Consider the following 204,795-nt stretch of genomic DNA (forward strand, 5'->3'; position numbering starts at 1 on the left):
TGAATAGCAGTTTCCCTTTAATCGATTTATCCAACTCGTTTGGATGGTTGTTCGGTTTTATTTTTTGCAAATGGAAACCACCAATTCCATTTTCCAAATAACTGCATTAAGCTAGGAACTAAAACTAATCGAACGATTGTAGCATCCAAGAAAATGGCAATAGCAATACCGATTCCCATCTGTTTAACAGGTACCATATCCGTAAAAGCAAATGCTCCTGTAATAACAATCATAATAGATGCCGCTGATGTAATAATACGGCTCGTCGATACTAACCCTTCTCTTGTTGAATAAGTATTATCTCCCGATTCATAATATAGTTCTTGCATTCTCGACATTAGAAATACTTCATAGTCCATACTTAAACCGAAAACTAATCCAAAAACAAACACTGGCAAAATCAACATAATATCAGATTGAGGTAAACCAAAATTACCACCTTGGAATAACCAAGTAATGATTCCAAACGTTGCACTTAAAGATAATACATTCATCAAGATCGCTTTGATTGGAATGATAATGGACCTAAACGCAATCATTAATATGATAAAAGTACTAACCATAATCACTAGTAAGCCGTATACAATATTATCTGTAATTTCATCAAATAATTCTTGTTCAAATTTCACTTGACCACCGACAGTATAATTAAGTCCTTCAATTTTCCCATTATATTGATCTTCAAAATCTCTTACCCATTGCTTCCCTTTTTCTGATTTAGGATCAGAATTAAAGAATACTTGAATATAAGTTTTATTCTTTTTAATATAGGCATCAATTGCTGGCTCAATTTTTGATGCGTTAGGAGACTTTAAAGCAGGTAATAATTGCTGGGCATTTAAATTAACTGCATTCAACACACTTTTAACTTCATATACATTTTTATCATTTTCAAGCTTCTTCTGTATCTTATCTAATGCGTTTACGTTTTTTTGTTTTAAAAAATCACTATCGGATTCTAATACAATCGAGACTGATCCATGTTTTTGTGCTTCCGGAAGAAAAGCTTTTTGATATTTTTCATAATTAATTCTCGACGGTGCATCCTTTGGTAATGCATCAATTGTAGGGATATTTAGATGTACATCCCTAATTGGAATGACGAAAAGACCTAAAATGATTAATGATGTTAGTGCCATAATGATTGGTCTTTTCATAACGAAATTTGCAAATTTTCTCCAAACTACTTGTTGTTGGTTTTGGCTTCGATTCGCAATCGATTTTAACGTACCTTTATTAATATTTTTTCCAAGAGCTGAAAGTACTGCTGGTAAAAGAGTTAATGATAAAAATAAACTAACTAATACAACAACAGCACCACTTATAGCGACACTTCTAAATAAATCAATATTGATGAAGTACAAAGCTGATAATCCAATAAATACACAAATACCAGAAAAAATAATCGCTCTACCTGCAGTTGCAAACGTTACACTAATTGCTTCTTTCACTGTTGAATGATTCTGTAATTCAGTTTTATAACGGCTGACGAATAATAAGGCAAAATCGATTGATAATGCTAATCCAATCATCGGTGCAACATTTAAGACAAAGATTGATAAATCGACATGCTTACCTATGAAGTATAAAATTCCAAATGTACTTAAAATACTAATTATCCCAATTATTATCGGGATAGCAGATGCAACTAAGCTTCCAAATGCAAAAAATAAGACGATAAACGCAATCGGTACACCTATCATTTCAGCTTTCTTCAAGTCTTCTTGGCTAGTTTTATTCATTACATCACTAATGATTGTAAAACCAGTTGTTCCTATCTTTACTGTATCATCTGAATAAGATTCTACTTTTTTAGCAAATTTATTGTTTAAATCAACTAACTTATCGTGATCTTTCTCATTAAATAAAAGGGATAAGTAAGCTATATTATCTTTTTTCATCCCTGGATTCATAAGAGGGTGATGAAATTGTTTTATATTCTTTTCCTTTTGAACTTCCTTCACAATCCGTTCAATATCAGATTGGAATTCGGCCGTAGAAGCACCCTTTTTTCGCTCAATTAAAATGATGAGTGAGTCTGGAGATTGCTCGAATTCCTTTTCAAGTACATTCTTTGCTTTTTCATATTCACCAGGTGTCCTAAAACCATCTCCATCTAAAATACTAGGTAAATGCTTCGAATAAATCCCTAAAACGATTGAAAATACAGCTAAAATTGCAATAACAAAATATCGGAATTGATAAATCGATCGCCCCACCTTTTTCCACGCACTATTTTCACTTACTGTACTTTTCATTTTTCCACTCCTTATATACATATCCTACCAATATCTTATCAAACTGATGTAAATTCGCCTATTGATTTATATTTTGAGTCAGAAAATTTATTAAATTAGACTAAATCCAAGTGGTAAACAATAAAGCAGCCAACTTGTCGCATTAACCTCGATGCCAATTTTTCTTTTCTTAATGTGTAAAAAAAAACGCTTATAATATAAATCAATTGATTTATATTATAGCGTTAAAATTTTGAAACGATGATTGCAATGATGATTCCGATTAATGCTCCAACAACAACCTCATATGAAGTATGACCGACAAGTTCATTTAATGCTTTATAATTTTTAATTCTTCCATGAAAAAAATCATTTAATAACTTTGCATGTTTACTTACTGCTAACCTTACACCTGAAGCATCATACATGATAATCGTAGCAAAAATAGCTGAAATTGCGAAAGTAACATCTCCAAATCCTTCTGTTAATCCAACACTTAACGCTAATCCAGTCACTGTTGAGGAATGTGAACTTGGCATACCACCAGAAGCAAAAAACTTAGCTATATCAAATTCTTTTTCTTTAAATAAATGGATAATGACTTTTAAAAACTGCGCAATAAACCACGCAATAACAGCTGAAATTAATGGTTCGTTATGAAGTATCGTCAAAGAGAACCTCCTTTTAGGTGTTACGAATTGTTATTCCATTATTATATTTCTTAACTATTTGTATATTCATTAATAGCTTATTAAGAACAAAATAATTTTTGTTAAATACTAAAATCCTAAACAGACTTTTTATAAATATAATTAGTTCAATTAATTATTTATCATAATCTTTTTTTACTTCTAATCACTAGTTAATATTTTACATAAATTTGGGAAAATTTCATCACATAATACAAAATTATGAAAATAAAAAAATTTTTCATAAATTATCATTTTTGAAATTGACAATCCATATAATTCTGATAGACTTAGTTGTAATTAAATTCTAGGAGGAAGGTCATGAGCCAAACCAACGACTTATCACCCATCATTGAAGTCGTGGAATCGTTACTAAATGGTTTAAGATTCGGAACAATCACATTAGTCGTTCAAGATGGGAGAATTATTCAAGTAGAAAAACAAGAAAAAATACGATTAAAGTAAATAAGGTTCCTGCTGACTAGAAAAACTAGAGGCAGCTCAAAGTCTACATATAAACATGTAGCTTTGAGCTGCCTTTTCTTTTTAGGATAACTTGGCTTCTTTAGTCAATTGGAGGAAAAGAAAATGAGATTTGAAAATTGGAACGAAAAGAGTATTCCTGACTTTTCGATTGAAAATGAAACAAAAGGTGCACTTGAAGTACTCGAGTGGGCTTACAAAACCTATGGTGATGAGCTAGTTTATGCTTGTAGCTTTGGAGTTGAGGGAATCTTATTAATTGATTTAATTTCAAAAGTGAAACCTGATGCAAAGGTTGTTTTCCTAGAGACCGGTCTACACTTCAAGGAAACATATGAATTAATAGACCGTGTGCAAGCTAAATATCCAAGCTTACAAATAGAAAAGAAAACACCAAGCCTGACTCTAGAAGAGCAAGCAAGTATGCATGGTGATGAGTTATGGAAGCGTGAGCCAAATAAGTGCTGTCATCTTCGCAAAATCTTACCTCTTCAAGAAGCGCTAAAAGGTGCAAATGCTTGGGTATCAGGCTTAAGAAGAGAACAATCTCCCACAAGGCAAAAAACAGAATTTCTTAATCTAGATCATAAGTTCAACCTAATAAAAGTTTGTCCCTTAATCCATTGGACTTGGAAAGAAGTTTGGCGATATGTATATTACAAAAACCTCCCATACAATCCTTTACACGATATAGGCTATCCAAGTATTGGGTGTGAGGTATGCACATTACCTGCATCAAATTCTTCAGATAGTCGTTCTGGTCGTTGGTCTGGGTCACAAAAAACTGAATGTGGATTACATGATTAGTTGTCTATATTAGATGCCCAAAAATAAAAATTTATTCTTACTAACTAGTAAAATATGAAAATTTAAGGAGTGTTTAGAAATGAGTTTACCACCGCATGGAGGAGTCTTAATTAATCGATTTAATCCAGAAATTACTATTAAAGAGGATTTGAAGGAAATTCCTTTAGATTTAATTGCATTAAGTGATCTTGAGTTAATTGGAAATGGAGCCTATAGTCCCCTTACTGGTTTTTTAGGAAAAGATGATTATGAGCAAGTCGTAAGTACTATGAGATTAAAAAACGGAACTGTATGGAGTATTCCAATTACACTTCCTGTTAGTGGACAAATAGCAAGTAATCTTAAACTAGGTGAACTAGTTAAACTAACTTGGGAAAATAATGTGTATGGTTTGTTAAAGATTGATGATATTTATACACCTAACAAGTTAATTGAAGCACAGTTTGTTTATGGTACAACTGACACAAACCACCCTGGCGTAGCAAAAATGTATTCCCGAGGTGATGTTTATTTAGGTGGCGAAGTAACGGTTATTAAACAAATTAACCGGACTAAATTCACTGAACATTATTTAAATCCAAAAGAAACGAGAGAAAAATTTGCATCATTAAATTGGAAGAAAATAGTTGGGTTTCAAACTCGTAATCCAGTACATCGTGCCCATGAATATATTCAGAAAACGGCACTTGAAATTGTGGATGGTTTGTTCTTAAATCCATTAGTTGGAGAGACAAAATCAGACGATATCCCTGCAGAAGTCCGAATGAAAAGCTATAAAGTATTACTCCAAAACTATTATCCTACTGATCGTGTATTTTTAGCTGTATTCCCTGCAGCAATGCGATATGCAGGACCAAGAGAAGCTGTATTTCATTCAATTGTTAGAAAAAATTACGGCTGCACCCATTTTATTGTTGGTCGTGATCATGCTGGAGTTGGCAATTACTACGGAACTTATGACGCACAAAGAATCTTCCAAAATTTTTCACAAGATGAATTAGGAATTTCTCTTTTATTCTTTGAAAATAGTTTCTATTGCTCAAAGTGCGAAAATATGGCATCTACCAAAACATGTCCGCACGATAGTGAGCATCACGTAACATTATCCGGTACAAAGGTTCGTGAAATGCTTAAAAAAGGTGAACTTCCACCTTCTGCCTTTAGTAGAAAAGAAGTAGTTGAGGTACTAATTGAAGGTTTAAAAGAACCTGAATCAATTTCTGTAGAATAGGAGAAAAGTTAAATGTCTAAAAATATCGTTTGGCATCAGGCTAGTATTTCAAAAGAAGACCGTCGCCAAAAAAACAATCACCACAGCTGTATTTTATGGTTTACTGGTTTATCTGCTTCAGGTAAATCAACGATTGCTAACGAGGTTGCAAAAGCTTTATACCATCTTAATGTTCAACAATACGTTTTAGATGGTGATAATATTCGTCACGGCTTAAACAAAGATCTAGGATTCACTGATTATGACAGAACTGAAAATATAAGACGAATTGGTGAAGTAGCAAAACTATTTGTTGATAACGGGCAAATTGTCTTAACGGCTTTTATCTCTCCTTTTATTGCTGATCGAAATCTAGTTCGTTCATTAGTCGAACAAGGTGAGTTTATTGAAGTTTACGTAGAATGTTCCGTTGAAACTTGTGAGAGTAGAGACCCGAAAGGACTTTATAAAAAAGCAAAAAATGGTGAAATTCAAAACTTTACCGGTATCAGCTCTCCGTATGAGGCACCAGTAAATCCAGAAATTACATTAAAAACTGATCTTCAATCTGTACAAGAATGTGTTGAAACGATACTTCAATTTTTAAAGAGTAAAAATTATATTGGGTAAGGTGATAATAAGATGGCATATAAAAAAATATGGAAAGACAATCTTAAACTAAATGAAACTGAAAAAAAGAAGCTCGTTAAGGATGGGCTTAAAATTTATGATGACATCCCTTACTATGCTGAAAATGGGTTTGAATCCATTCCAAAAGATCAATGGGATTTGTTTAAGTGGGCAGGATGCTATTTACAAAAGCCCAAAGAAGCCGGATATTTCATGATGCGAGTTAATGTTCCGTCTGGCATTTTAACTCATGAACAGCTTATAACATTAGCAGAAATCGCTCGTGATTATGGTCGAGATGTATATGATATTACAACTAGGCAAGCAATCCAATTTCATTGGTTAACAATTGATCAAATACCAGATATTTTCTCTCGTTTAGAAAAAGTTGGTCTATCTAGTGCTGGTGCATGCGGTGATATTACGCGTAATATCGTTGGAAATCCACTTGCAGGAATCGATCCGAATGAATTATTTGATACTTCACCTATTGTGAAGGAAGTTTATGAATTCTTTCAGTTTAATGAAGAATTCTCTAATCTACCTAGAAAATATAAAATGTCGATCAGTACAAATAAAAATAATGCATCAAATGCAGAAATTAACTGTATTTCATTTATTCCGGCTATAAAAGAAATTAACGGCAAAGAAACTGCTGGTTTTCATTTAAAAGTTGGTGGTGGGCTATCATCTGCTCCGCATTTAGCTCAAGAACTTGATGTATTCTTATTGCCACATCAAGTGAAAGAAGTTGCAATCGCCGTTACAACAATCTTTAGAGATTATGGTTACCGTGAAAAACGCCATCACTCTCGTTTAAAGTTTTTAGTCGCTGATTGGGGCGTTGAAAAGTTTAAAGAAGTTCTAGAAGGATATACAGGAAAGCTATTAACAAAAGGAAAAGGCTTTGAGGAGTCATGGAACGCAGGGTATTTTTATGGCGTTCATCCACAAAAACAAGAAGGACTAAATTATGTTGGATTAAGCATACCTGTTGGAAGATTGCATTCTAAGGAAGTTTTTGAGTTAGCTAGAATCGTTAAAAAATACGGTAATGGTGAAATACGTAATTGTAATTCACAAAATTTAATTTTGCCAAATATTCCAACAGAAAAACTTGATGAATTATTGAAAGAACCAATACTCGAGAAATTCACTCCAACACCGCCAAAATTTATTGGTTATTCTGTTGCTTGTACAGGAAACGAATATTGCAATTTAGCTTTAGTCGAAACGAAAGCTCGTATGAAAGATACCGCTTCTTATTTAGATGAAAAAATTACATTAGATGTACCTGTTAGAATTCATATGGTTGGTTGCCCGAACTCTTGTGGTCAAAGAGCGATCGCTGATATAGGACTACAAGGAATTAAGGCTCGTAATGAGAAAAAAGAATTAGTAGAAGCTTTTGAGATCTATGTAGGCGGAACATTAGCCAACGGTGGTAAATTAAATAAAAAATTAAAAGGGAAAGTTGAATCCCCTGCCCTTCACTTAGTTCTAGAAAAATTCTTACAGCATTTTAGCGAAAATAAACTACCTTCAGAAACCTTTTTAGATTATGTCTCAAGAGTTGGAATTGAAGAATTACAAACCTATTTAACTTCCATTCTTGAAACTGTCAATGCATCTTAAAGAAAGTCGGTGACATATGTTTTTATATCGATTTGAAGCACTAATAGAAAGCCGTGTCGTTCCTATTGTTATTTTAGCAAGCGATGATGAAAAAGCATTCAAACTAGTTGATACAGAACTTGAAAAATTTTATGTAAAAAAACCGGACGTAAAAGAACTATTAATGTATGAAAAAAAGAAAGTTAGTCAAAGTGGTGGATTTGTTTTAGATTTAGAAGTTTTAAGTAATCGATGATGATGAGGTGTGAGGAATGATTGGAAAAGTTTATTTAGTTGGTGCTGGACCAGGAGATGTTGATTTAATTACAGTAAAAGGTCTAAAGTGCATTCAAAATGCAGATGTCATTATATATGACCGACTAGTAAATAAGGAATTACTAGAGTATGCAAAAGAATCCGTCGAGTTAATGTACGCTGGTAAACTCCCAAACTACCATGCATTAAAACAAGAAACAATAAATGCTTTCTTAGTCAAATATGCAAAAAAAGGAAAAAACGTAGTTCGATTAAAAGGTGGAGATCCTTTCATTTTTGGTCGTGGTGGTGAAGAAGCAACCTATCTTGTAGAACGTGGTATCTCCTTTGAAATCGTTCCTGGCATTACATCAGGTATAGCAGCTCCAGCTTATGCTGGTATCCCTGTCACCCATCGTGATTATAGTAGTTCTTTTGCTTTTGTAACAGGTCATTGCAAAGAAGAGGATACAGTTAAATGGTCCTCTTTAGCAAAAGGCATCGACACACTAGCAATTTATATGGGAGTTAATAATTTGCCTTATATTCGTCATCAACTAATTTCTAATGGAAAACATCAAGATACTCCAGTTGCTCTAATTCATTTTGGTACGACAAATCAGCAGCGAACTGTCATTAGTACACTAAAAAATGTCATATCAGACGTAGAAAAAGAAAAAATAACCAATCCTAGTATGATTATCGTAGGAGAAGTAGTTAAATTACACCATCAATTACAATGGTTTGAAACGAACTATAACGCGATCACTGAACCTAAAAAAATTAATTATTCAAGTCTTTAAATTCTCCCTTAAAATGGAATGAGGTGCTTTAGAATGGATGCAATCTTATATGTATGTCATGGAAGCCGTGTAAAATCAGCTGTCCATTCAGCCATACAGTTTGTTAAAAAAGTACAAAAACAAATCGATTGCCCAATTCAAGAGATTAGTTTTATTGAACTTTGTGAACCATCAATTTCAGTAGGATTAGAGAATTGTTTGCGTAAAGGAGCAAAATCGGTAACAGTATTGCCGGTTTTACTCCTTTCTGCAAATCATGCAAAAGTGGATATTCCTCTTGAAGTAACCAATTTTCAAATGAAATACCCACACATAAATATAAAAATAGCCAATCCAATCGGTATTCACAAAAATATGATCGAATTAATCCAAAAGCGAATTAATGAAAAAGTTAAGCATATATTAAAGCCAGCTAAAATACTACTAGTTGGACGAGGAAGTAGTGATCCATTAACAATCGATGATTTCAATTCAATCGTTAAACTTCTTGAAGCAAATTTAAAGCACCCTGTTCTCCCCGCTTTTATGGCAGTATCAAAGCCATCGATTCACGAAGCTTGGGATCAACTATTGACTGAAAAAAATCAAAAAGTAATTATCATTCCGTATTTATTTTTTTCAGGAACTCTTATGAATGAATTAAGAGATAAGATAAAAAAGCTGCCTCTAGAAGTGCAAAATAACTGGATATTATGTGAAACCTTAGGGTATGATCACTTAATTTCCTCAATTTTTATTGAAAGAATAATTGACGCTAAAACAAAAGAATTCTTAACTGCAATAAGATAAAAGCTCTTGTTTCCTCTAATGGAAAACAAGAGCTTATTTTTAGTTTATTTACTTTCAGCTTTAATAAAATTTGTTGGTTCGTATGTTGGAAGAGTCTGTAAAAATCGATTAATCCTTTTTGTAGCTTCAATTAATTGATTTAATGAAGTTGCATATGAACATCGAATATACCCTTCTCCACAATCGCCAAAAACATTTCCCGGGACGACCGCCACTCTCTCTTTTAATAATAATTGTTCAGCGAACTCCTCTGATGTTAAGCCAGTATTCTGTATTGAAGGGAATACATAAAAAGCTCCACCAGGAAGATGACATGATAATCCAATTTCATGAAGAGATTGCACTAAAAAATTTCGACGCTGCATATAACTGCGTCGCATTTCTTCTACATCATGATCCCCATTTCGAAGTGCTTCAACTGCAGCATGCTGTGACATAGTCGGTGCACACATAATTGCATATTGGTGAACTTTGAGCATATGAGAAATAATGTCAGAAGGTGCTGCAACGATACCAAGTCTCCAACCTGTCATTGCAAATGTCTTAGAAAATCCAGAAATTAAAATTGTATGGTCTCTCATTCCATCGATATTTGCAAAGCTTGTATATTCGCCATCATAAACAAGTTCAGCATAAATTTCATCAGAAATGACAATTAAATTATGTTTTTTAACAAATACGGCTAAATCCTCTAATAATTCTTTCTCCAGTAAAGTACCAGTCGGATTATTAGGATTACAAAGTAAGATTGCCTTAGTTTTTTGTGTAAGTTTCTTTTTCAACGCTTGAAGATTTATTTTAAACTCTTCTTCTCCTGTTGTTGCTAAATGAACTGGAACACCGCCTGCAAGTGATACTAAAGGTGCATATGACACAAAGCATGGATCGATTACAATTACTTCGTCTCCAGGATTTAAAATTGTTCTTAACGCTATATCAATCCCTTGACTTGCCCCTACCGTTATAATTAATTCATCTTCTGGACTATAATGCACATCAAACTTCTTAGCAAAATAACGACTTACTTCCTGACGTAATTCTAACAGTCCAGCATTTGAAGTGTATGCCGTATGTCCTGTCTCTAACGAATAAATACTTGCTTCTCTCACATTCCAAGGCGTAACAAAATCAGGTTCACCTACCCCAAGTGAAATGACATTATCCATACTAGCCGCTAAATCAAAAAACTTTCGAATCCCTGATGGTTGTAGTGTAGTTACTGTATTTGATAAATTAAATTTACTCATGGCGTGATCACCATACGCTTATCACTTTGTTTTTGTCCATATACGATACTATCATGTTTATAACGTTTTAAGATAAAATGGGTAGTCGTTGATAATATAGATTCTAAAGTTGATAGTTTTTGGGATACAAATGAAGCAATTGAAGTCATTGTTTTTCCTTCAACTACAACTGATAGGTCATATGTTCCTGACATTAAATAAACTGATTTAACTTCCGGGTATAAATAGATTTTTTCAGCAATCTCATCAAACCCTACACCTCGTTTTGGAGCTACTTTTACATCAATCATAGCAGTTATACTCTCTTGAACTGGCACTTTCCCCCAATCAATTAAGGTAATGTATTGAAGAATAACACGATCGTTTTCAAATTTTGTTAATAGATTGGCTACCTCTTCCTCAGTAACTCCAATCATTTTTGCTAGTACGTCATTACTTAAGCGTCCATTTTGTTCAATACACTGAAGTAACTGTATTTCTTTTTCTGTCATATTCATATACTCCTTATGTATTCCATCTTCTGGAATTACGTTAAATAATTATTCTTTTCATCTATATTTTAATAAATTAGTTAGATGACACTTTTCGAGAAGAATTCTTCATAAATAACTTGGACTGCTTTTTTCTCATCAAATGATTTTACGCCAAACATCATACTTACTTCTGAAGAACCTTGGTTTATCATTTCGATATTAATTCCTGCATTTGCTAACGCTTTACTCGCTCTTGCTGTAGTACCAACATTATGTCGCATCCCCTCACCTACTAACATGATTAAGGCAAGGTCTCTTTCAACGACCACATGGTCTGCATTTAATTCATCTTGGATCCGTTTAATAATTTGACATTCCAATTCAACTGGTAATTGGTTTTGGCGAATAATAATTGAAATATCATCGATTCCACTTGGCTGATGCTCATATGAAATTCGATAATCCTCAAGTATTTGCAATAATTTACGCCCAAAACCTATTTCTCTGTTCATTAAATACTTGCTTATATAAATACTACAAAATCCATTATCACTCGCGACACCAATTAAAGGACCGTTTGATAACGTACGTTCCTTTACAATTCGTGTCCCAGGAGCAGTTGGATTATTCGTATTTTTAATGTTTACTGGAATTCCAGCTTGAAAAGCAGGTATCAATGCTTCATCGTGAAATACGTTAAAACCTGCATAAGATAACTCCCTCATTTCTCGATAGGTTAATTCTTTTATTTCCTTTGGATTATGAATAATCGCAGGATTTACAGAAAAAACTGCATCGACATCAGTAAAGTTTTCATATAAAGTAGCTTTAACCCCATTAGCAACAACAGAACCAGTTATATCTGAACCACTGCGAGAAAATGTAACGATATGTCCATCCTCTGAATATCCAAAAAAACCTGGGAAAATAAGAATGCCCGATTTTTTTCTCAATTCAAATAAATTCTCATAGCTTTTCGCTAAAACTTGAGCATGCCCTGGTTCATTTGTAACAAATAAACCTGCTTCTTTTGGATTAATATAACTTGCCTCAAGTTCTTTTAACTGAAAATATGACGCTACTAATCTAGCACAATTATCTTCCCCACATGCCATAACTGCATCCATATATCTTGCAGGATGATCCTTTTTATTACTGATCGCAAGTTCGATACGGAGTGAAATTTCATTCATAATATCCGCTGGTAAACCTAATCCAATTGCAATTTCAGAATACCTTTGGATTATTTGATTGAATTCCTTTGAATAATCCTTACCCATTAGAGCAAGTTGTGCGCAACTAATTAGTAAATCGGTAACTTTAAGATCATCTGGAAATCTTTTGCCTGGTGCAGATACAACGATAATTTTACGTTCAACATCTGATGTAACAATCTGAAATACTTTTTCAATTTGTTCAGAAGTGGCTAATGAAGACCCACCAAATTTTACGATTTTCATTTTGATTACCCCTAATATAGTTAATTTTCAGTTAAAAATAATGTTACAATTATCCTCCTTATATGAGAAAAAATCAACACCATTTAATAAGTTTTTTGGGAAAATTTAGTATGTTACAAAAAGAATTTGACGTAGCTGTGGGTATTTATTCATTCCGGTGAAAGAATGACAATAACAAATGATAGATTCTTTTAAGAAGTATGTAGGTTATGTAATTAAAAAATTAAATGTAGATTATGGAATAAAGAACTATTGATAGTGATTGAAATCTTTATGATCTTTAACCCCTCCTGTTACATTTTTGTCTTGAATTACTATTCCACTATTTATGTATTGTATAAAAATCCAATTAATAATAATTTTAAAACTATTTATTAAATAAACAATAAACGAAAAATAAATAGTGATAATCATAAAAAAGCCTCTTATTTTAGCAAATATAGTGAGCTTTCTTATTTTTATACTTGAAGCAACTATCGTCCAAATTTAAACGATTCGTTCTTGCCTGAGCGATTGAAAATGTCCCCACGATTACCTTATTTCTACAGAATGAACATACAATTGAAGCTTTAACCAAGATGGTTTTTAATACCCGAGGTCCAAGCATTTGATGGTCGAATTAAACGAATTAAATAGTTTAAAGAAAATCTAAAAGCACGTGTATCAAACGGTTAAGAATCAACATAATCAGAAATTCGGCAAAAAAAAGTTCCCTCCTAATGAGGGAACTTTTTGAATTATGCTTTAATATAACGTAATACAGGTTTACGAGCTGCTAAAGTTTCGTCAAGTCGACTTACAACAGTTGTATGTGGAGCCTCTTGTACGATTTCTGGATTTTCTTCTGCTTCTTTAGCAATTGTAATCATTGTATCAACAAATGAATCCAATGTTTCTTTTGATTCAGTTTCAGTTGGTTCAATCATGATACATTCTTCCACGTTTAATGGGAAGTAAATTGTTGGTGGGTGGTAACCAAAGTCTAATAGGCGTTTAGCGATATCTAAAGTACGAACACCTAATTTCTTTTGACGTTTTCCACTTAATACGAACTCATGTTTACAATGACGATCGAATGGTAGGTCAAAATATGGTTCTAAACGACGCATCATATAGTTAGCATTTAAAACTGCATCTTCTGTTACTTGTTTTAATCCTTCTGGACCCATTGAGCGAATATAAGTATATGCACGAACATTAATTCCAAAGTTTCCAAAGAAAGGTTTTACACGACCGATTGACTCTGGACGATCGAAATTTAAAACATATTCTTCTCCTACTTTTTCAACGATTGGTGCTGGTAAATATGGAATTAAATCTGCTTTAACTCCAACAGGACCAGAACCAGGGCCACCACCACCGTGTGGACCAGTGAATGTTTTATGAAGATTTAAATGCACTACATCAAATCCCATATCTCCAGGGCGTGCTTTACTTAATACAGCATTTAAGTTAGCTCCGTCATAATAAACTTTTCCGCCTGCAGCATGGATGATTTCAGCAATTTCATAAATATCTTCTTCAAATAGACCTAATGTATTTGGATTCGTAAGCATTAATGCTGCAACGTTTTCATCAACAACACGACGTAAATCATCTAAGTCAACTAAGCCTTTTTCATTTGATTTAACTGTAATAGTTTCAAAACCTGCAACAGTTGCAGATGCGGGGTTTGTACCATGAGCAGAGTCAGGTACAATTACTTTAGTACGGTTGAAGTCACCGCGGCTTTCGTGATAAGCACGGATAATCATTAATCCAGTCCATTCACCATGTGCGCCTGCAGCTGGTTGTAATGTTACTTCATCCATTCCAGTAATTTCTTTCAATTCTTGTTGAAGCTCATGCATTAATTCTAATGCACCTTGTACAGAATACTCATCTTGTAGTGGATGAACATGTGCAAAACCAGCCATACGTGCAACAGCTTCATTAATTTTTGGATTGTATTTCATTGTACAAGATCCAAGTGGGTAGAACCCTGAATCTAAACCATGATTACGTTTAGATAATGCAGTATAATGACGCATTAAATCTAACTCAGAAACCTCTGGTAAATCCGCTTTTTCTTTACGAATATAAGTACTTGGAATAACTTCATTAATATCGATTTCTTCTACATCCATTGTAGGAAGACTATATGCAATACGACCTTCTTTACTAATCTCAAAAACTAACGGTTGATCCTTCAGCATGTTGAATCCCCTTTCCGTTTACTAATAATGCTAATTCTTCTACAAATGTATCAATATGTTGTTTAGAACGTAATTCAGTTATTGCGATTAACATATGATTTTCCATAGTAGGTTCAACTTTTGCTAAGTCATAACCACCGATAATTTTCTTAGTAAATAATTGCTTATTTATTTCAGAAACATTTTGTTTCACATCAATTACAAGTTCGTTGAATGCAGCACCTTGGAATACAACTGAGATACCGTTTTCAATTAATTTTTTCTTCATATATTGAGTACGAGAAATATTTTGCATTGCCATTTCTACAGCACCATTTTTACCAAGAGCTGTCATTGCAACAGACGCTGCTAATGCATTTAATGCTTGGTTAGAACAAATATTTGAAGTTGCTTTATCACGACGAATATGTTGTTCACGGGCTTGAAGAGTTAATACAAATCCGCGACGTCCTTCTCCATCAACTGTTTGTCCAACTAAACGTCCTGGCATTTTACGCATTAATTTAGATGTTGTAGCAAAGTATCCACAGTGAGGACCGCCAAATTGAGTTGGAATACCAAATGTTTGAGCATCGCCTGAAACTATATCCGCTCCAAATTCACCTGGAGGAGTTAATGCTGCTAATGCTAATGGATTACTTGAAACAACGAATAAACTTTTACCAGTATGTGCAATTGGTTCGATTTCAGCTAATTCTTCTACTTGTCCATAGAAGTTAGGATATTGAACAACAACACATGCTACATTTTCATTCATTTCATTTTTTAATTCTTCGATATCAGTTCTTCCATCTTTAATGCCAATTTCAACAACCTCTAAATGTTGCCCTTTTGCATAAGATAGGATAACTTCACGTGATTGTGGATGAACGCCTTTTGAAACTAAAATACGTTTTTTACCATTATGACCTGCTGCTAAAGTAGTTGCTTCTGCTAAAGAAGTACCACCGTCATACATAGATGAGTTTGCAACATCCATACCTGTTAATTCACAAATCATTGTTTGGAATTCAAATATTGCTTGAAGCTCACCTTGAGAAATCTCAGGTTGATAAGGAGTATAAGCTGTATAGAACTCTGAACGTGAAATGACATGATCTACAACAGTTGGTAAGTAATGATCATACACACCCGCTCCTAAGAAAGATACATACTCTTTTAAATTGGCATTTTTGTTAGCTAATTCAGATAATTCTTTTAATAAATCAGATTCAGACTTTGCTTTTTTAATGTTTAATAAGCCATTAAAACGAACTTTTTCAGGAATATCACTAAATAATTCATCAACTGATGAAACACCTACTACTTTTAACATCTCTTGACGATCTTGCTCTGTCATTGGTAAATAACGATGCATTAAGGTAATCCCCTTTCTCCCCCTAGTTACTTCTTCTCTCTTTTGTAAAATGGTTTTGAAACTACTACTGCTTTTAATTTTTTATTTCGAATTTCAACTTCAAGTTCAGTACCTAAAGCAGAAAATTCAGATTTGATTAATGCAAGCCCAATATTTTTCTTTAATGTTGGAGATTGTGTACCACTTGTTACTTCACCGATTACTTCCCCGTTTACATATACAGGATAGTGAGTTCTTGGAATACCTTTGTCAATCATTTCAATCCCTACAAGTTTGCGAGGTACACCTTGCTCTTTTTGATTTTTCAGAACTTCTTTACCGAAGAAATCTTCTTCTTTATTTAATTTCACAGCAAAGCCGATTCCAGCTTCTAATGGAGTAATATCTTTTGATAATTCTTGACCATATAATGCTAGAGCCGCTTCGAAACGAAGTGTATCACGTGCACCTAACCCACATGGTTTTAAACCGTCTTCTTTACCTGCTTCTAAAAGTAATGTCCAAAGCTTAGATGCATCTTCAGCAGCTAGGTAAAGCTCGTATCCATCTTCACCAGTGTAACCTGTGCGTGAAACTAAAACATTTAGATCACCAATTAATACATTATCTTTAAAAGTAAAATACTTAATATCAGAAACGTTCTCATTCGTTAAACGTTGTAAAATTGCAACAGATTTTGGCCCTTGAAGAGCTAATTGTGCAACTTCATTACTTTTATTAACTACTTTTACATCACCTTCAACATGTGAAATTAACCATTCGAAATCTTTTTCAATATTAGACGCATTTACAACTAATAAATAGTGTTCATCGTTATATTTATAAACTAGTAAATCGTCTACAGTTCCAGCGTTTTCATAGCACATTGCTGTATATAATGCGCCTTCTTCATTTAATTTTGAAATATCATTTGTCATCATTTTTTGTAAATATTTAAGACTATCTTTACCAGTTACTTCTATTTCTCCCATGTGAGAAACATCAAATAAACCAGCTGCTGTACGAACAGCTTCGTGCTCTTCTTTAATGCTCGAAAATTGTACAGGTAGCTCCCAGCCACCAAAATCAATTGTTTTACCACCTAACACTTTGTAATCTTCAAACAAAGGTGTGCGTAATAAAGTCGTCATGTAGCCATTTCCCCCTTATCTACATGCTAGCATGATGGAAAACTAAATTAATAGTTCGTCCAGCTAACCATTAAATAATTTACATATTTTGTATATTTTCGGAAAAACTAGTAGAAAACAAGAAAATATTATCAATCTATATTAGTTAACTGTTTTTTCTTAACAATAAGAGTTTTTTGTTTAATAAAAGAATAATAAATTTTTACTTTTTTTCTACACTATTATCCTAACATTAAACGACAAGTTTCAGCAATATCGAAGTGAATTTTTTTAAAATTAAAATAACGAACATTATATCAATTAATTCAATATAATGTTCATGATTATCCAATATAAAATTGAAATAGGTGAGGTTTGTATGTCAATCGAGATTAAATTCCATACAGAATGGCAGGAAGATTTCTTAGAGAAGCTTGAAAATGATGGACCATGGTCAAATTGGGAGAATTATAAGCTTGCCTATCATACTTCTACAAAATTAGCAATTCCATCTTTTACAGGTATGATTGCTCCTACTCATTTACCAAATTTAACTCCATTGCCTCATCAATTAGATGTAGCTACGACTGTAATTGAAAAAATGAATGGAAAAGCAATTTTAGCTGACGAAGTAGGATTAGGTAAAACAGTTGAGGCGGGTTTAATTTTAAAAGAATACATGATTCGTGGCTTAGTTAATAAGGTGCTTATACTGGTCCCAGCATCACTTGTATCACAGTGGACCTTTGAATTAAATACAAAATTCCATATTCCAGCAATCGCACAACAAAAAAAGAATTATGTGTGGGATAGCTGTGATGTTGTTGTATCGTCAATCGATACTGCAAAAAGGGACCCTCATCGAGAAAAAATATTAAATATCAATTATGATCTCGTCATTATCGATGAAGCTCATAAACTTAAAAACAATAAAACAAAAAACTATGAGTTTGTACAACATCTTAAAAAGAAGTATTGTTTACTGCTTACTGCTACACCGGTTCAAAATAACATAGAAGAAATTTTCCATTTAGTTTCTTTATTAAAACCTGGCCATCTAGGTAATAAATCTAGTTTTGAAGAATATTTTTCTGCTAAGAACCGTTCATTAGAGCATGAAGATTTACTAAGAGAACTTATTGGAAAAGTAATGGTTCGAAATCGTAGACAAGATACAGGCATCGAGTGGACAAAGCGAAAAGTAGAAACAGTATTAATTAATTTTAATGAGGAAGAGCAAAAACTTTATGATCTAATCGACGAATGGCAGAAATCACAATATACCGGGGTAACCTCTGCGTTCTCCTTTTTAACTTTTAAGCGTGAAGCTTGTAGTAGTCGTGAAGCTGTTTATGTATCAATGAAAAAAATGCTTCAAAGATTTGAAAAAGACAATATTGATATTAATGATCCGTATATTGAGAAAATTTTTCATCAAATTAATCAAATTACATCTAATTCAAAAGCAAATAAAGTAGTTGAACTAATAAAAAAAATAAATGATAAAGTTATTATTTTTACTGAATATCGCGCAACACAGTTATATTTACAATGGTTTTTAAAACAAAACGGTATTACATCTGTTCCATTTAGGGGTGGCTTTAAACGTGGTAAGAAGGATTGGATGAAAGAATTATTTAAAAATCGTGTACAAGTGCTAATAGCAACCGAGGCCGGTGGTGAAGGTATTAACCTACAATTTTGTTCAAATATGATAAATTATGACCTTCCTTGGAATCCAATGAGACTTGAACAAAGAATAGGACGTATTCATCGACTTGGACAAACAGAGGATGTAAGTATCTATAACTTTGCGACTGTTGGCTCAATTGAAGAACACATTTTAAGACTACTTTATGAAAAAATTAATTTATTTGAGCGTGTAATCGGTGAACTAGATGATATTCTAACTAGAATTCCTTACAAGGATTTTGAAGCCCATATGAATGAAATATTTATTAATTCTAAAACTGAAGGCGAAATGAAAATTAAAATGGAAAATTTAACGTCCATCATTCAATTACAGCAACATAAACAAGCAGGTGATAGTTATGCAGCAACATGAAATCCATGATTATATCGAATACTTTTTCAGACATAATGATTGTGAAATCGTAAAGAACACACCAACATATTTAGAAATACAATTAACGATTGAGATGGATAAAAAATTAATGAATCGTCCTTTCTATTGGCATTATTTAGAAAAAACAGGCGGTATTCCAAATCCTATGAAGTTAACACTTATTACAGATAGTGATAATGCACCTGAAGATCTTAAAGGCGAACAAATTCATTTTGGCTCGCCACGTCTTCACCAGATTTTCTCGATCGTAAATGATCTAGGCCAATCAATTTTACTTTATGAAGACACAAAAGCACCTATCGGCCAACAAATTGCATTACATCCTTGGTTAGCTGTCAATTATCAGGTATCTTTTACTTGTGATCATAAAAAAGATTATTTATATTCTTTTGGAATCCATTTAATTTCCGGAAGGATTATTGAAGATTTTCATACAAAAATTGAAAAAATCCAGTTCAATTCTAAAATACCTGATTTTTGCTATTCCATGTCACCTTTGATTAAACCAATTAGTGGTTTAAACCGAATGGAACAATTAATTCGAAACAAAATTGAAAAAGAAGATACAAAATGGGCTGAAGAAGCAAGAAATAGATGGCAACATGATTTAGATTTATTAAATCAATTTTATGAAGATGATGAAGAAAAACCTGAAAATTATCATGTAGAATACAATGCACTAAAAGAACTTTATGAACCAATTATTCATGTTGATGCAATTAATGGTGGACTTTTTTATCTATCACCAAACACAATGAATAAACTAAGTTAACAGCTTTCAATTGTAGGAAGATCTAAATAAGATCATTCCTCTTTTTTTCTTATAACTGCAAAAAAATAAAGACTGACTTCTATAGTTGAAATCAGTCTTATTCACTAAATACTTTTCTTTTCTTTATCATTACGATTTTGAATTTTTTTCATAAATAAAGCTAGACTTAATGGTAACATTCCAAACATGTTGGTAGAGAAAGGAGCCTTCATCTCATCTTTTTCTTGTTTTATTGAATCACGTTTCTCTTTTGGTTGATCAATATAATTAATAAACTGTTCCGTCATATATTTTACATAATCATTTGTTTTCAAAACAAATCACCTTACTTTCTTATCGCTTATTTCTACTATCTCCTCCTTTTGAATAATTTAAACAGTCAATGATTTCCAATGCAATTTCAATTGGTGTTAAATTATTCGTTGAAATTACATAATCTGCTTTTTTATATTGTGATTCTCTCCTTTGAAATAACTCTGTCAATTCTTCTACCGATCGATTTACAGCATTAGGTCGATTAGAATCCAAATGTATTCTTTCGTATATTATTTCAATTGGCGTTTCAAGATAAATTATTTTCCCAGTTTTTTTCATATACGCGATGTTTTCATCACGAAGAATGATTCCACCACCTGTTGAAGCAACCATATTTTTTGATAGTAAATTTTTTAATACTTTCGTTTCTATATCGCGAAAGCCGCTTTCACCGAACTCATTAAACAATTTTGGTATGCTTTTGCCTGTTTGAGAAACAATTTCCTCATCTAGATCAATAAATTTTTTGTTTACTTTTTTAGCTAATTCCTTTCCAACAGTCGTCTTACCACACCCCATAAATCCTACTAAATAAATTGCTTCCATTTCATCCTCCAACTTAATCGATCCAATCAGATACTATATTTGTACTTTTTTTATACTTAAATTGAACAATATGTTTTGTTATTTTCGAATTACTACTAGTTAAAGTTACATGATATTCATCATTTGTTATTAAATAAGCATTCAATATAATTTTTGTATTATTATAATACTTAATTGTATTTCCTTGAAGTGGTAAATTACCTTGCTTTAAATCGTAAATTACCTGTGAATGTATACGATCTAGTTTGTTTTGATTTCTCGTATAAGAATAAAAGGTATTAACCGAATGAAAGATATCTATTTGTATTAGAAAAAAAATCAGCAAAATATTTATCATAAAGATGGTATAAGGTAAATATATTCCATCTTCACCAATAAATTTAATTGATAAAGATCCGAATCGTTTTTTCATACACTCCACCATTTAAATCGATTACTTTTACTAAGATTTGCCTTTCGTTTATTTGTACAAAATTAATATCCTTTATATTTTGTAGTACAATTTCATGTCCTGCTCCAAGTCTTTGTCGTCGAACAATCGTTGCATATTTGCGATAACTTATTGTAACTTGATCAAACTCTTCAAAGAGAAGAAGTTCGGTATGAACTGTAAAACTTTTACTCTTATTTGCTTCTTTTTGAACTTCTTTTGTAAAATTATCTAATTCTAATCTATTTAAGGATTCATAACTGTAATTTCGTTTAATAAAACTTCTTAAACTTGAAGTAGATATAGAAATGATCATTAAAAATAAAACAAGTGAAAAAAGTGTTTCTAGTAAAGTAAATCCTTTTTCATTCATTAACTTCTTCACATATTTCACTTTCCTTTTTTCGTTCAGTCCAAATGATACAAATTGAATTAACATGATTTCTATTGTTTATTTCTACAAAGAACTCTCTGCCATTTTTAGTGTAGTTCCCCTCTTTAAAATCTTCTCTGTTAATAAAATAAAGATGAACCATATCAGTTAATAAGTCATCTGCCATGTTGCTAACCGTTAACCTATCTTTTTTTTGTAAAAATAATGACATGGAAGGAACAATCATAAAACAAAAAATAATTAACAAGTTTAACGCAATAATCGCCTCGATAAATGTAAAACCTTTTTCATTTCCGATCATATTTAAATCGACCACTTCCTAAATAAAAAGTAACAATATATTCAGCATTTTTATATTTAATTGAAATTGTTCCAGAACTAGAGATATTACCGTCGGAGTTAAATCTTAGCGGAGGTTTTAATGTAAGGAAAGTTATGTTAATCGATTTGTCAAATTTACGAATAACAACAGGGGAATTTAGTAAATTATCTTCCATTTCATATTTATTTTGATAAAAGATGATCCTAGTAGGAATTTGTTTTATATTTGCGTTCCTTTGTGCAAGAAAAATATCATTTTGAAGCATTTGAATAAATAATGTTAACTTTTGGTCGTCTTCAATCTTCCTTACTTGATTGATCGGTAAAATTAATAACAATATCATAATTGAAAGGACTAATAACATCTCAACAAAAGTAAAACCAAACGAATTACCCACCCTTTTTTTAAGGTATAGATACATTTCCAGTTTCTTTGTCATACGATAATTCAATTTTGTTATTGCATTTATATGTTGTTATATAGCCTTGATCTTTTAAGACAGATAAATTTTCAGGTAATTGTTCATTTTCTAATCGATATGACTCAACACTTGACTGAACCATTTTTTGAAGTGCAGAACATCCTTTCGTTTGAATCGACTGTTGCTGTTTTCCTAAATTTGGTATTACCAACAATAAAAGAAGTGAAATGATAAATAAAACAATTAACATTTCGATTAAAGTAAAACCTTTTTCATTCAAACTAACTCCTCCTATATATTGTTCATTAACTGAAACATTGGAAACAGGATTGCTATATACAATGATAGAATACTTGATGAAATTAGAATTAATATGATTGGCTGAATGATCTTCATTGATCGGTGAAAGTAAGCTTCAATACTCCCCTTTAAATAATCAGCATAATCAGCAAGTTCTTTACTAAGAGTACTATTATTCATGCCATGTTCAATTACAAATATAATATCTTTATGAAATGCACGTTCATTTTTAAATGCTTCCTGCATAGAAATTCCGTTTACGATTTGATTGTAAAAGATTACTGTTTTTTCTTTTATAAAAGTCCTACTATCATTATTTTGCATCGTTTTTAATGCGTCAACAATGGGAAAACCAGCATGTAATAAAATACTTAACTGCATTGAAAATTCATAAGTATTCATTGTAATTAAATACTTACTTATTAGTGGAATTTGAATTAATTTATCCATCCGCTCAATTGCATTTAATTTATTAATGACGAATAAGGATCCATAAGTGATTAATCCAATTAGGAAAAGAGAAGAAAACAATATCGTAGGTAAGCTTTTTATAACTTGTAGATAGATAAAAATAAAGGAATTCTGATTGGTGTGGAATGTTGAAAATAGCATTTCATATTGAGGAATGATAATATTTCTAAACAAAAATAAAATTAGCAACAATATTGTGATTAAAAAAATAGGATACCCCATGATTTTTCTTATGTAAGCTCTATGTTGAATCTTTTTTGTAAGCATAAAACTGCCTTCTCTTAGCGCTAAAGACAAATCACCATGCTTTTCTGCATAATACAAGTAAACAAGTATATCTTGATGAAGTCCAAGCATTTTCGCAAAATCGATGAACGATTTTCCTTCCACTAAAGCTATATTAGCTTTGTAAATCAATTCTTTCAGGTTATCTGGAAATTGAATCGTTAAGAATTCAATTGCTTGAATTAGAGGGTAACCTTTTTCTAATAGTTCTCCCAAAATTTTTAAGAGCTTAGCTTGTTCAATATAAGTTAATTTTTTTTTATTAATAAATTTACCCATAGATTATACTTCGATCCAAATGTTTATTATCAATAAAACCTAAGGCATAACCTTTAATAAGTTGACTATTTAATGTAGAGAATTGAACATCTTCATGAATTCCTCTAAATTCATTAATAACCGAATTTAGAGCATTTCCATAAAGTAATTCAAATACCCCCAATCTTCTGTGTCTACGATTAACAAAACAACTTGGTTCACATTCAACTTCACAAAAACGACATTTTATTGGAACTAATCTTTGCGAAACGATCGCAACCATTGCCTGAAATAATTCTTCTTTAGGTATACCAAGCTCTAACATTCGATATAATGCACCTTTTGTATTATTAGAATGAATAGTCGTTAATACTAAATGGCCGGTCAATGCTGCACGAACCGCAATTTTTGCAGTCTCTTCATCCCTAATCTCTCCTACCATTACGATATCTGGGTCAGATCGAAGAATAGCTTTTAATCCTGTTGCATATGTTAAGCCTGCTTTTTCATTAACTTGGACTTGAAAATATTCATCTGATCTCCTTTCAATCGGATCCTCTAATGTGATAATATTTCTTGCTATATCTTCTTTTGCTGACTGTAATAAGGAATATAATGTTGTTGATTTCCCACAGCCAGTTGGCCCTGTAAACATCATTAACCCATGTGAATGATGTAATAAAGACAAAAGTTTACGCGTTGTAGATGGGAATAATGAAAGACTTTCTATTGGAGCAACTTTTTGTTGGGGATGAATACGAATAACCATAGACTCATCAATAATCGTTGGTAAAGTTGCAAGGCGAAGTGATAATAAAACTTCATTAATGTTAACAACTAAAATTCCTGTCTGCGGGCGTCTAATTTCTCCTATATCCATACTTCCTAAAAATTTCAAATGCATGATGATCCTCTTGGACTGCTCTTTATTTAATCGTTGAATCAGTTTCAACTCACCATCAACTCGAAAAAGAATTTGTACATCATCCTTTTTTGGTAATAAATGAATATCCGATGCTCCAAAATGGCAAGCTTTTTTTAGCAGTTCTTCAACCATTTTTTCTACTGATACCAATTTTATTCCCCCTTTCTATTATCGCAATTATAATTTTGTTTCACTAAGCTATCAAATCATGATAATTAAGAAACTGAATGAAAAATTTATATTTAGCTAAAAATTATAGACAAACTAAAGTTAATTTATCGAAATAATGTACGAGAATGTCAAATTTATATCATAAAATATAAAGTATGTTTTCAAATCAATGTATAGAAAATTATAAAATAAGAAAAATAATATCAGTTATGGTTAATTTCTTTATCATTAGAATCATTTAGAATTGTATTAATACATTGTTTACAATTGTAACTTTCTTATTTTATAATAATGAATGGGTAGAAATTTTTTATGGGGGGATTTAGGATGGATCGAATGTTCCGCGTTCTAGGATTCTGGACTGCTATATTTACGGTAATGTTCTTTGTTGGACATATGTCAGCAGCTGCACTTATTTTCGCATGTCAAACAGCATTTTTCGTAGTATTAGGCTATCTAAAGCTTTCTGAGCGTATGTACATCTATATCTTTGGCGCATACTTAACTGTGTTCTTTATTGGATTTACATATTATAGTACTTTCTTATTAGTACCTAGCTTTGGTGAATAATAAAAAACCAGTCATATGACTGGTTTTTTTATTTGTATTCATTTAATAAAATCAATTCATTCAACTTAGAGTGATCACTTGTTGACATATCTTTTGTTTGTAATAACCATTGAAATGAATCGCTTATTCCCCCTGGCATGATTAAAGATTGAACAGCTCTATTTTGTTTATATTCACTTGAAAATGGATTTGATTGAGCATGCGGAATAAGCCAATTAAATATTCCAAAATCTAAAAGTGCATCTCTTTGGCTAGAAAAGTATAGATTTTCAATATTATTCTGTAACCCCAACTTTTTTAATTCATCCCAGTGAATATGAGTTGTAATGTCCATTTGCCCTAAATTCTCTAGTAGGTTGGATTTCATTTCATGTTTGTAATAACCACGCAAACTTCCCTTAATTCGATGGGGTGCATCCCATTCTTCCCTAGTAAAACCATAATCAACTGTTAAAATGATTCCTTTACTAATTTTCGATTGTAAAAGTTCATAAACTTTTTCCATACCAACAGGAATTTCAACTCTTTGCCCATTTTTTCCTATAAAATTGGATCTACTTAAAAAATCAATGATGATTTGATCGTGGATCTTAACGAGATTTTCTTTCAAATTATTTAGTTCATCACTAATAATGACAACTTCATGCCATTCATTTTGATTAAATTCAACTACTCGAACAGGTAAAGCATCAAACAATTCGTTTGAAAATACCATACCATTTTTGATTTGCTGGATTTCTATTAAATTTGAAAAGTATTTACAATTCAAATGGTTCGCCAATAATTCCATTTGTAATTTACGATGATACGTACTTGCATCAATAATATAGTAAGTTAAATTATGATAAATTTCAGGCTCTTTTTTTTCACAGTAAGAAAGAAAGGCGGATGCGAATCTGCCATTTCCACCACCAACTTCAATAAAAAAAGGTTCGATTAGCTTATTTTTAACAAAGCGACAAAATGAAGCTGCAATTACTTCTCCGTATACTGAACCTACTGAGCTTGTTGTATAGAAATCGCCTTTTCGTCCAATTTTTTCATTTGCTTTTAGATAATAACCCATCTCATGATCATAAAGCACTAACGAAATAAATTGATCATATGTAATGAAACCTTTTTTGCTATTATTTATCGCATTAATAATAATATTTTTCATCGTATACCTTATTATAAAAATGGATTATGTCTTTTCTCATCACCAATTGTTGTAGTTTCTCCATGCCCACTACAAACAACGACATCATCTGGTAAAGAAAGAAGCTTACCCTTTATACTTCTAATCAACTGATCGTGATCCCCACCAGGTAAATCAGTTCGTCCAATACTTCCTTCAAATAATGCATCACCAGAAAATACTGTTTTTATTTCTTTACAATAAAATGAAACACTTCCCGGTGAATGTCCTGGAGTTTCAAAAATTGAAAATAAAAAACGACCAATTTCCATTTTACCTTCTTTTTCAATTAAAAGATCTGCTTCTCTTGCAAAAATTGACTGATTTCTCATAAATAATTCAGAACCATTTTTTTGCCCATCTGTTAACCAATCTGCTTCATATTTATGAATATAAACGGGTATATTATATTCATCACGCACATCATCAACAGCCCCAATATGATCAAAATGGGCGTGGGTTAAAAGAATCGCTAATGGCTTTAATTTATTTTCTTCAATAACATTAAAGATTACATGTGCTTCTTCGCCCGGATCAAAAATTACGGCTTCATTCATATCATTGCTTAAGATATAACAATTAGTTTGTAATGGACCTAATGGTAATTGTAAAACATTCATATTTATACCCTGCTTTCTTTTTTAATCTATCTAATACTATATCATAATTTTGTTTTAGCACTTAATTTCAAATAGACAATTGTTCACAAAAGTTTTACAATAATAATGATGTGATAGCAAACAGGGGTTGCTTGAAGAAATTTATAGGGGGTTTACAATGGGTACAGTTATTATTTTTATATTAGTAGCTATTCTATGTGTTCCAGCATTAATTGGATCATTAAAGAATAAGAACTTTTTAGCCGTTTTTTGGTCAGGTGCTACATTAGTTTTATTTGCTTGGTTTGCCATTATGACAATTTTACATAACGGTTATCCACCAGCGCACTTATAATATTTATTTCCATATGAAATGAACAAATTTCTACATAAAGAAAACATGTTCTAAAATAAAAAAGCTGACTAAATTGTCAGCTTTTTTATTTTAGGATGACTGGATTGAGTTGAAATTTTCTAAGTTAAATAATGACGTTAACAATATTGGAAACGTCTCGGAAAAAATGGATTCAAACATAGAAAGTGGCAATGGATTTATTCCTTTACCTAATTCAAGTGTAAATCCTGGTTTCCTAAAATGTTGGATATACCAATCTTTATAACCTGCATGGCTATCAATTGTTTTTACTGCCTTATAAGGACTAACAGTAGAAAAATAGTTAGCATAAACTTCCGAGATGGGTGGTTCTAGATGATCATATCCCCAATAAAATTCCTTACCTTGAGTATGCAAACATAAAATAAGATCAAACTTTCTTTCAATAGCTAAATTACTCATTGCGATTGTTTCCGGTTCAGTTAATGGAGCATCTCCTGGATAATCTCTAGGAGAGAATGTTTTTTGTTTCTTTCGTTCTTTTTCAATTTCCCAATTTGCAGGAAATTGATTGTTTAAATCAACACCTCTTATATTTGCTTTCCATCCAGTAAAACCATCATTTCCTTCGTTAATTTTATGAACGAATTCCATATAATCACTTTGATCCACAGTTCCATTGATCGCTAAATTTACCCCATCAGGATTCACCATAGGAACAATCGATAAGGTATTTTCATTAAATAATTGGCATAGTTCTTTATGAAACGGCAACTCCTCATTTTTTAAAGTGTTACATATCCAATAAAGCATTTTCATGATTACACAAGTTGTAATCCATTCATTTGCATGAAAAGAACCATTCCAATGTATCTTTCTATGCCCATTTCCGATCTGAATCTCATAAATAGGCTGATTTAAAACACTGTGTCCAATCGTATTTAATTGAAGAAAAGGGAATTCTTGTACTAATAAACTAATATCTTTCGAAAGTTCATTAAAATCATATCTTCTTGCATGAAAGAATAAAGTCTGATTGTTTTTATACAAAAGTTTCACCTCATCAGTTATTTTCTAATTAATTGTATGTCATTAAAATAAAGAAAAGCACTTTCGTTAAAGAAGTGCTTTATTTAGCGTTTAACCGGGGCATATTGAATTTTTAAAGCTTATTGAGTCCACCGGTTGCAAGGTGGCTCAGTGATGGAGCTAGAAGATACTACAAGACGAAATTAACGAGGTATAAAAGTCTAGGCACACTTAAAAGTAACATTCCTTTCATAAAAATGACTAACTACTTTTTTTAGTAATATAAAAAAAGCACTCCCATTAAGGAAGTGCTTTTCTTGTTTATTCAAACTTCGTAGCAGCTTTTTTATATTTAACTTCATAGAAACGAAGTAAATCTTTATAAATAATTGAGTTTGAATACTCAAGAGATTTATTTGCTTTTGCTAAGTCTTCTTTAGGTGGTTTTTGTCCTTTTAATTCTTCACCAGTATTTGGATCATACATCTTCTCACCAGTGTAAATATATTTATCAGTAACAATTGTACCATCACGGAAAACTACAAAGTTTTTGTGTTTAGGTGAGAAAATATCATTACCAAAGTTAATAGATGTTTTATTTGGATCTTCACCTAATAAGTTTAAAATTGTAGGTTTAACATCAATTTGACCTGCAACTTTATGAATTGTTTCACCTTTAGTTTGTCCAGGTACGTGGATAAAGAATGGTACTTTTTGTAATTTAACATGTTCTGCAGGTGTAATATCTTGTCCTAATACTTCACTCATTGCACGGTTATGGTTTTCAGAAATACCATAGTGGTCACCATACATAACAATGATTGTATTATCATATAAACCTTTTGCTTTCATTTCTTCAATGAAATGTTTAATTGATTCATCTAAATATCGAACTGTTGTTACATAGTTATCAACAGTTTGGTCTCCAGTTGTTAAACGTGGGATCATTAAATCCTCATCATTTAGTTCGAATGGATAATGGTTTGTTAAAGTAAGCATACGATTGTAGAACGGTTTAGGCATAGAAGCCATTTTGTCTACTGATTGCTGAACGAAATATTCATCTTTAAGTCCCCAACCAATTGACGTTTCTGGAGTAACTTTATAGTCAGATTCATTATAATAACGATCGTAACCAAGACTTGGATACATCATATCTCGGTTCCAGAACGATTTGTTGTTCGAATGCATTACTGAAGTATAGTACTTTTGATCTTGTTTTAAAATTGCTGGTGTAGCAGTAAACGTATTACCACTGTTTGTAAAGTATACAGCACCACGATCTAACGGGAATAAACTATTATCAATTAAGAATTCAGCATCAGATGTTTTACCTTGTCCAGTTTGGTGGTAAAAATTATCAAAATAATAACTTTCTTTCGTAAATTTATTTAAGAAAGGAGTAATTTCTTGTCCATTAATTTTTCGTCCAATTACGAAATTTTGTAATGATTCTAATGAAACTACTACTACGTTTTTACCTTTATATTTACCGTGTAATTGTGCATTCACACCAGTATCATTAGCACGAATAAAGTTTTCGATACCTGCTAATTCACTATCATCAGCCATCGCTTTTTGAGCAGATGTTTTTGATTGAATAACCATATCATACATATGATAATTGTATAATCCTAAGAATTTAACAATGTATTCTCTATCGAATGAACGTGTTAATAATTGTGGACGTTCAGTTTCTGCTAAACCAAGGTTAACTAAGAAAATAGCAACCGCTGCTAAGAAATAAGCTGTTCTAGCTTTCCCTTTAATGTTCGCAGTAGTAAAGAATTTTTTACCCCAGAAATAATTTACCGCAATTAAGATAAAAATATCTGAAAAAGCTAAGATTGTTTTATAGCTGATCATTGCTTTAACACTTGAACCTAAATCCGAAAAGTTTCGTGTCATAAATAAAACTGGAATCGTTACGAAATCGTCAAAGAATGAATAATAAGCTGTATCAGCTATTAAAATAAAGGACATGATAATCGAAATCCAAATAATTGCTCTATTTCGTTTCGGTCCTTTTGCAAAAAGAGCTATACCTATAAATATTAATAATGAAGATATAGGCGCAATTATTAAAATAAATTGTTGCATTGAATTTTCAATTTCTAAATCAAAATAAAATTCGCTTAGTAAAGTTGCTTTAATCCATAAAAGGAATACAGCAAGTAACGGGAATCCAAAGTTTTTAATAAACTTTTTCCACATATTCTGTTCCTCCTCTTGTTAAGACTATTAATCTATTTTATCTTTTATAATACCATGTTTGTCATTTCACATATCTATTTTATTGGCATTTAAATACCAAGAATTTTTGAAATGATTCATACAATTTTTTAGCCACTAAATGTATGGATCAATAAAATTTATTTGACGTAACCTTAGGTTTTTTTCTAACGTCATTCAATTTATCATAAAGTAGTTCTGTCGTCAAATAACTAATTTTTTTTTCAATTCAATTTCAATACAATAAACATAATAAGGTACTTCAATTAGAAGTACCTTAAATTTAAGTTAAATTTCATTAGTAATAAATTTTTTTACTAAATATGCCGCTCCAATTGCTCCTGCATCGTTCCCTAACTTCGCAATTGAAAGTTTTGTCGAATCACGCACTGTAGTGAAAGCAAATTCATCAAAATATTTCTTTAATGGTTTTAATAACAGTTCACCTGCATTTGATACTCCGCCTCCAATAATAATATTTTCAGGATTTAGAGTATTTCCAACTCCAGCTAATACTAAAGCAAGATATCTCATGACATGATTAACGATTTCTTCTGCTACTTCATCACCATTCGAATAAGCTTCAAAAACATCCTTAGATGTAATTGGTGAACTATTCGACATTTCTTTTAAAACTGTTTCCTTTGTCGTATTTTGTAATTTCTCGTTTGCGATTCTTGCAATTCCAGTGGCTGAAGAAATTGTTTCTAAGCATCCCGTTTTTCCACAGTTACATAATACTCCATTTTCAAGTTGTACTGTTATATGGCCAATTTCTCCTGCAGATCCACTAATTCCATGGGCAACATCTCCATTTACGATTACGCCCCCACCTACTCCTGTTCCAAGCGTAACCATTACTACGTCTTTTGCGCCATATCCAGCACCTTTCCACATTTCACCAACAGCTGCTATATTTGCATCATTATCAACGATTACGGGAATACCTGATTCCTTCTCTAAAATTTCTTTTAAAGGAAAATTAACCCAACCTAAGTTTACTGCTGCAAATATTAGTCCATCTTCTAATCGAACCGAACCTGGTGCCCCAATACCAATTCCAGCAATATCTTCTTTTGTCTTACCCATCTGTTTAAGCTTTTCTTCAATTGCAATTGTAATCGTTTTAGGAATATGCTTACCACTATCAGATTTATCTGTTGGTACTTCCCATTTATCGATGAATTCCCCGTTATTTGTTAATAGTGCCAATTTAATGCTTGTACCACCTAAATCTACACCTACAATCATTTTAGCCATAATGCCTTCTCCCTTCACAGTGAAATCGTTTGCAATAGATTCTAAAAAAAACGATTTCTTCAAACCGTTTTATTTTTTAATTTGATCCATCTCTTTTTTTAATATCATGGTTGCAACTTGTAAATCTTTACTTTCAAGTATATTCGCTAAAAATAATTCTTTCAGCTCATCTTGCATTAACATCAAGTCAGCTAATCGATCACCTGTATAAATAATGGTGCCATAACTTTTTAGAAATTGTTGAATGTCATATACGGATTTCATACTTAACTCCTATAATTTTATCTTTCTAAATATGTAATAAGTATAAGTTGGAAACGATTACTCGTCAATGTGAAATACCAAACAAACCATTTATTTTATAGGCAATTTTAATTATTTTTTAGGCATCATTACTTCCTCTAAAGCTAAATCATTTTCATACAAATATGTAGCGTATTTAATGCCGATATATCTAATATGCCATGGCTCATAATTGTATTTGGTACTATTTACTTTGTCCTCTGGATATCGAATAATAAATCCAAATTCATGTGCATGGTCAGAAAGCCACACTCCTTCTTTCGTTTCTCCGAATTCTTGTTCAAGCTTGTTTGCAAAATTTGGAGATGAAACATCGATTGATAATCCAGTTTGATGTTCGCTTGTACCAGGAACAGCACTAAAAGATTGAGTCCAATCTTCGCCATAAATTTGTAAATAATAATTATACAAGCTTTTTTGTCGTTCAAAAGAGCGATATGCTGAAACTGGAGTAAGTTTTATGCCATTTGTTTCTGCTCTTTCAAATAACATTTCTAAAGCATGAGCTGCCTCTTTCCTCATTAATGTCTTATCTTTGTTTACACCATGTAAAGGAACGATCGGATAAATTAAATCTGGCGGTATATATCCATCTGGTAACTTTCTTTCTTTATTAATTAACACTAAATTAGAAGTAGGATTCGTAACAGTTAATAATCCATTCTCAGCTTCAATCGCTGTATCATCGTAATTAGGAAATTTCAATGAATTCTCTTTATGCTTTTTTAGATGATATATACCTAAAAATAGTGCTAGTCCAATAATGAATATGATCATTAACACCCATGTGTATTTACCCTTTATTTTTTTCAAAATTACCTCCTTAACATCTTTATGATACTTTTACAATATTAAAAAATGTCATATTTTTCAATCTTTTTAAACACAAAGACCTCTTTCAATTTAGAAAGAGGTCTTTGTTGTTTTATAAAATAGGCTCCATTGTTTTTCTTAATGTGTCTACAGATTTTTTAAACTGACGTTGCTCTAAATCATTTAAATCAAGTTCAACGACTTCGCGAATTCCACCACGATTAATGACTGCTGGAACGCCAATATATATATCGTGTTCTCCATATTCTCCATCTAAATATGCAGAAACTGTAATAATACTATTCTCATTTTTTAAAATCGCTTTTGTTAATCTAACTAATCCCATTCCAATTCCGTAATATGTTGCACCTTTTTTCTTTATTATGTGATATGCAGCATCACGTGTATTTAAAAAGATTTCATCAAGATCTCTTTGGCTAAATTGTGGATTTTTCTTTAATACATGATGTACAGGTGACGTACCAATATTTGTTTTAGACCAAACTGGTAGTTCACTATCACCATGTTCTCCTATAATATATCCATGGATATTTCTTGCATCAACATTAAAATAATCTCCAAGCATATATCTAAAACGTGCAGTATCTAAACTTGTTCCAGATCCGATTACTCTTTCTTTTGGTAATCCTGAAAATTTCCAAGTTGCATAAGTTAAAATATCTACTGGATTTGTGGCAATTAAAAAGATACCGTCAAACCCTGAAGCCATAATTTCTCCAACAATCCCTTTAAAAATAGCGCAATTTTTTGCAACTAAATCTAAACGAGTTTCTCCAGGCTTTTGAGCTGCTCCAGCTGTAATGACGACTAAACAAGCATCTTTACAATCACTATAGTCTCCAGCCCAAATTTTTGTTCTTGAATCTACAAAAGGTAAACAATGGCTTAAATCCATTGCGTCTCCTTCCGCTTTATCCTTATTTAAATCGATCATAACTAGTTCTTCAGCAACACCTTTATTTAACATACCAAAGGCATAGCTTGCTCCTACTGCGCCTGTTCCGATCAATGCGACACGATTTACTTCTTTGTGTAACATAATATCCACCTCATTTGTGATTAAAAGTGTAAGTAATTGGGACTTCTATATTATATATGTATATCCACTAAAAAGTTTGTGAAACTTTTTACAAATTTGTTACAGTTTAAGTCGTGTACAAATTTGATTTATTCATCATTAGACTAAAATTAAGTCTATCCTATTTTCAATCAAATCGTGTCACATTATGCACTTAGTCAATCGCTTTTATAATTCTTGATTCTGTTAAAATTAACGGCATTTTAATGTCATGTTTTTCTGTTGGTAGTTCATCAATGATTTGGATATCATATGCTAAGGCTAAGAGTTGATTAGTATAATCTTCTAAGTAACGATCATAATAGCCACCACCATATCCAAGTCTTTTTCCACTTTTTGTATAGGCTACTCCAGGAACAATTATTAAATCGATTAATTCTTTCTTTATTTCCTCACATTTTTCTTCAATTGGCTCTTGTATTCCAAAATACCCTTTCTTTAAATCATCGAATGAATTAATTTTGTAAAAGTGCATTTTTCTTGTTTCATGGTTACATTTAGGCACAACAACTGATTTATTCATTTTCCAACAAGTAGTGATTAAATACTTAGTATTTATTTCATGCTCCATTGGCATAGTCGTTGCGATAAGATCTGCACTCTTCATTTGTTCTGTACTTAATAATTTTTCTATAATTAGTTTGGACTTTTCGTCTCTGTCCGTTACTGAAATATTTTTCAAGTTTTTCATCATTAAATTTCTAATTTCTTTTTTTTCCATGATACTTGCCTCCATAGGTCAGGTTTAAGTTCTCTATAAGTAAAGCGTTGTATAGAAGAAAAAATATATTCTAACTAAAATTATAATTTAAAAATAAAAAAAACAGTAGGAAAATTCCTACTGTTTACTTTGTTTCGCGATGAACTGTAACTTTTTTAAGTCTTGGGCAATATTTTTTAAGCTCAAGACGGTCTGGGTTATTACGTTTATTTTTAGTAGTGATATAGTTACGATCTCCGCATTCTGTACATGCTAATGTAATATTTACGCGCATTAATTTTCCCTCCTGACATAGTGACATAATCAGACTTGTATATAATAACATTCTTTCGCGATAATTTCCATAGTTTTTATTGATTCAATGTATTTCTTTTGATATTTTTTTTATTGAATTATGTACAAACTTATTTTCATAATTCAGAGTGTATTTTTGAAAGACAGCTTGATGATGTAATACACTACCTTGATCGATTCGAATATTAGAACTAATCGACACATATGGGCCAATTACACAGTTCTCTTCAATCGTAACATCATTTCCAATAATAACAGGTGAAACAATCTTTACATTATTATTTATCGTTACATGCTCACCTAAAAAGATTCTCGGCAATATTTGAACAGCAGGAATAGGTAAGTTTAATTTCTCTTCAATCCAATCTACGTTAAGCTTGGCAAACCGTCTAGGTGTCCCATAATCAATCCAATAACCTTTTAATGGATAGGCATTTAATCTGATATTATTTTTTAGCATTAAAGGTATCAGGTCATTACTAATGTCAAAATAACGATTTTCTGGAATTTGAAATAATAATTCAGGATTCATGATATAAATTCCGGTATTAACTAATTTACTAATTTCACTACCTTCATTCGGCTTTTCTATAAAATCGATTATTTGTCCATTTTTTACTTTTACATTTCCGTATGATCCACATTTATCAACTTGTTTTACAAACATAGAAAATCTACTTTTACTTTCTAAATGAATTTTTATTGCCTCTCTAATATCACCGTCAAATAAAATATCACCATTCACTAATAGAAAAGGTTCATTAAGAAAATGCTTAGAAAGTCTTAAACAACCAGCAGACCCTAAACTTTTTTCTTCTATAATATATTCAATTGAAACATTTTTTAATTTCATTGCATTGATCGTCTCGATTATTGATTGGGACATATAATGAAGCTGAATGATAAATTCATCAAAGCCAAGTCTTGTTAAATGTAATATTAAATGCTCAATTGCCGCTCTATTTGCGATTGGTAATAGTGGCTTAGGAATGTTGTTAGTAATTGGTAAAAGCCTTTGACCATATCCTCCAGCTAAAATAACAACCTTCATTTATTACCACCTCAATATCTCTTACTAGTTTAAGAAGTATGCTTAATATTACATAAATATGACAAAAGGGCATTTAGATAAATTTTGTCTAAAACGCCCTTTTAACTTATTTATAAACAAATCTTTTGTTATTATTGATTTAAAAAATAATGTTTCCCTTTAACTAGATAATAAATATTTTCTGCAATATTTGTTGCATAATCTGCAATTCTTTCAAGATATCTACAAATAAATGCCATTTGCATAATATTGGATACATGCTCAGGTGAATTTGCCATACTCGTCATTAGAGTTCTAACAGTCGTTCCATATAATTCATCAACAAGATCGTCAATTTCACCAATCTCTTTGGCAGCTTGTAAATCTTCTGTACGGTATGCTTCTGAAGCTTTTGTTAACATATCTATGCCAAGTTCATGCATCTTTTCTATATTCTCAAGTGGCAATGTTTCTTGACGACTACGAATTCGAATTGTCGACTTTGCGATATTTACCGCATAATCTGCAACGCGTTCAAGATCATGAGCAATCTTAATAGCCGTTAAATTTCTTCTCAAGTCTACAGCAACTGGTTGTTGTCTTGTAATAATCACTAAAATTAATTCATTAATTTCTTTTTCTAATTTATTTATACGGTCATCTTCGTCAATTACTTCTAAAGCAGTTTCAACATTTTCTGTACGAAATGCCTCCATACTTTTAATAACTGCTTTTTTTGTTTTCTCAGCTAATTCGATGATCATTTCTTGTAATGATTTTAAGTCTGCTTCAAATTGATTTCTCATCACTATTCACCTGTTCCCTTCTATTATCCGAATCGTCCGGTAATATAATCTTCCGTACGTTTATCTTTCGGTGTTGAGAACAGTTTATTGGTATCTGAGAACTCAACTACTTCACCGCTTAAAAAGAAAGCAGTTTTATCCGAAACACGAGCTGCTTGCTGCATATTATGGGTAACAATAATAATACTAAAATCTTTTTTTAAATCGTGAATTAACTCTTCAACTTTTAAAGTTGAAATAGGATCTAGTGCTGAAGTTGGTTCATCCATCAAAATAACATCCGGCTCGATGGCTAAACAGCGGGCGATACATAAACGTTGTTGTTGCCCTCCAGAAAGACCAAAAGCATTCTCATGCAAACGATCCTTAACCTCATCCCATATTGCTGCGCCTTTTAAACTTTTTTCAACAATCCGATTTAAGGTAGCTTTATCTTTAATACCATGAATTTTTGGTCCATATGCAACGTTTTCCCAAATCGACTTAGGAAATACGTTTGGCTTTTGGAATACCATTCCCACCTGTGTTCTTAATTCTTCAACTGGATAGTTTTTATCAAAAATATCTTGTTTGCGGTAAAGAATCTTTCCTTCTGTTCGAACTGAAGGGACTAACTCAACCATTCGATTTAATGTTTTTAAATAGGTCGATTTACCACATCCACTAGGTCCAATAATTGCAGTAACTTCATTCTCATAAATACTTAAATTTATATTTTTCAATGCCTTATCTTGTCCATACCATAAATTTAAATCTTGAGTATCATATACAACTGATTTATTTACGTTTGTACTTAGCTCTTCAAACTCTTCATTTTTAATATGATTCTCTCTATTTAATGTCATTGTCATTACTTTTGTCCCCTCTCATCCTAAAGGAAGCTTTCTATTATCTAAAAATTTTCTTAACAATCGATAACATTTAAAATCGTTTAATTCAGTAATACATTACACGAATAATCATATTCTCAAACTATTAAACCTGTTTTAACCGAATGTAAAGATTATGTAAATAAGTTCAGACGGTGAAGGAAGGGTGTTGAATAGAAGTTGTTTTCCAAATAAAAAAGAGAAGGGTCTGCCCCCTTCTCTTCCCTATTGAGTTTTATTTTGAGTGTTTTGTTTATCTTGATTGTCTTGTTTATCTAGAATGTCTTTTGGTTCATCGTTATAAATTGATTGTCTTTCTTTTTTCAATTTAAAGTATTCATCCATAATATCTCGGCCAATGTATTTATTAACAGGCGCTTGGTCAGTTTGTAACCAAGGAACTACTACTACAAAGGCAATTTCAGGATTGTCATATGGAGCATATCCCATCAATGTTTCATTATAAGTTTTTTGTGGCCCGTTGTATTTTTTACGATCTGGACCGTCGTATACAGATTGGGCTGTACCTGTTTTACCAGCTACTTTATAGTCTACACCCGTGAAGTATTTTCGAGCTGTACCACCAGTCTCATTATATACTTTGATAAAACCTTGTTTAACATGATCGATGTATGATTGTTTCATATCGATTCGATTTAATATTTTAGGCTTAATTTCTTGTCTAATGACACCATTATCTTCACCAATTGAAGGTTGTCTCAATTCTTTTGCAACATGTGGTTGAATTCTGTAACCGCCATTTGCGATTGTAGATACATATTGTGCTAATTGAAGTGGTGTATACGTATCATACTGCCCAATCGCCATATCTAGTAGGAAACCTGGGCTTTTGTCTACACCTTTAAATCCAATTGCTTCATTTGGTAAATCAATTCCAGTTTTAACGCCAAGTCCGAATTGACTAAAACTTTTTCGGAATGTATCAAACGCTTTTACATCGATATCTAATGGCCTATTTTCTACGTAATGTGCTTTTCCAATAGCCATAGCTGTTCGGAACATATAAACGTTTGATGAATACTTAAGCGCATCTAAATCATTAATCCAACCGAAGTTTTTATATGAAGCTTTCACTGGTGTACCAGCAATTCTAATTGGTGTATCGTATAGCCTTTGCCCTGGAGTAATTGCCCCTGTTTGATAACCAGTTAAAAGAGTTGCACCTTTTACAGTTGAACCCATCTCATAAGATGAAGTAAGATTTCCTGTTGCGTAATCTACTATTTTATTTTTCCCTGTCTTTTTGTCTTTAACAATCTGCTTACCAGACATCGCTAAAATTTCACCTGTATTTGGATTAATCATCGTAACAAATGCACGGTCTAAATAACGACCATTTGACGTTGCTTTAGCTTTTATAAGCTCTCTTTTAACGATTTCATCAACTTTACCTTGAAGTTCAATATCAATTGATAGTACTAAATCACTTCCGGGTTCCCCTTCTGTAATCACTTTCGTATCAACCACATTTCCGTTTGAATCAATAACATTTTGTGCTTTACCTTTTGTACCACGTAAAACATCCTCATACTGCTTTTCAATATAACTTTTCCCTACACGATCATTACGGTCATAACCACGCGCTAAATAATAATCAACATTTTGAGCAGGTAATCCTTCTTTTTCAGAAGTAATATTACCTAAAATAGTTCGGAATGTATCTTCATAAACGTATTTTCTTTCCCAATTTGTCGTTACATCTACACCTGGAAGCTCGTCCAAATGTTCGCTAACTGTAGCATATTCTTTTTCAGTAACTCCTTCACTTTTAATTGTTTGAGGAGTTAGTGCATAACCAGCACTCATCTGCTTGTAAATTGCAAGTATTTGTAAGTCATTTGCACTAAGTGAATTGATATCATCCTCTGTAATTTTATCAATTTGCAAATTATAGTAAGCTTTATTATATGCAGCGTCATCATCTTTATTTTGAGCTTTTAATGTTTTATTCTCTTTTTTGGATACTAGTTTTTTTGCATCTTTAGGATTTGTTAATAACCAATAATCTTTTTTATCTCGTTCTGTAATTTTATTAGTTGGCATATTAAGATAAGTTTTTAACTTTTTAGCCATTGTTAATAGCTCACCTGAAGAAGTACCTTTTTTTCTTGTATACGTAATTGTACGCAAAGGCGTATTATCTACGACAACATTTCCGTTTCGATCTAAAATTTTCCCCCTTGGTACAGCTTGATCGACGGTCATATTTTCTGTACGTTCTAACTCTAATTTATAGTCTTCACCTTTAACAATTTGTACGACACCTAATCTTAGAATTAAAACAGAAAATAAGACAAACACAAGAAAAAATAATGTATTCAGTCGTGTTGGTAATGTAATTTTATATTTCTTAGGCTTATTCATTTTTTCTCCTCTTTTTTCTACAAATACTAATTCTACATATAATTTTATTGTCTTGAAAATAGAATAACTGCTTAGTTTTTGACAATTTAGTGACAATAATTAAGCATGCTTATATTCTAAATTCCTCATTACGAAATAGACCAAAAAGTGTCCAGCACCAAATAAACACATTAATAGTGGAATTACTTTTTCTGGTGGAAATATCGATGTACATACAATGAAAACTGCAATAGAAAACATTCTACCGCTATTTAAATACACTTCACGTATTACGATATATTCCACTCTATATTCCCTGGCCTTATACGATTTTCCTATTATATCATATGTTAAAGATAAGTAAGGTACTAAAATGATTGGATACGCCAAAGAAATTATTGCACCGTAGATCATTAATAAAGGAAAAGAAACTTTAAAAGCGATTACAAAAACAGCGCAGAATAATAGTAAACCGCCAATAAAGATCGCTTTCATTCTATAATTTTCTTTTATAATCCTTGTAACGATATAATAGGTAATAAAGCTAATTAATGATGTAAGTAGCCCGTATTTCCCTAATGCAAATTCACTTCCTGTTGATATAAAAATATAAATTGAAATAACAAACAGAAAAATTCCTTCCCGAGTCCCTTGAAAGAAATTAGCATAAGTTACTTTTCGCCAATTTTCATTTAATTTTCTTTCTTGTATAACTCGCTTAATATTGAACTCACTATCAAGTTCCCGTCTAATTAAGAAACAACTTAAAACTACTGCACATATAAATAAGATAACTGCAGCAAGAAACACAAAATGATATCCTTTATTTCCGATCATTGAGGAAATAATTACTCCTGCAATAAACGGGCCAATCATACCTGTGAACGAATTAATAATCCCTAAAAAACCATTAAAAAATTGTCTAGTTTCAGGTTCAGTAACTTCAAACGTTAATAAATTAAAAGCTAAATAGTAACATCCATTCCCAATTCCTAAGATTGCCCCAATCAAAATTGTTGCTAATAATGTCTTCGTTTCAAAAAGTAAAACAACTATGTAGAATATTGCTAAAAAAGAAATACCAGCCCTTAAAATGAAAACTCGATCAATTGTTTTAGCTAATCTTCCTGCAATTACGAATGTAATAGCTTGGAAAAAAGCAATCGAAAATTGGTATGAAGCAATTGGTAAATAATTATTTGATTGCTTCCACAAATAAACATTTACAAATGTGCTAGATAAAGCTGTCGCTAAAGTAAACAATCCACTAACACTCAGTAAAAGAATTAAGTCTTTATTTAAATCTACATCACCTAATAAAAATTTCCACTTACTCATAATAAACTCTCCTTTGTCTCATGAACTAGTTTTCCGAGTAAATGAAAATTTATCCTTTTTTTAGCCATAAAAAAACACTACTTAAATAAATTAAGTAGTGTTCATTTTTTATAAATTATTTAGCAGCTTGGTATAATTCTTCTACTTTTTCCCAGTTAACTACATTCCAGAATGCACCAACGTAGTCAGGACGTTTGTTTTGGTAGTTTAAGTAGTAAGCATGCTCCCATACATCTAAACCTAAGATAGGAGTTTTACCTTCCATTAATGGTGAATCTTGGTTAGCAGTGCTAGTCACTTCTAACTCACCATTGTTTACTACTAACCAAGCCCAACCAGAACCAAAACGAGTTAATGCAGCTTGAGTGAAAGCAGCTTTAAACTCATCTAGGCTACCGAATTTAGCGTTAATTGCTTCAGCAACTTCACCAACTGGAGTACCTGTACCTTCTGGAGTTAATAATGTCCAGAATAAGCTATGGTTAGCATGTCCACCACCATTGTTACGTACTGCTGTACGGATTCCTTCTGGAAGTGCATCTAAGTTTGAAATTAATTCTTCAATTGAAGAAGCAGCTACTTCTTTCCCTTCTAAAGCAGCGTTTAAGTTTGTTACATATGTATTGTGGTGACGAGTGTGATGAATATTCATTGTTTCTTTATCAAAGTGTGGCTCTAATGCATCATAAGCATAAGGTAATTGTGGTAATTCAAATTTTGACATTTTTAATTTCCTCCCAAAGATAATAGTGAATTTCAATTTAAACTTATCAAATATACAGAAAGATTTCAACAGTAATGCTCGAGAAAAGGAAAAGAAAGTAAAAAACATTAATTCCTGGAAGAAAAATTTCATCTTTATTATTTAACAATCAAACGAAAAAAGTCTTCAACAAAAATGTTGAAGACTTTTTCACTAAATAAGGAGTAAGAGGGATTCGAACCCCCGCGGGCTGTTACACCCCTGTCGGTTTTCAAGACCGATCCCTTCAGCCGGACTTGGGTATTACTCCATAATAAATTATTGGTAGCGGCGGAGGGAGTCGAACCCACGACCTCACGGGTATGAACCGTACGCTCTAGCCAGCTGAGCTACACCGCCAAACTATATAAATGGCTCCGCAGGTAGGGTTCGAACCTACGACCACTCGGTTAACAGCCGAGTGCTCTACCACTGAGCTACTGCGGAATAATTAATGTTGTCCTTAAGACAATATTTAATTTATCATGTTTCAAACTAAACGTCAATACTTTTAATTATTTTTTTCATTATTAATTTATATTAACGATTTATTAGTTTTTGATCCAACATTTAGACCAAACTTAAATTTGATTAATAAACCTTTTCATTCTCTTTTACTCATATCTTTTTTAATGAAAAAGTTTTCTATTCAATTACAAAAAAAAGATTATAATATACAAAATAGCCCGAAAGTTACATAATAAATTTCGGGAAGTGAAATAACATTAAATAAGAAAGGATGAGTTTATGAATCTATTTAAACAATTTTGGTTTAGTTTATTCTCTCCAAAAACAATATCAAGATATAGACTCCAAAAAATCGGTAAAACAATCTTTTTTCTATTCCTACTAGCAATTTTATATACTCTTCCGGGTTTCTTTTCATTTGAAAAAAATGTGAAGCTTCAAGTGAACAATGTTTCTGATTTGCTAAAGGATAATATTCAATCAATTTCTTTAAACAAAGGAGCTTTAACAATTAACGATAATACGCCGTTTGAACGAAACATCGGTGAATATAAATATGCTATCTATCCAAATGAAACAGTTATACCTTCAAAATTAAAAAATGAACAGTTTGCTGTTGTTGTGTTAAAAAATAGAGTCGTTATTAAAAATGATAAAGGTGAGCAAGATTATCCCTACCCTTCATTAAACTCTACTGAAATACACAAAGCAGACGTTTCAAAATTTATTAAAAATATAAATGAAGCTCTTCCGGTATTTTTAATCGCATTATTTTTCCTATTTTATTTAGGATCTTGTATCTTCATATTTATAGTTGCTATATTGTTAGCGTTTTTAACAGGTTTATTTAAATCGACTAAGCACTTGCCTTTTAGACAACGCTTTGCAATGGTTTCGTATAGCTTAACACTTCCTACCGTTATCTATTTATTGCTAGGATTACTGAATATAACGATTCCATTCCAAACATTAATTTTTATTTTAATAACGGTTGGTATGTACACATTAACAATTAAAAATTTACCTTCTAAAAAATAATGTTTACAGAGGTGTGTTTCACACTTCTTTTTTTTTGCTAAAAAATATATGAATCCAAGCTCCTAGTAGGAATATTGGTTGTGTGGACAAGCATATATTCTACAAAAGGAGTGATGATTAATGAAAAAAATAGCTTTTTTACTAGGTTCTTTATTGCTTGCATATATAATATTCTTTGACCTTCAAGTTGGGACAATTCCAAATAAAGATATTCCTACAGTGGCAAAAGCAACGAAATCTGAAACAAAATCAAGCTCACTTCCAAAATTTGAAAAGATTCAAGTTAAAAACGGTGACACTGTTTTAGGAATTATCGAAGACCTTAATCCAAACTTTAACCAGCCAATTAGCCAAATTACAAAAGATTTTAGTGCATTAAACGATGGACTTTCTCCTACTAAAATCCAAAGTGGAAAATCATATAAATTCCCAATTTACTCTTCACAAAAATAAAATTTATGATATATTTCTTTAGAACCAGTTGATAAAATGAGTAATCATGAAGAAAATATGATAATGTAGATTTATACAAAATAGAAATAAAGTTATTTTTGAAGGAGCGAGTTACTCGTGAACGAAATTACACATAGAAGTAAAACACGTGCAGTTAAAGTAGGAAATGTAGTTGTTGGTGGAGCAAATGAAATTTCAATCCAAAGTATGACAACAACAAAAACACACGATGTTGAAGCAACAGTTGCAGAAATTAAACGACTTGAAGAAGCTGGATGTCAGATTGTTCGAGTAGCAGTACCAGACGAAAGAGCTGCAAATGCAATTGCTGATATTAAAAAACAAATTAATATACCACTTGTTGCAGATATACACTTTGATTATAAATTAGCCTTAAAAGCAATTGAAGGCGGAGTAGATAAAATAAGAATTAATCCAGGTAATATCGGTCGTAAGGAAAAAGTTGAAGCAGTTGTAAATGCTGCTAAAGCAAAAGGAATTCCGATTCGTATCGGTGTTAATGCTGGTTCATTAGAAAAAAGAATCTTAGAGAAATATGGTTACCCAACTGCTGATGGAATGGTTGAAAGTGCATTACATCATATTAAAATTCTTGAAGATTTAGATTTCCACGACATCATTGTTTCGATGAAAGCATCAGATGTAAACCTAGCAATCGAAGCTTATGAAAAAGCTTCAAAAGCATTCAATTATCCATTACATTTAGGTATTACTGAATCTGGTACTTTGTTTGCAGGTACAGTTAAAAGTGCCGCTGGTTTAGGTGCAATCATTAGTAAAGGGATCGGAAATACAATGCGTATCTCATTAAGCGCAGATCCAGTTGAAGAAGTAAAAGTCGCAAGAGAACTACTTAAATCTTTCGGTTTATCTTCAAATGCTGCGACATTAATTTCATGTCCAACATGTGGCCGTATCGAAATTGACTTAATTAGTATCGCAAATGATGTTGAAGAATACATTTCGACACTGAAAGTACCAATTAAAGTAGCCGTACTTGGATGCGCAGTAAACGGTCCTGGTGAAGCCCGTGAAGCAGACATCGGTATTGCTGGAGCTCGTGGTGAAGGATTACTATTCCGTCACGGGGAAATCGTACGTAAAGTACCAGAAGCAACAATGGTTGAAGAACTAAAACGCGAAATCGATATCATTGCCAAAGAAAAACTAGCTGAACTAGAAGCAGCAAAAGGTTAATAATAAAAAAAGGTTAAGGACAATTTAATTGCTCCTTAACCTTTTTTTATTCTTTTCCTATTATGTTAAATCGAATAATCTTGAGGAATAAATACTTTCAATTCATTAGGACGAACAAATACCCTTTCCCCAAGTTGAATATTAAGTTCGTAGAAAAAATCGTTCATGATTTCAATTTCAACATAATCATTTGTATCTTCCCGTAGGACTTCCACATAAACGATCGGACCTACAGCATGAATATGGGTTACGATTGCACTGATTGAAGTTTGATTTGTTTCAAATTTTTCGATTGTAATTTGATGAGGACGAACATACCCCGTAACCTCTTTATGTTCTTTATGATCTTGTTCAACTAATTCTGGTAATGGGATTTCTAATCCTCCACTAATTAGGCTGCCCTTATTTATCCTTCCATGAAATAAATTTACTTTACCAAGAAAATCATAAACAAACGGACTTGCTGGTGTATGGTAAACTTCTTCAGGTGTTCCAATTTGTTCGATCGTCCCGCCATTCATAATAACAACTCGATCTGCAACTTCAAGCGCTTCCTCTTGATCATGCGTTACAAATATACTCGTAATATGGATTTCATCATGGAGTTTTCGTAACCATCTTCTTAAATCTTTACGAACTTTTGCATCCAATGCCCCAAATGGTTCATCTAATAATAATACACTTGGTTCAACAGCTAATGCCCTAGCTAATGCAACACGTTGTCTTTGTCCACCAGATAATTGAGAAGGAAAACGATTAGCAAAACTTTCTAATTTGACTAATGATAATAATTCCATCACTTTCTCATTAATTTTTCTTTTTATAGGACGTGTAGCTCTTGGCCTAACTTTTAAACCAAATGCAATATTTTCAAAAACAGTCATGTGCTGAAATAAAGCATAATGCTGGAATACAAATCCTACATTTCTTTCTTTTACTTGCACATTTGCTACATCCTGATCTTCAAAAAATATTTCACCTAAATCTGGATTTTCTAATCCGGCAATAATTCGTAACAAAGTTGTTTTACCTGATCCAGATGGACCTAATAAAGCAACCAATTCCCCTTTTTTTATATTTAAATTAATTCCTTTTAAGGCAGCTTCATTTTCATAACTTTTTATGACATTTGAAACTTTAATTGACATACAATCCACTCCTAATGTTTCTCTTCCTTTAGAACTTTCCATTCAATAATATTCTTTATAATTAATGTCAGAATCGCGAAAATGGACATAAGTGACGCAACTGTATATGCTTGTGGAAATTGGTACTCATTATATAGATTTTCAATATGAAGTGGCATCGTAATTGTTTCCCCACGAATATGTCCAGATACAACTGATACAGCACCAAATTCTCCAACAGCTCTTGCATTGCATAAAATAATGCCATACAAAAGTCCCCATTTAATTTTCGGAAGTGTCACCTTCCAAAAAATATGCCATCCGTTCGCACCTAAAGTAAGTGCAGCTTCTTCTTCAGCACTCCCTGTCGCCTGCATAACTGCAATTAATTCTTTCGCTACAAAAGGCAATGTGACAAAAATTGTTGCTAAAACAATTCCCGGAGTGGAAAAAATGATTTTCAAATTATGTTCCTTTAACCAACCACCAAAAATCCCATTATTCGGACTAAACAATAAAACAAATAAAAATCCTGCTACAACAGGCGATACTGCAAAAGGTAGTTCAATTAAAGTTACTAATATATTTTTTCCTTTAAAATTAAATTTCGTTGTAGCCCATGCGATTGAAACGCCAAAAATCGCATTTAGCGGTAAAGTAATAATCGTTACCAAAAACGTCAATTTAATTGCTGCTAATGTCTCATCATTTACAATCGCTTCTTTATAAACACCAAAACCATCTTGTAAAGCCTTTATAAAAATCGAAACTAATGGTAGAAATAAAAATAGCGCTAAAAAAAGTATGACAATACCAATTAATATGATCTGAATCGTATTGGTGTTTAATGCTACTCTTTTTTCTGTACTAGCATTCACTTCTATTTTTCTCTCAATCTTAAACTCTCGTTCCATTCTTAACCCTTACCCCCTTTTAACAAATGCACGATTTGCATATCTTTGAAAAATACTAATGATCAATAAGAGTAAGAAAGAAATTACTAATAAAACAACTGCAAGTGCGGTTGCACCCGAGTAATCATATTGCTCCAATTTTGTCATAATTAACAACGGTGTAATTTCAGTTTTCATTGGCATATTTCCAGAAATAAACACGACAGACCCATACTCACCTAATGATCTTGCAAATGCTAAAGAAAATCCAGTCAATAACGCTGGTAAAATCCCTGGGAAAATTACCTTCCAAAAAATTTGAAAACGGTTTGCACCTAAACTTGCCGCTGCTTCCTCGACATCTTTTTGAAAATTTTCAAGAACCGGTTGAACCATTCTAACGACAAATGGTAACCCAATAAATGTAAGAGCTATAATAATCCCAAGTGGTGTATAAGCAATTTTAAAAGAAAAAAATTTTCCTATCCAACCATCTGGAGAATACAATGTTGTTAAAGTAATACCAGCAACTGCAGTCGGTAATGCAAAAGGTAAATCAATGAAAGCATCGACAATCCGTTTTCCAGGAAAACGATAACGTACAAGCACCCAAGCTACTAATAAACCAAAAACAGCGTTAATAATCGCAGCAATAAAGGCAGTTCCAAAACTGACTTTATAAGACATTAGTACTCTATCTTCACTAATAATCTTTAAAAATTTAGACCAACCTATATCAAAAGAATGTAAGAACAGCATCGATACCGGAAGAAAAATAAAAAAACTTATATATAATATTGAAAATCCAAATGTTAATCCAAATCCAGGTAGGATTCTATTTCGCTTCTTAAACAAATATTGTCAATCCTCCTTAAAATAAAGAAGACTTGGCTTAAGTTTTAGTGAAAAGCCTAAAAGTCCAAGTCCTTCTTATTTTCCAATTACGTATTATTGATAAATTTGATCAAATACTCCACCATCATTAAAATGTTTTGATTGCGCTTTACCCCATCCTCCGAAATCTTTATCAATTGTTAACAATGGCAGGCTAGGATATTGTTTACTATATTTTTCGAGAATCTCTTTATCTCTCGGACGATAATAATTTTCTGCAATAATCTTTTGACCTTCTTTACTATAAAGATAAGATATGTAGGCTTTTGCCACTTCTTCAGTTTTCTTTTCCTTTACATTTTTATCAACAAGTGCAACAGGTGGCTCAGCTAGAATACTAATCGAAGGATAAACAATTTTATATTCCCCTTCACCTAATTCTTTCACTGAAAGTAAGGCTTCATTTTCCCATGCTATTAATACATCTCCAATTCCTTTTTCAACAAATGTAGTTGTTGAACCACGTGCGCCAGTATCTAATACTGGAACGTTTTTATATAATTTCTTCATAAACGCTTTTACTTTTTTTTCATCACCATTATATTTTTTGTCTGCATAACCCCAAGCAGCCAAATAATTCCACCTTGCACCACCTGAAGTTTTTGGATTTGGTGTAATTACTTGAACTCCTTTTTTCGTTAAATCATCCCAATCCTTAATATTTTTTGGATTTCCTTTCCTTACTAAAAAGACAATTGTTGATGTATAAGGAGTTGAATTGTATTCAAATTCTTTTTGCCAATTAGGGGATATTAGTTGTGCCTTTTCATTAATTGAGTCAATATCATATCCTAAAGCTAGTGTAACTACATCAGCATCTAAACCGTCGATTACTGCTCTAGCTTGTTTACCAGAACCTCCATGAGACTGTTTAATTGTTACAGTTTGGTCATGTTCTTTTTCCCAATAATGACTAAAAGCTCTATTATAATTTTCATATAATTCGCGTGTTGGATCATAAGAAACATTCAACAATTCCACTTTTTTACTTGCTGCTTTAGTATTGGTTACCTCTGATTGATCGTCTTTTAAGGTTGCATATAACACTCCCGAAACTGCTAATACAACAACTACCGAGCTAATAATCCATTTCTTTGCCCCCACAATGATCTTCCCCTTTCATTTGCAATATTGCGATTTTTATTTATACCCATCTCTATACTTCAACACATTAAAATCTCCCCTTTAAGGATTTAGCCTTTTAAAATGCAAAAAGACCCTTAACTAAAGAATATAGTTAAGGGCCTTTGGTCTTCCAATCAGCCATATTGATTTTTTATATAAGCTTAATAATAAACACACTATTCCTATGTGTCAACTATGATTTTAGAAAAATTAAAATTATTTCTCTTATTATATACTTCTTAACCAATCCTCATTGTATACTCATTATATTTACGACTTACAATTAAATTTTTTGGAGGATTGCATGCTAATCGAATCATATTTTAAACACATCCGTTTGAAACAAACCGAAACAATTTCATATTCCTCATTAAAGCAAATTCATAAGTATCATTTACTTTCAATACCATTCGAAAATATCGATATTATTTCTAAAATACCACTCTCAATGACCCCTTCTAAAGTTATGAAAAAAATTGCTTCAGGTAAACGAGGTGGAATTTGTTTTGAAACGAATTCATTACTTTTTTCAGTCTTACAGGAAATTGGTTTTAATGTATCATATATTTCAACTAAATTTTGGAATGAAGAAAAACAGTGTTGGAATCCCGAATTCTCACATTTATCTATTTTAGTAAAAATTGACGAACAAAACTATCTCGCTGACGTAGGAATTGGTGGGGGGTTTTTAGAACCACTCTTGCTTCGTGATCATTATGAGTACTCCGATTCAAATGGATCCTATCGAATGATCGAACAAGACAATTCGAATTTCATCCTTCAAAAATTCAATGGTTCTTGGAAAGATTTACTGTTCATTTCAACTATTCCAAAGCAACTTCAACAATTTGAAAAACAATTTCGTTACTGCCAAACTAGTAATGAAACAATTTTCACCCAATATAAAATCGTCAACTTATTAACGAAAGAAGGAAGAATTTCACTATCAGATCACCAATTAAAAGTAACTAAAAATCATAGAATCTGTATAACTGAAATAAAAAGCCAAGAAGAGTGGCAATCTATTTTTAATAATCTATTTAATCAAAAAGTAGAAATTAATGGTTAACCGATTTGCTCATGCCTTAAAGTCCCCTCCCTGACTTATAAAATAATTAATTTTGCACAAATTAACTTTAACCGAATCGAAGGGAGCAATTAACTTGAAAAATCGCGAAAAGCAAAACAATCTAATCAGAGATAGAAGAGAAGATGAAATAAATAATCTAAATCAAAGCAAACAAAATAACCAACCACTTCCGCAGCCAAAGGATATTGAAGAAATAGAATACTAAAAAAGAAAGAGGATGACCTAAAAGTATAAACTTTTGGAACATCCTCTTATTTTTCTCATTTCATTTTAATTTTTTATGGGAATTTCATAACATCTTATTTTCGCGGATCATCATTCTGTAGTTAAAGTTTTTAGTATCTCTAATTGGAAAGGACTTATCAAACAGTCTCACGCTAATACCTCGCACCGTTTATATTCCACACAATAAAAGTACATACAAAGATTAATCCAAATAAAAACATCAGTATAAATCCAGATAATTTTGCTAACCCTTTTTCTTCTTTAATAATTGCTATTACACCAGTAATTAGACTTGCAAAAAGACAGATATAATAAATATAAAATGAAATAACCTTAATTGTTTTTAAAGTTTCGATTGTAAATGCAAAAATTGCACTAATTAAACTACCTAAAACAAAAAAGTACGCTAGCTTACCGATTTTTTGACTAAACTTAATTACTCCATTTGTAATTATTCCAAAACAACTGATTAAAGAAAGCCAAAAAATCCCTTCTAAGATTCTTCTGCTAATAATTGGCAATGAGTTCGCAAAATGTCCTATAAATGAAATAAAGATAATAAACAATAATATGAAGACATTTCTTCTATATTTTTTGAGCTCCTGCAAACCACTCAGCCTCCTAGGCTATAAGTTTATTAAACATCTTGCCCTTATGCATATTATTCAACAATAGAGCGAATTCCCCTCTATTTAGCGGAAAAAAACAAATAAAAAAGAACAAAACGACTCAGGAAACTACCTGAGTCGTTTTGATCAATTATATTCTTCGTTGGATATACCTTACAACGTTCGTAACTACTTTTCTTGGCATGAATCGAACAGAATTTGCTAGTATTTTATTCTTTATTCCAGGAATCACAATTGTTTTTCCATCTCTAAATCCCCTATATGCTACTTTAGCAACATCTTTTGCATTCCCTACTCCACTTTGGAATAAATTTGATTCATGCATATTTGCACGTTGTCCAAAATTTGTTTCTGTTGCACCTGGACAAACAGCTGTTACTTTAACATTTGTCCCTTTCATTTCGTTCGAAAGTGCTTCAGTAAAAGAAAGAACATAAGTCTTTGTAGCAAAATAAACAGCCATTAATGGCCCAGGTTGAAATGCTGCTGTAGAAGCAATATTCATCACTCCACCTTTATTTCGTTCAATCATCCCTTTTAAAAACAGTTTTGTAAGATGTGTAACTGTACGTATATTTAAATCAATCATGTTTAACTCTTCGTCTAAATTTGTAGTTGCAAACTCCCCAAATAATCCAAACCCAGCATTATTCACTAAATAGTCAACTTGAATTTTTTGGGTATTTAATTCCTCTTGTAAAGAAACGATTTCCTTTTCCTTAGACAAATCCATTGGAAATAGATGTACATTTACTTTCGACATTGATTCAATTTCACTTTTTACTACCTTTAAATTCTCAATCGATCTTGCTACTAAAACTAAATCAAATCCATCCTTTGCAAATAAAATAGCTAATTCTTTTCCAATTCCTCCAGATGCACCTGTAATTAATACGGTCTCATTTGACTTCATCGCTTTTACTCCCTACTTTTCACACTTATATTATTTAATATTTAATTTTCAATAATGATTATAAGTTTAAACATTTAAACGTATTTGATGAAACTTACTATACCTTATAATTTAAAAAAAGACAATACTCTATTGTCTTTTCAAACTTGAAATATTAGTCTACTAATCTTTTTTTATGTTTTCATTAATTTGATCAAGCTTTGCCTCAAGCCTCTGCATTTGAAGCCTATTTTTTCTATTTGATCGAAAAATAAATACAACAAAAATAATAATAGCAACTGGTATCAAAAATACAATTAATTGAAAGATTAAATCTCCTAAGACCATACCAAATACCCCTTTCTTATTTTAGTAATTTAAACAATTTCTAATTAAAGTATAAACAAAATTGGAATATTATGTAATAAATTCAAAAAATTTAATTACTCTCCCGAAAATAAAATAGAGAGTACCATTTGCACTCTCTAAAAGTAGAACGAATTCAACTACATTCTGGACAAAGACCGTAAATTTCAAATTTATGACTTTGTACAGTATAACCAGGTAAATCAACAGATAAATTGTCCATAGGGCATCTATAAATACTTTTTGTATTACCACAATCCAAACAAATAAAATGATGATGATGTTCAGCAGAAGAACATTTGGATCGGAAACGTTTTTCACCATCTAGTTCTGTAACTTCCACTACATCAACTTCAATAAAAGTAGATAAATTACGATAGATCGTATCAAAGCTTAGTCCTTTGTATTTATCTTTCAATGCTTGTTGAATGTCTCTTGCAGTTACATATTTATTTTGCCTAAAAATATATTCAAGCATATCATATCGTTTAGGCGTATTTTTGAAGCCTTTATCTTTTAATAGTTTTGATGCATCTGCTAATTTCATCTAATCACTACCTTTGACTTGTTCTTAATTTCTTCAAACTTAAAGTAAAAATAAGAATAAGGATTTGCAGGATCACAATCGTACCACCAGGCGCGAGATTTAAATTATATGAAAGCAAAATACCTGCAACAACTGAAAACTCTCCGAAAATGATTGAAAAGAAAATTGTTTGCTTAAAGCCCTTCGAAATACGTATGCTCGCAGCTACTGGTAAAGTCATTAAAGAAGATACTAATAAAACACCTACAACTCTCATCGAAATGGATACGACTAATGCCACTAATAATATAAACAAATAATGAATCCATTTCGCATTAATACCTGAAGCAACAGCATATTCTTCGTCAAATGATAAGAGGAACAATTCTTTGTAAAGGACTATGATAGATATTACTACAAATACAGCTATAATTATGACAGTAATTAAATCTTCTTGTGAAACGGCACTAACACTACCGAATAAATAACTAAATAGATCCGTATTAAATCCATTAGCTAATGAAATTAAAATGACGCCTAACCCCATTCCCCCTGAAAGAATGATTGGAATGGCTAACTCTTGATAATGTTTATAAACACTTCTTAATTTTTCAATTAAAAATGCTCCAGCAACTGAAAATGTCATCCCCATAAATAAAGGGCTAATAAAGCCAGAAGTAAAGAAATACTTTTCAAGTAAAAGACTTGCTGCAACCCCTGATAATGTCACGTGACTCAAGGCATCAGAAATTAGTGATAATCTCCTAAATACAACAAATACACCTAATAATGGAGCCATAACGCCAATAATCATTCCGGTGATTAATGTATTTCTCAGAAAATCATAATGAAAAAAATCCATCATACTCTATCTCCTCCATTCTCGTGATTATGAGATAGTACATGCACAGAATGGCCATATAGAAGAGACAAATCCTTCTCAGTAGCATCTTTAAAGTGATCTCGGCTTCCATGGAAGTGTAATCTTTTATTTAAACATGCAACATGTGATACTTTATCAGTAATAATGCCTATGTCATGAGATACTAATAATAAAGTAATACCAAGCTTCGTATTTAAATCGCTAAGTAATTGATAAAAGCTTTCGACATTTTCAGCATCTACCCCAACGGTCGGTTCATCGAGTATTAATAGTTCGGGATTACTTACAAGTGCTCGTGCAATAAAGACACGTTGTTGTTGTCCACCTGAAAGTTCTCCGATGTTACGATTTGCAAATTCATACATTCCAACTGATTTTAAAGCTTCGACAACTTTTTGTTTATCCGAATTTTTAAAACCGTTAAACAATCCAATTTTAGAAACAAGACCTAAAGATACTACCTCAAAAACCGATGCTGGAAATCCAGAGTTAAAACTATTTGCTTTTTGAGATACATAACCAATCTTATCCCAACTTTTCATTTTTTTTATATCTGTACCAAATAACTCTATTTTTCCTTCATCTGGTTGTTGGATCCCTAATATACATTTTAGTAAAGTTGATTTCCCACTACCGTTCGGGCCAACTAGACCTAAAAAGTCTCCTTTTTTTACTAGAAGATTAATGTCAGTTAATACCTTTTGACGTTCATAACTATAAGACAAATCCTCTATTTTTATGATATTTTGACTCATTTATTAAAACACCTTCATCTATTTAGGAATAATTACGTTTTATTTCAAGTTCTTAGTATAAGAGAATACCTCATATTTGTAAACAAAGAAAACTCGGCAAAATATTATTCGTTTTTTAATTAAATTCATCTAGGGTAAAATCTCTAAATAACTTAATTATCTAAAAAAATATTTAATGTATTTTTAATAAAATAAGCACTTTCACTTTGTGACAAAAAATACAATATGTTACAATTAATATATAAATATAGATAAAGAGGTGGTTTTTTGAACGCAATTACACATCGTAAGCTTTCAAACTTTAAGATTATTAGACGGGGGTTTTTTATTACATTTGGTGCTGCTTTAATGGCACTTTGCTTAAAAGCATTCTTTATTCCAACTGAAATCATTGATGGTGGAATCGTAGGTATCTCTTTGATCCTCTCCCATATTACTTCGATTAATCTCGGTATTTTTCTATTCTTGTTAAACTTACCTTTTGTAATAGTAGGTTATAAACAAATCGGTAAAACATTCGCTATTTCAACTTTATACGGTATCACTGTACTTTCAGTATTTACCTCCCTATTTAAGGATCTTCCTCATTTAACTAATGATCCTTTACTTGCTGCATTATTTGGTGGATTAGGTTTAGGTATTGGTGTAGGATTAGTAATTCGTAATGGTGGCTCACTTGATGGGACTGAAATAATAGGAATACTTTTAACAAAATCATCACCTTTTTCAATAGGTGAGGTTGTTATGGCATTTAATGTATTTATTCTTGGAAGTGCAGGTTTTGTATTTGGATGGGATAATGCTATGTACTCATTAATTGCCTATTATGTAGCATTTAAAACAATTGATTTAACAATTGAAGGGTTCCAGGATACTAAATCTGTTTGGATCATTAGTGATCAAGATAAAGAAATCGGTGATGCATTAAACGCCAGATTAGGTCGTGGTGTTACTTATTTTCATGGCGAAGGTGGCTATATGGGTGAAGATAAAAAAATCATCTTTACAGTCATTTCAAGACTTGAAGAAGCAAAATTAAAATCGATTGTTGAAGACTATGATGAAAATGCCTTTATAGCAATCGGTAATATAGCTGATGTTAAAGGTGGAAAGTTTAAGAAAAAAGCAATACATTAATAGTAAACAATTAAGCTTGAATTCTATCATGAATTCAAGCTTTTCTATTTTAATAGCTTAATTGAGTTTATAAATTTAATCTGTCCTCATTCAAATTCTCGTTATTTCAGTATCAGGATTTACTGGAAATGTGAGTGTCTTTTAGCTGCTTCTAAAATTTCCATATGAAATCCTCACTTACTTTTTTACATATTATATTTGAAAAATCAACTTAAGATTAATATCCTGTGCTCATTATTTATCATAACCTTTCATAAAATTTATTGATGTAATACTTCATCTAAGAGGAGGTTCACAATGAATATTATCCAAACTCTCATAAATAAAAAGGTTAATAGTATAACACCAAAGGATTTATTAAAATTAAGTCAACAATATCAAGTGTATATTACACCAGATCAAGCCAATAAAGTGGCAGGAATATTAAATGGTAAAAATTATAATATTTATGACGCAGAACATAAAAAACAAATTCTTACCCAAATTGCAAATGTTACCTCTAAAGCCACTGCACAACAAATTGATACTATTTTTCAAAAGCTAACTTAAGCTTGGTTTAAATGTTCGTTAAAAAGCTTTAATATATAACTCTGCTCATTTCACAAGTCATATAATGCTCATACAAAGAATCAACTAACTATTCTAAAATGAAATGAGAGGGGAATAATATGGATTTGCATGAGCTACATTATGAAATCATTTATTTAGACAAAGAAACAGATACTGAAGTGAAATTCAAACACATGTTTCATATGGATGATTTAAGCCATAGCTTAGCCCTTAATATCGCAAGTAGTTTTATTGAACGTGACAAGGCACATGTGGTCTATATTAAATTAATACATTTAGACGAACATGATCACGAAATAGTTAGTAATGTAGTCACTGTAAAAAGAATTAAAGAAGGAAAAATAATTGCTTCATATTTAGATAGTAAGTTAAAGAAGGTTGTAGAAATAGAATTATAAAATAGTTCGAAAGTGGCTATCTTATGAGTGTCCTTCGAAAAAAGGAAAACCAGCCCATTAATAAATTGAGCTGGTTTCTTTGTATTAAGCTTTCAATAATTCTTGAATTAAGTTTTCATTGAATTCTTGATTACGGAACATTTCTATTTCTAATTTATACGGTGGGACTTTGTTGTTTTTATCTTCACCAACATATGGCGTTTCTAATATTTTAGGGATGTCCATAAGTTGTGGATGGTGAACAATATAGTTTAGTGCTTTAAATCCAATCGACCCAAAGCCAATGTTCTCATGTCGGTCTTTGCGACTTCCCATTGGATTCTTACTATCGTTAATATGTAAAACTTTTATTTTTTCAATCCCAATTAATTGATCGAATTGCTGTAAAACACCATCAAAATCATTCACGATATCATATCCAGCGTCATTTATATGACATGTATCAAAACAAACTGATAATTTATCGTTGTAGTGTACACCATCTATAATTCTTGCTATTTCTTCAAATGATTTACCACATTCTGATCCTTTTCCCGCCATTGTTTCAAGCGCAATTTGTACTGGTGTTTCAGCTGTCAATACTTCATTTAAACCTTGAATAATTCTATCAATACCAGCATCTTCACCAGCCCCTACATGAGCACCTGGATGTAATACAATTTGTTTTGCTCCTAATGCTGCTGTACGGTCTATTTCTTTTTGCAAAAATTCAACACCTAATTCATAGGTAGCTGGATTTGTAGTATTTCCGATATTGATAATATATGGTGCATGAACTACTATATCAGCAATTCCATTTTCAGCCATATGTTTCAAACCCGCTGCAATATTTAAATCTTCAATTGCTTTACGACGAGTATTTTGAGGTGCTCCTGTATATACCATAAATGTATTAGCACCATAGCTTGCAGCTTCTTCACTAGCGGCTAAAAACATCTTCTTACCGCTCATTGAAACATGAGATCCTATTCGTAACATTCTTTCAGCTCCTACCTTCATTAATCATACTTACCATTTTAACATGAAAACCGATCATGGTTAAATTGTTCGCCTGTTTATAAAAGAAAAAAGAAAGGAATATTTTTCCTTTCTTTTTCAAACTACCTACTCGTTTTTCTTTTCACTTTATTTTTAAATGATTCTCTTTGTTCATTCAGTTTACGTTTATAGCCTGGTTTAACTTTAGATGGTTTTTTAATTGCTTTAGTAGCAACTGCATCTAAATTACGATCCGTTTTTTTACGTAGCTTACGTTTTGAGCGTGGTCCTAAATCAACCCATTCACCTTTTTTAAGTTCACGATGCTCAAATGTAATTCCACGATCTTGAAGCTTGTCTAATGCTTGTTCATCTTCTTGATCATAAATTGTAATTGCAGTTCCAGAGAAGTTTGCACGCCCTGTACGACCTACTCGGTGGACATAAAAATCTAAATCTGCTGGTAATTCGATATTGATTACATGACTTACCCCTTCAATATCAATTCCTCGGGAAGCTAAGTCAGTCGCAACAATATATTGAAATTCTAGATCTTGAATTTGCTTCATCATTTTTTTACGTTCACGAGGACTTAAATCACCATGAATTTGACCAACTTTTAAGCCATATGATGATAATTGAGTCGCAACTTCTTCAGCCTTTTTCTTCGTATTTGTAAAGACAATTGCTAAATATGGTTGAAAACTCAATAAAATATCTTTTGCCATTTTAACTTTGTCCTTATGGCGGCTTGGTACAATAATATGTTCAATTTTCTGAGCTGAAAGTTGTTGAGGATTAATATGGATATGTTCAGGATTTTCCATATACTTTTTCAAAAACGGTTTAAGTTTCTCAGGAATTGTCGCTGAAAAAACAAGCATTTGTAGTTTCTTAGGCATTTTTGATGCAACTTGATCTACATCATGAATAAATCCCATGTCTAACATTAAATCTGCTTCATCTACTACTAAATACTTTGTAGTATGGACTAATAACACATTATCATTTACTAAATCTTTAATACGTCCAGTAGTTCCAACTACAATATGCGGTTGTTTTTTAAGTTTTTCAACAGTACGTTTATAGTCGGTACCCCCTACGAAGTTTTTAGCAGTTAATTGCTCATCTTCTGGACAACATTCAATGATTGATTGGACATCATTATAAATTTGAGTTGCTAGTTCACGAGTTGGAGCAGTTATTACTAATTGCACTTGATCTAAAGATGGATCTAATGTATTTATTGTCGGAATTAGATATGCATGAGTCTTTCCTGACCCTGTTTGCGATTGACCAATTACACTACGTCCAGTTTTAACTTGAGGAATGATCTTTTGTTGAATTTCTGTTGGTTCTGTAAAGTGTTTCTTCTCTATCGCTTCCAAAATAAATGGTTTTAATTGAAAATTTTTAAATGAAATTGCCATATAACTCACCTTCTTAATTTAAACTTTCTATGTAATGAGGAAACGTTCTCCCCGTACAAAATAGCTACAATTATCTATTATACAATAGATTTGCCCAATAAAGCTAATTCTAATTTTTCTTTCTTCTTTAGTAGCATTTTATTTTTTATTCTGTCCTATACTAACCATTTCAAATTATGTGCATAGCCTAAGTAATAAAGAGTATTTCTGAAAGGAGGCATTAGATTGGGATTACTTGATAAGTTTAAGAATAAAAATAAACAGCCTTTTCCAATGAACGGCCCAAATTATTATAATAGTTATCAACATCCTTATCAAAATTTTCAAAATCCATACGGTGTAAGACCAAATTTTAATCAACGGTATCCTTATCCCCAATCACCGCAGCAACCTTTTATGCAACAACAACAACAACAACAACAATTTTATCCACCAGTTCAACAAATAGTTGGGCTACAAAATCATTATCAGCAACCAATTTCATATCAGCCGAAATTAAACGCACATCAACAATATATAAACCAAAATAAAATTTTACAACCTGTTCCTTTTCAAAATCAGCCCGTCATGCAAGCACCAGGCAGTAGTAATTATCAGCAACAAGGAACTCAAAATCTATACCCAATGACTGGGCAACCACCCGAAAAAGAAAATGATGGCAGTCCAGGATTTTTCTCGCGTTTATTGGGTGGAGATACTTCGATTACAGGTGTCATCGGTGGTATGCAAAAAGCTGTTCAAGCAGCTCAACAAGTCACGCCAATGATTCAACAATATGCACCTGCTATTAAAAATTTCCCTTCAATATATAAAATATTTAAAGCAGTCAATACCGACGATCCAGTTGATACAAAAAAAAGTAAAAAAAATGATGCAAGTGGAATAATTGAAGTTAAACAAACAAACGAATCAAAACCAAAAAAAAGAAAAAAAGCTCCAATTAAATCAGAAGTAGTAGAACCATCTAATACGATTGAAGAAACTGCATCAAACGTAAATCCAAAACCAAAATTGTTTATGTAAATTTTCTTTTTCTTTGTATAGTAGCATCTTCCTCCTTTATAATAAAAAATGACAACAATATTATAAAGGAGGGGCTACTCCATGAAAGTTATTAAAGTTACCCCACGAGGCTATTGCTACGGAGTTGTAGATGCAATGGTCATTGCAAGAAATGCAGCTAAAGACCCATCATTACCAAGACCTATCTACATACTTGGTATGATTGTTCATAATAAACATGTTACAGACGCTTTTGAAGAAGAAGGAATCATTACGTTAGATGGTCCAAGCAGATTAGATATCCTAGATAAGATTGAAAAAGGCACTGTTATTTTTACAGCTCACGGAGTTTCTCCAGAAGTAAAATCAAAAGCAATAAAAAAAGGGCTTACGACGATTGATGCGACATGTCCTGATGTTACCAAAACACATGATTTAATTAAAGAACGAATGGCTGAAGGCTATCACTTTATTTATATCGGTAAAAAAGGCCATCCGGAACCAGAAGGCGCTGTTGGAATTGCTCCTTCAATTGTTCACCTAATTCAAAATAAATCTGATATTGATGCTTTGGACATCCCGACTGATAAAATTATCATTACAAATCAAACAACTATGAGCCAATGGGATGTAGTAGAATTAATTCAATACGCAATTAAAAAGTATCCTAGCGCTCATGTTCATAAAGAAATTTGTATGGCAACTCAAGTACGTCAAGAAGCAATTGCTGATCAAGCAAGCCAAGCTGATTTAACAATTGTCGTAGGTGACCCGATGAGTAATAACTCAAATAGACTTGCACAAGTTTCGCATGAAATTGCAGGCACAAAGGCATATCGTATTTCAGATATTACTGAACTTCAGTTAAAATGGTTAGAAGGCGTTGAGACTGTAGCAATTACGTCTGGAGCATCTACTCCAACACCGATTACTCGAGAAGTTATCGCATTTTTGGAGAAGTATGATCCAAATGATGAAAGCACTTGGGATACAAAATCAGGGGTAGAATTAAATAAAATACTTCCTAAAGTTAGAATAAAAGACTAAAAAATAGGACTTCTGGATGTTTAACCAGAAGTCCTATTTTTAAACTTTTAAATAAATGTAAATGGATCCGTGTGAATTGTTGAAGCAATAATTTCACAAGCCATGTTTTTTTCTTTTAATTTATTATCTAAAAGACGTTTAACACCTAATTTCATTACTTTTTCAATATTGTGACCTGCATCCACTATATTTAAATTTAGCATTTTCCAATCTTGTGCCACGTGGTAATAGATATCACCACTTAAATAAACATCTGCGCCATTTCTTTTTGCATGATAGGCAAACTTATTTCCATCTCCACCTACAATTGCAACCTTCTTTACGCGATCACTTAAGTTCCCTACCACTCTTACACCTTGTAGATCTAATTTTTCTTTTACATAATGCGCAAATTCTTCTAATGAAATTGCTTCTTTAAGGCTCCCTATTCTTCCAATTCCAAATGACTTGCCTTCATTTTCTAGAGTGTATGTATCATATGCTACTTCTTCATACGGATGAGATTTTTTCATCACTTTCAGAACATGTTTTAATTTTAATTGTGGAACAACTGTTTCGAGCTTTACCTCTTCAACTTTTTCTAATTGACCTTGTTGCCCAATATATGGTGTTGTCCCCTCTAACGGCATAAATGCCCCTGTTCCATTCGAACTAAAGCTACAGTGGCTGTATTGACCAATATGACCTGCTCCAGCTTCACATATTGCATTTAATACATCTTCTGCATGTGATTTCGGTACAAATACAACTAATTTAATTAATTTTTCCACATACGTAGGAGCGAGAACGCTTGTATTTTCCAATTGTAAAGCTTCAGCTAAAAAATCACTCACACCAGTTTCTGCAATATCAACATTTGTATGTGCTGCAAAAACGGCTATATCATGTTTAATACAAAGTTCCACTATTTTACCAGGTTCAGTGTCTGTATCAATCTTTTTTAGAGGACGATAAATGATCGGATGATGAGCAATTATTAGGTTCGCTCCTATTGTAATTGCTTCTTCTACTACCTCTTTTGTGACATCTAATGCAATTAATACCTTTGTCACTTGTTTTGATAATGTACCTATTTGAAGACCATTTGGATCACCTTCCTCAGCTAAATGCTTAGGGAATAGTTCTTCAAATTGCTGTACTACTTGAAAACCATTTATCGATTTCATGAAAGCACCTCTTTTATCCACTCAAGTTTCTGTTCGATTTCTTTCATTTTCTGAACTGATTCCTCTGTTTGTTTTGCAGATTCAAGTTGAGTTAAGATTCTTTCAAAATTATTTTTTTCATGCTCCCATTTCTTCTTAAATGCTTCATTTTTGCCTCTTAATAAGTAAGGACCTATAAATATCTCCATCTCTTTCTTTTTGCCATATACACTATTTATATTTGATTTGGAAGCTACTAGAATTTCATAGATTTTTCCATCTTCTTCTAATATATCTTCTTCCACAAGAAAATATCCTTCTTTATCAAGCCAATTTCTAATTTGATGTGCACCTATATTCGGTTGTAATATTAACGTTTCAACACCATGAAGTTTTTCTTTACCATTTTCTAATATGCTTGAAATTAAAGAACCACCCATTCCAGCTATTGTTATGACATCTACTTCGTTAGGTTCTAAAACCTCTAACCCGTCTCCCATTCTCGCTTCTACAATACCTTCTAGCCCACTTTGACGAATCGTAGAACGTGCTGAATTATATGGACCTTCAGTAATTTCCCCTACAATTGCTGAGGTACATCTTTTAATTAATACTGCATAACAAGGTAAGTAAGCATGATCTGAACCAATATCAGCTAATTTAGTTCCCTCTGGTATGTAGTCAAATACTCTTTTTAAACGCTTTGATAAATTAACTTCATTCATAAAAAATCACCATTTCATTTTATTTTCATAACATCATTTTACACTATAGTAGTCAAGAAACCAAAATGACCTCTTCTTAATGAAGAGGTCATTTTATATGCTTGCTTATTTTTTCTCAGATAACCATTTAGCAACAGCTTCCAATTGTGGTCCTTGTACTAAACCAGCTGGCATTCCGCCTTCTTTACCGTTTTTAAGAATGTCTTTGATTTGATCTTCTGAGTATTTTGAACCTACTTTAGTTAAGTTTGGTCCTACAGCCCCTTGTAATTGATCACCATGACAGCTAACACATGTTTGAGCATAAATTTCGTCTGGCTTAGTAGAAGCTGTTTGCTCTTGTTTTTTATCACCATTGGCAATTTCATCAGCTTGCTTAGCACCTTTTATTGAAATAATTAGCATGACTGCGATTCCTAATGCTGCAATTAATGCAAAAGGAATTAATGGATTTCGTTTCATTATGATCCCCCTTATGTAACCCCTTAAAAATGATATAAATTACTATAACATTATTATTGTATACGATTAAAAACAATAAAAAAAGTATTATATTGGATAAATTTAAAAATTGTTAAACGATTTCAAAATTATATAAACCTTCCTACTATTAAGAAGTAAATTCTACATAGTATAAATGCAAGTTATATTTGTATAAACTCACCTCTCGATAAATGAAATAAGTAAGTTTTTTTAAGAAACCAATTTAACCCTTTCTTCAACCATTTTACTTTTCATTTGATTTTAATCATTTTCACGAAAAACTAAAGCAAAAGATTCTACCATTTCATTAAATAATTGCTATTACGATATAGGTAATATGTCTTTAAACAATTTATTTTATATTTAGTAGTATTGAACTAATTATAAAAATTATTAAAAAAGTAGAGAAAATGAGTATTTGCAAATTTAAAGACAATTCTGTAAAATAAAGTAAATAGATATCCAATTGTTTAAAATGATGGAATTACTACTAGCATCTCCATAATTTATATTAACCATTTTTGCTTAAATTATCCTTTGATTCTTTTTTAGAATAAATCATTAAAGATCAATTTCATTCTAAGAGAATCTGATTTCCATCACTCTTTAGTTAACCGTTTTAGCATTAACTAGTATGTAGCATAGCACTACAATTATCTATTTAGAACAGACATTCGATATATTTTGACATTTTTTTATTGTGACATATGTACTAATTAAAACGTTTTCATTTTCTTTTAGATGAAAAAAAAGTTTACCCTATTACGGATAAACTCTTTTTAAACATCCTATTCTAAGAAATCTTTTAGACGTTTGCTGCGGCTTGGATGACGTAATTTACGTAGAGCTTTTGCTTCAATTTGACGAATACGCTCACGTGTAACCCCAAATACTTTACCAACTTCTTCTAAAGTACGAGTGCGTCCGTCATCTAAACCAAATCGTAAACGTAGAACATTTTCTTCACGATCTGTTAATGTATCAAGAACATCTTCTAATTGCTCTTTTAGCATTTCATAAGCTGCATGCTCTGCTGGAGAAGTTGCTTCAGAATCTTCGATGAAATCACCTAAGTGTGAATCATCTTCTTCACCAATTGGTGTTTCTAATGAAACTGGCTCTTGAGCAATTTTAAGGATTTCTCTAACTTTTTCTGGTGGTAAATCCATTTCTTCACCAATTTCTTCAGGAGATGGCTCGCGACCTAAATCTTGAAGCAATTGACGTTGAACACGAATTAATTTATTAATTGTTTCCACCATATGAACTGGAATACGGATCGTTCTTGCTTGGTCAGCAATTGCACGAGTAATCGCTTGACGAATCCACCAAGTAGCATATGTACTAAATTTATAACCTTTACGATAATCAAACTTTTCAACGGCTTTGATTAATCCCATATTACCTTCTTGAATAAGGTCTAGGAATAACATACCACGTCCTACGTAACGTTTTGCAATACTAACTACTAATCGTAAGTTCGCTTCCGCTAGACGTCGTTTCGCTTCCTCATCGCCTTCTTCAATTCGTTTCGCTAAATTGATTTCATCTTGTCCAGAAAGTAAATCAACTCGACCAATTTCTTTTAGGTACATACGTACTGGGTCATTTATTTTTACTCCAGGAGGAACACTTAAATCATTTAAGTCAAATTCTTCTTCTTTTTCTAATTGAGCTCCTCTAGGTTCGTCATCAGCGTCACCAACAATATCAATACCTTGTTCACCTAGTTGCTCATAAAATTCTTCAAGTTGATCTGAATCAATTTCAAATCCATTTAAACGATCTGCAATTTCTTCATATGTAATTACACCACGTTTTTTACTATTTTCAATTAATAATGCTTTTACTTGATCAAGTGTTACTTCTGTTTCCGTATCTTTAGAACGAGCCGATTTATCAGCCATCTGTTCCCCTCCTTCGAAAAGTTCGCGAATCATTTAACATATTTCATACTAGATCTTAGCTGTGTAATTTGTTGGAGAATCGTTGCAGCTTTTACAAAATCTCCTTCACGTTCAGCTTTTTTCAGATCTATTTCTTTTTCACGTATACGTTGTTGTTTATCATAGTTGTTTAATGCATCTAAATAATCCTTTAACTCTCGCTCTGTTAGTTCAGGTGCTATCTGTAAATTGACAATTTTTGAAACTACTTCAAGTAACCTTTTTGAAGGAAGGTAATTCATAAATTTACTAATATTAGACTCATTGCCCTCTTCATAATAAGCATAAAGATGGATTATAATCTCGGAATAATCATTATTGTAGAATAGACCCTGATATTGCTGTCTTACTTTTTCAGCTACTTCCCTGCTATTTAACATATGAGCTAAAAGTAATTGTTCAGCTCTAACATGTGCGGGTAGAAGTGTCTTATTTGTAATATCGCGTTTGATATCAGTTTTTACTTCTGTTACATTAGATATACGATTTGCCTGATTACTATATTGTCCAAATTCCTTCTTAAGTACTTCAATCGAGATAGAAAACTCTTTTGAGAGTTGATTTAAGTAATAATCTTGTTCAATCAATTGACTTAGTTTAGCAATTTCCTGTAGCATTTCTTTAATATACTGAAATTTTACAGTTTCATCTAAAAGATTTTTTCCTTTTCGATGATATTGCATTTTAAAACTCATTAATGATACACTAGCTTCAATAATAGAGGTATTAAATTTTTCTGGACCAAATTTTCTTATATATTCATCTGGATCTAAGCCATCAGGCATTTGTGCAACTTTAATTGTAAATCCTTCTTTTTGAAGAATTTTAGCTGCTTTTTCAGTTGCGTTAATACCGGCCTGATCTGAATCATAGCAAATAATAATTTGATCAACAGATGTTTTCAAGACTTTTGCTTGATCCTCTGTCAATGAAGTTCCCATAGTTGCGACTGCATCATGGACACCAGCTCTAAACGCAGAAATGACATCTGCAAAACCTTCCATCAAAATTGCCCGATTTTGCTTTCGCATGACATTCTTTGCTTGGTAAAATTGATATAATAATTTTCCTTTATGGAAAATTGAAGATTCAGGACTATTTAGATATTTTGGTGATCCTTCACCCATTATTCTTCCGCTGAATGCAACAATTTTTCCTTGATGGTTATGAATTGGAAAGATTAATCGATTTCGAAATCGATCATAGTAATTACCATCACGTTCACTTCGAATAACTAAACCAGCTTTCTCCATGATCGGCATTGGATAGCCACGTTTTTCTAACACCTTAGTAACAGCATCCCAAGAATCTAAAGCAACCCCAAGCTCAAAATGCTTTATTTCCTCTTTAGAAATTCCTCTGTTAAGAAGGTATTCTAACGCTTGTTTACCTTCTGTTGTGTTAACTAATAGATGATGATAGTACTTTTTTACAAACTCATGAGCTTCAAGCATAATGCCTTGCTCTGTAGCTTGTGGATTCTTCACTGTGTCAACTGCATCTGAAGGTAAAGTGATATTTGTCTTTTTTGCAAGCTGATGGACAGACTCTTGAAAGTTTAGCCCTTCAAGCTGCATAATGAAAGAAATCGCATTTCCTCCAGCACCGCATCCAAAACAATGAAAAATTTGTTTCTCTGGAGACACAGAAAAAGATGGTGTGCTTTCTCCATGAAAAGGACAAAGTCCAAAATAATTTCTTCCTTGTTTTTTCAGAGGAACATATTCACTTACTACATCAACTATGTCAACTGACTGACGAACCTGTTCGACAAGTTCATCGGGAATTCTGTTTCCCATACTGACAGCTCCATATACTATTTTATTCGATAAAACTCACTGTATTCCTTCATAATTCGACAAAAATATTTCCATATATTTTAACTTAAGTTTATTTTCGTTATTTATATATGAATTAATCATTTTATCTAAAAAGAAGTCTAAACAGTAGTACATAAGCATTGCATTCAACTGCTAGTTCTGGTTTTCATTAACCCATTTATTTATCGCTTATGATTAATTTCTACACGTCTTTTGTAATTCCTTCAAAACATGTATCGATTTATGTAGTTTTATTTCCATCTTTCAATAAACTAGGAAGCACATATTCATAGTTTATTCGTAAGTATAAAAAGTTAAACCTATTATTAGTTCATTTCATACAATTTTTTATTATAATCTATTTTAAATAGGAAATCTAGCAATAAGTACTAAAGAATTTCAACTTTTATTTGCGAACTAATTTAATGAAAAGTTCTATTAGAAAAGTTGAAAACACATTAGATTACTCTAATGTGTCAGCTAAATAAAAATCGTTCATCATTTTTAATTATCTTATCTGCTTACTTTGATAATAATAATTTAATATTACATTAGCGGATTCTTCTACTGCCTTACTTGAAACATCTACAACTTTGCAACCAATTTGGTTCACAACATCATTGAAATGTTTTAGTTCATCTTCAATCCTTTTAATATTAGCATAACTAGCCCCGTCATGAAGTCCTAATGAAATAAGACGTTCTTTTCGAATATGGTTTAACTTTTCAGGAGAAATCATTAGCCCAATACACTTTTCTTTCGGAACCTTAAGTAGTTGTTCTGGTGGATCTACTTCTGGAACTAAAGGCACATTGGCAACTTTAAATCCTTTATGCGCAAGATATTGTGATAAAGGAGTTTTAGATGTTCTAGATACTCCAATTAAGACGATATCAGCTTTTTCTATACCTCTTGGATCTCTTCCATCATCATATTTAACAGCAAATTCAATTGCCTCTATACGTTGGAAATAATCTTCGTCTAATTTCCGAACAACTCCAGGTTCATTTCTAGGCTCAAGTTTATGAATCGTTGAAATTTTATCGATTAATGGACCGATTAAGTCGTATACGATAACGCCTGCACTTTTGGCTTCTTCTAATAATTTCTTTCTCATATCAGGTTTTACTAATGTAAATACAATAATACCATTATTTTCTTTTGCTACTTGAACTATTTCAATTAATGTTGCATTATCTTCAACGTATGGTACACGTCTAATCTCGAATTTTTCATGAAATTGACTAATAGCTGCCTTTACGACATGCTCTGCTGTTTCACCAACAGAATCTGATACAACATAAACGATTGAATTGCCCATATGTTCACCTCTTAACTTTACTAAAACATATCATTGTTCATTAAGTCTACAATCGCACGAGTAAAATTTGTTTTTGTAAATCGACCAATAACCTCAAGTCCATGCTCACTTTCACGAACAACAGGGACAGCATCAATTTGTTTTTCAATTAAACTCTTAGCTACATTATAAATTGTATCATCTTTATAGCAAATTGTAATGTTTGGCATCCTCGTCATAATAATATCTACCGGTAATGTATGCAAATCTTTATTCCCTATACTTGCACGGAGTAAATCTTTTCTCGAAAGTACTCCAGTTAAAACCGAATTTTGATCAACAACAAATAATGTTCCTACATCCTCAAGAAACATTGTAACAATCGCATCATACACTGATGAACTTCGATCTACGACAACAGGAATCGCCTGAAATTCCTTTACGGTCAATTTTTTAATTCTGTCAATGACTTGTGCACCACTTGTTCTTCCTGTGTAATAATATCCTACTCGCGGTCTTGCCTCTAAAAAACCAGTCATTGTAAGAATAGCTAAATCCGGGCGAAGCGTAGCTCTAGTAAGTGCTAGCTTATCTGCTATATGTTCACCTGTAATTGGTCCATTATTTTTTACAATTTCAAGAATTTGAGTTTGTCTTTTTGTCAGTTCGATTTCCCTCACCCCTAACTATCCAATATGTTATACTCTCTAATAAATATTATATACTATTTTTACAATTTAAAAAAGAAAGAAGGAAATAGGTAGCCTATTTCCTTCCTTAGGTTTCTGAATTTTTATTAGTTTTCAGAAAATTTTCCATGTTTTTTAATTGCTCTAAAAATTTTCGTGACTTTAAATAGATCCCACTATATTCATCATAAAAAGAAAATAAAATTTGTTGTAAGTTTTTCTTTGTTGCATCACTAACCTCAATTTTACCAAGCCGATTTACATCAAAATGATAAAATAACCTCATTAACTTAACCGACTTTTCAGTGACTGAAAATGCATATGGATCAGTATGTTTACAACGCTGACATAAAAACCCACCTTCTCTAACAGAAAAAGCTACAAAAATATTTTCATTCGCACTGCATTTACAATTTATACATTGATCAAAAAATGGGTGGTATCCTAATACAGGTATCATTTTCGTCATAAATAAATAAGTCAAAACTTCAGCGTCAGAACCTTCATTCATGTGCTGAAGTAATTGAAGGAGCAATTCAAATAAATACGGATTATTTTTTTTCTCTTCAACCGCTTTATCAGTCAACTCTACAATAATTGATGCATATGCAGTGGCAACTAAATCACTTCTTAATTCACGAAATGAATCAATTAGTTCTCCCTGACTTAATGTACCAAGACCAGACCCTTTTTGAATTAAAAACGACCCATATGTAAAGAGTTGTGTAACAGAAGCAAGTCGACTATTTGTCTTCTTTGCTCCTCTTGCCACAACTCCTATCTTACCTAATTCTCTTGTTAAGAGAGTAATAATAACATTTGATTCTCCATAAGCGTTAGCTCGTAATACAATTCCTTCTACACGCTGTAACAATTAACTCACCATCCAATTGGATGAAGGTTAAGTATGTAGGGAATCAATATCAGCTATTTCTTCATCAATGTAACTTTTCTGATCCACATGTTCCTGTTCAAGCTGTTTAAACAATAAATATGTCTCAACATTTCCAGTTTTAGAAAAGACATCCCAGGTAAAATTCAACATTGAGAAACCACCTTTCAAGAATAGCTACAACTCATTGCTCATTACCTATAGCCAATTACTTTCCCTGCTTACTTATAATGTGACCTTCTCTCCCGATTTTCATGTGTATAAAATTTATTAAAATTACAAATAAAATGCTTGCAAAATTACAAGAACTATGTTTTTGGGTCTTGAACAAACGGTCATATTCTAGCCCTCTAATACTTTACCCAATCCCTTAAATTTTGCCTATTAATACTCATCTTCACGGAAACCTAAATCTCTTAATTGAGACATACGATTTCGCCAATCTTTTTGAACCTTAACCCACAACTCTAAGAATACTTTTGTATCAAGTAAGTTTTCTATATCTAATCTAGCACGCTTGCCAACCTCTTTTAACATGCTACCTTGCTTACCGATAATAATTCCTTTTTGGGAAGATCGTTCAACGACAATAGTTGCATTGACGTATATTGCATTTCCTTCTGGTCTTCTTTCAATTTGCTCAATAATAACAGCAATTGAATGGGGAACCTCTTCTCTAGTCAAATGCAATACTTTTTCTCTTATTAATTCTGAAATGATAAATCTTTCAGGATGATCTGTTACTTGATTTGCAGGATAATATTGTGGACCTTCTGGTAAATAACTTTTAATTACTTTTAATAAACGATCAACATTATTCCCTTGTAATGCTGAGATTGGAACAATTTCAGCAAATTTGAATAAATCTTTGTATTTATTAATTAAATCAAATAATTGATCAGGATGAATTGTATCAATTTTATTAATGACTAAAATAACTGGACTACGACTACCTTGCAGCTTCTCAATAATAAATTCATCCCCACGACCAAATCCTTCATTGGCATTTACCATAAATAACGTAGCGTCAACATCTTTAATTGATTCTTGAGCTACCTTTACCATAAAATCACCAAGTTTATGTTTTGGTTTATGGATTCCTGGCGTGTCAATAAAGACAATTTGTGCATCATCTTCTGTAAAAACGCCTTGAATTTTATTACGAGTTGTTTGAGGTTTATCACTCATTATAGCTATTTTTTGACCAATTACTCGATTTAAGAATGTACTCTTCCCTACATTTGGTCTACCTATAATTGAGACAAAACCTGATTTATAACTTTCTTTATTCATTCAAATCCTCCGATGTAAATGCTCCTGGCAATAATTCTTTTACTGTTGTTTCTTTTATTACTCCATTTAAGTTTGATAAATAGACGACTGTATCTGGACCACTTAGTTCAAATAAAACTTGACGGCACGCCCCACACGGTGCAACAGGTCCCTCAGTATCAGCGACAACTGCCACTGCTGAAAACTCTGTAATGCCATCTGAATATGCTTTAAATAATGCAGTTCGTTCTGCACAATTCGTTAGACCATATGATGCATTTTCAATGTTACAACCATGAATAACTTGGCCATCCTTTGTAAGCAAAGCTGCACCAACTTGAAATTTCGAATATGGTACATATGCGTTTTCTCTAGCTTTTATCGCTTCATTAATAAGTTGTTGTTTATCCATTATATAGCCTCCTATATAAGCCCGAACACGAAATTGGGGTCTTATTAACGTAGTATAGTAAAATACGGAAAAAATAGCAAAGCACCTATAATGATTGAAACAATCGCAGCGACTAACACCGCACCTGCAGCTACATCCTTCGCTTTTTTGGCTAAAGGATGTTTAGTCGGTGATGCTAAATCTACAACCGCTTCAATTGAAGTATTAACAAGCTCTAGCGAAATGACAATTGTAATAATAAGCAAAAGGATTAACCAATCTATTCGACTAATATGTAAATAAAATGCAAGACCGATTGAAAGGAGTGCTGCAAATAAGTGGATTTTTATATTTCTTTCATCCTTAATGACTTTAAAAATTCCACTAAATGCAAAACCAAAAGATTTATATAATGGCGCCCTTTTTTTAGAGTCTTTCAAGGCCATATTTTTCTAATATTTCCTTTTGTTTTGTAAACATCACTTTCTCATCAGCTTCATTCATATGATCATAACCAAGTAAATGTAAACATCCATGAACTGCTAAAAAACCTAATTCACGACGGAACGAATGACCATACTCCTCAGCTTGTCTCTTTGTAGTAGGAATCGAAATGACAATATCGCCTAAAGTACGAGGTAAGTCAACTCCAATGATTTCAATTTCTCCTTCTCCTAATTCTTCCATAGGAAAAGAAATAACATCAGTAGCACGATCCTTCTCTCGATATTCTTTGTTAATTTCATGAATTCTTTCATCATCTACAAATGAAACGGCAATTTCAACTTCACCCGTTACACCTTCATATTCAAGTGCACATTCGAGCAAACCCTTTATATCAGATTGCTGTTCTTTCGTCACTTCATTTGTTTCATCTATAAAATCAATTTCTAATTGAACCATTATCTCACCTTATCTTTCATCTGGATATTGTATTCTAGAATGGAAAGTTCCTTTTAATGTCTCACATAATGATTTTTCAACAATATATAATTCTTTTAAATTTAATTCACACATTGCAAACTGACCATCATTCAAACGATCATTCATTATGGAAGAAACTAATACCTCGATTTTTTCCATATCAGGATCTTTTAACGAACGAACTGCAGCTTCTACACTATCTGCAATTCCTACGATAGCCGATTCCTTTGAATGAGCTTTTGGGCCAGGATATCTAAAATCACTTTCCTTCACATCAGGATTCGTCTCTTTTTCCTTATAATAAAAATACTTTAATAAAGTTGTACCATGATGCTCCGCTGCAATATCAATAATATCTTTTGGCATATTATATTTTTTTAGTATGTTTACCCCATCACTTACATGTCTTAAAATAATATCTTTACTTTGAATCGGTTTAATACGATCATGAGGATTATGACCACCCATTTGATTTTCAATAAAGAATCCTGGATTATTTGTTTTGCCTATATCATGATAATATGCTCCTACTCTAGCTAACAAACCATTTGCTCCAATCGCTTCACAAGCGCCTTCAGCTAAATTTGCAACCATTATACTATGATGGTATGTACCTGGAGCTTCTAATAAAATCTTTCTTAATAAAGGATGATTCGGACTACCTAACTCAACTAGCTTAAACGAAGACACCATGCCAAATGAATCTTCTACAAAAGGTAAAATCCCCATCGTAATGACACTAGATAAAACGCCTGAAGTAAGTCCCATTAATAAATAAATCCCGATTTCTACTGAAGAATATTGACCATTACGAATCAAGATCAATGAAAACAGAGTAGCAATATTAACAAGCGAAATTAATAATCCTGCATGAAGAATCATTGAACGCTTATTTTTTACCTCATTTAAAAATAAAACGGCGATTGAACTAAATAAAATATAGATTCCAGTTGAATAATTAATCGCCCCATTAACATCTTCATTAAACATTAAACTGCCGCAAATAGAGAAAATAATAGACGAAATCATTAAATATCGATTACCTAATAAGAACTTTATCAATAAAGTCCCAATCGCAACTGGAGCGACATAAACAAGCCCTGAAAACTCAACCTTTTGAAACAAGCTTACAATCTTTAAGATTAAAATTGTAAAGATTACAATACTATAGTATGTAACAATGTATATATTCCCTTTTTCTTTTAAGGTTGCCGTTTGTTTCAATACGAAGTACGCCAACACGCCAATTAATAAAATTAATCCTATATACGGTTGGATGGACTGTTTGTTTTTTATTAACCCAACTAATTTTAATTGATCATATTTTTCCTTTGTAATTGTTTCTCCAGCTTTTACTAAGACTTGTCCTTGTAAAATATAAACACTATCTACACTTTCACTTTCTAGACGTTTTCTCTCTTTTGTCTCCTCAGCATCAAAAAAGTAGTTTGGAACAATCGCAAATTCACCAATTGAGATCATCGCATCCTTAAGTGAAGGATTAACGCTTACATATGATAATTCATTTCTAAGCTTCCCACGAGATTCTTCGATTTGGTTTGTCGTAATTTCCTCAGACATTACATTGTTAATAGCTGTATTTAACGAGGCTTTAGAAATATTTAGCTGCTCTTCTGACGATTTTACTAACGTACTAAAGACACTATCTTCTAAGTTTTTACGAATATCATCAGGCAGTTTTTTCTTAACTTCCTCTGTTTCTTTATCAATTAATGCTTGTCCTTTAGGATGATCGCTCTTTGCATTTTCATTTTTCACTTCAGTTACAATATCAAAAATTGAATTTACTATGTCTATGCGTTTTTGAGTATAGCTTTCCTCATATTTATATACATCCTCAACTCTTGCTGCTGCTTCTAGTCGTTTTTTTGCCGTTGCTCCTTTATCCTCAATCGTGATAGGTGAATAAATATTATCATCAGCAATTGATAATAGCTGAATGTCGTATTTTACCGGTCTAACATGACTAACTAAAAGAAGAAAACTTAATAAGCAAAATGCAATGGTACATAGCAATATGACAAGAGTCTGATTTTTAAAACGTTGAATTAAAGTTTGCAAACTATTCATTGTTTCCCCTTTCTAGAAATGCACCTCATCATAAAAATACGAAATGACCCTATCAATGTAGGGTCACTACGAATCATTCTTTTGCTAAATCATAAGCTTGAATAATCTTTTGTACTAGTGGATGACGAACTACGTCGGTTTGTTCCAAAATTGTCATACCAATACCCTCAACACCTTTTAATGTATTTTGAGCTGATATTAAACCAGACTTTACTCCTTTAGGTAAATCAATTTGAGAAGGGTCACCTGTAATAACCATTTTAGAGCCAAATCCTAAACGAGTCAAAAACATCTTCATTTGAGCCATTGTCGTATTTTGAGCTTCATCCAAAATGACAAAGGCATCTTCTAAAGTACGTCCCCTCATATAAGCTAAAGGTGCAATTTCAATTGTTCCTCTTTCGATTAAACGCAAAGTATGCTCTTGTCCTAAAACATCGTGTAGAGCATCATACAATGGTCTTAAATATGGGTCAACCTTTTCCTTTAAATCTCCTGGTAAAAATCCTAAACTTTCGCCAGCTTCCACAGCAGGTCTTGTTAAAATAATTTTACTTACTTTATTATTTTTTAATGCTTGAACAGCCATGACAACTGCAAGATATGTTTTACCTGTACCAGCAGGCCCAATTCCAAATACTAAATCATTTGATTGGATTGCACGAAGATAATGTCTTTGTCCAAAAGTCTTAACCCGAATCGGTTTTCCTTTTTGATTCTTTATAATTTCTTCGTCATACAATCTTGCAAATGATGACAGTCTTCCTTCTTTAGCCATCTGAATTGAGTATGTAACATCCCTTGGTGTAATACTCACTCCATTTCGAATAACCTCTAAAAGAGCTTGAATGATTTGCTCAACAGTTTTCACATCTTCATTCGTACCTGAAACTTGTACAGATTGACCACGTGACACAATCTTAACATCAAGCAAATTTTCAATTATTTCTAGATGCTTATCGTTTGTACCAAATAAGGCAATTGCTTCGTTTGGATCCTCTAGTTGTTGATTAATCGTTAGTAGTTGTTCTGGCATTACTCAGTCCCCTTGAACAATAGTTTTCGTTTTAGTGATATCTTCTAAAACTTTATAATACATTCTTAAATTAACTTTACCATTGTCTATTGACTCGTGCAAAACTTTTTCTTGTAAAATCTTGGCATCTGGACTTAACTTTTTCATTAATTCCTTCTTACCAATTTCTTTTCCAAGTTGAGCAGCTTGTACTTTAGAGTATGTTCTAACATATTTTTCACTTTCCAGAATTGTTTTTTTACTAAAAAAAATCGGCAACTTCCATTTTAAAAATTTAAATTGATACGAACTAGTTTCATTTTCAAAAGACTTATATTTATTCTTATCAAAACCCCAAAATTTTATTTTATTTTCCTTCGTTCCAATATAATATCTAGTTTTTCTCTCTCCTGTAAGTACTGTAAACGGAGTATCTAAAGGGACACTAATAATTTCCTCTCTCCAAACTTCACCCATAATTTTGCCGACTGCTGGGACTAAAATAGGATGATCTTCAGTACCAATAATTCCAGATACTAATATTTGACCTTTTTTCACAAAGTCATTCTTCACTACAAGAGGCTTCCCTTTTTCAACAAACAGGCTTGAAATAACAGCTTCTTCACTTGCAATAATATGACGTGGTCGTAGCGTTTTCTCAGGCTTAGGAATATGTTTTTCTACTACCTCAAAATGAAAGGTAGTCCCATTTAATTGTACACCAATCCAAGTTAATGTTGGATTCTCATCTTGAAGCTTTTTTTGGATCGTTTGCATTTTTGGTAAAGCAAATTGAGATGCACCAGTCTTAACACCCATCGCAGTTAAATCTTTCCGAAGTTTATATTCCACATCAGGTGAAGCACCTTTTATATCAATTCGCCAAACCATATTTGATAGTAAAAATAATACAACCAAAAAGCCAACAACACCAACAACAAATCCAAAATACTTCCATGCTCGCTTAACTTCAAAAGGTAGTCCCTTCCGGCCAATAAAATAAACTTTATATTCTTTTTTTCGAGGAATATTCTTAATTCGTCTATAATCTTTCAATTCAATTGTAAACGTAATTGAATTTGTTCCACTTTTCCTCACATCGCGAAGTGGTATCCCTTTTCGCATACATTCATTTAAAAAACGTTCTGGTCCAAGCCCAATTACTTTAACTTGAACCATCCCCGTAAGATTTGAAGTCCATTCGTTTTTCATCCTAATCCCCCATGTTCATTAGACTGATCATGGTGTAAGTTCTAGATGCTATTCATTAATAAAATACACATGCTCAATTTCGCCTTCCAATAAAATCTCCTCAGGTAACATTGTCTTCAAAATAAAATCTTTCCCCTTAATCAATAACTGCCCCTGCTTCATTAACAAACGCAATTCATTATCTGAATAAACAAGTAACCCTCTATGGTTTTCAATATAAATATGTAGTTGACCTAACATCGTAATACGTGGCAATTCTAATAGTACATCTGGTGGTAAGTCCATCTTACTTGACATCCATGTTTTTAAATTATGCGCTAATCTTTTCAAGATAGACTCCTCCCCCTTTCATATCATATTTATGATGAATTTTGAAAAGGTATGATACAAAAAGAAAAAGGTAAAGGAAATTTAAGATGAATATTGGTTTATAAAAGATGGTGAAAACATGAATAAAAAAAACCGAGAACAAAACTATTCTCGGTTTAAGTTTATTTACATTCTTCTTTGATTTGTAACATCTTGATAAAAATCTTGTTTTCCTTGTGAAGTGACAACCCACCATAGAACTCCTTGTGTAAGAAAGAAAAGACTCCACATTAACACAAGACCAATTGAAGTTAGATCACGACCCCCATCACCAACTATTCCTTTGACTGTAACATAAGTGATGAGAACACTCACAATCAAACCTGCCAACTTTATAAATAACGGCTTTTTAGCCATTGGAGTTTCCATTTGTGATGAATTATTTGTTTTTGTTTCAGTTTTAATCGTTTTTTTATAAGATCTAGCATAATCATGAACCCCTTGCTTAATCTCATCTTCTAGTCGTTCTTCGTCACCTATTACCATCTCTCTAGTAATAAAGATTAATGAAAATGCGAATGGTACGACCATTATTAACCAACCTAAAGCAAATGCTATTCCACCGAAATCATTGTGTAAATCTCCAAACGGTGTCATTACTCATCTCTCCCTTTTAAGTAACGTTTAATGAATGAATTGTTTTTCTAAATTCATCATAGCGAATAACATTTACTTTGTATGTGATTTAAATCACACACTAGTTTAAAATGGACTAAAATATTACTAATTTTCCCATTACTTGAATGTACAAAAAAACTGAGAACGTTTAGGTATTCTCAGTTTGGGTGTGATTTTTACTACTATATGTTCTCTACAGGATCTTGATTGAGCGAACCAGCATACAACTAACGATTTCTTTACCTTATAAATAAAAAAACAAAAAAATAAACGTCTATAAATAGACGTTTATTTTAACAGACTTGCTACAGCTTTATTCACAGAAGAGCCATCAGCTTGTCCTTTTACTTTAGGCATAACTGCACTCATTACTTTCCCCATGTCAGCTTTTGATGTAGCACCGACTTCTGAAATTGTAACACGTACGATTTCAAGAAGTTCCTCTTCAGATAATTGTTGAGGCAAGTATTCTTTTAGAATCAATAACTCTTGCTTTAATTTATCCACAAGGTCTTGACGACCAGCTTTTTCGAATTCCAGGAGGGAGTCTTTACGTTGTTTCACTTCACGAGTTAAAATTGTTAACTCTTGATCAGCTGACAATGTCACATTATTCCCTAAGTTAATGACTTCATTTTGTAATGACGCTTTCACCATTCGAATAACTGCTAACTTGTCTTTGTTTTTTTCCTTCATCGCTTGTTTCATATCTGAATTCAAACGTTCGAGAAGACTCATAGTAACACCCTCTCTTAGAATTTACGTTTTCTCGCTGCCTCTGATTTTTTCTTACGTTTTACACTTGGCTTTTCATAAAATTCGCGTTTTCTTGCTTCTTGTAGCGTACCAGTTTTAGAAACTGAACGTTTAAAACGACGAAGAGCATCTTCTAAAGATTCGTTTTTACGAACGACTGTTTTAGACATCTTACTTTTCCCTCCCTCCAAGCTACCACTTACAATCAATAAAACATTGTAAAAAAGAAACACTTTTCCACATGTCTTTTACGATTATAATACATAAACTATTGATAGGTCAACAGGTAAATGTCAAGTTTGAAACTTAACACCCTTTCGTCATTAAGAGGAATCAATAACCTTCTGTTGCTACGTTTCCTTGGACAATCGTGATACCATTACTTGTACCAATTCGAGTTGCTCCGGCTTTAACCATTTCATTTACGCTTGCTAGATCACGTACTCCACCAGAAGCTTTCACGCCAATATCAGGTCCAACTGTTTTTCTCATTAATGCCACATCCTCTACAGTTGCACCACCAGTTGAAAATCCTGTAGATGTTTTAACGAAATCTGCTCCGGCTTTTACAGAAAGCTTAGAGGCCATTTCTTTTTCTTCATTCGTTAAAAGACTTGTTTCAATAATTACTTTTACTAATGCTTTACCTTTTGCTGCATTAACAACAGCTGCTATATCTTGTTCAACAGTATCATAGTCCTGATCTTTTAAAGCTCCGATATTGATTACCATATCGACTTCCTTAGCTCCATTTTCAATTGCATTCTTCGTTTCAAACGCTTTCGTTTCTTTCGTATTCGCACCTAAAGGAAATCCAATTACTGTACAGACTAAAACTTCAGATCCCTTTAATAAACTTGCACAATAACTCACCCAAGTCGGATTCACACAAACAGAAGCAAAATTATGTTCTTTTGCTTCTTGACATAATTTTTCAATTTGCGATTTAGTTGTTTCAGGTTTTAAAACTGTATGATCAATCAATTTATTGATATTAGTTGTCATTTTGTAGTGCTCCTAACTTATTTTTTTCAAAAAATACGCTTTTATAGACACTGAAATATCAGCATTGATTATTATTTGTTTTTTCATTTTTAATTATGTGATACAAAGCATAAAATTTAATACATCAGTAAAAAAAATCCAAAGCATCCTATTTAGATCGATGCATTTGAATTTTTTTCGCCTGTTTTATGATTGTCATGTACTTTAAGCATCATAAAGAAAGAAATTGTAATAAAGAAAAAACCATACAAGAACATAAACTTGAATCCAATGAGATCAATAATTCCACCTAATAAAGGTGGTGATATAATATTAGCAATCGATGAAAACAAATAATATAAACCTGTATAAGTTCCAATAAAACCAATCGGTGCCATCTCAGCTAAGAATGGATAGGAATTAATGTTTACTAATGCCCACAAACATCCCATCATCAAAAAGACTAAACGAATGTAAAATAAATCCTTTAAGAAAAATAAAACAATAAATCCAACCATAATCCCAAATATCCCTATTAATACACTGCGTTTCTTACCTATTTTTGTCCCAATGAATCCGGCTGGAATTGCAAAAATTAAAAAAGCTAATGATATGAAGGCAAATGAAAATGCCGCAGCACTAACCTTTACCCCTAAATAAACTTCTCCATAACGTGTAAAAAAGGTTTCAATTCCATTAAATCCCGTGAACCAACTAAGAATAGCTAATAATAGAAATAATGAGCTTTTATTCTGAATAGCTGAACGAAAACCTTCTCTTAATTGTACCTTTTCTTCTGCCCGCTCATAATTGAGAACATCTCTTTTTTCCCTAATAAAGAAAAAAAGAATGAAAAAACTAAATAACATTAAAAATCCTGCCAAGTAAAAAGGATATCCTTTATTTAGATCCCACAAAATTGAACCAACAAAGAATGCAATTAAAGCACCAATTCCCCCCATAAAATTAATAACGCTATTCGCCTTGCTTCTTTGTTCAACTCTTGTTAAATCAGGCATAAGTGCAATTACTGGAGAACGGAAAATACTCATACTTAGATTCATAAAAACAACAAAAAAGATTAACATAAAAAGTGTTTTATGCACTGGAATTAGAAAGGTAAATAATGCTGCAAGAGGCATTCCAATCATTAAAAATGGCATTCTTCTACCAAATCGTGTATCTAAACGATCACTATACATTCCAACTGCTGGTTGCAAAAATAATGCAAAATAATTATCGAACGTCATAATAAATCCGATCAAAGCAGATGACTTTAAATAATCACTTAAAAGTTTTGGCATAAAAGCATTATAGGCTGACCAAGTAAGACTGATTGCAAAAAATCCAAATCCTAACAGCATTATTTTTTTGTAATTAAGTTTAGTCATTTACATTTCTCACTTCTATTATCTGTCTATAAACATTATCAAAATGAGTACGATCCAATGACACAATCATCCCCCCTTATTCTCAGTATAGTAAGCACTCCAATCAAATATTTGCCCTTTTTTCAATTTTTATAAAATATAAAACTTTAAAACCGACAAAAAAAACCTAGTATAAACACTAGGCATTTTCTTTCATCATCTAAATTGTAAAAATAATACTGCAACACCCATTATTCTTCCAAAAAACGTTTATTTGCAGTTTACACTCTTTCTTCAAGAGCTTTAGCGGTATTGCTTGTTACTACTTCCTTCTCATCCTTTAACGTACCAAAAATCCCATCAAAAATAGGTGTTGATACGCCATACCAAAAATTTTCATTTTTAAAATGATGTAGGATATGTAGCTTTTTAATCTGTCTTCCTAGTTTTGTTATTGGTTTAATTGGCTTGTGAGCTACATAATGTTTCCATTCGTACACTAGTAACATAAAAACTAAACCTGAACCAAATGAAATCGTTTGAATCGGATCTCTAAAGATCAAAAAATAAATGATACAAAGTGAACCTAAATTTGGAATGCTATACCATATCGGTAAAAATAACAATTTCAAATCATCTGGATACGTATGATGATCATAATGAATTCTTTTCATAAATTTAAGAAATAGTTTATTTTTTGGTGCCTTTATGTGAAAAAAGAAACGATGAGTTACGTACTCACTAAACATAAAAAAGATTAAACCGATCATAAAAATTAAAACAGTAAACCACGAAAAATGAAGTCCTATACTATAAATAAATCCAATTAAAAAAAGTGCCCCCATCACAATTATATCGAAATGAAGAAAAAAGTCTCGATATAGACCTTTCATAAAATCCCCCCTTATCATGTTTTAATGAACTTAATATCAAATTTATATTTCAATATTATTTTTGAAATTCCTTTATAAGTTCTATTTAAGCTAATTATTAATTTTGAATAAAGCATTGTTTTGAATAAAGCATTGTTTTGAATAAAGCATTGTTTTGAATAAAGCATTGTTTTGAATAAAGCATTGGTCGGTGAGGATAATAAAAATTGTAACCAAAAATACGTAAAAGGGAGATCTATATGGAAAAAAGGAGATATTATGTATCTGTCCAAGCAAAAACTATCGTTCCAAATCAAGGGGACGCACCTTATGAGTTAGAAATCGATGCTACAATCGATGAAAAACATAGACTCGAAAGAATTTTTCATGAGATAGACAATTACGATGAGGCTACTGGTGTTCAAGCAGCATTTTTACCTTCATTTACAAGTAGTAGTCAAGAAAAAAGTCTAGAATTATACAAAGGTTATGACTATTTTTTAAAACAAGCTTATGCAATGATTTATGAATTAGGTACTGAAGAAACACGTGCCCATATACGCCAGATGAATATTTTAAAATAAAAAGAAAGCTCTTTGCTTTCTTTTTATTTTAAATATCAATGACTTTTGTATTTGCGATTATATCATGTAGTGTTCTACGATCTGCAGAGAAAATGAAAAACGGATCAACCAATGCAACAACAAAACCTACAATTAATGAAAAATATGGTATTTTTATGTATCCTAAAAGGAAAAAAATTTCTCTTATAATCATTGTCCTTTCCAAACAAAAGTGGGTATTAGAATATAAAATATAAGGCCAATATTGCTAAATTATACAGAATTTTTCATTTAAAAAATAGAAAAAGCCTAATAGAAAATATCTATCAGGCCAAGAATTTCGATAGATTGGTTATACACCAGGAGCATCAACTAGAGTCCAAGTAACAACCGCTTCGTGATTACCAATTGTTGCTGAGCCACCAGGAATTTGTAAGGTAACATTATTATTTAATGCACCATCATTAACATTAGGATTTGGACCTAACCATCTTGTTAACCAAGTACCAAGACCCGTACCTGGTTCTGCAGTAACAACTAATGATTCAGTTAATCCATCTGTATTTAAAGTAATCGTTTGAGCAGGCGTTGGGCTAGTTCCAATACCTGGTGTAGCCACTGATCCATTTTTAAATGTAAGAACCGCTCCTGGCAATGTTTCACTTATACCATTTGAAAACCTACTAGCTTTTGCTGTCACTTTCCACCCTGCACCAGTACCTCGGCGATCAGAAACTTGGATAAAAGGCTTTTTAGATGTAGAAGAATAAACCTCATTACTAATTGAAATTTCTTTTGATCCAAATTGAACTGAAGAAACATAGTCTAAAGTTAACGGACCACTCTCACCTGTAGGAGGATTTGTTGGATTAGTAGGATCAGTTGGCTCTAATGGAGTTGTAGGATCTGTTGGCTCTAATGGAGTTGTAGGATCTGTTGGATCTACTGGATTTATTGGACTAGAACCTTCTTTAAACGTAACACCTGCTTTTGAATTTGCTTGAGACGCAACAGCTGCAAAAGATGTATTTGCCGCCCCTACAATTGTTGAAATACTTACTACGCCAATTGCTACAATTTTTGAAACCTTCATTTAATGAAAACCCCTTTAAAAAAATTCTTCAAGTAAAGATGCTTTCAAAATCGAACTATACATCTATCTAGAAGTTATAGCCAATTATAGTAAAGTAAAACACAATAGTCTGTGAATAATTTGTGAAAACGTTCACTAAAATTTTACTGTTAATTTTACGAATTTGCGAAATAGAAGAAAATTAATCGTGTAAAAAATGATTATTTAGTGAAATACTTAACAAAATTTCAAAAATTGTAGTTCATGCCCGATTAAATTCATAAAAAAGAAGCCTACTTAAAGATCAGTAAACTTCTAAGTTAAAATTTTATTGTAAAATTACTAAAACTTGAGAAGAAAAAAATCTTTTATGAACACTCAAGTTTTTCCTACTTACTTTTAAGTGTTATTTCCCATTCTACACCCGTATCAATTCCGTATTCATCGGTAAACGAACCTTGATTAACAGCAACTGCCATTTGATCTAGACTGTTCGCATATAAGATTGGTTCTCCAATTTCTACATCAGCAAATGATTTCCCATATTTTACGGCTTGTTTGTATACTTTTCTTCCTTGATATGTAATGAGTATTTCCACAAAGTCCCCATGGGAAACGCCTTGTTTAAGAAAATCAGATCGACTGATATTCGTCCAAATGCTACCATAACGTACATCTAATATATCAATAGTTCCCGTTATCGAATTGTTTTCACTATGACATTCTTTAATCGGTAATTTTATGTAAGAATTTGAATCTACTTCTGGGCCAATATTTTCGAAGTCGATTATTCCAGAAGCTAATCTTGCACCCGTAAAAGCAAATATATCTCTCCCGTGGAAAGTATAGGATTCACTTGAATTTGGTAGTCTATTAATTTCTTCGTCAATGACTCTTAATTGGTTTATTCCATATACTTTGCCAACATGTGTTAAAGTTCCGTTATCAGGTGTTATAATAAAGTGATTCGTATTTGTACGAGCCACTATACTTCTACGATCTGATCCAACACCTGGATCAACAACTGAAACAAAAACTGTTCCAACTGGCCAGTAATTCATTGTTTGTACAAGTCGGTAAGAAGCTTCCCAAATATTGTATTGAGGTATATCATGGGTCAAGTCGTAAATCTTTATATCTTGATTTACACTACAAGAAACACCATACATAGCGCTAACTGCTCCATCTAGTAATCCAAAATCTGACTGAAACACTAATGCATTTCCCATCTAAACACCCCTAATTGTTCGAATATTTAAAATTAAATATAAATTCAATCTATTATTTAGTCAATGATATTATTCGTATTTTATTGAATGAAATTAATTCTACTTTGCTTTTATTTATTTCTAGTTAATTCTACTATTTTACCTTACTGATTGTTTCAACATTCATCTTAAGCATCAAAATAAAAAAGATATAGTTTTTAGAGACTATATCTCAGTGTGTCGACAAAGTACAACAAATCTAATCTTCAGACTGATTGCAAGCGCTTGTCTTTCGAGGCGCGAAGCCTGGTGAGGAGCGGAGTTACCCTAGACGGTAATGAGCACCGCAGACAGGTGAAGCAACGAAGAAAGCGAGCGTTTGTCAACAGTCTGAGATATAGTTTTTAGAGACTATATCTACTAATAACGATCGCATTTAATTTATCTAGTTTAGAATTGAAGGCACATCAACAATTATTACTAGTGTCTCCTAGTATTGTGTAGAAATGTATTCTAAATTAAAACAGGTGTATCTAATAATTTAACTAAAAACTTCAGAATAAACGAACTAAAGAATGGATTATGAAAATAATTAACGATTAGTTCTTAACTAGTTGCAAATTGATTTTGAATATTCACTATTAACTCCTCCAACTAAAGCACTAAAAAACAATTTGTGACGCACAGGAAAATAGAACTGATAATTATTTTCCCTTGAAATTTTCTCTACTTTAGTAACACTCCATATCATTCCAAAAAGGGAATTTAGTCCGAAATAAAGAATAGTTATTATGTGGAGAATTATAGGGAGGCTATCAATTGTACACGTTTATAGAATTATTATGTCTGATTGGATTCTTGTTTTTTATTACTATGGGGATTAACTCTTTCTTCAAAATGAACGGAAAGTCTTTAAAGAATTTTATGATCACTGGAGCGTTATTTGTTTTATTTATTTTCACCTCTTTGATAGATCCTTCAAATGAAACAGAACACAACGAGGTAACAGAAAAAGACAAAAATACTAATCCAACAATAGTTAATAAAACTGTACACACTAATTTAGTTACATGTCAAAAAGAAAAAACAAAAATAGCTAAACCTACAGACAATAATAATTTAATTAAATCCAATAAGAGCAATGTACGATGTAAATCGATAAAACCTAAAAAAGTGAAGATAGAAAAAGGAACATATAGAATTGTTTTTATGGTATACGGGTTTATGTAATCATTTTTATAATATGTAATTAAGGGCTATATAAGAGGTTGTAGTTACCTCTCATATAGCCCCCATTCTTATATCGATCCATCTAATAAAGGTGAATTATTTTGGAGTGAAGAGTTGAATTAATTCTGCGCAACTAATTTTCCTCAGTAGATCGAAACTTGCCCAACTGCAAACACGATCTTCCCAAGCTACTAAGCAATGATTATCTTTTGTTTCCATAACCGTTCCCACAGCACCATCTAGGCTAAACATAACATAGTTGCCTATCGAGAACATTTTAAAATCACCCCAATCTAAATATAATTCCGTGCCCACCTTTCGGATATTCCCATTTAATATTTTGATGAGGACAGCCTATTCTACAACTTCCACATTCATGACAACCTTCGTATCCAACATGCATTCGAATATTTTCCCATTTATAAACTTCAGCTGGACAAAATATTGTACAAATTTTATCGGGACATTTTGTCATACAAATATCGGAATCTAGTACAGTTAAGTGCGATTTTGTATCGGCATTAAAACGAACGAGATATTGCTTTTCTTCGATTGTACTTTCTTTTTTTGTCTCACTCATTTATTTCATCACCTTCCATGCTTTGTATACATCTTTCGCAAGCTTAAGTTTAGCTTTTGCCCCTCCTATATTACTCATAATATTCTTTTGTTTTTCCCATTTAGATTTACCATCTACTGTAAACATTTGGCTAGCTGATTTATTTAATAGTGGAATATATTCCTCGAAGTATTGAGGGAATTTTTCAAAATGATGTGTTGCATCTTTATATTTTTTCAAATCCTGTCCTACAAAGCTATTTAGTAATTTATCAGCGTACGGTTTTAATGCCACATCAGAGTAGTTATCAAACGCTTTTGCTTCAATAATGGTCTCTGCTGCTAATCTTCCAGATGTCATTGCCATATTTGAGCCTTCACGATGGATTGCATTTACTAACTGTGCTGCATCTCCAATTACTAATACTCCGTTTCCTACCAATTTAGGGATTGAATTGTACCCACCTTCAGGAATTAAGTGCGCAAGGTATTCTTGCGGTTCGCTTCCTTGAATAAATGGTCTAATCATCGGATGATTTTTAACGTATTCAAGTAAATCATATGGTTTCAATTTGTTTTCAATCATTCCTGATAATAGTGTACCGACTCCAATACTAAGTGAATCTTTATTTGTATATAAAAATCCTGTGCCAACTATCCCTTTTGTCGCATCTCCAAATAGCTCGATTGCTACCCCTTGGTTACCTTCAAGACCAAATCGATCTTGAATTATTTTACTATCTAGCTTTAAAATTTCCATTGTAGCCAAAGCGACTTCATCTGGTCTCCATTCTTTATGGAAACCTAAAGATTTTCCTAAAAGTGAATTTACACCATCAGCCAGTACGACCACATCGGCATATAAATCACCATCTGGTCGATCTGTTCTTACCCCCACTACCATATCGTTTTCTACAATACACTCAAGAACAACTGTTTCATTAATTAATAATGCACCTTGTTCTACTGCTTTTTGAGCAAACCATTGATCAAACTTTGAACGAAGAACAGTAAAATTATTATAAGGTTCTTCAGCAAATTCGAGACCTTTATATCCAAAGGTTGTAGCGGATTGTTTATCAAGCATCATAACTCGTTGCTCTACAATCACCCGCTCGATTGGAGCATCCTTCCAAAATTCAGGTATAACGTCCTCCATCATTTTACGATACAATACGCCACCCATAACATTTTTCGAACCTGGATACTCTCCTCTTTCAATAAGGACAACATTAACACCATTTTTTGCGAGCTCGTATGCACATGAAATTCCTGCTGGGCCTGCTCCAACGACAATTACATCAAATTTTTCCGGCATGATCGTGATTTTCCTCCTTTAAAGAAAAACTTTCTTGGAATTCGTTAATCAGCATTGGTACTATTTCAAATGCGTCTCCCACGATGCCGTAATGACAAGATTGAAAAATTGCCGCATTCGGATCTTTATTGATCGCAATAATGAGACCTGAATTTTGCATCCCAACAATATGTTGTATTGCACCAGATATCCCTATTGCGAAATAAATTTTTGGTGTAACCGTCACGCCAGTCTGACCTACTTGATGATGATGTTCAACCCAGCCAGCTTCAACTACATCACGACTTGCTCCAACAGCCGCACCAATTGATTCAGCAAACATATGAATCAACTGAAATCCGTCTTTACTACCTAACCCTTTACCACCGGCTACGATAATATCGGCTTCGTCAATGCGAACTTTCTTAGTTGTAGCCCGTACAATCTCTAATACTTTTGTACGAATATCTTCTTCTTTCAAATCAATTTCCTCTTCGATCACAACCCCTTCAGCACCAGGAATAGGAGTGAGCGCTTTCATTACCTTTGGACGAACGGTAGCCATTTGAGGTCTATATTTCTTACAAAGAATAGTTGCCATTATGTTTCCACCAAATGCAGGTCGACTAGCTAATAAGAGTCCTGTATCCTCTTCAACATCCAATACAGTAGTATCGGCAGTTAAGCCTGTCGGTAAGTCAGTTGCCACCGCACTTGCTAAATCCTTCCCTTTAGAAGTTGCACCATACAATAAGATTTCAGGCTTATATTTGTTACAACATTCAAGTACTGCTTTCATATAAGATTCAGTGCGATAATCTTTAAAAATTGGATCATCGTATACATAAACAATGTCAGCACCGTATTCAAATAACTTAGGGGCTAATGATTTCACATTTTCACCAATTAATAATCCTGCTAATTCGCAACCACGTTTTTCTGCTAATTCTTTACCAGCTCCAAGCAATTCTAGCGAAACGGGTGCTATAACTTTATCGTTTTCTTCAATAAACACCCAAATCCCTTTGTACTCTGAGAAATCCATTTAAACCCCTCCTTTCACTTCAAATAATTCTTTCTTCTCATTTAAAATCTTCATCAATTCCTTAACCTTTTCTGATGAAGTTCCTTCAAAAATCGTTCCACCTTTAGCCTTTGGTGGAGCCCACACTTTCGAAACGATTGTAGGTGAACCTTTTAAACCTAATTGTTTAATATCAATATCTTCTAGATCCTTTACAGCCCAAATGGTCGGATTATACCTAGCAGCTTTTATCATATTTGTAAGTGATGAATAAGGAACTTCATTTATTTCTTTTTCAACTGCAAATAAACAAGGTAAACTTGTTTTAATCACTTCATGGCCATCTTCTATTTTCCGATGAACAATCGCATACCCTTCATCTTTATTAATTTCTTGAACCTTCTTAACCGATGTTAATGGCGGTATATCTAAACGACGTGCAATACCTGGTCCAACTTGTCCAGTATCACCGTCAATTGTCATCTTTCCACAAATGATTAAATCAACCGCTTGAATTTGCCCTATTTTTTCAATCGCCTTTGTCAATGCATAACTTGTCGCTAAAGTATCTGCCCCAGCGAATGCACGGTCTGAAATCATATACCCTTCATCTGCACCGATTTCGATACATTTTCTTATCGCTTTTACAGCAGGTGGTGGCCCCATGGTAATAACCGAAACAGTTCCACCATATTTATTCTTTATTCGAACAGCTTCCTCCACAGCATGAGCATCATACGGATTTAATATGGCTGGAGCACTAGCACGGTCCATCGTATTTGTTTTCGGATTCATCTTAATGATCTTCGTATCAGGAACTTGTTTTATACAAACTACAATATGTAACACTTTTTCACTCTCCCTTTTTCTTCCCGTCTCCCATAGTTAGTAAATGTACATGTTGTTCAAATATATTATTTTTATTGAAGAAATATGATAGATTGCAGCTAAAAAATGAGAAACGAAAAAAAGAGACATTCACAACATAATGGTTGAAAATGTCTCTTTGACTGTATTCTATTTTATTTTTCATTAACTAACTACAAGCTGGATTGTAATGCCTGAAGGGTCCTTTGTAAGTGTGACGCCATTTTCTACATAAACAAAAGCTCCCATATTCTTTAAACGATTTACTACGGCCGTTTTTTCTTCTTCACTTGGATATAAAAGCGTAAAATTCTTTAACCCTGCACTGTTCTTTGAAGGTGCAACTCCCCTGGCACTATGCCAAGTATTTAAACCGATGTGATGATGATAACGTCCTGTTGAAATAAATAATGCTTGGCTTCCATATTTCGTTACAACATCAAATCCAAGTCCATCACAATAAAACTTCTCTGAACTAGTTAAATCAGAAACTTGTAAATGGATATGCCCCATAATTGTTCCTTCTGGTAATCCATTAAAATCCTCATCCTCAGCAAGTGCCAAAAGCCCATCAACGTCTAAACGTTTACTGTCCATAACGACATACTCATTTTGCCATTGCCAATTCTCAGATGGACGATCTGCATAAATTTCAATCCCATTCATATCTGGATCCGCTAAATAGATTGCTTCACTGACTAAATGATCCGAACCACCCTGAAGTGGGTTTCTAGTTTCAATCAAATGCTTAAGCACGATACCTAAATCTTTTCGAGTAGGAACTAATAACGCAAAATGATACAATCCTGTATTTTCCTCATTTTTAGGAGTAACTTTATCTGGCTGCTCTAATTTTATTAAAACATTTACCCCATCTGCAGTTAAACTAGCATTTGTAGTGGAATGCTTCAAAACTTTTAAACCAATAACCTCTTGATAAAACGCTAATGAACGCTCTAAATTTGCAACTTTTAATTCAACCGTTGGAGCATAAACTTTTGGCTTTTGATGAAAATTCATTTTAATCTACCACCTCTAGAAAATAATACAATTAATGTTAACACTAACAGAATGAATGGAGCCATTGCAACACTCATGCCTTGCCCCGCTTGTAAGTGAGTAAATACAGCTCCTACCATAATAATGACTAATCCGGCTGAAGCAAGCTTACCAATTAACAATTTCCAATAACCAACTAATAAACCAATTGCACCTAACACTTCAAATGAACCAATCGTATACATCATACCTTTTGAATAACCATAAACCTCTTTAAAATCATGTAACATCTGCGTATTTCCACTTAACTTTACAATTCCAGACATGAGAAATGCAATAATTAATATCCCTTGAATAATTCTAGTAAACCATTTCATTTAAAAATCTCTCCCTTTTTTACTGAACTTATACTAAGTACAGTTTATTTTAAAATATTTTACTACTACTTACTGTTCTTATTTCAGAAACAGTAATACTTAAAAAAATAGTGTGGTTACTAAAGGTGGTTACTTTTTGTAAGTGCATTTGATTTAAGTACAGTATATGCGATAACTGTTCTTATTTCAAGTGCATTTTTTTGATTTTATATTTTCTATATACTCAATGCTTAAATTTAGAAACTCGTATGGGAATTAAAAAAATGATTATTTTGTCCAATGCCATAAGACCTAGAGGAATAAATAACCTCGTCCTCTTATTTTTATTTGTAAATCTACTATCCCAACAAAATAAAAATATCGTACATCCAAAAATGTACGATATTTTCAAAGTGATTCGATCGTTTTATGACTGGCACGTCTTACAAAATCCGCCAAAGTATAGTTACATAAAAAGCCAAGTAAGTGCTCTTCTGCTTCGATTGCAAAGTCTGAAAATACATTGTTCATTACACGTCCACTAGTACAGTCAGATGTGGATTCAATTAGTGCGGTTGATAGAGGTTCTGTCATTTGTAGGGCAATGTAGACTTGTTTTAAGGTAATTTCCTCGGGTGACTTAGCTAATAAATAACCGCCATCTCGTCCTTCTCTTGCTTCTACAATTTTTTCTTTTACGAGGGGAGCCATGATTCTTCTCATAAATGAAACACCTGATCTAATATGTTTTGCGATTGCTTTACTTGGTGTAACCCCTTCTGTTGTTGCTAGTAAAACTAATGCCTGAATAGCAAATCCGAACCACTTAGGAGTAACGGAGTTTTTGCAACTTGACATAATTTATCACCATCCAGTGATATTATTATCCCCCGTTTTTGTATCCCTTGCAAGTATATAGTAGTTTTAAAAATAAGTAGGTCACGTTTTCTAATAGGGAGAAACATTTTTTACAACATTAAAAAAGGATGGAAAATTAGCTTTTCCATCCTTAGTTTTTATTTAACGAGCATATCCGCCTAGGCTTTGTTCTGCCATTTGAACTAGACGCTTCGTAATTTCTCCACCAACTGAACCGTTAGCGCGTGAAGTTGTGTCTGGTCCTAAGTGCACTCCAAATTCAGAAGCTATTTCGAACTTCATTTGCTCAATTGCTGAACTTGCATTTGGTGAAGCATATTGATTTGAAGATCTTCTGTTTGCCATGTTGTCGACTCCTTTGTCTTTTGGATGCTCTGATGTTGTTTATCAGATTAAAGATAGTATGTTTCTGAAAAATTATTCTATACATTTATTTACAAATTTTTTTCTTTTTACCAAAAGTACTTCTTGTTTCCATATAACGATTTCTTTGTATAATTATTTCCAAGTTCAAAAACTTGTATTATGTCTTTAGATTTTCTATAATCTTACCATACTGTATTTAATTAAAACACAGTTTATTTAATGAAATCGTCTCGTTTTTTCCATATATTGAGAAATGGATTTTTAGGAGGAAAATTTTATGATGAATAATCGTTTCCAAGATAAAGTTGCTAAGAATTTAAGTGATATACCTTTATCTGTATTAGACTTAGCACCAGTTGTTGAAGGAAGTACTCCTGCTGATGCGTTTAAAAATAGCCTTGATTTAGCACAGCATGCTGAAAAATGGGGATATCACCGTTACTGGTTTGCAGAACATCATAATATGCCAGCAGTTGCAAGTTCAGCTACTTCAGTTGTAATTGGACATATTGCGAGTGGAACATCAACGATTAGAGTTGGTTCTGGTGGAATCATGTTACCAAATCACGCTCCTTTAGTCATAGCAGAACAATTTGGAACATTAGAATCATTACATCCAGGTCGTATTGACCTCGGATTAGGTCGTGCTCCTGGTAGTGATATGTCAACAACTAGAGCGTTACGTAGAGATTTACGCAGCCATGAAGACTTCCCTGCTCAATTAGAAGAATTACGTAATTACTTTAATCCGCCAGGTGGTATTGGCAGTTCAACGGTTCAAGCGGTGCCTGGTGAAGGGTTAGATATCCCAATTTGGTTACTAGGATCTAGTGGCTTTAGTGCTCAGTTAGCTGCCGAACTAGGTTTACCATTTGCTTTTGCAGCGCACTTCGCACCAGACTATACAGTCCAAGCAATGCAGTTGTACCACAATCATTTTATACCATCTAAAATTTTAGATGAACCATATGCAATGATTGGTTTAAATGTTGTCGTTGCTGACACAGACAAAGAAGCAAAAAGACTTTTTACAACACAGCAACAATCATTTTTAAACCTAGTTCGAGGTGGTAAACCAGCTCTTTTAAAACCACCAGTTGACGATATGGATGAAATTTGGAGTCCATTTGAAAAAGAAACACTTGAAAATCAAATGAAACTTTCTGCTATTGGTACAATCGAAACCGTTACTGAAAAACTACAAACCGTTTTAAATATAACAAAAGCTGATGAGATTATGGTAAATGGCTCAGTTTTTGATCATGCGGCGCGTCTATATTCATATGAATTATTAAGTAAAGTATCAAATAAATAACGAATAAGGAGAGTACAAGATGCTCTCCTTTTTTTGTTTAGAATAATTAAGCTTACTCCTTTAAAGCTTCCTGTTCGACTCTTTGTAAAAATTCATGTACTGCTTTTAAATTATTCCCCTTTGGATTAGCTAGTTTTAACATTGCCCGTCCGATAAAATTCACCCCCGCATTCGTGCCTTCATAAATAAATTTTGTATGTGAATCATCGATTTTTTCTAATGTAAATGTTAAATTTGTTTCAAAAGCATTAGCTAAAACAAAATGAATTTGCTTTTTTTTATATGATTCAGTATCCTCGTATGCTAATGTTTCAACAATATAAGATTCTACACGTTTCCCTTCTCTATAACTTTGCTGATGCTTTGCACCTACTTCATTTTCGTTTTTATCAATTAAATTATGCTCCTCAACTTTTGGCATTATTTTCTTAATATTTTTATCTAAAAATAGACTCCATACTTTTTCGATATTTGCATTAATAACAATGTCTTCTTTCCATTTAATCATTATTTATATTCTTCCTTCCTGAAGCAATAAGTTTAATTGTAAATTCTTATACAATTTCTATTATACAGAATTATGTTTTCGTATCATAAAAAAAGCCCTCTCAATTAATGAGAAGACTCAGATTTGAAAATAATTTACCTTAAACTTTTTCGGTATTTATATTGATTCCATTGAAAATGAATATAGCATCCAATGCAAAATCCATTGATTGCGATAAACGATGCTAATGCGACCATAATTGAAAACACATAAAATAATACATTCCAACCAAGTAATGCTCCAATAAAAGCAAGAGATAAACATGTTACTGCAATTGTTTGATTAAAATTTTGTTGGCCTTTATCCTCTTGTGGATAGCTAGATGGTTTCTTTTTTAAAAAACGTTTAGCAAATGTAATGATTGGATGGAAATCAAAAAGCAATCCACTAAGACCACTAATTAAAGGTATAAGTAATAGCCAGTACTGACCAGTAATCCAAGTTAATATAACAGAAATAAAGATCGTCCATTGATTTGTACGAACTAAAGGTAATGGAATTGTATTTATTTTTGAATTAGACATACCAAAAACCAACCTTTCATATCGGAATAATTAAGTATAATCATAATATGATTTCAAATACAATACAATCCATAAAATCTGAAAAAAGTATTATTTATTTTAAAAACAAAAAAACGATCAAAATGACCGTTTGGCAAGTAAAGATAAAACTTTTACTATATTTAAAATGGAACCCTTGATTCAGTACTTTGGCTTAAGCTTGATTTGTACTTCCCCATAACGGGTTCATGCGGTAGGTCTTTGGCTTAATCTTGATATGTTCTTCCTCATAATGGGTCCATGCAGTAGTACTTTGGATTAAACTTGATTTGTACTTCCCCATAACGGGTTCATGCGGTAGGTCTTTGGCTTAAACTTGATTTGTACTTCCTCATAACAGGTTCATGCGGTAGGTCTTTGGATTAAACTTGATTTGTACTTCCTCTTAACAGGTTCATAAAGAAATTCAAAAGCAAGAATATGAAAAAAACTTACTCATAATAAGTTTATAAGTAAGTAAATTAGCAAATAGATGAAAACCACACACTAAAAAACACACTCTTTAATGGAACTAAAACTACAGCCTCAGCTTTACTTAACAATAATCCATTTCAGTTTCAATTAATTGGTGCTCCATATTGAACAGGATATAAGCTCCCTTTATAAGCGAAAGATATATTTCCTGTTTCTTCAGATACAACTAGAGCAAGTGCATCGCTTTGTTCGGAAATTCCAACTGCTGCTCGGTGCCTTGTTCCAAGTTTTCTATTATCGTATGTAATTTTTGAAAGTGGAAGTACATTACCTGCTGAGATGATCATGTTATTTTCAACTAGGACTGCTCCGTCATGTAGAGGGCTACCTGGATAAAAAATTGATTCTAGCAGTGCTGGAGATAGTTTTGCACCTACATGGATCCCAGAGCTCATCAATTCTTCTAGTGTGTCGTTTCTTTTTACAACAATTAATCCGCCGTGTTTACGTTTGGATAAGTGTTGAACTGTGATTGTCAATTCATCAAAGATATCAGTATACGGAGAAAGATATGAATTTAAATAAAATGAGGCTGCATCCATTTGTAAATTATTAAAGACGCGATGTATATTTTCAAATTCAGTTAATATGCCACAACCTTTATTTTCAATTCTTCCTATTATGCCTTCGATTTTTAGATTAAGTTGAGTTAGTGTTTTTGTTATATTTTTGATTAAAGTGGGATTTAATTGAGACTCGAATTCATCCATTTCAATTTTTCATCTCGCTTTCGAACCGAATTACCTCCACTTAAGTTTCCCAAAGTTGGCTATGTTATACCGGTCAATACCATACTTGGTTTTTTACTATAACATTTGATTACACATAATGAACTATGTTGATTATCTTGCTGCCCATGCTTCAACTTCTATTTTGATGTCTGGATTTGCTAAAGCTGATACATAAGCATAAGTTGTTGCTGGTGGGTTACCAGAATGAAATTGGCTCCAACAGTCTAGAAAGAATTGACGATCGATTTTCTCCGTTAGCCAAAAGTTTAATTTAAAAAGATTATTAAGATCGACTTTCTCACTTTCAAGGATGCTTTTAATGTTCTCAAGTGCATTGACAAATTGACTTTCGATATCATTTGGAAATACTCCGTTTTTGTCGTTTCCTACTTGCCCTGATAAAACAACTAGCTCTGCATGTCTTGGGACAATTGTGACATGACTATATTGGCCAACTGGTGCTGCAACAGATTCGGGGTTCACTTTTTTAATTTTCATTTTAATTTCCTCCTTTTTTCTTTCAAAAAACCTCAAATGTTTTAAACATTTGAGGTAGTCATTTTATATGTATATAGTTTATCTTAATAATTCTATTACTTTAGCTAAGCCCGTAGGTGTTATTGAAATATTAAATAATGAAGCAATTTCTTTTTGATCTATATCACTCTTAATCCAAGTTAAACCGTTTATAAATCCTTGTATTTCTAATTCAATTAATGCAGGTTCGACATCATCAATTTCTACTCCTACTTCATTATGAAGCCCTTTTTCAAAATTTGGCTCTTTTTCTTGAAGTTCTTTAAAAATAGCTAATAGCATTAATCCTGCATCTGAAATCTTACTTGCCAGAAAAAACACCACCTTTCAGACTATTTATTCGACAAAAGGTGGTATTTTCCTTTTTTTGTTAATTTTTCTACTTATTTAATAACTTATTTGTTTTTTCAACGAGCTTTTGAAGATCCATCGGCTTTACTTCATGATTATCTAGTTTATATTTTTGTTTAAGTAAAATGATTCGTTTTACACTTTCGTTAATACGTTCTACTGAAATTGTTTTGTTTTTCACGGCTGTTTCGATTTCTTTATAAACAGCTTTTACTTTGTTAGGATCATGAGCAACCATAATGATATCACTTCCAGCTAAAATGGAAGTAACCGCTGCTTTTTCCAAATTATAATTTTTTCCAATTGCATCCATCGTCATATCATCCGTCATAACTACTCCATCATATTTTAAATCATTTCTTAACATTGAAGTAATGACCATTTTAGACATGGAAGAAGGGTATTTTGGATCGATTTTTGGTAATAAAATATGTGCAACCATAACTGCATCTACGTTTTGATCGATAGCAGCTTTAAATGGAATCAATTCTAACTGTTGTAAATCAGTATACGATTTGTTTACAACTGGTAATTCTAAATGGGAATCAACCGAAGTATCACCATGGCCCGGAAAATGCTTTACAACCGGAATGATTTTCTCTGACTGGATCCCTTTCATTGTTTGTATTCCTAATTTACTTACAGTATTTGGATTATTACTAAAAGAACGATCACCAATGACTGGATTTTTAGGATTACTATTTACATCTAAAACAGGTGCAAAGTCCATATTTAAACCAAAAGCTTGAAGTTGTTCTCCCAGTATTTGACCAATTTCATATGAGAATTGTCTATCATTTTTATTTCCAATTAATTGGTTTGACGGTATTTGACCAAGATTACCTGGTAAACGCGATACTCTTCCACCTTCTTGATCAACTCCAAATAAAATTGGTAAATGATTCGTTCGATTAGCAGCCTTTATTGAATTTACAAGTTTAACCGTTTGACTATTATTCGTTAGATTTTCTTTGTAAAAAATAAATCCACCAATATGATATTGTTCAACTAGTTCTTTTAAACTATTTGAGTAACTCGTTCCATAAAAACCTGAGATGATCATTTGACCTATTTTTTCTTGAAGTGTCATCTCATTTAAAAGCTGATCTAGTTTAGTGCCAGTGCTAGGAATAGGCTGGTCAATTATTGATACTGAAGTATGATGTAGTGTTGGATTATTATTTTCATTAGTAGGTCTTGGTAAGATAAACTTCAGTTCAATATGATCTAGGTCATAAACTAAAATAATTTGATCCACTTGTTGATCTTTATAGTATTTAATCTTAGTCGGCTTATTTAATTGTTTCATAATATCGTCATAGTGAATTTCTTGTAAATTAGCATCATATGATCTTACTTCATAAATTCGATTTTGATTGTCATATCCTACTGCAAATCCTTGTTTTTGATAAGTTAAGTACGTACCATTTGCAACCTGATCTTTTTGGGTAGATTCCCCAAATTGCTCTGTTATATCTTTTAGGAAAGTCTTCCCTACTTCTATATCTTGTTGGTTTGGAATTTTTCCTTGTTTAGCACTAGAAATGATATTTTTTAAAATTTCTTCTGCTGAAAGTTGACTCGAATGATTAGTCTCTGTTTGTTGATTTGTATTCTTATTTGGTTTCGAATTTGATGAGTCTTGGAACACTTTATCTTTTACCGCAACGTAAACACTTGTACAAACAATAAACAATAGGATTAATAAAAAGATAGTTTTTTTGATAATATTCTCCTCCTAAAATATTATTTTCTCCTCTTTACTTACCGATATTTCCATTAGTTAAGTGGGCACCTTCTAACGAATAGGTGCATACGATGAGAAAGATTAAAGAGGAGGGACTAATTAGAATGACCAATAAAAAATCCCCTGAAATGATTCACCCCATAAACTTCAGAAATCAAAATATGAATCCAATTCAGAATAATCCTTATTATGATTACCACCACTATTGGTATAACGAATATCAATCATATCCTATTCATCAACAGCACCACACTCTTGACCAATCCGATATTTTTTATCGCCAGCATGCCCAAGCTATTTTCGTTTTAGTTCACGGCTCATGGGTTGATCCATTCTTCTGGCACAAAATTGCGCAAGAACTACAAAAAATGGGACATATTGTTCATACACCTCAGTTGCCTGGGCATGGTACAGATAAGGATAAAAATGTAAACCATGAGATGATTACAAAACAAGTCGTTCATTATATAAGGTCAAAAAAGCTTAATAATATTATTTTGATCGGTCACAGCTTTGGTGGTACCGTCATTCAAAAAGTCGCTGAACAGCTTCACGATCGAATTAAACGATTAGTTTTTTGGAATGCTTTTGTTTTAAATGACGGTGAAAGCTTGGTTGATCAATTACCACCACAAACACAAAAATTATTTTTAGACTTAGCTGGGCAATCTTCTGATCATACAATTAAACTACCATTTCAATACTTCCGAGATGTGTTTGTTAACTTGGCTGATTTACAAACGGCGCGTCAAATTTATCATGCGACAACACCTGAACCAGCAACGCCCCTTGTCGAAAAGCTCGATTTAAAAACCTTTTACCAATTATCGATTCCAAGAAGCTATATTAATTTACAAGAGGATATAGCAGTACCTACAGGAGAGAATTCTGGTTGGTACCCTCATATGGCTAGTAGATTAGGAGTTTATCGCTTTATTCAAGGAAGTGGCGATCATTTGTCCACTGCAAAAATACATCCAAGAAGAATGGCACAATTAATTGTAAATGCCTCACGAGACTAAAATAGACTTTGCTAGTTTATGATTGTAACACTTAATTTATTTACAATTAAGTGAAGTGAACTGATTTAAAAGGTAATTTGATTTAAATTTAATCCTACTAATATATCTTTAATATTTTGCCACTTATAGAATCTAGAACCTTCTCTATTAACTAGTAATATGTATCCAATTCAAAAACATCGTATGCCTAACTATTTTTTAGCTGTCATCCAAAAAAAGTATTGATTTACACTAGCATATTCAGTTTTTATAATGATACGTATTTTAAGATGGCTTTGATGAGAAGTATGATATAGAGGATCGTGAAAGCTTTTTTTTATAATCAATTTGTTAAAAGTAAAAAAGAACCGACTACACAGCTATAAGATTAGGTAAATAAAAAAAGTCCTTTGTTTGAAAATCATCTTTACCAAAGGACTGTTTTTTATGTTTAACTTGATTTAATTTTTCTTGTTTCGTTTTTGTTTTACGCGTATTTAAATCTAACATCGCAAATGAACTTCTACTTAATTCTGGATTTCGTTTACCTTCTCTTACTAGTTTATCTCGTAATTTCCTTGCTTTTGATTTACTCATTCTTTCCACCTCTTTTAACTTTATTCTTCTATTATATACATGCTTTCAACATTTTCCACTTACACTTCATAAATTATTTTTTTGAAATTGGGATAAAGTGATTAAATAAGCCGACTACTTTTATTTCTTTATCTAAAGCATTAACCTCGTAAACTGAAAAAAAGACATAATCTTTTTTAGTTGTAACTTTACTAATAAGTTTTTCACCAAATAAGTCAATTCCAAAATCAACATATTTATTTTTTGATTCCAATTTTAGTTGATCCTTTGCCCAAGTAACAAACTCACCTTTTGATGGGTTTGTTTGTGCAGAAATAATTAAACAGATTGCGAAAGCCCCGATCACAAATAATTTTTTCATAAAGTCACCTTTTCATTATTTTTACTATTTATATGATAAAGGATATTACTGAATTGTCCAGAAAATATCCTTTTTTATTAATAAAATGCTTAGAAATAATAAAAAAGGGTCCTAATTTCGAACCCTAAAAAGTAAAATCAAATATTAATTTAGTATTTTCGAATCTAAAAATGGAACCACTGAAATAATCTCATTAATGCCATTTTTTGATATAGCATCTAAAGCAAGTTCATTCAGTAGGTCGCCTTCAATAAATGGACAGATTGGTGCTAATGACTTGATCCCCTCTAATTCATAACTCTTTCTTGCGCATTCATCAATTACTTCATTACTAACAAATGGCGCAATCGATGTTAGTCCTTTTATGCCATTTATTTCAAACTCTTTCTTTGCACATTCATCGATTATTTCATTACTGATAAATGCTGCCATTGATGTTATTTCTTTCATACCATTTGTTTTAAACTCTATCCTTGCACATTCATCGATCATCTCATTACTTATAAATGGTCCCACTTGTGTTAATCCTTTTAGACCATTCGTTTCAAACTCTTTCTTTGCCAAATCATCAATTAATTCTTTACTAATAAATGGTGCCACCAGAGTTAATTGTTCGATTCCATTGGATTCAAACTCTCGCTTCGCAAATTCATCAATTAAATCGTTACTAATATATGGTGCTATACGTGATAATTCTTTCATTCCATTCGAATCAAATTCTTTCTTTACACATTCATCGATTAAGTCGCCACTAACAAATGGAGCCATTTCTGATGTATCAGTAATCGTAAGATCATTCTCAACATTTCTGAAAACTAAGTCTGCTTGATTGAAAGTAAGAATCGGTGCAACATTTAAAAAATCTTCTTTTTCAACTTCTAACTCAAGTGAAGAATCAGAAGTATCTTTTTCAATTAAATTATTAATCAATTTAACACCTTTTTCATTTCCTAACATTTCATCAATGCTTACATTAAAGATCTCAGCAAGCTCAGGTAATTTTGAAATATCAGGCATTGTCTCTCCACGTTCCCAGTTACTAATTGCTTGAAAGCTAACACCTAATTGATCAGCTAGCTTCATCTGTGTAATCTTGCTTGCCTTTCTTAATTGAGCGATTTGTCTACCTACTTTTTTCATATCAAACATTTATATCACCTCTTTCTAAAAGTTAATTTAATTGTATCTAGTTAATTGAATAGTTAAAATCAAGCGGTACTTGAATTGAGGAAAAATGGACTCAAGTTATAATTGAATTCCTAAAAATCTAGCAATTTTAGTTGAACTAAAACTTAATACTCAATTTATTATAACAACTTTTAAAAAAATAAGTATTTGAATTTTCAACCAATAAAAAAACAACCCAAAATGAGTTGTCATAAGGAAGAATATTAAAATTAATCTTTTGTAGTCCATTCGTATAGAGCTTCAAAATTTAATTTTTCTAACCAATGTCGTTCCGATAAAATAACTGGGTGAATCAATATATCTTTCCGATTTGAGTCATCACAAAAATTATATAATTTATCTTTATAAGGCTCTAGTATCTCTAGAACTTCTTTAATTCGCCATTTAAATCGTTTACTTGAACCCCAACCTACAATAATAATGTCTGCATCACTAATCGCTAATTTTATTGCTTCATCGTTATGTTCGCCAACTTCGCATTCTTTCCCTTTTAACTTTGTTGAATCCGGTTCCATTAATGCAAAAAGATTTACTAGTTCTAGCGATCCGAAGTTACCTTTCTTATAATCTATAAAAAAGTTAAGACATCTCGCCAATATATAATCACTCTTTAGATGATTTGCTCGACAAGGATTAAGTAATACAATAGTAGCTTTCTTTTTCGATTCATCCCAAGTTCTTGTAAGCGAATATCGCATTAACTTATTTTGTTTATCAAAGACCGCCTTCGTATTAATTTGCATTGAATGACAGTTTACAAAATCCTCAAATGACATATACTCACTCTTTTCATCATTAATTAAATCAAAATCAACAAAGTATTATATTCATTTAATCGGCATTTGTACTATATTATTAATTAAAATAACTGATCCCTTCCTAAAAAAAGCAAATTTTTAGTAGCTTCCTATTTACTATTTCATATTTTCCTAGTACGATAGTGGGTAATTTATACAGTTTATATTAGGAAGGGGTTATTTTTTTTATGATTAAAGGAATCATTTTTGATTTGGACGACACATTACTTTGGGATCAAAAAAGCGTTCAAGTTGCATTTGCAAATACTTGCAAGCTAGCTACAGAAAAATACGGTATAGATCCAGTAGCATTTGAACATGCTGTTCGTGATGCCGCTAGAAAGCTTTATGAATCATATGATACATACGAATTTACAAAATTAATCGGCATAAATCCCTTCGAAGGACTATGGGGGAATTTTTTAGATGAACATGATCAATTCCCAAAAATGCGGGCTAATTCACCTAGCTATCGAAAAAATGCATGGACGCTTGGCTTAAAAGCATTTGGAATAGATGATCCAGAATTTGGTCATTTTTTAGCCGAAACATTCCCCAAAGAGCGCAAAGGGAACCCTTTTCTATACGATGAAACATTTGATGTTCTTGATCGATTAAATGGACAGTTTAAACTACTTTTGCTAACAAATGGCTCACCTGATTTGCAACATACGAAGCTTTCAATTACACCAAAGATTAAAGAATACTTTGATCAAATACTAATTTCTGGAGACTTCGGAAAAGGTAAACCTGATCCAACTATTTTTGAACATGCCTTATCATTAATGGAACTATCAAAAGAAGAGGTCATTATGGTTGGAGATAATCTTATGACTGATATTTTAGGTTCAAGCAGAATTGGAATGAAAAACGTTTGGATTAATCGTCACAATAAAGAGAGAAATGAAGTTGTGCCTACATATGAAATTACTCATTTAGAAGAGCTTTATCCTATTATTGATTCTTTGAATATATAAGCTTCGTTTAAAAATCTAGTGGTGAGACTCGCTAGATTTTTTTAATTATTTGGTTATTAGTTCCAAAATACTCAAGCTAGCAGATTAATTCCTCAGAAAAAACGGAATGAAAATAGAAATATACCGACAAATCAAACATTTAATTTCATATCGACATTATTATAAAATATTACAATTTTGACCAGATATACCCCTATTTAAGTCACTTTTATAAAAATCTTCCTTAGAGTAGACTTCTCGTCCTTTCTAGTTTTTTGACTAGTGAAATCGAAAGTATAGGATTCGTTTCATAAAATGTCGTATCTATATAATAGAATAATTTTGCAACTAAAATAAAAAGTACCTTCTAAGATCAATTTAGAAAGTACTTTTTTATCAACTCAATTTAACATAGTGAATTACTACTGGATTTAAGCAAAGCTTGTTGTAAGTCTGCTACGATATCTTCCCATGCTTCTAACCCAACTGACATGCGTAGCATATTTTCTGTGATGCCCATTTTTTCTCGCATTTCTTTTGGAACGACTGCATGGGTCATCGTCGCGGGATGTTGAACTAATGTTTCTGTATCACCTAGACTTACCGCTATTTTTATCATTTCTAAATGGTTAATAAATTCCTGAGTTTCTTCCTTTGTCCCGTCAATTGTAAATGCGAAGACTCCACCACCTTTTTTCATTTGCTTAGTTGCGAGAAAGTAATTTTTATTTTTAAAATCTCCAGGGTAATATACATCTTTTACCATTGGATGCGATTGTAAAAATGAAACGACTTTTTTTGCATTTTCACATTGACGGTCCATTCGAACTGCTAAAGTCTTCAATCCTCGAAGCAATAGCCATGCATCAAATGGTGACATAATCGCTCCTATATCTTTTCTGATTGGAATCATTCGATCAGCTAGCTCTTTTGTTTTACAAACAACAATTCCTGCAACTACATCACCATGACCACTAATATATTTCGTTGCACTATGTAGGACAATGTCACAGCCTAGTGTTAATGGCTTTTGTAGATAAGGTGAACAAAATGTATTATCAACTACAACAGTAATATTATTTTTCTTAGCAACTCTTGCAACCATTTCAATATCAATGACTTTCATTGTAGGATTGATTGGTGTTTCAATAAATAGTACTTTCGTGTTTTCTTGGATTAAGTTTTCGATTTCTTCTTCGGTATCCATTTCACAAAAATTATGTTCAATGCCAAATTTGCTCTTTAGCATTTCCAAAAATCCATACGTACAACCGTATATGCCTTTTGAACATAAAATATGATCTCCAGTACTAATTAAAGAGAAAATTGTAGCAGATACAGCAGCCATACCTGACCCAAATGCTAACGCTACTTCTCCTTCTTCTAACGCAGCCATTCGTTCTTCTAAAATTTGAACAGTTGGATTTCCTAGCCTTGAATAAATAAAATCATCTCTTTCACCAGCAAATGACTGTTCTCCATGCTGTGCAGTTGGAAACGTATAGGTAGACGTATGAAATAATGGAGGAGTTAAACTCCCCTGATACTCACTAGTTTTGTATCCTTCGTGAATCAACTTTGTATCAAACTGATTTTTCTTCATTTCTAATTTGCCTCCTTAATTTTAGTGGTGTTCTCATCAAACGTTAATGAAACAAAATAATTAAAATGAAAGCCCTTACAAAATGTTCACTAAGACTACTTCTATATATAGGAAAGCAATACCTTTTAACAGAACCCACTATAGGTAAAATTACTTATTCCTAATCCAATATATTAAATTAATAATATTAATAGTTGCAAAATACCCTTTTCCATATTGGTTCTTCTTATTTATTCTATAAACGCCCCATCTATCTTTTTCCCCATTTTACAACCAAATTTTTAACCTACCACTTACAATTTTAAAATAGTAAGGACCGATAATTCGCAAAAAAAAGCACTTTCTAAAAATCTAGAAAGTACTTTTTATTTTCAAATTATTCTCACGAAAGTTAATCTTCTAACCACTTTAGAATTTCATCAATTCCAATCGCTTCTTCTACTTCTGGAAATTTCTTCATAAAATTTAAATCGGTATCATTTGGTATCAATTCATCAAATTCTTTTGGATCATGGACGCTCATTGACTACACCTCTTTAGTAAATTTTATTTAATGTATTGTTAACAAACTTACTTAATAAAATACATAACCAATTTTTAATGGAAGAAGTAATTTCGATTCACGGATGAATTAATAATAATAGTTCGTAGTTTTTTTAAAATTTCCTCTTTTTTATTAAAAAATCTTGTACAAAATAGTTTATCGTCTAGAACAAACTCATACTTTTGGCCATTTAATATTATATCTATTTAATTAGATTAATTTTATGATCACATTTATTACCGAATCTATCTAACGAAGATTTTCCACAACAGATTATTACTGACTAAGTCAACCTTATCTAATTACTTCTTCTAGATTTACATTTATTCTAAAATTTTCACTTTTCAATTCGAACCCACTTCTCCTAAACTGCCTTTTCCACTTTTTTTCCGAATTGATTTTAAAAGTAATACAAGCCATTTTGAAAATTTCATTTAGATAGATTTCGGTCCACATAAAGTAGGTGTTATCTCAGAGAGAAGTAACATCTACTTTTTATTTACATTTCTAACCACTGACCTTCTTATTTCACCATTCCATTTCTAAGTGCTGTCACGACTACTTGTGTTCGGTCTTCACAACCAAATTTTTGTAATATACGGTGAACATGTGATTTTACAGTACCTTCCGTTATAAATAATTTTTTACCGATTTGGTCATTTCGAAGTCCATACGCCATTTCCTGGAGGATTTCTTGTTCACGATCGGTTAGTTTCTCGATTAAAATTGTTTCACCTTTCTTACCCGGTACAGTAAATCCAGAAACAATGGCTTTAGAAAGTGCATTTGCTGCTAGAGTTGTTTTAAAAATCGCTTCACCTCGATGTGCAAACCGAATAGCATCAAGCATTTCCTCAACTTCAGCATCTTTTAATAAAAATCCTACAGCTCCTGATCGAATTCCTTGATAAATATATTCTTGATCATCAAATGTAGTTAAAATAACAATTTTCGTCGAAGGTAATTGTTTCATTATTTCTTTTGTAGCATCTATTCCTGAAAGATTAGGCATTTGTATATCCATCAGAATAACATCTGGGCGTGTTTCTTTAGCTAACTTGATTGCTTCTATTCCGTCGGATGCCTCACCAATTATGTTCATATCATCTTGTAAATTTATTACATAACGAAAGCCTTGCCTTATCATTGTTTGGTCATCAACTAGTAAGACTTTTATTTTTTCATATGACATACTTACTCACCCTTCCTCAAGTCACAATGGTATTTTTGCAATGATTTCAAAGCCATGTGGATATACAACTGAATACGAAAGACTACCATTCATTTCTTCTAATCTTTCTCTCATTGATTTCAATCCAAATCCTTCACTAATTTTTTGAGCATTATCTAAATCACCATTATCCCTAACGGTCATATTGATGCTTTCAGATTCCTTTTTCAGTACAACATCTAGTTTAGTGGCTTGAGAATGACGTATAACATTTGTAATTGATTCCTGTAAGATTCTAAACAGTATTTTGTATACCGCGACGTCTAATTCAACATCACCAATCTCCGCTTTAAAAGAATATTGAATAGAGGATGAGGACTCCATATGTTTCAGTAAAGTTTCCAATGTGTCAATTGCCGATTGTGGAAGTTCATCAGCAAGTGAATGAACAGATCTACGAATATCATCTAACCCTTTTCGAGCAACTACTAACATATCTTTTAAACTTTGTTCGGCTTGATTTGGATCCTTTTTTACCATATATTGTACAGCTTGTATTTGAACGATAATTGAAGTTAAACTATGACCAACCGCATCATGAATATCTCTTGCAATTCGATTTCTCTCTTCTAAAATTGCATTTTGCATAACAGTAGATGACGCTTCTTGTAATTGACTATATGCTTTTTCTAAATTAATAACATATTGTTTATTCAATTCATACATTTCATTCCGCTGCATTCTATTTCTAATATTTATATAAAAAATAATTGAGAATAAACTATATGTAAAAACGTTTAATAAATCTTGGTGTCCAAATCGCGTATAGATTAAAGCAATGACAATCATAACGATAATTGATGTAATCGGGGTCCTTGATAAAGTTGACCGAGTAATCGTTATGTGTAACATAAATGCTAAAAAATACAAAACATTTATTTCTTTGAACAGTATTAATCCTACCAATGCTTCAATCATCATAACACTAAATGCAATCACTAAATTTACATTCGACCATTTATCTTTAGGAATCAATAATACACATGTAAAAGTAACCCAAATCGTTAAATATAGCGCAGTTTTAAAAGGTGATCCACTAAATAATTCTCCAGTGTACATGAAAATTAAAATAATAATAGCACCTATGATTGGTCTTAATAAGAAGACTTTGTCCTCCTTCAAAATAAACAACCTCCCCTCATTTACTTATAATTTTAAACAATATTCTTCCTGTTTTCCTCTATCTCTAGTTATAGACTTCATGATCAAATTTCTATCAAGTAGAAGTCGATTCAACATTAATAAAAGAATATCATTAGAACATACAAAACAAATTAAGGAGAGAATCTATGAATCAACAATATGTTATTATCGGAATCATTATTTTACTTTTAGTTTATCGGATCTTTAAAAGGGTCCGTAAAAGTATCGGATGGCAGCAATTGAATAGGAAGAAAATGTATTTCAGTACAGTTATCTTTTTTATAATTGGAACGCTAATCTTATTACAAAGTGGTTTTAAACCAATTATTTTAACATCAGATATAGTTGGTATTCTAATTGGAATTGGGCTTGCTTATTTCGCTTCAACCAAAACAAATTATGAAAATAGGAATGGCGCATGGTTCTTTAATACAAATATTTGGATTAGCTCCACTGTCACACTACTATTCTTCGGTCGTTTAGTTTATCGAATTTATGATCTTTATTTAATTGAAAAACTAAATGGATTACAAAATGATGTTTTATCTAACAGATTACAAAGCATGGCTTCTGGATGGTCTGCTGGGCTAATGCTGATCATGTTTGCCTATTATATCGTCTTCAATTTATTCATGATTAAAAAAGAGAAAACACTTACTCAAGCAACCAACGATTTCCCTATTAAAAATTAATTACTTGTATTGTTTTTTCATGGAAATATAAATACCCACAAGGAACTATACATACCTTGTGGGTTTCTTGTTATTGACGATCTAAAGCAAAATCCACCGCATTTTCAGCATGAATTCTTGTTGTATCAAAGACAGGAATACTGCAATTTTCCTGAGAGATTAACATCGTTATTTCAGTACATCCTAAAATAACCGCTTCCGCTCCTTGTTCAATTAAATGATTGATTATATTTAAATAAACTTGCTTAGATTCCTCTTTTACAATTCCAAGACAAAGTTCTTCATAAATAATATGATGGATCACTTTTCTTTTTGCTTCATTTGGGACAATAACATCTAAACCAAACTGCTCAATTAATCTTCCTTTATAAAAATCATGCTCCATTGTAAATGCAGTTCCTAACAAAGCAACTTTTTTAATTCCATTATTTACAATTTCTTTAGCAGTTGCATCAGCAATATGTAATAAAGGTATATTGACCGATTCTTGAACTTCCTTTGCCATCTTATGCATCGTATTCGTACAAATAACAAGACAATCTGCTCCACTATTCTCCAGCTTTTTAGCAATATCAATCATCATTGTTGTTAATTCATCCCATCGATCCTCGAACTGAAGCGTTTTAATATCTTGAAAATCGACTGAATACAATATGCTTTTTGCGGAGTGATGACCGCCAAGTTTTTCTTTTACACGTTCGTTCATAATTTGATAATACAGTAAAGAAGACTCCCAACTCATACCACCAATCAGACCAATTGTTTTCATTATTATTCACTCCAATTTATTTAAAATTTTTACTCATCTGCTTATCTTAAAAAATCAAGATATGAAATGAACACGTTCTATATAAATTTAACAACTTTTATTATCTATTAGTTTAACAAGGAAATTTAAAGAGAACTATAGGTATTATTTTAGTAATACTATTGAGTCAAGATATCCAACAAACAATTTCTATAGTTGCAAAAATTTGTTTTTTTCTTCCAGTACATGGCATAGTAGTTAAATAAAGAACTGAAATTAAATTTTTTCGCACACCTTCAAATCATCAATTAAGGATTGGTTCCTTTTAGTCTGAGTTTGCTTTCACTGTTCTTTTAATCTGGAAATTACATAGAAGGAGGACATACAACTTGAGTAAAAAAGAAATCTTACAAAGTGGAGTCAAGCAAGTTTTTTACGAAGAAGAATGGTACCCGCCAATTTCAGAAGCGTTAAAGAATCTAACTGCTGCACAAGCATGTTGGCAACCAGAAGGAAAAGCCAGTAATACAATTTGGGAAAATGTAAACCATTTACTATTCTTTAAAGAGCGCTTACTTTCACGCTTACAACAAGATAATACATTTGTTGCTCACAATAATAATGATGAAACGTTTGTCCAAGGCAGACCGAATGATGATAATGCCTGGAAACAAACAGTAAAACGAACACTTCAAGTTCATGACGCCTTACAATCTACATTAGCATCCTTAAACGAGGCCGAACTAGATCAACCCAAACCTTCACTACCAGTTTGGCAACAATATCAAAATATCCTTTTACACGACGCCTATCATACTGGACAAATTGTACAACTTCGTAAACTCCAAGGTTCATGGCCAGCTCGGCGCCCAAATTTATAACGATGATTAAAATTAGCTAAAATTCACCCATAGCTTTTAAACAAATAACCAATTTCTCTGTAAAATTGAGAAATTGGTTTTTTTGTCACTTCATTCTTCTCCTTGAAATTTTTTCAAACGAAAACAAAAATACCACCTACTTTTATCGGATTGGATAAAAATAGATGGTATTAAAATCAAAATATGGTTAACTTTTTTTGAAGACGAAAGGTTAAAAGCGGCATCAAAAAAAGTTATAAACCTAAGCAAAATCATTTAACAAATTTGAATAAGAGGTTTCGGACGAAAAAATTTTGTCCTTTTCTTCTCCAAATCGTATTAGCCGAGTTTTGCTACTAATTGTGCTAATAATTGAATTGCTGCTTGAATAACTGCTTCAATTTGCAATTCAGTTTGTGTGACAACAATTCCATCTGAATTCTCAATGTAAACAGATTGTGATTGTAATTGAAGATTTTCTAAGGATTGAGCAACTTTTTGCAATTGACTAACTCTTGGATCATCAGCAAATAAAAGAATGACAGCTTCAATTGCAGCTTGTAGTGAAGCTTGTACTAAAACTAAAGCCTGAGCTTCAGTTTGAGCAACTGTAATCGTGTGTGAATCACGAACGACTAATCTTTGAAATTCTGCTTGTGCATTTTCTATTCTATTAAAAGATCTTTGTCTTTCTGCTACACTAGCACTAGTAACTGGACGGATCGGATACATTAAATCAACTCCTGATAGTTTTAATATAATTTATTCAAAAAAGATAATGTAGATTGGACAAGCATCCTATTATAAATATGGAAGTTTTAATAGATTTCGATTAGAAAAATAGATTTACATTAAATTTTATTAATATTAGTAGCGAATTTGATAATAGAGTTCATGTTTCTAGTATTTATTACGATTGACACTTTAGAAATGGTAGACTACAAAAGGGTCATATCAAAAATGGATTATAACGAAAGTAGCTTTTCATTTTAAAAATGGTACACTTCTTCTTACTATACAAATAAAAGACCCGCTATTTTGTACACAGACCGAATAGAATTAAAAGTCTTTTTTTTAAAATTAAAGTTCCTTATAGTAATTAGTAGCAAATCGAATGGATAGTAGTTTATCCACCTATTTAAGGAGAGGAATTCCTATGAAAATCGATACACCTTCAATCCCGAAAGAATTAATCACTAGAAACTTTTATGACATTTTTTATGAAGAGGACCCAGAATTAGGAATGTGCGAAATCTCTGGCTCCGTTTTTGAAAATGAAGTTGTAGATCGAGTATATTTATATAAAGCAGTCATCAAGAATTGTAAATTTACGAATACAGATTTGAGAAACATTAGTATGACTGATGTATATTTTGAAGACTGTGATTTATCAAATTGCAATATGAGAAACTCTTCCATCCACAAAGTGATTTTTAAGAATTGTAAATTATTAGGCGCAAATTTGACGGAATCTAGCATTGGAAATGTACAATTTGAAAATTCTGTTTTAAATTTATCACTGTTCGGAGAATCAAAACTAGAAAAAGTAATTTTTAAAGACTCTGTTCTAAAAAACACTGATTTTTATGATTGTAAATTCAAAAAAATTGATTTTAATAGATGTAATATTGATGGAGCAAATTTTGAACAAACATCTTTAAAAGGGATTGATATTAGTAGCTCTACTTTTAACGAATTAGCTGTTTCAATTAGTAATTTAAATGGCTGCAAAGTTTCATCAAATCAAGCCGTTCAATTTGCAACATTGATGGGACTAAAGATTGTTGATTAGAAGCTAAGTAGATGAGTTGTAGTTAATGGGAGGGAGTTAAAAGTGAAAAAGTTTCCTAAAGACACAATAGTAGCTGGTTATCGACATTCCGTCGGACTTCATTCTGATGGTACGGTTTATGCAGTAGGTGATCATAAATATGGCAAACTAGAAGTTAACGATTGGAGCGATATTGTGGCGGTTGCTGCGGGTAACGCTCACACGGGTAATTCTCATACGATTGGATTAAAAGCAGACGGAACCGTTGTGGCTGTGGGATGGAACAAGCATGTACAATGTGATGTAAGCAACTGGCGTGAAATTGTGTCGATTGCAGCTGGTTGGCGTCGTTCAGTCGGGCTAAAATCAGATGGTACGGTTATTGCTGTAGGTCGAAACAACGATGGTCAGTGCAATGTAAATGATTGGCACAGCATTGTGGCTATTTCGGCAGGTGACTGGCATACTGTCGGACTTAAATCAGATGGCACCGTTACAGCTGTGGGCAATAATCGGTATAGCCAATCCAAAGTAAGCAAATGGCATGAGATCGTGGCGGTTGGGGCAGGGTATCTTCATACCATCGGATTAAAGTCGGACGGTACGGTTGTTGCTGTAGGACTGAATAAAGATGGTCAATGTAATGTTAGCAACTGGCACGACATAGTAGCAATCTCAGCTGGAAGTAATCATACGATTGGACTAAAGGAAGACGACTCTGTTATAGCTGTCGGATTAAGTAGGCATGGCCAATGTAATGTAAGTGACTGGTGCGATATTATAGCAATTTCAGCAGGTTGTACACATACTCTCGGACTTAAATCAGATGGCACAGTTATTGCTACAGGTAGTAATGAATTTGGTCAATGCAATGTAAGTAACTGGCACAGTATCCAATTAAATTAAATAAGCAACAATTTTCTGAAAATAACCCTTCTCCTCTACTGCTAATCATGATATATTTTCTTCTAGAAGGTGTAAAAAATAGCCAATTTTCTAAGGGGAGATTTATTAAATGAAAAAAACAGCTCTTTTAGTAATCGATGTTCAGGCTTTTATGTTTTCCGAATCTAATCCGGTTTATAATAGTGAAACATTATTAAATAATCTAAACAAATTGATCGATAAAGCAAGAGCTACGAATACGCCGATATTTTATATACAGCATTCTGAAGAAGATTCTCCACTTGAATATGGTACACCTGGTTGGGAAATTCAGTCAGATATTGCTCCAATTGATGGAGATATCATTATACATAAAACAACACCAGACTCTTTTTTTAAGACGAATTTAAAAGAAGAGTTGGCAAAACTTGAAATTAACCATTTAGTTATGGCGGGAATTCAAACGGAAATCTGTGTTGATACTACGACTAGAAACGCCTTTGGAAATGGCTATGAAGTTACACTTGTTACGGATGCTCATAGTACTTGGAATTCAGATGAGCTTACGGCCGAGCAGATTATTAAACACCATAATGAGACACTGCGCTGGCTAGCTGAACCTAAAACTACTGATGAAGTTAAATTTTAAAAGGCAGCTAATAAGCTGCCTTTTAGACTGTTCGAAAATCACTTGCTTTCTTCATTGCTTCGCCTATCCTTGTTGTTCTAGTTCTTTTGTATTTTAAAGCAAACGTTTGCATTCATTCTGAAAACCCTCTGAAGCGACGCCTTTATTTTTCAATATTTTTTAGGTATGCGAAACAATTATTTCACAATCTCCATCTAAAACAAATTCCCCAAATCCAACAGGAATGATAAAGTTCGAGCCTTTTGTTAAATGATACTCTTCTCCGCTATGGATTAGTTTTCCATTACCGTTTATTACACTTAATAGTAAATATTGATCATTATAGGTTAAATAAGCCTTTCCAGTAATATCCCATTTATAGACAGTGAAAAATTCCGAATCTACAAATGTATTAATCTTTATATTTTCTTTTTCTTCCGTCTTACATTCGACTTCTGGTTCTTGATGTGGAATTGTTGTGACATCGATTGCTTTATTTAAATGAAGCTCTCTTAAATTTCCTTCATGGTCTTTTCGATCATAATCGTAAACCCGATAAGTTGTATCAGAGCTCTGTTGTGTTTCTAATACGAGCGTTCCTTCACATAATGCATGAATCGTTCCACTTGGGACATAGAAAAAATCCCCCGGCTTAATTTTTACTCGGCGAAGTAAATTTGACCATTTGCCTTCTTTAATTTGACTAATTAGTTCCTCTTTTGTTTTAGCGTTATGGCCAAAGATCATATGCGCATCTTCTTTACAATCAAGAATATACCAACATTCTGTTTTACCAAGATCACCATTTTCATTCACTTTTGCATAAGAATCTTCGGGATGAACTTGAACGGATAAATCCATATTTGCATCTAATATTTTCGTTAATAGTGGGAAAACCTCATCCTTTGGGTGACCAAATAACTCCGGTTGCTTTTCCCATAATTCATTTAAGGTAATCCCTGCAAATCGTCCATTTTCAATAATAGATGCTCCATTAGGATGAGCTGAAATTGCCCAACATTCACCTGTATTTTCATTTGGTATATCATAGTTAAAATCGGATTTTAAAGCTGTTCCACCCCATATTCGTTCTTTAAATACCGGTTTTAAAAATAATGGTTGCATGCTAATTTCCTCCTATAGGCTATTTATACTAGTGCATTTTTATTTAAAGCATTTTGTGCAAGCATAAGAGCTCCAGTAATTCCAGCATGATCTCCTAAGCCTGGTGATACGATATATTCAGATAACTCTGGTAAACTAACATAATCGCAAACTAGCTCATTCAAATATTGATAGATCTTATCGAAAACTTGCTTTTGATTCATAACTCCCCCACCAAGGACAATCTTCTTAGGTGATAAGATTAAAATATATTGCATAAGTGCTTGTGCAATGTAGTATCCTTCTAAGTCCCAAACCTCTTTTCGATTGACAAGGCTTGCACCACTTTCTCCAAAACGGGCTTCAATAGCTGGACCAGAAGCTAACCCTTCTAAACAATCACGGTGATAAGGACATTTTCCTTTGTACTGATCTAGTGGATGTCGTCTTACTAAAATATGCCCCATCTCAGGATGAGTAATGCCTTGAAGCAACTCGCCATTAACAATGGCACCAGCACCTATTCCAGTACCAACTGTTATATAAAGACAGCTATCTAAACCCTTCGCTGCTCCAAACATAGCCTCACCTAATGCCGCTGCATTCACATCCGTATTAAAACCAATTGGGACTGAAAAATGGCCTTTAAATACTTGAAGAAAAGGATAATTCTTCCACTCTTTTTTTGGTGTTGAAGTAATATTTCCATAGGTAGCGCTTTCTTTATTCACATCAATTGGACCAAACGAAGCAATTCCTATTGCTCGTATTGGAAACTTATCGAAAAATTCAATCACCTTTGGGATCGTTTCATCCGGTATCGTTGTCGGAATTTGAATTCTCTCAATTAAATTTCCATTTTCATCTCCAATAGCACATACAAACTTTGTTCCCCCTGCTTCGATTGCACCTAACATAAATTTTCCTCCCATGTATCAATTTTTTATATTTCCTTTGAGTGAAGCATGGCCTTATTGATTGGTTTCTTCCAAATCAAATGAAGAATTGGAATCATTACTACATAGATAATTGGAAAAAAGCTAAATGAAATTGGTAAAAGTGCTTCGAGATCGAAGTATTTACCCATGACTAGAAAAATAAATACCCCTATCAATCTCCCAATTCCAAGCGGGATTTCTCGAATGATAATATAATCTAAGCGTTTAGCCTTATAATTCGGATCTCTTTCAATTGATTCATAAATCATCGCATTCATAGATGTATTGATCATATTCATTGCAACTGGAGAGACAATTCCAAAAATAACTAGTGAAATAAGGTAAGGTAAAGAAGAAATTAGAAAAGAGCTCAGCAGTATACAGATCGATCCAGCAGCAAAAATCTTCATTCGATCGTTTTGATTCGTTAGTTTAGCTAAAAAATAAAATGCTAAAACGACAACAAACTGTGTTCCAGTATGATAGATTCCGAGATTTAATTCCCCACCAGCTATTTTGAACGTCATCATCGTAATTAAAAAGGTTGTGTACACCCCAGATACTATTCCATCTGAAAACATGACTAAGTACATCTTTTTCCATTCTTTTGAAGGATTTTTTACAACTTCAAGAAAATGACTTTTTTGCAGAAACAGGTTTTCCTTTTACCTTTAAAGAAGTCAAAAAAGAAATAAAGAAGAATACGCAAGTACCAGTAAAAATGACATAGTATCCTGTCATTCCATTAAATTGGGAAATAATGATTCCGGATAGAAGAGGTGCGATTCCCCCTCCGATTGTCATTAAGATTCCTTGAACATATAAAAACTTGTCTCTTTGTTCATTAGTCGTTAAATCTAAAACAGCTAAATGAACGCCTACATAATACAAACTCATTGCTAATCCATTTAAAAATCCTAGTAATAAAATATGCTCGTTCAAGGTTGAATGGTAAAGTAACATAATTAAATAGGTAATTAAGTAACAGATAAATCCTAATCGCATCGTTATCATTGGACTCGTTTTTCTAGCTATCCAGGCACAAATACCAAAGCAAAAGATAATGGCAACTGACCAATATAGGCTAAAATAGGCTAGTAGTGAGTATGTTTTATCAAGCTTCCATAAAAATACACTTTGAAAGATTCCTGATAAGGCTCCTCCAAAAGAAAAGAAAGTATTCATCAGTAAATAGAACTTTAATTCTGCAGAAAAAGATTTAAAAATTTGAAGCATTAATCTATTCCCCTCTATTAGGAGCGGCTATTTACAAGAACGACTAAAACTAATCAAAAGTAAGCTAGTTCCCCGCATTTAGCTACCTCTGTATATAAATCCGATAACTTTTTAGTCGCATTTCTCATTCAATAGTTTCAACTTCCAACTCATTTTTCGATAAAAAAGGATGCATAAAGCAAGAGTCGTTTACACTGTTCAACAAAGTTTCATTTCGTTAAATTTGGCGTAAATTTCTATTCCTTGGTTTATGTCATCCTTTCTACAAACGTTCTGTTTATAAATAAGTTAATGAATCTAGTATTTCTTTTAAGCTTAATTCAGCGCATGCCATTGAAGTATCTGCCACACCGTAAAACATTTTAACAACGTCCCCTTCAACTAGTGCTCCACATGAAAAGACTACATTTCCAAAGAATCCTTCTACTTCATAATCTGCTTCTGGTTGAAGGATTGGTTGGTTAGAGCGAGCGATAATTTTAGTAGGGTCCTCTAAATCTAGTAAAACGGCACCCATGCAATAACGGTGATCTTCCGTCGCTCCATGATATAATTCAAGCCAACCTTTTTCTGTTTTAAATGGAACAGCTCCACCTCCCATTCGAGCACTATCCCACATACCTTCTCTTAAGCCTAATAGATGTTTATGATTTCCCCAGTGTAGTAGATTAGGAGATTCAGCAATCCAAATTTCTGGTTCGCCGATACTTTTCGGTACCGGTCGGTGAAGTGCATAATATTTCCCATTAATTTTTTCAGGGAAAATTAATACATCTTTATTTTCAGGTGCAAAAATCATTCCGTGACGCTCAACTGTTACAAAATCTTTCGTTGAAACCATTGACTCACCAACACCTACAGGTGAAACAGCACTAAAATAGATATAGTATGTATCACCAATTTGAGTAATTCGTGGATCTTCAATCCCGAAAGACTCTAATTCATTTGAAGGGTATAGAAATGGTTTTTCATCGATCGTAAACTGGTGCCCATCTTTACTACGAGCAATCCGTAAATACGAAAGTGAAGTTAAGTATTTAAAGCCTTGTTTATCATTATTTTCACTAATTGTACGTACATCTGAAAAATCATATTTTGGATCATTTACATTAAACTCTAAAATTTCAAGTTCATTTGAAGTTGGATTAAAGACAGGTGATTTAATGATGTTAGGATCTTCACTAATTGGGCGTTCTGCAACACGTAGAAGCATAATAATTTCATCTTTAAATTTTGCAATCCCTGCATTAAATGCGCCGATTACTTCAAAATCAGGACGATGTGGTTTTACACTTTGTGGTGTTACTAATGGGTTTTCTTCATATCTATATACATTCATTTTTATTAGCTCCTTTGTTGGCGTATGATTAGTACTTATTGTTCGAATTGTAAAAATGGATCGACCATCGTGATTTTTTGAGCATCTGCATCACTTATTCCGGCATAAAGTTCAGCTGTACCATTCCAATGACGAACCAATCCCCCGCTGAATACAACATCAATTAAGTCTGGGCGCTTTGAAGGACCAGGTAAAAATTGACTTCTTGTCGCGATTAATTCCATCTTTGAAAACGCTCCTGTTTGGGGATCAAAACCAAATATCATTGGATAATAATGACGATTTCCTTCCTCATCAAAACTAGCAATATGACCTAGCACACCAATCTTTCCATTCGATAAAAGATGAGCTTCATTTGCTCCGCCCCACTGCTCTTCAATAAATTGATTTTCAAGTAATGGCGCATTATTAATTACATCAATCGTTAATTCTGAAAGTGATGGAATCGTTGTCCAACCAATTTTTCCTCTGCCGCCTTTTTCACCTTGTGGTCTAGTTAAAACACCGATTGTTTTATCTTTTAACTCAACTAAACGGAGATCTTTCATACCATCTGGACCTTTTGCAAATTCCTCTAACTTTGCGATTGAATCACCTTTGTAAAAAACAGTTCTCCAGCCTAATTCCCCATCTTTTTCTGGATGTGGAAAGATTTGTACTCCTCCTACCACTAGTTCTCCAGCGATTCTTGTAAAAAATGGATCTTGTAATTCAAGAATTGGTGACTCTTCCCTACGTACCCACTCTCTATTTTTTTTAACGAAAAAATAAACAACTGAATGCTCACTATCACGAGATTCGACCCGGCCAGCAATAACAAGCTCACCTTCGTCTTCAAAAGGAGCACTGATATTATAAACATCATTATTTCCGACTCCAGTAAAAACAATTTTTTCTGGATTAGTTGGTTGCATTTTCGCCGTAAATTCAAGAATTAACTCTTCACAAGTTTGAGCATTTTGCTTCTGATTAAATGTCATTCTCCTTATTCCCCTTTTAAAATTAATGCTTCATTTGGTAAAACCTTTATATCCTTGGTAATCTCTAAATCAATACGTTTAGATGAAAGTAGTAATTTAAGTTGTAATTGTGTAAATGAATCTAGTGTTATTAATTTGGGTTCATTTGAAAAATTTAAAATCACGATCATTTTTTCATCTTTATACGATCGAATAAAATAGAGTAATTCTTCTTCATACTTTAATAATTCGTACTGACCTAATTGCAATGAAGTATGCTGTATTCTTAGTTTCAGCAAGCTCTTATAATAAGAAAGCATTGAATTTGAGTCCTGTATTTGATTTTCAACATGAATATCAAGCGTTTGACTTGGTATTGTGATCCATGGTTCAACAGTGGAAAAACCAGCATTAGCTTGTGAATTCCATTGCATTGGTGTTCTAGATTTATCTCGTGATTTCTCATTGGCTACTTTTAATGCTTCAACTTCCGAATTTGTCGATTGCATTATTAATTCGTATGCGGTCAATCCTTGAACATCCTTCATTTTTTTTATGTCATCAGTAGTCCAATCTCGCATGCCAATTTCATCGCCATAATAAATAAATGGGACACCTTTAGCTGTAAGCATCAATGTAGCTATTAGTTTTGCTCGCTTTTCATCTCCGCCAAATCTTGAAATAAAACGGGACATATCATGACTTGAGAAAAACAATGTTGGAATTTGATTTTCATCATAAGCTTCTTCCATTTCATATAATTGTTGAAAAATCTTGTTTGAATCAAACTCTGAAATACTTCCAATATTAAAATTAAAAACAACATCTAATTTATGAACGCCTGAATAGTCTTTAAGAATTGATAAATCTTCAGATCCAACTTCCCCAACTAAAAACTTATCTTCATAGCGATTTACAAACTCGGCTATTTCAGAAATGACTGGTAGGATTCCTTTTTGGTCTTTATCATGTAAATGAAGTTGCTCATTCTTTTTATGATCATTTGGATTATCTTTAAACGAATTATTTACCTTTAAAAAATTGATGACATCTAAACGAAAACCATCTATTCCTTTTTGAAGCCAAAAGTCCATTACATCAAACATCGCTTTTTTTACTTCTGGATTTGCCCAGTTTAAATCGACTTGTTCTTTTGCAAATGCATGATAATAATATTGGTTTGTGATTTCGTCATATTCCCAAGCTGTTCCACCAAAGAACGATTCCCAGTTATTTGGTTTATCTCTCCAAATATACCAATCTCGTTTTGGATGATTTCTAGTGGATTTTGATTCTTTAAACCATTGGTGATCAGAGGATGTATGATTTAAAACTAAATCAGCAATAATACGAATTCCTCGTTTATGTGATTCTTTGATAAATAATTCAAAGTCCTCCATCGTTCCATAATCCGGATCAATTGAATAGTAATCTGAAATGTCATAACCATTATCAACTTTAGGAGATGGGTAATACGGAGTTAGCCAAATTCCACCGATACCTAATTCTTTTAAATAATCGAGTTTAGAAATGATACCAGCAAAATCCCCAATGCCATCACCATTACCATCCATAAAGCTCGGCATATAAATTTCGTAAAATGTAGTTTTCTTCCACCAATTTGCCATTATGTTAGAACTCCGATCCATGAATTACTTAAGTGTAAATTGCATACCTTCTTTAAACTTTTTAGCAAATAGTAAGAAGATAATAATGATAGGTATTGTAAGTAATACTGCTGCTGCATACATTGGTCCTGGGTAACCGCCATAAGGTCCAAACATTTGAGATAATAAAACGTTCAGCGTTAGCATATTGTCACTCTTTGCAACTAACATGTCCCATAAAAGCTCAGTCCATCTTTCCATAAATAAGAAGAGGAAAATAACAGTTGTGATTGATTTGGACATCGGCAGAACAATTTTAAACATGATTTGCCACTCACTAGCCCCATCTAATTTTGCTGCTTCAATAAATGTTTCAGGAATAGCTTTGAAAAAGTTTGTGTACATAAAGACTGCCCATAAGCTCATTGCTTTTGGCAATATCATTCCCCAGTATGAGTCATACATCCCAATTTTTTGAATGACAAGGAATGTAGGGATTAATAAAATAATCGCTGGGAAAAACATTTGAAATAAAATAAAGTTATTAATAAAGTTTCTTCCTTTAAAAGGAATTTTAGCAAGTGCGTATGCTACCATAACCGCTGTCACCATCATTAATAATGTAGAGGCAGCTGATACAAAGAAACTATTAAAAAAAGCATTGATCCAAGGCCTTGGTATTGCCGATTCACCGCCAGCTAATAACCAGCTATATGATTTCAAAGTAAAACCTGTTGGAATTAATTTTCGGTCCACTTGATTCCAATCAGCGAATGAGTTTAAAACCATATAAATATATGGAAAAATCATAACTAGTAAGAGAATCGAGGCAATCAGGTAACGAAACCATAGTCCTTTTTTCTTAATTCCAACCATTTCGTTTTCCCCACATTTCTAAAAGTTTTCGAATAATAAAAATTGATATAAATGTTACTACAGAGGCAATGATCGCAATGGCAGATGCATAACCAGCTTGAAGATTTGAGAATGCTCTCGTAAAGATTTCCATTTGCCATGTATTCGTTGCGAAATTCGGTCCCCCACCTGTTAATTGGTAAACCTCTGTGAAAATACCAAATGTTACACCGATTGATAAAATTAGGACTGTAAATAATGCTGGATATAATAGAGGAAAAGTAATTTTCCAAAAACGTTGCATTGGTGTTACCCCATCAATTAAGGCTGCCTCATAAACTTCTTTATCGATGCTATCAAAACCGGAAGTTAAAATTAATGCATAGTAACCAGTAAATTTCCAAGCAATAATAACCGCTACAGTGAATAAAGCACCAAACGGCGACCCTAACCAGTTAATGTCTAAACCAAATGAATTTCTTAAGAATTCATTAATCGGGCTGTTGTATGAAAGCAATCCTTTTACAATTAATGAAGAAACTACACCTGATGCTAGATACGGAAGAAAAAATCCGATTAAAAATAAACCTTTAAACTTTGGTAAACCTTGAACGATTAAAGCCACAATGATTGAAGATGCTACAACCATCGGTACAAACAGTGCCATAAACTTGAAAGCAACGAAAAATGCGCTTTGTACACCAGGACTCTTAAAAGCTTCTGTATAATTTTCGATTCCAACAAAGCTAAACGTTGGAGCGATTAAATTCCAATCAGTCAGTGATAGAAACAACGACCACACTAGTGGTATTAGGAAAAAAACTATTGCATAAATAAGATAAGGACTGGCAAATAGCCAGCCCAACCTTCCTTGTTTCGTGCTCATCACTTAAGAGCCCCCTCAATAGCCTCTTTCATGTCTTTCCATGCAGATTTAGAATCTTTTTCACCTTTTACTACAGGATTGAATGCATATTGGCCAATATAAGTTTGAATATCATTGTATTTTGCGTTATCCATTGGCGGGATCGCATTAGGAACGGCTGCTGCATATGGTTGTAATGCTGGATTTTTATCAAAGAACGACTTAAATGTATCATTTGTTGTTAAATCATCACGTGCTGGTGGTAAGTTCGTTTTCTCAAGCCATTTCAAATCATTTTCAGGATTTGAATACACCCAATTGATAAACTTCATCGCTGCTTTTTGTTGCTCTTTTGTAGCAGAAGCATAAATTACTAAACCTTTTGTATCTGCGAATGTTTTAACATTTTCAACAGACATACCATCTGGAACCGGTGGTGTAGATAATGTATATGTCTCATTAAATTTCATATTTGGGAATTTATCTGCCCAATATGAGATTGTCCAAGGGCCAATATCAGTAAAGATACCTAATCCAGTTTCAAATGGATCTTTAGCTTGTCTAGTCAGTAGTGCATTTGATTTACGTAAGTCATTCATGAAATTAAAAACTTGCTCTCCGGCTTTCTTATCACCAGTAAATTTAGAACCTTCTACGAACTTGTTACCTTCAGATGCCGCATCATATAACATGAAAAAGTCGAACCACCTTTTCCAAGCTGTAGGATCTGCAAGATCTGCTTTTGCCCAAACATATTTATCTGGATATTTTTCTTTTAATTTTTTCGCAACCGCTAACATTTCGCTATACGTTTTAGGTGCCGTGTTAAATCCTAATTCTTTTAAAATATCTAATCTCCATCCAAATAGCATTGCATTTGAGTAGATTGGTATTACGTATTGGTGATTGTCAGCAAACTGCCAACCTTTCATCGTATCGTTCATATGTCGATTTTCTTTCAACTTGTCAAAGCCATCTAATTCATCTAAAGGAACAAGTGCTTTACTATCAGCCAACTGTGCAGCAAATCCTCGATTAATATTTTCAGACATTGTCGGAGCGCTTCCACCTGCAATGGCAGATTGAATACTAGCTTCAGATGTTGGACTTTCCTTCATTGGACTTACATTTACTTTGATACTAGGATTCTCTTTCGTAAACTGTTGGGCTACATCTTTCCAGTACACTTGTTGAGTCGGATTTGGTGCCGCCCAAAATTCAATTGTCGTTACCCCATCTTTTGCTCCACCTTTTACTTCCTTATTACCTGTAGAACAAGCAGATAAACTAGCAACAGATAATGAAGCTGCTAATAAGACTGATGATACTTTTTTCATTTTCATCTGGTATTTCCTCCAATGATTAAGATAGAATCAAAACTCTTTTCAAAAGAAAAACACGTGGACTAATTTTTATAAACTATGTAATTTCAATCATCTGGAAGCGCTAACAAATACTTGAATAAAAGTATAATAGTTGTTAGGCCATTCATAAAAATAGTTATCCGTGCCCTTTATTCATTACTTCTAATTCACAATTAAACATTACAATTAACATTACAAATATACATAAATATTATTCTGTAACGTTATAAACTAACTTATAAGCTGATTATTTCACCTAACTTGATTTTAGTCAAGTTGATTTTTACTATTTTCATATTTTTTTAACAAAATAGTCAATTTACTAACATTACAAAAATTTGCATTGCAATTTTTGTAACGTTACAATATACTTACAATCAATTTTACGATATAATTTAGATAGATTGATTTAGGGGAGAAATTTAAAAATGGAAAAGAAAGTGACAATGCAAGACATTGCGACACGATTAAATATCTCAAAAAACTCAGTATCACAGGCTTTATCCGGAAAACCTGGTGTTAGCGAAGAAACAAGAAAGCTGATCCAAGATACTGCAGATGAATTAGGTTATTCTTATTCAACTATTCGTACTCAAAAACAAGTTGAAGAAAAAAAAATCAAAACAATTGGATTAATTGCATCTGATCTTGCGTTTTCTTTAACAGGATTTTTTGGTGAAATTTATTTAAGTGTTCAAAAAGAATTAAAAGCTAAAGACATTAACTTTTTAATCGAATCAATCGATCAGCATTCGGTTGAAAATTTAATTATGCCTACTTTATTAACGAATCAAGAAATTGATGGATTATTAATCTTGTCTCATATTAATACTGACTACACTGCGAAAGTAATAAAATCCGGGATTCCTACCGTACTAATTGATCACCATGAACCATTCCTTCATGCTGATTCAATATTAACAAATAATCGCTTTGCTGCTTTTACAGCTGTAGAGCATTTAATTAAATTGGGACATAAAGAAATTAGTTTCGTTGGAGATGTAGACATTTCACCAAGCTACCAAGAAAGATTAGAAGGATATTTTTTAGCTCTTAAAAAATATGGAATAAAACTTGATGAAAATCTACTATTAAATCACGCTAAAGAGGAACAGTCCCATATAATAAATTTACTCGATCAATTTTCAAAACAACCTACAGCCTATTTTTGTGTAAATGATGGACTTGGTTTTCTAATTCAAACTGAATTACAACGAAGAGGATTCAATGTACCAGAAGACATATCTGTATGTAGTTTTGACAATGGCCAACTTTCTCAAATTGCAACACCAAAAATGACGACAATGGATGTCGATTTAAACTTCTTCGGTAAAAAAGCAGTTGAACAATTATGCTGGAGAATTGAAAACAAAGACGAGCCAATCCATGAAATCTTATTGCCTACTAGACTGATTATTAGGGAATCGACTGGTGAATTAAGAAAATAGGAACGTTAGAGTTTAAAGGAATGGAAACTTAAAACTGATCAACAACATCCTTACTTCATTTTGAGGTAAGGGTGTTTTTTACTATAAATTTTCGATTTACATGCTTAACATAAATGCTAATTAGTCGTACAAATAGAAAGTAACTAAACTTAAATAAAAAAAGGATAGAAAAACAGAAATAACTGTTTTTTTCTATCCTTAGTCTTTTAAACTAAACCATCCAAACGCTTATTTAACCGAATTCTCCAATCCTCAGCTAACTCAGGAACTTCCAATATCGCTTTTATTCCTTCAACATTTTTTGGATCATGGAAATAAATCTCGTTGCAATGAAGAACCGAAATTTTATTCTTTTGCGTTTCGATTAATTCTATTTTCGAATCATTTCTGACTGTTCCCTCTTTTAATACACGGCATAAGTAGCCTGTAAAACCAGTTTCTACGATTCTCTTAAGTGCTACATTCGTTCGTTTTGTAATGGTGTCACAAGGTATTCTACTTTGTGTAATTTGTATAATTGCATCACCCATTTGGTAGACATCACCAATGTGTACGTCTTTTTCTAACATATTTGTGACAGTAATATTTTCGCCAAATGCTGAAAGTGGTAAATTTAGATTAAACTCTTTTTCCCAAAGTGCGTAATGTTCATATGCATACACACATACAGCTCGATCTGGTCCACCGTGATGTTTTAAATCAGCTACTCCATCACCTTTAAAGCCTTCTTTTGATAAGTAAACTTCTTCTATCCCTTCTTTACATATACCTGTTATCATTTCTTTGTTTTCGCCATATTCCATTTTACTCGGTAATCCTACTGCAAGATTAATTAACTCTATTTTATTTGCCATGCCTTCCTCCCTTTCTTTTTTAGTTTCTACTGTTTACATTCTGTTTTATTTTAGTAATAAAAAGGAAAAACATCCTACATATGGCATTATAAATTCACGAAAGACAATACTAAACTAAAAAATCATTTTTGTTTTAACTGTACAACAAACAGCATAATAAACGAAATTAAAATCATTGAAAGCACCCATAACCAGGCCATTTTCATATTTCCTGCATCTATTGCTAAATAAATTGCTGTTGGAACAGTTTGTGTTTTTCCTGGTATGTTTCCTGCAAACATAAGTGTAGCACCAAACTCGCCTAATACTCTTGCAACGCTTAATATACTACCTGAGATAATCGATTTTAATGAGAGAGGAATTGAGATCAAGAAAAAAACATTCCATTCGTTTGCACCACAAACTCGAGCAGCTTCTTCAATCTCATTGTCTACACCAAGGAATCCAGTTTTTGCAGATTGATACATAAGTGGGAACGCTACAACTATTGATGCAATGACAGCGGCCCACCATGTAAAAACAATTGGCTGTTTAAACAACCATTCGATCATTTTTCCAACGAAGCTTTGTCTTCCGAAAATGACTAATAGTAAAAATCCTACAACTGTAGGAGGAAGAACTAAAGGTAACATTAAAATTGTTTCAAGGAGAGTCTTACCTTTGAAGGTTTTCAAAGAGAGAATTCTTCCAACTATAGTCCCTAAAATAATAACAATAAATCCTGCCACGATTGTAACCTTAAGGGAAATCTTAAGGGGAATTAAAAACTCTTCAAACAATTAAAATTCCTCATTTCAACATAAACCATATTTTCAGTTTTTTTAATCATCTATGAAATTACCTTTTGAAATTTCATTCATCAAGAAATCAAAATAAATATCTTCATTACAAAGTTGGAAATATTGATAATCTTTCAATCTACCCTCTTCAATTTCAAAATGGCTGATCACACAGATTATATTCGTTAATGAATCGAGTAATTTTAAATCATCCTCACTTCTTATTAATACTACTTTTGGATAACTTTCCCTTTTATAACCTTCAATAAAAATAATATCAGGTGAAAAAAGACGATATAATTGAATTGTTTTCTTTAAATCCCAATTGATAAAATTTGTTCTTAATTGCAAGACTCCATCACCTTCAACACTAGAAACGATTGCTCCAGCATCTAAATGACGACTACTGTCTTTTTGTTCGATTTCTGTATCAGGCGCACCCCCGTGACCATGATGTTTTATAGTGGCAGCTACTAGTCCTCTTTGATTGGCCTGTTTAATAAGCTTTTTTGTAAGTGTTGTTTTTCCACTATTTTGATAGCCTACAATTTGCAAAATGGAATAGTTTTTTTTCATCGCTTTCAATTCCTTTTTATGAAATACTTTTATTATAAGTTAGCCTACTGAAAAAACACCATTATACAAAAATCGAATCGATTATTGTATTGATGGTGGAGCATTGTAATTAAGTCTTTAAAAGACGTTCACTAAAAGTTTTCTTTAATTTTTCGAATCATTGCTTTATGATAAAAAAAACAAAATGAATGCAAGGGGTATAGATAATGTCTAAAGTTATCCATGAATTTAACGACTATATACGAAAACTGCGTAAAGAATTATTTGGTAAGGGCCCTGAAAGAATCCATACTGTTTTTGTTGAAAATATGGCTGTATCAACTTTGTATGGGAATCTGACACCTACTGAGCTATTTATTGCTCAAACTTCTGAAGGGCGTGATATTGTACATAATGCCAGAACTAAGATGATTCAAGATGTATATGCAAAAAATCATCCGGTTAAGTTAGAAGAAATCGTTAATGCAAAGTTTATCAATCTTTTCTCGGATATGAAAGTTGAAGAGGATCTTGCGATTTCAGTTTTTGTGTTTGATAAAAACTTAATTGATTAGATAGTAGAAGCTACTAATCAATTAAGCTTTTTTTGCCGATCTTATTTATGGAAAAAGTCGCCGCTTTTACCACCTTTTTTTTGCACTAAAAACGTTTCTTTTATGACCATACTTTTATCTACAGCTTTACACATATCGTAAAATGTAAGGCCAGCTACACTTACAGCTGTAAGTGCCTCCATTTCAACTCCAGTTTTTCCAGTACATTTCACTGTCGCACGAATAATTAAATCATATCCATTTGGTGCCTCTACATATTCGAAAGTAAAATCAGTTCCTGAAAGTGCGATTGGGTGACACATTGGAATAATGTCTGAAGTTTTTTTAGCTCCCATAATTCCAGCGATTTGTGCAACATTTAGTGGATCACCTTTTTTAATTAATCCATTTTGAATGGCTTCATATAACTCCGTTGAGATTGAAATTGTACTCTGCGCAATTGCAACTCTTGTCGTAATGTCTTTTTCTGATATATCGACCATTTTAGGTCTTCCTTCTTCATTCCAATGTGAAAATTCACTCATAGAAGTCCCTCCAGAACATGCTTAAATTTGATCAATTAAATCCAGTCATTTGGACTATTTATATTCTTAAAGATGATATCGTCATTTGAAAATGGAACAGTCATTACATTTACTTCATTGAATAATAACTGGACTTTTCGATTTTTTTTATCTAACATCTCTTTCATTTTTTCGATGCAATTTCGATGATAGAGCGCAAATAGTGGTTGCAGTTTATCGGACTGGATTGGAACGATTGCATCAACATTCGTATTTTGTACCTTTTCAATCATATTTTTTACAAAATCAGCTGTAATAAATGGTGTGTCGCAGGCTAGGACAAAATACCAGTCTTTGTTTGGTAAGTTAGAAAATGCATTGTACATGGCATACAGAGGTCCTTGGTATTCTGTGCCTTCACCTTCAATGATAAAATCTAGATCATTTTTACTAAAATACGGAACTAGTTTTTCGTTCGTTGAAATGATGATCGGTGAAATCAAATTTTCCTGTAAGGCTTCCACACTATATTCATACAATAATTTGTCTTTATACGTTTCAAACATTTTTGGTTTACCGTAACGGGATGATTTTCCACCTGCTAAAACGACGCCAGCTATATTCATTGTCTGTTTAATTCTTCAACAAAATGTTGGCATGTCGGTAAAATTAGTTTTGTCATTGCTAGATTTACTGCGTTTTTTGAACCTGGAATGACGTAGATCGCTTTATCGTGAAAACTACCTGCAATTGCTCTACTAAACATAGCCTTTGGACCGATTTCTGAATAACTTAATGAACGAAATAGTTCGCCAAACCCTTGCATTTCTTTATCCAGCATGTTTGAAATTGCTTCATATGTAACATCTCTTCTCGTAAAACCAGTACCACCTGTTATGATTATCACTTGAATCGTTTCATCTTCGCTCCATGATCTTACAATCGATTCGATCAATGGGATTTCATCTTTAATGATTTGATAATCACAGACGATATGTTTTTGCTCATCTACTAAAGCTTTAATTCGTTTACCGCTCTCGTCATTTTCAACAGTTCTAGTATCACTAACTGTTAAAACTGCGACGTTAACAACCGCTTTTTCATTATGTTTATGCATCATTCAACCTACTTTCAAGCTTTATGAAAACCATCATCCCCCACTAACTGGTGGAATAAATGCGACTGTATCTCCATCATTTACAATTTCTTCATCCGTTACAAACTCTTCATTTACAGCAGTCATAATCTGATTCAGTTGTGGTAAATCATAGTTAGTCATAAGATAGTCTTTTAACGCTTTTACGTTTATGCCATTTTGATCGGTCACTGTCAATTCATCAGTCCCGACTTTCTCACGTAAATGAGCAAATAATAAAACTTTAATCATTTCGATTCCTCCACACTTGGTTTTCCTTCTTCGTATGGTGTATTTTCCAATTGGTCACCAATCCACATCGTACCATCTTCCCAAAACTCTTTTTTCCAAATTGGAACGATCTGTTTAATTCGTTCAATTGCGTATTCATTAGCTTCGTAAGCCACTTTACGATGCGGAGAGGAAACTGCAATAACAACGGCAATATCACTAATCTCTAATCTTCCAACTCTATGTGTAATCGCCGCAATTGCTTCTGGCCATTTTTGCTTAATTTCATCACCAATTTGAGCAAGTTTTTTTACGGCCATTGATTCATATGCTTGATACTCTAGCGACAAAGTCTTTTTCCCTTTTGTTAACTCTCTAACGGTACCTATAAAAACAGTAATGGCTCCGGCATTTCTACTTTTTACTTTATCGGAAACTTCCTCAACAACAATCGGTGTATCGACAATATTAAATAATGTTTGTTCCAAGTAAATCACTTCACTTTTCTTTAATTATTTACTTATATGCAGGTAGGAAATCATACCAAGGCCATTTACTTCCCTCATGGTCTTCTAGTATTAATAAGTCAACCGACATACCTTTTTCATATTTTCTAGTTCCACCAGGTAAAACAATAAAGGCATCCGTATATGCTAATGAAGAAACAGCACTAGACTTATCAAAACCTGCTGGAATGGCTGTCAATTGACCTTCATCATAAACAATTTTACCTCTTACAAATCTTGTAAAAGGATTTGCCTTTGGAAAGTTTTCGCCTAAAATGGCACTTACTCTTTTTAAATGTGGTGTTTCGTTAAACAAATAAGATTGGATAATCGGTCTAACAAATAATTCAAATCCCACAAAACAAGCAGATGGATTTCCTGATAAACCGAATAATAATTTATTTTCAAAATGCGCTACTGTTGTTACACTGCCAGGACGCATGGCAATTTTATTAAATAAAACTGTAGCGCCTAATCTAGCGTAAATATCTGGCAAATAGTCATAATCACCGACAGACACACCACCGGTCGTAATTAGAATATCCACTTGTTCTAAAGCCTTTTGAACTTCTGCAAAACAAGTATCGAAATCATCGCTAAACTTTCCTAAATATTTAGGGATTGCACCTGCTTTTTGAATTTGAGCTAGAACCATATAAGAATTACTATTGCGAATTTTACCTGGTTCGAGTGGTTCGTCGACATCTAGAAGCTCACTTCCTGTAGCAATGACTCCAATGACTGGCTTTTTCGCTACAGGAACTTGACGATAGCCAAATGTAGCAAGTAAAGCCATCACTCCTGGGTTAATTTTAGTTCCCTTTTTAACTAGAATATCACCTTTATGCGTTTCTTCCCCTTGGAATGAGATATTATCGCCTTTTTGATAAGAGCGTTTAATTTCAATAAACGTTTTACCGTCAGCTTTAATCTCTTTCGCTAATTCAAGCATGACAACTGCTGAACAACCTTGAGGGATTTGAGCTCCTGTCATAATACGAACAGCCTGTAATGGAGCTACTTCATTTGGAAAAACAAAACCAGCTCCAATTTCTCCAACTACTTCAAAAACTGTAGGATTTTCATTGCTTGTAAGAATAGTATCTTCAGCTCGTATCGCAAAACCATCGTACGGAGAACGGTCAAAAGCAGGAATATCTTGATCAGCTCTTAGATCATCAGCTAATACTCTCTCATACGCTAAATCGATTGATACCATTTCTTGCGATCCACATTTGGCAAAATACATCACTTTACGAACCGCTTCTTCGACTGGAATTGGTACTCGTTTTTCAAGCATTCTATTCATCCTCTCTCTATTAACCTAATAAACGATAATATAGTTTTTTAGCTTCTTGTATATCATTTGTGCCATGTACAAAAACCCTACCATCCAAAAATACAACAAATCGGTAGTCTTCGATCTGACAAGAAATCAAATAAGGATTTCGTTGAACTGTTCCTTGTTGTTTTAGTAGATTTTCTAGTTCATTAAAGTCGTAATTTTTAGTTACTGAAGGTCTAATTTGAACCGTGTTTCGCCCACAAAGGGTACTTGTTTTCGTTTGATTTTCAAAGGCTAAATAAGGATATGTCCTATTTGTTCCACATGAAGGACAATCATCTGATTTGAGTTTCGTTAATTTAAATGAAAAATGTTCATTATTCCATAAATCAAATGTAAGGAATTTTGAATTAATAGCTGAGTAATCCTCAACTAATAGTTTTAATACTTCAGCAACCTGGTATGCCGCAACTAATTGTACCGCAGGACTAATGACTCCGGCTGTGTCACATGTCACACCGGGTACTGGTAAACTTTTTAAGATACAATTTAAACATGGCGTTTTACTTGGTAGAATCGTACAACACATACCAAAGCTCCCAACACAAGAGCCATATACCCACGGAATTTCATATTTCTGCGATAAATCATTTATGATAAAACGAATATCAAAATTATCTGTTGCATCAATCATAACATCAGTGTCCTTTAAATGGACTTCCATATTATCTGCACTTGCATCCATTACGAGCGCATTAATGCTCACATCTGAATTTATTTTTTGAAGACGCCCTTTTGCGGCGATTACTTTCGGCAATTTCTCAATTGCATCTTCTTCGGTATAAAGTTGCTGTCTTTGCAAGTTACTCATTTCAACATAATCTCGATCGATTAAAGTTAACTTTCCAATTCCAGCTCTAACAAGTGCCTCTGCGCTAGCACTTCCTAACGCTCCTGCCCCAACAATTAATACATGTTTTTTTCTAATTAACTCTTGTCCTTTTTCACCAATCGGAGTAAAAAGCTGCTGACGTGAATAGCGTTCTGACATAAGATATCCTCCATTAAAGCAGGACTTAGCGAAAGAGAGTATAAGTTTTCTCCGGTTATCCTCACCAATTTTTCTGCTTTTCTTGTTTTCCTTCTATTAAATAAAGCAGCATTAAGAAATCCTCATCATATAAGGAGTTCTGAATGCTGCTTAAATTCCCTGCTAAACGAACAGAGTTCAAAATCATCACTTTCTAATTTTCGGCTTGAAATTGCCTTTAATCCAAACCTTCTATTATTGGTAATGATTAACCACCTATATGTGACATTTCAATTTTATGTGATGACTGATCATTCATTTTTTTTGTATTACTTAATCGTTCATCTGAATAACGGTCAGTTCGATTGCTCCATATCGAAAAAATCGTTTCCTTTATTTGTTCATCATCTTGGCTAGAGCCTAGCAATTCCTTTAAATCATAACCTTTCGTTGCAAATAAACAAGTATATAATTTTCCTTCTGCAGATATACGTGCTCTAGTGCAAGTTGAACAAAATGAATCGGTCACTGATGAAATAATTCCGATTTCATCATCACTATCCTTGTAACGATATCGATTAGCAACTTCTCCGACATAATTAGCTTCTGTAAATTCTAAAGGCATGACTTCATTGATTAGATCGATGATAGCTTGTTTTCCTACTACTTCATCAAGCTTCCAACCGTTATAATTACCAACATCCATATACTCAATAAAACGAAGAATATGTTTTTTCTCTTTAAAATATTGTGCCATCGGGATAATATCTTGTTCATTTTTGCCTTTTTGAACAACCATATTGATTTTAACCTTCATTCCGATGTCAGAAGCAGCTTGGATTCCTTCTAGCACAGACTTTACATTTCCTCGATTACCACTCATATATGAAAAGCGTTCTTCATCTAAGGAATCTATGCTTACCGTTACTCTTCGTAAACCAGCTTCATATAAATCTTTTGCAAACTTTTTAAGTAAAGTACCGTTTGTCGTTAAAGCGATATCTTCCACACCATCTATTTTAATTATACGTTCAATCAATTTAGGTAAATTTTTACGTAATAAAGGTTCCCCACCAGTAATTCTAATTTTTCTTACCCCTAAAGAGACAAAAATACGCGTTAATCTTTCTATTTCATCAAAAGAAAGTATTTTATCCTGTGATAAAAAAGAATAGTCCGGACCAAAGATTTCTTCTGGCATACAATAACGGCAACGAAAATTGCAGCGATCGGTAACAGATATACGTAAATCCTGTAAAGGTCGATGATGTTTATCCAATGCAACATTTTTCATAACGATTGCCTCACTTATCTTTTATATTTCATAAAGGATTGTTCATCATTTCAAAATTAATCGAATCATTTAAAATTCGATTTGAATGAGTATATACATTCAACGATTGATTTCGAATAAAACCAACTGTAGTAATGCCTAATTCTTCTGCCAATTGAAGAGCTAATTCTGTTGGAGCCGATTTAGTCAATATAACCTCACAACCAATTTTAGCTACTTTTAGTAAAATTTCAGAAGATAAACGGCCACTGAATACGATTATTTTATTTGAAATAGAAATATTATTTTTTAGACAATAACCGTAGATTTTATCTAATGCATTATGTCTCCCAATATCCATTCTATTCAAGAGAATCCCATTTAAATCACATAAAGCTGCATTATGAACCCCACCTGTACCGTGAAACAAAAAAGCAGATTGTTGCATCTTCTCCATTAATCGAAAACAATCTTGAAATGATAGTCGAATATTCACTTCTTTCATTTTTTTAGCTGTTAATGCATCATTTACAAAAACAAACCCTTGTCTACTCATTCCACAGCAAGATGTAATATATCTTTTATTTTGAATCTCTTTATAATATGGATTCATTTTCTTTGTTTTCACATGGACAAAGCCTTCTTTTTCTTGGAACCATATGTTTTCAATATCTTCATAGTTTCGAATGACCCCTTCAGATGCTAGAAATCCTACAACCAGATCCTCAATATATTCTGGGGTACTGACCATCGTAACAAATTCCTGTCCATTGATTTTTACTGTGACGGGATATTCTGTGACAATGCTGTCTACTATATAGTTTGTTTCACCATTTTCAAAGCGGAGAATCCCTCTTCTCACTTCAGTTGGTAACATTGTTTAGATTCCCCTCTTTTTGAAATATTTTTAATGTATATCATGTTTTTTTAAGAAATATTCATTAAGAGATGAACCTTTTAATTAGTTTTTTAATTAAATGGTTCATCTCTTATTATTAAACTCTTTTCTATTAAATTCAAATTGTTTTTCTATTATTCTTTTAGACCTTTTCCCATACCTTTTAGAAAATTGATCCCAAAACCTACCGCACGGTTTACATCAGGGTCTTTTAATACTTTTACTAAATCAAGTATTCCTATTTTATCATCCTTTTCGAGATGTTTATTTCCTTCATCGATTCCTTTTGTTACTGAATTGATGAACTTTGTTGTTAACTCTGGGTCGACACTTGAAAGTGCACCAACAGCTCCCATCATATGATTGATGACATTCGTGACTGGTTCGCGGTTTATTTGTCCTAAAGCAATTTTTGTAATTTTTTCTTTCGATTGTAACATTGCATTTGTAGCTTCAAGGATACCTGCTTCATTTAATTCAGAAACGATGTTTAAAATTTTATTTAACGAATCTTCATTTTCTGCTAATAATAGCTTCAAATCTTCTAGTTTCTGCTGGTTTTGCTCTTCTTTAGTTGGTATATATTTTTTAATCGTCGTGATTGGTTGTGCCATCTTCATTCCCCTTTATTTTGTCGTTAAGTGGACGTATCCTTTTCGTTCCCATTTTCGCTGTACCTCAACTCCATTTTGAGGGTTTCGCTTTTTATTACGTGGGTTTGATTTTGGCAACGGACTTTCACCTTCTACACGTAATACTTCCATTCTTACTTTCGTTTGTTTATAAGCTGGTGTATTTGTACGGTGATCTTTAGCTGGACCTGTTAAGAAATTGATTGCAGATTCATTACTTGTTGAATTCATTGGTAAAAACAATTCATTTTTTTGTACTCGATCCGTTACTAATGCAGGTAATTTCAGCGCTCCATACGGTGAAACTAATCGAACAAGTGAACCATCTTTAATACCTCGTTCATACGCAAGTTCTGGTGAGACCTCTACAAAAATCTCGGGCACTTTTAATTGAATACCGTATGATTTATTCGTCATATTCCCTTCATGGAAATGCTCAAGCATACGACCATTATTAATTAATAGATCATACTCATCAGCAAACTCAACAGGTTCCATCCAATCAGCTAAAACAAATCTTGCTTTTTTATCTGGGAAATTAAAACCATCCTCATAAAGCAGTGGCGTACTTGCTCCATCTAAGCTTCCCCAAAGGAAACTATCCCAACCTTCCATCACCTCATAGCTAGCTTGTGAGAATAGTGGTGCTAAGCTGGCCATTTCAGCAAATATTTCACTTGGATGTTGATAGTTCCAGTTTGCACCTAATCGGTTGGCAATTTCTTGGATAATCCACCAGTCAGCCTTCGATTCACCAAGAGTCGGTAATGCTTGATATAATCTTTGTACTCGACGCTCAGTATTTGTAAATGTTCCTTCTTTTTCAAGTGATGGTGCAGCAGGTAAAATAACATCGGCATATTGCGCTGTTTTTGAGAAGAAAAGATCTTGTACAACAAAGAAGTCCAAATCTGATAAAACTTCATCTACATGGTTTGCATTACAATCGACAAGCGCCATATCTTCACCAACTAAGTACATAGCTTTCATCTCGCCCTTTTCGATTGATTGAAGCATTTGGATATTATCTAAACCAGGTTTTGCTCCGATCTCAACCCCCCACGCTTTTTCAAACTTCATTCGGGCCGCATCATCTGTTACATGCTGGTAACCAGGCAGCCATCCAGGAAGAGTACCCATATCACATGCACCTTGTACATTATTGTGACCACGAAGAGGATAAGCGCCTGCACCTTTGCGTCTATAGTTTCCTGTTGCAAGCAATAAGTTGGAAATCGCAGCCGATGTATCAGAGCCACCAGTGTTTTGTGTTACGCCCATGCCCCATAAAATACAAGTTCCATCAGCTTCATGAATCATTTTGGCAATTTGAATTAACGTTTCCTTTGAAATTCCAGTTACACTTTCGGCATATTCAAGCGTATATTTCTCAAGAACATCTTTAAAATCTTCAAAGAAATGAACATTCTCATTGATGAATTCTAAGTCATGCCAGCCTTGGTCAATGATATATTTAGTTACAGCCATCAACCATACTTGGTCCGTACCTTGCTTTGGTCTAATAAAAATGTCAGAGCGTTCAGCCATTTCATTTTTACGAAGATCGGCAACAATCAGTTTTTGACCATGTAGTTTATGTGCTCGCTTCACTCGTGTCGCAAGTACAGGATGACATTCTGCCGGGTTGGCACCAACGATTATAACTAGTCCAGCTTTTGCGATATCTTTTATCGTTCCTGCATCTCCACCCATACCTACCGTACGGAATAATCCATCTGTTGCTGGTGATTGACAGTAACGTGAGCAATTATCAACATTATTTGTTTCAAATACTTGTCGAGCCAACTTTTGTATTAAATAGTTTTCTTCATTCGTAATTTTCGAAGATGAAATAAATCCTACAGAGCCCCTGCCATATTCTTGTTTAATGGAACCAAGTTTACTTGCAACTAAGTCAAGCGCTTCATTCCAGCTCGCTTCAACAAATACGCCATTTTTTCGAATTAATGGCTTTGTAATTCGTTCGTTAGAATTGACAAAATCCCAACCAAATTTACCTTTTACACAAGTCGAAATGGCATTTACTGGTGCATCCGAGCTAGGTTGAACTTTTAAGATTTTTCGATCCTTCGTCCAAACCTCGAATGTACAACCAACACCACAGAAAGTACAAACAGTTTTTGTCTTTTTCGTACGTGTTTCTCGCATTGCTGCTTCAACCTCTGAAACGGCAAAAACACCACTATATCCAGGCTCTACTTTTTTTACTAGATCGATCATCGGATCAAGTAACTCGTCATTTAAACTAGTCATAAAACCAGCTTCACCAAGCATTGATTTTTCCATCAATGCATTACAAGGACAAATTGTTACACATTGTCCACAACTAACACATGAAGAATCATTAATCGAAACTCCCTTGTCCCAAATAACACGTGGACGTTCAGCTTCCCAATCAATTGATAAAGTCTCATTTACTTGAAGATTCTGACATACTTCCACACACTGTCCACATGCAATACATTGATTTGGGTCATATCGATAAAATGGATGTGTCAAATCTACTTCACAAGAAGCTACCTTTGGCTGATAAGGATACTTTTGGTGTTCAATGCCCATTTCTTCAACCGTATTATGTAGCTTACAATTTCCATTGTTATTATCACAAACTGTGCAATATAATAAATGATTTTCTAATAAACGATCCATCGCTTCAGTCCTGGCTTCCTTCGCTTTAGGTGAAGTCAATTGAATATTCATTCCATTCATTGCTACAGTTGAACAAGAGCGCTTTAGCTCTCCATTAATTTCTACAATACAAGTATCACAAGTTTGAATTGGATCAACTTCAGGAACATAACAAATTTGTGGGTGACTAATTTCATTTTGATTGATGATTTGTAAGATTGTAGAACCTTGCTTTGCGTTTACTTCTTTCCCGTCAATCGTGATTGTAACGATGTTATTTTTCACGGTCTTCCTCCCCTTCTTTCACATAAAGAAAACTCCCCAAATACTCCCTTCACGCGGCCAACTTATCCTTTAATCACAAAAAAAATCCACCATGAATACACATACCCGATAAATAGGTTTAATGTCATCATGGTGGAATAGTTTATTAGCAAATCATACTAACATACCAATCCATTTTTTATTTACTAAAATGATAGAGTCATAACATTCCCATACTATGATTCCATCTCATTAAATTTATTATAAGCTTTAAATGGTCATTAAACAATAGATTAACGGCATGAAAGTAAAACGCTTACAATTATTTACTTACTTTTGTTTTTAATTTCTCAGCATTTTTATTTAGCTTACTAACTGCCTCACTATACTCTTTTTCAAGCTCATCTATAATGTCGGCAATGGGACTGATTTTTGTAATTGCCCCAACACCATGACCAGCAGACCATATTTCTTTCCAAGCCTTTGCATTCGATTCATTTTTCATTCCATCGAAATCGACTTTTTCCTTCTTTTTCAATGTTTCAGGATCAAGACCAGCCTTCACTATGCTTGGGATTAACATATTCGCCTTCACTCCAGAGAATGCATCAGTCAAAACGATATCTTCTTGCGTTGCATCAACTAACATTTGACGGTATTCATCATTTGCTAAGCTTTCCTTGGCAACAATGAAGCGTGTTCCCATATAAGCTAAATCAGCGCCTGCAGCTTGTGCAGCCAATATACTTTTACCAGTTGAAATCCCACCTGCTAACACAATAATGCCATCCCAGAACGTACGAACACTATCAACAAAAGCAAATCCATTTAAATTTCCAGCATGTCCACCAGCACCTGATGCAACTAAAATTAATCCATCAACACCAGCCTCAGCTGCTTTTTTAGCAAACTTCATATCACTAACATCCGAGAATACTAGTCCGCCATAACTATGTACAAGATCAACCACTACTTTTGGAGAACCTAATGAAGTAATGACAAGCTCAGGCTTATGTTTTTTCAACAGCTCAAGTTCTTCTTGTAATCTACTATAAGAACTATGAACGACCATATTCATCGCCCATGGTGCAATCTTACGTTCCGGCTCCTTTTTGCGTGCCAAAGCAAGATGATCATTTAATTGCCCCATCCATTGATCAAGTACTTCAATTGGGCGAGCATTCGGTGCTGGAAATGACCCAATTACACCATTTAAACATGCAGCCTCTACTAGCTCAGGACCAGAAACTAAAAACATAGGAGCAGAAATCGCTGGCAACTTTAATTGACTCCACCATTTTTCAGGAATTTGTTTACTCATTACTATTTTCCCTCTTTTCTTAACGGAATATTCTGATTATTAATAATGATACATTAGTAAACTATTATTTTCAACACTGTCTCTTTCAAAATTGCTTTACTTGGTGCTATATGTCATAGCCAGGCTACTAAACTTGATATACAAATATAATTTAATGAATAATAAATAAAGAATCTTATCCTCTCAATACACTGTAAGATTCGGCATTTTCATATCCTACTACTTCAATAGTAGATAGAAAATTATTATTAGAACGACCGTGAATCATTATATAATAAATTTACACTTTCTAGTCCTATACTTCCAATCCGCCTAAATAAGGAAAAAATTTCTATATCCAAACAAATTGTGACAGTGTTCGACCGTAGAAAATTGTAGAATAGTCACATATAATTAAATAATGTAATATAATTGTAATATTCTAATCTGTATTTCAGTAAACATTGATAGATGGACAACTTGGTTATGGGAGGAATTGTTTTGGAAAGTACCTTAAATGTGAAAGGAAATAATATTAAACGAGGAAGATCGTTTAAACGGTCTCTACCTTGGCGTGTCATTACGATTGGCATTATTATTATTACGACACTCTTAATTGTGGCATTTGGCTATCAGGCGAACCATTTTAATGCTCAAATCAAGATAAACGGCATAAATTTAGGTGGACTAAATGCTGATGAAGCACTAAAAAAACTACAAACAAGCGAACTTAAAAACATTGTTTATGTAGGGGATCAGAAAATTTTCGATGGAAAAGATACAAAGATGAGCTTTACAGATAACGATCTACCAGCTATAAAAAAAATACTAAAAAACCAGCGTACGTTTTTTCCTTCTTCAAAAGAAAGAAATTATACTTTAGTTCCGAGTAATCGAGATGAATCTCAAATTCAAACAATGAAAAAACAGATTGAAGATAATCTTCTCACGCTTAATAAGAGCCTAAAAGCTCCAAAAGATGCAACTGTTCAATTGAAACAAGGTAAAATGATTGTCACTAAAAGTATCAGCGGTGAGCAGTATGATGTCGATCGTCTATTAAAAGACTATATGGGACAAGGATATTCAAGTATAATTCGTCTAAATCCTGTATACATACAACCAATCAAAGAGGACAGTAAAATTGTCAAAAATGAACAGAAAAAACTTCAAGAACTACTAGGACGAACAGTTCAGTATAAAGTTCAGGATAAAGTTTATTCTTTAAAAGCGAGTGAATACATTCAAAATGCTTCGGTGTCAAAAGATCAAAAAGTTACGATAGACTCTAGCAATCTTAAAAACAAGATTGCTGAAGTAAATAATTCTCAGTCTACATTAAATAAAAATTTTACATTTAAAACACATTCAGGATCAGTCATCTCCGTTAAAGGAGAAGGCTATGGCTGGGCATTAGATGTTGATAAAGAATTATCATTAGTTCAAAAGGCTTTTGAAACAGGCGAAAAATCGATTTCTGCAACGAATATTATCGGACATGGCTGGAATAATGAAGGTTATGGATATAATACAACCACAAACAATGGGATTGGCGATACATATGCTGAAGTGTCGATTGCAGAACAGCGTATTTGGCTTTATAAAAATGGCAAATTAGTTATTACAACAAATGTCGTTACTGGTAAACACGTCACTGGTGAAGATACTTCAAAAGGAGTGTGGTATATCCTTTATAAACGGACACCATCAACCTTAAGAGGATCCCATGTAGGACTTGGTTCTTATGAAGTTAAGGTCAATTATTGGGCACCATTCACCAACAGCGGGCAAGGTTTCCACGATGCTAGCTGGCGAAGCAACTGGTCAAACAATGCCTATCTAAATGCCGGATCAGGTGGCTGCGTTAATACTCCACCAAATATAATGAAAACAGTATATGATAATCTCAGCACATATGAGCCAGTAGTCATCTACTAAAAAATAACTAATCAAAAACACTGAAACCTTAAATACGTTTCAGTGTTTTTTTATACTTAATTTAAGATTGTTACTTTCACTTGTTTTCTTCCAAAATTAATCGCATCTTGTTTATTTGGAATAAAGACATCAATTCGATTTCCTTTGATGGCACCGCCAGTATCTCCAGCGATTGCTTCACCATAACCTTCTACATACACTTTACTTCCAAGTGGAATCACATTTGGATCAACGGAAATGACTTTTGTATTTGGATTCTTTTTCAAGTCAATTCCAGTAGCAGTAATCCCAGAACATCCTTTACAAGAAGCTGTATATGCAGTTGCTTCCACTGTTACTACTTTTGAGCCCGTTGCTTTTTTAGTAGATGTACTTTCTTTTGGTGCAGGTGTACTTTCCTTCGGTGCTGGTGCACTTACTTTTGGTGCTGGTGTACTTTCCTTCGGTGCCGGTGCACTTACTTTTGGTGCTGGTGTGCTTTCCTTTGGTGCTGGTGCACTTACTTTTGGTGCTGGTGTACTTTCCTTTGGTGCTGGTACACTTACCTTTGCATTAGCAACATCTTCTCTTGCTGCCGATGCAGTTTTTGAAGATTCTTTTACTGATTTCACTGTTGAAGTAGTTTTAGAACTTGCTGCAACATTTGTATATGTCATTTTTGAATGAGCTATGTTTTTTACGCCTTCAAAGATTACTAGATTTAATCCAGGTTGAATTAAGTCCGTATGTATATTGTTCCATTCTTGAATTTGCGATACTGTTACATCATGAGTTTGAGCAATATCCCATAACGTATCACCTTTTTTTACTTGATATTGTTTTTCTGGTGCAATGATCAATTGATCACCAGGATGAATTAAGTCTGAAGTAATTCCGTTTAACATTTTAGTATTTTCAACGGTTGCATTATTTGCACGTGATAGATCCCAAATGGTATCACCTTTTTTTACTGTAACCGTAGCAGCTTGTACATTAGCACTTACAGATACTGAGAGTGCAGCAGCTGCTAAAATGGTTGTAACTTTCATTTTGTTAATCATTTCTTTTTACCCCCCATGTTTCTTTGTTTGCTAATTTTTACTAATCGTAACATAGATTTTGCAGAAAAAAGTAACAGGGAGATGATAAATCATTTACTTTCACAGCATGTTTATTACAGTAATATATCAAAAATTATGGAATTATCGATGAAAAAAGGCATTTCTTCAGCCTCTTTTCAAGTTGAATTCCCCGTGATATTTGATTCTAGCTAAAACTTATATAATCTAAATGAATATTACAAAATATGACTATAGTAATTACATAAGTTACATATATTAATTATATTTATTCTAAAATACTTATTTCATCTAAGCTGTTTAGTCAATAAGTGATAGATTCTATAGTTCGTCTCTTTATAAAGATGGCTTTTAGAGTGTTGAAAAATGAGCTTGTCAACTACTCTAATTTTTGGTTGATTTTCAGTAAAACCTGTCATGAGTAAGGAACTTTCTATTTTTTGCTGTTTTACTTCCTCATGTGCCTGTCATGAGGAAGTATCTTTCTTTTTTTCGCTAGTTTACTTCCTCATGAACCGCATAAAAAAAGACCTATACAAAGTAAGGTCCTCGACACAAAAATTAAACGCGATACTCATCCGCTCGCCAATTTTTAATCTGTTGTTTAATCTCTTTCGAACTCATTCCTTCATTTACCGCTTTTTCACTTAACGCTACAAATTCCTCATCGCTAGCAAATCGTAATGCAATGATTTGTCCCATTGTTAATTGAGGATTTAACGGTTTACCAGTTAACGTAAAATGACGAAAATTTTCTTCCATTCGAATAACACGATCTTGCACTTTGTTAGAATAAAGTCTTGTTAGAAAAAATGAAACAACTAATAATAGCGAAGTAACTAAAATAAAGACTGCTAACCAGATCTGATCTTGATTTTTTATCGCGCTACACAAGTTAACGATTGATCCAATAATTGTGATTAACGCTAGTGGTGCCCCAAAAAAGTGAAAAACTGGATGATATCTCACGTGATGATCAAAACTTTGTGGTTTCATATGTACATCTCTCCTCTATATATGCTTTCTGTCCCTATCCTAACATTATTAAGCTTACTACTTAATTATCATTAAAGAATTATTATTTACAATAAAAAAATCTAATAAGTCAAAAAAACTTACTAGATTTGAATCAAAAATTAGATTCTTTTTTCAGACACTGCTTCGCTTATTACACTATACATCTTTTCAATACCTTCATTAGAAGCCTCAAAAGTATAAGCATTTTCATTTGAAATTCCTAGGCTACTAGCTTCTTTTGCGACATCGATATTTGCTCCCATAAATAAAAATTCCCAATTATACTTTTCTTGTTGGTGATCGATCAGTTGCTTCACTTTCCTATACGTAAATTCAACACTCGCATTCTCTAATCCATCAGTCGTAATAACAAAAATGACTTTACTAGGTCGTTCCACCTCGTTACATAAAGACAATCTGTTTCCTACATTTATGATGGTTTTACCGATTGCATCTAACAGTGCAGTAGTGCCTCTTACAAAATACTCTTTATCCGTTAATTTTACTTCATGTGCATTGCATCCATCCCATAAAACTTCATACTGGTCATCAAAAAGCACCGTTGTTACATTCGTTTCTCCATTAAAACTACTTTGTTTTTTCATAAATGCATTAAATCCACCAATCGTATCACTTTCCAGTCCAGCCATTGATCCACTTCGATCGATTAAAAAGACAATTTCTGTTTTATTACCGTTCATTCTAAATCAACCCCTTCATTCTTGATGATATAATAGTAACTGAATGAATTAGTGAATAGGTCGCCTTAAAAGAGACATTTTTTAAAAAGGGGAATTTTAAAATGCTTAACGAAAAACTTTTGATTGAATTACAACTTTATGTAAAACAGCATTTAGAAGAGGTAAAAATAGAAGAAATACATTTTAGTGAAGCATATACAGCTGAACCTTTAGAAAATTTAGAGATTGAAGCTTTTATAAAAAACAAACTGAAACCAACATTCAAAGAGCTTTTATTTAACTTTATCGATAAAAAAAATGTCAGTGACCCATTAATATATAAAAAGGCAGGAATTGACCGAAAACATTTTTCAAAAATCCGCTCAATACCTAATTACCTACCAAAGAAAAATACAATCATTGCTTTATCACTAGCACTTGAACTAGATCAAACTGAAACGAGCGAAATCTTAAGTTCCGCTGGCTATACATTATCAGACAGCGATTTAAATGATTTAGTCATAAAATTTTTCTTAGAGAACAACATTTATGATATCGATTTAGTCAACGATGCATTGGGCCATTATAATTTAAATCCACTAATAAAATAAAACAGCAAAAAAAACATCTTAAATCACCTTCAAGGGGATGCATAGATGTTTTTTCATTTCATCTATTAGTAACTTACTTGATCTCTTCCATTATGCTTTGATTTGTATAATGCTTGATCAGCTTGCTCAATTAACTTTAAGTAATCTTGTTCAGTTTCAACAACCATTGACGCTACACCAATACTTAATGTAACTATTTTTTTCTCTGATTGCTCATGTTCAATTTTTAATTTTTTTATATTTCTTCGTAATCGATTACCTATTTTAAGTGCATCCTTTAGATCAGATTTCAGTAACAAAATCGAGAATTCCTCTCCACCATATCGTGCAACGATACCAGATTCGCTTGTCGTATCTAATTGCAAACTAGTTGCAACTCTTCTTAAACATTCATCACCTTTTATGTGACCATAAAAATCGTTATATTTTTTAAAATAATCCACATCAACCATTAATAATGTTATTGGTATTGATGTTTCATATGATTTTGAACATCCAAATAATAGTTGTTTTTCAAAGTATCTACGATTAAATAGTCCGGTTAGACTGTCAACATTTGCGATATTTTCCATTTTCTTTAATTTTATTTCTGTATTACGCGTTTGATATGCGATAAAATAACTCAAAAATAAAGCTGGAACAAACATGATAAACCAAAATCCGATCGTTTCACGTAGTCTTTCAAATTGAATCTCACCACTCGGTCCAATCATCCACTTATCGATAAAGTAAAAACTAATACCTCTAAACAAAATGATAATAGGAGTCAAAAATTGTATTCTTTTCTTTTCATCCCATTTTTGAAAATTCAAATAAAATCCAAAAAATAAGAGAAACAAAAGCAATAGTGAATCTATAAAGTAAACGGGACTTAATCCATTAATAAAATAAAAAGCAATAATATCGAAAAAAAACATTGTCACTAATGTAATATTCCCAAAAAAGATTACTGCGATCTCCATTCCAAGAGCCCTAATTTGTATATTCATTCCATAATTTGTAATAATCGGAAAATTTATTAAGACAACCGTTAATACACTCAATAGGATCCCGATAAAAAATTCTTGAAATTTCGATTTCCCTGCAAACCTTTGTCTTACTTCTCCCCATAAGATAGAAGAGCTTAGATAAAAAAAACTAATGATGATCGTATGTGTGATGAAAATATTTTTTAAAAGCATAATCCCCTCCAGGAATTACCTTAAATTCTGTCTTAAATACGCTTATTCTTAACTATTCTTCAAAATTATATTAGCAAAATTTAATAAAGTATTTGTATACTTTACATTAAAAAAGACGTCATAAGTCCACTGACTCTTAGACGCCTATTTTTTATTCAACGACACCAGAATGCAGTATATTTACTTTAGCCTTCACTTTTATTTTTACATTCGGATATTGCTTCGTCCACTTTTTCACATCAAAGCCTCTATAATGAGCTTCTAATTTAGATCCAAATCCAAATGGATCGACATTATTTTTCTGTAGAAGCGATAAAAGTTCCTGACTTTGTTTTTCAAGATCTTTTTCGATAGTCTTTTCTAGTTTGTTTATATTCTTTGGGATCAAAAGTGGTTCTGGACCTGTAAATTCTTGTATTCTGGCTTTAATTGAAGTCGAGATGGTAAACTTAGGAATTCCTTTTTTAACTTTTACACCAATTTTAGTTTTCGAATTAATATTATCAATTGCTATATATTCTCCATCAATTTTAAACTGATGTAAGCCTTGTTTATATTTCTCCATGATCGTTTTAAAAATAAAAGCATATTTCCAAGGAATAACCGTAACAACTTTATCTTTTTTAAAAATAGCAAGTCCACTTATTTTAACCCGATCTTTATCTATTTTTAACACAGGTAAGTATGGATCCTGCCCTACTTCAAAATATTGATAAATAAATGTTGAGAAATCAGTATAAGGCACCGGGCCTTTATCTGAATTATGGATTAGTAGGTCATGTAGAAAAAGTGCTGAATTTTCTTTTTTCAACGGTTTAAATGATAATAAATCCTCTGTTTCCCCATCGAATATTGCTAATTGTAGTACACTACCAACTGATGGGTCACGGTTAAACGTGTCAACAATCGGAAAAATCCCTTTCTTAGCTAACTCTAAACTAAAAGACACAAAACGTAATTGTCCTGATATTAAACGATAGCGTACTTTACTATCTAATCTTTCTCTTATCTTCTTGATTGTTTCACCACTTGCAGAAGTTACTTTAAAAATGGACTCCGCATTTGGTCTAAATATAGGAAAAACCGCTGTTCCTCTAAGCATACCTGTCTTGTCTAAGTCGAATCCAGCTCCTTCAATAAGATTTAACTCATTTACATCTGAAGAAGGAACAAGAGAACAGCCATTTAATAAAATACCTAAACTAACAACGAAAATAAGTAGAAAAGTTTTCATACAGCTTTCCCTGACTTTTTAAACATATAAATAATTGAAAGAATTGGTATATAAATATAAAAAAGACATAATGAAATTTTACTAGTATAATCTGTAAATGAATTGATTTCATTACGCGACTCAAGGAATTGACAAACAATAATAATAACTAGACTTATTATGATTAATACATACTTCTGTTTCCATTTAAAAATTAATTTTATTCCCCTACTTGAACTCCATAATAATAAAGTTAAGATTGATATGACCTTAATTAAGAATGTAGAAATTAGAATGTATTCAAACCTTTCTATAAATGGGAATTGAATTAGTTTTGCAATATAGATTCTTGACCAAATGATATGTTCAATTTGTTTTTCGCTTAATAGTAAAAAAGTAGTGAAAGCAGATAATGTAAAAATCAAAGTTGAAAAGCCGACCCCCCATTGAGCAAACTTTTGACATGAATTTGCATTTCGAATAAATGGAAAAACCATCAGTAAAATTTCAAACCCTGCCATTGTGTAGTTTGACTGTTTTGCAGACTTCATTAAATCAATAAATGAGTGGTCAAGAATAGGGAATATATTGTCTATATGGATATATTTATGTGGCAAATGAAATAGCAAAGTATATAACACTGCAGTGAAGATTCCAGATAAAAAAGCCATACCCACTACTACCCGGAAGCCACCTGATATAATGTAATAACATAGCAATAAAATGATTATGCCCAATAGCCATGTTTGAATCGTTGGAAACATCCAAACTTGAATGATTTCGATATATAGCCTTAATACAGAAATTGCTGCAACTATAAAATACAACAAAATGATTAAACTAAAGAACGAACCGACGATCTTACCAAATAGTTGTGTATGGGCATCAATAATATCACCTTTTGCATTCGATAATAATTTAAACATAAACCATAAAACCACATGCACAAATACTCCTGCTATTAATACACTAATCCATGCATCATAACCTGCATCTTTTGCGATGATCCGTTGGAATCCTAATACACCAACTCCTATTTGAGAACTTGTAATGATAAAAAACAGGAGATATGGTGATACTTGTTGTCTTCTATAATTGGCCATGAACAAATCTCCTTTACATTATTCATCAAAATCACTTGGTGGACCAGGTTTTTTTATATCAGTTGTTGACCGAAATAGAGTAGCCGGTCTTAAATTTGTCGGTCTTTTTTTCTGCATCGAAAATGGCAGCCTGAACCATAAATCATTGAAAGCCGTTTTTCTAAACGGATACGATCCAATATACGGTCTTCCTAAAGAAGTTAATCTCAGTAAATGAGTCATTAAAAAGATAAAGCCCATAAAGATTCCTAAAAGTCCAATTAGCTGTGCCATTATAATAATCGGAAACTTGATAAACCTGATTGTATTGTTAAACTTATAAATTGCTGATGTGTAAGAAGCAAGCGTACCTAACCCTACAAAAATTAAAAGAATATTACTTGTTAGCTTTGCTTCAACAACCGCTTGACCAATAACGATCCCTCCAACAATACCGAGCGTTTGACCAATTTTTGATGGTAATCGAAGACCAGCTTCTTTAACGAGCTCGATTGTCAGTTCTAAGAAAAATACCTCTATTATTGGAGGAAACGGCACAGATGCTCTTGAGATAATCAATGATTCAAGAAATCGTGGTGGAATCAATTCGTAATGAAAAGTCAATATAGCTACGTAAAAAGGTGTAATGAATATTGAAAGAGCAAAACCGAAAATCCTTAGAACACGGAAAAATGTAGCGAGTACCCAATTGACATAATAATCTTCCATCGCGATAAAAGTCTCATCAATTAAAGCAGGTGTAAGAAGAACATTTGGAGAACCGTCCACTACAATGGCAATTTTCCCTTCAGTTAATCCACCAATTGTCCGATCAAGTCTTTCAGTTGGGATCGATTGTGGGAAAATAGAATGTGAGTTATCCGCGATCATTGACGAAACAAAAGAACTATCCGGAATATGATCATATTGAATGTCTTTTAGCCTCTGTCTAACAGTTTCAACATTCTCTTCATCAACAATTCCACTAACATAAATAACAGAAACACCCGTTTTTGATAAATTCCCAACTTCAAATTCCTCCACATGAAGGTCAGAAATTGGTAATTTATTTCGAATTAAATTGATGTTTACATCCATATCTTCTACAAATCCAACTTGAGGACCTAAAGTAGTAGCTTCCATGATCGGTGGACCAATTGTTCTAGATACATTATTCGAAATATTAACAAGTAAACACTCTGTAAAATTATCACCATACTGAATTGCCGTATAGCCCTTTAGCAGTTTACTTTTGATTTTATAACTATCTGAAGTAATCGTAAGCTGTTGAACTGGAATTTGAGTCATCAATTCCTCAAGAGTATAATTCTTTGTTAAAAACGGAAGTACTTGATCATGCATGATCTCAGACCTAATTAACGTTCGGTAAAAATAAATACTATAGTAATTATCCTGCTGAAGATCACTTGAAGTTGTAAATTTAATAAAATCATTTGATTTCGATAATTCATCAAACCAATTTTCAGTTGAGGAATCTTTTTTCATACCATCTTTATAAGTTCTCATACCATTCCCCTATTTTGATTTTATTTTATCATTTGAAAATAAAATGGAATTTATACTAAAAAATGGAAGAAACTACATTGTTTAATGAAAGACATATGAAAAAGCCTTATTCTTTAATTTGAATAAGGCTTCTTCGATGAAACTAGTACTTATGATAAACAACTTAAGCTGTTACATCTCGTTTTGAAAATACAACTAATGATAATCCTAAGAAAATTACAAAATAGACGAATAACATGATGACTGAAAATGTCATTGTCATCCCTTCAACCAATGGAGTGCCATTGACGTACAGCATCAAATTTGTATTGGCAAATAAGATAAATTTTGTCCAGTCAAAAAATCCAGCCAAAATAGCTGTTACCGTATTTCCGACTGTTAATAGTAGGATTGAAATACCGATCGCAATTGTATTGTTTCTAAATACAGTTGAAACCATAAACGCCATCGTAGCAAGCATAAATGTTTCGATGAAGCTCAGTAAGTAAAGCTTCGCAGAATAGACAAGTCTACTTTGCTCCTCAACATGGCCATCAACATATGCTAAATAAGAAGTATTTCCGTCTCCTGTACCAAATAGTACTAAACCTAATAGATTTGAAACTAAGAATAAAATAAATAACATTGCAAAACCAAATAGAATACTAGTTATATACTTTGACATAATTATTTTTTTTCTAGAAAACGGACGAATTAATAATAGTTTAATCGTACCCCAATTAAATTCACTCGCCACTATATTAGCCGAAACGATAATCGTAAATAGCCCTACTAAAATAATTAAACTTGATGAAACATCCATAAAAGTCCAAACATTTGTCTTTTCATCTGGAGAAATATTATGCTCCATTCTGTACTCATTCATTGCAATTGTTTTTTCTAAATATGGTCTTTGAGGATCCTTTTTACTTAAACTCTTTAATTCTTTTTTATTTTCTGCAGTTTGTATTTGTAGCGTTTGCTTCCAATTTTTATCTGCATTTTGGTCTTTTTTATTTTCATTATATTTTACAAATGTCCCCATAACTCCTACAAGTAAAACAATAAGAGCAATCATTACAATTGTACCTGGTCTTTTAATAATCTTTATCCATTCATTTTGAATCAATTTTAACATGATTTAAGTTCCTTTCTTTTTGAATTTCTCAAGATACACTAGTTAATGAGACTTCTAAAGATCAGTTACACATTCGTAATTTCTAAGAAACGATCTTCTAGTGTTTTTGCATTTGCCTTAAATCCATATACGCGAATGCGATTTTCTACTAATAGCTCAATTACATTCGGCACATCTTCTCTCGTTAATTCAATATGTATTTCTCCATCAACTAACTCGGCATTATGTTTAGATAGTACTTTAAGTGCAGTTTCATTATTATTTACTTCAATTGAATATGTTTGGACTTCTTCAGTTGTAAGCTCTGTTACAGTTTGTACATCTATTAACTTACCTTGTTGAATAATACCGATTCGATCACACATCATTTCCATTTCAGATAATAAGTGACTCGATACAATAATGGCCATTCCTTTTTTCCTCGTAAGAAGCTGCAGGTGATCCCTCATCTCACGAATACCCGCTGGATCTAGTCCATTCGTCGGTTCATCAAGAATTAATACTTTTGGGTCATGCAATAAACATTGAGCTAGCCCAAGACGCTGTCTCATACCAAGAGAATACGTTTTAACTTTTTGACGAATGGCTCCTGTTAAACCAACAAGCTCAACAACTTCATCAATTTTCTCTTTTGTAATATTCTTATTCATTCGAGCATATTGCAGTAAATTATCATAACCACTTAGAAATTTATACAACTCTGGATTCTCTACAATTGCCCCTACATTCTTAATTGCATCTTCAAAACTAGTCTTAATGCTATGACCATTAATGACAACGTCACCTTCCGAAATATTCATCAATCCAACCATCATCCTGATCGTCGTCGTCTTACCAGCCCCATTTGGACCTAAGAATCCAAAAACTTCACCTTCAAAAATATCAAAGCTTAAATCAGAAACAATCTTTTTCCCTTTTATTTCCTTTGATAAGTTCTTAATTTGTACAATTGCCTTTTTCATTTCGTCCTCCTTGTTTCCAATATTTTCTATATTTCTAATTCTATTTTAACAAAACTAATCAAAGAGCAAAACGGTCTAAAGTCTGAGTTTGTTAAAATTTGGAAGAATTTGTTACAGTGATATGAATAATATTACATTATTGATGGTTTTGAGATCTAATTTTGAAATAGTTAAGTTTAGTAGAATATTAATATAGCGTGGATTGTAATCTATTTGATTTTTGATGAAAGTAACAGTCACTATTAGTATTTTTTTCCTATTTTACTACTACAAAAAAAAGCAGTTTCTCCCTGCTCTAGAACTAGTACTATTCTCATATTGATCTTTATTTTAATATGATAAAATCATAACTCGGGGCTTATTTATTTTTTCATGCAAGTTTTTTTAAATTTTCTCAACCCATTCATGTTAAGTGCCTTTTTTGTGCTCACCAGTTTTAAGTTTTTACTTTCAAAATAAAAAGTTTTAAGTATAATTAAGTAAATTTATACTCGGTTAAAAAATAATAAAAGGTGGTAATGATTTTGCAAAAGCCTGTATTAATAGTTGTAACGTCAATTCTAATAGTTTTATTGTTTTTAATCATAAACATATTTGATGTACTTAACTATCCTTCTCTTATCAGGCAAATAGGTTTTGTATTTTTTACAATGCTATGGATATATGGGATATATCAAAATAGAAAGTCATTATTAAAGATAGGTGCGATGATTTTCTGTTACTTTTTATTAATGGTTTGGGGCAATATACTCTAATAAGCTAACACGATAGTATCAACAATCACGTAAGGTTCCTGAGTAAAACAAAGCATGAATAGAGTTATGGGAATGATTTTTGACATTATTAAACTAAATAGAGCGCTCTATAAATATTCTAATATAGTTGCAATAAATTCTTACATAAATAGTGGAAAATCAGTGAAATATTGGTGTATATTCTGTTAACTTATTTCATTTTTTCCATGTTTAATTACCGTTTTCAAATTACTTTTTTTCCATTAATTGTTACTAAATTCTGAAAAACGTTCTAAATTTCACTTAACTTTTTCAGAATAAGTTCAAAGTCACTCATTTCTCAATGTATGAAGCAAAATGACAGGAATAAATAAGACTATAGATTTCAAAGAATGAAAAAAATAGCCTTAACCCTTTAATTCGGGCTAAGGCTATTTTCTAGGAAATGACGTTTGATTAACTTTTTGATATTGGAGCTAAAATTTTATATTTTTTATGGCTAATTACAGTATGATCATGTTCGTAATAATGTCTATGGTTACGATCTTTTCTCATATCGACAATTACAGAATTTGAAAGAACTTTCGTTACAATTCCTTTTACTAAATTTGGTTTGATTTCTTTTACATTATCCTCTTTTGGCATAAATTCAATCTCGTCACCAGGTCTTACATAATATTTATTCATTGTTATGATAGTTTTATTATTTTTGCACATATGTTTATCACCTTTTTATTTCATTTTATTCAATATTACATAAATATCAGAATATTCAAAAGTGAACTGAATACTAGATTTAATCGTGACGTTGTACCTAAAAATCGAGGGATAAACAGTGCTGGATAACTATTGTTTTTTTCTTTCTGTTAGGATGATTTATTCGTTTCGTCTCTTACGATGATTGTTTTATTTACTATTCCTAAAGAATGAGTAAAGAAAAAGACTGTAAACAAACACGATTTTCATCGAGTTTATCTACAGTCTTTGCCCTTTTGAACATTTGGCTTATTCTATGAATGCAAATTTCGAAACATTACCCTTTAGGCAAAAAACCTAAAGTTGATTCTCTTTTAACTAATGCAACTTCTAGCTGATATTCTTCAGTGTCCTCTGTTCCTTCTATTAAATGAATTAATTTATTAGTTGCAGCGACGCCAATTCGATAGATTGGTTGAACGATTGTACTCAGTTCAGGTTCTACCATTTCGGCTATTTTAATACCATCGAATCCAATAACGGCGATATCAGTTGGAACTTGTCTATTTAACATTTTTAATGCCTTTAAAGAGCCAATTGCCATTAAGTCATTGGCAAGAAATATGCCGTCTACTTCTGGATGATCCTCTATCAACTTTTGAGTTAAATGCTTGCCACTTTCCATCGCAAAATCTCCTTGATATACAATTGGTTCTTGTAATGGGAAGTATTTTTGCAAAGTATCTAGATATCCACTAAGTCTGTCATTAGCAGGAATAAAAACATCGGGACCGCTTATATGAGCGATATTTTTACATCCAAGTTCATATAAATGTTCAACAGCCATTACAGCACCTTTGTAATTATCCACACCTACTGAATTAGCTGTATGCGTATCGACTGCACGGTCCACTCTAACAAATGGTATTTGCAAATTCTGTAAGCATTTTAGAATCTCTTCATTAAATTCAAATGATGCCAAAACAAAACCATCAATATATCTGCTTTGAAATTCCTTCCAAAACATAGGATTTTTTAGATCATCATTATTTGAATTAACTAGAATTAAGCCATACCCTTTTAACTTAGCAACTTCTTCAATTGCAACAACCAATTCTGGAAAGAACGGATTTGAAATATCAGGGATAATTAAGGCAATTGTTTTCGATTTTTGTTTCGCAAGTCCTCTAGCAATCTCGTTTGGTTTATAATCAAGGTTTTCCATAACTACTTTAATTTTTTGTTCAGTTTCGGGACTAATATAACTTACTTTATTTATATATCTTGATACCGTAGCTACAGAAACACCAGCTTCTTTTGCGACATCTCGAATCGTCGCTTTCTTATTCTTCACTCGATTGTACTCCCCTAAAATGTAACATATTTTCTATTATTTATTATCTTCTTATTCTGATTCAATTAATCGTTTTACTGTATTAGTAATCGTTAAGCCTTTTAAATGTGGGACACAGAAGCCTTTAATTGTATCAACACTATCTACCCAACTTTTCGAAATTGATTCTATTCCGTTCATTGCGCCTGCCAATGCTCCTACCATTGCCGGCATACTATCAGCTTGTTTTGGTAACATAAGTGAAAGCATGATACTCTTTTCAAAATCTCCTTCTGTAGCAAGAATTATAGCATAGGCAACCGCTAAAGTCTCAGGTGCAATATTTCCATAGTTATAAATAGAGTTGACCAATTGATTATTCCATAGTGGAATTGCAGCAAATCCATCATTATTAGTTGAATCCAAAATTGAAAAAGCTTGGCTAACTTTTCTACTTAACCATGTATTTTCAGGGATTTGTTTTAAACCTGCGTCAATAATTTCCCTTGGTGAAGCTCCATCAAGAGCAATTGCAATACTAGCAGCCATTGCCTTTGCAGCATATACTCCATCTTCTGCATTCGTAATAGATGCCATTTTTTCTGCTATTGCTGCAGCTTTTTCTGGATTTCCATTAAACTTGATTGCCCCTATAATAAAAGGTAGCTAAGTGCTACCTTTCATAAACTCCTTATAATTCCTTCACAGAAATATCAGATAGTATTGTTTCTCCTTGTTCTAACATTGCAAATCCAAACATTCCTCGATTAAATCGATCGTGCTCAAATGAGAGAATTTCTTCATTATTAATCGATAAAAAGATTTCATTCCCTTGGCACTTCAATTCAAACTGGTACTCTTCATCATGTTTCCATTCAAAAGGAACAGAGTGAATTCGTTCAATTCCAAAATCTTTCGCAATGAGTGAAACTTGCTTTTTCCCATCAAAACCTACTTGGTAATGACGTTCTACTCCGGATGCTCTAAATAATAGATTGTGAGAGTCACCTTTCTTTGGAATAATGGATGCATTAATGATTACATCCTTTAAATAATAGTTTCCTGTAAATGCTGCACAGTCTGTTAAACTCGAAACTTTCATTCTCCCGTTTTCTAAGGTCCACTCTCCTCTATGATGAGAAAAAGGGGTTACACTAAGAAATTCGACTGCTTGTTTTGAAAAATCAATTGAATAACATGACTTACCAAAGATACGGAATTCATCAACATATAATTTTCCAAAAGCTCTTTTTGTTAGTTCTGAAGGACTTTCTAGAATAAAGCCTACTTCATCAATTAAATCCCCATCAGTATCTGGAACTATAAATTCAATTGAATTCCATTCACCATTTATCAGTTTAATAGAATTCAGTTTTACAGTTTCTTTTGAATAAGTATTTCGAATATATGGAGTTAAAATAAAGTCTTCACCTTGAATTTTATCTGAATAGATTTTTAAAGAGACGTTTTGTCCGCTATAAATCTGAGGTACAAAGGTTGGTTTGTATTTTTCATCATTAAATTCTTCTCTTCTATAGAAAGGTTTATAGAAAATTTTACTGCTTTCACCTTTTATCATTCTGTCGATAAAGATTTCAAGTGATCCATTCCTTTTATACCCTTGCCCGGAGTTGTGTCTTAAGAAAGTTTTAAAAGGGAAGTCCGTTTTGAATCCATGTGTCGAACCTGGTAAAGTGAAATCAAAATAAATTTCTTCTTCTCGATAACTATCGATTAAATCTACAGGAGGCTCTTGATTTGCCATCTTGTATCCTAATATTGCTAGCGATTTAGAGAATGTAGGGATATCTAAAATATTTAAATAACCAGAAACGCTTGATGTAGCGATGAAATCATTAATTGGTTTTCGATAATGATCTGCTATTTTGTTAATCCCAGTAAAAACGCCTAAAATTGTCCCAACATTTCCAGCATTGCAATCTGTATCCCAGCCACACATTGTTGCAATTTCTATTGTTCTTGCAAAGTCACCATTTCCATAAAGTAAAGATAGGACACAAACACCTGCATTTGGAATAATATGACAAATCCCAGGGTATTTATCATATCCCCATTCGTCCTCTAGATATTGACGGCAAAGACGGAAGTCGTTTGGTACCTGCTTATAAAAATCAAGAACTGCTCTAACAACTAATGCATAAGTAGAATCTTCTGGAATTTCTTTTAAGCCGGCTTCAATAATCTCATTAATCGATTTTGCAGAAAATGCTTGAGCGATACATGCAGCAATAAATCTGGCTCCAAATAATCCGTTTTTATCATGCGACACACTTGCTGCAGTCTCAGCATAATCAGCTGCTTTTTTTGGATTATTTGGAAACAATAACCCCCAGCTATCAACGAATATTTGTCCACCAATTTGCTCTGCAAGGACAATTCCATTTACTTCTGCAGAACCAGATTTTGGAGCAGAAATACCTTTTTTCAAATTATTATAGGCAGTATGTTCAGTGCTAATTCCTTCACCGCCCCACCAAAACATTCCGATTCCTTCGCGTGTATAGTTCAACCATGCACGGCCTACATCATCTGGAGTTAATTCACGATCTTTCGCATCATCATATAATGCTCGAAGGAAAAACACCGGTCCATTCGCATCATCATCTGCTGAAAAAGTTTTATAATCTTTTAAATATCCCTTTATATCGCCATAAACGTCCTGAATTAGTTCTGGTGTCCACTCAGTAGGCTCTACTGGAGCACCAAGACGGATTCCGACATTCATTCCTAAAAATCCAGCATATACCTTCTCTAAATAATCATTCGAAATCATTTCACTCACTCCACTTCCAGGTTACACTTTTGATCACAGTAATCTTTTTCTTTGTTCATTTAGATGTAAATCTTGTAAAATAATCTCTTTTGCAACTTCAGCAAATCGATCTGATAAGTCGGTTAAGTTCATTTTATTTTTCGATTCTAATAGTCGAATATCTTCTTGGTGAATCACTTCAGACCCGTACTTAGCTCCGAGAATTACGCCAATCATAACACCAATTGAATCAGTATCACGCCCCGAGTTGATTCCATCGTAAATCGATTTATAGAATTCACCATTATTTAAAACGATAAATGCCAACGCCATAGGTAGTTCTTCAATTGAAAATAATCTACTTGGTGTGTAATGGTTTGATGGAATGCCAACTTTCTCAATTTTTCGATGTACATCATCTTTCATTGGTGAAAATTTAGTTAGGACGCTTTGCAATGTTTCAATGACTCGATCCATTTCTGCATGCTCTGATCGTAGTTTTCTTGCAGCTTCAGTCATTTCTATAATCGCTTGTTTTGTACCGTCTTTAGCATAGTAAATCGCTGTCTCGACAATTTCATCAATACTCACGCTATCCTCAAAAGCCTTTGCAACACATGCAGCTAATACCCCTGCCGCTTCAAGCCCATAACTACTTTGATGGCCCATTGCAAAAAGAATGGCCTCATCATAAGCTGCTTTCGGATTACCTGCATTAACGATTCCAATTGGAGCAATGTACATAGCTGCTCCACAATTTATCATATTTCCAATTCCAGCTTCTCTTGGATCACAATTAGCTAAAACATGTCGCATGAAAATGTATTTTTCAGGATAAAATAGACGATCAATAATGAATGCTTCGCGACCAAATTCAGGAATATATGTCTTCTTATAAGCAATCTCTTTTACGAATTCATTCCCTACATCGTAGGCATCAAGATGTCTTTTTTCCTTTAAATAAACATTAATTAAGCTTGCGGTCATCAAGGTATCGTCTGTTACGATACCTTGTCCACGCATTTTACCAAGAGTCACTTCAAATGGAGCATCTTCTTTATACCAACTCGTATTCAATGATTCTACTCGTCTATATTTCTCTTTTATTTCTTCATAGGTCAACTTTTCAATTGGTGCCCCTAGTGCATCACCCAAGGCTGTTGAAAGAATAACACCTCTTACACGATCCTGAAACGAAACCATATTTTAGAACTCCTTACTTAATTTTGTCATTTGCATATTTAGTAAGCTCATCTCCACCAGCTTTTTTCCATTCCTTCACAAACTTATCGAAGTCACTTACTGGGCGTTTTCCTGTAATAATATCAGTTGCGTACTCTTTATAAAGATTTTCCATCGCATCCCAATTTGCTATGAATTTCTCTGGTAAAATAAAACTATTATCTTGTGTATAAGATTGTTTAACTAATTCTTGTGATTTTAAAGCTGGCTCGCTTAAAAGTGGAGTTTTTAATGGTTGCTCTGTTTTAAATTCTGTTGGTTCCCAATATCTAGCAAACCATTCACTATAATATTTATCTGTTAAAACAATTTGACCATTTTCAATTTTATATTCTTCATTTTCAAATCCTAGGCGATCTAGCATTTGACCTTTTGGACTTGCTAAGTAATCTAAAACTTTGAACACTAAATCTTTCTGTTTTGATTGAGAAGAAATCGCATAACCTCGAGATTCTTTTGTTACATCTGTCTCACCAAAACCTTGATAAATTCCTTTTGCAGCTGGAAGAACGACTAACTGAGCTTGTTTACCGTTCACTTGAGTCATTTTACTATTGTAAAGATCGATAACTTTACCATTTGTTCCGGTAATAATTGCAGCTTCCCCATCATAGAAAGCTTTTTCTTTTGTATCCCATTGCTTTGTTAAGTATTGAGGGTCTAAGATTCCATCTTTATAAAGCTTACTATAGTAAGCTAGTAACTCTTTTTCATTATTTGATACTTTTGAATAAACATATGTTCCATCACTATTTTTTAACCATGTTTGATTTAGTCCAAATGCCATTTTAAACATAGAATCTAATTCCGAAATATCTCCTGCTGCTGTTAAACCATAAGCAGGTTTTTTAGCTCCTCCTGGATGTGTAGAAACTAATTCTTTTAAAAACTTATAATAATTATCTGTTGTAGGATTTGCCATTAATTCTTGAGAACTTGCCATCTTATCAAACCAGTCTTTTCGAATGACAGGTGTCTTTTTATCTAGAGGCTTAATCCATAATAAGTAAGGATAATTTTTTAATCTTTCTTGGTTATAAGGTTGAAGTAAATTTTTAATATACTTAGACTTATCAATATAAGGCGTTAACTTTTCTAATAGTTGTTGTTGTGAAATCTGCTGATCTCCACCTTGGAAATAAATTAAATCTGGAATATCTCCACCTGTTAATAATAGATTTAATTTTTCAGCATAATCACCTTGTGGAACTTCTACTAGTTTAAATTTTACATTTAAGTTCTCGTCTCTTTTTAAGGCTTTTTCTAATTCCCTGTAATATTTTACTGAAGCAGGATTTGATGGTGAATCGTCTTTTGCAACCACACGGATAATTGTTTTTCCATCGGATGTTTTGTCATTTGTATTCGTTGCTTTATCATTCGAACAAGCAGCTGATGTAATGACTAATAATGCACTAAAAATCAACATAAGTAATTTCTTCATTGTTTTTTTACCTCCTGATTTAATGTGTGTTCTTAAAAAATTAGACTAGAAATTAATCTTTTACTCCGCCTTCAAGCGCACCTTTAGCGTAATATTTTAAAATTAATGGGTACAAAATGAGTAAAGGTATCATTGAAATAATGATTGTCCCCGCCTGTAACGAAGAAAAATCTAGGTTAGCAATTTGTTTATAAGATCCACCAGTTAAGTTTCCAAGCATTGAAGTATTATCTCTCATTACAACAAATTGTCTTAACACAACTTGTAATGGCCATTTATGTGGATCCGTAATATAAATGGTTGCTCTGAAATATTCATTCCAGTGATACACACCGTAAAATAAGCCAAGTGTTGCAAGTGCAGGTTTAGATAGAGGAAGCATAATTTTAGTAAAAATTTTGAAATGTCCCGCCCCATCTATTCTTGCAGCCTCTAAAATACTATCTGGAACATCTTCAAAAAATCTCATTAAGATGAACAAATAGAATACATTGATTGCTTTGTAAAGAATCAAAGAAGAGTAAGTATTCAGTAATCCTAGATTTTTAACAAGCAAAAATTCCGGGATTAAGCCTGGTTCGAAAACCATTAAAACAATCAGAAAAACCATAATTACTTTTTTTCCTACAAAATTCGTTCTAGCTAACACATAAGCTGCCATTGCAGTCAAAAACAGATTTAATGCAGTACCAACGATTGTAATTAAAAACGTATTGAAGATACTGCGTATAATTAGTGGATTTGAAAGCAATATTTTATAATTAATCAATGAAAAACCTTCTGGTAAAATACTTAAACCTTTTAATTTATGTACTTTTAATGGGTCCGAAAGCGACATTGCCAGTAAGTTTAATATTGGAATTAATATTGATAAAGATAATAAAAACAACACTAAATAGATAATCGTCCTTGTCAAATTAATCTTCTTCAAATCTACACCTCCCTATTACCAAACACCTTTACCTGAAATCCTTTTTGAGATAAAGTGTGTTCCAAGAATTAAAACTACGCCAATTACACCTTTAAATAAACTAGCTGCTGTTGCATAGGAATATTGAGCATTTAAAATACCAATTCTGTACACATAAGTATCTAAAATATCAACTTTACTAATAACAGAATCATTAATTAAGTTAAACACTTGATCGAATCCAGCGTTTAAAAAGAAGCCTAAATTTAAGATAAAAACAGTAACGATTGTACTTGTTAATTCTGGTAAAGTAATATACCTCATTTGTTGTAAACTAGATGCGCCATCCATTCTTGCAGCCTCATAAAGAGATGGACTGATTTTCATAATTGCAGCTAAGTAAAGAATCGAGTCCCATCCAGATGAACGCCACATTTCTGAAAAAACTAAAACCCAACGTATATGGTCCTTACTAGTCATAAAATCAACCGATGGTAGATGAAAAAAGTGACGAATTACATTTACGCCTCCATCTTGCGGATTTAATAAACTAATCCAAATACCGGCAATGACAACCCATGATAGAAAGTGAGGTAAATAAACAACTGATTGAACATACTTTCTAAAAGGCCCTGTTCGAACTTCATTAATTAAAAGTGATAATATAATAGGAATCGGAAAAATAAAGATGATTTTCATTGTACTGATCATCACCGTGTTTTTTAAAACATCAAGGAAAGCCGGAGAGCTAAACAAAACTTTAAAGTGCTTCATCCCAACCCACACATTATCACCAATAATCCGATAGTCCTGAAAGGCAAGCTTCATTCCTAGCAAAGGTATTACATTAAAAATAAAGAAATACACAATTGCTGGAAGAAGCATTAAATAAATGACCCAATCTTTTTTAATTTTCGATAACGTGGTCTTTGCCTTCATGTTTCAACTCCTCTTTCCATAAAAGGTCTACTTCATTTCGATATGGCATACCGGTTTGAGCACCTTTTTTTGTAACAGATAAACCAGCTACAATCGTTCCGAAACAGATACTGTCATAAAGATTTTTGCCTTCTGCGATCGCTACAGCAAAGCCTCCAGAAAAAGAATCTCCTGCACCAGTTGTATCGACTGGTTCTACCTTAATAACTGGTATGCGAATAATTTCTTGTCCATCATAATAAACAACACCATTTGTTCCACATGTAATTATTAATTGATTTGGATAGTCCTTAAGGATCTCTTCCATTGGCTGTTTGCTATCAAAAACAATTTCATATTCGTGTTCATTTGGTGTGATATAGGTGATCTGTTCTACTAAATGTTTTTTAATTTTTTGGGCAGGAGCAGGATTAACAATTATGATTTTTCCTTTTTCATGTAGTAAAGGAATTAAATACTCCATCAACTCAATTGGTGTTTCCATTTGGAATAATACAATATCATACGTGAGCAATTCGTCTAACACTCTAGTAATATAGTTAACATTTGTATATTCATTCGCTCCAGGAACAACTAGAATTCTATTCTCACTATTACAAATTTCGATAAATGCAACACCCGTATGGCTTTCTTCTACTAGATTTAAATTCTTTAGATCTACTGTTTCATTCTTCATATTTTCGATAAAGATTTCGCCAATCTCATCACTACCAACTGAGCCAAATAAAGCTACTTGAGCACCTAAACGAGAAGCAGCTACAGCCTGGTTAGACCCTTTACCTCCTACCGATAAAAAGAATTGATTTCCTAATAGTGTTTCACCGATTTCCGGTAATTTTTCTGATTCAATAAAATAGTCGATATTAATACTACCTACAACTGCAATCTTCCTCACTAGTTATCTCCGCCTCATCAAAAGTAATCTTCATAAGCGGTGCATGTTGTTGCGCACCATATACATCTCTGTCTCCCACACTACCTGAAGAGACATCTCTTTCAATCGTAATTTTGATTCCCAAAGCTTGATCAAAGAAAACAAAATGGTGAATCTGTTCTTCTCGTAAATTATATAAGTGACAAATTGTCTGTTTTGTAATCTTTCCAGAGTTTTTCACCATCTGGTATACATGTTCTGAATCAAATAAAATATCTAACGTTAATTCATATGGACCTGAATTTTTACTTCTAAGTACTTTTGCTAAATCAAATAATGTAGCCATTACTTTGCCCTCCTACAAGTACTCGACTCGAAACGGATTATGATTAATTTCCATTAAATGATAAATAGAGAACTCGTATACCGCTCCAAATTCAACATCACTTGGTGCAAATGGGAATGCTAGATTCCCTGCAGTAGACTTACGTTTTTCATAACCAAAGTGTAAAAAAGTTGATCTGACTGTTGCACATATACTATTTGCTAGTTCTTGAGTCTTGGCAATAACCTCAAATAAAACACCAATTTCATGGCCATTAAATGACTCGATTTCTTTCGAGCCAAGAACTGCATTCATTCCATAATTTAAAAAGTTAATTTTGTAATCGTTTCGGTCAATTTCTGGATAGTATTCAAAAACTTGTTCCTTTACACGATCCTCTATCTCATGAATGTTTTCGATTAAAATTGGATCCCTAATGCCTGCTATTACAAATGTTCGATAGGCAGCCTTTTTTGCACCTTCAAGTTTAATAAATGTCGTATCTTCAGGAATAAATCGGCTTTTCGAAACTTCAACAATACCATTTCCAACATCATGAAACTCACAGTCACTTAAATCTAATTTAAATCCAGGTCCGTGTAGTAAGTATGGATGCTCTTTTTCATAAAACGTATGTGCTGCCACACTAATAGGGGTACACTTTCGTAATGGATTTAATGATTCAACTGTAAAGGACTTATCTTTTAAAACGCCTAAAATACTATCTTTTGTAGTTCCAGGTTCTGCGCACAGTGCACCACATTCTAAAATTTTGCCTAAATGATAAGCTAGACCAGGATCTTTTTGATGATAAATTCCAATCGCTGCAAATGGTGATGGATCATAAGCTCGTCCGCAAATGATAATATCACTATCATTCTCTAAAGCTTCTAATATTGGTTCATGACCCATTTGGGCAACAATTCGAATCGTTTCCTTGATTGTCTCTTCCTCTAATTCAGGAATATTCTGACTTAAAGGTTTTATTTTATGCGCACGATTTGCTTCAATAATTTCCTCTTGTGTAAAATCAGCCCAAATCACTGCAACCTTAGCACTTAATTCTTTTTCTTTTAATATCTTTTTTATAATTGCAATCGTTGATTCTAAATGAGGTCGCGCTCCCGCTCCACCAGCAGAACCTATAATAATTGGGATTTTTCTTGGAACACCATTCGTTATGATTAAGTCTAAATCTTTCATTAACGCCCGCTCACTAACAATCGAAACACCTGCACCTAATTTATGAGGGCCGGCATCCGTAGATCCAGCATCAACGACAATTCCATGTATTTTATCTTTTAGTCCATTTAAAAATGAAGCGGCAGGAAATCCATACCCAAGCATCCCACATGGGGACAAGATTTTAATTTCTTCTGACATCATTTCTACCTTCTAACTTAGTCAATTTTTGTTTATGTGTAACCGGTTACATACTCCTTAAAAAATAAAAGCTACTCTACAATAGCATTTTATCTCCATTGATATGTAACCGGTTACATATGTTAATCATAATAACGAAATACTCATACGTCAATAATTATTTTTAAATTTTTTAGAATAAACTGATTATAATAACCAGCTAATTTATCCAATTTCTTTATTTAATCGCGGCTCTTTTTGAAAATATAGTTGCTCAGACAAAACAAAACCCACCATCTATTTGGTGGGTTCAATCGTATTATTTAACCAACATACACTGTTAGATAACCTTTTAGAAGCCATACCATTTTCATTATAAAATGAAATTAATTTACTGCACGGCTCAATTCTTCACGAAGTCCATTGTTAGCTAATTTATCCATATTTAGAAGCAACGTTTTAACTTGTACAAAATCAACATCACTTCCTAGTTCAAAGATTGCTACGAGATTGTTGTTATTGTCTTTAGAAACTTTCATTTTGTATTTACGTTTACGGAATAGTCGTTCTACCTTTGTTCCACGAGATACAGAAATTCTGTAAGTGTCATTTTGATAGACTGTGCCTGCATCAAATCCATTATATGAAAAATTTGTAAATTCCTTATTAGGCTTAGATACATCGATGTCTAATTCTTTGTTAACAATAAAATCTTTCAGTAGGTCTAGTTTAGTCATCTTCAATTCCTCCTTAGCCACGATGGCTTCTAATGTAGTCGGAAAGTCAACCTCTGAAATATTAAAGGTCAGAGCTGATATAGATCGCTCTTCTTCCTATTCAAATAATCATTTACCTCAAAATGAACTTGAACTCAATTAATTTTATCATAATAGTCCAAAAACATATAATAGTACCTAATATTTTATCATTACGAAGCTCTTCAATTAAATCTCATACTTAGTAGACTGTGCCTTAGAAGGAATTGAATAGGTTGACATAGTGCCATCTTTATTAACCTTAATCCCATGTAAAATCCCACCATATGCAGCGGCCCCATCTATACAGATCTTCGTTTTACAAGGTGAATACCAAATATCAAATTTCCCTTCAGTCTTATAAAGGATTGATGTTGGAGTATGGCCGAAAATAAATGTTTTATTTGTCTCATTTTTTCCGTAATGGAACTCATCACGAATCCAGTAAAATTCCTTGTCTGTTGTTTCTTTCCAATCTTCAAGATTAAGATCAACCCCGGCGTGAACGAATACATAATTTTCCCATTCAAAATACAAAGGTCTTGATTTAATAAATTGTAATTCCGATTCAAATTGCTCCTTCATTAATTGTGCTACTTCATTAGGACCTCTTTTATTTGTAATGTCAAATTTAAAAAATGAATTAATCGTTTCTAAACCACCTTGTCCATAATAATACGCTTGTTTAAACTCAGGTTGCTCAAGCCAGTCCAATAACATTTGCTCATGGTTTCCTAATATAACAACTGCTCCGTATTCTTTTTCTAATTGCTTCGCTCTTATCAATACCTCGTATGGATTCTCACCACGATCAACTAAATCTCCAAGTAGTACCAGCCTTTCATTATCAGGATTCCATTTTTTAAGTAATTTTTCTAATTCATTAATGCTACCATGTATATCTCCAATCGCAAAAACCGTATCCTTATTCATACAACCAACCCTTTCTGTCAACTTGTTATCCTAACTAAATTGTTTAAATAATATAAATAGTTTAACAAATATGAATTATTAAAGTAAGATATCTGTCTTATTGATTTTTTACGTAATATATTTAATTGTCCAATTATAGCTAGGATAGTTTTTTCAACGGCAGGGAATAATGAAAAGGTAAAATTTTGGTAAAGGGGATTTTAGAATGAGTAATGAGAATAACGATTTAAAAAATAGTGACTTTTTTATTGCAGATTTAACTAGTGATGCGAAGAGTAAGATTGAGAATTTAGAAGAAGAATTGGATATTACTTTGGTTGCTTATGATTGTAAGAAGTGAGTTTTCTAGGAGCGCTTTCTATGGGTGCTCTTTTTTTATTTTGCAAAAAAAAAACACACTCACTTTAGAGAATGCCTTAATTAATTATTTAATTATACTTTTAACTTCAAAGCGGATCGATTGTTTCATCTGAATCTAATAAACATTGACTATTTTTAGTCTCTTTTATTACAATCATTAGTCTATAATTGATTCCAATGATCATAGGCACTAATTCAGGATCACTTACTTCATTATTTATTTTTGCATAATATGCTTTAACTGCATAATATTCTTCTTGAATTGGACTTAATCTAAATTTGTCTGAACTTGTAATATCCTTAAATTCCAGAAATGTCGTGTGTTTTAAGTTTTCAAGATACTTTCTTGAAGAAGAGTCACCATAAAATGCAATAGTTGGACCAAGTAATTTTATTGCATCGTCGTATTTTTTCTCGTTTAAAAATTTAAAGTAGAGCTTCGGTACTTGTTCTGCCTCAGCAACAGCTGCAGTTACAATATTGGATTTCATACTATTTGACTTTGAATTATCATTTGTCATTTTAGTTGACTCTATTTTAGATGTTTTAATGATATTCTGCTTATTCGGTGTACATCCTACTAAAATATTGAATGATAATAACAATATTATAAGTTTATGAATAGATTGTTTTGTATACATTTCAAACCCCTCCTTATTTCTAGACATGAAATACTTTTAAAAACTTTACCCTACTATTCTTGTGGAAAATGTTCTATATGTGATAAATAGTTGAAATTTTTTTGACAAAATAAAGTCATCTTATTTTACAAAAAAGGTAAAAACATTCTAATGATGAGGAATTAAATATATATACCACCGTATGATGAACAAACAAACAATAAAAATAGGAACCTAATTTGGTTCCTATTTTATAAAATACATCTCTGTAAATAAGAATTAAGTTTCGAAATATTTTTTGGATCGTCCATCATTAATACTCATTATTTCCCCTATAACTATTTCCTGTTTTTTTCCGTCTTCTATTGATTCAATTAGATTTAATGTGGAATGTGGAATAGCTTCTCCATTGAAAAACTTATATTGAATAGCATTCTTTAACATCGTTGATTTAGCTCTTACTTGACTAATTTGGTGAATATTGGTTGCAATTGAAGTCATAATTTCTTCAAGGTAATTTAAGATTAAGATTAATAATGATTGATTTCCAAATGAGAAATTTCAATAGAATTTAAAGGTACTTTAGATCACTTCATTTGATGAAAAAATTCATCCAATGCTCCTCTCATCAATCTTTTAGGAGAAGAACGTAACTTGTATAAAGGTATGTCATTAAGATGAAGATTTAAGTGAAGCAAACTTATTATTTCATCTTCCTCTACCCTGTCGTAAACATAAGATTCAGCAAGATAAATCATATCATTCATCTGTGAAATAATACTTCGATCACTTGTTGCACTGTATTGAACTTCACCAAGGTGTTCCATATATTGATCAACTTTCTCGATATCATACTCGTTTGCCAGAAAATTTGTCACAATACTTCTCTGCATTAACTCTTCAAAATTCGTAAAATCCTTTTTTAGAAGACCATACATCACAAAACAATATCTAGTTACATTATTCATGACTAATACGCATTTTTTACGGCCAATTTTAAAGATATTAGCGTGCCAGCAAAATAATTGATTCTCGTTTGATAAATCTGGTTTTTCTACTTTGATTTTCATTTCATCCGAAAGTTTTTTTGTTAGTTGAATGTACATCCCTATGGTCCTCATTATTCAATATTTTTATTTATATACTAACATTGCATCAAACTAAATCTAGTATATAAAATATATTTGTCATCATTTTACTAAAATAAACACAACTTCAATTACATAATAAACAAAAGACTATTGTATGGTTGCACCTATTATCAAGGATTTTCCGCCGAGTCTCTTTGTTCTAATTACATACATGAACTCCTTTTTAGTCTACGTTCTTTAATTTTAAATAACGTATATTTAGGAAGACCGCTTTATTTATGATATATTCATAAATTGCAATTAAGCTAGGCCAACAGAGTATTTTTACCCTATCGACCTAGCTTATGTTAGAATTTATAATGAATCGCTTCTGAATACTGTTTAATTAAATTCTGATTTAATTCATCTCCGCCATCTAAGTTAGCTGAGTAGAAAATTGGTGGTGTTTTGATACCATTTTCTACTATTCTTTGGCAAGTTTCCACAATAATGGTATTTAACACAGTTGCACCAACAACAGTTGAAGTAGCTCCAACTTTTTGCTCAATACCTTGAATATCACAACATGCGTCACCGATATGACCGTGATTATCGATTACAATATCTGCTAGCTCATACAGACATTTTCTACTTGAGTGACGACTTTTTGCTGACTTAGAGTATTTTACATTTGTTAGTGCAATAATCTTTACACCCCGACTTTTTGCGTGAAATGCCAAGTCAATGATAATTGGATTTCTGCCGGAAACAGAATGTAAAATAAGTATATCATCCTGTTTAAAAGGAACATTTTTACCTACAACCGTTCCATAGCCTTCTAGACGCTCCATTTGAGAGGTAAAGGTAATTGGTGAACGGTCTAACATACATTCACGAGCAAAAATTGGGTTAATCGTCATCATTCCGCCAGCCCTGTAAAACAGTTCTTCCGTAAGAATGCCTGCATGACTAGCACCGAAAACAAATACAGAGTTCTTTTTTAAATTTGCTTCTGTTAATAATGCAATACTTGCTTCAATATTCTCTGTTTCTTTTGTAAAAACCTCAGTTAAGATCGTTTGAACTTTTTCAACATATTGGTACATATTATAACCCTCCGAAGAGACTTGCAATTCCACGACTGATGATTCCCCATAGGGATAAGTCATTTCCACCGAAGATTAGTAGCCAGTTTGTAATTGTTTCGCTAAATAGCACTGCTGAAAATCCTAGTAAGGCAACCATTACAAAAGAAGCAGTAATGGTACCGATGATCGCACCTCGGACCCCACCTTGTCCCTCACCGATAACCGCAGCTCCACCACACTCGAAGAAGCTTGTTATTACAAGTGGTACTAATAGCACACCAAATATATTAAATGTATTTGCAAGGATAACAAGGACAGTTGATGTAATCATTGCTACAATAAATCCGATAATAACTGCGTTTGGACGGTAGTTAAATAAAATCGGAATATCAAATGCGGGCTTTGAACCAGGAACTAACTTTTCTGCAATTCCTTGGAAAGAAGGAATAATTTGGTTGATCAATAAGCGAACACCATAAAGCATGATTAATAACCCTGCACCGAATTTCAATGCCGCATTGAAAGCGAACATTACTAAACTACCATTCTCTGACACTAGAGAAGGAGCAATTATGCCAACAACAATGTTCATTACAAGCATTACTAACGCACCTGTAATTGAGATTTCACGGAAGAAGCCAAGTCCTTCAGGAATATTTAAATCCTCAGTTGATTTTTCTTTGTTTCCAACACGTTTTGCAACGAATCCTGAAATAAGCGATAAAATTCCTGTTGGGTGACCAATTAAGAAGCTATCATCACCGATTACATCCCAAACATATTTACGCATAATCCAAGGCATAAATGACCAGTAAATCGCTGAGAATACAGCACCTAGACCGATTAAGATGCCACCTTCTAAACCAGCTTCCACTCCTGCTGCAATAAAGATGAAGGGGAACCACCATAACATGTGACCAGTTAAGAAAATTGTCTTTACTGGTGTGAAACGCGCGATCGCTAAATGAATAATAAGACCGATAAACATCGCTAAACCAATATCGCCACCATGCTCAGCAGTAAAAGTTACATCTGATAAACCTTCTGCTACTTTAACACCTAATTCAGATTGTACAGCCGCGTTTAAAGGCGCGATTGTACCTACTAACATTCCTACACCGGCATCTAAAATTACCATACCGAATGCTGCTGATAAAGAGCCTTTGATAATGTCAGATACAGACTTTCTTTGGATAATCAAACCAAGCATAGCAATTAGTCCAAGTAACACAGGCGGATTTCTTAAAATATGATCTGTAATAAAATTCATATTCTTAACCTCCTATTGTTGCTAAATAGTCTTGCATTTTTTCTTTAACTTCATTTGCATCCATGTACTTCTTCACTGCATAAACAGGTACTTTTACTGAAGATTTCAACTCAGCTGAAAGCTCATTGCTTGTAAAAATCACATCTGCTTGCATTGCTTTTGCTGATGAAATATCTGTGTTTTCTACATCAGCCTTAATGCCAAGCTCACGTGCAACTTTGTCTAAAGTCATTTTTAAAACCATTGAACTGCCAACACCAAATCCACACACTGCTAAAATTTTCATTTTCCTTACCTCCATTTAGTTAAAAAGTTGTATAATTGCTTCTTTGTCTCCAGAAAGAACGATCTGATATTTGTCTGTATCTAGAAAAATTTCCATAATGTGTGAAAGACTTGCTAAATGTGAGTTGTTATCTTCAGCAGCCAGAACGAAGAAAATTTTTACTTTCTTTCCTTCTAAGTCAACTGGCTCCTTTGTAACCAACATACTCATACTTTGCTCGTTAACACCTTCACCAGGCCTTGCATGCATAAGTGCGAAATAATCAGCTAAAACCATATAAGGTCCATTGTCTTCCACACTTTGTATCATATTCTGAACGTATTGCTCAGTAATAAGATGATCTTTCAGCAATGGCTGGCTAGCAATTTCCACAGCTGTTTTCCAGTCAACTACTTTATCAATTACATCAATGTATTCTGACGGTAAATATTTTTTTTCTTTCATCACGTATTTCCCCTCAATTCACTAACGCTTTCATTTTTGTTTTCAACCTACTTTTAATATAAAATAACAAAACATTTTTTTATACATCTCTCATTTCCAGCTTTATACCGGAAAAAAATGAACAATTCCGTTCGGTTATTGCCACTTTTTTATGGAAATAAGCTGAACTACCATCCATTGTAAATGATGATATTTTTCTTTAAAATTAAAATAAGGCTATTTAAGGGGGTCTCCTATGTTTTCTTATAATCGATTAAATAAAATATTTACCCTTTTATTTACAAAATCTTTTGTACCGCAAAGTGAATTGGCTGAACTTTTCAATGTTTCTAGCCGAACGATTCGTAATGATATAAATGAACTGAACGAAGAATTGAAAAAATATCATGGGCAAATTATTTTGGTTCGTGGACAAGGATACAGTTTGCAAAGAAAAGAAATACTTTCAGAAATTCATAATAGAATCACTACAGAAAGCCACCATGCGTACAATCATTTAGAAACTTCTGAAGAGCGTATAAAAGAACTGTTAACATTACTGCTTTTTAGTGAGGATTATCTTTCGTTGGATGAACTTTGTGACACCCTATTTGTTGGTCGGACAACCTTGCTTGGGTATATGCGGCAAATTAAAGGTTTACTTAAAAAATACAATTTAACTATTAAAGCAAAAACAAATATCGGCTATAAAATTTTTGGAGATGAAAAGAACATCCGAAGTTGTATTTCAGAGCAATTAATCAACAAAAATTCAACTAATTACATTACATCTTTTACACCATCTGAGCAAAAGTTATTTAAAAATCTCGAATTGGATGAAATAGCACAAGTTACAATGAAGTTTTTCCCACCAGACATTTTTCTAATTTCTGATTTTCATAGAAAAAATTTTATTATTCATTTAGCAATTAGTATTACGAGAATGCAAAATGATTGTGCTCTAACTGAAAATATTCCACCTACTATTCTAATGGATATGAATTTCCAAGATGCAATGGAGCAGTTAATAAATTATCTGGAAGAACGATTTCATCTTACGTTTCCTTTAGGTGAAAGACGTTGGATCTATCTTCACTTTATCTCCAATATTCCTCAAAACATATTTACGGATGAAGTCATTGAAGAAATAGAAGTATTAGTAGAACAAATAGTGGATAATATTTTTCAAATTTTTGATGTTGACTTAAGAAATGATCCTGTATTAAAAAAAGATTTGTTCCAGCACTTTTCTACTTATCTACCAGTAAAAGAAATTTTAAAAGAGAAGAACAATCCTTTATTGGATACTATTAAGCAAGCATATCCTTACGCTTTTCAATTAACACTTTTGGCCATGGAAAAAACACATGTATTTCATAAATATAATTTAAATGAAGACGAAATTGGTTATGTTGCTCTACATATCGCTTCTTCTTTAGAGCGAAACAAAGAAACCATCGTCAAAAAGAAGAAAATTCTTTTGGTTTGTGGACAAGGCACATCTACAAGCAGATTAGTAGAAACCATTCTTTATAAGGAATTTAGAGATCGAGTGGAGATTATTGATACAGTTTCTTATGCTGTATTTCAATTAAAAGGAGAACAACAAGCCGATTTTATCGTTTCCACCATTCCAATTTCCAATGCAAAAGTTCCGGTTGTAGAGGTGGACTTTCTGTCGTTAAAAAAAGGGATTGAAGTGATAAAAAAAATGCTTAGCAATGATAATCGTAGTAGCGAATTGATTAAGTTCTTTGATTCCTCTCTGTTTTTTGTTGGTAATAAGAAAATTAAACAAAGTGAATGCTTAAAGTATCTTAGCCAAGAGTTGGAAAATAAGGGATTTGTGTCAAATCAATTTTATCAAAAAGTAATGCAACGAGAGAAATTGTCGCCAACTAATATTACTTCATCCATAGCCATTCCCCATGCGATGGTTGAAAATATAACAGAATCAAAGATTGCAGTTTATATTTCAGAAGAACCAATCCAATGGAGCGAAGGAAATTATGTAAATATTGTTTTTTTATTAGCAATTGCAGAAAGTGACAAAAAGGGATTTGAGCTATTTTTTGAAAAATTATATGAAGTAATGAGTTATCCGAAAGTTGAAAAGAAAATTATGTCGGCAAAAACTTTTGAAGAGTTTCTTTTTCAATTTGCATAAGGAGAGTTGAAAGGTTAAAAGCTAACCTTTTGACTCCCATTCCGTCTTACGTCTATCCTATTTTGTTAAATGCTTCACTACAAAGTAAATTATTTAAATTTCTTTTAATAAATACTCATCAATCCTTTTCCTATAAGTTTCATCAAACTCATACAAATAATTAAGTTTACCATCCTTAAAAAGATAGATTACTCTATGATCTTTCGTTTGATATTCTCTAATGTTAAGATTGTTCACTATTCTATTTCTTACCTTCCTCCCTCCTTCGTAATCTATGTCACTTGATGAATAAATACTTACGTTAATATCATGTGAAAGCTGCACATCTATATATGGAGAAAGCACTCCATCATCTATTAGAAATACATTTTTCACTCCAAATCCAGTTGGAATAAGAATAGTTTGGTTACTATTTAATTTTTTACTTATTTCATTTACCTTTATTTTGCTTTTTGCGTCTGTGTTTGGTAGGAAAAACATAATGAATAAATAGATAATTAAACCGACCGAAATAAACGACAAGAATACGATCTTTAGCTTCATTTTCAAACCTCACATCATAATTAAAATTGTTCCACTTGTGAAGAAAGTAACATAGATAATCTCATATTAATCAAAGAAATTTTGAACGTAATATGAAGGTTTTATACTGAAAAAAAGAGCATCTCCAAAAGATCCTCTTTTTAGTAAAAATTTATTGTTGCAAATTCATACTATACAATTTACTCATCTCAAAAATTTGCTCTTGAACTTTCTCAATTACTGAAGGTGGACTAATCACCTGAGCATCCTTTCCCCATGTTAAGATCCAAGTAATCAAACCATCACTAATCGCAGCTTTAGTCGTTAAAATGAAATGGTCCTCATCCACTTGCTGTATATTGGCCTTTAATCCAAATCGGTCTAATACTACATTTAATAAGCCTTTTTTAAACTTGATTTTTACATAATCAGGTTCTCCTGCAAACATATTAAAAACTGTACTTAAATATTCATCTACGTTAAAGCGTTCATCTTGAAATTTCTCTTCCGTTTTCTTAACTTTTCTCATTCGGTCTACGCGGAAATGTCTAAGCTGATCATCGGGTAAATTTCTTGTAATTAAGTAATAGTAATCATTTGACCAAATTACTGCGAGTGGCTTTACTGTATATTCTTTTCCATCATGGCTTAATTCAAATTTTTTGTTAAAATTATATCGGCCATATTGAAATGTAAGTAATTTTTTCTCGGCGATCGCTTGATGAATTTGATCGATTGAGAAGTGAATTCGGTTGCTTTCACTTTTAATGGCTGTATCTGGGATAATGCCATTATGAAGCTTTTTGGCTTCGTTTTCACTTGTAAGTTTTTTTAATTTATCAATGATCTTTTTTGTTTCTTGTTTGTTTAAAAATCTTGAAGCTGTAACAGCATCGACTAATAATCGGAGTTCATGTAATTCAAATAGTCTTTCCTGATGACTATATGTAGTTGCCTTACCATCTGAAGCGTTTTCAATTACATCAAAACCAACATCCACTAATACCGATATATCTTTTAAAAACGTATTTTTACTATACGAAAAGTCCTCTTCACCTGCTGCTAATCTCTTTTTTATCTCATCAAAAGTAAACTCATGATCAATATCTGTCTTACTTTCTAATAGTTTCATTAGTTTATAAAAACGTTCACGGTTTTCCATGGATTCCTCCGTTTATTAGTAAAATTCAAAAGATGTATTTAATATGTAACTTAATCTAATTTTAACATATTTAATTAGTAAAAATGATGGTTTTTTACTAGAAAAGTACCCTATAGAGTAGCTTATAATAACTGTCTACTCAAAAGGGTACTTTTTAAGATGGAGAAGCTTTTATTAGTTTGATTTTATTCATCAGCATAGTCCTTATAAATTGTAACAAACTCCCTTTGAGCTATTATTAAGTCCCTCGGAGTTTTTATATCACTTAGTGTAATTTCGCGTTTTTGACTAATTGGTAAGTCTTCCTCAGAATTCCATGAAGCAAATAACTCTATTACGCCACTTTCATTAACAGCTTTTTTAATGTATTCATATAAAATCTTTAAACATTTATCACCTTCTGGAGTAATCCGTTTATCTCCTTTCATTGGAACTTGTTGAGACATCATACATACTTGATGCTTATATTGGAAGTGTTTAGAGAAACTAAACATCCTTTTTTCCTCTTGATCATAATTACTTTCGATATATAAATGTGTAAAATCTAGTTCATTTGCATAAACATTAGGAGAAATAGGATTGCCACCAAAGGAACCTTCTTTCAGTCGCATTGGTGAAGAAATATAATGATATTGTGTCATGAATAAATCCTCCTTTTCTAATTAACAACTCTTGGTTTTATGTGAAAATTTTAACTTAGTAATTTGGAAGAATATTATGCTATTTATGATAAAATATTGAATTTTTTTAGTGAAAGTTTACGAACTGCTTCTTTATTTTCATAGTATCTTTGCTAATAGGTTTTTAGTACAAAAGCCCCCGTCCAAAAAGCCTAAATATTAATTTAGCGTGATAATAAAATGTAAACAAGCATACACATTAAATATTGATTCCCAAAATTCTCCACTTTACATATTCAAAAAATTGTACAGGAGGTCAGGAATGATTGAATTTAAACATGTAAATAAGTTTTATGGCGATTTTCAAGTCTTGAAAGATATTAATCTTACAATTAATAAAGGTGAAGTTGTTGTTGTGATTGGCCCGTCTGGTTCTGGTAAGAGTACTTTGCTGCGTTGTATCAATCATCTGGAATCGATAAATGACGGGACACTGACGGTTAGTGGGATTTCTGTTGGGGATAAAAAAACAGATCTCAATAAGTTAAGGCGAAATATTGGAATGGTTTTTCAGCATTTTTATTTGTATCCGCACAAAACTGTGCTTGAAAATATTACGCTAGCTCCTATGAAAGCGCTGGGTCAATCTAGAGAAGAGGCTGATGAAATAGCCAAGCATTTTCTTGAGAAGGTTGGCATTTTAGAGAAGGCGAAATCGTATCCTTCCCAGCTTTCTGGTGGTCAGCAACAACGTGTAGCAATAGCTCGCGGGCTTGCGATGAAACCGGATATTATGCTTTTTGATGAACCTACCTCAGCACTTGATCCTGAGATGATTGGTGAAGTGCTAGATGTTATGAAGACTCTTGCTAAGGAAGGCATGACGATGGTTGTCGTGACTCATGAGATGGGCTTTGCCAAAGAGGTAGCCGACCGAATCGTCTTTATGGACGAGGGTCGCATATTAGAAGAAGCAACTCCGGCTGAGTTTTATGAGAACCCACGTGAAGAACGGGCTCGCTTATTTCTTAGTCGTATATTAAATCATTAATTGGGAGGTAATGGAATGTTTCTAAAAAAATTCATGAAAATGGCATTAGTTTCAGCTACAGCCGCCTTAGTTCTTGCAGGTTGTGGTAGTAAGGATGATTCAAAAAGCAAAGATGCTCTTGCACGCATTAAGGATGATAAGAAAATCGTATTTGGTGTAAAATATGACACTCGTTTATTTGGATTGAAAAACCCATCAACAGGTAAAGTAGAAGGATTTGATATTGACCTTTCCAAAGCACTTGCTAAAGAAATGTTTGGTGATGATGTTAAACCTGAGTACATAGAGGTAACGTCAAAAACGAGGGTTGGCCTCTTAAATAATGGCAAAGTTGATGCAGTAGTCGCAACAATGACCATTAACGAAGAACGTAAAAAAGAAGTAGATTTTACGGATGTTTACTTTAATGCCGGACAATCTTTACTTGTGAAAAAAGGCAGTAAAGTTCACGGACTTGCTGACTTGAAAAAAGGGACAAAGGTACTTGCTGTTAAAGGGTCTACATCTGCTGTAAATATTCGTCAGAAAGCTCCTGAAACAACAGTACTTGAATTCGAAAACTATGCTGAAGCTTTCACAGCTTTAAAAGCTGGTAAAGGTGATGCCTTAACAACTGATGATTCAATCCTTTATGGAATGAAAGAAGAAGATCCTACATTTGAATTAGTAGGTGGAACTTTTACAGAAGAGCCTTATGGAATCGCTGTAAAAAAAGGAAATAAGGAGCTTGTAGATGCATTAAATAAAGCATTAAAAAACCTGAAAGATTCAGGTAAATACGATGAAATTAAAAATAAATGGATTAAAAATTAATGATTGGATCTGCAGAGTCCGTAATTTTACGGACCTGCTTTTCCTACTAATTAGGAGGAAATCCTTTGATTGATTTCTCGATACTAACAGAACATATGGAATATTTTTTAGAAGGATTGCGAGTCACCATTTTAACTAGTTTAATCGCTTTATTATGTAGCTTTATTTTAGGAACCATCATTGCTGTTATGCGAATTGCTCCAATTAAACCACTTAACTGGTTAGGCTCGGTTTATGTTGAATTTATCCGTAACATCCCAGTACTCGTGATCGTGTTTTTCACTTACTTAGCTGGAAGCTTTAGTGGGATGATCGCAGGAACAATCGGACTGACCATCTATACAGCAGCCTTCATATCCGAAGCAATCCGTGCAGGCATCCTCTCTGTTCCAAAAGGACAAATGGAAGCCGCCCGCTCGACAGGTTTAAGTTACGGACAGGCAATGAGATTAATTATACTTCCCCAGGCGATCAAAATCGTAATCCCTCCCCTTGGCAACCAATTTCTAAATCTAGTAAAAAACTCATCTTTATTAGCAGTCGTAGCTGGTGGAGATTTAATGTATCAAGGCGACCTAATCTCTGCAATGACTTACGTAACATTTGATACTTATATTTTCGTAGCCTTATTTTACTTAGTTTTAACGATTCCTTTAAGTATCGGAGTAGGATATTTAGAAAAACGCTTGGCTAGAACTAATTAAGGAGGTGGATGAATGGATTTTCTGCAGCCGTTCGCTGATGTATACACACTAGATCATATCAAGTTTTTGCTAGAAGGATTTTGGGTCACCCTTAAGGTCGCTGCCATTTCAATTGTACTAAGTTTCATTATTGGTGGACTTATTGGAACGCTTAGATATACGAAGATTCCTGTTGTTACGCAAATCCTTACAGTGATTGTTGAGACGATTCGAAATCTGCCTTTGTTACTGATTATTTTCTTTACTTATTTTGCTCTACCGGAAATCGGGATTGAAATGAAAATAATCACAGCCACAATCGCAGCATTGACGGTTTTTGAATCAGCAATGATATCAGAAATTATTCGAAGTGGCTTAAACTCGATTGAAAAAGGACAGATCGAAGCAGCACGTGCATCTGGACTGAATTATATCCAGACATTGCGTCACATCGTTCTGCCCCAAGCATTGAGACGAATGGTTCCGCCGCTTGTTAGTCAGTTTATTTCTTTACTTAAAGATACGTGTTTAGCTGTTGTTATTGCGTTACCGGATTTATTGCATAATGGACAGATTATTTATGCGCAGAAGGAATCGTATGTGATCCCTGTTATGGTGATGGTTTCGTTGATGTATTTTATTGTTAATTATGTTTTGTCGTTGGTTGCACGTAGGTTGGAGATTAAGCAGTCATGAGAAATCCGGTTCATTTATTGGGCCGGATTTTTTAAAATTTAAAAATAATTAAATTCACTCGATAGAAGGAAATAAAAAAATCCCCCTCTTAAATGAATCTTATATAGGAGGATTTTACATATCTTTAATGATTTCATCAATTACATTCTTCCGATTAATACGATTATAAATGCTCCTAATCCTAATGATATAAGTAATAGTATACTTGAAATAATTATAATATATTTTTGTTTTCTCATTAAACCAATAAATAAAGAAAATAATGAAAAAAGAAACATTAAAATAATAATAATTGAAATAGGCATAGTAAATCTCCTTGACTTAATACTTAGTTAGAATAGTTTGTAATACTTTCTCTTTATATATAATGAAAGTCATTTTAACATTTCTCTCTTTATCAAGATACGTTATCGTTTCTCCAATTTCTTCAAACGAGTGAATGTAGTTATTACCGTACTTATCTATAATAGTAGCTATATCATCTCCTTTTCCAATCCCTTTATTAGTTTTTAGTTTAGGATCTTCAGAAACAATACTATTAATTTTATTGTTTTTAGTTCCTATATATAGTTTCTTAAATTGATAGTTTCTATCATTTTCAATAGGAAGTATTACTACAATATCTGTGTGTTTAACTGTTCTACCATATTTACTTTTTAGATCTACCAATAGTTCAGGTGTAACTTGTTTATCAATCATAATTTCATTCATTCCTTCATTTTTTAGTGAAGTACTTTCTAGTAGTCTATTTTTTACTAAAATAGAAGTACGCTCAACAATGAAAAAACCTACTAATAGCAATACAATAATTCCAAATAGTACAGTAATATACTTCCAGGGGATTAGTTTAAATAATAGATTCCCTAGAATTAGTAATAAAATTAAAACTAAGACTGTTAATATCATTATTATTCTCCCGAACATTTACGTAATGTAGGTATTCCATGAAACATAACTACAAGAAAATAGCGAAGACTTCTTGGATATAGCAGAGAAGCCATCTCTCTTCCACATCATTAAGTTGTTATTTATTAATCTTGTGATAGATGATTTAATGGCAAGTTCTATTAATGAATCTATTTTTTTCTCTGTTATACTATCAAAAGTATAAATTCTTACAAAAACAAGATTTCGATCATCATCCCAGTCTTGTGAACTACCCACCACTAGTTAACCTTCCTGTCTACTTGAAGTGGGGGCTTCTCGACTTATTGTTGCTTTTACAAGCCAACAAAAACTGACCGAGCTAACCCTCTTGTTCCAAGAGTTTTTGCTTCTGTGCTAATAATAGGCAAATGCCTTCATTTTTGATATTGAGTGCTGAATTGTAGTCACGATCTATCGTATAACCGCATGAACAATGGTAGGTGCGTTCAGATAGTTTCATCAGTTTTTCAGAACCACAACAAGAACACTTCTTAGTGGAAGGAAACCACTTATCAATTTTCACAAGCTGTTTTCCTTGTTCTTTTAATTTGTAAGCTAAGAAAGTAGTGAACATACCCCACCCATTGTCGTGAACGCTTTTACCAAAGTGAAGGGCTTGAGACATTCCTTTCATGTTCAAGTCCTCAATCACGACTGCATCAAAGTTAGAAGCTAATTCTTTTGACTTATGGTGAAGGAAATCTTTGCGTTGGTTCGCTACTTTCTCATGAAGCTGAGCCACTACTAGACGTTGCTTATTCCAACGTGCAGAACCTTTTTTACGCTTAGACAAAATGCATTGTGCTTTTGCTAATTTTTCTGACATAACACGATAGTAGCGAGAATAATTGGCTCTCTCATTCTCGCTACTCACATATAATTCAGCCATCGCAAAGTCTAATCCAATAACGTTTTTCACTTCTTTTTGTACAATTTCTTTTTCGTATTCAGTCAAAATAGAAACATAGTATTTACCAGTAGTTGTCATGGAGATCGTGCATGACTTGATTATATGGTCTGGTGGGATTTTTCTATGTTGTCTGATTCGTACCATTTTTAGCTTTGGTAATTTGATATGGCGAGCAAATAACAGTATGTTTCCGTTTACGAGATTGGTTGTATATGAATTTCTACCTTTTTTGTTCTTGAATGTAGGAAAATCATTGTGACCACTAAAAAAATTCTTATATGCAGTTTGTAAATTTAGTTGGGCATTTGCCAGGGCTAAAGAATCAACTTCTTTTAACCATTCAAATTCTGCTTTGTATTTTGCAGGAGTTGGAAACTTTTTTTTCTTAAGTTGTTCCTGATCATCTTTGAATTTCTCATATGTTTCTTTTCGTTCTGCCAACATTATGTTGTAGACGAATCTCACACAACCAAAAGTTTTTCGCATAAGAAATGCTTGTTCGTCAGTTGGGTATAATCGAAACTTATATGCTTTATTGTGCTTTGCCATATCAATCCACCTCACTTTTGACCTAGATTTTCAATGTATTTCTTAATGGTATCTATTGCAGCCTGTTGTTAGCAGACAGAAACTTCTTGACCAAAAACATTTCTTTCCATAATTTTATTCTGATAGGTGGAAAATCTCTCTACCTTCATTTATATCAAGAGTCAAATGATTTTTACAATTTAATTCAAGTTGAATAAAATAACAGTTTTTCTTCAAAAGTCTCACTCCTTTTTAGTAAGTAATTAAATAATAAGTAAAATTTAATAACTTGTGAAAATATTAACATATTAAATTCTATTAAATTCACTACAAATGTGATCATAAATTGAAGAATTAAGAAATAAAAAATGCAGTCTTCAAAAATTTTGAAGATTGCATTGATACTTAAATATAGTATGGGTTACAATAAACAAACTCGATAAAAATCAGGTTTGCTAACATTCTGAAATAAGTCCTTCCTAGGAACTATCTTTTTTAAACTTCTAAAACTTATTTTTCACACGCTATATAATCATGATCTCGATCCATTTTTTGGTTAGCGTCATATAGAGCTTTTGATGCAAATGGTTTATATTTAGTTTTACCGCCTTTATTTTTAACGGATGAACTACGGGCAACTCCACCCTTGTATGTTTTGTTCAATTCGGTGCAGTTTTTAAATTTTTTCACAGCTGCACTAGCATCATCAGTTGAAATCATTGAATAACTTTGGATAAGTCCAATTGTAAGAATACCAATAACAAGTTTTTTCATCTTTAATAACTCCTATCTATTTTTTGTAATAAATGCTACCTATTTTATAAAGTTTCCAGCAAATAAATGTGTTTAATAGTTTGCTAAGAAACAAGTTGTATTTCACATTTATCTTAATCTATTTATAATTTTATCATAGAAAATCCTGTTATTTTAGTAAAAATTAACCAGATTAATTTAGGGATTATTCACTAATTTTATTACCTCTAATCAATTTTCCAGTGTAGAATGTTGTCTGGAACGTTGTAACTTAGAACTAGGACTCCACCGTTTTTGGAATTTAGAGTTTTTCTCGCTAGATCATCATTTTGTTTGAGAATAGTATTTCTCCAAATGTTGTTGATGGTCTGTCGATATAAAAGAAAAAATGTGCACAGACTTTGCTGTACACACTTCTTTATTAGTATATCATTTCGTTCTTATCATTAACATTTTTAGATGAATATGGGTATTATTGCAAATTAAAGAATACTTGACCTCCAATGAATTCTTCATATCGTAATTGCGCTTTTTCCCCGGTTTTTACTAAATTAGCAATGTAGCCTTCTTTTTCATTCCCTACATACATTTCATAGCTAAATTCAGGATCCGTTGTTCCATATACATCCCCACTATAAATATCTCCACTTTCACTTACTACTTTAAAATTCATAATTCCATCAATATTAAATGCTAAATCTTCAGTAGCTGATTTTACAAATTTAACTTTTACCTTAGTTAATATCCATTCATAACCGACTGGCGCAGGATCATTAAATTCATTCATACTTTTTAACTTAGCATATGCAGCATCTCCGCGCACCACTTCTTCTACCGTTAAGTCAAACTTAATTGGAAATGAATCCCCATTATCATTATATAATTCGTCATCAACAGTAGCAGTTTTCTTAAATGGAACTGGATTCGTTCTTGAACCAAGTTTGGATTGTTTTGGTTTATCTTCTTTTTTAGTTGTTTTTACTTCTTCTTTTTTTGGAGAGTCTTCTTTTACAGTCACATCTTTTGTGTCTTGCCCACATGCTGATAATAACGAAATTGTTAATAAAATTGTTCCTAATAAACTTACTACCTTTGAATATTTTCTGTTCATTTTTTTAACCTCACTTTTAATTTTTTTGTTAGACTAATGAAATTTTCGAGTTATTTATCATTAAGCGCATCTGGGTAAATAATTTTATCGATTTCTTTTTGAGTAGCTTGATCTTTTACTAAAATGGTAACTTTATACTCATCTGGATCTACCCCGTTATAAAGCTGATACATCATTCCAGACATCCCAAATGTAAATGCAGCAAGACCATCCATGCTATTTTCATAGGCTGCTTTGTCTACAATCAAAGTAAACTCTGAAAAATCATTGTTGTAAGTAATATCCTTTAGCGAAGCAAAATCTTTACTCTCTTTTGTTTCATTGACTGTTTTAATGACTTCCTCTCTTAATCCTTTCATTATTTTCTTGTGTTGAGATTTAGACATTTTATAAGTCAGTGATCCATCGCTGTTTTTAGTAACTTTGATTCCTTCTTTTTCTGCATTAGCAATGACTTTATTGATGTCGTCACCCTCAAACATTGAAGCTGGTAACGTGAGTTTTACATTGAATAGACCTTTATCGACGGCTACTGATTCTTCCTTTGATTTTGGACTTTTTGATGTTTCCTTTTCCTGATTGTTAGATGAACAGCCGGCTTGTAGAGTAATTAGAAGTGCTAATAATAAATAAGTAATTTTTTTCATATGAATTCCTCCTTCAGTTTTTGGTTTAATTGAATCTGGATTTATCTTAACTGATGGGATAGTCAGAAATTTGAGTGGGTAAATGAAATTATTGGTTCTATTTGGTGAATTGGTGTTTTTAGTAAAAAATATAAAAAACCTGTTCAAAAAATTGAACAGGTTTCAGAGTAATATTAATTTTTTATAATTTTTTTAAAATTAAACAGTAATTCAAGAAAATAACTACCTCAACAAAAAAGCAATTCTAAAAATAGATTTGGAATGGAAATATAAATCATTAACTTTAAACTGTTTTATTGATTTATAATTTATTTAAATTCTTAATCGTTCAAGCACCTTGCAATACTTTCACATGTTAAACCTTTCAACATTCTAAAAGCCTTCATATACTTGCTCCTATGCAAATAACTTTTATATTTCATTTTCTAAAAAAAGCATTTCATATTCACAAATATGAAATGCTTTTTTTAATATTAAGAAAATGAACATACACATGGAATTCCCGCATCTTCTTTAAAAAGATATTTTTGAACTCCTTCTCGTTCTAAAACCTCACGATACTGCTTTAAAGTATATGGTTTTCCATCTTTTTTCATCATAGAAACATTTTTTTCAAAATGTTTGCGGAAGTTTTCTTCCATTTCTTCCTGTTCTTTGTAACGCTCAGGCCATACAGCAAAAAGCATTGCATAATGTTGAAAACCACCTCGTACACAACGTCCACCGCAGTTTGCATGTGAGAATCCTTTAAATCCTAACCCTGCTAAGTCTGGACGAAGCTCTTCTGCTATAGTATACATTCTAGGTAATTTAATTCCCCAATCATTTTGAATAATACCTTTTACATCTAAATCCTCTCGGAATGTATCAATCATAGGAAAACGAGTTTGAACAGGTTCTAAAGGCCAATGTTCATAAAAACTCGTTAAATTTTCAGCACGATGTTTTTCATGCGGACCAATTCCAAAATATAATATTGGTTCTAAATTATGTTCATCTCTTAACTCTTCTAAATATATAAGAGTTTGACGTACTTTTAATTCTTCTGAACACTTTGCCATGCGAGCATTTCCTAAGAAACGATAATCATAAAAAACTTCTTCTGGCGTTCGTCCGTCAATTCTTTCGGTAATATCAATACCAATATATTCGGAAACTTCATTCATAAAACGATAGTTGTCTTCATCTTCCCATAATGTATTGGTAAAAAATAATTTGCAATTTTCTTTTCCATAAGTATTAACTGTTTGATAAGCAATATATGCACTAGCAGCACCACCGCTAAACATTATTACATGGACTGGCTTACGTTCCGTCATTTTTTTCGTCCCCCTACTCCACAAATTCTTCAATCAATTTATATACCATATTTTCAATTTCCTCACGAGGAACGTTACGACCTGCATTAGTCATCATTCTTTGTACATTGTTATATATCATTTGTGCTTTTGTTGATAGATTTACACGCTTAATTACTTTTGTTTGGTCTTCTATTTTTAAAGTAACAATAGAAATATCATTTTCAACCTTGTCATTTAAATGTGTAAAGTCATAATTTAATTGTTTTTTAAATAGGTCATGTGTTGAATCAGACCAGTCTTTAATGTTAACACCAACATAGTAATAAGTAAACTTGTTTATCCATTCACCAATTTCTGAAGTTTTCAAAAGTGCATTAACAAGTTTATTATTTTTTTTGTTATAATCCGATTGCTCCTCTGCCCAACCTTTTAAACCAGTTAAATCGTTTATATTAGTAATTTCTCTAATATCATCCTTTACACGATTTTCAAAGTCACTTAAGTATTTGTTACCATACTTCACTAATTTTACTAGAGTTTGTATTTTATCTTTAGCATAAAATTCATCAAATAAAGTTTGCATACTTGCTTGTGGAGAAATTTCGGTTTTTCGAATTATAGAACGTAACCATTTAAATTTTTTATTTACAAGTGAGGATAATTGTGTAATTCTTGGTAATTTCTTTAACCAACTATTCATGGCAGCACATAAAACAATAAGTCTTGGCTTACCTTCCAACTGTGGATTTTTATATTCACTAAATATTTCTTCAATAATATTAAAGAAATCTATATAATTCTCATCCAAATGATAATACACGTATTCGTACTCACCTGGAGCTTGTACCATTTGATAAAGTTTATCACCATCAATTCCTGGGATAAACATATCTTTATTATAAAACATTAGATCATCCCAACGATCTCTTAAAAGAGAAACTAATAAAATAGGGACTAAAGGCTTTCTAATTGAAAATGGACGTTTAGTAAAAATGTCTATTATTTCCCGTAATGAACCCTTCGAATTATTTTCTAATAAATTAATTAAAGATTCTCTTATTAATTTATATGATTCATTAGTAATTTCAGTAAAATTCATTTCATTTACATTTTTATTTAGACTTCCGTTATTTTTAAAGACCGTAGCATAAATTAAATAATCTGGCCCAGTTCCTGAAATTCCAAAATCATCATCACGATAATTATTAATTAATGAATCAACAACCTTAATTCCAGCGTTCTTCTGTTGATTTGAAATATTTCTCTTATTAAAATTATCATTATTAATAATTGGTGTATTTCCATAAATAATAAATGCATTTTTAGATAAATGATTACTTAATTGATACTCGCTTCTTACGTTGATTTCTTCACCTTTGTAATACCATTCAATCTCTGAATTAAAGTTATTTAAGCCTTTTAAAAAACTTTTAATTTGATAAGTTATTTCTTGATCCAGAATCTCTAATTCTTCTTTTAGGTGAATATCTTGTTTTACAAATTCCGCATCATTCATTAAGTCTTGATAAATCACTTTTTCATAGATAAACTGTTCTATTTCTGATATTTGTTTATTAAATAATGCAATAAATACACAATCGTTTTTTAGAGTTTTTATTATTGGCATTAACTCTTGTTTTTGATTTTGATTATCAGTAAATATATAGTAAATTGTAAAGTCAGATTCATTTGTAGTTGTTAATTCCAACTTATTTTCTAAAATATCAGACGCAATTACAAATTCGATATTAGCAAACCTTGTCATACTCTTTTCATCATTATAGTCGTTGGCAAAAACGTACTTTTTATTAAAACCACTCTTTAAAATTTCTAATTTTTTTTGAACATTTATTACAGTAAACTGTTTTTGTTCATTTACAACATTAGAAATATTAATTGCACTACCTAAAAATAATTCCCAATAACCATTGATTACATTGAATCTTACAACTTTAATTTGACTTAATTCATTCAATAGATGACTTAGTTTCTTTGGTTCGATATGCATACAATAAGAAAGAAATTCCGTATCTAACCTTACTTCCTTTTGTAAACCACCTATATTCCATATTGTGATTAACTTTATTAAATTTACTACATTTAGATTACTAAAAAACTCTGGAGGAATTTTATTTATAACTTTTTTATAAATTGTCATATATTCTACGAAGGTCTCATCCATATCTACCGTTTCTATTTCTGGGAAGAAATAGTCGAAAAGTTGATGTGGGAAAAACAATGTATCATTTTTTTTCATATGATTATTTAATCCACCAGTTTCATTGCTTTCTAAAAAAGTAAATAATGTTCGTTCATTTTGTCCAAATACACTTGATAGGCTTGGGAGCATGAACAATGACACGGGATGTAAAGGGAACATACCTTTAGCAATTATTTCTTCCTTTTCAGTCTGGTTCATACTAGGAAAAAGCGGATACTTTCTCAATCCCTTTATAATAAAATCATAAATATTTTCTGTAATTGATACTTTTTCACTACGATTTTCTATAACAATTTGTTGGGCAATTCTATTAAACGTAGTAGCATCACTTTGAATATAGTATTGAGAAAAACGCTTTTCAATTCGTTGAAATTCTTTTGCCACTTCTTCATTATATAAACCAAAATACTGTCTTAAACTCTTGTGAGTAATCAATAAAACATGAAGAAGATTTGAACGATTAGTGATTTCCGCTAAATCTTGTAAGTCTTGCATCGTCTCGTTAATCTTGTCTCCATCAAGTCCTTGAAGAAATCTTCCAAATTCATCGTAAACTAAAAATAAGCCTACATTTTTCTTTTCTAGTACATCAATTATTACTTCTAAATTTCCAATAAAGTTTGTATTATAATCGATAACAAATGTAGCACCAGCTGTTAGTTTTGGGTAGGTCTCAGCAAAAAAATGAATAGTACTTTCGTCAAAAAATTCTACATTCGCCACAAATTTATCATAACTCATATTTTCTGCATCTAATATTTCTAAAAATTGTTTATAAGCAAAAGGAAAATCAGCTTTCCACATCTGAATTGTTTCTAGAATTTTTGAGCTCATACCAGGCAATTTAATATTAATTCCTTGTTTAGCTAATTCTCTTAGGATATTAGTTAATACAGTTTGACGAAATCTACCTTCATTTCCTGTAAGAAGTATAGGCAAATATTTTCTTGAAAGATGTTTTGAAGTACTTAATTCATCTGCTATTAAATCATCCACTTTTTCAAATTTCTTTATTAACATATCTACTGAATCTATACTTGCTTTATTTGAAACAATACCTCCAACAATCGTCGCTAATAAAGATTTTCCTGTCCCGTAAGGTCCAACTATAATATGAGCTCTACTGGCTTCTTTTGTGAAGCCCTGTATAAGTCCCATTAAAGCCGAAGCATGAGAAGGTGTTGGTAAGTAGCGGTTTAAAAATTCTTCTTTACCAATATCAAACTTTATATTTACGCTTGTTTTAAAACTCATTAACTGCCAACTCCATTTCTTCGTACTCCTCTTTTAAAAATTCAATAGGACTGATTACTGGTAATTTAATACTATCTAAATTATTCGTACGAACAAATTGAATCGGATATTTTTTATGCACTGTCAAATGATTTAAAGCTTCAATAATTTCTCCTCTTGACAAATTAAAAACTCTACCCCATAAAAATTTTTTACTAATAATTTCATCTATACTTAATGTGTTTATTTCATGGGAGTGTACATAATTTAAAAGGACATAATATAAAGCAGTAAAGCCTATATTTTTAATTTCAGGGCTACTTTTCCGTACTACTTTTTTGTGTTCTGATAGAAGATTTAATTTTTTAAATGGACTATAAATTACATCTTCAGGATCAAATTCATTCATATCTTTTGTATATAATTGAATTAGACAATCAATGTCCTTTTTTAGTGACTTTACCGATATTTCTTTCTGTTCAACTGCTTGTACGTATTCCTCAAAAGCGATTTCTAAATCGTCTCTTTTGACAATCGTTTCATTATATATATTAAAAAACCAATCAAATATTGTTGCTCGGTCTTCTTTATTTTTAACTAATTGATAATGTAAAATAGATGCCGTATCCTGAACTAACAATAAACGATCATGTTTTAAAACTAACTCACCTAATTTTGTTAAATTATGGATTTTCTCCTTCTTATCTTCTTCAATTAGGTTCATAGCAAGCAACCAAAATTTCAAAGACTGCACCATATTTTTACCTAAGCCGATTTGCTCAAATGCAAATTTTTCATGAAAGAATTTAGGATTTTCTTTTAAAAATTTTAGTCCTTTACTCGTCCATTTATCACGTAAGTAAAAACTCTGATGTTGTGCATAGGCCACATTCATACATCCTTTCGAAAATAATTCCCTTTGGAAGAAGTCTTCCAATGAATATTATATACTATTTAAATTAACTTGAACAAAAGAAATAACTTAAACAATAAATAAAAATTACATCTAGTACATGACTAGATGTAATTTTATTATACATTGTCTTTATACCTTCATTAGTTGAGAAATTTTTTCCATACAAATCTTTTGTTGCTCTTCATCTAATGCATTAAACATCTCGTAAACCGCATCTACTTTTATATCATTTAGGCGAACCTGAATGTCTTGTTGAAGTTTTTCAGCTTGAATTATCGTAAAATTATCTAAATATTCAGGGAAATATTCAATTTCTTTCAAACGTCTGATACATTTATTGGCATCCCATGATAACACTTCAGAAATTGATGTTAGATATCTGTCTGACCATTTTTTTGTTAATTCATTCAATTGTTTTTCTTGTTCTTCTTTAAAATTATTAATTATGATAGAAAAATCAATATCAGATTCTATATCAATCCAATTTTTTTCCAAACCTTCTATTTCTTGTCCTAATAGAGTACGGCTGTTATTATAAGCTTTTAATTTTTCAATTTCATTCATAAAATTTTGAAGCTCATTTGCCGTTGATTCTATTGCTTCTACATCCTCAACTTTTAAATCTTTAGTTAATAGCCATTTAGCACTTTTTAATATTGATTCACAATCCTTAATGTCTTTCAAGTCAAAAACAGCATCATAAAAATTCATTAGTTCAGTTTCAAGATGAGACAACATTGCTTTAATTTTATCTACATGCGTTTGAAGAGACTCTAAGTAACTCTCCAAATAACTTCGTTCAACTTTATGATTTAATATAAAATCGATAAGTTCTTTTCCTTTTTTCTCCATCTCCTTCAATTCTTCGAAACCGCTTTTTGCCGATGGATTATTTGATCGCACATATTCTTTAACAACATCATTCATATTTTCTAACTGTTGTATTACTTTTAAATCATCTGTAATTTTATTTAGTTTATCTTTAAGAGCACGGGCTTCTTTTAAATAATTGTGCTTATTTAATTCAGTAATAATTATTTTTACCCAACTCTCAAATCTAGATAGTTGTCCTAAATTTTGACACTTTAATTTAATTAACCAAGAAGAAAATTCTTTTTGAACAAATTCGTGTCCGTTTTTCACTAAACCCTTTGCTATTTCAACTTGTTCTTGATTATATACATATTTAGTAGAATCTTCTATATAGCCACTGATTAATTGTGATCGATTTATTACGTCGAAAACTTTTTTCATGTCAATTTCTTTTTTTACTGTTGACATATCTTCCTTTAAACTGCCTATTTGTTTTAAGGTCTTATAATAATATTTCATGCCTTCTTCAAGCAAAAACTGCATGTAAGTAACCTTATCTTCAACCTCTTCCGGTATGTCTTCTTCTAATTTTAATTGTTCAAATTCTTTATTTAAGCTTACACACTCATTTACATCAGTGTTACGCTCGACTGCACCAATAAGTTTTAAATATCTACCGACAGATTGGTCCGGATTTACTACGACAATTTCTGTTTCTAATAAGTCCTTAATATTTACTTCTTTATCTTTAAAAATTTGATTTGCCCATTCTTCTAATCGAAGTCGAGTTCCTTTTAGCTGAACCCTTGTTTCTAATTTCCTTTGTACAAAATAAACAGCAAGTATTAGTGATAATGAATAGTCATTTATCCCGTATGGTGGTTTTTGATAGGTTAAAAATAATTTTTCAATCTTTAGCTGACCATTTTGTAATTGGTTATCAATTTCATTAAAAATAACTTGAAGTTTTGGATTTCTAGGTGATATTAGTTGGTAATTTGTATTAACAACACCCCATGAACCTAATTTACCTTCATATAGTACTTCTTCAATTCGATTTTTTACTTCCGTAGTTTCAGCTTGAATAACTTGGTAATTACATCCTCCAAGAACAATTCTAGCAATTTTAGATAAATTTTGTTTTGCTTTTCCCTGTGTTTTCTTAAACCCAGTAAATGGGAATGAAACAACTTTATCATATAAAGATTCAAATACTTCGTTTGTAAAATTTAAAAGACGTTTTTGGATGTTTACAGTACCATCTTCTGAAATTTTTAGTCTGTCTTTAGCTAATGAATTAAATCGATCAATCACAAGTGTTTCAACTTTTTGATTGAATTCTGGAATAAACCTAGCATATTTTATTTTCTCATCTTCATTGAAGGTTTGAGAAACTTGGTAATCATATATTGCATCATTTAATAATTTTTCTTTATCATCTAATAAAAATAATAGTATAGGTGAATTATGCAATTGATGTTTTCTATATAATTGAATCAAGTTATCAATTGATTCCTGAGATGTATTTTCCGGTAAATATATCCATACAATTTTCCCCTTTACATCTTTTGGTCCAGTTGCTAAGTCCCACTCTTTTTTCATATTCAAAATGTACTGATTATTAATATCGTTTAAATGTGCAACTGATTGTGTAAACATCCATTCATTAGTAGCAATCATCCTATGCTTTGAAAAGGCTGGTTCTATATCCGTAAAATCTAATAGCTTTGTTACTATACCTTCTAATAAATGATCAAGTTGTAGACCGATTTTTGCCTTTTTTCTTGTAATCAACCTTTTAAAATCATTTACTCCTGTAGCATCGGCAACAAAGTCATATACATTTGCAACATCATCAAAACTTAATACACCAAAGTCATTTTCTAAACTATGAATGGACTCTTTGATATCCTTTTCAGTTAAATTTGATGCAATTGAAAGTGCGTATATTACATCTTCTCTTGATATAGTTTTAAAACGACCAATCCTTAATATTAGGTTAGCTGCAAGTACGTCTTGAAGTTTCTGATTAAGTTTATCACCATATTTAATTAAAATTTGGTTATATAAACTACAATATTCACTTTGTTGACGTCCGTCTTCTTCAGCTGATAACAACTCTTTAAAAAAACTCGATTGTATTATTGAAATACTTGGTATAGTTGGCAAATCTCCAAATTCATGGATTTTTTCTTCTGAAAATTTATCAATTTGCTCTTTTAAAAACGTTAAAGATGAACGCTGCTGTAACCATGCAGATAGATTAGATAACATCCAAGTAGTTAATGGATGTAATGGGAATATCCCTTCTAAAACAACCTTTTTGAAGCGATCATAATTATTCCAAACACTAGAGGAAGTTGCAGCAGGTAACCATGCTAACATTTTCTCATGTAATTCATTCCACTTTGTATCTTCAACTTCTTTATTTATTTTATTAACTACCAATGATTCAAAAGTAGTTTTATCAATTCTTTCAATTAAATTTGCAAAAATAGTTTCAAGGTTTGAAGATAAATGTATTTTTTCACTGGCTTCGTATCGTCCAACATATCTACTAATATTAGATGTTCTTTCTACACGGGTTAAATAGCTTTTCAGGTCAGACTGAATGAATCCGACAAATACAATAGTATCCTCACTATCTTGTACAGCTTCATAAATTTGTTGTAAAGCCGAGTCTCCTGCTCTTGTAGGATATGTCGAAGCATATTCGATATATCTTCCAAACTCGTCAAATAAAACTAAAACTTTTCCGAATGCTCCTCTTTCACCGCAAAGTGTTTGAGAAATTTTCAATAAAACATCCCCAGCTGAAACTCCTTCATCCCATCTAATATGAGTTCCATTAACATGTTCATAGACATTATTAATAACTTCAAACACTTTCGGTTCATATAAAATATTTTGAATTAAATACTGTTGTAAATCTTGTGGAACTTTACCTAATTCTTTTCCTGCGACACGAATATATACTTCTTTAAAACTTGAAAATGTATTTGTTACGAAACTTCTTGCTATTTCATATTGCTTAGTAAGTGATTTTAAAAAGCTTGCATCAACTTCATACATATCTAAGAATTTTTGAGTAGCATTTAGAATCTCATAGTTTAGATTAAAATCCTTCATACCATTAAGGACTAAAACAACATTTGGTTTAGAAACTTTTTCGGTAATTTCTTGTCCGATACTGGAATCTACAATTTTTAGATTTCTTAAAATTGCATCTTTATTTTTACTTTTACTACTAAATAAAGTAGCAAGTGTCACCGCTAAATGTGATTTACCTGTACCATACGGTGCAATTGTCATAATAAAGTTTGAACCTTGATTATTATTAGACAGTTTATCGGCAATTACATTTGCAAAAGATGCAGTATCAACTAAACGGTGGGATTTATACGAAACGTCTTCTTCTCCAACGCCGAAGTATTGCGGTCCATGAAAAACAAAACTTTTTGAAACTTCGCCTTGTTTTTCTAATTGATAAAACCAATCTATTTGAACAGCACCATTAAAATACAATTCACTCTTAAAACGAATAATATCTTTTATATTTGTACCACTCATTATCAACCTCTCCTCTCAATGGTTACTAGATTAACAAAGAGTATAATTTTGAATATAACTCTCTTGATGTACATTGTTTTATTATTGTCATTGGGCTCAATTGCCTATTTAGAACGATAATTCTTTCATCATATAACACTTCTAATGCAGATGTTATTTCACGTTCACTCCATAAATAGGCAGTTCCCCATTTTAATTTACTTATGATATCTTCAAAAGTGATTTCAGTATTTTTTTCTAAAATCTCCTCCCAAAGAGATAACAAATGATATGCATAGACATACTTATAATCATTCAACACCTTTAAAGGGGTAAATTGATATGAATCATCATTATTTGTTAACAGCTTCAAAGCTGAAAAACTAGTTGGATTTATATAACTGCTTCTAAACGGAGTTAAGTTCATTTCTGAATCAAAATTTTTATTAATTCCTTTAGAAAAAACTTCCTTATTAATACTAGTCCCATAGTTTGGAAGAAAATGATTAAATATATAATTCCATAATAACGCAGGAGAATTAATTGAAACTAAGTTAACATGACAAATTAATTGTGTTAACTCTTCTACTATATATGGATCTTCATTTAAGATGGTTTCGCCTAAGGCTGTAATTTGCAATTTAAATTTACTTTCTTCCCTCTTCACAGAAATAAGCTTCATTGCTTCTGAATAAAGAATATGAGGAACAACTTTTCCTGAACTTTTCCCTGTTGGAATTGATGTTAAAGTTGAAATCTCTTCTTTTGAAAGAAAATCATTATTAGTAAAAGCAAGTTGCACGAGTTGTGCAACTGCCTCTCTTTCTGGTGCAAACGTATTATGAAAACTTAATGGATAACTCATTTATTAATCCTCTCAGCAAATGAAGATACCTTCACTATTCTAGGTGGTTGTTTTTCAAGGCCACCATTGGCTTTTCGTGATGCCCCATGTACAATACATTCGCCTTTTCCTAGTTTTGTTAATTTTTTAGCCCATTCTTTTCTCCTAGCAGTATCTGTATCTAAATAACTTGCAACTTGGTTTACTTCTTCAGGTGGAGGCAAGAAATAAATTTTTTGTGGTGCCATTTGCAAGCGTTGAATCTCATCTTTATTCAAAACACCTTGTAAAAATTGTGTTGCGTACCAACCAGACCAACCAAACTTACGACCTTCAGTTAATATTTTTGCACTTGGTGAATTTTCGCCATGATCTAAGTTTTGAGCTTCATCTATAATTGATGCAAAAGGTTTATTTTTATCACCGTGAGATAATTTATAGTTCCATAAATCCCATAAAATGAACTCAGTTAAAATAATTTGCACTTCTCGAGTGAAACCTGTCAACTGAATAATATAAACTTCCGCTTCTTTTTCAAAATGTTTATCCCAGTTATACTCCGCAGAAACATCAAAAGGGTCTCTATCAATTAATGGTTCAATTTTAGATAAAGTAGTTTTTGCGTAACTAGTCCCATCATTTTCTAATTCATTTCTTAAATATTGTAAGTTCATATTGTCTTTGTATTTTCTTAAACCGTTTAGAGTTGCACGGTAAATAACATTCGCTTGTTGAGGACCTAAATTATATACTGAACTAAATACACTTTTTATCCTTTCAGCAATATCTACATCACTCTCATCATCAAATTCGTCTTCATCCAACTCTTTTAGATTTCTCTTAAATGGGTTAATTGGAAATCCTTTTTTTAACACTAGAGTCTGATTAATTTTATCTCCCAAACTCTCTTTAAATTCATCTTCTAACTTACTTTTCTTAAAACCGTCCGTATAATCAAATACAATACTGTGAACTCCTTGATTATATAGTTCGTAAAGTAAACATTGAATGAAATATGTTTTACCCACACCAGATGTCCCCGAAATAAGTATATGTCTATTTTCAAGATCCGGATGTCCATATTCCCAATACACTTCTTGGTTACGATTGTCGTTACCTATTAATAAGCGTACATTTTTTAATTTTGTGCCATTTGTAGTTGATGGTTCATCATCACTTGCTTCTGCAACTTTGCTTATAGGTGTAGTTTCTTGCTCAGGTTCAGTGTAAGTCAAAGGAGCACTAGGTAATTTATCAGGTTGAACTTTTGAAGTGTCATATCCTGAATCTTTTACAGGTTGATCTTTGGAATCTTTAGGTAAATTCATTGGATCGCTTAAAACTTTTTGATCTCTTGGAATTAGTTCTAGATCTTTTTGAACCACTTTTTTGATAGGTTCTTGTTTATCATCATTTTTTACATCTTCAACTGTAATTGTAACTGGTTTATCTTGCTCTCTAATTTTGATTGGTTCAATAATTTCTTCTTTCAATAAATCTAAAGTCTTTTCATATAACTCTTTATCATTAATGAATAAATTCATTTCAGAATTAACATCTTCAAATTTCACGTTTTCTTTTAAATCATTAGGTAATAATGCCCTTTGTATAAAGAGTTGTCCATACGATTGATGTTGACATATTACATTATAATCACCGATGGTAAATTCATTTAGAGGAAGATCTTCCGTATTATAATCTAACCAATAAGTTAGTAATTTTGATTTCCAATTAATCTTAAATTGCCCCTCTAAGATTTTTAATAATGTGTCGTTATATCGTTTCAATTGTTCTACAGATTTCTTATTAACTAATTGCGAATATGTTAATATTCTATACAACTGAGCAAACCAATAACGTCTATTGTATTCTGTAGAATCTGGATTTAACACCTTTTGTAAATGGTTTAATGTATTTGTTAGTTGCTCTATACCTTTTTCTACATGTAAAGAATTTTCTTTTGCGACTTTACACTCAATCAATGTAATATCAATCTCTAATTGCTTTTCATGCTCTAAACAAGATTCATCAAGCTCAATTAACATAAAATCCGGTCTATTACCAACTCCATAGAACCAATGGGAGTAACAATCCATCGGAATAAGATTCTTGATTAGTAGCCCTTCAGTAATTTCTTGCATGTTTAAAGAGAAGTATGAAAGTAAATAAGCTAAATAACTATGAACTTCATAATCCTTTGGATTTAGGGCTTTCAATAAACGAATTCCATCTAACCGTTCAGTAATATCTAAACTATATTTTGTAGCATGAGTAATTTGTTCACTTGACCAAGATGGAAAAATCGAGCGCAACCGTTCCTTTAAACGTGCCTCAATATCAACTCTAATTTCTGGAGAAGAAGAAATTGTCATATTAAGTTCACCGAAATCCCCTTCACCCGTAGAAAAACTAATTATATTTTCTTTCTTAATTAAGTGCTTATCTAAAGAATGATCTAAACAAACAACCCATTTACTTTTCGAGTGCACTATATCCAAAATCACATCAAACTTATTAGAAAAAATCAATTTTTTCTCAGCACGATAAGAGCGTTTAATACTATCAGGGTGTAATAACCAATATAATAATTGAGTATGCTCAAAAGATGCTTTAAATTGTGGTTGGGAAACTGTTAAATTTCTTGTATTTCCTTCCTCAATAGAAGGCATAGGATGAAATACCATAGGAAATCTAGTTTCGGATGGTGTAATTTCAGTTCCTGTAATTCCTTGAAACTCAATTTTTTCATATTCCATCACATCTGAAATAAACGAAATATCATTATTTAGTAATATTGAGTTAAAGCTTTCGGAATCATTTAAGTTTATTTCCTTGTAATAAGTCTCGATATGAATATTAGATTCTTCTGTAAAGAAGTTATCTAACCAGAAATTCAAATAATTTCTTCCTTCTCCTGTATGGTTTTGCATTACTATCTGAATTCTTAATCTAACAGGTCGATTTAGTCCATCGAATTGCCTATTAATAAATCCATGAATACCAGCGACGACTGCTTGTAAACTCTTAAAGTTAATAAATGCAACAGATAATGAATCTGCTCTTGCCGGGAATGTGTTCACATACTCTGTAGATTTATCTACTAATAGTTTAGAAAGTGAAGTCTCAGCTACCATCTCTTTTGTATTAAATTCTTCGTCAAATATTACCCCTGAATCTAATAAAGATACATTCTCTAGTACGTCGTCACCTTGCCCTGTTCCATACATTCCAAAAAATCCATACACTTCACGACAACTTTCTAATCGATCCCCTTTTACGTTTAATAAGTCAATTCCCGATTTAATTGTCGACTGAGTTTGTATTTGACTTAACAAAAAGATAACATCCTTGTATTTTTTATTATTACAGCAAATTTGTTGTAACGCCTCTCTAAAACCACTTCGGTAAAAAGTTTGTTGATCGATAATTTTTTCTAACATCGCAGGATGAAATGGTAAAACAATTCCGCCAGTAGGTAGATTATCTAAAATATCTTTACATTCAAATAAAACAAATAGGTATGAATATAAAGGTAAATATTTTCTTTCTAATTCATTAAAACTATTTATATTTTTGTATATATCGCCAGTAATACGTGTATATTTTTGGATGAAATTTAAAGCCTTTCCTTCTTGTAAAATTGTTCTAAAAAAGCCCTCAGTAAGGATTTGATTTCGAAATTCATTATACTCATTGAATAAAGAAAACAATTTAACTTTTAAATTACTACTACTATCTAATGTAGGAGGAAGAATTTTATTCAAATCATTACTCTCGTATTGAACCTCTTGAAGTAATATATTGAACGTATCTTCTTCAGAACTATTTAATAAATTAATTGCTTGTTTACTGTAAAATATAGGTAAGTGCTTACTACAATCGTTATAAAGTGCTGTAAACGCTTCAAGCCAGTTATCGAAAGGATTAATTATCCATTTAACTTCTTGTTTTCTTTTTTCACCTTTAATTTGTAAATTAAAAGTAATCGTTGTTAATTTATCCGAGGAAGATGCTGCTCTTAAATTGGATCTAGTTGTTTCATAATTAGACTCACAAAATGGATCATTTCCTTCTGAATACTTAATTGAAATTTGATCCGAACATTCTAATTGTAAAAAGGATAGTATATTAGCAGTAAAGCAACTAATTTTACGCCAATTTTCATAAATTGATTGATCATCATTTGCATTACAATTTGCTAGTTTCCCATCTAATAACTTAACTTCTATTTCTATTGGCTTCCCTACTTCAAGCTCATGAATAATTTCACTATTCGCAAGAGTTTTTAATATCATTTGACAGAACGCATATAAAGGAAATCCATAAACTTTTTCTGCCGTTTCTTTTTTGGGCCCACTTGCTGTTTTAAAATTAACAATTTTATTAATAACGGAAAAATCAAAATCAAATAATTGCTCTCTTTTTGCATCTACATTTTTACCAGAAAAATATTCAGCGAGAATCTGATAAAAAATTTCTTCTGAACCAAACTTATCCTTAATTTTTACAACATCTTCAATGTTCTCTTCTTTTTCTATAAATTCTTTATATTTTTTCTCTAATTTTTTTAAACTAGAGCTTTTAAAACTACTTCCGAAACTAGTTCTTTTACTAAATATTTGTGCTTTATCAAATAAATCAAACTTTTTTTTCTTTCTTAAATTTGCCCAATCTTTGTTCTCTAGAGAATAAACATTAGGTAATCCCCAATCTTTTCGTAGACGTCCTAAAAGATATAAGATTAATTCATCGACATCCGTAAATTCTCGTGTATTTACATCTTCAATAATGTAACTTAATTTAAGCAAATCCTTAGGAACTAATCTGAATAAATTTGAAAACAAATGCTCTAAAGAGTTAGTAATATCTGTGTCTTCAATGTCAATACTATCTTTAAACCAAAGTGAATATTTTGTTCCAATGTTTATAGAGACTGTGTTTGGATTTATGACATAAAAGTCTGCTAATCCTCCTCTATCTTTAACATTCTCTGTTCCCATAAGGAAAACAATACCTTTTTGTTCAGCAATAGAATTTCTCCATTTTGTCATTTCAGACTTCGAATCGATAAAACCTTCATTTTGTAAATAAGTTATTGCATCTTCTTCATAGTACTTTTCTTTAAATTGGAAAAAAGTTTCTGAAGCAAGTTTAGCATTAAAGTTTAAACCATTTTTACTTGCATATTGTGAAAAGTATCTACATACTTCTAAATAAATTTGAGGATGGCTAAAATGATCCAAACGAAACAAATAACTATCTGAATTACTAGTTTCAATTTGTTTTGCAATCGCTTTAACGATTTCTTCAACAAAATATTTCATTTCTCTACTCCTTAAATGGGTTCTCTACTATTGAAGTGGCATCAGATAAATCACGTAAAAAGCCACAACTTTTTAAGCTATTTTGAAAAATCTGCTGATTTATGTCAAAAGACGAATAATCAATATCAACTTGAGATTCAAAATGTTTTTTTGCTTCACTAGGACCTACAATAATATTAAAATGACCGTATAACTTTTCTAAAAAAGTCGAGAGCAACATCCGTTCACCTGCTGGAACAATACTTAATACAAATGTTTTAATTAACTCCTCATTAAATGCTAATCGCATATGACTTCCTGTTGGAGGAATAATCAATCCGATGTCTTTTCCTAGCTTTCTAATTAATAATGTTGAATTATCAGATGCATCTTCTAGTAATTTAGATATATCGCCATCTTTTTTAAGTTTTCCTTCATAGCTTTCTGAATCTGCAAAATGTACCGCAGTAAAGATTTCTTCCTCAATTTTACTGTAAGATTGTACAGCCATCTTTCTGACTAACGAAGTGGAATCACCTGTTAAATCAACCAGCCATTCTAAATTGGTCTCTTTATTTTGGAATCGTTGAGATTGAAGGCAAAATAACTGTAATACCTGAACAACAATCATCGTAGATAATAAGTTTATTTTTTCTACTGGTTCAATCTCAGCTTGTAATAAATTTTTAAGCTCAATAGCAGATTTTTTTCCTCTTTCAATGAATGTTGCTGGAATCCATTTAACACTAAGTGCAACATGATTTAATCCATTAACTTGATTATTATCCTCATCACTAAAATAAGAAGATTCTTCTTCCCATGAGCTTTGTAAGAATTGAGCAATTGACTCAATTTGAGGAACTGAACATACCAATTCCTTTAATAGTTGCTCAATTTCTGATTTTAATTTCTCATCTTCTTGTAAAGCCTGTGCTAAATGAAGAAAATACAGCTCTCCGCCCCTTGCCATAAACATATGTTGAGTAAATCCAAACTCACTATCGCATTTTGGATTTTCTATGTCTTCAAATAAATCTAATCGTTTGTTCTTATTCCCCATTGATTCACAAAAAATTAAATTAGGTGCAATTGGAAGTAATGATTGTGCAAACCACGACCTTTTTCCAATTACTGCATTGAAGCCATAAAGTAAATCTTGTAACGAATCTAAAATAAAGTCTTTATTTTTTATATACGAATGCTGAACATCAATTTTATCCTCTAAGAGTTCTCGATGTGACTCCCAAGCTTTTTTATCAATAGGAAATCGTTTATCTTGTTCACTTCGATTAAAGAAAATATACCTTTTTAAGGCCACTCTTGGAGAAGGATAGTAATAAATTTCTGCATTCTCCGGAACAGATAAAGTAAATGCTCTTTCCTTCATTTCTTCTGTTAAAATACTTTCCCTGCGACCTTTTGGAGAGACAAAAACTAGTAAAAATTCTATTAAATATTCATAATATGTTTGATCTTTATAAAATCTGCGACCATACGTTTGGATTTGAATATTCTGTTTTGAAATTTCCCAACCTGGTAAATTAGGAAATACCTTATTTCTATCAATTTGTGTCATGCTCTTACCTCACTTCAGTTAATCAACATATAGTTCATTATCTTCTATCTCTAAATTTAATTTTTTAGAGCCAGTAAGGGTGTGAACTAGTAATTGAATTTTCTTAACATCTTTGAACCTATACGCATTAAATAATCGAGACTTTAATTGTTCTAACCCATGTGTTAAAGACGGATTTGCTTTTGTTGAGACCGCACCTAATGAAATATGGATAAAATAATCCATTAGCATAAAATTTAGATTAAAAGGTTTTACGGAATTTTTAAACGTTATGTGTAACTGGTGATAATTTTCGTCTTTATCAAAAACTGATTCTTCTAGTTTTTGATTAATTTTTACATCTTCATTAATAATTTCACCGTATAACAATTGTACATTTTGTGTACCAACACCTGATCTTTGCAAAGGAATTGGAATTGGTGCTCCATGTTCTTCCATTTGTTTACCAACAAAAATGAAATACAAGGCCTTCTTTACCATAGATTCAAGTTCTCTTCGTTCATGACGCTTTATTTCGTTGCTTCTTAATCTTAAAAACTGACTAAAAATGGGCGAAAACAAATTATCAATTAGTCCATTAAACTCATTTTCGTCATATTGATTAAACATAATGAAAATACGACGTAAGCATTTACGCAATTCATAAGGTTTTTCATCTTCAATTAGATTTTTAGAAACTAAACGATATATTTTCATTTCATCTTTCCATACAGGTAAAACTATATTTTGGATATGCGGTACTAACTTACTAAAATCGTTTCTTACAAACATTGCATAATCTTCATTTAAACTTTTAGAATCTAAATCTAATTCTTGTAAAGCTTGAATTGCTTTAATTTGATGGGCATTCTTGTTTACCTCAAGGCCAACATATCCAAAAAATAAATTAGCAAAGTTGTAATCGAACACTTGTTTTGATTTTGTATCACTACTAACGTCTTTGCAATTTAAATTACCAGTAAATGCATATGAAATGTGTGCTAATATTTGACGTATAGTTAGCCTTCTATCATTTTCAAACAACCAACGATAATAATTAGTAATGAAACTAGTCACGTTCATTTCGTTTTCTTTAACTGAAACAAAATTATTATACATAGGACATAATTTTTGGTTATTACAGTTCCCACATTCAGACCATAATTTAGGATCTACTAATTTATTTATTAATTTCGGCACAAAAACAACATTATCAGTTCTTGCCATATTAATAAGAAGGAAATTATAATCTTCAATACTTTCTTTCAATCCTGTGTTTTTATCCATAATTTCCAGAAGTTTCATTTCAAATTGATCAATTTTCTCTGGACTAGCATAATTTTTCTTTAATAAGTTTTTAAAACTTTGTAGTAGAGGTCCTGTATTCGTTACAACAATTGAGGAGTAACCATCTTTTTGATACTCAAAAGCACGGGAAAGTAAGTCTACCTGCTCATCAGCATTCAACTCACTCATGTCTTTAATATAGAAAAATTTTTTACCTGTTTTTTTACATATAACCTCATCGTAAATTTTCAAATGACTGTTTTCTTCAATTAGACCAAGACTTCTTAATACTTGATAGACAAGACTTGTTTTTCCATCTCCTGCATGCCCAGTTAAAATAGCTACTATTGGACTAGATTCAATCTCTTTGGTGAGATATTTACCAATATTTCGCTCGACCCTGATTTGTTCATAATACGGATTTGTTACTTGAGCTTCTGCTATTGCATTCTCATTTGATCCGCTAGCATTATTTAGGGAATTCAAATAGGTAATAAAATTGTTGTAAGTATTCATACTTCAGACCTTTCATTCATTTTTTTAAAAGTAAAAAATTACTACATTTGACATACTACATAATTAAAAAAATTTATTAAGTGTATATATCACACGAAAACTAACAATGTAAAAGTGCTAAGAATCTTTTATTATTTTGATTATAAAAAACAAGATACTCAAAAAAATGAGCAGGTAGTGCTTTATAATACAGTGTGTTTATAAATTATTAATCGAACTTAAAATTATTAAAAATAACATTAGATTTCTAAATAATTTAAATTTTCTTCATTTGCAACATTTATATATTTATTTTTTTTACATAAATATTACATTTATT

210 protein-coding genes and 3 tRNA genes are annotated in these 204,795 nt (G+C 32.3%); 42 read left to right on the forward strand and 171 right to left on the reverse strand.

What is annotated here, in order from left to right:
* Window positions 1–26: 26 nt before the first annotated feature.
* Together CN925_RS03455 and CN925_RS03460 are read right to left on the reverse strand one after the other, a co-directional pair.
* The gene (locus CN925_RS03455; protein ID WP_098844884.1) at window positions 27–2,258 is read right to left on the reverse strand and encodes an MMPL family transporter; all 2,232 of its coding nucleotides are present in this window, start codon (window positions 2,256–2,258) and stop codon (window positions 27–29) included.
* A 224-nt stretch (window positions 2,259–2,482) separates the two neighbouring features.
* Window positions 2,483–2,908 (reverse strand): divergent PAP2 family protein, encoded by a 426-nt coding sequence (locus CN925_RS03460; RefSeq protein WP_286138255.1) that lies wholly within the window; start codon window positions 2,906–2,908, stop codon window positions 2,483–2,485.
* 339 nt (window positions 2,909–3,247) lie between these two features.
* Here CN925_RS03460 and CN925_RS03465 point away from each other — a divergent pair, with 339 nt between their 5' ends.
* The 8 genes from CN925_RS03465 to CN925_RS03500 all read left to right on the forward strand — a co-directional run bounded on the left by CN925_RS03465 (window position 3,248) and on the right by CN925_RS03500 (window position 9,517).
* Complete coding sequence (locus CN925_RS03465; RefSeq protein ID WP_098844885.1) at window positions 3,248–3,391, forward strand: YezD family protein; 144 nt, start codon at window positions 3,248–3,250, stop codon at window positions 3,389–3,391.
* Between the two features lie 123 nt (window positions 3,392–3,514).
* Window positions 3,515–4,216: a phosphoadenylyl-sulfate reductase gene (locus CN925_RS03470; protein WP_098844886.1), complete on the forward strand. Its 702-nt coding sequence runs from the start codon at window positions 3,515–3,517 to the stop codon at window positions 4,214–4,216.
* A gap of 79 nt (window positions 4,217–4,295) precedes the next feature.
* Window positions 4,296–5,447: a sulfate adenylyltransferase gene (sat, locus tag CN925_RS03475; protein ID WP_098844887.1), complete on the forward strand. Its 1,152-nt coding sequence runs from the start codon at window positions 4,296–4,298 to the stop codon at window positions 5,445–5,447.
* A 12-nt stretch (window positions 5,448–5,459) separates the two neighbouring features.
* Window positions 5,460–6,056 (forward strand): adenylyl-sulfate kinase, encoded by a 597-nt coding sequence (gene cysC, locus CN925_RS03480; RefSeq protein ID WP_098844888.1) that lies wholly within the window; start codon window positions 5,460–5,462, stop codon window positions 6,054–6,056.
* A gap of 12 nt (window positions 6,057–6,068) precedes the next feature.
* On the forward strand, window positions 6,069–7,691 hold the full coding sequence (locus CN925_RS03485; RefSeq protein WP_098844889.1) for a nitrite/sulfite reductase: 1,623 nt from the start codon (window positions 6,069–6,071) through the stop codon (window positions 7,689–7,691).
* Window positions 7,692–7,707: 16 nt separating this feature from the next.
* The gene (locus tag CN925_RS03490; RefSeq protein ID WP_098844890.1) at window positions 7,708–7,926 is read left to right on the forward strand and encodes a DUF3906 family protein; all 219 of its coding nucleotides are present in this window, start codon (window positions 7,708–7,710) and stop codon (window positions 7,924–7,926) included.
* Between the two features lie 16 nt (window positions 7,927–7,942).
* Entirely contained in the window at window positions 7,943–8,728 is a 786-nt protein-coding gene (gene cobA / locus CN925_RS03495; RefSeq protein ID WP_142339179.1) for a uroporphyrinogen-III C-methyltransferase, read from the forward strand.
* A gap of 33 nt (window positions 8,729–8,761) precedes the next feature.
* Complete coding sequence (locus tag CN925_RS03500) at window positions 8,762–9,517, forward strand: sirohydrochlorin chelatase (protein WP_180232827.1); 756 nt, start codon at window positions 8,762–8,764, stop codon at window positions 9,515–9,517.
* 44 nt (window positions 9,518–9,561) lie between these two features.
* Here the strand turns inward: CN925_RS03500 and CN925_RS03505 are convergent, their stop codons facing one another.
* From CN925_RS03505 to gcvT, 7 genes are all read right to left on the reverse strand, one after another.
* Window positions 9,562–10,764, reverse strand: coding sequence for an aminotransferase (locus tag CN925_RS03505; protein ID WP_098844892.1), 1,203 nt, complete (start codon window positions 10,762–10,764; stop codon window positions 9,562–9,564).
* Entirely contained in the window at window positions 10,761–11,255 is a 495-nt protein-coding gene (locus CN925_RS03510) for an Lrp/AsnC family transcriptional regulator (protein WP_098844893.1), read from the reverse strand. Before CN925_RS03510 ends, CN925_RS03505 begins: the two co-directional genes overlap by 4 nt.
* Window positions 11,256–11,335: 80 nt before the next feature.
* Window positions 11,336–12,697 (reverse strand): aspartate kinase, encoded by a 1,362-nt coding sequence (locus CN925_RS03515; protein WP_098844894.1) that lies wholly within the window; start codon window positions 12,695–12,697, stop codon window positions 11,336–11,338.
* A gap of 249 nt (window positions 12,698–12,946) precedes the next feature.
* Complete coding sequence (locus CN925_RS21190; protein WP_180232828.1) at window positions 12,947–13,111, reverse strand: hypothetical protein; 165 nt, start codon at window positions 13,109–13,111, stop codon at window positions 12,947–12,949.
* A gap of 323 nt (window positions 13,112–13,434) precedes the next feature.
* Window positions 13,435–14,892 (reverse strand): aminomethyl-transferring glycine dehydrogenase subunit GcvPB, encoded by a 1,458-nt coding sequence (gene gcvPB, locus CN925_RS03520; protein WP_098844895.1) that lies wholly within the window; start codon window positions 14,890–14,892, stop codon window positions 13,435–13,437.
* A complete protein-coding gene (gcvPA, locus tag CN925_RS03525) occupies window positions 14,864–16,249 on the reverse strand; it encodes an aminomethyl-transferring glycine dehydrogenase subunit GcvPA (RefSeq protein ID WP_286138256.1) in 1,386 nt (461 codons plus the stop codon). The genes gcvPB and gcvPA overlap by 29 nt, the downstream gene beginning before the upstream one ends.
* A 26-nt stretch (window positions 16,250–16,275) precedes the next feature.
* Window positions 16,276–17,379, reverse strand: a complete 1,104-nt coding sequence (gene gcvT / locus CN925_RS03530; protein ID WP_098844896.1) for a glycine cleavage system aminomethyltransferase GcvT — start codon at window positions 17,377–17,379, stop codon at window positions 16,276–16,278.
* A gap of 358 nt (window positions 17,380–17,737) precedes the next feature.
* Between gcvT and CN925_RS03535 the strand changes: the two genes are divergently transcribed.
* Both CN925_RS03535 and CN925_RS03540 read left to right on the forward strand, forming a co-directional pair.
* The gene (locus tag CN925_RS03535) at window positions 17,738–19,423 is read left to right on the forward strand and encodes a DEAD/DEAH box helicase (protein WP_098844897.1); all 1,686 of its coding nucleotides are present in this window, start codon (window positions 17,738–17,740) and stop codon (window positions 19,421–19,423) included.
* The gene (locus CN925_RS03540; RefSeq protein WP_098844898.1) at window positions 19,410–20,216 is read left to right on the forward strand and encodes a YqhG family protein; all 807 of its coding nucleotides are present in this window, start codon (window positions 19,410–19,412) and stop codon (window positions 20,214–20,216) included. Before CN925_RS03535 ends, CN925_RS03540 begins: the two co-directional genes overlap by 14 nt.
* Before the next feature lie 104 nt (window positions 20,217–20,320).
* Here the strand turns inward: CN925_RS03540 and CN925_RS03545 are convergent, their stop codons facing one another.
* From CN925_RS03545 to comGA, 9 genes are read right to left on the reverse strand one after another with little or no spacing between them, the layout of a single operon-like run.
* On the reverse strand, window positions 20,321–20,530 hold the full coding sequence (locus CN925_RS03545) for a YqzE family protein (protein WP_098844899.1): 210 nt from the start codon (window positions 20,528–20,530) through the stop codon (window positions 20,321–20,323).
* Between the two features lie 19 nt (window positions 20,531–20,549).
* Window positions 20,550–21,077, reverse strand: coding sequence for a shikimate kinase (locus tag CN925_RS03550; RefSeq protein WP_098844900.1), 528 nt, complete (start codon window positions 21,075–21,077; stop codon window positions 20,550–20,552).
* A 13-nt stretch (window positions 21,078–21,090) separates the two neighbouring features.
* A complete protein-coding gene (locus CN925_RS03555; RefSeq protein WP_098844901.1) occupies window positions 21,091–21,489 on the reverse strand; it encodes a hypothetical protein in 399 nt (132 codons plus the stop codon).
* Window positions 21,458–21,892: a competence type IV pilus minor pilin ComGF gene (gene comGF / locus CN925_RS03560; RefSeq protein ID WP_180232830.1), complete on the reverse strand. Its 435-nt coding sequence runs from the start codon at window positions 21,890–21,892 to the stop codon at window positions 21,458–21,460. The genes CN925_RS03555 and comGF overlap by 32 nt, the downstream gene beginning before the upstream one ends.
* The gene (locus tag CN925_RS21195) at window positions 21,873–22,202 is read right to left on the reverse strand and encodes a pilus assembly FimT family protein (RefSeq protein ID WP_098844903.1); all 330 of its coding nucleotides are present in this window, start codon (window positions 22,200–22,202) and stop codon (window positions 21,873–21,875) included. Before CN925_RS21195 ends, comGF begins: the two co-directional genes overlap by 20 nt.
* Window positions 22,189–22,620, reverse strand: a complete 432-nt coding sequence (gene comGD, locus CN925_RS03570) for a competence type IV pilus minor pilin ComGD (RefSeq protein WP_180232832.1) — start codon at window positions 22,618–22,620, stop codon at window positions 22,189–22,191. Before comGD ends, CN925_RS21195 begins: the two co-directional genes overlap by 14 nt.
* A 7-nt stretch (window positions 22,621–22,627) precedes the next feature.
* Window positions 22,628–22,924, reverse strand: a complete 297-nt coding sequence (comGC, locus tag CN925_RS03575; RefSeq protein ID WP_098844905.1) for a competence type IV pilus major pilin ComGC — start codon at window positions 22,922–22,924, stop codon at window positions 22,628–22,630.
* 11 nt (window positions 22,925–22,935) lie between these two features.
* Window positions 22,936–23,979, reverse strand: a complete 1,044-nt coding sequence (gene comGB / locus CN925_RS03580) for a competence type IV pilus assembly protein ComGB (protein ID WP_098844906.1) — start codon at window positions 23,977–23,979, stop codon at window positions 22,936–22,938.
* Window positions 23,972–25,033, reverse strand: a complete 1,062-nt coding sequence (gene comGA, locus CN925_RS03585) for a competence type IV pilus ATPase ComGA (RefSeq protein WP_180232833.1) — start codon at window positions 25,031–25,033, stop codon at window positions 23,972–23,974. Before comGA ends, comGB begins: the two co-directional genes overlap by 8 nt.
* A 348-nt stretch (window positions 25,034–25,381) precedes the next feature.
* On the opposite strand from comGA, the gene CN925_RS03590 reads away from it, so the two are divergent.
* Window positions 25,382–25,624, forward strand: a complete 243-nt coding sequence (locus CN925_RS03590) for a DUF2626 domain-containing protein (protein ID WP_098844907.1) — start codon at window positions 25,382–25,384, stop codon at window positions 25,622–25,624.
* 28 nt (window positions 25,625–25,652) lie between these two features.
* Here CN925_RS03590 and CN925_RS03595 read toward each other — a convergent pair whose 3' ends face one another.
* Entirely contained in the window at window positions 25,653–26,783 is a 1,131-nt protein-coding gene (locus CN925_RS03595; protein WP_098844908.1) for an SAM-dependent methyltransferase, read from the reverse strand.
* A gap of 11 nt (window positions 26,784–26,794) precedes the next feature.
* Window positions 26,795–27,421: an MBL fold metallo-hydrolase gene (locus CN925_RS03600; protein WP_098844909.1), complete on the reverse strand. Its 627-nt coding sequence runs from the start codon at window positions 27,419–27,421 to the stop codon at window positions 26,795–26,797.
* 157 nt (window positions 27,422–27,578) lie between these two features.
* On the opposite strand from CN925_RS03600, the gene CN925_RS03605 reads away from it, so the two are divergent.
* The gene (locus tag CN925_RS03605) at window positions 27,579–27,755 is read left to right on the forward strand and encodes a DUF2759 domain-containing protein (RefSeq protein WP_098233292.1); all 177 of its coding nucleotides are present in this window, start codon (window positions 27,579–27,581) and stop codon (window positions 27,753–27,755) included.
* Between the two features lie 90 nt (window positions 27,756–27,845).
* Here the strand turns inward: CN925_RS03605 and CN925_RS03610 are convergent, their stop codons facing one another.
* The 17 genes from CN925_RS03610 to CN925_RS03690 form a co-directional block, all read right to left on the reverse strand.
* Window positions 27,846–28,784, reverse strand: coding sequence for a M14 family metallopeptidase (locus tag CN925_RS03610; RefSeq protein ID WP_180232834.1), 939 nt, complete (start codon window positions 28,782–28,784; stop codon window positions 27,846–27,848).
* A 300-nt stretch (window positions 28,785–29,084) separates the two neighbouring features.
* Window positions 29,085–30,977, reverse strand: a complete 1,893-nt coding sequence (locus CN925_RS03615; protein WP_098844911.1) for an LTA synthase family protein — start codon at window positions 30,975–30,977, stop codon at window positions 29,085–29,087.
* Between the two features lie 306 nt (window positions 30,978–31,283).
* The gene (locus CN925_RS03620; RefSeq protein WP_098845073.1) at window positions 31,284–32,258 is read right to left on the reverse strand and encodes an ROK family glucokinase; all 975 of its coding nucleotides are present in this window, start codon (window positions 32,256–32,258) and stop codon (window positions 31,284–31,286) included.
* 66 nt (window positions 32,259–32,324) lie between these two features.
* Window positions 32,325–32,519: a YqgQ family protein gene (locus CN925_RS03625; RefSeq protein WP_098844912.1), complete on the reverse strand. Its 195-nt coding sequence runs from the start codon at window positions 32,517–32,519 to the stop codon at window positions 32,325–32,327.
* 111 nt (window positions 32,520–32,630) lie between these two features.
* On the reverse strand, window positions 32,631–33,371 hold the full coding sequence (locus CN925_RS03630) for a M15 family metallopeptidase (protein WP_286138257.1): 741 nt from the start codon (window positions 33,369–33,371) through the stop codon (window positions 32,631–32,633).
* 112 nt (window positions 33,372–33,483) lie between these two features.
* Window positions 33,484–34,431 carry an L-lactate dehydrogenase gene (locus tag CN925_RS03635; protein WP_098844913.1) on the reverse strand — a complete coding sequence of 316 codons (948 nt, stop codon included), beginning with the start codon at window positions 34,429–34,431 and terminating at the stop codon, window positions 33,484–33,486.
* Between the two features lie 193 nt (window positions 34,432–34,624).
* Complete coding sequence (locus tag CN925_RS03640) at window positions 34,625–35,191, reverse strand: 5-formyltetrahydrofolate cyclo-ligase (protein ID WP_180232835.1); 567 nt, start codon at window positions 35,189–35,191, stop codon at window positions 34,625–34,627.
* Window positions 35,192–35,315: 124 nt separating this feature from the next.
* Window positions 35,316–35,465 (reverse strand): 50S ribosomal protein L33, encoded by a 150-nt coding sequence (gene rpmG, locus CN925_RS03645; RefSeq protein WP_056475024.1) that lies wholly within the window; start codon window positions 35,463–35,465, stop codon window positions 35,316–35,318.
* 84 nt (window positions 35,466–35,549) lie between these two features.
* Entirely contained in the window at window positions 35,550–36,536 is a 987-nt protein-coding gene (locus CN925_RS03650) for a nucleotidyltransferase family protein (RefSeq protein ID WP_098844915.1), read from the reverse strand.
* Window positions 36,537–36,667: 131 nt separating this feature from the next.
* Window positions 36,668–37,324, reverse strand: coding sequence for a phosphate signaling complex protein PhoU (gene phoU, locus CN925_RS03655; protein WP_098844916.1), 657 nt, complete (start codon window positions 37,322–37,324; stop codon window positions 36,668–36,670).
* 20 nt (window positions 37,325–37,344) lie between these two features.
* Window positions 37,345–38,172, reverse strand: coding sequence for a phosphate ABC transporter ATP-binding protein PstB (gene pstB / locus CN925_RS03660; protein ID WP_098844917.1), 828 nt, complete (start codon window positions 38,170–38,172; stop codon window positions 37,345–37,347).
* Window positions 38,173–38,415: 243 nt separating this feature from the next.
* The gene (locus tag CN925_RS03665; RefSeq protein WP_098844918.1) at window positions 38,416–40,575 is read right to left on the reverse strand and encodes a peptidoglycan D,D-transpeptidase FtsI family protein; all 2,160 of its coding nucleotides are present in this window, start codon (window positions 40,573–40,575) and stop codon (window positions 38,416–38,418) included.
* Between the two features lie 99 nt (window positions 40,576–40,674).
* The gene (locus CN925_RS03670; protein ID WP_098844919.1) at window positions 40,675–41,892 is read right to left on the reverse strand and encodes an MFS transporter; all 1,218 of its coding nucleotides are present in this window, start codon (window positions 41,890–41,892) and stop codon (window positions 40,675–40,677) included.
* A 115-nt stretch (window positions 41,893–42,007) separates the two neighbouring features.
* Window positions 42,008–42,616, reverse strand: coding sequence for a superoxide dismutase (locus CN925_RS03675; protein ID WP_098844920.1), 609 nt, complete (start codon window positions 42,614–42,616; stop codon window positions 42,008–42,010).
* Between the two features lie 199 nt (window positions 42,617–42,815).
* Window positions 42,816–42,905: transfer RNA gene (locus CN925_RS03680), tRNA-Ser, on the reverse strand.
* A 12-nt stretch (window positions 42,906–42,917) separates the two neighbouring features.
* Window positions 42,918–42,994: transfer RNA gene (locus CN925_RS03685), tRNA-Met, on the reverse strand.
* Window positions 42,995–43,006: 12 nt separating this feature from the next.
* Window positions 43,007–43,081: transfer RNA gene (locus CN925_RS03690), tRNA-Asn, on the reverse strand.
* 300 nt (window positions 43,082–43,381) lie between these two features.
* Here CN925_RS03690 and CN925_RS03695 point away from each other — a divergent pair.
* The 3 genes from CN925_RS03695 (at window position 43,382) to ispG (ending at window position 45,811) form a co-directional block, all read left to right on the forward strand.
* Entirely contained in the window at window positions 43,382–44,140 is a 759-nt protein-coding gene (locus tag CN925_RS03695) for a DUF1189 domain-containing protein (protein ID WP_098844921.1), read from the forward strand.
* A 120-nt stretch (window positions 44,141–44,260) separates the two neighbouring features.
* Entirely contained in the window at window positions 44,261–44,593 is a 333-nt protein-coding gene (locus tag CN925_RS03700; protein ID WP_098844922.1) for a hypothetical protein, read from the forward strand.
* A 117-nt stretch (window positions 44,594–44,710) separates the two neighbouring features.
* Window positions 44,711–45,811 (forward strand): flavodoxin-dependent (E)-4-hydroxy-3-methylbut-2-enyl-diphosphate synthase, encoded by a 1,101-nt coding sequence (ispG, locus tag CN925_RS03705; RefSeq protein WP_098233313.1) that lies wholly within the window; start codon window positions 44,711–44,713, stop codon window positions 45,809–45,811.
* Window positions 45,812–45,876: 65 nt separating this feature from the next.
* On the opposite strand, the gene CN925_RS03710 is transcribed toward ispG, so the two are convergent.
* The 4 genes from CN925_RS03710 to CN925_RS03725 all read right to left on the reverse strand — a co-directional run bounded on the left by CN925_RS03710 (window position 45,877) and on the right by CN925_RS03725 (window position 49,832).
* The gene (locus CN925_RS03710) at window positions 45,877–46,959 is read right to left on the reverse strand and encodes a sulfate/molybdate ABC transporter ATP-binding protein (protein ID WP_098844923.1); all 1,083 of its coding nucleotides are present in this window, start codon (window positions 46,957–46,959) and stop codon (window positions 45,877–45,879) included.
* An 11-nt stretch (window positions 46,960–46,970) separates the two neighbouring features.
* Entirely contained in the window at window positions 46,971–47,852 is an 882-nt protein-coding gene (gene cysW / locus CN925_RS03715; protein ID WP_098844924.1) for a sulfate ABC transporter permease subunit CysW, read from the reverse strand.
* Window positions 47,853–47,861: 9 nt separating this feature from the next.
* Window positions 47,862–48,686, reverse strand: a complete 825-nt coding sequence (gene cysT / locus CN925_RS03720; protein WP_098844925.1) for a sulfate ABC transporter permease subunit CysT — start codon at window positions 48,684–48,686, stop codon at window positions 47,862–47,864.
* 93 nt (window positions 48,687–48,779) lie between these two features.
* Window positions 48,780–49,832: a sulfate ABC transporter substrate-binding protein gene (locus CN925_RS03725; protein WP_098844926.1), complete on the reverse strand. Its 1,053-nt coding sequence runs from the start codon at window positions 49,830–49,832 to the stop codon at window positions 48,780–48,782.
* Window positions 49,833–50,154: 322 nt separating this feature from the next.
* Here CN925_RS03725 and CN925_RS03730 point away from each other — a divergent pair, with 322 nt between their 5' ends.
* Together CN925_RS03730 and CN925_RS21510 are read left to right on the forward strand one after the other, a co-directional pair.
* Window positions 50,155–50,919 (forward strand): arylamine N-acetyltransferase family protein, encoded by a 765-nt coding sequence (locus CN925_RS03730; RefSeq protein WP_098844927.1) that lies wholly within the window; start codon window positions 50,155–50,157, stop codon window positions 50,917–50,919.
* A gap of 94 nt (window positions 50,920–51,013) precedes the next feature.
* Window positions 51,014–51,145, forward strand: coding sequence for a hypothetical protein (locus tag CN925_RS21510; RefSeq protein ID WP_286138258.1), 132 nt, complete (start codon window positions 51,014–51,016; stop codon window positions 51,143–51,145).
* A 172-nt stretch (window positions 51,146–51,317) separates the two neighbouring features.
* Here the strand turns inward: CN925_RS21510 and CN925_RS03735 are convergent, their stop codons facing one another.
* From CN925_RS03735 to CN925_RS03760, 6 genes are all read right to left on the reverse strand, one after another.
* A complete protein-coding gene (locus CN925_RS03735; RefSeq protein ID WP_098844928.1) occupies window positions 51,318–51,773 on the reverse strand; it encodes a hypothetical protein in 456 nt (151 codons plus the stop codon).
* Between the two features lie 151 nt (window positions 51,774–51,924).
* Window positions 51,925–52,707: an SDR family NAD(P)-dependent oxidoreductase gene (locus CN925_RS03740; RefSeq protein WP_098844929.1), complete on the reverse strand. Its 783-nt coding sequence runs from the start codon at window positions 52,705–52,707 to the stop codon at window positions 51,925–51,927.
* Window positions 52,708–52,869: 162 nt separating this feature from the next.
* The gene (locus CN925_RS03745) at window positions 52,870–53,034 is read right to left on the reverse strand and encodes a DUF4083 family protein (protein ID WP_098844930.1); all 165 of its coding nucleotides are present in this window, start codon (window positions 53,032–53,034) and stop codon (window positions 52,870–52,872) included.
* A 154-nt stretch (window positions 53,035–53,188) separates the two neighbouring features.
* Complete coding sequence (locus CN925_RS03750) at window positions 53,189–53,599, reverse strand: Fur family transcriptional regulator (RefSeq protein WP_098844931.1); 411 nt, start codon at window positions 53,597–53,599, stop codon at window positions 53,189–53,191.
* Between the two features lie 7 nt (window positions 53,600–53,606).
* Complete coding sequence (locus CN925_RS03755) at window positions 53,607–54,443, reverse strand: metal ABC transporter permease (protein WP_098844932.1); 837 nt, start codon at window positions 54,441–54,443, stop codon at window positions 53,607–53,609.
* On the reverse strand, window positions 54,440–55,216 hold the full coding sequence (locus CN925_RS03760; RefSeq protein WP_098844933.1) for a metal ABC transporter ATP-binding protein: 777 nt from the start codon (window positions 55,214–55,216) through the stop codon (window positions 54,440–54,442). Before CN925_RS03760 ends, CN925_RS03755 begins: the two co-directional genes overlap by 4 nt.
* A gap of 267 nt (window positions 55,217–55,483) precedes the next feature.
* On the opposite strand from CN925_RS03760, the gene CN925_RS03765 reads away from it, so the two are divergent.
* The 3 genes from CN925_RS03765 (at window position 55,484) to CN925_RS03775 (ending at window position 57,321) form a co-directional block, all read left to right on the forward strand.
* A complete protein-coding gene (locus CN925_RS03765; protein WP_286138259.1) occupies window positions 55,484–56,353 on the forward strand; it encodes a YitT family protein in 870 nt (289 codons plus the stop codon).
* Window positions 56,354–56,650: 297 nt separating this feature from the next.
* Window positions 56,651–56,902: a DUF2624 family protein gene (locus tag CN925_RS03770; protein WP_098844934.1), complete on the forward strand. Its 252-nt coding sequence runs from the start codon at window positions 56,651–56,653 to the stop codon at window positions 56,900–56,902.
* A 119-nt stretch (window positions 56,903–57,021) separates the two neighbouring features.
* A complete protein-coding gene (locus CN925_RS03775) occupies window positions 57,022–57,321 on the forward strand; it encodes a hypothetical protein (RefSeq protein ID WP_098844935.1) in 300 nt (99 codons plus the stop codon).
* A gap of 84 nt (window positions 57,322–57,405) precedes the next feature.
* On the opposite strand, the gene CN925_RS03780 is transcribed toward CN925_RS03775, so the two are convergent.
* Together CN925_RS03780 and CN925_RS03785 are read right to left on the reverse strand one after the other, a co-directional pair.
* Complete coding sequence (locus tag CN925_RS03780; protein WP_098844936.1) at window positions 57,406–58,299, reverse strand: deoxyribonuclease IV; 894 nt, start codon at window positions 58,297–58,299, stop codon at window positions 57,406–57,408.
* 122 nt (window positions 58,300–58,421) lie between these two features.
* Complete coding sequence (locus tag CN925_RS03785) at window positions 58,422–59,729, reverse strand: DEAD/DEAH box helicase (RefSeq protein ID WP_098844937.1); 1,308 nt, start codon at window positions 59,727–59,729, stop codon at window positions 58,422–58,424.
* A 225-nt stretch (window positions 59,730–59,954) separates the two neighbouring features.
* Here CN925_RS03785 and vrrA point away from each other — a divergent pair, with 225 nt between their 5' ends.
* A complete protein-coding gene (vrrA, locus tag CN925_RS03790; protein ID WP_098844938.1) occupies window positions 59,955–60,752 on the forward strand; it encodes a VrrA/YqfQ family protein in 798 nt (265 codons plus the stop codon).
* 81 nt (window positions 60,753–60,833) lie between these two features.
* Complete coding sequence (locus CN925_RS03795) at window positions 60,834–61,778, forward strand: 4-hydroxy-3-methylbut-2-enyl diphosphate reductase (RefSeq protein WP_098844939.1); 945 nt, start codon at window positions 60,834–60,836, stop codon at window positions 61,776–61,778.
* A gap of 47 nt (window positions 61,779–61,825) precedes the next feature.
* Here the strand turns inward: CN925_RS03795 and CN925_RS03800 are convergent, their stop codons facing one another.
* The 23 genes from CN925_RS03800 to CN925_RS03910 all read right to left on the reverse strand — a co-directional run bounded on the left by CN925_RS03800 (window position 61,826) and on the right by CN925_RS03910 (window position 82,673).
* A complete protein-coding gene (locus tag CN925_RS03800) occupies window positions 61,826–62,944 on the reverse strand; it encodes a Nif3-like dinuclear metal center hexameric protein (RefSeq protein ID WP_098844940.1) in 1,119 nt (372 codons plus the stop codon).
* Window positions 62,941–63,648 carry a tRNA (adenine(22)-N(1))-methyltransferase gene (locus CN925_RS03805; protein WP_098844941.1) on the reverse strand — a complete coding sequence of 236 codons (708 nt, stop codon included), beginning with the start codon at window positions 63,646–63,648 and terminating at the stop codon, window positions 62,941–62,943. The genes CN925_RS03800 and CN925_RS03805 overlap by 4 nt, the downstream gene beginning before the upstream one ends.
* A gap of 105 nt (window positions 63,649–63,753) precedes the next feature.
* Entirely contained in the window at window positions 63,754–64,110 is a 357-nt protein-coding gene (gene cccA / locus CN925_RS03810) for a cytochrome c550 (protein ID WP_098844942.1), read from the reverse strand.
* Between the two features lie 809 nt (window positions 64,111–64,919).
* Window positions 64,920–66,038, reverse strand: a complete 1,119-nt coding sequence (gene rpoD / locus CN925_RS03815) for an RNA polymerase sigma factor RpoD (protein WP_087998883.1) — start codon at window positions 66,036–66,038, stop codon at window positions 64,920–64,922.
* A gap of 29 nt (window positions 66,039–66,067) precedes the next feature.
* Window positions 66,068–67,876, reverse strand: coding sequence for a DNA primase (dnaG, locus tag CN925_RS03820; RefSeq protein WP_098844943.1), 1,809 nt, complete (start codon window positions 67,874–67,876; stop codon window positions 66,068–66,070).
* Window positions 67,877–68,405: 529 nt separating this feature from the next.
* Entirely contained in the window at window positions 68,406–69,218 is an 813-nt protein-coding gene (locus CN925_RS03825; protein ID WP_098844944.1) for a pyruvate, water dikinase regulatory protein, read from the reverse strand.
* A 20-nt stretch (window positions 69,219–69,238) separates the two neighbouring features.
* Entirely contained in the window at window positions 69,239–69,877 is a 639-nt protein-coding gene (ccpN, locus tag CN925_RS03830) for a transcriptional regulator CcpN (protein ID WP_098844945.1), read from the reverse strand.
* A 97-nt stretch (window positions 69,878–69,974) separates the two neighbouring features.
* Window positions 69,975–70,760, reverse strand: coding sequence for a DNA repair protein RecO (gene recO, locus CN925_RS03835; RefSeq protein WP_098844946.1), 786 nt, complete (start codon window positions 70,758–70,760; stop codon window positions 69,975–69,977).
* Window positions 70,761–70,787: 27 nt separating this feature from the next.
* Window positions 70,788–70,931: a YqzL family protein gene (locus CN925_RS03840; RefSeq protein WP_069034173.1), complete on the reverse strand. Its 144-nt coding sequence runs from the start codon at window positions 70,929–70,931 to the stop codon at window positions 70,788–70,790.
* Window positions 70,932–71,162: 231 nt separating this feature from the next.
* Window positions 71,163–72,071 (reverse strand): GTPase Era, encoded by a 909-nt coding sequence (era, locus tag CN925_RS03845; RefSeq protein ID WP_098844947.1) that lies wholly within the window; start codon window positions 72,069–72,071, stop codon window positions 71,163–71,165.
* Window positions 72,064–72,462 (reverse strand): cytidine deaminase, encoded by a 399-nt coding sequence (locus CN925_RS03850; protein ID WP_098844948.1) that lies wholly within the window; start codon window positions 72,460–72,462, stop codon window positions 72,064–72,066. Before CN925_RS03850 ends, era begins: the two co-directional genes overlap by 8 nt.
* A gap of 44 nt (window positions 72,463–72,506) precedes the next feature.
* Window positions 72,507–72,887, reverse strand: a complete 381-nt coding sequence (locus CN925_RS03855) for a diacylglycerol kinase family protein (RefSeq protein ID WP_098844949.1) — start codon at window positions 72,885–72,887, stop codon at window positions 72,507–72,509.
* Complete coding sequence (gene ybeY, locus CN925_RS03860) at window positions 72,868–73,344, reverse strand: rRNA maturation RNase YbeY (RefSeq protein WP_025671608.1); 477 nt, start codon at window positions 73,342–73,344, stop codon at window positions 72,868–72,870. The genes CN925_RS03855 and ybeY overlap by 20 nt, the downstream gene beginning before the upstream one ends.
* Window positions 73,345–73,353: 9 nt before the next feature.
* Window positions 73,354–75,456, reverse strand: coding sequence for an HD family phosphohydrolase (locus CN925_RS03865; RefSeq protein ID WP_098844950.1), 2,103 nt, complete (start codon window positions 75,454–75,456; stop codon window positions 73,354–73,356).
* Between the two features lie 73 nt (window positions 75,457–75,529).
* Entirely contained in the window at window positions 75,530–76,492 is a 963-nt protein-coding gene (locus CN925_RS03870) for a PhoH family protein (protein ID WP_098844951.1), read from the reverse strand.
* A 3-nt stretch (window positions 76,493–76,495) separates the two neighbouring features.
* The gene (gene yqfD / locus CN925_RS03875; RefSeq protein ID WP_098844952.1) at window positions 76,496–77,683 is read right to left on the reverse strand and encodes a sporulation protein YqfD; all 1,188 of its coding nucleotides are present in this window, start codon (window positions 77,681–77,683) and stop codon (window positions 76,496–76,498) included.
* Between the two features lie 48 nt (window positions 77,684–77,731).
* Window positions 77,732–77,980, reverse strand: a complete 249-nt coding sequence (yqfC, locus tag CN925_RS03880) for a sporulation protein YqfC (RefSeq protein WP_091022830.1) — start codon at window positions 77,978–77,980, stop codon at window positions 77,732–77,734.
* A 198-nt stretch (window positions 77,981–78,178) separates the two neighbouring features.
* Window positions 78,179–78,649: a hypothetical protein gene (locus CN925_RS03885; protein WP_098844953.1), complete on the reverse strand. Its 471-nt coding sequence runs from the start codon at window positions 78,647–78,649 to the stop codon at window positions 78,179–78,181.
* A 309-nt stretch (window positions 78,650–78,958) separates the two neighbouring features.
* On the reverse strand, window positions 78,959–79,408 hold the full coding sequence (locus tag CN925_RS03890; protein ID WP_098844954.1) for a GatB/YqeY domain-containing protein: 450 nt from the start codon (window positions 79,406–79,408) through the stop codon (window positions 78,959–78,961).
* Window positions 79,409–79,422: 14 nt separating this feature from the next.
* Window positions 79,423–79,596 carry a 30S ribosomal protein S21 gene (gene rpsU / locus CN925_RS03895; RefSeq protein ID WP_003152957.1) on the reverse strand — a complete coding sequence of 58 codons (174 nt, stop codon included), beginning with the start codon at window positions 79,594–79,596 and terminating at the stop codon, window positions 79,423–79,425.
* Between the two features lie 163 nt (window positions 79,597–79,759).
* Window positions 79,760–80,431 carry a deoxyribose-phosphate aldolase gene (gene deoC, locus CN925_RS03900; RefSeq protein WP_098844955.1) on the reverse strand — a complete coding sequence of 224 codons (672 nt, stop codon included), beginning with the start codon at window positions 80,429–80,431 and terminating at the stop codon, window positions 79,760–79,762.
* 152 nt (window positions 80,432–80,583) lie between these two features.
* On the reverse strand, window positions 80,584–81,801 hold the full coding sequence (locus tag CN925_RS03905; RefSeq protein ID WP_098844956.1) for an MFS transporter: 1,218 nt from the start codon (window positions 81,799–81,801) through the stop codon (window positions 80,584–80,586).
* A 260-nt stretch (window positions 81,802–82,061) separates the two neighbouring features.
* Entirely contained in the window at window positions 82,062–82,673 is a 612-nt protein-coding gene (locus CN925_RS03910; RefSeq protein ID WP_098844957.1) for a sterol desaturase family protein, read from the reverse strand.
* 239 nt (window positions 82,674–82,912) lie between these two features.
* On the opposite strand from CN925_RS03910, the gene CN925_RS03915 reads away from it, so the two are divergent.
* Window positions 82,913–83,236 carry a hypothetical protein gene (locus tag CN925_RS03915; RefSeq protein ID WP_098844958.1) on the forward strand — a complete coding sequence of 108 codons (324 nt, stop codon included), beginning with the start codon at window positions 82,913–82,915 and terminating at the stop codon, window positions 83,234–83,236.
* A 28-nt stretch (window positions 83,237–83,264) separates the two neighbouring features.
* Here the strand turns inward: CN925_RS03915 and CN925_RS21035 are convergent, their stop codons facing one another.
* The 3 genes from CN925_RS21035 to CN925_RS03925 form a co-directional block, all read right to left on the reverse strand.
* Complete coding sequence (locus tag CN925_RS21035) at window positions 83,265–83,429, reverse strand: RDD family protein (RefSeq protein WP_142339181.1); 165 nt, start codon at window positions 83,427–83,429, stop codon at window positions 83,265–83,267.
* A 138-nt stretch (window positions 83,430–83,567) separates the two neighbouring features.
* Entirely contained in the window at window positions 83,568–84,308 is a 741-nt protein-coding gene (locus CN925_RS03920) for a WxL domain-containing protein (RefSeq protein WP_098844959.1), read from the reverse strand.
* A gap of 368 nt (window positions 84,309–84,676) precedes the next feature.
* Entirely contained in the window at window positions 84,677–85,516 is an 840-nt protein-coding gene (locus CN925_RS03925) for an SAM hydrolase/SAM-dependent halogenase family protein (RefSeq protein WP_098844960.1), read from the reverse strand.
* Window positions 85,517–86,314: 798 nt separating this feature from the next.
* On the opposite strand from CN925_RS03925, the gene CN925_RS03930 reads away from it, so the two are divergent.
* Complete coding sequence (locus CN925_RS03930) at window positions 86,315–86,725, forward strand: hypothetical protein (protein WP_098844961.1); 411 nt, start codon at window positions 86,315–86,317, stop codon at window positions 86,723–86,725.
* 96 nt (window positions 86,726–86,821) lie between these two features.
* On the opposite strand, the gene CN925_RS03935 is transcribed toward CN925_RS03930, so the two are convergent.
* The 9 genes from CN925_RS03935 to CN925_RS03975 all read right to left on the reverse strand — a co-directional run bounded on the left by CN925_RS03935 (window position 86,822) and on the right by CN925_RS03975 (window position 93,050).
* A complete protein-coding gene (locus CN925_RS03935) occupies window positions 86,822–87,001 on the reverse strand; it encodes a tudor domain-containing protein (protein WP_025568179.1) in 180 nt (59 codons plus the stop codon).
* A 7-nt stretch (window positions 87,002–87,008) separates the two neighbouring features.
* On the reverse strand, window positions 87,009–87,305 hold the full coding sequence (locus CN925_RS03940) for a ferredoxin family protein (protein WP_025568180.1): 297 nt from the start codon (window positions 87,303–87,305) through the stop codon (window positions 87,009–87,011).
* The gene (locus CN925_RS03945) at window positions 87,306–88,601 is read right to left on the reverse strand and encodes an FAD-dependent oxidoreductase (RefSeq protein WP_098844962.1); all 1,296 of its coding nucleotides are present in this window, start codon (window positions 88,599–88,601) and stop codon (window positions 87,306–87,308) included.
* Window positions 88,585–89,625, reverse strand: coding sequence for an electron transfer flavoprotein subunit alpha/FixB family protein (locus CN925_RS03950; RefSeq protein WP_098844963.1), 1,041 nt, complete (start codon window positions 89,623–89,625; stop codon window positions 88,585–88,587). Before CN925_RS03950 ends, CN925_RS03945 begins: the two co-directional genes overlap by 17 nt.
* Window positions 89,626–90,453 (reverse strand): electron transfer flavoprotein subunit beta/FixA family protein, encoded by an 828-nt coding sequence (locus CN925_RS03955; protein WP_098844964.1) that lies wholly within the window; start codon window positions 90,451–90,453, stop codon window positions 89,626–89,628.
* A gap of 183 nt (window positions 90,454–90,636) precedes the next feature.
* Window positions 90,637–91,491 carry a VOC family protein gene (locus CN925_RS03960; protein ID WP_098844965.1) on the reverse strand — a complete coding sequence of 285 codons (855 nt, stop codon included), beginning with the start codon at window positions 91,489–91,491 and terminating at the stop codon, window positions 90,637–90,639.
* Complete coding sequence (locus CN925_RS03965; protein WP_098844966.1) at window positions 91,488–91,847, reverse strand: DoxX family protein; 360 nt, start codon at window positions 91,845–91,847, stop codon at window positions 91,488–91,490. The genes CN925_RS03960 and CN925_RS03965 overlap by 4 nt, the downstream gene beginning before the upstream one ends.
* A gap of 387 nt (window positions 91,848–92,234) precedes the next feature.
* On the reverse strand, window positions 92,235–92,684 hold the full coding sequence (locus tag CN925_RS03970; RefSeq protein WP_025568186.1) for an RrF2 family transcriptional regulator: 450 nt from the start codon (window positions 92,682–92,684) through the stop codon (window positions 92,235–92,237).
* 162 nt (window positions 92,685–92,846) lie between these two features.
* Window positions 92,847–93,050 (reverse strand): alpha/beta-type small acid-soluble spore protein, encoded by a 204-nt coding sequence (locus tag CN925_RS03975; protein WP_098428898.1) that lies wholly within the window; start codon window positions 93,048–93,050, stop codon window positions 92,847–92,849.
* Window positions 93,051–93,348: 298 nt separating this feature from the next.
* On the opposite strand from CN925_RS03975, the gene CN925_RS03980 reads away from it, so the two are divergent.
* Window positions 93,349–94,386, forward strand: a complete 1,038-nt coding sequence (locus CN925_RS03980; protein ID WP_483295165.1) for an LLM class flavin-dependent oxidoreductase — start codon at window positions 93,349–93,351, stop codon at window positions 94,384–94,386.
* 52 nt (window positions 94,387–94,438) lie between these two features.
* Here the strand turns inward: CN925_RS03980 and CN925_RS03985 are convergent, their stop codons facing one another.
* From CN925_RS03985 to nagZ, 6 genes are all read right to left on the reverse strand, one after another.
* The gene (locus CN925_RS03985) at window positions 94,439–94,894 is read right to left on the reverse strand and encodes an SRPBCC family protein (RefSeq protein ID WP_098844967.1); all 456 of its coding nucleotides are present in this window, start codon (window positions 94,892–94,894) and stop codon (window positions 94,439–94,441) included.
* A gap of 134 nt (window positions 94,895–95,028) precedes the next feature.
* Window positions 95,029–95,457, reverse strand: a complete 429-nt coding sequence (locus CN925_RS03990) for a DUF4395 domain-containing protein (RefSeq protein WP_098844968.1) — start codon at window positions 95,455–95,457, stop codon at window positions 95,029–95,031.
* 596 nt (window positions 95,458–96,053) lie between these two features.
* Window positions 96,054–96,680 (reverse strand): sporulation-specific diadenylate cyclase CdaS, encoded by a 627-nt coding sequence (gene cdaS, locus CN925_RS03995; RefSeq protein ID WP_098844969.1) that lies wholly within the window; start codon window positions 96,678–96,680, stop codon window positions 96,054–96,056.
* A gap of 132 nt (window positions 96,681–96,812) precedes the next feature.
* A complete protein-coding gene (locus CN925_RS04000; protein WP_098844970.1) occupies window positions 96,813–97,199 on the reverse strand; it encodes a RidA family protein in 387 nt (128 codons plus the stop codon).
* Window positions 97,200–97,277: 78 nt separating this feature from the next.
* A complete protein-coding gene (locus CN925_RS04005; RefSeq protein WP_098844971.1) occupies window positions 97,278–97,562 on the reverse strand; it encodes a hypothetical protein in 285 nt (94 codons plus the stop codon).
* Window positions 97,563–97,617: 55 nt separating this feature from the next.
* Window positions 97,618–99,240, reverse strand: coding sequence for a beta-N-acetylhexosaminidase (nagZ, locus tag CN925_RS04010; RefSeq protein WP_142339182.1), 1,623 nt, complete (start codon window positions 99,238–99,240; stop codon window positions 97,618–97,620).
* 257 nt (window positions 99,241–99,497) lie between these two features.
* On the opposite strand from nagZ, the gene CN925_RS04015 reads away from it, so the two are divergent.
* Window positions 99,498–100,358, forward strand: a complete 861-nt coding sequence (locus tag CN925_RS04015) for an alpha/beta hydrolase (RefSeq protein WP_098845077.1) — start codon at window positions 99,498–99,500, stop codon at window positions 100,356–100,358.
* A 351-nt stretch (window positions 100,359–100,709) separates the two neighbouring features.
* Here the strand turns inward: CN925_RS04015 and CN925_RS04020 are convergent, their stop codons facing one another.
* The 4 genes from CN925_RS04020 to CN925_RS04035 all read right to left on the reverse strand — a co-directional run bounded on the left by CN925_RS04020 (window position 100,710) and on the right by CN925_RS04035 (window position 103,259).
* Entirely contained in the window at window positions 100,710–100,934 is a 225-nt protein-coding gene (locus tag CN925_RS04020) for a hypothetical protein (protein ID WP_098844973.1), read from the reverse strand.
* A gap of 73 nt (window positions 100,935–101,007) precedes the next feature.
* Complete coding sequence (locus tag CN925_RS04025) at window positions 101,008–101,295, reverse strand: hypothetical protein (RefSeq protein ID WP_098844974.1); 288 nt, start codon at window positions 101,293–101,295, stop codon at window positions 101,008–101,010.
* A gap of 144 nt (window positions 101,296–101,439) precedes the next feature.
* The gene (locus CN925_RS04030; RefSeq protein WP_098844975.1) at window positions 101,440–102,444 is read right to left on the reverse strand and encodes a helix-turn-helix domain-containing protein; all 1,005 of its coding nucleotides are present in this window, start codon (window positions 102,442–102,444) and stop codon (window positions 101,440–101,442) included.
* 248 nt (window positions 102,445–102,692) lie between these two features.
* The gene (locus tag CN925_RS04035) at window positions 102,693–103,259 is read right to left on the reverse strand and encodes a DUF1643 domain-containing protein (protein WP_098844976.1); all 567 of its coding nucleotides are present in this window, start codon (window positions 103,257–103,259) and stop codon (window positions 102,693–102,695) included.
* 209 nt (window positions 103,260–103,468) lie between these two features.
* Here CN925_RS04035 and CN925_RS04040 point away from each other — a divergent pair, with 209 nt between their 5' ends.
* Window positions 103,469–104,257, forward strand: coding sequence for an HAD family hydrolase (locus CN925_RS04040; protein WP_098844977.1), 789 nt, complete (start codon window positions 103,469–103,471; stop codon window positions 104,255–104,257).
* 385 nt (window positions 104,258–104,642) lie between these two features.
* Here the strand turns inward: CN925_RS04040 and megL are convergent, their stop codons facing one another.
* The 4 genes from megL to CN925_RS04055 all read right to left on the reverse strand — a co-directional run bounded on the left by megL (window position 104,643) and on the right by CN925_RS04055 (window position 108,736).
* Window positions 104,643–105,839, reverse strand: coding sequence for a methionine gamma-lyase (gene megL, locus CN925_RS04045; RefSeq protein WP_098844978.1), 1,197 nt, complete (start codon window positions 105,837–105,839; stop codon window positions 104,643–104,645).
* A 391-nt stretch (window positions 105,840–106,230) separates the two neighbouring features.
* Window positions 106,231–106,362, reverse strand: a complete 132-nt coding sequence (locus CN925_RS21515) for a hypothetical protein (protein WP_286138261.1) — start codon at window positions 106,360–106,362, stop codon at window positions 106,231–106,233.
* A gap of 544 nt (window positions 106,363–106,906) precedes the next feature.
* Window positions 106,907–107,575 (reverse strand): response regulator transcription factor, encoded by a 669-nt coding sequence (locus tag CN925_RS04050; RefSeq protein ID WP_098844979.1) that lies wholly within the window; start codon window positions 107,573–107,575, stop codon window positions 106,907–106,909.
* A gap of 21 nt (window positions 107,576–107,596) precedes the next feature.
* Entirely contained in the window at window positions 107,597–108,736 is a 1,140-nt protein-coding gene (locus CN925_RS04055; protein ID WP_098844980.1) for a sensor histidine kinase, read from the reverse strand.
* A 167-nt stretch (window positions 108,737–108,903) separates the two neighbouring features.
* Between CN925_RS04055 and CN925_RS04060 the strand changes: the two genes are divergently transcribed.
* Window positions 108,904–109,449 (forward strand): CcdC protein domain-containing protein, encoded by a 546-nt coding sequence (locus CN925_RS04060; RefSeq protein ID WP_098844981.1) that lies wholly within the window; start codon window positions 108,904–108,906, stop codon window positions 109,447–109,449.
* A gap of 70 nt (window positions 109,450–109,519) precedes the next feature.
* On the opposite strand, the gene CN925_RS04065 is transcribed toward CN925_RS04060, so the two are convergent.
* A complete protein-coding gene (locus tag CN925_RS04065) occupies window positions 109,520–110,218 on the reverse strand; it encodes an aspartate/glutamate racemase family protein (RefSeq protein WP_098844982.1) in 699 nt (232 codons plus the stop codon).
* A gap of 368 nt (window positions 110,219–110,586) precedes the next feature.
* On the opposite strand from CN925_RS04065, the gene CN925_RS04070 reads away from it, so the two are divergent.
* Window positions 110,587–111,078: a DinB family protein gene (locus CN925_RS04070; protein ID WP_098844983.1), complete on the forward strand. Its 492-nt coding sequence runs from the start codon at window positions 110,587–110,589 to the stop codon at window positions 111,076–111,078.
* Between the two features lie 318 nt (window positions 111,079–111,396).
* Here CN925_RS04070 and CN925_RS04075 read toward each other — a convergent pair whose 3' ends face one another.
* The gene (locus tag CN925_RS04075) at window positions 111,397–111,789 is read right to left on the reverse strand and encodes a spore coat protein (RefSeq protein ID WP_098844984.1); all 393 of its coding nucleotides are present in this window, start codon (window positions 111,787–111,789) and stop codon (window positions 111,397–111,399) included.
* 424 nt (window positions 111,790–112,213) lie between these two features.
* On the opposite strand from CN925_RS04075, the gene CN925_RS04080 reads away from it, so the two are divergent.
* From CN925_RS04080 to CN925_RS04090, 3 genes are all read left to right on the forward strand, one after another.
* A complete protein-coding gene (locus tag CN925_RS04080; RefSeq protein ID WP_098844985.1) occupies window positions 112,214–112,849 on the forward strand; it encodes a pentapeptide repeat-containing protein in 636 nt (211 codons plus the stop codon).
* Between the two features lie 42 nt (window positions 112,850–112,891).
* The gene (locus CN925_RS04085) at window positions 112,892–113,734 is read left to right on the forward strand and encodes an RCC1 domain-containing protein (protein WP_098844986.1); all 843 of its coding nucleotides are present in this window, start codon (window positions 112,892–112,894) and stop codon (window positions 113,732–113,734) included.
* Window positions 113,735–113,843: 109 nt separating this feature from the next.
* A complete protein-coding gene (locus CN925_RS04090) occupies window positions 113,844–114,362 on the forward strand; it encodes a cysteine hydrolase family protein (RefSeq protein WP_098844987.1) in 519 nt (172 codons plus the stop codon).
* Window positions 114,363–114,521: 159 nt separating this feature from the next.
* Here the strand turns inward: CN925_RS04090 and manA are convergent, their stop codons facing one another.
* The 10 genes from manA to CN925_RS04140 all read right to left on the reverse strand — a co-directional run bounded on the left by manA (window position 114,522) and on the right by CN925_RS04140 (window position 124,587).
* Complete coding sequence (manA, locus tag CN925_RS04095) at window positions 114,522–115,466, reverse strand: mannose-6-phosphate isomerase, class I (RefSeq protein WP_180232836.1); 945 nt, start codon at window positions 115,464–115,466, stop codon at window positions 114,522–114,524.
* A 23-nt stretch (window positions 115,467–115,489) separates the two neighbouring features.
* The gene (locus CN925_RS04100) at window positions 115,490–116,362 is read right to left on the reverse strand and encodes an ROK family protein (RefSeq protein WP_098844989.1); all 873 of its coding nucleotides are present in this window, start codon (window positions 116,360–116,362) and stop codon (window positions 115,490–115,492) included.
* A gap of 26 nt (window positions 116,363–116,388) precedes the next feature.
* Complete coding sequence (locus tag CN925_RS04105; RefSeq protein ID WP_142339183.1) at window positions 116,389–116,976, reverse strand: hypothetical protein; 588 nt, start codon at window positions 116,974–116,976, stop codon at window positions 116,389–116,391.
* 34 nt (window positions 116,977–117,010) lie between these two features.
* Window positions 117,011–117,619: an MFS transporter gene (locus CN925_RS04110; protein ID WP_098844991.1), complete on the reverse strand. Its 609-nt coding sequence runs from the start codon at window positions 117,617–117,619 to the stop codon at window positions 117,011–117,013.
* Between the two features lie 277 nt (window positions 117,620–117,896).
* Window positions 117,897–118,958: a BtaManbiosPhlase gene (locus tag CN925_RS04115; RefSeq protein ID WP_098844992.1), complete on the reverse strand. Its 1,062-nt coding sequence runs from the start codon at window positions 118,956–118,958 to the stop codon at window positions 117,897–117,899.
* Window positions 118,959–118,993: 35 nt separating this feature from the next.
* On the reverse strand, window positions 118,994–119,938 hold the full coding sequence (locus CN925_RS04120) for an MTP-1 family protein (protein ID WP_098844993.1): 945 nt from the start codon (window positions 119,936–119,938) through the stop codon (window positions 118,994–118,996).
* 5 nt (window positions 119,939–119,943) lie between these two features.
* Entirely contained in the window at window positions 119,944–121,545 is a 1,602-nt protein-coding gene (locus tag CN925_RS04125; protein WP_098844994.1) for a glycoside hydrolase family 13 protein, read from the reverse strand.
* A gap of 24 nt (window positions 121,546–121,569) precedes the next feature.
* A complete protein-coding gene (locus tag CN925_RS04130) occupies window positions 121,570–122,400 on the reverse strand; it encodes a carbohydrate ABC transporter permease (RefSeq protein ID WP_098844995.1) in 831 nt (276 codons plus the stop codon).
* Complete coding sequence (locus CN925_RS04135) at window positions 122,387–123,265, reverse strand: carbohydrate ABC transporter permease (protein ID WP_098844996.1); 879 nt, start codon at window positions 123,263–123,265, stop codon at window positions 122,387–122,389. The genes CN925_RS04130 and CN925_RS04135 overlap by 14 nt, the downstream gene beginning before the upstream one ends.
* The gene (locus CN925_RS04140; protein WP_218937216.1) at window positions 123,265–124,587 is read right to left on the reverse strand and encodes an ABC transporter substrate-binding protein; all 1,323 of its coding nucleotides are present in this window, start codon (window positions 124,585–124,587) and stop codon (window positions 123,265–123,267) included. Before CN925_RS04140 ends, CN925_RS04135 begins: the two co-directional genes overlap by 1 nt.
* A gap of 449 nt (window positions 124,588–125,036) precedes the next feature.
* Between CN925_RS04140 and CN925_RS04145 the strand changes: the two genes are divergently transcribed.
* Complete coding sequence (locus CN925_RS04145) at window positions 125,037–126,056, forward strand: substrate-binding domain-containing protein (RefSeq protein WP_098844997.1); 1,020 nt, start codon at window positions 125,037–125,039, stop codon at window positions 126,054–126,056.
* A 206-nt stretch (window positions 126,057–126,262) separates the two neighbouring features.
* On the opposite strand, the gene CN925_RS04150 is transcribed toward CN925_RS04145, so the two are convergent.
* From CN925_RS04150 to mobB, 3 genes are all read right to left on the reverse strand, one after another.
* Window positions 126,263–126,910 (reverse strand): MOSC domain-containing protein, encoded by a 648-nt coding sequence (locus CN925_RS04150; protein WP_098844998.1) that lies wholly within the window; start codon window positions 126,908–126,910, stop codon window positions 126,263–126,265.
* 122 nt (window positions 126,911–127,032) lie between these two features.
* Window positions 127,033–127,689: a molybdate ABC transporter permease subunit gene (gene modB, locus CN925_RS04155; protein ID WP_098844999.1), complete on the reverse strand. Its 657-nt coding sequence runs from the start codon at window positions 127,687–127,689 to the stop codon at window positions 127,033–127,035.
* 42 nt (window positions 127,690–127,731) lie between these two features.
* The gene (gene mobB / locus CN925_RS04160) at window positions 127,732–128,265 is read right to left on the reverse strand and encodes a molybdopterin-guanine dinucleotide biosynthesis protein B (RefSeq protein WP_098845000.1); all 534 of its coding nucleotides are present in this window, start codon (window positions 128,263–128,265) and stop codon (window positions 127,732–127,734) included.
* A 206-nt stretch (window positions 128,266–128,471) separates the two neighbouring features.
* On the opposite strand from mobB, the gene CN925_RS04165 reads away from it, so the two are divergent.
* The gene (locus CN925_RS04165; RefSeq protein ID WP_098845001.1) at window positions 128,472–128,819 is read left to right on the forward strand and encodes a Na-translocating system protein MpsC family protein; all 348 of its coding nucleotides are present in this window, start codon (window positions 128,472–128,474) and stop codon (window positions 128,817–128,819) included.
* A 41-nt stretch (window positions 128,820–128,860) separates the two neighbouring features.
* Here the strand turns inward: CN925_RS04165 and moaC are convergent, their stop codons facing one another.
* The 12 genes from moaC to CN925_RS04225 all read right to left on the reverse strand — a co-directional run bounded on the left by moaC (window position 128,861) and on the right by CN925_RS04225 (window position 140,546).
* On the reverse strand, window positions 128,861–129,343 hold the full coding sequence (moaC, locus tag CN925_RS04170; protein ID WP_098845002.1) for a cyclic pyranopterin monophosphate synthase MoaC: 483 nt from the start codon (window positions 129,341–129,343) through the stop codon (window positions 128,861–128,863).
* Window positions 129,344–129,378: 35 nt separating this feature from the next.
* Entirely contained in the window at window positions 129,379–129,948 is a 570-nt protein-coding gene (locus CN925_RS04175; protein ID WP_098845003.1) for a molybdenum cofactor guanylyltransferase, read from the reverse strand.
* Window positions 129,945–130,439: a MogA/MoaB family molybdenum cofactor biosynthesis protein gene (locus CN925_RS04180; RefSeq protein WP_098845004.1), complete on the reverse strand. Its 495-nt coding sequence runs from the start codon at window positions 130,437–130,439 to the stop codon at window positions 129,945–129,947. Before CN925_RS04180 ends, CN925_RS04175 begins: the two co-directional genes overlap by 4 nt.
* A gap of 33 nt (window positions 130,440–130,472) precedes the next feature.
* Window positions 130,473–130,709 carry a molybdopterin converting factor subunit 1 gene (moaD, locus tag CN925_RS04185; protein WP_098845005.1) on the reverse strand — a complete coding sequence of 79 codons (237 nt, stop codon included), beginning with the start codon at window positions 130,707–130,709 and terminating at the stop codon, window positions 130,473–130,475.
* The gene (locus CN925_RS04190) at window positions 130,706–131,176 is read right to left on the reverse strand and encodes a molybdenum cofactor biosynthesis protein MoaE (protein WP_098845006.1); all 471 of its coding nucleotides are present in this window, start codon (window positions 131,174–131,176) and stop codon (window positions 130,706–130,708) included. Before CN925_RS04190 ends, moaD begins: the two co-directional genes overlap by 4 nt.
* A gap of 28 nt (window positions 131,177–131,204) precedes the next feature.
* Window positions 131,205–132,494, reverse strand: a complete 1,290-nt coding sequence (locus CN925_RS04195) for a molybdopterin molybdotransferase MoeA (RefSeq protein WP_098845007.1) — start codon at window positions 132,492–132,494, stop codon at window positions 131,205–131,207.
* A 19-nt stretch (window positions 132,495–132,513) separates the two neighbouring features.
* Complete coding sequence (locus tag CN925_RS04200; RefSeq protein ID WP_098845008.1) at window positions 132,514–133,530, reverse strand: molybdopterin-synthase adenylyltransferase MoeB; 1,017 nt, start codon at window positions 133,528–133,530, stop codon at window positions 132,514–132,516.
* 247 nt (window positions 133,531–133,777) lie between these two features.
* Window positions 133,778–134,803 carry a GTP 3',8-cyclase MoaA gene (gene moaA, locus CN925_RS04205; RefSeq protein ID WP_098845009.1) on the reverse strand — a complete coding sequence of 342 codons (1,026 nt, stop codon included), beginning with the start codon at window positions 134,801–134,803 and terminating at the stop codon, window positions 133,778–133,780.
* 28 nt (window positions 134,804–134,831) lie between these two features.
* Window positions 134,832–135,659 (reverse strand): formate dehydrogenase accessory sulfurtransferase FdhD, encoded by an 828-nt coding sequence (gene fdhD, locus CN925_RS04210; RefSeq protein WP_098845010.1) that lies wholly within the window; start codon window positions 135,657–135,659, stop codon window positions 134,832–134,834.
* Window positions 135,660–135,814: 155 nt separating this feature from the next.
* Window positions 135,815–136,294 (reverse strand): helical membrane plugin domain-containing protein, encoded by a 480-nt coding sequence (locus tag CN925_RS04215; RefSeq protein WP_098845011.1) that lies wholly within the window; start codon window positions 136,292–136,294, stop codon window positions 135,815–135,817.
* Between the two features lie 12 nt (window positions 136,295–136,306).
* On the reverse strand, window positions 136,307–139,246 hold the full coding sequence (gene fdhF, locus CN925_RS04220) for a formate dehydrogenase subunit alpha (protein ID WP_098845012.1): 2,940 nt from the start codon (window positions 139,244–139,246) through the stop codon (window positions 136,307–136,309).
* Window positions 139,247–139,547: 301 nt separating this feature from the next.
* Window positions 139,548–140,546 carry an NAD(P)H-dependent flavin oxidoreductase gene (locus tag CN925_RS04225; RefSeq protein WP_098845013.1) on the reverse strand — a complete coding sequence of 333 codons (999 nt, stop codon included), beginning with the start codon at window positions 140,544–140,546 and terminating at the stop codon, window positions 139,548–139,550.
* Window positions 140,547–141,011: 465 nt separating this feature from the next.
* Here CN925_RS04225 and CN925_RS04230 point away from each other — a divergent pair, with 465 nt between their 5' ends.
* Complete coding sequence (locus CN925_RS04230; RefSeq protein ID WP_142339184.1) at window positions 141,012–142,463, forward strand: L,D-transpeptidase family protein; 1,452 nt, start codon at window positions 141,012–141,014, stop codon at window positions 142,461–142,463.
* A 56-nt stretch (window positions 142,464–142,519) separates the two neighbouring features.
* On the opposite strand, the gene CN925_RS04235 is transcribed toward CN925_RS04230, so the two are convergent.
* The 3 genes from CN925_RS04235 to CN925_RS04245 all read right to left on the reverse strand — a co-directional run bounded on the left by CN925_RS04235 (window position 142,520) and on the right by CN925_RS04245 (window position 145,239).
* Window positions 142,520–143,503, reverse strand: a complete 984-nt coding sequence (locus CN925_RS04235; protein ID WP_098845015.1) for a 3D domain-containing protein — start codon at window positions 143,501–143,503, stop codon at window positions 142,520–142,522.
* Between the two features lie 579 nt (window positions 143,504–144,082).
* A complete protein-coding gene (locus CN925_RS04240; protein WP_098845016.1) occupies window positions 144,083–144,517 on the reverse strand; it encodes a DUF6526 family protein in 435 nt (144 codons plus the stop codon).
* A gap of 140 nt (window positions 144,518–144,657) precedes the next feature.
* Complete coding sequence (locus CN925_RS04245; RefSeq protein WP_098845017.1) at window positions 144,658–145,239, reverse strand: vWA domain-containing protein; 582 nt, start codon at window positions 145,237–145,239, stop codon at window positions 144,658–144,660.
* A 101-nt stretch (window positions 145,240–145,340) separates the two neighbouring features.
* Between CN925_RS04245 and CN925_RS04250 the strand changes: the two genes are divergently transcribed.
* The gene (locus CN925_RS04250) at window positions 145,341–145,829 is read left to right on the forward strand and encodes a hypothetical protein (protein WP_098845018.1); all 489 of its coding nucleotides are present in this window, start codon (window positions 145,341–145,343) and stop codon (window positions 145,827–145,829) included.
* A gap of 65 nt (window positions 145,830–145,894) precedes the next feature.
* On the opposite strand, the gene CN925_RS04255 is transcribed toward CN925_RS04250, so the two are convergent.
* The 19 genes from CN925_RS04255 to CN925_RS04350 form a co-directional block, all read right to left on the reverse strand.
* Window positions 145,895–147,010, reverse strand: coding sequence for a diguanylate cyclase (locus CN925_RS04255; RefSeq protein WP_098845019.1), 1,116 nt, complete (start codon window positions 147,008–147,010; stop codon window positions 145,895–145,897).
* 151 nt (window positions 147,011–147,161) lie between these two features.
* On the reverse strand, window positions 147,162–148,244 hold the full coding sequence (locus CN925_RS04260; protein WP_098845020.1) for a Ger(x)C family spore germination protein: 1,083 nt from the start codon (window positions 148,242–148,244) through the stop codon (window positions 147,162–147,164).
* Entirely contained in the window at window positions 148,241–149,326 is a 1,086-nt protein-coding gene (locus CN925_RS04265; protein ID WP_098845021.1) for a GerAB/ArcD/ProY family transporter, read from the reverse strand. Before CN925_RS04265 ends, CN925_RS04260 begins: the two co-directional genes overlap by 4 nt.
* Before the next feature lie 18 nt (window positions 149,327–149,344).
* Complete coding sequence (locus CN925_RS04270) at window positions 149,345–150,832, reverse strand: spore germination protein (protein ID WP_098845022.1); 1,488 nt, start codon at window positions 150,830–150,832, stop codon at window positions 149,345–149,347.
* Window positions 150,833–150,995: 163 nt separating this feature from the next.
* Entirely contained in the window at window positions 150,996–151,949 is a 954-nt protein-coding gene (locus tag CN925_RS04275) for an ABC transporter permease (protein ID WP_098845023.1), read from the reverse strand.
* Window positions 151,950–152,014: 65 nt separating this feature from the next.
* Complete coding sequence (locus tag CN925_RS04280) at window positions 152,015–152,911, reverse strand: ABC transporter ATP-binding protein (RefSeq protein WP_098845024.1); 897 nt, start codon at window positions 152,909–152,911, stop codon at window positions 152,015–152,017.
* A 1,190-nt stretch (window positions 152,912–154,101) separates the two neighbouring features.
* Window positions 154,102–154,362: a DUF2187 family protein gene (locus CN925_RS04290; protein WP_098845026.1), complete on the reverse strand. Its 261-nt coding sequence runs from the start codon at window positions 154,360–154,362 to the stop codon at window positions 154,102–154,104.
* Between the two features lie 316 nt (window positions 154,363–154,678).
* Window positions 154,679–155,695, reverse strand: a complete 1,017-nt coding sequence (locus tag CN925_RS04295) for a LacI family DNA-binding transcriptional regulator (RefSeq protein WP_098845027.1) — start codon at window positions 155,693–155,695, stop codon at window positions 154,679–154,681.
* A gap of 51 nt (window positions 155,696–155,746) precedes the next feature.
* On the reverse strand, window positions 155,747–156,331 hold the full coding sequence (locus tag CN925_RS04300; protein ID WP_098845028.1) for an ADP-ribosylglycohydrolase family protein: 585 nt from the start codon (window positions 156,329–156,331) through the stop codon (window positions 155,747–155,749).
* Window positions 156,332–156,365: 34 nt separating this feature from the next.
* Window positions 156,366–158,468: an ADP-ribosylglycohydrolase family protein gene (locus tag CN925_RS04305; protein ID WP_098845029.1), complete on the reverse strand. Its 2,103-nt coding sequence runs from the start codon at window positions 158,466–158,468 to the stop codon at window positions 156,366–156,368.
* Between the two features lie 33 nt (window positions 158,469–158,501).
* Window positions 158,502–159,650, reverse strand: a complete 1,149-nt coding sequence (locus CN925_RS04310; RefSeq protein ID WP_098845030.1) for an ADP-ribosylglycohydrolase family protein — start codon at window positions 159,648–159,650, stop codon at window positions 158,502–158,504.
* Between the two features lie 13 nt (window positions 159,651–159,663).
* Window positions 159,664–161,133 carry an extracellular solute-binding protein gene (locus CN925_RS04315; RefSeq protein ID WP_098845031.1) on the reverse strand — a complete coding sequence of 490 codons (1,470 nt, stop codon included), beginning with the start codon at window positions 161,131–161,133 and terminating at the stop codon, window positions 159,664–159,666.
* Between the two features lie 52 nt (window positions 161,134–161,185).
* The gene (locus tag CN925_RS04320; RefSeq protein WP_098845032.1) at window positions 161,186–162,064 is read right to left on the reverse strand and encodes a carbohydrate ABC transporter permease; all 879 of its coding nucleotides are present in this window, start codon (window positions 162,062–162,064) and stop codon (window positions 161,186–161,188) included.
* A gap of 15 nt (window positions 162,065–162,079) precedes the next feature.
* On the reverse strand, window positions 162,080–162,982 hold the full coding sequence (locus CN925_RS04325) for an ABC transporter permease (protein WP_098845033.1): 903 nt from the start codon (window positions 162,980–162,982) through the stop codon (window positions 162,080–162,082).
* The gene (gene rbsK / locus CN925_RS04330; protein WP_098845034.1) at window positions 162,951–163,877 is read right to left on the reverse strand and encodes a ribokinase; all 927 of its coding nucleotides are present in this window, start codon (window positions 163,875–163,877) and stop codon (window positions 162,951–162,953) included. The genes CN925_RS04325 and rbsK overlap by 32 nt, the downstream gene beginning before the upstream one ends.
* Window positions 163,852–164,202, reverse strand: a complete 351-nt coding sequence (locus CN925_RS04335; protein ID WP_098845035.1) for a DUF4387 domain-containing protein — start codon at window positions 164,200–164,202, stop codon at window positions 163,852–163,854. Before CN925_RS04335 ends, rbsK begins: the two co-directional genes overlap by 26 nt.
* Before the next feature lie 12 nt (window positions 164,203–164,214).
* Window positions 164,215–165,564, reverse strand: coding sequence for an acyclic terpene utilization AtuA family protein (locus tag CN925_RS04340; RefSeq protein WP_098845036.1), 1,350 nt, complete (start codon window positions 165,562–165,564; stop codon window positions 164,215–164,217).
* Window positions 165,565–165,929: 365 nt separating this feature from the next.
* Entirely contained in the window at window positions 165,930–166,280 is a 351-nt protein-coding gene (locus tag CN925_RS04345; protein ID WP_098845037.1) for a hypothetical protein, read from the reverse strand.
* 207 nt (window positions 166,281–166,487) lie between these two features.
* A complete protein-coding gene (locus CN925_RS04350) occupies window positions 166,488–167,231 on the reverse strand; it encodes a metallophosphoesterase family protein (protein ID WP_098845038.1) in 744 nt (247 codons plus the stop codon).
* A gap of 205 nt (window positions 167,232–167,436) precedes the next feature.
* On the opposite strand from CN925_RS04350, the gene CN925_RS21520 reads away from it, so the two are divergent.
* Complete coding sequence (locus CN925_RS21520; protein ID WP_286138262.1) at window positions 167,437–167,571, forward strand: hypothetical protein; 135 nt, start codon at window positions 167,437–167,439, stop codon at window positions 167,569–167,571.
* A 106-nt stretch (window positions 167,572–167,677) separates the two neighbouring features.
* Here the strand turns inward: CN925_RS21520 and CN925_RS04355 are convergent, their stop codons facing one another.
* The 7 genes from CN925_RS04355 to CN925_RS04385 form a co-directional block, all read right to left on the reverse strand.
* Window positions 167,678–168,232, reverse strand: a complete 555-nt coding sequence (locus CN925_RS04355; protein ID WP_098845039.1) for a hypothetical protein — start codon at window positions 168,230–168,232, stop codon at window positions 167,678–167,680.
* Window positions 168,233–168,490: 258 nt separating this feature from the next.
* Window positions 168,491–168,712, reverse strand: coding sequence for a hypothetical protein (locus CN925_RS04360; protein ID WP_098845040.1), 222 nt, complete (start codon window positions 168,710–168,712; stop codon window positions 168,491–168,493).
* An 86-nt stretch (window positions 168,713–168,798) separates the two neighbouring features.
* The gene (locus CN925_RS04365; protein WP_180232839.1) at window positions 168,799–169,317 is read right to left on the reverse strand and encodes a DUF6933 domain-containing protein; all 519 of its coding nucleotides are present in this window, start codon (window positions 169,315–169,317) and stop codon (window positions 168,799–168,801) included.
* 332 nt (window positions 169,318–169,649) lie between these two features.
* Window positions 169,650–170,387: a sugar isomerase domain-containing protein gene (locus CN925_RS04370; protein WP_098845041.1), complete on the reverse strand. Its 738-nt coding sequence runs from the start codon at window positions 170,385–170,387 to the stop codon at window positions 169,650–169,652.
* Between the two features lies 1 nt (window position 170,388).
* Window positions 170,389–171,639: a PTS ascorbate transporter subunit IIC gene (locus tag CN925_RS04375; RefSeq protein WP_098845042.1), complete on the reverse strand. Its 1,251-nt coding sequence runs from the start codon at window positions 171,637–171,639 to the stop codon at window positions 170,389–170,391.
* 4 nt (window positions 171,640–171,643) lie between these two features.
* Entirely contained in the window at window positions 171,644–171,925 is a 282-nt protein-coding gene (locus CN925_RS04380; protein WP_098845043.1) for a PTS sugar transporter subunit IIB, read from the reverse strand.
* 15 nt (window positions 171,926–171,940) lie between these two features.
* Window positions 171,941–172,369 carry a PTS sugar transporter subunit IIA gene (locus CN925_RS04385; protein WP_098845044.1) on the reverse strand — a complete coding sequence of 143 codons (429 nt, stop codon included), beginning with the start codon at window positions 172,367–172,369 and terminating at the stop codon, window positions 171,941–171,943.
* Between the two features lie 235 nt (window positions 172,370–172,604).
* Here CN925_RS04385 and CN925_RS04390 point away from each other — a divergent pair, with 235 nt between their 5' ends.
* Window positions 172,605–174,515: a BglG family transcription antiterminator gene (locus CN925_RS04390; protein ID WP_098845045.1), complete on the forward strand. Its 1,911-nt coding sequence runs from the start codon at window positions 172,605–172,607 to the stop codon at window positions 174,513–174,515.
* A 93-nt stretch (window positions 174,516–174,608) separates the two neighbouring features.
* Here CN925_RS04390 and CN925_RS04395 read toward each other — a convergent pair whose 3' ends face one another.
* The 3 genes from CN925_RS04395 to CN925_RS04405 all read right to left on the reverse strand — a co-directional run bounded on the left by CN925_RS04395 (window position 174,609) and on the right by CN925_RS04405 (window position 176,840).
* Window positions 174,609–175,058 (reverse strand): hypothetical protein, encoded by a 450-nt coding sequence (locus CN925_RS04395; RefSeq protein WP_098845046.1) that lies wholly within the window; start codon window positions 175,056–175,058, stop codon window positions 174,609–174,611.
* Between the two features lie 151 nt (window positions 175,059–175,209).
* The gene (locus tag CN925_RS04400) at window positions 175,210–176,199 is read right to left on the reverse strand and encodes a helix-turn-helix transcriptional regulator (RefSeq protein ID WP_098845047.1); all 990 of its coding nucleotides are present in this window, start codon (window positions 176,197–176,199) and stop codon (window positions 175,210–175,212) included.
* A 185-nt stretch (window positions 176,200–176,384) separates the two neighbouring features.
* Window positions 176,385–176,840: a hypothetical protein gene (locus tag CN925_RS04405; RefSeq protein WP_098845048.1), complete on the reverse strand. Its 456-nt coding sequence runs from the start codon at window positions 176,838–176,840 to the stop codon at window positions 176,385–176,387.
* A 301-nt stretch (window positions 176,841–177,141) separates the two neighbouring features.
* Between CN925_RS04405 and CN925_RS04410 the strand changes: the two genes are divergently transcribed.
* From CN925_RS04410 to CN925_RS04425, 4 genes are all read left to right on the forward strand, one after another.
* Window positions 177,142–177,870 carry an amino acid ABC transporter ATP-binding protein gene (locus tag CN925_RS04410; RefSeq protein ID WP_098845049.1) on the forward strand — a complete coding sequence of 243 codons (729 nt, stop codon included), beginning with the start codon at window positions 177,142–177,144 and terminating at the stop codon, window positions 177,868–177,870.
* Window positions 177,871–177,885: 15 nt separating this feature from the next.
* Window positions 177,886–178,683, forward strand: a complete 798-nt coding sequence (locus CN925_RS04415) for a transporter substrate-binding domain-containing protein (protein WP_098845050.1) — start codon at window positions 177,886–177,888, stop codon at window positions 178,681–178,683.
* Between the two features lie 65 nt (window positions 178,684–178,748).
* Complete coding sequence (locus tag CN925_RS04420) at window positions 178,749–179,387, forward strand: amino acid ABC transporter permease (protein ID WP_098845051.1); 639 nt, start codon at window positions 178,749–178,751, stop codon at window positions 179,385–179,387.
* A 12-nt stretch (window positions 179,388–179,399) separates the two neighbouring features.
* Window positions 179,400–180,062: an amino acid ABC transporter permease gene (locus tag CN925_RS04425; RefSeq protein WP_098845052.1), complete on the forward strand. Its 663-nt coding sequence runs from the start codon at window positions 179,400–179,402 to the stop codon at window positions 180,060–180,062.
* A gap of 140 nt (window positions 180,063–180,202) precedes the next feature.
* Here the strand turns inward: CN925_RS04425 and CN925_RS21200 are convergent, their stop codons facing one another.
* The 14 genes from CN925_RS21200 to CN925_RS04495 all read right to left on the reverse strand — a co-directional run bounded on the left by CN925_RS21200 (window position 180,203) and on the right by CN925_RS04495 (window position 204,476).
* Window positions 180,203–180,367, reverse strand: coding sequence for a hypothetical protein (locus tag CN925_RS21200; protein ID WP_180232841.1), 165 nt, complete (start codon window positions 180,365–180,367; stop codon window positions 180,203–180,205).
* Window positions 180,368–180,383: 16 nt separating this feature from the next.
* Entirely contained in the window at window positions 180,384–180,968 is a 585-nt protein-coding gene (locus CN925_RS04430; RefSeq protein WP_098845053.1) for a hypothetical protein, read from the reverse strand.
* Between the two features lie 340 nt (window positions 180,969–181,308).
* On the reverse strand, window positions 181,309–182,448 hold the full coding sequence (locus tag CN925_RS04440) for an RNA-guided endonuclease TnpB family protein (RefSeq protein WP_098845055.1): 1,140 nt from the start codon (window positions 182,446–182,448) through the stop codon (window positions 181,309–181,311).
* 489 nt (window positions 182,449–182,937) lie between these two features.
* Complete coding sequence (locus tag CN925_RS04445; protein ID WP_098845056.1) at window positions 182,938–183,201, reverse strand: excalibur calcium-binding domain-containing protein; 264 nt, start codon at window positions 183,199–183,201, stop codon at window positions 182,938–182,940.
* 451 nt (window positions 183,202–183,652) lie between these two features.
* Complete coding sequence (locus CN925_RS04450; RefSeq protein WP_098845057.1) at window positions 183,653–184,291, reverse strand: hypothetical protein; 639 nt, start codon at window positions 184,289–184,291, stop codon at window positions 183,653–183,655.
* A gap of 50 nt (window positions 184,292–184,341) precedes the next feature.
* Window positions 184,342–184,938 carry a hypothetical protein gene (locus CN925_RS04455; RefSeq protein WP_098845058.1) on the reverse strand — a complete coding sequence of 199 codons (597 nt, stop codon included), beginning with the start codon at window positions 184,936–184,938 and terminating at the stop codon, window positions 184,342–184,344.
* A 473-nt stretch (window positions 184,939–185,411) separates the two neighbouring features.
* A complete protein-coding gene (locus CN925_RS04460; RefSeq protein ID WP_098845059.1) occupies window positions 185,412–186,257 on the reverse strand; it encodes a hypothetical protein in 846 nt (281 codons plus the stop codon).
* A gap of 13 nt (window positions 186,258–186,270) precedes the next feature.
* Complete coding sequence (locus CN925_RS04465; protein ID WP_098845060.1) at window positions 186,271–189,714, reverse strand: hypothetical protein; 3,444 nt, start codon at window positions 189,712–189,714, stop codon at window positions 186,271–186,273.
* The gene (locus CN925_RS04470; RefSeq protein WP_098845061.1) at window positions 189,704–190,582 is read right to left on the reverse strand and encodes a DUF4007 family protein; all 879 of its coding nucleotides are present in this window, start codon (window positions 190,580–190,582) and stop codon (window positions 189,704–189,706) included. The genes CN925_RS04465 and CN925_RS04470 overlap by 11 nt, the downstream gene beginning before the upstream one ends.
* A 156-nt stretch (window positions 190,583–190,738) precedes the next feature.
* Entirely contained in the window at window positions 190,739–194,992 is a 4,254-nt protein-coding gene (locus CN925_RS04475; protein WP_098845062.1) for a hypothetical protein, read from the reverse strand.
* A gap of 25 nt (window positions 194,993–195,017) precedes the next feature.
* Window positions 195,018–195,836, reverse strand: coding sequence for a DUF4007 family protein (locus CN925_RS04480; protein ID WP_098845063.1), 819 nt, complete (start codon window positions 195,834–195,836; stop codon window positions 195,018–195,020).
* Window positions 195,833–201,139, reverse strand: a complete 5,307-nt coding sequence (locus CN925_RS04485; RefSeq protein ID WP_286138263.1) for an ATP-binding protein — start codon at window positions 201,137–201,139, stop codon at window positions 195,833–195,835. The genes CN925_RS04480 and CN925_RS04485 overlap by 4 nt, the downstream gene beginning before the upstream one ends.
* A gap of 4 nt (window positions 201,140–201,143) precedes the next feature.
* Window positions 201,144–202,694, reverse strand: coding sequence for a hypothetical protein (locus CN925_RS04490; protein ID WP_098845064.1), 1,551 nt, complete (start codon window positions 202,692–202,694; stop codon window positions 201,144–201,146).
* Between the two features lie 18 nt (window positions 202,695–202,712).
* Window positions 202,713–204,476 carry a hypothetical protein gene (locus tag CN925_RS04495; RefSeq protein ID WP_098845065.1) on the reverse strand — a complete coding sequence of 588 codons (1,764 nt, stop codon included), beginning with the start codon at window positions 204,474–204,476 and terminating at the stop codon, window positions 202,713–202,715.
* Window positions 204,477–204,795 lie beyond the last annotated feature (319 nt).

The sequence above is a fragment of the Bacillus sp. AFS055030 genome (assembly GCF_002574545.1).
In the GTDB taxonomy this organism is placed as follows: domain Bacteria; phylum Bacillota; class Bacilli; order Bacillales; family Bacillaceae_G; genus Gottfriedia.

Bases quoted from the DNA above. Each gene is read 5' to 3' on its own strand.
- CN925_RS03455 (WP_098844884.1), bottom strand. From the start codon at position 2,258: ATGAAAAGTACAGTAAGTGAAAATAGTGCGTGGAAAAAGGTGGGGCGA.
- CN925_RS03465 (WP_098844885.1), top strand. From the start codon at position 3,248: ATGAGCCAAACCAACGACTTATCACCCATCATTGAAGTCGTGGAATCG.
- CN925_RS03470 (WP_098844886.1), top strand. From the start codon at position 3,515: ATGAGATTTGAAAATTGGAACGAAAAGAGTATTCCTGACTTTTCGATT.
- sat (WP_098844887.1), top strand. From the start codon at position 4,296: ATGAGTTTACCACCGCATGGAGGAGTCTTAATTAATCGATTTAATCCA.
- cysC (WP_098844888.1), top strand. From the start codon at position 5,460: ATGTCTAAAAATATCGTTTGGCATCAGGCTAGTATTTCAAAAGAAGAC.
- CN925_RS03485 (WP_098844889.1), top strand. From the start codon at position 6,069: ATGGCATATAAAAAAATATGGAAAGACAATCTTAAACTAAATGAAACT.
- CN925_RS03490 (WP_098844890.1), top strand. From the start codon at position 7,708: ATGTTTTTATATCGATTTGAAGCACTAATAGAAAGCCGTGTCGTTCCT.
- cobA (WP_142339179.1), top strand. From the start codon at position 7,943: ATGATTGGAAAAGTTTATTTAGTTGGTGCTGGACCAGGAGATGTTGAT.
- CN925_RS03500 (WP_180232827.1), top strand. From the start codon at position 8,762: ATGGATGCAATCTTATATGTATGTCATGGAAGCCGTGTAAAATCAGCT.
- CN925_RS03505 (WP_098844892.1), bottom strand. From the start codon at position 10,764: ATGAGTAAATTTAATTTATCAAATACAGTAACTACACTACAACCATCA.
- CN925_RS03510 (WP_098844893.1), bottom strand. From the start codon at position 11,255: ATGACAGAAAAAGAAATACAGTTACTTCAGTGTATTGAACAAAATGGA.
- CN925_RS03515 (WP_098844894.1), bottom strand. From the start codon at position 12,697: ATGAAAATCGTAAAATTTGGTGGGTCTTCATTAGCCACTTCTGAACAA.
- CN925_RS21190 (WP_180232828.1), bottom strand. From the start codon at position 13,111: ATGATTATCACTATTTATTTTTCGTTTATTGTTTATTTAATAAATAGT.
- gcvPB (WP_098844895.1), bottom strand. From the start codon at position 14,892: ATGCTGAAGGATCAACCGTTAGTTTTTGAGATTAGTAAAGAAGGTCGT.
- gcvPA (WP_286138256.1), bottom strand. From the start codon at position 16,249: ATGCATCGTTATTTACCAATGACAGAGCAAGATCGTCAAGAGATGTTA.
- gcvT (WP_098844896.1), bottom strand. From the start codon at position 17,379: ATGACGACTTTATTACGCACACCTTTGTTTGAAGATTACAAAGTGTTA.
- CN925_RS03535 (WP_098844897.1), top strand. From the start codon at position 17,738: ATGTCAATCGAGATTAAATTCCATACAGAATGGCAGGAAGATTTCTTA.
- CN925_RS03540 (WP_098844898.1), top strand. From the start codon at position 19,410: ATGCAGCAACATGAAATCCATGATTATATCGAATACTTTTTCAGACAT.
- CN925_RS03550 (WP_098844900.1), bottom strand. From the start codon at position 21,077: ATGGAAGCAATTTATTTAGTAGGATTTATGGGGTGTGGTAAGACGACT.
- CN925_RS03555 (WP_098844901.1), bottom strand. From the start codon at position 21,489: ATGAAAAAACGATTCGGATCTTTATCAATTAAATTTATTGGTGAAGAT.
- CN925_RS21195 (WP_098844903.1), bottom strand. From the start codon at position 22,202: ATGATCGGAAATGAAAAAGGTTTTACATTTATCGAGGCGATTATTGCG.
- comGB (WP_098844906.1), bottom strand. From the start codon at position 23,979: ATGGGTAAATTTATTAATAAAAAAAAATTAACTTATATTGAACAAGCT.
- CN925_RS03590 (WP_098844907.1), top strand. From the start codon at position 25,382: ATGGATCGAATGTTCCGCGTTCTAGGATTCTGGACTGCTATATTTACG.
- CN925_RS03595 (WP_098844908.1), bottom strand. From the start codon at position 26,783: ATGAAAAATATTATTATTAATGCGATAAATAATAGCAAAAAAGGTTTC.
- CN925_RS03600 (WP_098844909.1), bottom strand. From the start codon at position 27,421: ATGAATGTTTTACAATTACCATTAGGTCCATTACAAACTAATTGTTAT.
- CN925_RS03605 (WP_098233292.1), top strand. From the start codon at position 27,579: ATGGGTACAGTTATTATTTTTATATTAGTAGCTATTCTATGTGTTCCA.
- CN925_RS03615 (WP_098844911.1), bottom strand. From the start codon at position 30,977: ATGTGGAAAAAGTTTATTAAAAACTTTGGATTCCCGTTACTTGCTGTA.
- CN925_RS03625 (WP_098844912.1), bottom strand. From the start codon at position 32,519: ATGAAATCCGTATATGACATTCAACAATTTCTAAAAAGTTATGGCACC.
- CN925_RS03635 (WP_098844913.1), bottom strand. From the start codon at position 34,431: ATGTTACACAAAGAAGTAAATCGTGTCGCATTGATCGGAACAGGCGCA.
- CN925_RS03640 (WP_180232835.1), bottom strand. From the start codon at position 35,191: ATGGAAAAAAAAGAAATTAGAAATTTAATGATGAAAAACTTGAAAAAT.
- rpmG (WP_056475024.1), bottom strand. From the start codon at position 35,465: ATGCGCGTAAATATTACATTAGCATGTACAGAATGCGGAGATCGTAAC.
- CN925_RS03650 (WP_098844915.1), bottom strand. From the start codon at position 36,536: ATGAAGGTTGTTATTTTAGCTGGAGGATATGGTCAAAGGCTTTTACCA.
- pstB (WP_098844917.1), bottom strand. From the start codon at position 38,172: ATGACAATGACATTAAATAGAGAGAATCATATTAAAAATGAAGAGTTT.
- CN925_RS03665 (WP_098844918.1), bottom strand. From the start codon at position 40,575: ATGAATAAGCCTAAGAAATATAAAATTACATTACCAACACGACTGAAT.
- CN925_RS03670 (WP_098844919.1), bottom strand. From the start codon at position 41,892: ATGAGTAAGTGGAAATTTTTATTAGGTGATGTAGATTTAAATAAAGAC.
- CN925_RS03675 (WP_098844920.1), bottom strand. From the start codon at position 42,616: ATGTCAAAATTTGAATTACCACAATTACCTTATGCTTATGATGCATTA.
- CN925_RS03695 (WP_098844921.1), top strand. From the start codon at position 43,382: ATGAATCTATTTAAACAATTTTGGTTTAGTTTATTCTCTCCAAAAACA.
- CN925_RS03700 (WP_098844922.1), top strand. From the start codon at position 44,261: ATGAAAAAAATAGCTTTTTTACTAGGTTCTTTATTGCTTGCATATATA.
- CN925_RS03710 (WP_098844923.1), bottom strand. From the start codon at position 46,959: ATGTCAATTAAAGTTTCAAATGTCATAAAAAGTTATGAAAATGAAGCT.
- cysW (WP_098844924.1), bottom strand. From the start codon at position 47,852: ATGGAACGAGAGTTTAAGATTGAGAGAAAAATAGAAGTGAATGCTAGT.
- CN925_RS03730 (WP_098844927.1), top strand. From the start codon at position 50,155: ATGCTAATCGAATCATATTTTAAACACATCCGTTTGAAACAAACCGAA.
- CN925_RS03740 (WP_098844929.1), bottom strand. From the start codon at position 52,707: ATGAAGTCAAATGAGACCGTATTAATTACAGGTGCATCTGGAGGAATT.
- CN925_RS03745 (WP_098844930.1), bottom strand. From the start codon at position 53,034: ATGGTCTTAGGAGATTTAATCTTTCAATTAATTGTATTTTTGATACCA.
- CN925_RS03750 (WP_098844931.1), bottom strand. From the start codon at position 53,599: ATGAAATTAGCAGATGCATCAAAACTATTAAAAGATAAAGGCTTCAAA.
- CN925_RS03755 (WP_098844932.1), bottom strand. From the start codon at position 54,443: ATGATGGATTTTTTTCATTATGATTTTCTGAGAAATACATTAATCACC.
- CN925_RS03760 (WP_098844933.1), bottom strand. From the start codon at position 55,216: ATGAGTCAAAATATCATAAAAATAGAGGATTTGTCTTATAGTTATGAA.
- CN925_RS03770 (WP_098844934.1), top strand. From the start codon at position 56,651: ATGAATATTATCCAAACTCTCATAAATAAAAAGGTTAATAGTATAACA.
- CN925_RS03775 (WP_098844935.1), top strand. From the start codon at position 57,022: ATGGATTTGCATGAGCTACATTATGAAATCATTTATTTAGACAAAGAA.
- CN925_RS03780 (WP_098844936.1), bottom strand. From the start codon at position 58,299: ATGTTACGAATAGGATCTCATGTTTCAATGAGCGGTAAGAAGATGTTT.
- CN925_RS03785 (WP_098844937.1), bottom strand. From the start codon at position 59,729: ATGGCAATTTCATTTAAAAATTTTCAATTAAAACCATTTATTTTGGAA.
- CN925_RS03795 (WP_098844939.1), top strand. From the start codon at position 60,834: ATGAAAGTTATTAAAGTTACCCCACGAGGCTATTGCTACGGAGTTGTA.
- CN925_RS03800 (WP_098844940.1), bottom strand. From the start codon at position 62,944: ATGAAATCGATAAATGGTTTTCAAGTAGTACAGCAATTTGAAGAACTA.
- CN925_RS03805 (WP_098844941.1), bottom strand. From the start codon at position 63,648: ATGAATGAAGTTAATTTATCAAAGCGTTTAAAAAGAGTATTTGACTAC.
- cccA (WP_098844942.1), bottom strand. From the start codon at position 64,110: ATGAAACGAAATCCATTAATTCCTTTTGCATTAATTGCAGCATTAGGA.
- rpoD (WP_087998883.1), bottom strand. From the start codon at position 66,038: ATGGCTGATAAATCGGCTCGTTCTAAAGATACGGAAACAGAAGTAACA.
- dnaG (WP_098844943.1), bottom strand. From the start codon at position 67,876: ATGGGAAACAGAATTCCCGATGAACTTGTCGAACAGGTTCGTCAGTCA.
- CN925_RS03825 (WP_098844944.1), bottom strand. From the start codon at position 69,218: ATGGGCAATTCAATCGTTTATGTTGTATCAGATTCTGTTGGTGAAACA.
- CN925_RS03840 (WP_069034173.1), bottom strand. From the start codon at position 70,931: ATGTTGAATTTTACCTGGGATGTCTTTTCTAAAACTGGAAATGTTGAG.
- era (WP_098844947.1), bottom strand. From the start codon at position 72,071: ATGAATAAAGAAAGTTATAAATCAGGTTTTGTCTCAATTATAGGTAGA.
- CN925_RS03850 (WP_098844948.1), bottom strand. From the start codon at position 72,462: ATGGATAAACAACAACTTATTAATGAAGCGATAAAAGCTAGAGAAAAC.
- CN925_RS03855 (WP_098844949.1), bottom strand. From the start codon at position 72,887: ATGGCCTTGAAAGACTCTAAAAAAAGGGCGCCATTATATAAATCTTTT.
- ybeY (WP_025671608.1), bottom strand. From the start codon at position 73,344: ATGGTTCAATTAGAAATTGATTTTATAGATGAAACAAATGAAGTGACG.
- CN925_RS03865 (WP_098844950.1), bottom strand. From the start codon at position 75,456: ATGAATAGTTTGCAAACTTTAATTCAACGTTTTAAAAATCAGACTCTT.
- CN925_RS03870 (WP_098844951.1), bottom strand. From the start codon at position 76,492: ATGCCAGAACAACTACTAACGATTAATCAACAACTAGAGGATCCAAAC.
- yqfD (WP_098844952.1), bottom strand. From the start codon at position 77,683: ATGAAAAACGAATGGACTTCAAATCTTACGGGGATGGTTCAAGTTAAA.
- yqfC (WP_091022830.1), bottom strand. From the start codon at position 77,980: ATGTCAAGTAAGATGGACTTACCACCAGATGTACTATTAGAATTGCCA.
- CN925_RS03885 (WP_098844953.1), bottom strand. From the start codon at position 78,649: ATGACACCGTTTGGAGATTTACACAATGATTTCGGTGGAATAGCATTT.
- CN925_RS03890 (WP_098844954.1), bottom strand. From the start codon at position 79,408: ATGAGTCTTCTCGAACGTTTGAATTCAGATATGAAACAAGCGATGAAG.
- rpsU (WP_003152957.1), bottom strand. From the start codon at position 79,596: ATGTCTAAAACAGTCGTTCGTAAAAACGAATCTTTAGAAGATGCTCTT.
- deoC (WP_098844955.1), bottom strand. From the start codon at position 80,431: ATGACAACTAATATCAATAAATTGATTGATCATACAGTTTTAAAACCT.
- CN925_RS03905 (WP_098844956.1), bottom strand. From the start codon at position 81,801: ATGACTAAACTTAATTACAAAAAAATAATGCTGTTAGGATTTGGATTT.
- CN925_RS03910 (WP_098844957.1), bottom strand. From the start codon at position 82,673: ATGAAAGGTCTATATCGAGACTTTTTTCTTCATTTCGATATAATTGTG.
- CN925_RS03915 (WP_098844958.1), top strand. From the start codon at position 82,913: ATGGAAAAAAGGAGATATTATGTATCTGTCCAAGCAAAAACTATCGTT.
- CN925_RS21035 (WP_142339181.1), bottom strand. From the start codon at position 83,429: ATGATTATAAGAGAAATTTTTTTCCTTTTAGGATACATAAAAATACCA.
- CN925_RS03920 (WP_098844959.1), bottom strand. From the start codon at position 84,308: ATGAAGGTTTCAAAAATTGTAGCAATTGGCGTAGTAAGTATTTCAACA.
- CN925_RS03925 (WP_098844960.1), bottom strand. From the start codon at position 85,516: ATGGGAAATGCATTAGTGTTTCAGTCAGATTTTGGATTACTAGATGGA.
- CN925_RS03935 (WP_025568179.1), bottom strand. From the start codon at position 87,001: ATGTTCTCGATAGGCAACTATGTTATGTTTAGCCTAGATGGTGCTGTG.
- CN925_RS03940 (WP_025568180.1), bottom strand. From the start codon at position 87,305: ATGAGTGAGACAAAAAAAGAAAGTACAATCGAAGAAAAGCAATATCTC.
- CN925_RS03945 (WP_098844962.1), bottom strand. From the start codon at position 88,601: ATGCCGGAAAAATTTGATGTAATTGTCGTTGGAGCAGGCCCAGCAGGA.
- CN925_RS03950 (WP_098844963.1), bottom strand. From the start codon at position 89,625: ATGGATTTCTCAGAGTACAAAGGGATTTGGGTGTTTATTGAAGAAAAC.
- CN925_RS03960 (WP_098844965.1), bottom strand. From the start codon at position 91,491: ATGAATTTTCATCAAAAGCCAAAAGTTTATGCTCCAACGGTTGAATTA.
- CN925_RS03965 (WP_098844966.1), bottom strand. From the start codon at position 91,847: ATGAAATGGTTTACTAGAATTATTCAAGGGATATTAATTATTGCATTT.
- CN925_RS03970 (WP_025568186.1), bottom strand. From the start codon at position 92,684: ATGTCAAGTTGCAAAAACTCCGTTACTCCTAAGTGGTTCGGATTTGCT.
- CN925_RS03975 (WP_098428898.1), bottom strand. From the start codon at position 93,050: ATGGCAAACAGAAGATCTTCAAATCAATATGCTTCACCAAATGCAAGT.
- CN925_RS03980 (WP_483295165.1), top strand. From the start codon at position 93,349: ATGATGAATAATCGTTTCCAAGATAAAGTTGCTAAGAATTTAAGTGAT.
- CN925_RS03985 (WP_098844967.1), bottom strand. From the start codon at position 94,894: ATGATTAAATGGAAAGAAGACATTGTTATTAATGCAAATATCGAAAAA.
- CN925_RS03990 (WP_098844968.1), bottom strand. From the start codon at position 95,457: ATGTCTAATTCAAAAATAAATACAATTCCATTACCTTTAGTTCGTACA.
- cdaS (WP_098844969.1), bottom strand. From the start codon at position 96,680: ATGGATGAATTCGAGTCTCAATTAAATCCCACTTTAATCAAAAATATA.
- CN925_RS04000 (WP_098844970.1), bottom strand. From the start codon at position 97,199: ATGAAAATTAAAAAAGTGAACCCCGAATCTGTTGCAGCACCAGTTGGC.
- CN925_RS04015 (WP_098845077.1), top strand. From the start codon at position 99,498: ATGAATCCAATTCAGAATAATCCTTATTATGATTACCACCACTATTGG.
- CN925_RS04020 (WP_098844973.1), bottom strand. From the start codon at position 100,934: ATGAGTAAATCAAAAGCAAGGAAATTACGAGATAAACTAGTAAGAGAA.
- CN925_RS04025 (WP_098844974.1), bottom strand. From the start codon at position 101,295: ATGAAAAAATTATTTGTGATCGGGGCTTTCGCAATCTGTTTAATTATT.
- CN925_RS04030 (WP_098844975.1), bottom strand. From the start codon at position 102,444: ATGTTTGATATGAAAAAAGTAGGTAGACAAATCGCTCAATTAAGAAAG.
- CN925_RS04035 (WP_098844976.1), bottom strand. From the start codon at position 103,259: ATGTCATTTGAGGATTTTGTAAACTGTCATTCAATGCAAATTAATACG.
- CN925_RS04040 (WP_098844977.1), top strand. From the start codon at position 103,469: ATGATTAAAGGAATCATTTTTGATTTGGACGACACATTACTTTGGGAT.
- megL (WP_098844978.1), bottom strand. From the start codon at position 105,839: ATGAAGAAAAATCAGTTTGATACAAAGTTGATTCACGAAGGATACAAA.
- CN925_RS21515 (WP_286138261.1), bottom strand. From the start codon at position 106,362: ATGAGCGTCCATGATCCAAAAGAATTTGATGAATTGATACCAAATGAT.
- CN925_RS04050 (WP_098844979.1), bottom strand. From the start codon at position 107,575: ATGTCATATGAAAAAATAAAAGTCTTACTAGTTGATGACCAAACAATG.
- CN925_RS04060 (WP_098844981.1), top strand. From the start codon at position 108,904: ATGAATCAACAATATGTTATTATCGGAATCATTATTTTACTTTTAGTT.
- CN925_RS04065 (WP_098844982.1), bottom strand. From the start codon at position 110,218: ATGAAAACAATTGGTCTGATTGGTGGTATGAGTTGGGAGTCTTCTTTA.
- CN925_RS04075 (WP_098844984.1), bottom strand. From the start codon at position 111,789: ATGTATCCGATCCGTCCAGTTACTAGTGCTAGTGTAGCAGAAAGACAA.
- CN925_RS04080 (WP_098844985.1), top strand. From the start codon at position 112,214: ATGAAAATCGATACACCTTCAATCCCGAAAGAATTAATCACTAGAAAC.
- CN925_RS04090 (WP_098844987.1), top strand. From the start codon at position 113,844: ATGAAAAAAACAGCTCTTTTAGTAATCGATGTTCAGGCTTTTATGTTT.
- manA (WP_180232836.1), bottom strand. From the start codon at position 115,466: ATGCAACCATTATTTTTAAAACCGGTATTTAAAGAACGAATATGGGGT.
- CN925_RS04100 (WP_098844989.1), bottom strand. From the start codon at position 116,362: ATGTTAGGTGCAATCGAAGCAGGGGGAACAAAGTTTGTATGTGCTATT.
- CN925_RS04105 (WP_142339183.1), bottom strand. From the start codon at position 116,976: ATGTACTTAGTCATGTTTTCAGATGGAATAGTATCTGGGGTGTACACA.
- CN925_RS04110 (WP_098844991.1), bottom strand. From the start codon at position 117,619: ATGCTTCAAATTTTTAAATCTTTTTCTGCAGAATTAAAGTTCTATTTA.
- CN925_RS04115 (WP_098844992.1), bottom strand. From the start codon at position 118,958: ATGAATGTATATAGATATGAAGAAAACCCATTAGTAACACCACAAAGT.
- CN925_RS04120 (WP_098844993.1), bottom strand. From the start codon at position 119,938: ATGACATTTAATCAGAAGCAAAATGCTCAAACTTGTGAAGAGTTAATT.
- CN925_RS04125 (WP_098844994.1), bottom strand. From the start codon at position 121,545: ATGGCAAATTGGTGGAAGAAAACTACATTTTACGAAATTTATATGCCG.
- CN925_RS04130 (WP_098844995.1), bottom strand. From the start codon at position 122,400: ATGGTTGGAATTAAGAAAAAAGGACTATGGTTTCGTTACCTGATTGCC.
- CN925_RS04135 (WP_098844996.1), bottom strand. From the start codon at position 123,265: ATGAGCACGAAACAAGGAAGGTTGGGCTGGCTATTTGCCAGTCCTTAT.
- CN925_RS04140 (WP_218937216.1), bottom strand. From the start codon at position 124,587: ATGAAAATGAAAAAAGTATCATCAGTCTTATTAGCAGCTTCATTATCT.
- CN925_RS04145 (WP_098844997.1), top strand. From the start codon at position 125,037: ATGGAAAAGAAAGTGACAATGCAAGACATTGCGACACGATTAAATATC.
- CN925_RS04150 (WP_098844998.1), bottom strand. From the start codon at position 126,910: ATGGCAAATAAAATAGAGTTAATTAATCTTGCAGTAGGATTACCGAGT.
- mobB (WP_098845000.1), bottom strand. From the start codon at position 128,265: ATGAAAAAAAACTATTCCATTTTGCAAATTGTAGGCTATCAAAATAGT.
- CN925_RS04165 (WP_098845001.1), top strand. From the start codon at position 128,472: ATGTCTAAAGTTATCCATGAATTTAACGACTATATACGAAAACTGCGT.
- moaC (WP_098845002.1), bottom strand. From the start codon at position 129,343: ATGAGTGAATTTTCACATTGGAATGAAGAAGGAAGACCTAAAATGGTC.
- CN925_RS04175 (WP_098845003.1), bottom strand. From the start codon at position 129,948: ATGAATATAGCTGGCGTCGTTTTAGCAGGTGGAAAATCATCCCGTTAC.
- CN925_RS04180 (WP_098845004.1), bottom strand. From the start codon at position 130,439: ATGCATAAACATAATGAAAAAGCGGTTGTTAACGTCGCAGTTTTAACA.
- moaD (WP_098845005.1), bottom strand. From the start codon at position 130,709: ATGATTAAAGTTTTATTATTTGCTCATTTACGTGAGAAAGTCGGGACT.
- CN925_RS04195 (WP_098845007.1), bottom strand. From the start codon at position 132,494: ATGCTTGAAAAACGAGTACCAATTCCAGTCGAAGAAGCGGTTCGTAAA.
- CN925_RS04200 (WP_098845008.1), bottom strand. From the start codon at position 133,530: ATGTCAGAACGCTATTCACGTCAGCAGCTTTTTACTCCGATTGGTGAA.
- moaA (WP_098845009.1), bottom strand. From the start codon at position 134,803: ATGAAAAATGTTGCATTGGATAAACATCATCGACCTTTACAGGATTTA.
- fdhD (WP_098845010.1), bottom strand. From the start codon at position 135,659: ATGTTACCAACTGAAGTGAGAAGAGGGATTCTCCGCTTTGAAAATGGT.
- CN925_RS04215 (WP_098845011.1), bottom strand. From the start codon at position 136,294: ATGGCACAACCAATCACGACGATTAAAAAATATATACCAACTAAAGAA.
- CN925_RS04225 (WP_098845013.1), bottom strand. From the start codon at position 140,546: ATGAGTAAACAAATTCCTGAAAAATGGTGGAGTCAATTAAAGTTGCCA.
- CN925_RS04230 (WP_142339184.1), top strand. From the start codon at position 141,012: ATGGGAGGAATTGTTTTGGAAAGTACCTTAAATGTGAAAGGAAATAAT.
- CN925_RS04235 (WP_098845015.1), bottom strand. From the start codon at position 143,503: ATGATTAACAAAATGAAAGTTACAACCATTTTAGCAGCTGCTGCACTC.
- CN925_RS04240 (WP_098845016.1), bottom strand. From the start codon at position 144,517: ATGAAACCACAAAGTTTTGATCATCACGTGAGATATCATCCAGTTTTT.
- CN925_RS04245 (WP_098845017.1), bottom strand. From the start codon at position 145,239: ATGAACGGTAATAAAACAGAAATTGTCTTTTTAATCGATCGAAGTGGA.
- CN925_RS04250 (WP_098845018.1), top strand. From the start codon at position 145,341: ATGCTTAACGAAAAACTTTTGATTGAATTACAACTTTATGTAAAACAG.
- CN925_RS04255 (WP_098845019.1), bottom strand. From the start codon at position 147,010: ATGCTTTTAAAAAATATTTTCATCACACATACGATCATCATTAGTTTT.
- CN925_RS04260 (WP_098845020.1), bottom strand. From the start codon at position 148,244: ATGAAAACTTTTCTACTTATTTTCGTTGTTAGTTTAGGTATTTTATTA.
- CN925_RS04265 (WP_098845021.1), bottom strand. From the start codon at position 149,326: ATGGCCAATTATAGAAGACAACAAGTATCACCATATCTCCTGTTTTTT.
- CN925_RS04270 (WP_098845022.1), bottom strand. From the start codon at position 150,832: ATGAGAACTTATAAAGATGGTATGAAAAAAGATTCCTCAACTGAAAAT.
- CN925_RS04275 (WP_098845023.1), bottom strand. From the start codon at position 151,949: ATGTTAAAATTGATTCAAAATGAATGGATAAAGATTATTAAAAGACCA.
- CN925_RS04280 (WP_098845024.1), bottom strand. From the start codon at position 152,911: ATGAAAAAGGCAATTGTACAAATTAAGAACTTATCAAAGGAAATAAAA.
- CN925_RS04290 (WP_098845026.1), bottom strand. From the start codon at position 154,362: ATGTGCAAAAATAATAAAACTATCATAACAATGAATAAATATTATGTA.
- CN925_RS04305 (WP_098845029.1), bottom strand. From the start codon at position 158,468: ATGATTTCGAATGATTATTTAGAGAAGGTATATGCTGGATTTTTAGGA.
- CN925_RS04310 (WP_098845030.1), bottom strand. From the start codon at position 159,650: ATGGTTTCGTTTCAGGATCGTGTAAGAGGTGTTATTCTTTCAACAGCC.
- CN925_RS04315 (WP_098845031.1), bottom strand. From the start codon at position 161,133: ATGAAGAAATTACTTATGTTGATTTTTAGTGCATTATTAGTCATTACA.
- CN925_RS04325 (WP_098845033.1), bottom strand. From the start codon at position 162,982: ATGAAGGCAAAGACCACGTTATCGAAAATTAAAAAAGATTGGGTCATT.
- CN925_RS04335 (WP_098845035.1), bottom strand. From the start codon at position 164,202: ATGGCTACATTATTTGATTTAGCAAAAGTACTTAGAAGTAAAAATTCA.
- CN925_RS04340 (WP_098845036.1), bottom strand. From the start codon at position 165,564: ATGTCAGAAGAAATTAAAATCTTGTCCCCATGTGGGATGCTTGGGTAT.
- CN925_RS04345 (WP_098845037.1), bottom strand. From the start codon at position 166,280: ATGACTAAACTAGACCTACTGAAAGATTTTATTGTTAACAAAGAATTA.
- CN925_RS04350 (WP_098845038.1), bottom strand. From the start codon at position 167,231: ATGAATAAGGATACGGTTTTTGCGATTGGAGATATACATGGTAGCATT.
- CN925_RS21520 (WP_286138262.1), top strand. From the start codon at position 167,437: ATGAGTAATGAGAATAACGATTTAAAAAATAGTGACTTTTTTATTGCA.
- CN925_RS04355 (WP_098845039.1), bottom strand. From the start codon at position 168,232: ATGTATACAAAACAATCTATTCATAAACTTATAATATTGTTATTATCA.
- CN925_RS04360 (WP_098845040.1), bottom strand. From the start codon at position 168,712: ATGACTTCAATTGCAACCAATATTCACCAAATTAGTCAAGTAAGAGCT.
- CN925_RS04365 (WP_180232839.1), bottom strand. From the start codon at position 169,317: ATGTACATTCAACTAACAAAAAAACTTTCGGATGAAATGAAAATCAAA.
- CN925_RS04370 (WP_098845041.1), bottom strand. From the start codon at position 170,387: ATGTACCAATATGTTGAAAAAGTTCAAACGATCTTAACTGAGGTTTTT.
- CN925_RS04375 (WP_098845042.1), bottom strand. From the start codon at position 171,639: ATGAATTTTATTACAGATCATATTTTAAGAAATCCGCCTGTGTTACTT.
- CN925_RS04380 (WP_098845043.1), bottom strand. From the start codon at position 171,925: ATGAAAATTTTAGCAGTGTGTGGATTTGGTGTTGGCAGTTCAATGGTT.
- CN925_RS04385 (WP_098845044.1), bottom strand. From the start codon at position 172,369: ATGAAAGAAAAAAAATATTTACCGTCAGAATACATTGATGTAATTGAT.
- CN925_RS04390 (WP_098845045.1), top strand. From the start codon at position 172,605: ATGTTTTCTTATAATCGATTAAATAAAATATTTACCCTTTTATTTACA.
- CN925_RS04395 (WP_098845046.1), bottom strand. From the start codon at position 175,058: ATGAAGCTAAAGATCGTATTCTTGTCGTTTATTTCGGTCGGTTTAATT.
- CN925_RS04400 (WP_098845047.1), bottom strand. From the start codon at position 176,199: ATGGAAAACCGTGAACGTTTTTATAAACTAATGAAACTATTAGAAAGT.
- CN925_RS04405 (WP_098845048.1), bottom strand. From the start codon at position 176,840: ATGACACAATATCATTATATTTCTTCACCAATGCGACTGAAAGAAGGT.
- CN925_RS04410 (WP_098845049.1), top strand. From the start codon at position 177,142: ATGATTGAATTTAAACATGTAAATAAGTTTTATGGCGATTTTCAAGTC.
- CN925_RS04415 (WP_098845050.1), top strand. From the start codon at position 177,886: ATGTTTCTAAAAAAATTCATGAAAATGGCATTAGTTTCAGCTACAGCC.
- CN925_RS04425 (WP_098845052.1), top strand. From the start codon at position 179,400: ATGGATTTTCTGCAGCCGTTCGCTGATGTATACACACTAGATCATATC.
- CN925_RS21200 (WP_180232841.1), bottom strand. From the start codon at position 180,367: ATGCCTATTTCAATTATTATTATTTTAATGTTTCTTTTTTCATTATTT.
- CN925_RS04430 (WP_098845053.1), bottom strand. From the start codon at position 180,968: ATGATATTAACAGTCTTAGTTTTAATTTTATTACTAATTCTAGGGAAT.
- CN925_RS04440 (WP_098845055.1), bottom strand. From the start codon at position 182,448: ATGGCAAAGCACAATAAAGCATATAAGTTTCGATTATACCCAACTGAC.
- CN925_RS04445 (WP_098845056.1), bottom strand. From the start codon at position 183,201: ATGAAAAAACTTGTTATTGGTATTCTTACAATTGGACTTATCCAAAGT.
- CN925_RS04450 (WP_098845057.1), bottom strand. From the start codon at position 184,291: ATGAACAGAAAATATTCAAAGGTAGTAAGTTTATTAGGAACAATTTTA.
- CN925_RS04455 (WP_098845058.1), bottom strand. From the start codon at position 184,938: ATGAAAAAAATTACTTATTTATTATTAGCACTTCTAATTACTCTACAA.
- CN925_RS04460 (WP_098845059.1), bottom strand. From the start codon at position 186,257: ATGACGGAACGTAAGCCAGTCCATGTAATAATGTTTAGCGGTGGTGCT.
- CN925_RS04465 (WP_098845060.1), bottom strand. From the start codon at position 189,714: ATGAGTTTTAAAACAAGCGTAAATATAAAGTTTGATATTGGTAAAGAA.
- CN925_RS04475 (WP_098845062.1), bottom strand. From the start codon at position 194,992: ATGAGTGGTACAAATATAAAAGATATTATTCGTTTTAAGAGTGAATTG.
- CN925_RS04480 (WP_098845063.1), bottom strand. From the start codon at position 195,836: ATGAGTTATCCATTAAGTTTTCATAATACGTTTGCACCAGAAAGAGAG.
- CN925_RS04485 (WP_286138263.1), bottom strand. From the start codon at position 201,139: ATGAAATATTTTGTTGAAGAAATCGTTAAAGCGATTGCAAAACAAATT.
- CN925_RS04490 (WP_098845064.1), bottom strand. From the start codon at position 202,694: ATGACACAAATTGATAGAAATAAGGTATTTCCTAATTTACCAGGTTGG.
- CN925_RS04495 (WP_098845065.1), bottom strand. From the start codon at position 204,476: ATGAATACTTACAACAATTTTATTACCTATTTGAATTCCCTAAATAAT.